Source organism: Microbacterium sp. Yaish 1, assembly GCF_002245215.1.
GTDB lineage: Bacteria > Actinomycetota > Actinomycetes > Actinomycetales > Microbacteriaceae > Microbacterium.
The window spans coordinates 170565-401250 of sequence record NZ_NPMR01000002.1; the positions used below are offsets into that span (position 1 = coordinate 170565).

208 protein-coding genes, 5 tRNA genes and 1 pseudogene (2 of these 214 only partly in view) are annotated in these 230686 nt (G+C 69.8%); 108 read left to right on the plus strand and 106 right to left on the minus strand.

Annotated elements, in window-relative coordinates; translation table 11 throughout:
- Positions 1–473 carry the beginning of a M24 family metallopeptidase gene (locus CI089_RS09865; protein WP_143738983.1) on the minus strand. The gene continues 688 nt to the left of window position 1, outside the view, so the window shows 473 of its 1161 coding nt (coding positions 1–473); its start codon is at positions 471–473; its stop codon lies off the left edge, out of view.
- Between the two features lie 374 nt (positions 474–847).
- Here CI089_RS09865 and CI089_RS09870 point away from each other — a divergent pair, with 374 nt between their 5' ends.
- From CI089_RS09870 to CI089_RS09945, 16 genes are all read left to right on the plus strand, one after another.
- Positions 848–2458 (plus strand): peptide ABC transporter substrate-binding protein, encoded by a 1611-nt coding sequence (locus tag CI089_RS09870; RefSeq protein ID WP_094261444.1) that lies wholly within the window; start codon positions 848–850, stop codon positions 2456–2458.
- A 116-nt stretch (positions 2459–2574) separates the two neighbouring features.
- Positions 2575–3504 carry an ABC transporter permease gene (locus CI089_RS09875; protein WP_023950495.1) on the plus strand — a complete coding sequence of 310 codons (930 nt, stop codon included), beginning with the start codon at positions 2575–2577 and terminating at the stop codon, positions 3502–3504.
- Positions 3494–4444, plus strand: a complete 951-nt coding sequence (locus CI089_RS09880; RefSeq protein WP_023950496.1) for an ABC transporter permease — start codon at positions 3494–3496, stop codon at positions 4442–4444. The genes CI089_RS09875 and CI089_RS09880 overlap by 11 nt, the downstream gene beginning before the upstream one ends.
- Positions 4441–6165 (plus strand): dipeptide ABC transporter ATP-binding protein, encoded by a 1725-nt coding sequence (locus CI089_RS09885; protein WP_071918046.1) that lies wholly within the window; start codon positions 4441–4443, stop codon positions 6163–6165. The genes CI089_RS09880 and CI089_RS09885 overlap by 4 nt, the downstream gene beginning before the upstream one ends.
- Before the next feature lie 11 nt (positions 6166–6176).
- Positions 6177–6731 carry a PH domain-containing protein gene (locus CI089_RS09890; RefSeq protein ID WP_094261445.1) on the plus strand — a complete coding sequence of 185 codons (555 nt, stop codon included), beginning with the start codon at positions 6177–6179 and terminating at the stop codon, positions 6729–6731.
- 271 nt (positions 6732–7002) lie between these two features.
- Positions 7003–8727 carry an ABC transporter substrate-binding protein gene (locus CI089_RS09895; protein ID WP_094261446.1) on the plus strand — a complete coding sequence of 575 codons (1725 nt, stop codon included), beginning with the start codon at positions 7003–7005 and terminating at the stop codon, positions 8725–8727.
- A gap of 112 nt (positions 8728–8839) precedes the next feature.
- A complete protein-coding gene (locus CI089_RS09900) occupies positions 8840–10360 on the plus strand; it encodes an ABC transporter permease (RefSeq protein ID WP_094261447.1) in 1521 nt (506 codons plus the stop codon).
- A complete protein-coding gene (locus tag CI089_RS09905; RefSeq protein ID WP_064956512.1) occupies positions 10357–11400 on the plus strand; it encodes an ABC transporter permease in 1044 nt (347 codons plus the stop codon). Before CI089_RS09900 ends, CI089_RS09905 begins: the two co-directional genes overlap by 4 nt.
- The gene (locus CI089_RS09910) at positions 11397–13052 is read left to right on the plus strand and encodes an ABC transporter ATP-binding protein (RefSeq protein ID WP_094261448.1); all 1656 of its coding nucleotides are present in this window, start codon (positions 11397–11399) and stop codon (positions 13050–13052) included. The genes CI089_RS09905 and CI089_RS09910 overlap by 4 nt, the downstream gene beginning before the upstream one ends.
- 109 nt (positions 13053–13161) lie before the next feature.
- Complete coding sequence (gene typA, locus CI089_RS09915) at positions 13162–15075, plus strand: translational GTPase TypA (RefSeq protein WP_094261449.1); 1914 nt, start codon at positions 13162–13164, stop codon at positions 15073–15075.
- A gap of 875 nt (positions 15076–15950) precedes the next feature.
- Positions 15951–16676 carry an AzlC family ABC transporter permease gene (locus tag CI089_RS09920; RefSeq protein ID WP_094261450.1) on the plus strand — a complete coding sequence of 242 codons (726 nt, stop codon included), beginning with the start codon at positions 15951–15953 and terminating at the stop codon, positions 16674–16676.
- On the plus strand, positions 16673–16987 hold the full coding sequence (locus CI089_RS09925) for an AzlD domain-containing protein (RefSeq protein ID WP_094261451.1): 315 nt from the start codon (positions 16673–16675) through the stop codon (positions 16985–16987). The genes CI089_RS09920 and CI089_RS09925 overlap by 4 nt, the downstream gene beginning before the upstream one ends.
- A 9-nt stretch (positions 16988–16996) precedes the next feature.
- Positions 16997–17398 (plus strand): histidinol dehydrogenase, encoded by a 402-nt coding sequence (locus CI089_RS09930; protein WP_094261452.1) that lies wholly within the window; start codon positions 16997–16999, stop codon positions 17396–17398.
- A 9-nt stretch (positions 17399–17407) separates the two neighbouring features.
- Positions 17408–17734, plus strand: a complete 327-nt coding sequence (gene fdxA, locus CI089_RS09935) for a ferredoxin (RefSeq protein ID WP_094261453.1) — start codon at positions 17408–17410, stop codon at positions 17732–17734.
- On the plus strand, positions 17731–18837 hold the full coding sequence (gene dapC / locus CI089_RS09940; RefSeq protein WP_094261454.1) for a succinyldiaminopimelate transaminase: 1107 nt from the start codon (positions 17731–17733) through the stop codon (positions 18835–18837). Before fdxA ends, dapC begins: the two co-directional genes overlap by 4 nt.
- Before the next feature lie 101 nt (positions 18838–18938).
- Positions 18939–20231 carry a citrate synthase gene (locus CI089_RS09945; RefSeq protein WP_094261455.1) on the plus strand — a complete coding sequence of 431 codons (1293 nt, stop codon included), beginning with the start codon at positions 18939–18941 and terminating at the stop codon, positions 20229–20231.
- Positions 20232–20751: 520 nt separating this feature from the next.
- Here the strand turns inward: CI089_RS09945 and ppk2 are convergent.
- The gene (ppk2, locus tag CI089_RS09950) at positions 20752–21555 is read right to left on the minus strand and encodes a polyphosphate kinase 2 (protein ID WP_179223308.1); all 804 of its coding nucleotides are present in this window, start codon (positions 21553–21555) and stop codon (positions 20752–20754) included.
- 93 nt (positions 21556–21648) lie between these two features.
- Between ppk2 and CI089_RS09955 the strand changes: the two genes are divergently transcribed.
- A complete protein-coding gene (locus tag CI089_RS09955) occupies positions 21649–23256 on the plus strand; it encodes an L-lactate permease (protein WP_094261456.1) in 1608 nt (535 codons plus the stop codon).
- A 25-nt stretch (positions 23257–23281) separates the two neighbouring features.
- Here the strand turns inward: CI089_RS09955 and dapD are convergent, their stop codons facing one another.
- Positions 23282–24232 carry a 2,3,4,5-tetrahydropyridine-2,6-dicarboxylate N-succinyltransferase gene (gene dapD / locus CI089_RS09960; protein ID WP_094261457.1) on the minus strand — a complete coding sequence of 317 codons (951 nt, stop codon included), beginning with the start codon at positions 24230–24232 and terminating at the stop codon, positions 23282–23284.
- 44 nt (positions 24233–24276) lie between these two features.
- Between dapD and dapE the strand changes: the two genes are divergently transcribed.
- From dapE to CI089_RS09975, 3 genes are all read left to right on the plus strand, one after another.
- On the plus strand, positions 24277–25353 hold the full coding sequence (dapE, locus tag CI089_RS09965; protein WP_094261458.1) for a succinyl-diaminopimelate desuccinylase: 1077 nt from the start codon (positions 24277–24279) through the stop codon (positions 25351–25353).
- 10 nt (positions 25354–25363) lie between these two features.
- Positions 25364–26569 carry a hypothetical protein gene (locus CI089_RS09970; protein ID WP_094262445.1) on the plus strand — a complete coding sequence of 402 codons (1206 nt, stop codon included), beginning with the start codon at positions 25364–25366 and terminating at the stop codon, positions 26567–26569.
- Between the two features lie 72 nt (positions 26570–26641).
- Complete coding sequence (locus CI089_RS09975) at positions 26642–26815, plus strand: DUF3117 domain-containing protein (protein ID WP_023950528.1); 174 nt, start codon at positions 26642–26644, stop codon at positions 26813–26815.
- 74 nt (positions 26816–26889) lie between these two features.
- Here the strand turns inward: CI089_RS09975 and CI089_RS09980 are convergent, their stop codons facing one another.
- A complete protein-coding gene (locus CI089_RS09980; RefSeq protein WP_094261459.1) occupies positions 26890–27525 on the minus strand; it encodes an O-methyltransferase in 636 nt (211 codons plus the stop codon).
- Between the two features lie 71 nt (positions 27526–27596).
- On the opposite strand from CI089_RS09980, the gene CI089_RS09985 reads away from it, so the two are divergent.
- Positions 27597–27992, plus strand: coding sequence for a Sec-independent protein translocase TatB (locus tag CI089_RS09985; RefSeq protein WP_094261460.1), 396 nt, complete (start codon positions 27597–27599; stop codon positions 27990–27992).
- A 9-nt stretch (positions 27993–28001) separates the two neighbouring features.
- Here the strand turns inward: CI089_RS09985 and CI089_RS09990 are convergent, their stop codons facing one another.
- The 3 genes from CI089_RS09990 to CI089_RS10000 are packed head-to-tail and all read right to left on the minus strand — an operon-like array spanning position 28002 to position 30939.
- Positions 28002–29138, minus strand: a complete 1137-nt coding sequence (locus tag CI089_RS09990) for an Mrp/NBP35 family ATP-binding protein (protein ID WP_094261461.1) — start codon at positions 29136–29138, stop codon at positions 28002–28004.
- Positions 29135–29668, minus strand: a complete 534-nt coding sequence (locus CI089_RS09995) for a DUF1003 domain-containing protein (RefSeq protein ID WP_094261462.1) — start codon at positions 29666–29668, stop codon at positions 29135–29137. The genes CI089_RS09990 and CI089_RS09995 overlap by 4 nt, the downstream gene beginning before the upstream one ends.
- A complete protein-coding gene (locus CI089_RS10000; RefSeq protein ID WP_064956763.1) occupies positions 29668–30939 on the minus strand; it encodes a magnesium transporter MgtE N-terminal domain-containing protein in 1272 nt (423 codons plus the stop codon). Before CI089_RS10000 ends, CI089_RS09995 begins: the two co-directional genes overlap by 1 nt.
- Before the next feature lie 50 nt (positions 30940–30989).
- On the opposite strand from CI089_RS10000, the gene CI089_RS16445 reads away from it, so the two are divergent.
- Together CI089_RS16445 and CI089_RS10010 are read left to right on the plus strand one after the other, a co-directional pair.
- Positions 30990–31718 carry a general stress protein gene (locus CI089_RS16445; protein WP_094261463.1) on the plus strand — a complete coding sequence of 243 codons (729 nt, stop codon included), beginning with the start codon at positions 30990–30992 and terminating at the stop codon, positions 31716–31718.
- Positions 31718–32389 carry an alpha/beta hydrolase family protein gene (locus tag CI089_RS10010; protein WP_094261464.1) on the plus strand — a complete coding sequence of 224 codons (672 nt, stop codon included), beginning with the start codon at positions 31718–31720 and terminating at the stop codon, positions 32387–32389. Before CI089_RS16445 ends, CI089_RS10010 begins: the two co-directional genes overlap by 1 nt.
- 16 nt (positions 32390–32405) lie before the next feature.
- On the opposite strand, the gene CI089_RS10015 is transcribed toward CI089_RS10010, so the two are convergent.
- The 3 genes from CI089_RS10015 to CI089_RS10025 all read right to left on the minus strand — a co-directional run bounded on the left by CI089_RS10015 (position 32406) and on the right by CI089_RS10025 (position 36679).
- Positions 32406–34127 (minus strand): gamma-glutamyltransferase family protein, encoded by a 1722-nt coding sequence (locus tag CI089_RS10015; protein WP_094262446.1) that lies wholly within the window; start codon positions 34125–34127, stop codon positions 32406–32408.
- Positions 34128–34189: 62 nt separating this feature from the next.
- A complete protein-coding gene (locus CI089_RS10020; RefSeq protein WP_094261465.1) occupies positions 34190–35620 on the minus strand; it encodes an aminopeptidase P family protein in 1431 nt (476 codons plus the stop codon).
- A gap of 39 nt (positions 35621–35659) precedes the next feature.
- A complete protein-coding gene (locus CI089_RS10025; protein ID WP_094261466.1) occupies positions 35660–36679 on the minus strand; it encodes an endonuclease/exonuclease/phosphatase family protein in 1020 nt (339 codons plus the stop codon).
- A gap of 58 nt (positions 36680–36737) precedes the next feature.
- Here CI089_RS10025 and CI089_RS10030 point away from each other — a divergent pair, with 58 nt between their 5' ends.
- Positions 36738–37616: a PHP domain-containing protein gene (locus CI089_RS10030; protein WP_094261467.1), complete on the plus strand. Its 879-nt coding sequence runs from the start codon at positions 36738–36740 to the stop codon at positions 37614–37616.
- Between the two features lie 32 nt (positions 37617–37648).
- Here the strand turns inward: CI089_RS10030 and CI089_RS10035 are convergent, their stop codons facing one another.
- Positions 37649–39097 carry a DEAD/DEAH box helicase gene (locus CI089_RS10035; RefSeq protein WP_094261468.1) on the minus strand — a complete coding sequence of 483 codons (1449 nt, stop codon included), beginning with the start codon at positions 39095–39097 and terminating at the stop codon, positions 37649–37651.
- A 130-nt stretch (positions 39098–39227) separates the two neighbouring features.
- Here CI089_RS10035 and CI089_RS10040 point away from each other — a divergent pair, with 130 nt between their 5' ends.
- Positions 39228–39944 (plus strand): ferritin-like fold-containing protein, encoded by a 717-nt coding sequence (locus tag CI089_RS10040; protein WP_023950553.1) that lies wholly within the window; start codon positions 39228–39230, stop codon positions 39942–39944.
- Between the two features lie 34 nt (positions 39945–39978).
- On the opposite strand, the gene CI089_RS10045 is transcribed toward CI089_RS10040, so the two are convergent.
- Together CI089_RS10045 and CI089_RS10050 are read right to left on the minus strand one after the other, a co-directional pair.
- Complete coding sequence (locus tag CI089_RS10045) at positions 39979–40269, minus strand: hypothetical protein (protein ID WP_094261469.1); 291 nt, start codon at positions 40267–40269, stop codon at positions 39979–39981.
- A gap of 2 nt (positions 40270–40271) precedes the next feature.
- Positions 40272–40496 carry a DUF3107 domain-containing protein gene (locus CI089_RS10050; RefSeq protein ID WP_064956528.1) on the minus strand — a complete coding sequence of 75 codons (225 nt, stop codon included), beginning with the start codon at positions 40494–40496 and terminating at the stop codon, positions 40272–40274.
- A 140-nt stretch (positions 40497–40636) separates the two neighbouring features.
- Here CI089_RS10050 and CI089_RS10055 point away from each other — a divergent pair, with 140 nt between their 5' ends.
- Together CI089_RS10055 and CI089_RS10060 are read left to right on the plus strand one after the other, a co-directional pair.
- Positions 40637–43708: an ATP-dependent helicase gene (locus CI089_RS10055; RefSeq protein WP_256977783.1), complete on the plus strand. Its 3072-nt coding sequence runs from the start codon at positions 40637–40639 to the stop codon at positions 43706–43708.
- Positions 43705–46983, plus strand: a complete 3279-nt coding sequence (locus CI089_RS10060) for an ATP-dependent DNA helicase (RefSeq protein ID WP_094261471.1) — start codon at positions 43705–43707, stop codon at positions 46981–46983. The genes CI089_RS10055 and CI089_RS10060 overlap by 4 nt, the downstream gene beginning before the upstream one ends.
- 25 nt (positions 46984–47008) lie before the next feature.
- On the opposite strand, the gene CI089_RS10065 is transcribed toward CI089_RS10060, so the two are convergent.
- On the minus strand, positions 47009–48277 hold the full coding sequence (locus CI089_RS10065) for an aminoglycoside phosphotransferase (protein ID WP_094261472.1): 1269 nt from the start codon (positions 48275–48277) through the stop codon (positions 47009–47011).
- A 65-nt stretch (positions 48278–48342) separates the two neighbouring features.
- Between CI089_RS10065 and nudC the strand changes: the two genes are divergently transcribed.
- Positions 48343–49257, plus strand: a complete 915-nt coding sequence (gene nudC, locus CI089_RS10070) for an NAD(+) diphosphatase (protein ID WP_094261473.1) — start codon at positions 48343–48345, stop codon at positions 49255–49257.
- Positions 49254–51008 (plus strand): ATP-dependent helicase, encoded by a 1755-nt coding sequence (locus tag CI089_RS10075; RefSeq protein WP_094261474.1) that lies wholly within the window; start codon positions 49254–49256, stop codon positions 51006–51008. The genes nudC and CI089_RS10075 overlap by 4 nt, the downstream gene beginning before the upstream one ends.
- Before the next feature lie 790 nt (positions 51009–51798).
- On the opposite strand, the gene CI089_RS10085 is transcribed toward CI089_RS10075, so the two are convergent.
- Positions 51799–53220 carry a zinc-dependent metalloprotease gene (locus CI089_RS10085; RefSeq protein ID WP_094261475.1) on the minus strand — a complete coding sequence of 474 codons (1422 nt, stop codon included), beginning with the start codon at positions 53218–53220 and terminating at the stop codon, positions 51799–51801.
- A gap of 125 nt (positions 53221–53345) precedes the next feature.
- Here CI089_RS10085 and CI089_RS10090 point away from each other — a divergent pair, with 125 nt between their 5' ends.
- Both CI089_RS10090 and CI089_RS10095 read left to right on the plus strand, forming a co-directional pair.
- Complete coding sequence (locus CI089_RS10090; RefSeq protein WP_094261476.1) at positions 53346–54467, plus strand: YlbL family protein; 1122 nt, start codon at positions 53346–53348, stop codon at positions 54465–54467.
- Between the two features lie 41 nt (positions 54468–54508).
- The gene (locus CI089_RS10095) at positions 54509–57424 is read left to right on the plus strand and encodes a UPF0182 family membrane protein (protein ID WP_094261477.1); all 2916 of its coding nucleotides are present in this window, start codon (positions 54509–54511) and stop codon (positions 57422–57424) included.
- A 148-nt stretch (positions 57425–57572) separates the two neighbouring features.
- Here the strand turns inward: CI089_RS10095 and CI089_RS10100 are convergent, their stop codons facing one another.
- Genes CI089_RS10100 through mvk form a run of 6 tightly spaced genes read right to left on the minus strand, consistent with a single transcriptional unit; the run spans position 57573 to position 63947 of the window.
- Positions 57573–58727, minus strand: a complete 1155-nt coding sequence (locus CI089_RS10100; protein ID WP_094261478.1) for a hydroxymethylglutaryl-CoA synthase — start codon at positions 58725–58727, stop codon at positions 57573–57575.
- Positions 58724–59770, minus strand: coding sequence for a hydroxymethylglutaryl-CoA reductase (locus CI089_RS10105; protein WP_094261479.1), 1047 nt, complete (start codon positions 59768–59770; stop codon positions 58724–58726). The genes CI089_RS10100 and CI089_RS10105 overlap by 4 nt, the downstream gene beginning before the upstream one ends.
- Positions 59767–60846: a type 2 isopentenyl-diphosphate Delta-isomerase gene (gene fni, locus CI089_RS10110; RefSeq protein WP_094261480.1), complete on the minus strand. Its 1080-nt coding sequence runs from the start codon at positions 60844–60846 to the stop codon at positions 59767–59769. The genes CI089_RS10105 and fni overlap by 4 nt, the downstream gene beginning before the upstream one ends.
- Positions 60836–61981 carry a phosphomevalonate kinase gene (locus CI089_RS10115; protein ID WP_094261481.1) on the minus strand — a complete coding sequence of 382 codons (1146 nt, stop codon included), beginning with the start codon at positions 61979–61981 and terminating at the stop codon, positions 60836–60838. The genes fni and CI089_RS10115 overlap by 11 nt, the downstream gene beginning before the upstream one ends.
- The gene (mvaD, locus tag CI089_RS10120; protein ID WP_094261482.1) at positions 61978–62946 is read right to left on the minus strand and encodes a diphosphomevalonate decarboxylase; all 969 of its coding nucleotides are present in this window, start codon (positions 62944–62946) and stop codon (positions 61978–61980) included. The genes CI089_RS10115 and mvaD overlap by 4 nt, the downstream gene beginning before the upstream one ends.
- Positions 62943–63947: a mevalonate kinase gene (gene mvk, locus CI089_RS10125; protein WP_179223309.1), complete on the minus strand. Its 1005-nt coding sequence runs from the start codon at positions 63945–63947 to the stop codon at positions 62943–62945. The genes mvaD and mvk overlap by 4 nt, the downstream gene beginning before the upstream one ends.
- A gap of 144 nt (positions 63948–64091) precedes the next feature.
- On the opposite strand from mvk, the gene pyrR reads away from it, so the two are divergent.
- The 27 genes from pyrR to pyk all read left to right on the plus strand — a co-directional run bounded on the left by pyrR (position 64092) and on the right by pyk (position 94792).
- Entirely contained in the window at positions 64092–64622 is a 531-nt protein-coding gene (gene pyrR / locus CI089_RS10130; RefSeq protein ID WP_094261483.1) for a bifunctional pyr operon transcriptional regulator/uracil phosphoribosyltransferase PyrR, read from the plus strand.
- Positions 64619–65584 (plus strand): aspartate carbamoyltransferase catalytic subunit, encoded by a 966-nt coding sequence (locus CI089_RS10135; protein ID WP_094261484.1) that lies wholly within the window; start codon positions 64619–64621, stop codon positions 65582–65584. The genes pyrR and CI089_RS10135 overlap by 4 nt, the downstream gene beginning before the upstream one ends.
- Positions 65581–66891: a dihydroorotase gene (locus CI089_RS10140; RefSeq protein WP_094261485.1), complete on the plus strand. Its 1311-nt coding sequence runs from the start codon at positions 65581–65583 to the stop codon at positions 66889–66891. Before CI089_RS10135 ends, CI089_RS10140 begins: the two co-directional genes overlap by 4 nt.
- Positions 66888–67412 carry a PH-like domain-containing protein gene (locus CI089_RS10145; protein WP_094261486.1) on the plus strand — a complete coding sequence of 175 codons (525 nt, stop codon included), beginning with the start codon at positions 66888–66890 and terminating at the stop codon, positions 67410–67412. Before CI089_RS10140 ends, CI089_RS10145 begins: the two co-directional genes overlap by 4 nt.
- On the plus strand, positions 67409–68557 hold the full coding sequence (carA, locus tag CI089_RS10150; protein ID WP_370877309.1) for a glutamine-hydrolyzing carbamoyl-phosphate synthase small subunit: 1149 nt from the start codon (positions 67409–67411) through the stop codon (positions 68555–68557). Before CI089_RS10145 ends, carA begins: the two co-directional genes overlap by 4 nt.
- A complete protein-coding gene (gene carB / locus CI089_RS10155; RefSeq protein WP_094261487.1) occupies positions 68557–71844 on the plus strand; it encodes a carbamoyl-phosphate synthase large subunit in 3288 nt (1095 codons plus the stop codon). Before carA ends, carB begins: the two co-directional genes overlap by 1 nt.
- A complete protein-coding gene (pyrF, locus tag CI089_RS10160; protein WP_094261488.1) occupies positions 71841–72710 on the plus strand; it encodes an orotidine-5'-phosphate decarboxylase in 870 nt (289 codons plus the stop codon). The genes carB and pyrF overlap by 4 nt, the downstream gene beginning before the upstream one ends.
- Positions 72703–73599: a guanylate kinase gene (gene gmk, locus CI089_RS10165; protein ID WP_094261489.1), complete on the plus strand. Its 897-nt coding sequence runs from the start codon at positions 72703–72705 to the stop codon at positions 73597–73599. The genes pyrF and gmk overlap by 8 nt, the downstream gene beginning before the upstream one ends.
- A 79-nt stretch (positions 73600–73678) precedes the next feature.
- A complete protein-coding gene (gene rpoZ / locus CI089_RS10170; protein ID WP_023950606.1) occupies positions 73679–73933 on the plus strand; it encodes a DNA-directed RNA polymerase subunit omega in 255 nt (84 codons plus the stop codon).
- 110 nt (positions 73934–74043) lie between these two features.
- Positions 74044–75237, plus strand: a complete 1194-nt coding sequence (gene metK, locus CI089_RS10175; protein ID WP_094261490.1) for a methionine adenosyltransferase — start codon at positions 74044–74046, stop codon at positions 75235–75237.
- Positions 75234–77198: a hypothetical protein gene (locus CI089_RS10180; protein ID WP_094261491.1), complete on the plus strand. Its 1965-nt coding sequence runs from the start codon at positions 75234–75236 to the stop codon at positions 77196–77198. Before metK ends, CI089_RS10180 begins: the two co-directional genes overlap by 4 nt.
- A gap of 8 nt (positions 77199–77206) precedes the next feature.
- Positions 77207–78124 carry a methionyl-tRNA formyltransferase gene (gene fmt / locus CI089_RS10185; RefSeq protein WP_094261492.1) on the plus strand — a complete coding sequence of 306 codons (918 nt, stop codon included), beginning with the start codon at positions 77207–77209 and terminating at the stop codon, positions 78122–78124.
- Positions 78121–79473 (plus strand): RsmB/NOP family class I SAM-dependent RNA methyltransferase, encoded by a 1353-nt coding sequence (locus CI089_RS10190; protein WP_094261493.1) that lies wholly within the window; start codon positions 78121–78123, stop codon positions 79471–79473. Before fmt ends, CI089_RS10190 begins: the two co-directional genes overlap by 4 nt.
- Before the next feature lie 17 nt (positions 79474–79490).
- Complete coding sequence (gene rpe / locus CI089_RS10195; protein ID WP_094261494.1) at positions 79491–80168, plus strand: ribulose-phosphate 3-epimerase; 678 nt, start codon at positions 79491–79493, stop codon at positions 80166–80168.
- 52 nt (positions 80169–80220) lie between these two features.
- Complete coding sequence (locus CI089_RS10200) at positions 80221–80484, plus strand: phosphoribosyl-ATP diphosphatase (protein WP_023950618.1); 264 nt, start codon at positions 80221–80223, stop codon at positions 80482–80484.
- A 40-nt stretch (positions 80485–80524) separates the two neighbouring features.
- A complete protein-coding gene (gene hisG, locus CI089_RS10205) occupies positions 80525–81367 on the plus strand; it encodes an ATP phosphoribosyltransferase (protein ID WP_094261495.1) in 843 nt (280 codons plus the stop codon).
- Between the two features lies 1 nt (position 81368).
- Positions 81369–82133 carry an imidazole glycerol phosphate synthase subunit HisF gene (gene hisF, locus CI089_RS10210; RefSeq protein ID WP_094261496.1) on the plus strand — a complete coding sequence of 255 codons (765 nt, stop codon included), beginning with the start codon at positions 81369–81371 and terminating at the stop codon, positions 82131–82133.
- Entirely contained in the window at positions 82130–82486 is a 357-nt protein-coding gene (gene hisI / locus CI089_RS10215) for a phosphoribosyl-AMP cyclohydrolase (protein ID WP_094261497.1), read from the plus strand. Before hisF ends, hisI begins: the two co-directional genes overlap by 4 nt.
- Entirely contained in the window at positions 82483–83088 is a 606-nt protein-coding gene (locus CI089_RS10220; protein ID WP_094261498.1) for a Trp biosynthesis-associated membrane protein, read from the plus strand. Before hisI ends, CI089_RS10220 begins: the two co-directional genes overlap by 4 nt.
- Before the next feature lie 47 nt (positions 83089–83135).
- On the plus strand, positions 83136–83363 hold the full coding sequence (locus tag CI089_RS10225) for a DUF6704 family protein (protein WP_023950623.1): 228 nt from the start codon (positions 83136–83138) through the stop codon (positions 83361–83363).
- A 1-nt stretch (position 83364) separates the two neighbouring features.
- Positions 83365–84141, plus strand: coding sequence for an indole-3-glycerol phosphate synthase TrpC (gene trpC / locus CI089_RS10230; RefSeq protein WP_094261499.1), 777 nt, complete (start codon positions 83365–83367; stop codon positions 84139–84141).
- Positions 84138–85397 (plus strand): tryptophan synthase subunit beta, encoded by a 1260-nt coding sequence (gene trpB, locus CI089_RS10235; RefSeq protein WP_094261500.1) that lies wholly within the window; start codon positions 84138–84140, stop codon positions 85395–85397. Before trpC ends, trpB begins: the two co-directional genes overlap by 4 nt.
- A complete protein-coding gene (gene trpA, locus CI089_RS10240; RefSeq protein WP_094261501.1) occupies positions 85394–86188 on the plus strand; it encodes a tryptophan synthase subunit alpha in 795 nt (264 codons plus the stop codon). The genes trpB and trpA overlap by 4 nt, the downstream gene beginning before the upstream one ends.
- A gap of 43 nt (positions 86189–86231) precedes the next feature.
- On the plus strand, positions 86232–87206 hold the full coding sequence (lgt, locus tag CI089_RS10245; RefSeq protein ID WP_094261502.1) for a prolipoprotein diacylglyceryl transferase: 975 nt from the start codon (positions 86232–86234) through the stop codon (positions 87204–87206).
- A 53-nt stretch (positions 87207–87259) separates the two neighbouring features.
- Positions 87260–91840 (plus strand): glutamate synthase large subunit, encoded by a 4581-nt coding sequence (gene gltB, locus CI089_RS10250; protein ID WP_094261503.1) that lies wholly within the window; start codon positions 87260–87262, stop codon positions 91838–91840.
- Complete coding sequence (locus CI089_RS10255) at positions 91833–93299, plus strand: glutamate synthase subunit beta (protein WP_094261504.1); 1467 nt, start codon at positions 91833–91835, stop codon at positions 93297–93299. The genes gltB and CI089_RS10255 overlap by 8 nt, the downstream gene beginning before the upstream one ends.
- Before the next feature lie 44 nt (positions 93300–93343).
- Positions 93344–94792, plus strand: coding sequence for a pyruvate kinase (pyk, locus tag CI089_RS10260; protein ID WP_023950636.1), 1449 nt, complete (start codon positions 93344–93346; stop codon positions 94790–94792).
- A gap of 58 nt (positions 94793–94850) precedes the next feature.
- On the opposite strand, the gene CI089_RS10265 is transcribed toward pyk, so the two are convergent.
- Positions 94851–94931 (minus strand) — tRNA-Leu (locus CI089_RS10265).
- Between the two features lie 81 nt (positions 94932–95012).
- Here CI089_RS10265 and CI089_RS10270 point away from each other — a divergent pair.
- Positions 95013–95630 (plus strand): ANTAR domain-containing response regulator, encoded by a 618-nt coding sequence (locus CI089_RS10270; RefSeq protein WP_023950638.1) that lies wholly within the window; start codon positions 95013–95015, stop codon positions 95628–95630.
- A gap of 62 nt (positions 95631–95692) precedes the next feature.
- On the opposite strand, the gene CI089_RS10275 is transcribed toward CI089_RS10270, so the two are convergent.
- Positions 95693–96148, minus strand: coding sequence for a hotdog fold thioesterase (locus CI089_RS10275; protein ID WP_094261505.1), 456 nt, complete (start codon positions 96146–96148; stop codon positions 95693–95695).
- A 58-nt stretch (positions 96149–96206) separates the two neighbouring features.
- On the opposite strand from CI089_RS10275, the gene polA reads away from it, so the two are divergent.
- From polA to CI089_RS10305, 6 genes are all read left to right on the plus strand, one after another.
- Positions 96207–98846, plus strand: a complete 2640-nt coding sequence (polA, locus tag CI089_RS10280) for a DNA polymerase I (protein ID WP_094261506.1) — start codon at positions 96207–96209, stop codon at positions 98844–98846.
- A 36-nt stretch (positions 98847–98882) separates the two neighbouring features.
- The gene (locus CI089_RS10285; RefSeq protein WP_094261507.1) at positions 98883–100559 is read left to right on the plus strand and encodes a DUF885 domain-containing protein; all 1677 of its coding nucleotides are present in this window, start codon (positions 98883–98885) and stop codon (positions 100557–100559) included.
- A gap of 73 nt (positions 100560–100632) precedes the next feature.
- Positions 100633–101673 (plus strand): LLM class flavin-dependent oxidoreductase, encoded by a 1041-nt coding sequence (locus CI089_RS10290; protein WP_094261508.1) that lies wholly within the window; start codon positions 100633–100635, stop codon positions 101671–101673.
- A 43-nt stretch (positions 101674–101716) separates the two neighbouring features.
- On the plus strand, positions 101717–103069 hold the full coding sequence (locus CI089_RS10295; protein WP_094261509.1) for an MFS transporter: 1353 nt from the start codon (positions 101717–101719) through the stop codon (positions 103067–103069).
- Positions 103059–103829 carry an SGNH/GDSL hydrolase family protein gene (locus tag CI089_RS10300; RefSeq protein WP_179223310.1) on the plus strand — a complete coding sequence of 257 codons (771 nt, stop codon included), beginning with the start codon at positions 103059–103061 and terminating at the stop codon, positions 103827–103829. Before CI089_RS10295 ends, CI089_RS10300 begins: the two co-directional genes overlap by 11 nt.
- Before the next feature lie 88 nt (positions 103830–103917).
- Positions 103918–104178: a DUF6458 family protein gene (locus tag CI089_RS10305; RefSeq protein WP_094261511.1), complete on the plus strand. Its 261-nt coding sequence runs from the start codon at positions 103918–103920 to the stop codon at positions 104176–104178.
- A gap of 31 nt (positions 104179–104209) precedes the next feature.
- On the opposite strand, the gene CI089_RS10310 is transcribed toward CI089_RS10305, so the two are convergent.
- On the minus strand, positions 104210–105538 hold the full coding sequence (locus CI089_RS10310; RefSeq protein ID WP_094261512.1) for an MFS transporter: 1329 nt from the start codon (positions 105536–105538) through the stop codon (positions 104210–104212).
- Between the two features lie 146 nt (positions 105539–105684).
- On the opposite strand from CI089_RS10310, the gene CI089_RS10315 reads away from it, so the two are divergent.
- Positions 105685–107586, plus strand: coding sequence for an alpha-amylase family protein (locus tag CI089_RS10315; RefSeq protein ID WP_094261513.1), 1902 nt, complete (start codon positions 105685–105687; stop codon positions 107584–107586).
- 13 nt (positions 107587–107599) lie between these two features.
- On the opposite strand, the gene CI089_RS10320 is transcribed toward CI089_RS10315, so the two are convergent.
- The 3 genes from CI089_RS10320 to CI089_RS10330 all read right to left on the minus strand — a co-directional run bounded on the left by CI089_RS10320 (position 107600) and on the right by CI089_RS10330 (position 109524).
- On the minus strand, positions 107600–108064 hold the full coding sequence (locus CI089_RS10320; protein WP_094261514.1) for a hypothetical protein: 465 nt from the start codon (positions 108062–108064) through the stop codon (positions 107600–107602).
- Positions 108065–108155: 91 nt separating this feature from the next.
- Positions 108156–108461 carry a hypothetical protein gene (locus tag CI089_RS10325; RefSeq protein WP_094261515.1) on the minus strand — a complete coding sequence of 102 codons (306 nt, stop codon included), beginning with the start codon at positions 108459–108461 and terminating at the stop codon, positions 108156–108158.
- 211 nt (positions 108462–108672) lie between these two features.
- Positions 108673–109524 carry a phosphatase PAP2 family protein gene (locus CI089_RS10330; RefSeq protein ID WP_094261516.1) on the minus strand — a complete coding sequence of 284 codons (852 nt, stop codon included), beginning with the start codon at positions 109522–109524 and terminating at the stop codon, positions 108673–108675.
- 118 nt (positions 109525–109642) lie between these two features.
- Between CI089_RS10330 and CI089_RS10335 the strand changes: the two genes are divergently transcribed.
- On the plus strand, positions 109643–110560 hold the full coding sequence (locus CI089_RS10335; protein WP_094261517.1) for an AEC family transporter: 918 nt from the start codon (positions 109643–109645) through the stop codon (positions 110558–110560).
- A gap of 107 nt (positions 110561–110667) precedes the next feature.
- Positions 110668–111219 carry a DUF308 domain-containing protein gene (locus CI089_RS10340; protein ID WP_094261518.1) on the plus strand — a complete coding sequence of 184 codons (552 nt, stop codon included), beginning with the start codon at positions 110668–110670 and terminating at the stop codon, positions 111217–111219.
- Between the two features lie 13 nt (positions 111220–111232).
- Here the strand turns inward: CI089_RS10340 and CI089_RS10345 are convergent, their stop codons facing one another.
- Together CI089_RS10345 and CI089_RS10350 are read right to left on the minus strand one after the other, a co-directional pair.
- A complete protein-coding gene (locus tag CI089_RS10345) occupies positions 111233–113215 on the minus strand; it encodes a S9 family peptidase (protein WP_094261519.1) in 1983 nt (660 codons plus the stop codon).
- A 2-nt stretch (positions 113216–113217) separates the two neighbouring features.
- Entirely contained in the window at positions 113218–113982 is a 765-nt protein-coding gene (locus CI089_RS10350; RefSeq protein WP_094261520.1) for an SDR family oxidoreductase, read from the minus strand.
- Positions 113983–114106: 124 nt separating this feature from the next.
- Here CI089_RS10350 and CI089_RS10355 point away from each other — a divergent pair, with 124 nt between their 5' ends.
- From CI089_RS10355 to CI089_RS10370, 4 genes are all read left to right on the plus strand, one after another.
- On the plus strand, positions 114107–114592 hold the full coding sequence (locus CI089_RS10355; RefSeq protein WP_094261521.1) for an NfeD family protein: 486 nt from the start codon (positions 114107–114109) through the stop codon (positions 114590–114592).
- On the plus strand, positions 114585–115532 hold the full coding sequence (locus CI089_RS10360) for an SPFH domain-containing protein (protein WP_094261522.1): 948 nt from the start codon (positions 114585–114587) through the stop codon (positions 115530–115532). The genes CI089_RS10355 and CI089_RS10360 overlap by 8 nt, the downstream gene beginning before the upstream one ends.
- On the plus strand, positions 115529–116299 hold the full coding sequence (locus CI089_RS10365) for a glycerophosphodiester phosphodiesterase family protein (RefSeq protein ID WP_094261523.1): 771 nt from the start codon (positions 115529–115531) through the stop codon (positions 116297–116299). Before CI089_RS10360 ends, CI089_RS10365 begins: the two co-directional genes overlap by 4 nt.
- A 110-nt stretch (positions 116300–116409) precedes the next feature.
- Positions 116410–116772, plus strand: coding sequence for an RNA polymerase-binding protein RbpA (locus tag CI089_RS10370; protein ID WP_023950683.1), 363 nt, complete (start codon positions 116410–116412; stop codon positions 116770–116772).
- Positions 116773–116822: 50 nt separating this feature from the next.
- On the opposite strand, the gene lnt is transcribed toward CI089_RS10370, so the two are convergent.
- The 9 genes from lnt to CI089_RS10415 all read right to left on the minus strand — a co-directional run bounded on the left by lnt (position 116823) and on the right by CI089_RS10415 (position 126672).
- Positions 116823–118433 carry an apolipoprotein N-acyltransferase gene (gene lnt, locus CI089_RS10375; RefSeq protein ID WP_094262448.1) on the minus strand — a complete coding sequence of 537 codons (1611 nt, stop codon included), beginning with the start codon at positions 118431–118433 and terminating at the stop codon, positions 116823–116825.
- Complete coding sequence (locus CI089_RS10380) at positions 118393–120867, minus strand: DEAD/DEAH box helicase (protein ID WP_094261524.1); 2475 nt, start codon at positions 120865–120867, stop codon at positions 118393–118395. The genes lnt and CI089_RS10380 overlap by 41 nt, the downstream gene beginning before the upstream one ends.
- On the minus strand, positions 120864–121643 hold the full coding sequence (gene tatC, locus CI089_RS10385; protein WP_094261525.1) for a twin-arginine translocase subunit TatC: 780 nt from the start codon (positions 121641–121643) through the stop codon (positions 120864–120866). Before tatC ends, CI089_RS10380 begins: the two co-directional genes overlap by 4 nt.
- 66 nt (positions 121644–121709) lie before the next feature.
- Positions 121710–121958 (minus strand): twin-arginine translocase TatA/TatE family subunit, encoded by a 249-nt coding sequence (locus CI089_RS10390; protein ID WP_179223311.1) that lies wholly within the window; start codon positions 121956–121958, stop codon positions 121710–121712.
- Positions 121959–122019: 61 nt separating this feature from the next.
- Positions 122020–122979, minus strand: a complete 960-nt coding sequence (locus CI089_RS10395; RefSeq protein ID WP_094261526.1) for a helix-turn-helix transcriptional regulator — start codon at positions 122977–122979, stop codon at positions 122020–122022.
- A complete protein-coding gene (locus CI089_RS10400) occupies positions 122976–123977 on the minus strand; it encodes a helix-turn-helix transcriptional regulator (RefSeq protein WP_094261527.1) in 1002 nt (333 codons plus the stop codon). The genes CI089_RS10395 and CI089_RS10400 overlap by 4 nt, the downstream gene beginning before the upstream one ends.
- Positions 123978–124012: 35 nt before the next feature.
- A complete protein-coding gene (locus CI089_RS10405; protein ID WP_094261528.1) occupies positions 124013–124975 on the minus strand; it encodes an FKBP-type peptidyl-prolyl cis-trans isomerase in 963 nt (320 codons plus the stop codon).
- Between the two features lie 9 nt (positions 124976–124984).
- A complete protein-coding gene (locus CI089_RS10410) occupies positions 124985–125995 on the minus strand; it encodes a tRNA (adenine-N1)-methyltransferase (RefSeq protein ID WP_094261529.1) in 1011 nt (336 codons plus the stop codon).
- On the minus strand, positions 125992–126672 hold the full coding sequence (locus tag CI089_RS10415; RefSeq protein ID WP_094262450.1) for an HAD family hydrolase: 681 nt from the start codon (positions 126670–126672) through the stop codon (positions 125992–125994). Before CI089_RS10415 ends, CI089_RS10410 begins: the two co-directional genes overlap by 4 nt.
- Positions 126673–126794: 122 nt before the next feature.
- Between CI089_RS10415 and CI089_RS10420 the strand changes: the two genes are divergently transcribed.
- On the plus strand, positions 126795–127661 hold the full coding sequence (locus CI089_RS10420) for a PAC2 family protein (RefSeq protein ID WP_094261530.1): 867 nt from the start codon (positions 126795–126797) through the stop codon (positions 127659–127661).
- Between the two features lie 27 nt (positions 127662–127688).
- Here the strand turns inward: CI089_RS10420 and CI089_RS10425 are convergent, their stop codons facing one another.
- The 4 genes from CI089_RS10425 to CI089_RS10440 form a co-directional block, all read right to left on the minus strand.
- Positions 127689–128522, minus strand: coding sequence for an undecaprenyl-diphosphate phosphatase (locus CI089_RS10425; protein ID WP_094261531.1), 834 nt, complete (start codon positions 128520–128522; stop codon positions 127689–127691).
- Between the two features lie 10 nt (positions 128523–128532).
- Positions 128533–129831, minus strand: coding sequence for a M20/M25/M40 family metallo-hydrolase (locus tag CI089_RS10430; RefSeq protein WP_094261532.1), 1299 nt, complete (start codon positions 129829–129831; stop codon positions 128533–128535).
- A gap of 72 nt (positions 129832–129903) precedes the next feature.
- Positions 129904–129988 (minus strand) — tRNA-Leu (locus CI089_RS10435).
- Positions 129989–130084: 96 nt separating this feature from the next.
- Positions 130085–131926 (minus strand): DEAD/DEAH box helicase, encoded by a 1842-nt coding sequence (locus tag CI089_RS10440; protein WP_373441607.1) that lies wholly within the window; start codon positions 131924–131926, stop codon positions 130085–130087.
- Between the two features lie 77 nt (positions 131927–132003).
- On the opposite strand from CI089_RS10440, the gene CI089_RS10445 reads away from it, so the two are divergent.
- Complete coding sequence (locus tag CI089_RS10445; RefSeq protein ID WP_023950711.1) at positions 132004–132849, plus strand: SGNH/GDSL hydrolase family protein; 846 nt, start codon at positions 132004–132006, stop codon at positions 132847–132849.
- Here CI089_RS10445 and CI089_RS10450 read toward each other — a convergent pair.
- From CI089_RS10450 to CI089_RS10465, 4 genes and pseudogenes are all read right to left on the minus strand, one after another.
- Positions 132850–133257 (minus strand): annotated as a pseudogene (locus CI089_RS10450) (TrmH family RNA methyltransferase); the annotation flags it as partial.
- A gap of 40 nt (positions 133258–133297) precedes the next feature.
- Complete coding sequence (locus CI089_RS10455; protein WP_143738985.1) at positions 133298–134215, minus strand: PIN domain-containing protein; 918 nt, start codon at positions 134213–134215, stop codon at positions 133298–133300.
- A gap of 6 nt (positions 134216–134221) precedes the next feature.
- Positions 134222–135211 (minus strand): ParA family protein, encoded by a 990-nt coding sequence (locus CI089_RS10460; protein WP_094261535.1) that lies wholly within the window; start codon positions 135209–135211, stop codon positions 134222–134224.
- Positions 135212–135282: 71 nt separating this feature from the next.
- Positions 135283–136083 (minus strand): TrmH family RNA methyltransferase, encoded by an 801-nt coding sequence (locus tag CI089_RS10465; protein ID WP_094261536.1) that lies wholly within the window; start codon positions 136081–136083, stop codon positions 135283–135285.
- 55 nt (positions 136084–136138) lie between these two features.
- On the opposite strand from CI089_RS10465, the gene CI089_RS10470 reads away from it, so the two are divergent.
- The 3 genes from CI089_RS10470 (at position 136139) to CI089_RS10480 (ending at position 138176) form a co-directional block, all read left to right on the plus strand.
- A complete protein-coding gene (locus CI089_RS10470; RefSeq protein ID WP_094261537.1) occupies positions 136139–136987 on the plus strand; it encodes a Sir2 family NAD-dependent protein deacetylase in 849 nt (282 codons plus the stop codon).
- A 37-nt stretch (positions 136988–137024) separates the two neighbouring features.
- Positions 137025–137627 (plus strand): histidine phosphatase family protein, encoded by a 603-nt coding sequence (locus CI089_RS10475; RefSeq protein ID WP_094261538.1) that lies wholly within the window; start codon positions 137025–137027, stop codon positions 137625–137627.
- 78 nt (positions 137628–137705) lie between these two features.
- Positions 137706–138176 (plus strand): Lrp/AsnC family transcriptional regulator, encoded by a 471-nt coding sequence (locus tag CI089_RS10480; protein WP_094261539.1) that lies wholly within the window; start codon positions 137706–137708, stop codon positions 138174–138176.
- Here the strand turns inward: CI089_RS10480 and CI089_RS10485 are convergent.
- Entirely contained in the window at positions 138142–139149 is a 1008-nt protein-coding gene (locus CI089_RS10485; RefSeq protein ID WP_094261540.1) for a DMT family transporter, read from the minus strand. The two genes, CI089_RS10480 and CI089_RS10485, sit on opposite strands and share 35 nt — an antisense overlap.
- Positions 139150–139223: 74 nt before the next feature.
- On the opposite strand from CI089_RS10485, the gene CI089_RS10490 reads away from it, so the two are divergent.
- A complete protein-coding gene (locus tag CI089_RS10490; RefSeq protein WP_094261541.1) occupies positions 139224–139784 on the plus strand; it encodes a CGNR zinc finger domain-containing protein in 561 nt (186 codons plus the stop codon).
- Here the strand turns inward: CI089_RS10490 and CI089_RS10495 are convergent.
- The gene (locus CI089_RS10495) at positions 139744–140643 is read right to left on the minus strand and encodes an alpha/beta fold hydrolase (protein ID WP_094261542.1); all 900 of its coding nucleotides are present in this window, start codon (positions 140641–140643) and stop codon (positions 139744–139746) included. The genes CI089_RS10490 and CI089_RS10495 overlap by 41 nt on opposite strands.
- 66 nt (positions 140644–140709) lie before the next feature.
- Here CI089_RS10495 and CI089_RS10500 point away from each other — a divergent pair, with 66 nt between their 5' ends.
- On the plus strand, positions 140710–141456 hold the full coding sequence (locus tag CI089_RS10500; protein ID WP_373441596.1) for a 3'-5' exonuclease: 747 nt from the start codon (positions 140710–140712) through the stop codon (positions 141454–141456).
- Between the two features lie 97 nt (positions 141457–141553).
- On the opposite strand, the gene leuA is transcribed toward CI089_RS10500, so the two are convergent.
- Complete coding sequence (leuA, locus tag CI089_RS10505) at positions 141554–143314, minus strand: 2-isopropylmalate synthase (protein WP_094261544.1); 1761 nt, start codon at positions 143312–143314, stop codon at positions 141554–141556.
- A 206-nt stretch (positions 143315–143520) separates the two neighbouring features.
- On the opposite strand from leuA, the gene CI089_RS10510 reads away from it, so the two are divergent.
- Positions 143521–144123 carry a hypothetical protein gene (locus CI089_RS10510; RefSeq protein WP_094261545.1) on the plus strand — a complete coding sequence of 201 codons (603 nt, stop codon included), beginning with the start codon at positions 143521–143523 and terminating at the stop codon, positions 144121–144123.
- On the opposite strand, the gene era is transcribed toward CI089_RS10510, so the two are convergent.
- From era to lepA, 11 genes are all read right to left on the minus strand, one after another.
- Entirely contained in the window at positions 144120–145019 is a 900-nt protein-coding gene (era, locus tag CI089_RS10515; protein WP_094261546.1) for a GTPase Era, read from the minus strand. The two genes, CI089_RS10510 and era, sit on opposite strands and share 4 nt — an antisense overlap.
- A complete protein-coding gene (locus tag CI089_RS10520) occupies positions 145016–146344 on the minus strand; it encodes a hemolysin family protein (protein WP_094261547.1) in 1329 nt (442 codons plus the stop codon). The genes era and CI089_RS10520 overlap by 4 nt, the downstream gene beginning before the upstream one ends.
- Positions 146341–146805 carry an rRNA maturation RNase YbeY gene (gene ybeY, locus CI089_RS10525; protein ID WP_023950734.1) on the minus strand — a complete coding sequence of 155 codons (465 nt, stop codon included), beginning with the start codon at positions 146803–146805 and terminating at the stop codon, positions 146341–146343. The genes CI089_RS10520 and ybeY overlap by 4 nt, the downstream gene beginning before the upstream one ends.
- Positions 146802–147839, minus strand: coding sequence for a PhoH family protein (locus CI089_RS10530; protein ID WP_256978073.1), 1038 nt, complete (start codon positions 147837–147839; stop codon positions 146802–146804). The genes ybeY and CI089_RS10530 overlap by 4 nt, the downstream gene beginning before the upstream one ends.
- A gap of 46 nt (positions 147840–147885) precedes the next feature.
- Entirely contained in the window at positions 147886–148233 is a 348-nt protein-coding gene (locus CI089_RS10535) for an HIT domain-containing protein (protein ID WP_094261549.1), read from the minus strand.
- A 48-nt stretch (positions 148234–148281) separates the two neighbouring features.
- Positions 148282–149010, minus strand: a complete 729-nt coding sequence (locus tag CI089_RS10540) for a 16S rRNA (uracil(1498)-N(3))-methyltransferase (protein ID WP_094261550.1) — start codon at positions 149008–149010, stop codon at positions 148282–148284.
- 4 nt (positions 149011–149014) lie between these two features.
- A complete protein-coding gene (dnaJ, locus tag CI089_RS10545; RefSeq protein ID WP_094261551.1) occupies positions 149015–150136 on the minus strand; it encodes a molecular chaperone DnaJ in 1122 nt (373 codons plus the stop codon).
- A 38-nt stretch (positions 150137–150174) separates the two neighbouring features.
- Complete coding sequence (hrcA, locus tag CI089_RS10550) at positions 150175–151212, minus strand: heat-inducible transcriptional repressor HrcA (protein ID WP_094261552.1); 1038 nt, start codon at positions 151210–151212, stop codon at positions 150175–150177.
- An 80-nt stretch (positions 151213–151292) separates the two neighbouring features.
- On the minus strand, positions 151293–152510 hold the full coding sequence (gene hemW / locus CI089_RS10555) for a radical SAM family heme chaperone HemW (protein WP_094261553.1): 1218 nt from the start codon (positions 152508–152510) through the stop codon (positions 151293–151295).
- Positions 152510–153169, minus strand: coding sequence for a DUF1990 family protein (locus CI089_RS10560; protein ID WP_094261554.1), 660 nt, complete (start codon positions 153167–153169; stop codon positions 152510–152512). Before CI089_RS10560 ends, hemW begins: the two co-directional genes overlap by 1 nt.
- A 26-nt stretch (positions 153170–153195) precedes the next feature.
- Complete coding sequence (gene lepA / locus CI089_RS10565; protein WP_023950748.1) at positions 153196–155046, minus strand: translation elongation factor 4; 1851 nt, start codon at positions 155044–155046, stop codon at positions 153196–153198.
- A gap of 220 nt (positions 155047–155266) precedes the next feature.
- Here lepA and CI089_RS10570 point away from each other — a divergent pair, with 220 nt between their 5' ends.
- The 3 genes from CI089_RS10570 (at position 155267) to rpsT (ending at position 161419) form a co-directional block, all read left to right on the plus strand.
- The gene (locus tag CI089_RS10570) at positions 155267–160189 is read left to right on the plus strand and encodes an ExeM/NucH family extracellular endonuclease (protein WP_256977806.1); all 4923 of its coding nucleotides are present in this window, start codon (positions 155267–155269) and stop codon (positions 160187–160189) included.
- A gap of 115 nt (positions 160190–160304) precedes the next feature.
- Positions 160305–161042: an alpha/beta fold hydrolase gene (locus CI089_RS10575; protein ID WP_094261555.1), complete on the plus strand. Its 738-nt coding sequence runs from the start codon at positions 160305–160307 to the stop codon at positions 161040–161042.
- Positions 161043–161158: 116 nt separating this feature from the next.
- Positions 161159–161419 (plus strand): 30S ribosomal protein S20, encoded by a 261-nt coding sequence (gene rpsT / locus CI089_RS10580; protein ID WP_023950754.1) that lies wholly within the window; start codon positions 161159–161161, stop codon positions 161417–161419.
- A gap of 92 nt (positions 161420–161511) precedes the next feature.
- Here the strand turns inward: rpsT and holA are convergent, their stop codons facing one another.
- Together holA and CI089_RS10590 are read right to left on the minus strand one after the other, a co-directional pair.
- Positions 161512–162552, minus strand: coding sequence for a DNA polymerase III subunit delta (gene holA, locus CI089_RS10585; RefSeq protein ID WP_094261556.1), 1041 nt, complete (start codon positions 162550–162552; stop codon positions 161512–161514).
- A gap of 41 nt (positions 162553–162593) precedes the next feature.
- Complete coding sequence (locus CI089_RS10590) at positions 162594–163709, minus strand: zinc-binding alcohol dehydrogenase family protein (RefSeq protein WP_094261557.1); 1116 nt, start codon at positions 163707–163709, stop codon at positions 162594–162596.
- A gap of 93 nt (positions 163710–163802) precedes the next feature.
- Between CI089_RS10590 and CI089_RS10595 the strand changes: the two genes are divergently transcribed.
- The gene (locus tag CI089_RS10595) at positions 163803–164405 is read left to right on the plus strand and encodes a TetR/AcrR family transcriptional regulator (protein ID WP_094261558.1); all 603 of its coding nucleotides are present in this window, start codon (positions 163803–163805) and stop codon (positions 164403–164405) included.
- A gap of 11 nt (positions 164406–164416) precedes the next feature.
- Here the strand turns inward: CI089_RS10595 and CI089_RS10600 are convergent, their stop codons facing one another.
- The 8 genes from CI089_RS10600 to CI089_RS10635 form a co-directional block, all read right to left on the minus strand.
- On the minus strand, positions 164417–166747 hold the full coding sequence (locus CI089_RS10600; RefSeq protein WP_256977807.1) for a ComEC/Rec2 family competence protein: 2331 nt from the start codon (positions 166745–166747) through the stop codon (positions 164417–164419).
- Entirely contained in the window at positions 166744–167358 is a 615-nt protein-coding gene (locus CI089_RS10605; protein ID WP_256977808.1) for a ComEA family DNA-binding protein, read from the minus strand. The genes CI089_RS10600 and CI089_RS10605 overlap by 4 nt, the downstream gene beginning before the upstream one ends.
- A 68-nt stretch (positions 167359–167426) precedes the next feature.
- Positions 167427–168986 (minus strand): amino acid permease, encoded by a 1560-nt coding sequence (locus CI089_RS10610; protein WP_094261559.1) that lies wholly within the window; start codon positions 168984–168986, stop codon positions 167427–167429.
- Positions 168987–168997: 11 nt separating this feature from the next.
- On the minus strand, positions 168998–170371 hold the full coding sequence (locus tag CI089_RS10615) for a glutamate decarboxylase (RefSeq protein WP_094261560.1): 1374 nt from the start codon (positions 170369–170371) through the stop codon (positions 168998–169000).
- A 205-nt stretch (positions 170372–170576) separates the two neighbouring features.
- Positions 170577–171092 carry a DUF4395 domain-containing protein gene (locus CI089_RS10620; RefSeq protein ID WP_094261561.1) on the minus strand — a complete coding sequence of 172 codons (516 nt, stop codon included), beginning with the start codon at positions 171090–171092 and terminating at the stop codon, positions 170577–170579.
- 1 nt (position 171093) lies between these two features.
- The gene (locus CI089_RS10625) at positions 171094–171522 is read right to left on the minus strand and encodes a thioredoxin family protein (RefSeq protein WP_256977809.1); all 429 of its coding nucleotides are present in this window, start codon (positions 171520–171522) and stop codon (positions 171094–171096) included.
- A gap of 71 nt (positions 171523–171593) precedes the next feature.
- A complete protein-coding gene (leuS, locus tag CI089_RS10630; protein ID WP_094261562.1) occupies positions 171594–174176 on the minus strand; it encodes a leucine--tRNA ligase in 2583 nt (860 codons plus the stop codon).
- A gap of 51 nt (positions 174177–174227) precedes the next feature.
- Complete coding sequence (locus CI089_RS10635) at positions 174228–175556, minus strand: chorismate-binding protein (protein WP_094262455.1); 1329 nt, start codon at positions 175554–175556, stop codon at positions 174228–174230.
- 42 nt (positions 175557–175598) lie between these two features.
- On the opposite strand from CI089_RS10635, the gene CI089_RS10640 reads away from it, so the two are divergent.
- Genes CI089_RS10640 through CI089_RS10655 form a run of 4 tightly spaced genes read left to right on the plus strand, consistent with a single transcriptional unit; the run spans position 175599 to position 179031 of the window.
- Positions 175599–176279 (plus strand): DedA family protein, encoded by a 681-nt coding sequence (locus CI089_RS10640; RefSeq protein WP_094261563.1) that lies wholly within the window; start codon positions 175599–175601, stop codon positions 176277–176279.
- A gap of 4 nt (positions 176280–176283) precedes the next feature.
- A complete protein-coding gene (locus tag CI089_RS10645) occupies positions 176284–177318 on the plus strand; it encodes an App1 family protein (protein ID WP_094261564.1) in 1035 nt (344 codons plus the stop codon).
- A 44-nt stretch (positions 177319–177362) separates the two neighbouring features.
- The gene (locus tag CI089_RS10650; protein ID WP_094261565.1) at positions 177363–178070 is read left to right on the plus strand and encodes an SOS response-associated peptidase; all 708 of its coding nucleotides are present in this window, start codon (positions 177363–177365) and stop codon (positions 178068–178070) included.
- 37 nt (positions 178071–178107) lie between these two features.
- Positions 178108–179031, plus strand: a complete 924-nt coding sequence (locus CI089_RS10655; RefSeq protein ID WP_373441597.1) for a 3-methyladenine DNA glycosylase — start codon at positions 178108–178110, stop codon at positions 179029–179031.
- Here the strand turns inward: CI089_RS10655 and CI089_RS10660 are convergent.
- The 11 genes from CI089_RS10660 to rplU form a co-directional block, all read right to left on the minus strand.
- Positions 178969–179439, minus strand: coding sequence for a peptidoglycan-binding domain-containing protein (locus CI089_RS10660; RefSeq protein WP_256977811.1), 471 nt, complete (start codon positions 179437–179439; stop codon positions 178969–178971). The two genes, CI089_RS10655 and CI089_RS10660, sit on opposite strands and share 63 nt — an antisense overlap.
- A 163-nt stretch (positions 179440–179602) precedes the next feature.
- Positions 179603–179678: transfer RNA gene (locus tag CI089_RS10665), tRNA-Ala, on the minus strand.
- 27 nt (positions 179679–179705) lie between these two features.
- Positions 179706–180095, minus strand: coding sequence for a ribosome silencing factor (gene rsfS / locus CI089_RS10670; RefSeq protein WP_023950777.1), 390 nt, complete (start codon positions 180093–180095; stop codon positions 179706–179708).
- A complete protein-coding gene (locus CI089_RS10675; RefSeq protein ID WP_094261567.1) occupies positions 180092–181267 on the minus strand; it encodes a hypothetical protein in 1176 nt (391 codons plus the stop codon). Before CI089_RS10675 ends, rsfS begins: the two co-directional genes overlap by 4 nt.
- Positions 181264–181860, minus strand: coding sequence for a nicotinate-nucleotide adenylyltransferase (gene nadD, locus CI089_RS10680; protein WP_094261568.1), 597 nt, complete (start codon positions 181858–181860; stop codon positions 181264–181266). Before nadD ends, CI089_RS10675 begins: the two co-directional genes overlap by 4 nt.
- Before the next feature lie 10 nt (positions 181861–181870).
- On the minus strand, positions 181871–182098 hold the full coding sequence (locus tag CI089_RS10685) for a hypothetical protein (RefSeq protein ID WP_023950781.1): 228 nt from the start codon (positions 182096–182098) through the stop codon (positions 181871–181873).
- Positions 182099–182145: 47 nt separating this feature from the next.
- Positions 182146–183408 (minus strand): glutamate-5-semialdehyde dehydrogenase, encoded by a 1263-nt coding sequence (locus CI089_RS10690; protein WP_094261569.1) that lies wholly within the window; start codon positions 183406–183408, stop codon positions 182146–182148.
- 38 nt (positions 183409–183446) lie between these two features.
- Entirely contained in the window at positions 183447–184271 is an 825-nt protein-coding gene (gene proB / locus CI089_RS10695; RefSeq protein ID WP_094261570.1) for a glutamate 5-kinase, read from the minus strand.
- Positions 184268–185779, minus strand: coding sequence for a GTPase ObgE (obgE, locus tag CI089_RS10700; RefSeq protein WP_094261571.1), 1512 nt, complete (start codon positions 185777–185779; stop codon positions 184268–184270). The genes proB and obgE overlap by 4 nt, the downstream gene beginning before the upstream one ends.
- 73 nt (positions 185780–185852) lie before the next feature.
- On the minus strand, positions 185853–186110 hold the full coding sequence (gene rpmA / locus CI089_RS10705) for a 50S ribosomal protein L27 (RefSeq protein ID WP_023950785.1): 258 nt from the start codon (positions 186108–186110) through the stop codon (positions 185853–185855).
- A gap of 17 nt (positions 186111–186127) precedes the next feature.
- Positions 186128–186436 (minus strand): 50S ribosomal protein L21, encoded by a 309-nt coding sequence (gene rplU, locus CI089_RS10710; protein WP_023950787.1) that lies wholly within the window; start codon positions 186434–186436, stop codon positions 186128–186130.
- Between the two features lie 232 nt (positions 186437–186668).
- Here rplU and CI089_RS10715 point away from each other — a divergent pair, with 232 nt between their 5' ends.
- Complete coding sequence (locus tag CI089_RS10715) at positions 186669–186941, plus strand: DUF4031 domain-containing protein (protein ID WP_094261572.1); 273 nt, start codon at positions 186669–186671, stop codon at positions 186939–186941.
- Positions 186942–186975: 34 nt separating this feature from the next.
- Here the strand turns inward: CI089_RS10715 and CI089_RS10720 are convergent, their stop codons facing one another.
- Positions 186976–189372 (minus strand): Rne/Rng family ribonuclease, encoded by a 2397-nt coding sequence (locus CI089_RS10720; RefSeq protein ID WP_094261573.1) that lies wholly within the window; start codon positions 189370–189372, stop codon positions 186976–186978.
- A gap of 278 nt (positions 189373–189650) precedes the next feature.
- On the opposite strand from CI089_RS10720, the gene CI089_RS10725 reads away from it, so the two are divergent.
- Entirely contained in the window at positions 189651–190250 is a 600-nt protein-coding gene (locus CI089_RS10725; RefSeq protein ID WP_094261574.1) for a vitamin K epoxide reductase family protein, read from the plus strand.
- Between the two features lie 63 nt (positions 190251–190313).
- Here CI089_RS10725 and ndk read toward each other — a convergent pair whose 3' ends face one another.
- From ndk to ileS, 4 genes are read right to left on the minus strand one after another with little or no spacing between them, the layout of a single operon-like run.
- The gene (gene ndk, locus CI089_RS10730; protein WP_094261575.1) at positions 190314–190730 is read right to left on the minus strand and encodes a nucleoside-diphosphate kinase; all 417 of its coding nucleotides are present in this window, start codon (positions 190728–190730) and stop codon (positions 190314–190316) included.
- Position 190731: 1 nt separating this feature from the next.
- Positions 190732–191133: a DUF4233 domain-containing protein gene (locus CI089_RS10735; protein WP_094261576.1), complete on the minus strand. Its 402-nt coding sequence runs from the start codon at positions 191131–191133 to the stop codon at positions 190732–190734.
- Positions 191121–192473 (minus strand): bifunctional folylpolyglutamate synthase/dihydrofolate synthase, encoded by a 1353-nt coding sequence (locus CI089_RS10740; RefSeq protein WP_094261577.1) that lies wholly within the window; start codon positions 192471–192473, stop codon positions 191121–191123. The genes CI089_RS10735 and CI089_RS10740 overlap by 13 nt, the downstream gene beginning before the upstream one ends.
- Positions 192470–195847 (minus strand): isoleucine--tRNA ligase, encoded by a 3378-nt coding sequence (gene ileS, locus CI089_RS10745; RefSeq protein WP_094261578.1) that lies wholly within the window; start codon positions 195845–195847, stop codon positions 192470–192472. Before ileS ends, CI089_RS10740 begins: the two co-directional genes overlap by 4 nt.
- A 212-nt stretch (positions 195848–196059) precedes the next feature.
- Between ileS and CI089_RS10750 the strand changes: the two genes are divergently transcribed.
- Together CI089_RS10750 and CI089_RS10755 are read left to right on the plus strand one after the other, a co-directional pair.
- The gene (locus CI089_RS10750; RefSeq protein ID WP_094261579.1) at positions 196060–196743 is read left to right on the plus strand and encodes a hypothetical protein; all 684 of its coding nucleotides are present in this window, start codon (positions 196060–196062) and stop codon (positions 196741–196743) included.
- A complete protein-coding gene (locus CI089_RS10755) occupies positions 196740–197246 on the plus strand; it encodes a GNAT family N-acetyltransferase (protein WP_094261580.1) in 507 nt (168 codons plus the stop codon). The genes CI089_RS10750 and CI089_RS10755 overlap by 4 nt, the downstream gene beginning before the upstream one ends.
- Before the next feature lie 9 nt (positions 197247–197255).
- On the opposite strand, the gene CI089_RS10760 is transcribed toward CI089_RS10755, so the two are convergent.
- The gene (locus tag CI089_RS10760) at positions 197256–197672 is read right to left on the minus strand and encodes an OsmC family protein (protein WP_094261581.1); all 417 of its coding nucleotides are present in this window, start codon (positions 197670–197672) and stop codon (positions 197256–197258) included.
- Positions 197673–197717: 45 nt separating this feature from the next.
- On the opposite strand from CI089_RS10760, the gene CI089_RS10765 reads away from it, so the two are divergent.
- The 5 genes from CI089_RS10765 (at position 197718) to CI089_RS10785 (ending at position 202911) form a co-directional block, all read left to right on the plus strand.
- Positions 197718–198470 (plus strand): methionine ABC transporter ATP-binding protein, encoded by a 753-nt coding sequence (locus CI089_RS10765; protein ID WP_094261582.1) that lies wholly within the window; start codon positions 197718–197720, stop codon positions 198468–198470.
- Positions 198467–199138 (plus strand): methionine ABC transporter permease, encoded by a 672-nt coding sequence (locus CI089_RS10770; protein WP_094261583.1) that lies wholly within the window; start codon positions 198467–198469, stop codon positions 199136–199138. Before CI089_RS10765 ends, CI089_RS10770 begins: the two co-directional genes overlap by 4 nt.
- A 32-nt stretch (positions 199139–199170) precedes the next feature.
- Complete coding sequence (locus CI089_RS10775; protein WP_094261584.1) at positions 199171–199992, plus strand: MetQ/NlpA family ABC transporter substrate-binding protein; 822 nt, start codon at positions 199171–199173, stop codon at positions 199990–199992.
- A 104-nt stretch (positions 199993–200096) separates the two neighbouring features.
- Positions 200097–202676: a valine--tRNA ligase gene (valS, locus tag CI089_RS10780; RefSeq protein WP_094261585.1), complete on the plus strand. Its 2580-nt coding sequence runs from the start codon at positions 200097–200099 to the stop codon at positions 202674–202676.
- Between the two features lies 1 nt (position 202677).
- Positions 202678–202911 carry a hypothetical protein gene (locus tag CI089_RS10785; RefSeq protein ID WP_094261586.1) on the plus strand — a complete coding sequence of 78 codons (234 nt, stop codon included), beginning with the start codon at positions 202678–202680 and terminating at the stop codon, positions 202909–202911.
- Between the two features lie 19 nt (positions 202912–202930).
- On the opposite strand, the gene CI089_RS10790 is transcribed toward CI089_RS10785, so the two are convergent.
- Together CI089_RS10790 and CI089_RS10795 are read right to left on the minus strand one after the other, a co-directional pair.
- Positions 202931–204250 (minus strand): MFS transporter, encoded by a 1320-nt coding sequence (locus CI089_RS10790; RefSeq protein WP_143738988.1) that lies wholly within the window; start codon positions 204248–204250, stop codon positions 202931–202933.
- Between the two features lie 2 nt (positions 204251–204252).
- A complete protein-coding gene (locus CI089_RS10795; RefSeq protein WP_094261587.1) occupies positions 204253–204876 on the minus strand; it encodes a winged helix-turn-helix domain-containing protein in 624 nt (207 codons plus the stop codon).
- A 68-nt stretch (positions 204877–204944) separates the two neighbouring features.
- Between CI089_RS10795 and CI089_RS10800 the strand changes: the two genes are divergently transcribed.
- Positions 204945–206984, plus strand: coding sequence for a M3 family metallopeptidase (locus CI089_RS10800; RefSeq protein ID WP_094261588.1), 2040 nt, complete (start codon positions 204945–204947; stop codon positions 206982–206984).
- On the opposite strand, the gene CI089_RS10805 is transcribed toward CI089_RS10800, so the two are convergent.
- From CI089_RS10805 to CI089_RS10830, 6 genes are all read right to left on the minus strand, one after another.
- Positions 206981–207595: a dihydrofolate reductase family protein gene (locus tag CI089_RS10805; protein ID WP_094261589.1), complete on the minus strand. Its 615-nt coding sequence runs from the start codon at positions 207593–207595 to the stop codon at positions 206981–206983. The genes CI089_RS10800 and CI089_RS10805 overlap by 4 nt on opposite strands.
- Before the next feature lie 57 nt (positions 207596–207652).
- Positions 207653–208921, minus strand: coding sequence for an ATP-dependent Clp protease ATP-binding subunit ClpX (clpX, locus tag CI089_RS10810; protein ID WP_094261590.1), 1269 nt, complete (start codon positions 208919–208921; stop codon positions 207653–207655).
- A gap of 171 nt (positions 208922–209092) precedes the next feature.
- Positions 209093–209758 (minus strand): ATP-dependent Clp protease proteolytic subunit, encoded by a 666-nt coding sequence (locus tag CI089_RS10815; RefSeq protein ID WP_023950830.1) that lies wholly within the window; start codon positions 209756–209758, stop codon positions 209093–209095.
- A gap of 23 nt (positions 209759–209781) precedes the next feature.
- Positions 209782–210366: an ATP-dependent Clp protease proteolytic subunit gene (locus CI089_RS10820; RefSeq protein ID WP_023950833.1), complete on the minus strand. Its 585-nt coding sequence runs from the start codon at positions 210364–210366 to the stop codon at positions 209782–209784.
- Between the two features lie 194 nt (positions 210367–210560).
- Complete coding sequence (gene tig / locus CI089_RS10825; RefSeq protein WP_094261591.1) at positions 210561–212090, minus strand: trigger factor; 1530 nt, start codon at positions 212088–212090, stop codon at positions 210561–210563.
- 71 nt (positions 212091–212161) lie between these two features.
- A tRNA-Pro gene (locus CI089_RS10830) sits at positions 212162–212235 on the minus strand.
- A 134-nt stretch (positions 212236–212369) separates the two neighbouring features.
- Here CI089_RS10830 and CI089_RS10835 point away from each other — a divergent pair.
- A tRNA-Gly gene (locus tag CI089_RS10835) sits at positions 212370–212443 on the plus strand.
- 35 nt (positions 212444–212478) lie between these two features.
- Here CI089_RS10835 and CI089_RS10840 read toward each other — a convergent pair.
- Positions 212479–213015 carry a gamma carbonic anhydrase family protein gene (locus tag CI089_RS10840; protein ID WP_094261592.1) on the minus strand — a complete coding sequence of 179 codons (537 nt, stop codon included), beginning with the start codon at positions 213013–213015 and terminating at the stop codon, positions 212479–212481.
- Positions 213016–213124: 109 nt separating this feature from the next.
- Between CI089_RS10840 and CI089_RS10845 the strand changes: the two genes are divergently transcribed.
- Positions 213125–213610 carry a Dps family protein gene (locus tag CI089_RS10845; RefSeq protein WP_094261593.1) on the plus strand — a complete coding sequence of 162 codons (486 nt, stop codon included), beginning with the start codon at positions 213125–213127 and terminating at the stop codon, positions 213608–213610.
- A 109-nt stretch (positions 213611–213719) separates the two neighbouring features.
- Here CI089_RS10845 and CI089_RS10850 read toward each other — a convergent pair whose 3' ends face one another.
- From CI089_RS10850 to CI089_RS10865, 4 genes are read right to left on the minus strand one after another with little or no spacing between them, the layout of a single operon-like run.
- The gene (locus tag CI089_RS10850; RefSeq protein WP_094261594.1) at positions 213720–215222 is read right to left on the minus strand and encodes an amidohydrolase; all 1503 of its coding nucleotides are present in this window, start codon (positions 215220–215222) and stop codon (positions 213720–213722) included.
- Complete coding sequence (locus CI089_RS10855) at positions 215219–215896, minus strand: FMN-binding negative transcriptional regulator (RefSeq protein WP_094261595.1); 678 nt, start codon at positions 215894–215896, stop codon at positions 215219–215221. Before CI089_RS10855 ends, CI089_RS10850 begins: the two co-directional genes overlap by 4 nt.
- A 4-nt stretch (positions 215897–215900) precedes the next feature.
- Entirely contained in the window at positions 215901–216911 is a 1011-nt protein-coding gene (locus tag CI089_RS10860) for an Fpg/Nei family DNA glycosylase (RefSeq protein WP_094261596.1), read from the minus strand.
- Complete coding sequence (locus CI089_RS10865) at positions 216911–217456, minus strand: ribose-5-phosphate isomerase (protein ID WP_094261597.1); 546 nt, start codon at positions 217454–217456, stop codon at positions 216911–216913. The genes CI089_RS10860 and CI089_RS10865 overlap by 1 nt, the downstream gene beginning before the upstream one ends.
- Before the next feature lie 112 nt (positions 217457–217568).
- Between CI089_RS10865 and pepN the strand changes: the two genes are divergently transcribed.
- The 7 genes from pepN (at position 217569) to CI089_RS10900 (ending at position 225516) form a co-directional block, all read left to right on the plus strand.
- On the plus strand, positions 217569–220115 hold the full coding sequence (gene pepN / locus CI089_RS10870) for an aminopeptidase N (protein WP_094261598.1): 2547 nt from the start codon (positions 217569–217571) through the stop codon (positions 220113–220115).
- A 108-nt stretch (positions 220116–220223) separates the two neighbouring features.
- Complete coding sequence (locus CI089_RS10875) at positions 220224–221138, plus strand: ABC transporter ATP-binding protein (protein ID WP_094261599.1); 915 nt, start codon at positions 220224–220226, stop codon at positions 221136–221138.
- Positions 221135–221944 (plus strand): ABC transporter permease subunit, encoded by an 810-nt coding sequence (locus CI089_RS10880; protein WP_094261600.1) that lies wholly within the window; start codon positions 221135–221137, stop codon positions 221942–221944. The genes CI089_RS10875 and CI089_RS10880 overlap by 4 nt, the downstream gene beginning before the upstream one ends.
- A 10-nt stretch (positions 221945–221954) precedes the next feature.
- Positions 221955–223217, plus strand: coding sequence for a sensor histidine kinase (locus tag CI089_RS10885; RefSeq protein ID WP_256977820.1), 1263 nt, complete (start codon positions 221955–221957; stop codon positions 223215–223217).
- Positions 223207–223881, plus strand: a complete 675-nt coding sequence (locus tag CI089_RS10890) for a response regulator transcription factor (protein ID WP_179223312.1) — start codon at positions 223207–223209, stop codon at positions 223879–223881. The genes CI089_RS10885 and CI089_RS10890 overlap by 11 nt, the downstream gene beginning before the upstream one ends.
- A 46-nt stretch (positions 223882–223927) precedes the next feature.
- A complete protein-coding gene (locus tag CI089_RS10895) occupies positions 223928–225049 on the plus strand; it encodes a mechanosensitive ion channel family protein (protein WP_094261601.1) in 1122 nt (373 codons plus the stop codon).
- Positions 225046–225516, plus strand: coding sequence for a globin (locus CI089_RS10900; RefSeq protein WP_094261602.1), 471 nt, complete (start codon positions 225046–225048; stop codon positions 225514–225516). The genes CI089_RS10895 and CI089_RS10900 overlap by 4 nt, the downstream gene beginning before the upstream one ends.
- Before the next feature lies 1 nt (position 225517).
- Here the strand turns inward: CI089_RS10900 and CI089_RS10905 are convergent, their stop codons facing one another.
- Positions 225518–226192: a hypothetical protein gene (locus CI089_RS10905; protein WP_094261603.1), complete on the minus strand. Its 675-nt coding sequence runs from the start codon at positions 226190–226192 to the stop codon at positions 225518–225520.
- Between the two features lie 20 nt (positions 226193–226212).
- Between CI089_RS10905 and CI089_RS10910 the strand changes: the two genes are divergently transcribed.
- Entirely contained in the window at positions 226213–227151 is a 939-nt protein-coding gene (locus CI089_RS10910; protein WP_094261604.1) for an acyl-CoA thioesterase, read from the plus strand.
- Here CI089_RS10910 and CI089_RS10915 read toward each other — a convergent pair.
- The 5 genes from CI089_RS10915 to msrA form a co-directional block, all read right to left on the minus strand.
- Positions 227139–227666: an acyl-CoA thioesterase gene (locus CI089_RS10915; protein WP_256977821.1), complete on the minus strand. Its 528-nt coding sequence runs from the start codon at positions 227664–227666 to the stop codon at positions 227139–227141. The genes CI089_RS10910 and CI089_RS10915 overlap by 13 nt on opposite strands.
- On the minus strand, positions 227659–229338 hold the full coding sequence (gene ettA, locus CI089_RS10920) for an energy-dependent translational throttle protein EttA (RefSeq protein ID WP_094261606.1): 1680 nt from the start codon (positions 229336–229338) through the stop codon (positions 227659–227661). Before ettA ends, CI089_RS10915 begins: the two co-directional genes overlap by 8 nt.
- Positions 229339–229394: 56 nt before the next feature.
- Entirely contained in the window at positions 229395–229886 is a 492-nt protein-coding gene (locus CI089_RS16625; protein ID WP_256977822.1) for a DUF6993 domain-containing protein, read from the minus strand.
- A gap of 38 nt (positions 229887–229924) precedes the next feature.
- Positions 229925–230416: a single-stranded DNA-binding protein gene (gene ssb / locus CI089_RS10930; RefSeq protein WP_094261607.1), complete on the minus strand. Its 492-nt coding sequence runs from the start codon at positions 230414–230416 to the stop codon at positions 229925–229927.
- 153 nt (positions 230417–230569) lie between these two features.
- Positions 230570–230686, minus strand: the end of a protein-coding gene (gene msrA, locus CI089_RS10935; RefSeq protein WP_094261608.1) for a peptide-methionine (S)-S-oxide reductase MsrA. The gene runs 411 nt beyond the window's last position; 117 of the gene's 528 nt are visible here — the last part of the coding sequence; its start codon lies off the right edge, out of view; its stop codon occupies positions 230570–230572.

The following is a 230686-nucleotide window of genomic DNA, read 5'->3' on the forward strand; positions in this document are numbered from 1 at the left end:
TCCATGGCATCCGCGACGAGCGAGACGCCCGCTTCAGCGGCGACCTGCGCCCGACGGATGCCGGCCAGCTCGTGCGGAGTCTTCACGCGACGGCGCTGTACGAACAGTTCGCGGTCGACGCGGACCTCCACCCCGTTGGCGCGCAGGTGATCGGCCACCTCGAGCGGGAAGGTGGGAGGCACAGTGGCGCGTGTCACGCCGAGCCTGCGGCAGGCGGTGACGAGAGTGGAGAGCTCCGCGAGGTCCGGGTCCTGGCCGGCGGCGCGGAAGTCATCGAACCCGAGCTCGTCGAGGGGGAACACGGTCATACCCGGCACATCGCGCATGCGCGCCGCCTCGAGCGACTTGATGGCCACGTGCGGCGCGCCATCGACCTCGATGTAGAGGAACGGATCGTGAACGTCGTGGGGGATGACGTGGCGCATGTCCGCGGCCAGCGTGCTCGCGTAGATGAGGATGGCGTCGTCCACCACAGCGGCTCTCCTTGGGTCGTGGGTTCCGATGGGATCCGGAACGACTCGACCTTACATCAGGGTGGTGCTAGACCCCGTTCACCTTTCCATCGAAGGTGACCGTGGGCCTTTGTGATTGCAGTGCAAGGTGTTGGTGGATGGTTTCGATCGAGTGCCCGGCGTGCCGGTTGACGCACCGCGCAGAGGGCGAGCCTCACCCGGTGCACGATGACAACCCCACGGGCGCGATTGTTGCCGACATGTAACGGTTTGGGCCTGGATGCGGTCACAGGACGGGAGCGCGCTTATCGTCGGGGGTATATCCCGTGCTCCGGACACCGGTGTGTCTTCGCCGCCGTCGACCGTGAGCGCGTACCCGTCACCCAGGAGGAAACATGTCGAGACGACGTTGGGGAGTCGGCGCGATCGCGCTGGTGTCCGCCGTCACGCTCACGCTGGCCGGTTGCTCGGCCGGCGGCGACAGCAACACGGGCGGGGGCTCCAACGCCTCCGCGATCATCACCACGAACGGCACCGAGCCGCAGAACCCGCTGCTGACGTTCGGCACCACCGAGACCGGCGGCGGCCGCATCCTCACCTCGATGTACGCGGGCCTGGTCAGCTACAAGGCCGACGGCACGATCGAGAACGAGGTCGCTTCCTCGATCGAGAGCGATGACAACGTCGTCTGGACGATCACCGTCGCCGACGGCTGGAAGTTCACCAACGGTGAGGAGATCACCGCTCAGACGTTCGTCGATACCTGGACCGCCGGCGCGCAGGACGAGAACGGCGCGTACTGGTTCTACACGATCGAGGGCGCGTCCGACGACGGCAGCACCGCACCCACCGGCCTCACGGTCGTCGACGACATGACCTTCACGGTCACCCTCAAGGCTCCCGACGCGGACTTCCCGCTGCGCCTCGGCTACACGGCTTACATGCCGCTGCCGTCCGTCGCGTTCGAGGACCTCGAGGCGTTCGGCGAGAACCCCGTCGGCAACGGCCCGTACATGCTCGACGGCGAGGGCGCATGGCGCCACAACGAGGGCATCAACCTCGTGCCGAACCCCGACTACAAGGGTGTGCGCGAGGTCAAGAACGACGGTCTGAACATCGTCTTCTACACCTCTCTCGAGTCGGCCTACGCCGACGCGCAGGGCGGCAACCTCGACGTGCTCGATACTGTTCCCGACACCGCGTTCGCGACCTACGAGACGGACTTCCCGGAGCGTTCGGTCAACCAGCCCGCGGCGATCTACCAGGGCTTCAACATCCCCTTCTACCTGCCGAACTTCGGCAACGACGAAGAGGGGCAGCTGCGTCGCGCGGCGATCTCGATGGCGATCAACCGCGAAGAGATCACCGACACGATCTTCCAGGGCACCCGCACGCCGGCCACCGACTTCACGTCGCCGGTCGTCGAGGGCTGGAGCGACGACCTGCCCGGCTCGGAGGTCCTCGAGTACAACCCCGAAGAGGCGAAGGCGAAGTGGGCCGAGGCCGAGGCGATCAGCCCGTACGCCGGACCGTTCACCATCACGTACAACTCCGACGGCGGCCACCAGGCCTGGGTGGATGCTGTCGCGAACAGCATCGCCAACACGCTCGGTATCGAGGCGGTCGGTTCGCCGCAGCCGACGTTCGCCGCTGCGCTCGACCTGCGCACGAGCGGCACCCTCACCGGCGCCACCCGCGCCGGATGGCAGGCGGACTACCCGTCGCAGGGTAACTTCCTGTCGGCGCAGTACAGCACCGGCGCCAGCTCGAACTACGAGGGCTACACCAACCCCGAGTTCGACCAGCTGCTGACCCAGGCTGCATCGGCTCCGTCCATCGAGGACGCTGCCGGCCTGTACGAGCAGGCTCAGGAAATCCTGATGCGCGATCTGCCCAGCGTTCCGCTGTGGTACCAGAACGCCGTCGGTGTCTGGGGCGAGGGCGTCGACAACGTCGTCTTCGGCTGGGACTCGGTGCCGCTCTACAACCAGGTCACCAAGGGCTGAGTTCGGCTCCAGGCGATCATCGAGTACGGTGTCCGGGGCGCATTCGCGTCCCGGACACCGTGCTGACCGGGGCCTCTCGCCCTCACTACCCGAACCCATTTAGGAACTATTCGTCGATGCTCTGGTTCATCGGTCGGCGGCTGCTGCAGCTGATCCCCGTCTTCTTCGGGGCGACCCTTCTCATCTACGCCCTCGTCTTCCTCTTGCCGGGAGACCCGATCGCCGCCCTGTACGGCGAGCGTCAGCCGTCTCCCGCCGTCATCGAGGCGGTGAGGGCGCAGTACAACCTCGACAAGCCGTTCATCGTGCAGTACTTCCTGTACATCGGGGCGCTGCTGCAGGGTGACTGGGGCACGACGTTCTCGGGGCGCCCCGTCATCGACGTCATGGCTCAGGCGTTCCCCATCACGCTGCGACTGGCCGTCCTCGCCCTCGCGATCGAAGCGTTCTTCGGGATCGTCGTCGGTCTCATCGCCGGCCTGCGCAAGGGCAAGCTCTTCGACGCCACCGCCCTGGTCGTCAGCCTGCTCCTCATCTCCGTGCCGACCTTCGTCATCGGTTTCGTTCTGCAGTACATCCTCGGCATCCAGCTCGGATGGTTCCGAACCACCGTCAGTGCCGGTGCGCCCTGGAACGAGCTCCTCCTGCCGGCGATCGTGCTCGCGACGGTCTCGTTCGCGTACATCGTCCGCCTCACCCGTTCCTCCGTCGCGGAGAACCTCTCGGCCGACTTCGTCCGCACGGCGACGGCCAAGGGCCTCAGCCGCCGTCGCGTCGTCACGGTGCACGTCCTGCGCAATTCGCTCGTCCCGGTGGTGACCTACCTGGGCGTGGATCTCGGATCGCTGATGGTCGGCGCGATCGTCACCGAGAGCATCTTCAACATCAACGGCGTCGGCGGCACGATCTATCGCGCCATCACGATCGGTGAGGGACCCACGGTCGTGTCCTTCGTCGCCATCATGGTCATCATCATCATGCTGGCGAACCTGCTCGTCGATCTCCTGTACGCCTGGCTCGACCCGAGGATCCGCTATGCCAAGTAATCTCCGCCGGAATCAGGAACACTTCGTCGCTCCCGAGGAGGAGACGCCGCTCCAGGCGATCGACGCCGTCTCGACCGATGACAAGCCGCGCACGGTCTGGAGCGACGCGTGGCAGTCGATGCGCCGCCGGCCCATGTTCTGGGTCTCCGCCGTGCTCATCGTGCTGATCCTCGTCGTCGCGATGTTCCCCGGGCTCTTCTCGCCCGTGTCGCCGACCGCGAACTGTCAGCTGGCCGACAGCAACGCCGGGCCGCGTGCCGGACACATCTTCGGATTCACCCGCCAGGGATGCGATGTCTACGCCCGCGTGATCTACGGCACGCAGTCGTCGGTCATGGTCGGCTTCATCGCGACGCTCATGGTCACGATCTTCGGCTCGATCGTCGGCGCCCTCGCCGGATACTACGGCGGCATCCTCGACGCGATCCTGTCGCGCGTGGCGGACATCTTCTTCGCCATCCCCACCGTGCTCGGTGCCATCGTCTTCATGTCGGTCGTGCCCGACCGGACGCCGCTCGTCGTCGCCCTCGTGATCGCGGTCTTCGCGTGGCCTCAGATCGCTCGCATCATGCGCGGCGCGGTCCTGACGGCGAAGCAGGCCGACTACGTCGTGGCATCCATCGCGCTCGGCGTCTCGCGCTGGCGCGTGCTGCTGCGTCATGTGCTGCCGAACGCGATCGCGCCCGTCATCGCCGTGGCCACGGTGTCGCTCGGAACCTTCATCGTCGCCGAGGCGACCCTGTCGTTCCTCGGCATCGGCCTGCCCGGGACGGTGATGAGCTGGGGCAACGACATCAACTCCGCGCGCCAGTCGCTCACCACGAGCCCCATGGTGCTGATCTACCCCGCCGCCGCTCTGTCGGTGACGGTCCTGTCCTTCCTCATGCTGGGTGACGTCGTGCGCGATGCCCTCGACCCGAAGGAGCGTGCGCGCCGATGAGCGACACCACGTCCTCGGATGCCACGCCGCTGCTGGACATCCGCAACCTCCACGTCGGGTTCCAGACGAAGGCCGGACTCGTCCCGGCCGTCCGCGGCGTCGACCTGACGATCTACCCGCGCCAGTCGGTCGCGATCGTCGGCGAGTCCGGCTCCGGTAAGTCCACGACGGCGCAGGCGATCATCCGTCTGCTGCCGGGCACCGGGCGCATCACCGACGGCCAGATCATGTTCGAAGGCCGCGACCTCGCGGCACTGTCGAACCGCGAGCTGCAGGCCGTGCGCGGAGCGCAGATCGGCTATGTCCCGCAGGATCCCATGTCGAACCTCAACCCGGTCCTGACCGTCGGGTTCCAGGTGCGCGAGGCTGTCCGCTCGAACCGTAGCGCGACCGGTCGCGCCGCGGTCCGCGACCGTGCCGTCGAGGTCCTCACCGAGGCGGGGCTGCCCGACGCCGCCGACCGGATGCGGCAGTACCCGCACCAGTTCTCCGGCGGCATGCGTCAGCGTGCCCTCATCGGAATCGGTCTGTCCGCGCGCCCGAAGCTCCTGATCGCCGATGAGCCGACGTCGGCCCTGGACGTCACCGTGCAACGCCAGATCCTCGACCACCTCGGCACGCTCACCACGGACTTCGGCACCTCGGTGCTGTTCATCACCCACGACCTCGGCCTGGCAGCCGAGCGGGCCGAGCACCTGGTCGTGATGTACCGCGGTCGCGTGGTCGAGTCGGGTCCGTCGCAGGAGATCCTCGCCGATCCCAAGCACCCCTATACGAAGCGACTCGTGTCCGCGGCCCCGAGCCTCGCCTCACGTCGCATCCAGGCGGTGCGCCACCACGAGGACGTCGACGTCTTCGGCGCGGGGGAGCAGTTCCTCGCCCGCGCCGAGGAGCGCGAGGCCGAGGCGGAGGCGGTCGCTGCGCGCAGCGATTTCATCGACATCCGCAACGCGCGACGTGTCTACAAGGTGCGCACCGGCGGCCTCTCGTCCAAGCAGATCGTCGCGGTCGACGACGTCAGCATCCAGGTGGCGAAGGGAACGACGACCGCGATCGTCGGAGAGTCGGGGTCGGGTAAGTCCACGCTCGCCAAGCTCTTCCTGCAGCTGGAGCAGCTGACGTCGGGCGAGATCCACTTCGACGGCAAGAAGCTCGGCGGGCTCAGCCGCGCCGAGGAGCTCGCTTTCCGCCGCCGGGTCCAGCCGGTCTTCCAGGACCCGTACGGCACCCTCGACCCGCAGTACAGCGTCGGCGACACGATCGCCGAGCCCATGCGGGTGCACAAGTTCGGCACCCAGAAGGAGCGGTCGGCCCGGGTACGCGAGCTGCTCGACCAGGTGTCGCTTCCGGCAGCGGCGAAGGATCGCTATCCGAGCGAGCTCTCGGGCGGTCAGCGTCAGCGCGTCGCGATCGCGCGCGCCCTCGCGCTCAAGCCCGACGTGCTCGTCCTCGACGAGGCGGTCTCGGCCCTCGATGTGCTGGTGCAGGGGCAGATCCTGAACCTGCTGACGGAACTGCAGACGGAGCTCGACCTGACCTATCTGTTCATCACCCACGACCTCGCGGTCGTGCGTCTCGTGGCCGACAACGTCTCGGTCATGCGACGGGGTCGCCTGGTCGAATCGGCGACGACCGACGAGGTCTTCGACCGCTCGACCGAGGAATACACGCGCGAACTGCTCGCGGCCATCCCCGGCGCCGGATTCCAGTTCGGCGTCTGAGCCTCCGCAGTATGCGCAAGACCTACCGGCCGGCGTCGGCGACCATCGCGGTCGCCGGCGCCGGCCTGCTCGGCGTCTTCCTCCTCGGCGACGCGTTCGTCCGGGGCGGCGTCGTGCAGGGACTGCTGCTGGCACCCTGGGTCCTCCTGGCGGTGTGGATGATCTACACGCTGCTCTACGCGCCGTTCATCGCGACCGACGAGAGCGCGATCGTCATAGCGAATCCGCTCAGGGTCACGCGTGTGCCCTGGCCGTCGGTCGCCGATATCCGATTGCGCTGGCAGGTCACCGTCGACACCGTCGATGGCCGCTCCATCTCCGCCTTCGGCGGTCCGTCACCCAGCAGGCCGTCCCGTGTCGGCCGTGGCGCCTGGTCCAGCGTCCGCGAAGAAGCGGAGCGGATGCCGACCGCCGTCCGCGAGCTCGAGGAGATCCGCTCGGCGTGGGAGGAGCACGCGCCCGAAGCCCCGAACGAGGCGATCACCGCCAAGTGGAACCGCGCGGTCGTGGTGCCGCTCGCCGTCATCGTGCTCTGGGCTGCTGTCGCACTCGCTTTCGGCGGCTGAACCGGATCCTGCGCTGCATCATCCCCGCATCGTCTGCCGGCACGCGGGTTCCGGACTGCCTATGTGCTCAGCCGGCGTAAGCCGCGGTGAGCAAGGCGTACGCCGATCGCGGCATGCGTAGGACACATTTTGCTAACGAACTCGTTTCGCGCAACACGTTGGAAACGAACGCACGCAAGGGTAGTGGTCATCTGAACTCGGCGACCGTGTCGCTGAGCGGGGAGCGGAAAGGTCTTCCGTCGCCCGGATCATCAAGAGAACAGGAGTGGGAATGCGTTTCACGCGTATCTCCATGGCGGGCGCGAGCGCCGCTGCCCTGGCGCTCGTCGTCGCCGGCTGTGCGCCGGCGGACGGCGGCGAACAGGAGACGACGACGGCGAGCCAGTCCATCGCCGTTTCGGTCGGTCCGAACGACTTCATCAGCTACAACGGCTTCACGCCCGAGACGTACTCGACGTACAACTCGGCGATCGTGGACCGGCTCCTCGCGGGCTTCAGCTACTTCGACGAGGTCGGCGCCATCCAGCCGAACACCGATCTGGGCTCGTACGAGCTGATCTCGGAAGACCCGATGGTCGTCGAGTACACCATCGCCGACGACGCGAAGTGGTCCGACGGCACGCCCATCACGGTCGCCGACGCCGTTCTCGCCTGGGGCGTCCAGAACCCCAACCTCGCCGGTGCCGAGGGCCCGCTGTTCAACTCGGTCTCGCAGGACCTCGGTGACACCGTCCCCGCCGGTCCGCAGGGCGACGCCGACGCCAAGTCGTTCACGGTCGAGTTCGCGGCGCCGGACCCCGACTGGCAGATCCAGACCTGGATGCTCAGCCCGGCGCACGTCGTCGCCGAGCAGGGCGGCCTGTCGACCGAGGAGCTCGTCGAGGCCATCCGCGGCGGCGACGCCGCCGCCCTCGCCGACGCGGCCGAGTTCTGGAACACCGGATGGAACACCGCTCCCGGCACGCTGCCGGACGAGGCGCTCATCCCCAGCTCCGGTCCGTACGTCCTCTCGTCGTGGGAGGCCGGCCAGTCGGTGACCCTCAAGCGCAACGAGAACTACTACGGCGAGCCTGCGGCCAACGACGAGCTCGTCATCCGCTTCGTCGCGCAGGACGCCATGGTCCAGGCGCTGCAGAACGGTGACCTCGACGTCATCGCCCCGCAGCCCTCGGTCGACACCGTCTCGCAGATCGAGGAGCTCGGCGACGCCGCTCAACTTCTCACCGGCCAGACGCTCACCTGGGAGCACCTCGACTTCAACTTCAAGGGCAACGCGTCGCTCGCGAACAGCCTCGAGCTGCGTCAGGCGTTCGCGATGTGCGTGCCGCGCCAGCAGATTGTCGACAACCTCATCAAGCCGGTCAGCTCGGATGCCGAGGTCATGAACGCTCGCGAGGTGTTCCCGTTCCAGGAGAACTACGACGAGGTCGTCTCGGCCGCGTACGACGGCCGCTACGACGAGCCCAACCTCGAGGAGGCCAAGGCTCTCGTCGACGCTGCCGGCGCCGCCGGCACCGTCGTCCGCATCGGCTACTCGGCGCCGAACCCGCGTCGTGCCGACGAGGTCGCCCTCATCAAGTCGTCCTGCGACCAGGTCGGCTTCGAGATCCAGGATGTCGGCAACGCCGACTTCTTCCAGCCCGGTGGTACCCAGGAGCGCGGCGACTACGACGTGGCTCTGTTCGCCTGGGCAGGCTCCGGCCAGATCACGTCGGGCCAGAACATCTACGCCACCGACAAGCCGCAGAACTACGGCGGCTACTCGAGCCCGGTCGTCGACCAGGCCTGGGAGACGCTCGTGACGAGCCTCGACGAGTCGGTCCACCTCGAGCAGACGAAGATCATCGAGAAGCAGCTGTGGGATGACCTGTTCGGCATCCCGCTGTTCGCCCACCCCGGTGTCGACGCTGCTGCCGCCGACATCGAGAACGCTCAGCACTCGGTGGGCCAGAGCGGCATCATGTGGAACGCCGAGAAGTGGTCGCGCGCAGAATAAACGTATTCTGTCTCTGACACGACCAGAGTGTGGGCCGTCGCTGCGGTGACGGCCCACACTCCCGTGAGGGGCACACGTGTGCCCCGCGTACGACCAAGGGACCTCGACTTCCGTGCTGAAATTCATCATCCGCCGTCTGGCGGCAGCGGTGGGCATCATGCTCGCCGCATCCCTCTTGATGTACGTCCTGACGATCAACTCCGGCGACCCGCTCGCCGACCTGCGAGAGAGCAACGCGGACAACCGCGAGCAGTTGATCGCTCGGCGTATCGAATACATGAACCTCGACCAGCCCTGGTTCCAGCGCTACCTCACCTGGCTCCTGGGTGCGAGCAAGTGCTTCATCGGGCAGTGCGACCTCGGACTCACCCGACAGGGCGTCGAGGTCTCCACGCTCGTGGGACAGGCAGCGGCCTCGACGCTGAGGCTCGTCCTGCTCGCCACGATCCTGGCGCTGATCATCGGTGTCGCGATCGGCATCATCACCGCCATCCGGCAGTACTCGGGCCTGGACTACGCCGTGACGTTCCTCACCTTCCTCTTCTTCTCGCTGCCCGTCTTCTGGGCTGCGGTGCTCTTCAAGGAGTACCTCGCGATCGGGTACAACGACTGGATCCGCGATCCGGAGCTGACGCCGATACAGATCATCCTGATCGCCGTCGTCATCGGGTTCGTCGTGCAGGTGCTCGGCGGCGGCTCGCTGAAGCGGCGGGCGATCACCTTCGCCGTCACCGCCGCGGTCCTGGGGGCAGCGCTGCCCCTCATGCTGGCGACCAACGCGTTCCGCGAGCCGCGCCTCACCATCATCGGCGTGGCCGTGCTCACTGTCCTGCTCGCACTCAGCGCGACGGTGGCGTCGGTGGGGCTGCACAACAGGCGGGTGCTCGTCATCGGTCTGGCGAGCGCGGGACTCGTCGTCGTCATGCACCTGGCGCTGACGAACGTGTTCATCTACTACATGAACTGGGGCGTCCTCGCCGGCGGTGCGCTGCTGGCGATGATCGTGCCGTTCCTCATCGGGCGGTTCTTCGGCGGGCGCTTCCGGGGGCCGGCTACGGTCGTCGCATTCGTCACGATCTTCGGCGGTGCCCTCCTGACGGTCGTGGACTCGCTCTTCCGCGTGTGGCCGTCGTTCCTGCAGCGCAAGCCGCGCCCCATCTCGACGATCGGCGCGCAGACGCCGAACTTCGACGGGACGTTCTGGCAGACCTTCCTCGACATCGGCACGCAGATGCTGCTGCCGACCCTGCTGCTGACCGTCATCTCGTTGGCGTCGTACAGCCGCTACACGCGGACATCGATGCTCGAGGTGGGCAACCAGGACTTCATCCGCACGGCGCGGGCGAAGGGCGTTCCCGAGCGGCTGGTCATCTTCCGCCACGCGTTCCGCAACGCCCTCATCCCGATCGCGACCATCGCGGCGTTCGACTTCGCCGGACTCATCGGCGGTGCCGTGGTCACGGAGCAGGTCTTCGGATGGAAGGGCATGGGCGACCTGTTCGCGACAGGGCTGCGCGAAGTCGACCCGAATCCCGTGATGGCCTTCTTCCTCGTGACCGGCCTCGCCGCGATCGTCTTCAACATGCTGGCGGACATCTTCTACGCCGTCATCGACCCGAGGATCCGAGTATGACGAACCCGAACGACAACGTGCCGACCACGACGTCGGTCCTCTCGGTCGCGGAGGCCGAGGACGCTGCGCTCGCGAAGAGCACCGCCGCACCCCGCTCACAGGCCCGCATCGTGTGGGGGCGCTTCCTGCGGCACCGCGCGGCGACGATCTCCGCGGTGATCCTGATCTTCCTGACGCTCTTGAGCTTCACCTCGGTGGGCTTCTTCGGCATCCCGGGATGGTGGCCCCACGACTACCGCGCCGCGGGCGACGTCGTCAACGGGGGCGCCCCGACGCTGAGCCTGATTCCCGAGTGGCTCGGCGGCGACGGCATCCGGATCGGCGAGCATCCGTTCGGCCAGGAGAACACCGGCAAGGACTTCTTCGCGCTGACGATGATGGGTACGCAGCGGTCGATCCTGCTCGGTCTCGTACTCGGCATCTCGTCCACCGTCATCGGAAGCGTCATCGGCGCGGTCGCGGGCTACTACCGCGGCTGGGTCGACTCGGTCCTGATGCGCATCACCGATCTGTTCATCGTGATCCCGCTGCTCGCCCTCGCGGCCGTCGTGGGTCAGATCGCGGGGAACATCGGCAAGAACCCGATCGTGCTGGCGTTCATGCTCTCGTTGCTGACGTGGACGGGACTCGCCCGCCTCGTGCGCGGCGAAGTGCTGTCGCTGCGCGAGCGCGACTTCGTCCTCGCGGCTCGTGCCTCGGGTGCCGGGGGAGCACGCATCATCTTCCGCCACCTCATGCCGAACGTCGTGGGCGTCATCGCGGTCAACGCGACGTTCGCCATTGCGGGCGCCATCCTGCTCGAGAGCTCGCTGTCGTACCTCGGATTCGGCGTCGTCCCCCCGGAGACCTCGTTGGGCCTCCTGATCAGTCAGTACCAGGGCAGCTTCACCAGCAGACCGTGGCTGTTCTGGTGGCCGGGCATGATGATCCTCGCGATCGCCCTGTCCATCAACTTCCTGGGCGACGGCATCCGCGACGCGTACGACCCGCGCCAGTCGCGCAGCGTGCGTCGCGAGATCAAGAGGAGGAACCGCGCATGAGCGTCACCGCCACGCGTACCGCACTGAAATTCACCGACCTTTCGGTCACGTTCCTCACCGGCTCGGGCGACGTCGACGCTGTCAAGCGCATCTCGCTCGAGGTGCGCCCCGGCGAGGTCGTGGCTGTGGTCGGCGAGTCGGGTTCCGGCAAGTCGGTGACCTCGCTGGCCGCGATGGGTCTCCTGGCCGAGAACGCCATCACCCGGGGATCCATCACGGTCGGCGAGACCGAGGTGATCGGGCTTCCGAACGAGCGGATGCGCAAGCTCCGCGCCAGCGAGATCGCGATGATCTTCCAGGAGCCGATGACGGCGCTGAACCCGGTGCTGACGATCGAGCGTCAGCTCACCGAGATCTTCGAGCTCCACGACGTCGCGTACGGCGAGGACGCGCGTGACCGGTCCATCGGCCTGTTGCGTGACGTGGGCATCCCCGAGCCGGAGCGACGCATCAAGCAGTACCCGCACCAGTTCTCGGGAGGCCAGCGTCAGCGCATCGTCATTGCGATGGCGATCGCTCTCGATCCGAAGGTCATCATCGCGGACGAGCCGACCACCGCTCTCGACGTCACGGTCCAGGCCGAGATCCTCGATCTGCTGCGGCGTCTGAAGGACCACCGCGATGCGGGCATCCTGCTGATCACGCACAACATGGGCGTCGTCGCCGACATCGCCGACCGCGTCGCGGTGATGTACCGCGGTGACCTGGTCGAGGTCGGCGACGTGGAGGACGTCCTCACCCGGCCCCAGCATCCCTACACGAAGAAGCTCCTCGCCGCCGTTCCCCGCCTCGACCCCGAGCTCACCACTCGAGCCGCAGGCGGCGCCACGCGCGACGTGGTGCTGGAGGCGAAGGGACTCGTCCTCGAGTACGCCGGGCGCGGCAAGACCTTCCGCGCTGTCGAGGACGTCTCGTTCGACCTCGCCGCCGGCGAAGTCCTCGGTATCGTCGGCGAGTCCGGCTCGGGCAAGTCAACGATCGCGCGCGCCGTGCTCGGGCTGATGCCGGTCGCGGACGGGACGCTGAGTCTCGGCGGACGGGACCTCGCGAAGCTGCGCGGGCGCAAGGCGAAGAACGTGCGGCGCGACATCGGCGTCGTCTTCCAGGACCCTGCGGCATCCCTCGACCCGCGGTTCCCGATCGGCGACTGCATCATCGAGCCGATGGCCATTCACCGTGTCGGCACCAAGGCGGAGCGGCTCGACCGCGCCCGCGAGCTGCTCGACGCCGTGCGGCTGCCGCGCGACGTGCTCGAGCGGTACCCGCACGAGCTGTCGGGTGGTCAGCGTCAGCGCGTCTCGATCGCGCGGGCGCTCACGCTGCGGCCGAAGCTCTTCGTCGCCGACGAGCCGACGTCGGCGCTCGACGTGTCGGTCCAGGCCGCCGTGCTCGACATGCTGAAGGAGCTGCAGGAGACGTACTCGTTCGCCTGCATCCTCGTCAGTCATGACCTCGCCGTCGTCGACCAGCTGTCGGACCAGATCCTCGTGCTCAAGTCGGGGCGAACGGTCGAGCAGGGGTCGACGTCGCGCGTCCTGCTGCAGCCCCGCGAGGCCTACACCCGGGAACTTCTGGCCGCCTCCCCGGTCCCGGATCCGATCGAGCAGCGCCGCCGCCGCGAGGAACGCCGGGCCGCTCTCGACGCATCCTGAGGCTCGGACTCCGACCTCCTCGCAGGCGCCCCGCGAACTCGCAGGGCGCCTGCGTTAAACTGTCCCGTCGGCATCCCGACGTTTTCCCTTCATCCTGAGGACCCCCTTCATGGCGCATGCCCTTCGTCCTGACCTCCGCAACGTCGCGATCGTCGCGCACGTCGACCACGGCAAGACGACGCTCGTCGATGCCATGCTCCGCCAGACCGGCTCGTTCGGCGACCACGCGCACGTCGAGGAACGTGCCATGGACTCCAACGATCTGGAGCGCGAGAAGGGCATCACGATCCTCGCCAAGAACACGGCGATCACCTACAACGGCATCCACACCGAGGTGCCGGTGACGATCAACGTCATCGACACCCCGGGTCACGCCGACTTCGGCGGCGAGGTCGAGCGCGGCCTCTCGATGGTCGACGGCGTCGTGCTGCTCGTCGACGCGTCGGAGGGTCCGCTCCCGCAGACCCGCTTCGTGCTGCGCAAGGCGCTCGAGGCGAAGCTGCCCGTCATCCTGCTGGTCAACAAGACCGACCGACCCGACGCCCGCATCGCCGAGGTCGAGGAGGAGGCTCACGACCTGCTCCTGGGCCTCGCCGGCGACCTCGTCGACGACGTGCCCGACCTCGACGTCGACGCGCTGCTCGACGTGCCCGTCGTATACGCCTCGGGCCGCGCCGGCGCTGCGTCGCGCAACCGGCCGGCCAACGGCGAACTGCCCGACAACGAGGACCTGGAGCCGCTGTTCGAGGCCATTCTCGAGCACGTGCCCGCGCCGTCGTACGACGACGAGGCGCCGCTGCAGGCCTGGGTCACCAACCTCGACTCGAGCCCCTTCCTCGGCCGCCTCGCGCTGCTGCGCGTGTTCAACGGCACGCTGAAGAAGGGCCAGACGGTCGCGTGGGTGCGCCACGACGGCTCCCACTCGAACGCACGCATCACCGAGCTCCTCAAGACGAAGGCGCTCGACCGCTTCCCGGCCGAGTCCGCCGGCCCCGGCGACATCGTCGCGATCGCGGGCATCGAGGACATCACGATCGGTGAGACCATCGCCGACCCCGAGGACGTCCGTCCGCTCCCGGCGATCACGGTCGACGACCCCGCGATCTCGATGACGATCGGCACCAACACGTCGCCGCTGATGGGCAAGGTGAAGGGCCACAAGCTCACCGCGCGCATGGTCAAGGACCGTCTCGACCGCGAGCTCATCGGCAACGTCTCGCTCAAGGTCGTCGACATCGGGCGCCCCGACGCCTGGGAGGTGCAGGGCCGCGGCGAGCTCGCTCTCGCGATCCTCGTCGAGAACATGCGGCGCGAGGGCTTCGAGCTCACCGTCGGCAAGCCCCAGGTCGTCACGCGTCGCGACGAGAACGGCAAGCTCACCGAGCCGTTCGAGCACCTGACGATCGACGCCCCCGAGGAGCACCTCGGCGCGATCACGCAGCTCATGGCGGCCCGTAAGGGTCGCATGGACACCATGACGAACCACGGCACCGGCTGGGTCCGCATGGAGTTCGTCGTCCCGTCGCGCGGCCTCATCGGCTTCCGCAGCGAGTTCCTCACGATCACGCGCGGCACCGGTATCGCGAATGCCATCTCGCACGGCTACGACGAGTGGGCGGGCGCGATCTCGACCCGTCAGAACGGCTCGATCGTCGCCGACCGCTCGGGTGTCGTCACCCCGTTCGCGATGATCGCCCTGCAGGAGCGCATGAGCTTCTTCGTACAGCCCACCGAAGAGGTCTACGAGGGCATGGTCATCGGCGAGAACTCGCGCGCCGACGACATGGACGTCAACATCACGAAGGAGAAGAAGCTCACGAACATGCGTTCGTCGACCTCGGACTCCTTCGAGTCGATGACGCCGCCGCGCGTTCTGACGCTGGAGGAGTCGCTCGAGTTCGCACGCGACGACGAATGCGTCGAGGTCACCCCCGAGAAGGTGCGCATCCGCAAGGTCGTGCTCGATGCGACCGAGCGCGGCCGCGCCGCGTCGCGCGCGAAGCGCCAGGACGCCAACGCCTGATCCGGCTTCCCGAAGCCTGCCCACGACCCCGGAGCGCCGATCCTCGGCCTCCGGGGTCGTGGCGTCTGGAGCCTTCGGAGCGAGTTTCGCCGGTCTAGCCGAAACCCTGCGAGCGCGTTCTCCGTGGCTGCCAGGAGGACTGTGACTTCCAGTTCGCCGACGCGTGTTTCGGTCGGGATGACATCTGATAGCGCGCTTCTCGCTTCATGGCCCGGCGTCCGCTCACCGGTTAGTGCGCTTCATATCACTGTCGGCAACCGTTCGCTAGAGGTGCCGAACCCGATAGCAACATGCCTATTGCACTCGCGTGCGAAGTCGGATAGACAGGTTTCATGAGAAAATGGATGAAGCGCAAATCTGCAGCCACTCTCACGATCGCCCTCCTCGCCGCAGGTATCGTTTCCGGAGGAGCGATCTCAGCGTCCGCTGAGAATCGCTGGCCGCCGGTGACGCGTGGGTGCGGGAACCAGGCTGTCGAGCTCTACTGGAATAGCACTGGCACTGTCGACTTGTACTCGTGGAAGAGCAATCAGGTCGGCTTCGAGGGGTTCCCTACGAATCTGCGCGGTTCGTGGAGCACCTCGGGTAACCATAGCTACAACTTCGGGCCCGGAACGCACACCTTCGGATTTGGTCAGACTTCGGGAACGATCAATTCGTGGGGTGTTCGATGCGTGAATCACTGGTGATACGAAGGGGTATTCGTTAAAGCCGGATATGTGATATTTGGCGACGCTAAGGGTCTCATTGCAAGATGCCAATGAGGCCCTTAGCCGTTTTTCGCACCAGAGGCGTCATGCCTTACTCAAGGGCGGCATCCGGGGTCGTGGCTTTCATGTCGATCGCCGTCGCGGCCGGTGGATAGCATCGTGGTGATGGAGCAGGATGCCGCGACGCGGCGCGCGTGGCGCGATGGGATCGGCGTGGCGGTCGCGACGAGTGCCTACGGCGTGTCGTTCGGTGCGCTCGGGGTCGCCGCGGGCCTCGACATCTGGCAGACCTGCGTGCTCAGCCTCGTGATGTTCACGGGAGGTTCGCAGTTCGCCTTCGTCGGCGTGATCGCGACCGGAGGGTGGTCGGCCCTTCCCGCCGCCATCGCCTCCGCGGCGCTGCTCGGCGTGCGCAACGTCGCGTACGGCCTGCGGATGGCCCCGGTCGTCGCCGGGAGCATCGCGCGGCGATTGACCGCGATCCCGTTCACGATCGACGAGTCGACGGCTGTCGCACTGGCGCAGTCGAGCGCTCGCGCACGCCGCATCGGCTTCTGGGTGACGGGTGTGGGCATCTACCTCGGGTGGAACCTCTTCACGCTCCTCGGTGCACTGCTCGGCGACGTCCTCGGCGATCCGCGCACCTACGGGCTGGATGCCGCCGCCGCGGCGGCGTTCCTCGCGCTGCTGTGGCCTCGGCTGCGCCGGCTCGAGGCGGTGGCCGTGGGGGTCGCCGCGGGCGTCGTGGCCGGCGTGGCGACACCGCTCACGATGCCCGGGATCCCCGTGCTCATCGCCGGGGCCGTGGCGATCGTGGTCGCCGCGGCGATGCCCGGTCGACGCCTGTCGCGGGTCGACGACGAGACGACGACGGCGGGGGAGAAGCCGTGACCCCGTGGACCGGCATCCTCGTCGCGTCGATCATCTGCGTGGCGCTGAAGGCGCTCGGCTACCTCCTGCCGCCGCGCTGGTTCGACGGGGAGCGAGCGCAGCGCATCATCGACCAGTTGACGATCGCTCTGCTGTCGGCCCTCGTCGTGGTCCAGACCCTGGGTGCGGGAGCTGCGATCGTCGTGGACGCCCGCGTGCCCGCCGTCGCGGCGGCTGCCGTCCTGCTCGCGCTGCGCGCGCCGTTCCTCGTCGTGGTCGCGGTGGCCGCCCTGGTGGCGGCGGCGCTTCGGGCGTGGGGCTGGGCCGCCTAGACTGGCCCGGTGAATCAGACCTGGTCCCGGGCGGCGGGGTGGCTCGTCGCGGCGATCGCGGGCGGCGTCTACGGCGTCGCGGGGACCATCACCCAGGCATACGTGTGGGGCGCGGTTCCCGTCGGGCTGATCGTCGCGGTCGCCGGCATCACGGCCCTCGTCGCGGGGCTGCGACTGCTCACGAGCGACCGTTGGACGGCGCTGGCCTGCGGGCTCGGAGCCCTCGTAGCGACGGTCGTCTTCTCGGGGCGAGGACCCGGCGGCTCGGTCGTGGTCCCGGCTCCGCCGGAGGGCCAGCTGAGCACGGGCCTGATCTGGACCTTCGCGGTTCCGATCATGGTGGCCATCGTCGTGGGCTGGCCATCGTTCGCGGGCGTGCGCACGGCGGCCGCCCCTGATCGCACGAACTAGACTCGTCGTGTGACTTATGTGATCGCCCTCCCGTGCGTGGACGTGAAGGACCGCGCCTGCATCGACGAATGCCCCGTGGACTGCATCTACGAGGGCGAGCGCTCGCTCTACATCCACCCGGACGAGTGCGTCGACTGCGGCGCGTGCGAGCCGGTGTGCCCGGTCGAGGCGATCTACTACGAAGACGATCTGCCCGCCGAGTGGCAGGACTACTACACCGCGAACGTCGAGTTCTTCGACGACCTCGGCTCGCCGGGGGGCGCCGCGAAGGTCGGCGTCATCGCGAAGGACCACCCCCTCGTGGCCGCGCTGCCGCCGCAGGGGGAGGGGCATTGAGCGTCCGCGACCTCGCCGATTACCCCTGGGACGCCGTCGCGCCCTACGCAGAGCAAGCCCGTCGCCATCCCGGCGGCATCGTCGATCTGTCCATCGGGTCGCCGGTCGACCCGACACCCGAGGTCGTCGCCCGCGCGCTGCGCGAAGCGACCGACGCGCACGCGTACCCGCAGACCGTCGGCATCCCGGCACTGCGCGAGGCGATCGTGCGGTGGTACGACCGCCGCCGCGGTGTGACGGGTCTGGCGCCCGACAACGTGCTGCCGACGATCGGGTCGAAGGAGCTCGTCGCTCTCCTGCCGCTGCTCCTCGGCCTCGGTGCGGGGGATGTCGTCGTGCATCCGCGCGCCGCCTACCCGACCTACGAGGTCGGAGCGCGTCTCGTCGGAGCCACGCCGGTGGCGGCGGACGACCCCGCCGACTTCCCGGACGGCACGCGGCTGGTGTGGGTCAATTCACCGGGCAACCCCGACGGTCGCGTTCTCGACGTCGCGGCGCTCCGGCAGTTGGTGGCCCGCGCCCAGGAACTCGGAGCCGTCGTCGTCTCGGACGAGTGCTACGCCGAACTCGGGTGGGACGGACCTTGGGCGCACGACGCCGTTCCCAGCATCCTCGACCCGCGCGTCAGCGGCGGCGACGTCGCGGGCCTGCTCTCGGTCTACTCGCTCAGCAAGCAGTCGAACCTCGCCGGCTACCGCGCCGCGTTCCTCGCGGGAGACGCGACGATCGTCACGAGGCTGCTGACGGCGCGCAAGCACCTGGGCCTCATGCTGCCGCTGCCCGTGCAGCACGCGATGGCCGCCGCGCTCGGCGACGACGATCACGTCGCTCGACAGAAGGACCTGTACCGGCGCCGTCGCGATGTCCTGCGTCCCGCGCTCGAGCGGGCGGGCTTCCGCATCGATCACAGCGAGGCCGGCCTCTACCTCTGGGCGACCGCCGGCGAGGATGCCTGGCGGACGCTCGGCCGGCTGGCCGAGCTCGGCATCCTGGCCGGCCCGGGGCACTTCTACGGAGCACATTTCCCGCAGCATGTGCGCTTCTCGCTCACGGCGTCGCAGGAGCGGATCGAAGCCGCCGCCGCACGCCTCGCGGATTCGTAGGTTTCCCCCTACTGATCCGCTGATCCTTTGGCGCCGTACGGAGTAGGCCCGTGCGCCCGATAGGCTGTAATGACCGCACCGGACGATCGCAAGGAGGCTTCGTGAACGACACGGGCACCCCGCAGAAGGCCACCGTCACCATCGGTGACCGCACCGCCGAATTGCCGGTGCTGCACGGAACCGATGGAGTTCCGAGCGTCGACTTCTCGACGTTCACGAAGCAGACGGGGCACACGAGCCTCGACTACGGCTTCGTCAACACCGCGGCCACGCGGTCGGCCATCACCTACATCGACGGCGACCAGGGCATCCTGCGCTACCGCGGCTACCCGATCGAGCAGATCGCCAAGCACTCGACCTACCTCGAGGTCGCGTGGCTCCTGCTCTACGGCGACCTGCCGACGGCAGACGAGCTGGCCGATTTCGACGACCGCATCCGCCGTCACACGCTGCTGCACGAGGACCTCAAGCGCTTCTTCTCGTCGCTGCCCCACACGGCGCACCCGATGTCGGTGCTCTCGGCGGCAACGGCAGCCCTGTCGACGTACTACGAGGACCAGTCCGATCCGAACAACCCCGAGCACGTCGAGCTCAACACGATCCGGCTGCTGGCGAAGCTGCCGGTGATCGCCGCGTACGCGCACAAGAAGAGCGTCGGACAGGCCTTCCTGTATCCCGACAACTCGCTGAGCTTCGTCGACAACTTCCTGCGCCTGAACTTCGGCGTCCTGGCCGAGAACTACGAGGTCAACCCGGTCGTCTCGCGCGCGCTCGAGCGTCTGCTCATCCTGCACGAGGACCACGAGCAGAACGCGTCGACGTCGACGGTCCGCCTGGTGGGATCCACCGGCGCGAACCAGTTCTCCTCGATCTCGGCCGGCATCAACGCCCTCTATGGCCCGCTCCACGGCGGGGCGAACGAAGCGGTCCTCGACATGCTCGCGCGCATCCGCGACTCCGGCGAGAGCGTCGAGCGTTTCGTCGCCCGGGTCAAGAACAAGGAAGACGGCGTGAAGCTCATGGGCTTCGGGCACCGCGTCTACAAGAACTACGACCCGCGCGCGAAGCTCGTCAAGGAGTCGGCGGACGAAGTCCTCAACGAGCTCGGCGTCGTCGACCCGCTGCTCGACCTTGCGAAGGAGCTCGAGGAGATCGCCCTGAGCGACGACTACTTCCGCGAGCGTCGCCTGTACCCGAACGTCGACTTCTACACCGGCGTCATCTACAAGGCGATGGGCTTCCCGACCCGGATGTTCACGCCTCTGTTCGCGATCGGCCGGCTGCCCGGCTGGCTCGCGCACTGGCGTGAGATGCAGAACGACCCGCAGACCAAGATCGGCCGTCCGCAGCAGCTGTACATCGGCTCGGCGGAGCGGGACTACCCGACCTCCTGAGCCAGCGCTCGACGCAGACGAAAGGCCGGCACGTCACAGCGACGTGCCGGCCTTTCGCATGCGGTCGCGGTGCGGTCGGCCGGTCCGGATCCACGCCGCGACGCGGGCTGTGCCCGGCTCGACCTCGGGTGGCGTGTCGCCGGGCCGCCGTGCCGCCAGCAGGCTGGATCGCGCTACTCAGCGCCCGGATCGGTCTGCAGTGCAGCCGAGCCTGTTGGCGGCACGGCTGCAGCACCGCTGAAGCCCCAGCTCTGACGCTCGCGCCGTGTCACGCCGGGGCGCTTCCCCGCCGGACGTGCGTCGGCAGCGTCCCGGCCGAACCCGGACGCGCCCCGGTCGCGCCCCGGTCGCTCGTCCCGTCCACAGGCTCGCGGTTCCCACGGAGGCCCGGATAGCTCGCTGAACCGCGCTGAGCCTGTGGACGGGACGGCATCTCGGCGCGGTCGGCCGTGGCGGGACCGGAGCGCGGGCGGTGCGGGGCGCGAACCCTACGCTCCCGTCGATCCCGGCACTGCGCGTGTCACTTCTCGATCAGCGTCGCGGCGTAGTCGGGCACGTACCCGTCGAGCTGCTGCGGCGGCCGGTCGTATCCTCCGGACGGCGGGCGCGGCGGGATCTCGATCTCGGGCCGCTCGACGACCTCGTACGGGATCTGCCCGAGCAGATGGTGGATCATGTTGATCCGGCCCCGGCGCTTGTCCTCGTTGTCGACCTCGTGCCAGCGCGCCTCCGGGATATCGGTGTGCACGAACATCGTGTCCTTCGCCCGCGAGTAGTCCTCCCACTTCGTGATCGACAGGACGTCGTTGGGGGAGAGCTTCCACCGCCGCATCGGGTCCTCGTTGCGCGACCGGAACCTCTTCTCCTGCTCGACGTCCGACACGCTGAACCAGTACTTCAGCAGCAGGATGCCGTCCTCCACGAGCATGCGCTCGAAGATCGGCGCCTGGTGGAGGAAGCGGTGGTACTCCTCGTTGGTGCAGTAGCCCATGACGCGCTCGACCCCGGCGCGGTTGTACCAGGACCGGTCCATGAGGACGATCTCGCCGGCGGCGGGCAGGTGCGCCACGTACCGCTGGAAGTACCACTGCGAGCGCTCGCGCTCCGTCGGCGCGGGAAGGGCGACGATCCGCGCGACGCGGGGGTTGAGATACTCGGCGACGCGCTTGATCGTCGACCCCTTGCCCGCGGCGTCCCGTCCCTCGAAGATCACGACGATGCGCGCCCCGGTGGCCTGGACCCAGGCCTGCATGTCGACGAGCTGCGCCTGGAGCCGCCGCAGCTCGGCTTCGTACACCTTCTTCGGCAAACGGTCATCGGGCATCGCGCCACCTCCTGACGTGAGCATACGCCCCCCTCGCGCCCGCCTCCGGGCCGGTCTAGGGTGGGCCGCGACGGACGAGCAGGGGAGCGACGCATGTGGGTGCAGACGACGGATCCGCTCGGTTCGCTCGCGCTGTCGGCACTGGTCGCCGCCATCCCCATCGTCGTCTTCCTCGTCGCGCTCGTCGGGTTCCGCCTCAGCGGTCTCCTCGCCGGTGTCATCGCTCTCGTCGCGCAGCTGCTGGTCGCCGCGCTCGGATTCGGGATGCCGCTCACCGCAGTCGGGGGTGCCGGGCTGCTCGGTCTGCTCAACGCCATCTGGCCGATCGCCTACATCATCGTGATGGCGGTCTGGCTCTACAAGCTCGCCGTCGCGAGCGGGCGGTTCGACGTCATCCGTTCGTCGATCGGCGGGATCTCGACGGACCAGCGGATCCAGGTGCTCCTCATCAGCTTCGCGTTCGGCGCGTTCCTCGAGGGTGCGGCCGGTTTCGGTGTGCCGATCGCCATCTGCGCGGCCCTCCTGGTCCAGCTCGGCTTCCGGCCCCTGCGGGCGGCGATGATCTCGCTCGTCGCCAACGCGGCCGCCGGGGCGTACGGCGCCATCGGAATCCCCGTCATCGTGGGCGCCCAGGTCAGCGGCCTCGAGGTGCAGGAGCTCTCCCGCGCGATGGTGCTCGTGCTGCAACCGCTCACGGTGCTCATCCCGTTCCTTCTCGTGATCATCCTGGACGGCGTGCGCGGGCTGCGCGAGACGTGGCCCGCCACACTGCTCGTCACGATCGTCTTCAGCGGTGTGCAGGCGGGCGTGCTGTGGTTCCTCGGCCCCGAGCTCGCCGACCTCGGCGCGGGACTCGCCGCGATGGTCGCGCTCTTCCTTCTGGGGCGGGTGTGGCAGCCCCGGCGGGTTCACCGCGAGGTCGGCGCGCCCGAGCCCGAGCAGCACCACGCGAGTCTGCGCGAGGTGATCGCGGCATGGAGCCCGTTCTACATCCTGACGGCGGTGATCCTCGTCTGGAGCCTGCCGGTGTTCAAGAACCTGTTCGCGTCGGGCGGGCCGCTGTCCGCGCTGGTGTTCGCGGTTCCGATACCCGGGCTCACCGGCAGCGTGCAGACCCCCGGCGGCGATGTCGTCACGGCGACATGGAGCTTCACGCCGATCAATGCGACGGGCACGGCGATCCTGCTGGCGGTGATCGTGTCGTTCTGGACGACGCCGCGTCTGCGCGCGGCCGACCTGGTCTGGACGCTGGCGGAGACGGTGCGCGGCCTCTGGCGCGCCCTGCTGCTGATCGCCATCATCCTCGTCCTCGCCAATATCGCGAACTACTCCGGAGGCTCGGCTTCGATGGGGACGGCGCTGGCGGCGGTGGGCCCGCTCTTCCCGCTCCTCGCGCCCATCATCGGATGGATCGGGGTCTTCCTCACGGGCTCGGTCGTCAACAACAACACGCTGTTCGCGCCGCTCCAGGTCGCCACCGCGGAGCAGATCGCCGTCGACCCCGCCCTCCTCGTCGCCGCGAACACCGCGGGCGGCACCGCGGCGAAGGTCATCTCACCGCAGTCGATCGCGATCGCCGCGGGCGCGGTCGGGCTGGCAGGACGCGAGTCGGAGATCCTGCGGGCATCGCTCTGGTACAGCCTCGGGATACTCGCCGCCGTCTGCCTCTGGGGCGGGCTGCTCTCCGTTCTGCTGCTCTGAGGGGCCCGCGGGTCTCGCGGCGCGGTCAGGCGTGCAGGGCCTCGTTGAGGGTGACGCCGACGCCAGCTCGGCGGACAGCCTCGATCGCCCCGGTCAGCGAGTTGCGGCGGAAGAGGATGCCGTCGCGGCCGGAGAGCTCCGCGCCCTTGACGGTCGGACGCGCCCCCGAGGCCGTGGCGGGTTCGTCCGCCAGCACGATCTTCGAGCCCGCGGTGACGTACAGGCCCGCCTCGACGACGCAGTCGTCGCCGAGCGAGATGCCGATGCCGGCGTTAGCGCCGAGCAGCGTGCGGCGACCGATCGACACCCGGTGGCTGCCACCGCCCGACAGCGTGCCCATGATCGATGCGCCGCCGCCGATGTCGCTGCCGTCACCCACGACGACACCCTGCGAGATGCGGCCCTCGACCATCGAGGCGCCCAGGGTGCCGGCGTTGAAGTTGACGAATCCCTCGTGCATCACGGTCGTCCCCGGCGCCAGGTGCGCGCCCAGGCGCACGCGGGAGGCATCGGCGATGCGCACTCCCGGAGGAGTCACGTAGTCGAGCAGGCGCGGGAACTTGTCGAGACCGTGCACCTGGATGCCATCGCGCTGCAGCAGTGGACGACGGCGGGTGGCCTCGTCCGGGTGCATCGGACCGGCTGTCGTCCACGCGACGATCGGCAGGTGGCTGAAGATCCCGTCGAGGTTGACCGTGTTCGGTGCTGCGAGGCGGTGGGAGATGACGTGCAGGCGCAGGTACGCATCGGGCGTCGAGGCCGGCGCGGCGTCGAGATCGATCGAGACGGTGATGGCCTCGACCGTCACCCCGCGGCGCTCGTCGTCCGCGGCCATCGGGGCCCAGGTGACCATGGCCGCTGCCGATTCCGCGGCAGCAGGCGTTCCGAGCGCGGGCTCCGGGAACCAGGTGTCGAGTGTCGTGCCATCGCTGCTCGAGGTCGCGAGTCCCACGCCCCATGCCCACCGTTCGCTCATGCCTCCAGATTATCGGTGCGGCCGTCGCCGATAGAATCGGCGGCATGCCTGAGCTCGATCTGACCGTCTCCAGCGCCGATCTGACCCGGGCCGTGTGCGACATCCCGAGCGTGTCGGACGACGAGACCACCCTCGCCGACGCCATCTTCGCCGCCGTCTCGTCTCTGACGCACCTCGAGGTCGTCCGCGACGGCGACACGATCGTCGCGCGAACTCAGCTCGGCCGTGCGCAGCGCGTCGTCATCGCGGGCCACATCGACACGGTGCCCGTCAACGCGAACCTCCCCGTGCGCGAGGTCGTCGAGGACGGGGAGACGTTCCTCTGGGGGAGGGGCACCGTCGACATGAAAGCGGGCGTCGCCGTGCAGCTGAAACTCGCCGCGGAGCTCACCGATCCGCGGGTGGACATCACGTGGATGTGGTACGACCACGAGGAGGTCGCTGCGGAACTCAACGGCCTCACGCGGCTGGCGGCGAACCGCCCCGACCTGTTCGCGGGCGACTTCGCGATCCTCGGCGAGCCGTCCAACGGGCAGGTGGAGGGCGGCTGCAACGGCAATCTCCGCGCGATCGTGCGAACGCACGGCGTGCGCTCCCACAGCGCCCGCGCGTGGATCGGCGACAACGCGATCCACCATGCGGCCCCGATCCTGCAACGTCTCGCCGACCACACTCCCGCCGATGTCGAGGTGGAGGGTCTCGTCTATCGCGAGGGCCTGAACGCAGTGCGCATCTCCGGGGGCATCGCGGGAAATGTCATCCCCGACCTGTGCGAGGTCGAGGTCAACTATCGCTTCGCGCCGAGCCGCACTCCCGACGAGGCGGTCGGGATCGTCCGCGACTTCTTCGCGGGCTTCGAGGTGGAGGTCGTCGACCTCGCCGGAGGGGCGCGGCCGGGGCTCGACGCACCTCTCGCGCAGGAGTTCGTCGCCGCGGTGGGCGCCGAGCCGCGGCCCAAGTACGGCTGGACCGACGTTGCGCGGTTCTCAGCGCTGGGCGTGCCGGCCGTCAATTACGGGCCGGGCGACCCCTCGCTCGCGCACCACGACCAGGAGCGGGTGCCCGTCGCGCAGATCGATGCCGTCGAGCGCGGCCTGCGCGCCTGGCTCGCGGTCAGGTGACCCCGCGAGCATGAGATCGCTGCGCCGAGCCGCGATCGCGCTGCCGCCTGCCGGTGCAATCGCACTGGTCTACCTCGCCTCGCGTGCGGTCACGACCGCCTTCCTGCTCGGCGCGGCCGCACTGAGCGGACCGGAGTCTCGCTTCGGCGCCGATGCGTCGCTCGGCACCTTGACGATGGGGTGGGATGCGCAGTGGTACTGGCTTATCGCGTTCAGCGGCTATCCCGCCGAACTGCCGCTCGACGCCGCGGGCAACGTCGCCCAGAACGCCTGGGCGTTCATGCCGGTGTACCCCGCCATCACCGGTGTCGCGGGCTGGATCGTGGGCGGATTCCCCATCGCCGCGCCGCTGGTGTCGGCAGCAGCGGGATACCTGGCGTGTCTGGTCCTGTTCGCTCTGCTGCGGCGACGCATCGGTCGAGGTGCCGCGATGTGGGCGGTGGTCTTCTTCAGCTTCGCCGGCCCCATGGCCGCGCTGTTCCAGCTCGGCTACGCCGAGTCGCTCTTCCAGCTCTGGCTGCTCCTCGCCCTTCTCGCGGTCGAGCGGCGCCGCTGGTGGTGGCTGTATCTGTGGATCCCGCTCATGGCCTTCACCCGCCCGGGCGTCCTCGCCTTCGCACTGATGCTCGCCCTCTACGGGATCTGGCGTTGGACGCGGCGCGCGCACGACGAGCTGCCGCCGCGTGAGATCGGCCACATCGTGGCCGGAGGACTGCTCGCCGCCGGATGCGGGTTCGCCTGGCCCGTGATCACCGGCGTCGTCACCGGCGAGCCGGGCGCGTACCTGCAGACCGAGCTGGCGTGGCGACGGTCCTGGATCGGCGATCATGGCGGCTTCGTGCCCTTCGACGGCACGGTGCAGGCGGCGTTCCTGTGGTCGCGCATCTGGGGCGTGCCGGCGTGGGTGTGCCTCGTGGGACTCACGACGATCGTCGTCGTCGCGGCGCTGATGCTCATCGCCGACCGTCGGGTGCGGCGGCTGGGGGTGCCGATCCGGCTCTGGTCGGGGGCGTACCTGCTCTACCTGCTGGCGGTGTTCTTCCCGCAGTCGAGCACGTTCCGCCTTCTCGTTCCGCTGACCCCGCTCTGGGGCGCTGTCGCGCTGCCCCGCGCGCGATGGTGGCGGCTCGGCGTGCTGCTGATCGGAGCAGCCGCGCAGTGGTGGTGGATCTACACCATGTATGCCCTGGGAAGCACCTTCGCTCAGATTCCCTGAGGCGGTGTCCGCGTCGTGGCCGCGCTGCACGATAAACTCTTCAGGTAGTCCTCATGACGAAAGGGAGCCGCGATGGCAGCCATGAAGCCGCGAACCGGAGACGGACCGATGGAGGCCGTGAAGGAGGGGCGCCTGATCATCGTGCGTGTCCCCCTCGAAGGCGGAGGGCGTCTGGTCGTCTCGGTCAATGATGAAGAGGCCAAGGAACTCCACAGCGTGCTGAGCGGAGTCGTCGGCGCCGCCTGACGACGACGATGCCACGCGAAACGGCCGGTCCCGATGGGGCCGGCCGTTTCGTACGTATGAGTGAAATCGCGAGGTCAGGCGGACGCCACCGTCGTCAGCTGCAGCAGGCCCTCGCCGACGATCGAGAGGGCGCCGAGGACAGCGGGCGAGGACTGCGTCTCGTGGATGAGGGAGCGGTACGCGCGTGTGACGTCATCGCGCCGGACCGGGTCGGCGACGGCGCCGCCCGCCAGCACACGCGGGACGAGCACCATCCCGCCCGGGCGGACGAGGCGGAGCCCGTGCTCGACGTACTCGATGACCCCGTCGGCATCCGCATCCACGAGCACGATGTCGTACGAGGCCTCGTTCATCCGCGGCAGCACATCCGCTGCCCGGCCGGTGATGAAGCGCGCCCGAGCGGGCGGGATCCTCGCCTCGGTGAAGGACTGCCGGGCGACGGCGAGGTGCTCCGGCTCGATGTCGATCGTGGTCAGCGTGGCGCGCGGCGACCCGTGGAGCAGCCACAGCGCCGAGACCCCTCCGCCGGTGCCGATCTCCACGATGTTGAGCGCGCCGGTGGCGGCGGCGAGCACGGCGCACTGCGCACCCACCGGAGGACTGATCGGGGCCGCGCCGATCTCGAGGGCGTGTGCACGCGCGCGAGCGATGTGCTCCGGCTCCACCGTCGCCTCCATCGCGAACCTGCGGATCGCTTCCTGATCACCCATGCATTCCTCCTGGTTCCAGCGTAGGCGTGCGGATGGCTCCGGCCGCTGAGGCGCACGGGTAATCTGGGGGCATGTCGTTCGGCCTCGATTGGGACAAGCTCCTCATCATCGGTCTGGCGGCGGTTCTCCTCCTCGGCCCCGAACGCCTGCCGCGGCTGGCCGAGACTCTCGCCCGTTTCACGGTGCGCGCTCGGGACTGGGTCAACGGCGCGAAGGACCGCGTCAAGGACGAGATGGGCGAGGACTTCTCCGACGTCGAGTGGCGCAAGCTCGATCCGCGGCAGTACGACCCGCGTCGCATCATCCGCGACGCGCTCCTCGAGGACGCCCCTGTTCCCACGGTGCGCGCCGCCGCAGCCGGCGCTGCCATCAGCACCGCGACCGCGGTCGGGATGGATGCCGCGGGCGACGCGGCGATGCGCTTCGAGCGTGGCGCTGTCGTCCCCTTCGACGACGAAGCGACCTGATCGGCCGGGTCAGCCCACGCGCAGGGGCAACGGGCGACCGCTGAGTTCGCGGCCGCCGCGCGCGATGCTGTCCGCGATGCGGACGATGGCCGCCGCAGCGGGGTCGCCCGGGTGCGCGACGACCACGGGGACTCCGCTGTCGGCGTCCCCGCGCAGATCCGGGCTGAGCGGTACCGAACCGAGCATCGGCACCGGATCCTCCGCCGACAGGGCTTCGGCGACGCGCATCCCGCCGCCGCTGCCGAAGAGGTCGAGCGATGTACCGTCGGGAAGCGTCATGGCCGACATGTTCTCGATGACCCCGATCACCCGCTGGCCGGTCTGACGTGCCACCAGGCCGCTGCGGACCGCCACGTCGGCGGCGGCCGCCTGCGGAGTCGTCACGACCACGACGTCGGCGTGGGGGAGCAGCTGTCCGACGCTGATGGCGACGTCGCCGGTGCCGGGAGGCATGTCGATGAGGAGCACGTCGATATCGCCGAAGAACACGTCGGTGAGGAACTGCGAGACCGTGCGGTGCAGCATCGGTCCGCGCCACGCGACCGCGCCCGGGGCCTTCTGGTCGCGTGGGAGGAACATGCCGATCGATATCGTCCGCACATCGTGGGCGACGGGCGGGATCATGAGCCCGTCGATCCGCGTCGGCTGCGGCGGCAGCCCGTCGGTGTCGACGAGACCCAGCAGCGCGGGAATCGAGAAGCCGTGCACGTCCGCGTCGACCAGTCCCACGGCGAGGCCCCGTTGAGCGAGGGCGACGGCGAGGTTCGCGGTGAGCGTCGACTTGCCGACCCCGCCCTTGCCGCTCGTGACGGCGATCACCCGGGTGAGGGATTCGGGCCCGAACGGGTTCTCCCGGGCCGCTCTGCCGCCGCGCAGTCTCTCCGTGAGCGCGGCTCGCTCGGCCGGGGTCATGACGCCGACCTCGACCGTCACCTCCTCGATGCCCGGGGCAGACAGCGCCGCCTCCCGGACATCGCGCTCGATCCGGTCCGCCGCCGGGCAGCCGAGGATCGTCAGGGCGATGCCGACGCGGGCGCGGCCGTCCTCCACCGCGATCTCGCGCACCATGTCGAGCTCGCCGAGCGGTTTGCGCAGTTCGGGGTCGCGCACCGCGGACACGGCCGCGCGGACGGCATCGGCGCTCATCGCGGATCCGGTCGCTCGTCCGACTCGAGGCGGTCGAGCGCGGTCCGGAGCTCGGCGCGCAAGGTCTCCTTCGTGACGAGCCCGTCGGTGAGGTCCGAGATCGCCATGCGCAGGGCGACGACCTCGCGCGCGAGGTATTCCGTATCGGCGAGGTTCCGCTCGGCGCGCTGGCGGTCCTGCTCGATCTGCACGCGGTCCCGGTCGTCCTGACGGTTCTGGGCGAGCAGGATCAGGGGCGCGGCGTACGACGCCTGCAGGGAGAGCATCAGCGTCAGGGCCGTGAAGCCGTTGGCTGCGGAGTCGAATCGCAGCTCGACGGGCATCAACGTGTTCCACGCGAGCCACGCGGCGCAGAACAGCGAGAGTGCGACGAGGAAGCCGGGTGTCCCCATGGCCCGGGCGATCCACTCGGTGAAGCGACCGAAACGGTCACGCGAGGGCTGGGACGTGCGCTGACCCAGCACGCCGCTCACACCGCTCCGCCGCCCGCGGGGCGCCTCGAGCGAGGGGGTCTTCGATGCGCGGGCCATCAGCGCCGCCCCCGCATCGCGGCGGCATCCTGCGGCTCGACGTCCTGCGACCGCCAGTCGTCGGGGAGCAGATGATCGAGCACGTCGTCGACGCTCACGACTCCGACGAGGCGCCGGGCCTGGTCGACGACCGGAACGGAGACCAGGTTGTAGCTGGCGAGCATGCGCGCGACCTCCGCGGCCGAGGACGAGGCGGCGACCGGGTCGACGGTGTCGTCGATGATGGCTCCGAGCCGCTCATGCGGGGGATAGCGCAGCATCCGCTGGAAATGCACTGTGCCGAGCAGCCGGCCCGTCGGCGTCTCGTACGGGGGGAGCGTGACGAAGACGGATGCGGCCAGGGCAGGATGCAGCTCGTGCCGGCGGATGAGCGCGAGCGCCTCGGCGACCGTCGCCTCGGCCGACAGCACGATGGGGTCGCTCGTCATGAGCCCGCCCGCGGTGTCGGGGCCGTACTCGAGCAGAGCGCGGACGTCCTCGGCCTCCTCGGGCTCCATGAGGTCGAGGAGCTGCTCGATGCGGCCCTCCGGCAGCTGACCCAGCAGGTCAGCCGCGTCGTCGGGCTCCATGGCGTCGAGGATGTCGGCGGCGCGCTCGTCGCCGAGCCGTTCGAGGATGTGCACCTGCTCGTCTTCGGGCATCTCCTCGAGCGCGTCGGCGAGACGCTCGTCGGGAAGCTCTTCGGCGACTTCGAGCAGACGCTCCTCGGGAAGGTCGAGCAGCGTGTTGGCGAGGTCCGCGGGCTTGAGCTCGGAGTAGGTCGCGACCAGCTGCTCAGCCGACTGGGCGGCGCCCGACGACTGGTCCTCGCGCACGTCTCCCCATGACGCGAAAGTCGTCGGCCCCTTGGCGAAAGGCGACGCGCTCGTCTTGGGCCGCCGGAGGAAGAGCTGACCGATGTCCCACTCGCCGAGCCGATTCCGCTCGATCGCGACGTCCTCGATGACGGCGCCGCCCGACCCGTCGCGGAGGTAGACCTTGCGCCCCAGGAGCTCGGCCATGACCCGCACCTCGCCGCCGCGCTGCTGGAAGCGCCGGACATTGATGAGCCCGGTCGTGATCACCTGACCGGTCGCGATCGAGGTCACCCGGCCGATGGAGAGGAACACGTTGCGGCGACCCGGGATCTCGACGACGAGACCGATGACTCGCGGAGGGTCCGATTTGCGGAAGATCACGACCACGTCGCGGACCTTGCCGAGACGGTCGCCGGCGGGATCGAACACGACGCACCCGACCAGGCGCGCGACGAAAACCCTCTGCGTACTCACCGCTCCAGCGTAGTCGGCGACCGCAAAGGTGGCCGTGACACAATGACGGAATGAGCATGATGGGCGGGACGCCCGCGGTCACGGGTGAGAAGGTCGCCGAGTACGCATCGTACGAGGCCGCGCAGAAGGCGGTGTCGACACTCATCTCCGCCGACATCCCGGCACGTGAGATCGCGATCGTCGGCTACGGGCTGCGGTCGGTCGAGACGGTCACCGGCCGTCTGGGCTACGCCACCGCAGCACGGACCGGCGCGATCAACGGCATCCTCCTCGGGCTGATCTTCTCGCTGATCTTCGTCTTCGGCACGCCCGACGCCGCGATTCAGCTCTTCCTCGGCGTGATGCTCGTCGGCGTGGCCATCGGCATGATGATGAGCCTCGTGATGTTCGCCCTCGTGCGGCGCCGGCGCGACTTCGCGTCGGTCACGCAGGTCGTGGCCGATCACTACGAGGTGACGGTGCAGGCGAGCAGCATCCATCGCGCCCGTGGCGCACTGAACGTGGCCCCGGCCCGCCCCGCGACGCCGACCACCCCGGTGCCGGACGGGCCGCCCCGCTACGGTGAGCGCATCGACCCCGTCCCCGCCCCGACCGGAGACCGCCCCGCCCCCGGGCCGGCGGCCCCCACCGGCACTCCCGCGGGCCCGCCGTCGGGATCGCCCGCACCCGGACCTGTGGACGCACCGCTCCCGCCCGCGGTCGGGCCGGTGCCCGGTGGCGAGGCCCCCGGCCCGGAGGCACCGGGCACGCCCGAGCCGCCGGCGAGCGACCCGCGCTGATGATCGACGCGGTTTCGGTCGACGTGACGGCCGGGACCGTCGAACTGCCGCTGCTGCATGACCGCGCCGACGCCGCGCGCGCGGTGATGATCCTCGCTCATGGCGCCGGCGCGGGACCCGCGCATCCGTTCCTCGACGGTTTCGCCCGAGCCGGCGCGGCGGCCGGGGTGGATGTCGTCCGCTTCCCGTTTCCCTACGTCGTCGCGGGCCGCCGGCTTCCCGGCTCCGTCCCCGATGCGCTCGCGTCCTGGGCCGCTGTCTTCCGGGCGATCGAGGACGCACGTCCCGGGATGCCCATCGTGGCGGCGGGGAAGTCGTACGGCGGTCGCATGGCGTCGATGGCGGCGGCATCCGGAACGATCGATCCCGCGCTCCTGGTCTATCTCGGTTACCCGCTCCACCCGCCCGGCCGCCCCGATCGTCCGCGCGCCGACCACCTGCCCGCGGTCGCGGCGCCGCAGCTGTTCGTGTCCGGGACGCGCGATCCGTTCGTGGAACCGGTCGCCGACCTCGAGGCGGTCGTGTCGACGTGCACCGACGCCGAGCTGCTCTGGGTCGAGGGCGCCCGCCATTCGTTCGAGGTCGCGGGGCCGAGACGCGACGCCGACGAGATCGGGGCGAGCACGGCCGAGCTCGTCGTGCCCCGATGCCTGAGCCGCATGTCCGCCTGACGGCGGACGACCGGGGTCACCGTCCGGCCGCGTAGCCCTGCATCCCGCGCGGGTTCGCCGCCGCCCACAGGAGCCCGCGGTCCCGGTCGATGCCGACGGCCGAGAGACGACCGAGGCTCCAGGGCCCCACCCGGGTGACGTCGTGGCCGCGGGACCGGAGACCGGCGGCGACCTCGTCGCCGAGACGGTCCTCCATCACGACCCCGGCCGGAGTCCAGGTGCGGGGCCAGAAGGAGTCGATCATCGCGGTGGTGTGCAGTGTCGGCGCGTCGATCGCCGACTGCGCGTCCCAACCTCCGACCAGCATCCGCAGCAGCATCGGCAGCTGCCACTGGTCCTGCTGGTCGCCGCCGGGCGTTCCCATCGCGATGTCGGTCCGGTCGCCCGTCATCACGAGGGTGGGGGAGAGCGTCGTCCGCGGGCGAGCACCCGGTCGCAGCGCGGCGGGCGACGTCTCGTCGAGCCACGTCATCTGCAGGCGGGTGCCCAGCGCGAACCCGAGCTCGGGGATCGTGGGAGAGGATTGCAGCCAGCCCCCGGACGGCGTCACCGCGATGATGTTTCCCCACCGGTCGACGACGTCGATGTGGCAGGTGTCGCCGCGGGTCTGGCCGGCGCGGCCGACCGTCGGTTCGCCCGTGCCGGCGACGCTCGTCCCGTCCGGGCGAACGAGCGGCGGACGGTGCGGTGCGCGGCCCGACAGGCTGCCGGGACGCCACTCGCGCGACGCATCCGGCAGCAGCTGTGCGCGACGCTCGGCCAGGAAGCCGGGGTCGAGGATCTCCGAGATCGCGCTGTCGTCCCCGAAGTGCGCGTCACGGTCGGCGAGGGCGAGCTTGAGAGCCTCGACGATCGTGTGGGCTCCCTCCGGTGTCGCCGGATCGATGCGATCGTCGGGCAGAGGGTCGAGCAGTGCGAGTGCCTCGAGCAGCGCGGGGCCCTGCGTCCACGCGCCGGCCTTGACGATGGTGCGGCCCCGGAACACGGTCGTCAGCGGTTGCTCGTAGCCCGCGGAGAAGGCGGCGAAATCGGCCGCCGTGATGACGCCCGCGTGCCGGCCGCCGGTGGAGTGACGGTGGGGCTGGGCGACGAACGCGGCCGTCGCGTGGGCGACGACGCCCGTCTTCCATTCGGTGCGCGCCGCTTCCACGCGTCCCACGCGGTCGGTGGCCCCGCGACCCGCCTCGACGAGACTCTCGAACACCCGCGCGAGCGCGGGGTTGCGGAACACGTCGCCGGCGCGGGGCACGGTGCCCTCCGGAAGCCAGAGGGCGGCCGACGAGGGCCATTCCTCGCGGAAGAGCTGTGCGACGCGCTCGATCGTGGCCGCGGCCGACGCGAGCAGAGGATGGCCGTCGCGAGCGTAGCCGATGGCGAAGGCGAGCACATCGGCGAGCTCCCAGGTGCCGTAGTCGCGCAGCAGGAGCAGCCACGCGTCGACCGCGCCTGGCACCGCGGCGGCGAGGGCGCCCGCGCCGGGGACGGCGTCGAGCCCCTCCGCGCGGTAGTGCTCGATCGTCGCTCCCCGAGGAGCCGGTCCCTGTCCCATGAGCACGCGGGGCCGCGCATCGTCGGCGGCGTGGAACAGACCGACGAGATCGCCGCCGGGTCCGTTCAGGTGGGGCTCGACGACCTGCAGCACGAATCCGCCCGCGGCTGCGGCGTCGAACGCATTGCCGCCGCGCTCGAGAACGGCCTGCGCCGTTCCGGTCGCGAGCCAGTGGGTCGCAGCGGCCATCCCGAAGGTGCCGGTGAGCAGCGGTCGCGTCGTCTGCGCGGGCGGCGCCGAGAAGCCGTCGGTCACGACGCGGAGCGCGCGATCCAGGCCTCGACCTCGTCCGCGGTGCGCGGGATGTCGGCCGAGAGGTTCACGGGGCCGCTCTCGGTCATGAGGATGTCGTCCTCGATCCGGACGCCGATGCCGCGGTACTCCTCGGGCACGGTCAGATCGTCGATCTGGAAGTACAGGCCCGGCTCGATCGTGAACACCATGCCGGGTTCGAGGATGCCGTCGTAGTACATCTCGCGCCGCGCCTGCGCGCAGTCGTGCACGTCGATGCCGAGGTGGTGGCTCGTGCCGTGCACCATGTACCGCCGGTGCTGGCCGCCGTTGTCGGCGTCGAGCGCCTCGTCGGCCGTCACGGGGAGCAGACCCCATTCGGCGACACGCGCCGCGATGACCGACATGGCCGCTTCGTGGACCGAGCGGAACGTGACACCGGGACGGGCCGCGGCGAAGGCGGTGTCGGCCGCTTCGCGCACGGTCTCGTAGATGCGACGCTGGATCTCGGTGAAGCGCCCGGACACCGGCAGAGTGCGCGTGATGTCGGCGGTGTAGAGACTGTCGATCTCGACGCCCGCGTCGATCAGGATGAGGTCGCCGGGCACCACCGGCCCGTCGTTGCGCGTCCAGTGCAGGTAGCAGGCGTGGGGCCCCGATGCGGCGATCGTGTCGTAGCCCTCGCCGTTGCCGTCCGTGCGCGCGCGCAGGTGGAACAGACCCTCGACGACGCGCTCGCCCCGCGGGGTGGCGATGATGCGGGGCAGGTCGGCGACGATGTCGTCGAAGCCGCGCGCGGTGGCGGCGACCGCGAGGCGCATCTGCTCGACCTCGTACTCGTCCTTCGTGAGCCGGAGCTCGGACACCGCACGCGTCAGGTCGGCGTCGGCCTCCAGGACGAGATCGTCTGCGCGCAGCTCGACGTCGGCCAGATGGGCGGTCGCGATTCCGAGATCGACGGCGACGTCGTCGAGCGCGGGACGCGGCCCGATCCAGAACTCTCCGACCGAGGCGTCGGCGTAGAACTCCGGGGTCGTCCGGTCGGCGCGGTCGCGCAGATAGAGCGTGACGTCGTGGCCCTCGGCGGTGGGCTCGAACACGAGCACCGAGTCGGGAACCGCGTCGCTGCCCCAGCCCGTCAGGTGCGAGAACGCGGAGTGCGCGCGGAAGGGGTAGTCGGTGTCGTTCGAACGCTGCTTGAGGGAGCCGGCCGGGATGACGAGGCGCCGGCCCCGGAACTCTCGCGACAGCCGCTCGCGCCGGGCCGCGGCGAACTGGGCCGCCTGGCGGGGAGCGCTCGAGACGTCGGGCCGCGGCGCCCATCCCTGCGAGATGTTGTCGAGGAAGCCTCGGGGGAACGGCTGACGCCTGTTGGTGTTCTCGGCGGGGGCTTCGGACGCAGTCGTCGCGGTTCCGGTCGTGTCGGTTCCCGTGGTCTCGCTCGTGGTCATGTCTCCAGTCTCCCACCCGGCGCCGCACGGAGGCACGGATCAGCGCCGCGTGTACTGCACCACGAGGGGCCGGTGGTCGCTGCCGGAGTCGTCCAGCGACGAGATGACGACGGACCCTTCGGGCTTCCACGACGCCGTCGCCATGATGTGGTCGATCGGCGCTCCCAGGGGAGCGGGCACATCGGTCGGCCAGGTGCCGATCCCGCCGTTGCCGGTGGCGCGGGCGGCGTCGTGGCATCGCCCGAGATCGGCGTCGTCGATGCCGAGCCGCGCCATATGGTCGAGCGTCGCGTTGAAATCGCCGGCCATGATGACGTCGTTGGTCGCGCACTGGTCAGCCAGCCACTGGAGGTCGCTGCGCCAGCTCGCCATCTCGTCCGGACGCGGGGCGACCGCATGGACGGCCACGACGACCGGCCCGTCTCCGTCGACGGGCATCGCGACCGCGCTCGGGACGATGGTCGTGTTCGTCGTGCCGCCGGCTTCGGACTCGATGACGGAGTAGTCGCCCAGTTCGGGCGAGATCAGGAGCGCCGTGGAATTGGCGTCCCAGCTGTCGGGACCCTCGTAGCTGTCGACGTGAGCCCACATCGGGCGCCCGCGCTCGCGCATCGCCACCGCGACCGCACGCCCGGTGTCCATCGTCGTCTCGGGCAGCGCGACGATGTCGGCCTGCATGGCCACCGCCGTCTCGGCGATGGTCTCGGCATCGGTCGCGGGGCCGGCGGTGTTCCAGGTCATGACCCGGATGCTGTCGTCCGTCTTCGGCGGCAGCGTCTCGGCACCGAGCCCGCGGAGCGCCAGGGTGCCGGCGCCACCCGCTGCGGCGACGAGCGCGACGAGGGCGACCCAGAGGCAGAACGCACGGATGCGGCGCCCGAGCGAAAGGAGCAGGAACAGGAGGGCGATCGCGACGAATGCGCCGATCAGCAGCGGGCGCAGCGCGACGATCTGCGCGAACGGGAACTCCCGCTCGAGTCGGAGGAGCTCCGGCCAGGTGGCCACGACGGCCGCCGCTGCGAACAGGGCCACCACGAGGGCTCCGAACACGCGCTTCACGCCTCGACTCTATGAGAGCGAGGCTGGACGATCGCCGGGCACGGCTACGCTGTGGAGGATGGGAACGGCAGCGCGCGCACACGGGTTCCACGGGCCCAGCGACCTGCATCTGCATTCCATCCGGTCGGACGGCACGGAGCCCCCCGCGGGTGTCGTGCAGGCCGCGCACCGCGCCGGGCTGCGCACCATCGCACTGACCGACCACGACACCACCGCGGGATGGGCAGAAGCCGCCGAAGCGACGGCGTCGCTCGACATGACCTTCCTCCCGGGAATGGAGCTCAGCGCGCGGCACGAGTGGCGGACCGTTCATCTCCTCGCCTACCTCTTCGACCCCGATCATCCGCGGCTGCGCGCCGAGATGGAGCGCATCCGCGAAGACCGGGTCGGTCGGGCCGAGCGGATCGTCCGGAGCATCGCCCGCTCGCACGATCTGACGTGGGACGACGTACTCGCGCAGACGGGTGCCGGTGCGACGGTGGGGCGACCGCACATCGCCGACGCCCTCGTCGCGCGCGGCCTGGCGGCCGACCGCGCCGCCGCCTTCGCGGGCATCCTGCACCCCAGCCAGGGTCATTTCACCCCGCACTACGCGCCGGACCCGATCACCGCCGTCGAGCTGGTGGTCGCCGCCGGCGGCGTGCCGATCCTCGCGCATCCGTCCCCGAGCGGACGCGAGCGCATGATGCCGCCCGCCGTGCTGCGCGAGCTCGTCGACCACGGTCTCGCCGGCTTCGAGGTCGAGCACCGGGAGAACACCGCGGACGGCAAGCGCGTCCTGCGTGCGATCGCCGCCGAGCTCGATCTCATCGTGACCGGGTCGAGCGACTACCACGGTCTCGGCAAGCCGAACCAGCCGGGCGAGAACACGACCGACGACGAGATGGTGGAGCGGATCATCTCCCGCGGCAGCGGAACGGCGCCCGTCTACGCGTAGACGGGCGCCGTTCGGGCGTCGTGAGGCGTGGGTCAGCCTGCGGCGGGAGCCGTCGTTCCAGCCGACCCCGAGCCGCCGCGGCGACGGCGCCGACGGCGAGGCGAGGTCTTGCCGTCGCGGTGCTCGGACCCGCCGCCGTCGTGCGTGCCGGTCCCGGCATCCGTCGGCGCGGGCGCGGTGCCTTCTGCGGCGGCTGCGCCGTCACCCGAGCCGCGTGAGCGACGGCGGCGTGGACGCTTCGCCTCGCCGTCGGCCGAGTCGGACGAGACGGTCTTCACGCTCTGGGTCGTGGGGAGCTTGCGCAGACGCCCCTTCGTGCCCGCGGGGATGTTCAGGTCCTCGAACAGGTGCGGGCTCGACGAGTACGTCTCGACGGGCTCGGGCTGGCCGAACTCGAGGGCGCGGTTGATGAGGGCCCACTTGTGGAGGTCCTCCCAGTCGACGAAGGTGACCGCGATACCGGTGCGGCCGGCGCGACCGGTGCGGCCCGCCCGGTGCAGGTAGGTCTTCTCGTCGTCGGGGATGGTGTGGTTGATGACGTGGGTGACGTCGTCGACGTCGATGCCGCGCGCGGCGACGTCGGTGGCGATCAGGACGTCCTTCTTGCCGGCCTTGAAGCCGGCCATCGACCGCTCCCGTGCTTCCTGGCTCATGTCGCCGTGCACCGCGCCGGCGTTGAAGCCGCGGTCGTTGAGCTCGTCGACGAGCTTCTGGGCCGCCCGCTTGGTGCGGGTGAAGATCACGGTCTTCCCGCGGCCCTCGGCCTGCAGGATGCGGGCGATGACCTCATCCTTGTCGAGCGAGTGCGCACGGTAGACGAGGTGCTTGATGTTGGCCTGCGTCAGGCCTTCGTCGGGGTCGGTCGCGCGGATGTGGATGGGGTTCGACATGAAGCGTCGGGCCAGCGCCACGATCGGTCCCGGCATGGTCGCCGAGTAGAGCATCGTGTGGCGAACGGGCGCCACCTTCTGGAAGATCTTCTCGATGTCGGGCAGGAAGCCGAGGTCGAGCATCTTGTCGGCCTCGTCCAGCACGACCTCGGTCGCGTTGGACAGGTCGAGCAGGCGCTGGCCCGCGAGGTCGATCAGGCGGCCCGGCGTGCCCACGACGATCTGGGCGCCGGCCTTGAGCTGGTCGATCTGGCCCTCGTACGCCTTTCCGCCGTAGATCGCCACGACGCTCGTCGAGCGGTTGCGGGTGAGCATGTCCATGTCCTCGAAGACCTGGACGGCGAGTTCGCGGGTGGGGACGACGATCAGGGCCTTGACGCCCGGTGCCGGGTCGAGACCGAGGCGCTGGACGACGGGGATGCCGAAGCCGAACGTCTTGCCGGTTCCCGTCTTGGCCTGGCCGATGATGTCCTGCCCGGGCAGGCCCAGCGGGATCGTCTGCTCCTGGATCGGGAAGGCGTCGACGATGCCCTTGTCGGCGAGGGCGTCGACGATGTCCTGGTCGACGCCGAGATCAGCGAATGTGGTCATGGGTGACGTGCCTGTCTGGCGGTGAGAAGCCGCCGGGGATGAGGGTCCACGCCCTTCACTCAGCCACAGGCGCGGGGCCCCGGTCCGATGCCGGGGCGCATCCAGCCTACCGCGACCCTAGGCTGGGACCGTGGTGAGCTGGTTCTTCAAGCGCAAGCGTCCCGTCGGCCGCACTCTGCGGCTGCGATCCCGAGGCGACTACGGGGACGTCCGTCGCGTCGATTTCGAGGAGCTCGCTCCCGACGTCGACACCTTCCTCGGGCAGGCCGCGTACCTGCAGCTCGGCTACTTCGAGACACTGAGCGACCTCATCGCCTCGACGCCGGAACTGTCGCAGAAGGAGTCGCTGTCACTGGCGGCGGGCACGGCGCTGCTGAAGCACCGCGAGCTCGTCGGGGTGATCCGCGACCGCGGTGCCGATCCGCTCGAGCTGATGCTTCCCTTCCGCGAGCCGCTCGATGCCTTCCGCCGTGCCACTCACGGCGCTCGGCCGCTCGAGACGATGCTCTCGGTGCACCTGACCGCGGGGATGCTGGACGACTTCTACCTCGCCCTGTCGGCGAGCTACGGCGACACGGGACGCCAGGTCGCCGTCATCCTGCGCGCGCACGACGACCGCAGCGCGCTGGTGCGCATCATCACGGACGCGATCGCGGCGGACGAGCAGTGGCGCGGACTGCTGTCGCTGTGGGGTCGGCGTCTCGTCGGCGACACGCTGCTCATCGCGCGTGCTGCCCTGCGGTCGACCTCGCTCCAGCCCGCCGACGAGAAGCGGGTCGAACCGACCTACGCCGACGTCATGGCCGCGCATTCGCGTCGCATGGCGGCGATGGGCCTCGAGGCCTGACGACGGGGCCGGGCAGCCGGCCGGGCGCCGCCGATCAGCCGATACGGAGGCGGCGGCGCTCCGCAGCGTCGGCTCGGGCCCGCGCACGAGTCATCAGCAGGAGCACGGCGGGCACCACGACAGCCGGCGCCACGACCGCGACGACCCAGATGATCGGGTTGTCGAAAGCGAGACCCGCCCACGTCAGCGCCGTCCACGCGACGCCGCCGATGACGGCTCCGAGAACGGGGGCCACGGCGGCCCCGCGCGTCTCGCGCCCGCGCAGCGCGAACTCGGCCGCGAGCCCGATCGCCGCGCCGATGATGATCGCCAGGACGATCTGCACGGTCAGGCCACGAAGCCCACGCGGCGGGTCTGGTCGGTGCCGACCTCGACGAAGGCGATGCCCGCGGTCGGGACGATGTAGGAGCTGCCCTTCGCGTCGCTCAGCTCGACGAACGGAGCGCCCGAGGTGAGGGCTTCGGAGACGGTCGCGCGAACCGCGTCCGCGGACTCGTTGGACTCGAGGCTGAGCTCGCGGCCGGTGTTCGCGATGCCGATACGGATCTCCACGGATTCATCCTCCTCCGCGCCCGTGCCTCGGGCGCTCTTCGACTCTACGACACCGCTCGGGTCGGGATGCCGGTGCGGTCACGCCCTGGGCGAACGCCTGGGGCGAACCGATGTCGGCGGTCCCGGTTAGCGTGGAAGGCATGGGTCAGGTCTCCGTCGGCATCACGCCCGACGCCGCTCAGTCGCGCGTGCTGACGCTCCCCGCCGACGCGAGCGCGGTCGTGGTCGGCGCTCCGGGAACGGGCAAGACGCGGACCATCGTCGAGCGGGTGCGCCGCCTGACGGCCGAGGGCGTCGACCCCGACACCCTCGTCGTCCTCACCGCCACCCGCCAGGCGGCGACCGACCTCCGCGACGATCTCGGCGTCGCTGTCGGGGTCGCCACGGCCGGCCCGCTGGCACGCTCGGTGCCGGCATTCGCCTTCCAGATCGTGCGCGCCGACGCCGTGCGCCGCGGTGTCGAACCGCCGCGCCTGCTGACCGGCGGTGACGAGGACGCCATCATCCGCGACCTGCTCGACGGCGACGCGGAGGACGAGCGCGACGGACGGTCGCGGTGGCCGGCCGAGCTGCCCGCGCACGTCCGCGGCTCGCGTGGCTTCCGCGCGGAGCTGCGCGCCTTCATCGCAGAGTGCACCGCTTCGGGCATCGACAGCCGGGCTCTCGCGGCGCGGGCCGCTCGAGAGGAACGGCCCGCGTGGCAGGCGGTGGCCTCGTTCATGGCGGAGTACTTCGCGGTCCGCGATGCCATGCGCGGCGCGCACCGCGACGCCGCCGGGCTCATCCGCGAAGCGGTCGAGATCGTCTCCCGGCAGGGGGTCCCGCAGCTGCGCGTCGCGCTCGTCGATGATGCGCAGGAGCTGACTGCCGGAGGCGTGGACCTCCTCGAGGCGTGTCGGGCCCGGGGCATCGCCGTCCTGGCCTTCGGCGACCCGGACGTGGGGTCAGGGGCGTTCCGGGGTGCGACGCCGGAGAACTTCGCCCGGCTCGCGGCGGGCGGAGACATCCTGGTGCTCGACGGCGTGCACCGCGCCGAGGGCCGCCACGCCCCGCTCGTCTCCGCCGTCACAGCCCGCATCGGCGCTGTCGGGCTGATCGCTCATCGTCGGGCGCCGGAGCCGGATGCCCCGCTCGTGGGCGTCCGGGCACTGGCGCTGCGCTCTCGATCCGAGGAGTTCGACGCCGTGGCGCGACTGCTCAGGGAACGCCACGTGCACCACGGCGTTCCGTGGGAGGAATGCGCGGTCATCGCCCACGACAGCCGTCAGGTGACTGCGCTCGAGGCCGAGCTCGCGGCGCGCGACGTGCCGACGGCGACGTCCGGCACCGGAACCTCGCTCGGCGAGTCGCCCGTCGTGCGCGATCTGCTGCGGCTCGTCGACCTGGCGGCGCGGCCGGGGGAGACGTGGCAGCGCGATGAGGTCATCGCCGCGCTTTCGGGGGCCGGCCTGGATGCGGTCGACCAGCGACGGCTTCGCTCGGCGCTCCGCCAGGCGTTCCCCCCGAGCGAGGGCGAGCCCGTGTCGGCTTGGGAGCTCCTCCGCTCCGCGATGCTCCATCCCGCCGAACTCACCCTGCTCGACCTGCGCGAGGCCCGACGTGCCGCCCGCGTGGCCGATACGCTGCGCGCCGTCGCCGAGCTCATCGCCGACGACGCTACCGCCCACGAAGTGCTCTGGGCTGCGTGGGAAGGATCCGGACGCGAGCGGGCCCTGCGCGAGGCGGCGCGGGGCCATGGTCCGCTGGCGGCGCAGGCCGATCGCGACCTCGACGCCGTCGTGGCGCTGTTCCAGGCGGCCAAGCGCCACGGCGAGCGGGAGGATGGGACGACGCCCGTGGTGTTCCTCCGCGGCATCCTCGACGCCGACGTGGGCGACGACCGATTCGTCCCGCCTCCCGTGAGTGGTGCCGTCCGCGTGCTGACGCCGGCGGCGGCCCTCGGCACCGAGTTCGACACGGTGGTCGTCGCGGGCGTTCAGGACGGCATCTGGCCGAATCTCCGGGTGCGCGGCGGCTTGCTCGACACGTGGCGCCTGCCGTTCGACGATCCCGCGGTCGCGGACGCGCTGGATCGCCGACGGGGAGTGCTGCACGACGAGCTCCGGCTGTTCGCGCGCGCCGTGTCACGGGCGCGCGAGCTCGTCGTGGTCACGGCCGTCGACGACGACGACACCGGTCCGAGCCCCTTCTTCGAGCTCCTGCCCGAAGCGGAGGGGGCTCCACCCGAGGCAGCGCATCCGCTGACCCTTCGCGGCCTCGTCGCGCGGCACCGCCGGATCCTCACCGATCCTCGTTCGGCGGAGGACGACCGCCGCGCAGCAGCCGGGCAGCTCGCGCTGCTGGCCGACGCGGGCATCGCGGGCGCCGATCCCGACGAGTGGTTCGGTGTCCGTCCGCCGACGACGACCGCGCCGCTGCGCGATCGCGAGGTCGAGACGATCCGCGTGTCGCCCTCTCGCCTGGAGGCGCTCGAGGAGTGCCAGCTGAACTGGGTGATCGCCGATCTCGGCGGTGACGCGTCGAGCGCGACGGCCGGCATCGGCACGATCGTGCACAGCGCCCTCGAGATCGCCTCGCCCGACGAGGACTCGCTCTGGCAGGCGGTGGCTGCGCGCTGGAGCGAGCTCGAGTTCGAGTCCGCCTGGCGGGAACGGGCCGAGCGGACGCGTGCCCGTGACCTCGTCCGACGGCTCGCGCGGTACCTGCGCGATTTCGAACGCGACGGCGGGCGCCTGCTGGGGGCCGAGCCGCGCTTCGAGGTGGAGCTCGCTCACGACGACGCCGACGGCCGCATCGTCCTGAGCGGCGCGGTCGACCGCGTCGAGCTGCGCGCCGACGGGAGCGTGGTCATCGTCGACCTGAAGACGGGCAAGCGGGAACCGCAGACCGACCGTGCGGTGACCCATCACGCGCAGCTCGCCGCCTATCAGCTCGCGCACGAGCACGGCGCGATCCCCGCGGCGGCGGGGCTGCCCCCGGGCGGCGCGATGCTGCTCGTGCTGCGTCCGACGGCTGCCACGAAGGACTATGCCGCTCCCCGTCAGCCGCCGTTCGGCGACGATGAGCGCGCGGCCTTCCTCGACCGGGTGCGCGGCGCGGCACGCGTGATGGGAGGGGCGAGCTTCGAGGCCCCGTTCGAGGAGCACTGCCGGGACGACCACTCGTTCGGGCTCTGCCGCATCCACACGATCTCGGCGGTGAGCGCGACATGATCGTCTCTCCCGCGGCGCTCGCAGCCGCTCTCGGCCAGTTCCCTCCCACGCCGGAGCAGAGCGCGGTGATCTCCGCGCCGCTCGCGCCGGCTCTCGTCGTCGCCGGCGCCGGCAGCGGCAAGACCGAGACGATGGCGGGTCGCGTCGTGTGGCTCGTCGCCAACGGGCACGTCCCGCGCTCGGGCATCCTCGGGCTCACCTTCACTCGCAAGGCCGCGGGCGAGCTGAACGAACGCATCCGGCGGCGGCTCGATCGCCTCGCGGAGTTCGACGACGCGGGTCTGCTGCCTCACCTCGACGCGCTGCATCGGCGTGGCGCGCTCGACGTCTTCGGCGAGCTCGAGCGAGCAGGCGATCCCGGCGGCGCGCGCAGGCACGCCGCGCAGCGACGGCTCGTCGACGACACGGGGGCGCACACGCTCGGACCCGCGACGGACGCGCTGCTGGAGCGTCCGACGGTCTCGACGTACAACAGCTTCGCCGACGGCATCGTCCGCGAGAACGCGGTGCGCATCGGGCGCGACCCCGAGGCGGCCGTCCTCAGCGAATCGGCGGCGTGGCTGTTGATGCGGCGTGTGGTCCTCGACTCCGACGACGAACGTCTCGAGACCCGCGAGAACGCCCTGCGCAGCATCATCGACGGCGCGCTGCGCATCGCGCGCGACGGCGTAGACAACCTGGTCGATTTCGACGAGCTCGCACGTTTCGGGGCCGCGTTCCAAGATGTCCGGGAACGTCCCTCGACCCGCAGCGGCACCACCGTCTACGCCGACGTGGCGCGTGCCGCCGAACAGGTCGCGGGCCTGCCCCTGCTCGCCGACCTCGCGGTCGAGTACCAGCGGCGCAAGCTCCGATCCGGCGTCATCGACTTCTCCGATCAGGTGGCGGGAGCCCTGACGATCGTCCGCGCCCATCCGGCTGTCGCCGCCGATCTGCGCGCGCGATATCCCGTCGTCCTCCTCGACGAGTACCAGGACACCTCGGTCGTCCAGACGGAACTGCTGAGCACGGTGTTCGCCGGCACATCGGTGATGGCTGTCGGCGACCCCCACCAATCCATTTACGGCTGGCGCGGCGCGAGCGCCGGCAACCTCGGCGACTTCGCCGCCGCGTTCGCCCCCGCCGGCGGTTCGGGGCGGTACTCGCTCGCGACGAGCTGGCGCAACAGCGAACGGATCCTGGATGCCGCCAACGCGGTGCTCGAGCCCCTCGCCGAGGGCTCTCCGGTGCCTGTCGATCGGCTGCGTCCGCGTCCGGGGGCACCGGGGGGTGATGTCCGCATCGTGTTCGAGACCGACCTCGATGCCGAGACCGAGCGCGTCGCGGGATGGTTCGAAGAGGTGCGAGCGGACCGGCAGCGGCGCGGTCTTCCCACGAGCGCGGCGATCCTGCTGCGCAGCAAGAAGCACATGGTGCGCTTCGCCGACGCCCTCGCGCGGCGCGGCATCCCGCACCGCATCCTCGGCCTGGGCGGGCTGCTCAGCACCCCCGAGGTGGTCGACGTGGTCTCGGCTCTGCGAGTCATCAGCGATCCGACGGCAGGGTCGGCGCTGCTCCGGCTGCTCGGCGGACCGCGCTGGTCCATCGGGCTGCGCGACCTCCGGTCGCTCGCGGAGCTGGGGCGGCGACTCGCGCGCTCCGACGTCGCGTTGCAGCCGCTCGCCACCGAGAATGCGAGCGAAGAGAACGCCTCACTCATCGATGCGCTCGACTTCTTCGTGCGCGTGGGGCCCGATCACGGCTGGCTCAGCGACTTCAGCGACGCCGGTCGCGAGCGTCTGCGCGACGCCGCCGCGACCTTCGCCGGCCTCCGCCGTGCCTCGTCCATGCCGATTCCGGAGCTCGTGCGCTTGATCGAGGCGGAGCTGCGCCTCGACATCGAACTGGCCGCGAACGAGAGCAGAGGCCCCGCACGCGTCGCGTCGGACCAGCTGCGGGCCTTCGTCGATGAGCTGCAGGGCTTCCTCGCGACCGACGAGTCGGGGTCGCTGCCGAGTCTGCTCGCGTGGCTCGACCACGCCGAGCGTCAAGACGAGTTCGCACCGCGCACCGAACCCCCCGAGGACGACGTCGTTCAGATCCTCACGATCCACGGCTCCAAGGGGCTGGAGTGGGATGCCGTGGCCGTGGGCCGGGTCGTCGCGGATGAGCTGCCCGCGCGCCCGCGCGACAAGCAAGGGTGGCTCGGCTTCGGCGTGCTGCCGTACGCCTTCCGCGGTGACGCGCGCTGGCTGCCGCAGCTGGGGTGGGAGGCGCACGTGTCGCCGACCCAGCAGGACCTCAAGGCCGCGCTCACCCGGTTCGCCGAGGACAACGCCGACCGTCAGCGCCAGGAGGAGCGCCGGCTCGCCTACGTCGCGGTGACGCGCGCCCGTGATGCGCTCCTCCTCAGCGGCTCGCCGTGGTCGGGCACTCGGAACCCCCGCGGTCCGAGCCCGTTCCTGCGAGAGATCGCGACCACGCTCGGCCAGGAGCTTCCCGATGCGGAGCCGGGGGAGAACCCCTATAGCGATCGGCGCCAGATCATGCGGTGGCCGTTGGATCCGCTCGGCGGGCGTCGCGGCCGCGTGGAGGCGGCGGCGGAACTCGTCCGCGGCGTACGGCAGGCCGCCGAGCGCGACGAGCCCGAACGCGATCTCGCGCTGCTGCTCGCGGAGCGGGAGGAGCGGGCGGCCGGCGCCCGTCGTGCCGCACCCACCCGCATCCCCGCATCGCGTTTCAAGGACTTCGCCGCCGACTACGAGGCCGCCGTCGAGGCGACCCTGCGTCCGCTGCCGGAGCGTCCGTACCGAGAGACCCGGTTGGGCACCCGTTTCCACGCATGGGTGGAGCAGCGCTCCGGCATCACCGCTCGAGGCCCGCAGCCCGACGCGCCGCTGTGGGACGTCGACGACCCCGCGGAGGGGGCCGCGGCGGGCGAGGGCGAGCTGAGCCGTCTGCAGGAGATCTTCCTCCGCTCCGAATGGGCCGACCTCCAGCCGATCGAGGTCGAGACGGAGATCGACTTCGCCGACGACCGCATCCTCGGCGACGGCCGCCCGCACGTCATCATCTGCAAGCTCGACGCGGTCTACCGCCGTGCCGACCGCGGCGGGCGCATCGAGATCGTCGACTGGAAGACCGGCCGTCCGCCGCGAACGCCGGCGGAGCGCGCGGAACGGATGCTGCAGCTCGAGCTCTACCGGCGGGCGTACTCGATCCGGCACGGCATCCCCGAGTCGGAGATCGACGTCGCGCTGTTCTACGTCGCCGACGACCTCGTGCTGCGGGGCTGAGTCCTGCCGCGTCGGCGCCGCGGGCTCACTCCGCCGACGACCACCGTCGCAGCGCGTTACGCGCCGCCTCGGCGTGCTCGGGATCGTCGGTGTCGTCCGCCGACGGTCCGGCCGACGCGGGAACGGTGGGGGCGGCGCCGGTGTCGCCGCGGCGGTCGCTCGACGCACCGTCGGGCGTCCAGTCGGACAGGTCGATCGGGATCGTCTCGATGTCGGCCTGCTCGGCGGTGTCCTGGTCGGCGAGATAGGCGGCCAGCAGCGCCGGGTCGTAGGTGTCGGTCTGCATCGAGGTGTCACCGGCTGTCACCGCGGCGGGGGTGCGCCCGAGCAGCTCGAGCGCGTCGTCGACGGTGCTGTAGTCCTCGGGAAGAAGCGGTTCGTCGCGGACGCCCTCGTCGAGCGCGCTCAGCAGGGCGACGGCATCCTCCACCACCCGTTCTGCGCCGGTCTCGTGCCCGTGAGCGAGCCACCGGGCGAACTCCAGCTCGGCGTAGAGCCGGGAACGAGCGGCCAGGGCGGCGTCCGGCGTGTGGTGCGCCGCCTCGGCGTACGCGGCGAGCACGTCGTCGCGAGCGTCGGGGGCCGATGCCAGCCAGCGGAGATCCTCGGCCGGGTCGCCGACACCCAGGCCGTGCCATGCGAGGAGGCCCGTCACGGTGGGGCCGGCAGCGGTGTCCGTCAGCACGAAACGGCCGGGGTCGACGCCGCCGAGGGTGACGGTGGCCTCGAAACGCCACAGCCGATCCTCGCCGAGTGCGGTGCTCCAGCGGCGAAGCAGCCCGAACGGAAGCGATCCCGTCGCTTCCGCGCGGTCGAGCAGGCGCTCGGCGTCCTGGCGCACCTCGGCGCTCGTGCGGGTGCGCAGACCGGCGTCGCGGGCGACCGCGTGGGGGAGCGCGTGGACGCGCGCGATCGCCGATCCGAGCGACCAGGCCGCGCCGCGCCCCGGCGGGATGTGGCCGGCCTCGACCCGGTAGCCCGGGACGTACTCCTGCACGACGGCGGTGAAGCCTCCCATCCGCGCGGTGCCGAGCACCGTGGGCGCCTCGAACGGCAGCAGCCCGCGCACCCCGGGGGTCAGCGCGCGGAGCGCGCGCGTGTCGGCGACGAGCTCGAGGTCGGCGTCGACGTCGACCGGAACGCGCACGACGACGCGTCGACCGTCCTCCAGGGTCACCAGCGCGCTGTCGTACCGACCATCCGCTCGCTCGGTCAATTCCGCGGCCCCCACGACGGCGGCGCCGGGGAGAGCCGAACTGACGGACGCGGCTAGAGTGAAGGGAGAGCGAGCCATGCCATCAGGGTAGGTCGGGCGGCCGCGCAGGCCGACGCGCCACGCCCGCGAGAGAGGTCCCCGAGATGCGAATGCAGCCGCCGGCGCTGGCCCGGTCCGTTTTCGAGCCGTCACCGGAGGAGCGCTCCGACGAGACGCTCCTCGACCGTCTCCGCGCAGATCCGACGACGCGCGTGCTGACGGTACGGGGAGACCGGGCCCGCGTACGTGGCGACCGCCTCGTCTGGGAAGCTCCCGAGCTCGTCGCCACCGGTGCGGGAAACACCGAGTGGGCCTTCCTCGGGCGGGCCGCCGACGGCTCCGCCCGGCTCATCGCCGCGCAGAGCGTTCCCGCGGACGGCGACGGCGATGTCGACGGCGAGGGCAGCTGGGCCTCGCTGCGGATGTCGGGCGGCGACCTCGTCGACGAGGACGCCGGAGCATTCGTGACGGCCGTCGCCCTGGGGCGCTGGTTCGCGGACTTCCGCTTCTGCCCGCGCTGCGGAGCCCCCGCGCGGCTGCGGTCGGCCGGATGGTCGCGCCTGTGCACGGGATGCGGCCGGGAGCAGTTCCCGAGGACCGATCCGGCCGTGATCGTCGCGGTCAGCGACGCGCGCAACGAGCGTCTGCTTCTGGGGCAGAACGCCGCGTGGGCCGTGGACAACCGGTTCTCGACCTTCGCCGGATTCGTCGAAGCGGGCGAATCTCTCGAGACCGCGATCCGTCGCGAGGTCGCCGAGGAGGCCGGCGTCGTCGTCGACGATCTCGTCTACCGCGGGTCGCAGGCGTGGCCGTACCCGCGTTCCCTGATGCTCGGCTTCCACGCCGTGACCACCGACGCCTCGCGAGCCCGTCCCGACGGCGAGGAGATCGTCGCCGTCCGCTGGTTCGACCGCGCCGAGATCCGCAGTTCGCTCGCGGGCATGGGGCCGGTGATGCTGCCCGGCTCCGCCTCGATCGCCCGTCGCCTGATCGCCGACTGGTGCGGGGACGAGGCATGACCGACCCTCTCGCCGGACTCGACGAGCAGCAGCGCGAGGCCGCCTCGGCGCTGCGCGGTCCCGTGTGCGTGCTCGCGGGTGCTGGGTCGGGCAAGACCCGCGTCATCACCCACCGCATCGCGCACGGCGTCGAGACCGGCGCATACTCGCCGAGTCGGGTCATGGCGGTCACCTTCACGGCGAAAGCCGCGGGGGAGATGCGCGGCCGGCTCCGCGCCCTGGGCGTCGGGGGCGTCGCCGCGCGCACCTTCCACTCTGCCGCTCTGGCGCAGCTGAACTACTTCTGGCCGCAGCTCGCCGGCGATGCGGCGCCGACGATCCTGGGCAGCAAGGTGCGGCTGCTCGCGCAGGCGGCCGACACGATCGGGTTGGATCCCGACCCGGCAGTCCTGCGCGATGTCGCGACGCGCATCGAGTGGCGCAAGATCACGATGCGCTCCATCGAGCGATACGCCCTCGACAGGCCCGAGCCGGTCGGCTCGCTCTCGCTCGACGCGGTGGTCGCGCTGCAGCGTTCGTACGAGCAGCTGAAGGACGAGCGGCGGCAGCTCGACTTCGAGGACGTGCTGCTCGCGTGCGCGGGAATGCTCGAGGCCGAGCCGCGCGTCGTCGCGGAGGTGCGCGAGCAGTACCGCCACTTCACCGTGGATGAGTTCCAGGATGTCTCGCCCGTGCAGCACCGCCTGCTCGAGCTCTGGCTCGGCGACCGCCGGGATCTCTGCGTCGTCGGTGACGCCAGCCAGACGATCTATTCGTTCGCGGGCGCCGACCCGTCGTACCTGCTGGAGTTCGGCGTGCGTCATCCGGATGCCCGGATCCTGCGGCTCGAGCGCAACTACCGCTCCGAGGCGGGCGTCGTCGCCGTGGCGAACGCGCTCATGCGCGGCCGGCCCGGTGCTCTCGAGCTCACGGCCCATCGCGCGACCCCCGACCATCCGCGCCCGACGATCCGTGCGTTCGCCGACGACACCGCCGAAGCCGACGGCGTGGCCGAAGCGGTGGCGGAGCAGCTCGCGCGGGGGATCGATCCTCGCGACATCGCCGTCCTCTATCGGGTGAACGCCCAATCGGCGCCGCTCCTGGCGGCGCTGGCGCGACGCGGCATCGCCGCCGCCGTGCTCGGGGGCGCACGCTTCTTCGACATCCCCGAGGTGCGCCAGGCCGTGATGGCTCTGCGCGGCGCGTCGGTGGCCCCCTCGTCCGGCGACCTCGTCGCCGATGTCCGCTCGATCCTGCGCTCGCTCGGTCTGACCGACGAGCCGCCTCCGGCGGGCGGCCCGCTCCGTGACGCCTGGGAGGCGCGCGCGGCGCTGCTCCGTCTGGCCGAGGAGGCGCCGGCGGGCACCACGATGCGAGCGTTCACCGATGAGCTCCAGGTGCGGGCGAAGGATCAGCACGAGATCGCCACGCGGACCGTCACGCTGTCGACCCTCCACGCCGCGAAGGGCCTCGAGTGGGATCACGTGCACCTCGTGGGCCTCGCGGAAGGCCTGCTGCCCATCGCCTACGCCACGACGTTCGACCAGATCGACGAGGAGCGCCGGCTCACGTACGTGGGGGTCACGCGAGCTGCGCGAACGCTGACGATGTCGTGGGCGCGGACGTCGGGGCGTTATGAGCGGCAGGTGTCGCGCTTCGTCCGGGAGATCGGCACCAGCACGCTCGATGAGGTTCATGGTCGCGCCACGTCGGCTCGCCGGACGACGCCCGCAGCGTCATCGACCGGGTCCGCTCCGTCACCGGCGCGCTGATCAGCTGCATCGACATCGCGCAGGCGGCCGAGATCAGCGCCGGATCGGTCGGAGGACAGGGGCGGCCCAGGAGCTGTGCGGCGAGCACGGGCCACGCGGCATCCCGGTCGCGTCGATGCTCATGCAGGCAGGCCAGGCACCCCGTGCGGCCCGGTACGACGAGCGGTCCGACCGTGACCCGGTCCCCGGCGAGCTCGAGGGTCAGATGAGCGATGTCGTCGGCCACGAGCGCAGCGGCTCGCCGCGGCTCGACGAGGCGGGAGGCGACCAGGACGACGACCCGCTCCCGGGCCCCGGCGACAGTCGTGGCCTGCGCCGACCCGACCTGAGCTCCCGCCGCTGCGAGCGCATGCTGCACCGCCTTCCGGTCGGCGGGACCGACGTCGTCGCCGAAAGAGAGCGCGAGGGCGGGCCGAGGACGCGGCTCTTCGAGCACCGGGTGCAGCAGCCGGCGCAATCGGGGCACCTCGTCGGCGGGAGCGCCCGCGTCGCGCGCGATCGTGTCGAACAGGTCATCCGGTATGCCGTTGACCAGGGCATGGATCACGCGCTCGTGCCACGGCTGGACGGGGTCGAGCACCGCCGCACCGGGCTCGTCGCCGAGTTGCAGGGCCGAGGGAGAGCGCCACAGCGGCGCCGCGGACGCATCGAGACGGAGCATGGCCCCGATTCTCGATGGGGCGGCCGCCGACGTGCCGGCGTCTCCACAGACCGCGCGCGGTCTCGGTCGTGCCGCGCCTCTGGGGAGGAGGGGCGCCCGGCGAGGCTGCGCGCGGGCCGGGAACCCGGGTCAGACGGGCGCGGGGCCCTCGGGCCCGTCCTCGTCGCGTCGCCCGCGAGGATCGTCAGCCGCCTCGCCGTCCGTGCCGTTCCCGGCGTCTTCGTCGGCCGCAGCTGAGGCCAGCAGGGCCTCGAGCGCGTCGTCCATCTCATCGCGCTCGGGAGCCTCGCCCCTCGCGCGTGCCTGCAGCCGCCCGATGAGGGTGGCCGGGTCGTCGACATCGGCGGGGGTGGGCATGAGGTCGGGGTAGTCCCACAGGCTGTCGCGGGCGTCGGCGCCGACGGCATCCGTGATCGCACGCCACATGGCTGCGGCCTCGCGCAGTCGTCGCGGCCTCAGCTCCAGTCCGACGAGCGAGGCCATGGCCTGCTCCGCAGGTCCGCCGACGGCCCGGCGGCGGCGTACCGCCTCGGAGATCCGGTCGGCTGCCGGAAGACGGGTCGTCGCATCGGCGGAGACGACGTCGACCCAGCCCTCGATCGTCGCGAGCAGGTGCTCCAGCCGGGTGAGCGCGGCGGCCTGAGCCTCGGAACGCTGAGGGAGCAGCACACCGCTCTCGAGCGCTTGCCGCAGCTCTTCGGGCTGGGATGGGTCGAAGCGCGAGGCGAGCTCCTCGAGGGCGTCGGTGTCGACGTGGATCCCCCGAGCGAAATCGGTGACCTGCGAGATGACGTGAAGCCGCAGCCACCGGGCGTGCCGGAACAGACGGGCGTGAGCGAGCTCTCGTGTCGCGAGGGCCAGAGCGAGCTGTTCGTCATCGATGCCGAGATCGCGTCCGAAGTCGGCGAAGTTCTGCGGCAGGATGGCGGCCTCACCGTCGGGCATGACGGGGATGCCCACGTCGCCGCCCGAGACGACCTCGAGCGAGAGCTTGCCGACGACGGCGCCCAGCTGCGCGGCGAAGAGCGAGCCGCCGACGGTCCGCATGAGGCGGCCGGCCCCGGCGATCATGCTCTGCATCTCCTCCGGTGCCTGAGACTCCAGCGCGGCCGTGAGGGCATCGGCGACCGAGGTCGCGACCGGTTCGGCGAGCTCCTGCCACACCGGCAGGGTGGCCTCGACCCACGCGCCACGGGTCAGGGCCCGCGGCGGCGTAGGCAGATCCGAGATCGTCGTGGCCTCACTCAGCCAGAGCGTCGCGAGCGCGAAGGCGTCGGAGAAGTCCTGCCGGTCGCCCGCGCTGATGCCGTGTCCGTCCTTGTTGGCGAGATGGAGGGCTTGTGTGCGGGTCGCGCTCCAGTCGACGCCGCCGTCGCCTCCGGCGGCGAAAGCTCCCTGCAGGTGCTGCATCATCTGGTGCAGCATCGCGGGATCGACGCCCATGGCCGACAGGCGCTCGAGCTGCTCGGGCCCGAGCGTGCCGCCCTGGCCCATGAGGTTGCGGAGCAGCTCCTGGAACTCGTCCTCGGGAGAGCGGTCGTCATCAGCCATGTCAGGCGCCTTTCAGCAGGGCGGTCAGCTCGCGTTCTACGCTAGCCGCACGACCTCGTCGCACGGCGCGAACGGACCTCGTTCGCTTTCGCCGGTCGCGAACGACCGGGACCAGAAAGCAGCACGTGTCACTTTTCGACGAGAACGCCCCCGTCCCCGCGCCCCGACGCCGCATGAGCCGGGCCTCGCTCGCGGGACTCTGGGCCGTGTCCTTCTCCCTGGTCGCGCTGCTGATCCTGACGATCGTGCCGACCTCCTTCGTGATCCAGCGGCCCGGGCCCGTGTACGACACCCTCGGGTCCGTGGCGTCCGGCGACGGCGAGCAGCGCCCCCTCATCAGCATCTCCGGCGCCGAGACGTTCCCGACGTCGGGCACCCTCGACCTCCTCACCGTGGAGGTCCTGGGCAACCGCGAGCGGACGCCGTCGTGGCTCGAACTCGCCGCCGCCTGGTTCGACCCGGCGCGCGCCGTCGTCCCCATCGACGAGATCTTCCCCGAAGGCGTCACGACCGAGCAGCGCAATGACGAGAATGCCGCGCTCATGGTCGACTCGCAGAAGGAGGCGACCGCCGCGGCGCTGACCGAGCTCGGGTACGACGTCACGTCTCTCGTGCGCGTTCACCAGCTCGCCGACGACTCGCCGGCGACGGGCCTCCTCGAGCCGGACGATGTGATCCGCTCGGTCGACGGCCAGCCCGTCACGACCACGGCGGCGCTGCGAGACGCCGTCAACGCCGCGGGCGGACGTCCCCTCGCCCTCGAGGTCGACCGGTCCGGCGAGCAGCGGTCGGTCGAGGTCACCCCGAAGCAGATGACGACGGACGGCGAGACCCGGTGGGTCATCGGTGTGACGATCGCGCAGGACTTCGACTTCCCGATCGACGTCACCCTCCAGCTCGACAACGTCGGCGGGCCGAGCGCCGGGATGATGTTCGCCCTGGGGATCATCGACACGCTCACCCCCGGTGAGCTGACGGGCGGCGAGCGGTTCGCGGGAACCGGCACGATCGATGCGAGCGGCAATGTCGGGCCGATCGGCGGCATCCGGCAGAAGCTCTACGGTGCCAAGGATGCCGGTGCCGACTGGTTCCTTGCGCCCGAGAGCAACTGCAACGAGGTCGTCGGCCACATCCCGGACGGCCTCCGGGTGTTCTCGGTCGCGGATCTCGACGACGCGCTGTCGGTCGTCGAGACGGTCAGCGAGGGCGGCGATCTCGACGCCCTGCCGACCTGCACCGCGGGCTGAGGCTCGGCTTCCCCCCAGCGGGCGGCGCCTAGGATGGAGGGGTGACCACGACCTCAGCGCCGAACCCGGCCACACCCAGCAGATCCCGCCGCGCCGTCGGCATCACCCTCGCCGTCATCGCGGCCGTGGTGGTGGCCTTCTTCATCTTCGCGAGCCTCTACGCCGACTGGCTGTGGTTCCGTCAACTCGGCTTCGACGGCGTGCTGGTGACGCAGTGGACGGCCCGCGCGATCATGTTCGTCGTCGGATTCGTCGCGATGGCGGTCCCCGTCTGGCTGTCGATCCAGCTCGCCTATCGACTGCGGCCGGTCTACGCCCGCCTGAGCTCGCAGCTCGACCGCTACCAGGAGGTCGTCGAGCCGCTGCGCCGGCTGGGCATGTGGGGCATCCCGACCTTCTTCGGGTTCTTCGCCGGCTTCGCCGCCTCGGCGCAGTGGGAGACCGTCGCGCTGTGGCTCAACGGTGGGACGACCGGAACCACGGACCCGCAGTTCGGGCTCGACACCGGCTTCTACCTGTTCACCCTGCCGTTCCTTTCGGCGGTCGTGGGCTTCGTCTCGGCGATCGTCATCGTCTGCCTCCTGGTCACCGCCCTCGTGTCGTACCTCTACGGCTCTGTCCGCGTCGGCCAGCGCGAGCTGCGCATCTCGAAGTCGGCGCGCATCCAGCTCGCGGTCATCGCCGGCATCTATCTGCTGGTGCAGGGCGTGAGCATCTGGATCGACCGCTACCGCACCCTGGTCACCCCCAACGACCGCATCACGGGTGCGGGCTACGTCGACGTCAACGCGGTCATCCCCGGACAGACGATCCTCGCGATCGCCGCCGCGATCGTGGCCGTGCTCTTCTTCGTCACCGCCGTCATCGGCCGCTGGCGCTTCCCCCTCATCGGTACGGGCCTCCTGGTCGTGACCTCGCTCGTCGTCGGCGTCGCCTACCCGTGGTTCGTCAACAACGTGCAGGTGCGGCCGAACCAGCTGACGCTCGAGTCGCAGTACTACGAGCGCAACATCGAGGGCACCAAGGCCGCCTACGGCATCTCGGGGCTCGAGAAGACCGACTTCCAGGCGGTCACCGACGTCGAGCCGGGTCAGCTGCGCGCCGACGCCGACACGACGGCGTCGATCCGCATCATGGACCCCGCGATCATCGGGCCGACCGTCCGTCAGATCGAGCAGTACCGCTCCTACTACCAGTTCGCCGAACCGCTCGACGTCGACCGCTACCAGATCGACGGGAAGTCGCAGGACACCGTCGTCTCGGTCCGCGAGCTCAACGTCAACCAGCTCGGTGACGCGGCGTCCTGGTACAACACGACCCTGGTGTACACGCACGGCTACGGCATGGTCGCCGCCAAGGGCAACGAGCGCACCGCGGACGGCAACCCGGTCTTCGTCGAGCGCGGCATCCCGGCATCCGGTGAGCTGACGAACGGCCAGAAGTACGAACCGCGCGTGTACTTCGGCGAGTTCTCGCCGACGTACTCGATCGTCGGAGCCCCCGAGGGCTCGTCGCCCATCGAGCTGGACTACCCGCGCGGCCAGGAAGGCGAGAGCCAGACGAAGACGACGTTCCAGGGTGACGGCGGTCCCTCGATCGGCGACGTCTTCCACCGCTTGATCTACTCGCTGAAGTTCCAGTCGACCGACATCCTGTTCTCCGACGCCATCAACGAGAAGTCGCAGATCCTGTACGACCGCGACCCCGCGACGCGCGTGCAGAAGGTCGCGCCGTACCTCGAGCTCGACAACGACCCGTACCCGTCGGTCGTCGACGGCCGCATCGTGTGGATCGTGGACGGCTACACGCTGAGCGCGAACTACCCGTACTCGTCGATCGTCAGCCTCAGCGACGCGATCTCCGACTCGTCGAACCCGCAGCCTCGCGTCGCGCTCGACAACATCAACTACATCCGCAACTCGGTGAAGGCGACCGTCGACGCGTACTCGGGTGAGGTGACGCTCTACGCGTGGGACGAGACGGACCCGCTGCTGCAGGCCTGGCAGAAGGTCTACCCGAACACTCTCAAGCCCATCAGCGAGATGAGCGGCGACCTGATGAGCCACGTGCGCTACCCGACCGACCTGTTCAAGGTGCAGCGGGCGATGCTCGGCACGTACCACGTCGACACGGCGCAGTCGTTCTACTCGCGAGACAACGCCTGGAAGACGCCGAACGACCCGCAGCAGGACACCCAGCTGCAGCCGCCGTACTACCTGACGATGAAGATGCCCGGTCAGGACGCGCCGTCGTACTCGATGTTCTCGTCGTTCATCCCCGGCGGACAGGACACCCGCAACGTCCTGATGGGGTACCTCTCGGTCGACTCCGATGCGGGCTCCGAGGCCGGCGTCGTGAGCCCCGAGTACGGCAAGCTCCGGATGCTGGAGGTCAATGCCGAGACGCCGGTTCCGGGCCCCGGCCAGGTGCAGAACACGTTCAACGCCGACCCCGTCGTGTCGTCGTTCTCGAACATCCTGCGTCAGGGCCAGTCGGAGGTCATCAACGGCAACCTCCTGACACTGCCCGTGGGCGGTGGTCTGCTCTACGTCCAGCCCGTGTTCGTGCAGTCGTCTGGAGCGACCAAGCTTCCGACTCTGCAGAAGGTGCTCGTCGGCTTCGGCGACCAGGTCGCGTTCGAGGACACGCTGCAGGAAGCGCTCGACAAGCTGTTCGGCGGCGACTCGGGTGCGAGCACCGGCGACACCGACGTCGTGCCCGAGCCCAGCCCGGGCGACGAGGCGACTCCGGGCACCGGCGACGGCGGAACGGCGCCGACGACGCCGACGACGCCGAGCTCGGACTACCAGACGGCGCTCAATCAGGCCCGTGACGCTCTCGCCGAGCGCAATACCGCGATGCAGAACGCGGACTGGGCCGCGTACGGCGCCGCCGACGCCAAGCTCACGGAGGCGATCTCGCGTCTGCTCGAGCTCGGTCAGCAGGGTCAGAACTGACCTTCTCCGCATGAGCGAGGGCCCCGACTCCGGTCGGGGCCCTCGCTGCATCCGGGCCCGGTTCTCGCTCAGCGCCGAGAATGCACGAACGCACGGTGCCAGGGGGCTGGAACCGTGCGTTCGTGCGCTCTCGCGGGGCGAGCGCGGGTCAGTCGCGGGTGTAGCGGCGGGCGCGGCCGGAGAGACCGGCGAAGTGGAACGGGCCGGGGGAGTCGGGAGCGATCTCCACATCGACGGTGCTGTCGCGGTGCGCCGCATCGTGCAGCTCGCGGTAGGTCGGCACGTCGACCGGCGTCCGGGCCGCGAGGATCGCCTCGGTCTCGGCGCCGCGCGTCGCCTCGCGGTAGCCCGGCTGGACGACGAGCGTGAAGAACTCGCTGACCGACCCCGAGCCGTAGCTGAAGAGCCCGATGCGCGACCCCGTCAGGTCGTTCCCGCCCTCGAGGAGAGCCGCGAGGGCGATGTAGAGCGATGCCGTGTAGGAGTTGCCGATACGGCGGTTGTAGCCGGTCGTGGCGGTCACCAGCTCGGGGGCGAGCTCGACGCCCAGGTGCTGCCCGAGGGCGCGATGCGCCTTGACCGCCATCTTCGTGAACGGCTGATGGTGGCAGAACCAGTCGATCTGATCGATGTCGACGCCGCCGCGCGCACGGTAGTCGTCCCATGCGCCCGCGACGCCGTCGAGGTAGGCGCTGACCGAGAGCTTGCCGTCGACGACCGCGGTGACGCTGTCGTTCGGACGCCAGAAGTCGTCGACCTCGGCGGTGTAGACGCCGGCGGCGGTCTCCAGAACAGCGATCGCGGGGTCGGCCGACACGAGGAAGGCGACGGCCCCGGCACCCTGCGTGGGCTCGGCGGCGGTATCGAGCTCGTAACGGGCGACGTCGCTGGCGATCACCAGGACGCGCTCGTCGGGGTTGCGTGCGATGAGGCCGGCAGCGGCCTGCAGTGCAGCGGTGGCCGAGTAGCACGCCTGCTTCAGCTCCACGACGCGGACGGAGCGCGGCAGTCCGAGGAGCTCGTGAACGTGCACCCCCGCCGCGCGCGACTGGTCGATACCGGTCTCGGTGGCGAAGAACAGGGTACGGATGCCGTCGACGCCGTGGCGATCGATGATGCGCTGCGCGGCAGCGGCGCCCATCGTGACGATGTCCTCGTCGAGGCCCGGGATGCTCATCTGCTCCTGACCGAGCCCGACGCGGAACTTCGCGGGGTCGATGTCGGCGCGCGACGCGAGATCGTCGAGCTCGACGACGTGCGAGGCGGTGGCGACGGCGAGGTCGTGGATGCCGATGGTGGTCACTTCGTGGAATCCTTCCGGCGCTCGAGGAGCAGGTGCGACTGCATGAGCTCCCCGGGGTTGGTCTGGGCGGCGAGCAGGGACAGCTCGCCGCAGAGGACGGTTGCGGCGATCAGGCCGGCGAGGCGCCGGGCGTTCTCACCGGAGGGGCGCTCGTCGCGGCAGCCGAGGCGAGCGAGCGCATCGTCGACGGCGGGCAGGTCTTTGCCGTTGCCGACGGTGCCGACGATGAGGTGGGGGAGCGTGCACGAGAAGTAGAGGTCGCCGTCGCCGCGAACCTCGGCCCACGTGAAGCCCTGCGAGCCCTCGACGATGTTCGCGGCATCCTGACCGGTCGCCAGGTAGAACGCGAGCAGCATGTTGGCGTAGTGGGCGTTGGCCGAGCGCAGTGCCCCGGCGATCGTCGAGCCGACGAGGTTCTTCTGGACGTTCAGGTCGACGATGCGCTGCGCGGTGGAGCGCAGCTGCTTCTCGACGAGGTCTGCGGGGATCAGGATCTCGGCGATGACGTTGCGCCCGCGTCCGAGGATGCCGTTGACGGCGGTCGCCTTCTTGTCGGTGCAGTAGTTGCCCGAGATCGAGCCGTAGGAGAGCTCGGGGTGCCAGGAGAGCACGCGCTCCATGAGCGTCTCGGCCGCGAAGGTCACCATGTTGTGGCCCGAGGCGTCGCCGGTCGTCAGGGCGAAGCGGAGGTAGAGGAGGTTGCCGACAACCTCGGTGTCGAGATCGATCAGCTTGGCGTGCCGGCTGCGCTCCGATACGGCGGAGGCGAGCTCGTCGAAGCGCGCGACGATGGCGCGGGACGCCGCGACGGCGGCCGCCGCGGAGTCGGCGACGAACAGCGACGAGCGCGTCATCCGCTCATCGACGACCGTGACCCGGATGCCGTCCGCCACGAGCCTCGAGATGCGCGCGCCGCGGCCGACGGACGGCCACAGCGGCGACTCGTAGGTCGCGAGGGGCACCTCCTGCTCGGCCTCGACGTCTCCGGTCAGCCGAAGCGGTCCCACCCACCGCAGGGGGATCGGGGTGAACTCGGCGCTCATCGCGCGTCCTTCCCGCCGGCGCGGCGCGCCAGGCTGTCGATGTCGATGCCTCGGGCACGGGCGTACTCCGCCGCGCGTCCGTGGATGATCAGGTCGGTTCGGCGGAGGTCGTCCGGACGGGTCGCCCCCACCAGTGAGTGCAACGCCGTGAGGTGGTCTGACCATTCCCGGATGCGCGAGATCAGGGCATCCGCGCCGCCGTCGAGCACGACGGACAGGAACGATCCGGATGCCCCGACGGCGCGGGCGCCGAGGGCGAGGCCGCGCGCGACGTCGAGCGGCGTACGGACGCCGCCCGAAGCGAGCAGGACGGGCGCGTCGGCCGGCGCCTCCAGCAGGCACTCCACGGCCGACTGCCCCCATCCGGCGAGGTAGGCGTAGTCACGGCCCGAGCGCCGGTCGTTCTCGATGCGCATGAAGTCGGTGCCGCCGACCCCCGAGACGTCGGCGAAGCGGACCCCGATCGACCCGAGGCGGGAGAGCGTCTCGGCGCTCAGGCCGAACCCCACCTCTTTCACGACGACGGGGACCTCGACGGCGGCGACGATGGCCTCGAGCGAGGCCGGCCAGCTCGAGAACGAGCGGCTGCCCTCGGGCATGACGGTCTCCTGCATCGCGTTCACGTGCACCTGGAGCGCGTTGGCCTCGAGCGCCTCGACCGCGCGGCGAGCGTCGTCCGGGGATCGTTCGATCCCGACGTTGGCCATGACGAAGCCGTCCGGGTTCTCGTCGCGGATGACGCGGAACGTGCCCATGAGCTCGGGGTTGTCGAGGGCGATGCTCAACGAGCCGGAGGCGATCGCGACGCCGGTCTCGCGCGCTGCGATCGCGAGGTCGCGGTTGATCGCGCCGGTCGAGGCGCTGCCGCCGGTCATGGCGTTGACGTAGAAGGGCAGCGCCCACCGCGCGCCCGCCACCTCGACGCCGAGGTCGACGCGGTCGGCGTCGACGCCGGCGAGGGCATGGTGCACGAAGCGCACGTCGTCCCAGCCGTTCGGCCGCGGCGTCTCCTTCTGCTGCGCAGCGGCGAGACGGACGTGGTCGTCCTTGCGCTCGGAGGCCTGTTCAGTCGGCATGGTGCTCTCCTTCCGGCGGGTGCACGCCGATCGTGAGGTGTCGGATGTCGTTCGTCTCCCACACGCGGAGCATGCCGGCGACGTCGGCGCCCGCCGGGGCGAGCACGATGCCGCAGTCGCCTCCGCCGGCGCCGGAAGGCTTGCCGGCGGCGCCGATCGCTTCGGCCGCGTCGCACAGGATGCGCAGCCGCTCGGTCTCGATGGTCACACCCGTCCGTGCGCCGAGCCCCTGGAGCAGGCGCCGGTTGCGGCGGATCGCGTCGAGCGCGAGGTCGTCGTCCGACACCGCACGGTCGGGCGCGTCGGGCCCGCGTCCCGCGAGGGCCCGCCACAGGTCGCTCACGCATTCGCGCGAGGCGTCCAGGAACCCGGTGTGGGCGTCGCCGGCGACGTTCGTGCCACGCGAGACGCCGCTCACGAGCCGCTCGGTGGATGCCGGGTGCCCGGTCCAACCGACGAGCAGCTCGAGACCGGACGGGGGAGTCAGGCGGATGATCTCCGCGCCGTCCCAGGCCTCGGACCCGAGGACGGCCGCGACGCCGTGCTGGGCGCGTGCCGCCCGCAGGCGGTCGCGATCGGGTGAGCGGTAGCCGATCCACCCGCCATACGTGCTGGCGGCGACATCGCCGCCGGAAGCGTGCGGGGCGACGGCGATGGTCGCGAGCATCGCCAGCTCGTACCGGCCCCGTGTGCCGAGCTCGAAACCGTAGAACTCGTCGATCGCGGCGATCGTCGCGACGGTGACGGCGGCCGACGAGCCGAGTCCGAACTTGCGTCCGCTGGGGTCGTCGAGACCACTTTCGATGTACAGGTCGAAGAATCGCGGGCGCAGTCCCCGCTCGGCCCGGAGCCCCTCGCAGGCCTCGATCGCCGCGATGACGTAGTCGTACGGGTGATGCTCGCGGTCCAGGGTCAGCCCGTCCTGCCCGCGCGTCCAGCGCACCGGCATCCGGCTGTACTCGGGGGAGTGGATGCTGCCCGCGTCGACGCTCTCGGTCAGCGAGACCGTCAGGTAGCGGTCGACGGCGATGAGCACCGAGGGCTCGCCGGGAGAGACGACGGCGTACTCGCCGGCGATGAAGAGCTTGCCGGGCGCGTGCGCGACGATCGCGCCGGTCGATTCGGCGTGCGTCATTCGCCGGCTCGCGTGACCAGGGCTGCAGCGGGTCCGGGGCGCGCGACGGCGAGCTCGGCGAGCCCGTCGAGCGCGGCGGTGACGGCGGTGACCGATTCGGGGCGCGTCAGCACAACGACGTTGGGACCCGCGTCGGCGGTGGCCCACGCGCCGACGCCCGTGTCGCGCAGGGCGGCGACGCGATCGAAGATCTCGACGCTGACCGGGCTCAGGTACCGGATGGGCGGATCGCAGGACTGGATGAGGGCGTGCATGCGCAGCGCGTTGACCTCGGTGATCCGGCCGAGGCGCTCGATGTCGCCGGCGCGGCACGCTTCCGCCGCAGCGTCGAGGCTCTCGGCGGTCGACGAGACCCACGCGGCGTAGAACGGCGAGGTGAGCACCGTGCGGCGCATGGCTTCGCGGCTGGAGACCGGCTTCTCGCGCTTCTCGACCATCGCGACGACCATCGCCAGGTCGGGAGCGTCGACGGCCTCGGCGAACGACGTCTCATCGCTGTCGCCGGCATGCCAGACGGCGAAGCCGGGGATGATCGAACGGGATGCCGACCCCGACCCGCGGCGGGCGAGGCGGCTGAGGGCACGGGCGTCGAGGTCGAGTCCGTACGCATGCGCGGCGGCGACGGCCAGCGCGGCGAACCCGGAGGCCGACGACGCGAGGCCGGCCGCCGAGGGAACCGTGTTCACCGTCTCGACACGAGCGGAGACCGTGCTTCCGGCGAGATCACGGACGATGTCCAGGAATCGTGCGACGCGCTCGGCGGGCCCGTCGGCGCGCTCGTCGCCGTTGAAGACGAGGACGTCGCCGGCGGCATCCTCGTCGAGGCTCACGGTCGTGGTGGTCGGGAAGATGTCGAGCGTCATCGACAGGCTCCCCGTCGCGGGGAGGTTGAGCGTGCTGTCGCGTTTTCCCCAGTACTTCACGAGCGCGATGTTCGGGTGCGCGATGGCTGTCGCGGTGCTCATGCCACTCCTTCGACGGTGGTGGTCCAGACCGCGGCGGCGCCGGCGCGGGTGAGTCGTCCGCCGAGCTCCTCGGCGGACGCGGTGTCGCGGGCGAGCGCGAGGACGCAGCCGCCGCGGCCTCCGCCGGTCAGCTTGGCCCCGAGCGCGCCTCCCGCCATGGCGGCGCGGACCAGGTGGTCGAGGGCGGGGTCTCCGACTCCCAGGCCGTTCAGCAGCTCGTGCGCGCGGCTCATCGCCCTCCCGATCGCATCGCGGTCGGCCGTCGAGACGTCGCCGCGCAGCGCGGTCGCGAGCTCGCCGAGCTCGTCCAGGGCCGACTCCACGCCGCGGGGGTCGTGCTCGCGGCGGTCCGCGACGGCCGCGACAGCCTCGCGGGTACGCCCGCGCACCCCGGTGTCGGCGATGACGAACACGAGGTCGTCACCCACCGAGACGGGCTCGATGCGACCGCGGTCGAACCATACGGCCTTGCGGGCGCGCACCGTCCGGGCGTCGAGACCGCTCGGTGCCCCGTGCGCGGCGCGTTCGGCGGTCTGGATGAGCTCGTGCATCGTCTCGTCGTCGGCGGTGAATCCGCAGGCACCGAGCACGGCTTCGATGACCGCGGCCGAGACGGCGGCGCTCGAGCCGAGTCCGCGCTCGGCCGGGATGCTGCTCTCGATCGCGATGTCGAGCGCTGCGCCCGGCCTGCCGGCCGCGGCGAGCGCGGCGCGCATCGCGGTGAGGGTGACGCCCAGGCGATCCGGCGCCTGGGCGATGGGACCGTGGTAGAGCGTGCTCGCCAGGTGGCCGCGGTCGTCGGCAGGACGGGCGTGCGCCTCCACTCCGAGCGCGCGCACGGGGATCGCGATCGCCGGGCGGCCGTACACGACGGCGTGCTCGCCGAGGAGGATAGCCTTCGCACCGGCGCGACCCGTCGCTCCGGGCTCCGCGGCCGAGCCGTGCGTTGCCACGTGCAGACGGGCGTCCGGTGCGATGGGGACGTCGGTCGGTGCAGTCATGGAATTTCGTCGAGCGTAACAGCCCGCTCCCGGGCGGGGCCCGAGTGGGCGACGATGTGCTCGGAGGCGGTCGGGACCGCTATCATGGCCCCCGCACCCAGCAACCTTTAACCCCGTCCTGTGAGGCGGAGAAGGGAGCGGCGGATGAGCACGCGCATCGTGCTGCATGAAGCCGACATCGCCCGGGCCCTGACGAGGATCTCGCACGAGATCCTCGAATCGAACAGGGGACCCGCCGGCCTCGTCATCCTCGGCATCCCGCGGCGGGGCGTTCCCCTCGCCGCTCGCATCGGCTCGCTCCTCGCGGAGATCTCCGGGACCGTCGTTCCGGTCGGAGCACTCGATGTGACGATGTACCGCGACGATCTGCACCGCAATCCGACGCGGGCGCCGCAGCCGACGCAGATCCCGGAGGGCGGCCTCGACGGCAAGGTCGTCGTCCTCGTCGACGACGTGCTGTTCTCCGGACGATCGATCCGCGCGGCCCTCGACGCGCTGCAGGACATCGGCCGCCCCGCGGCCGTCAGACTCGCGACTCTCGTGGACCGCGGCCACCGCGAGCTCCCCATCCGCCCCGACTTCGTCGGCAAGAACCTCCCGAGCGCCCGCGACGAGCGCGTCAACGTGCGTCTGCGCGAGGTCGACGGCGTCGAGGAGGTGACGATCGGCTCATGAGGCACCTGCTCGACACCAAAGACCTGGATCGGCGCGACGCCCTGCGCATCCTCGACGTCGCCGAGGACATGTCCGCTACGCAGCAGCGTGAGGTCCGCAAGCTCCCGACGCTTCGCGGCAAGACCGTCGTGAACCTCTTCTTCGAGGACTCCACGCGCACCCGGATCTCGTTCGAGGCCGCAGCCAAGCGGCTGTCGGCCGACGTCATCAACTTCTCGGCGAAGGGATCGTCGGTGTCCAAGGGCGAGTCGCTCCAGGACACCGCGCAGACGCTGCAGGCGATGGGGGCCGACGCGGTCGTGATCCGGCACGGCGCGTCGGGCGCTCCGCAGACGCTCGCCACCAGCGGCTGGATCAGTGCCGGTGTGGTCAACGCCGGTGACGGCACGCATGCGCATCCGACGCAGGCCCTGCTCGATGCCTTCACCATCCGCAAGCGATTCTTCGGCGCCGCTAGCCGCGGCCGCGACCTCGCGGGTCTCCGGGTGACGGTCGTCGGCGACATCCTGCATTCGCGCGTCGCGCGGTCGAACGTCTGGCTGCTGACGACACTCGGCGCAGAGGTGACCCTCGTCGCGCCGCCGACCCTGGTGCCCCAGGACGTCTCGGCCTGGCCGGTCCGCGTCGCGTACGACCTCGACGAGGCCATTGCAGACGGACCGGACGCGCTGATGATGCTGCGCATCCAGCTCGAGCGCATGAACGCGGCGTATTTCCCGACTGAACGGGAGTATTCGCGCACGTGGGGGCTCGACGCGGCGCGACTCGCGGCGCTTCCGGCCGATAGCATTGTCCTGCACCCCGGCCCGATGAACCGGGGGATGGAGATCTCCGCCGCCGCCGCCGATTCGCCGCGCTCGACCGTGCTCGAGCAGGTGGCGAACGGTGTCTCGGTGCGGATGGCCGTGCTCTACCTGCTGCTCGCGGGCGAGCGCACCGAAGCTGAGGAGGACGGACGATGAGCGAGAGCTTCCTCATCCGCGGAGCGCGCCGGGCCGGCGGCGGCGCCATCGACATGGTGATCGTCGACGGGACCATCGCCGAGGTCGGCACCGGGCTGAGCGCCAGCGGTGCCACCGTCGTCGACGCCGACGGCCTCATCGCCCTGCCGGGACTCGTCGACCTGCACACACACTTGCGCGAGCCGGGCTACGAGGCATCCGAGACGATCCTCACGGGATCGCGCGCGGCGGCGGCGGGTGGGTTCACGACCGTGTTCGCGATGCCCAACACCTCGCCCGTCGCCGACACCGCGGGCGTGGTCGAGCAGGAGCTCGCCCTGGGCGAGGCCGCCGGCTACGTGCACGTGCAGCCGATCGGCGCCGTCACGGTCGGGCAGAAGGGGGAGCGCCTGGCCGAGCTCGGCGCGATGGCGGCCTCGCGCGCGCGGGTCCGCGTCTTCAGCGACGACGGCTTCTGCGTCTTCGACCCGCTCATCATGCGGCGCGCCCTCGAGTACGTGAAGTCGTTCGACGGGGTCGTCGCCCAGCACGCACAGGACCCGCGGCTGACCGAGGGTGCTCAGATGAACGAGGGCAGCGTGTCGGCCGAGCTGGGCCTGGCCGGATGGCCGGCGGTGGCCGAGGAGTCGATCATCGCGCGCGATGTCCTGCTGGCCGAGCATGTCGGCTCGCGTCTGCACGTCTGCCACCTCTCGACGGCCGGTTCGGTCGACATCATCCGGTGGGCGAAGAAGCGCGGCGTGAACGTGACCGCCGAGGTGACGCCCCATCACCTGCTGCTGTCCGAAGAGCTCGTCCGCGGCTACGACGCCCGCTTCAAGGTCAACCCGCCGCTCCGCCGCGACGAGGACGTGCGGGCGGTCCGCGAGGGCCTCGCCGACGGCACGATCGACATCGTCGCGACCGACCACGCCCCGCATCCCGCCGAGGCGAAGAGCTGCGAATGGGCTGCGGCCGCCAACGGCATGGTCGGTCTCGAGTCCGCACTCCGGGTCGTGCAGCAGGCGGTCGTCGACACCGGACTGCTCGATTGGGACGACGTCGCCCGCGTGCTCTCGACGGCTCCCGCTCGGATCGGTCGCCTGGCCGACGCCGGTACGCCGCTCGAGGCGGGCCGTCCCGCCTCGTTCACGCTCTACGATCCGCGCCCGGTCCGCACCTTCACGGATGCCGACCTGCGCGGCCGGAGCGTCAATTCGCCCTATCTCGACCGCGAGCTGCCCGGCGAGGTGCGCTGGACGTTCTTCCGCGGCACGGCGACGGTCGCCGACGGCGACCTGCTCGACCGTCCGGGAGCACGCCCGTGACCCGCGAGGGCGCTCTGCTCGTCATGGTCGCCGTCGCCCTGGCGCTGCTCGCGCTCGGGGTCTGGGCCTGGCGACGACGAACGAGGCGCGACAGCGGCCTCGCGGCACCGGTCGGCGAACTTCCCGCCGACGCCGTGCCGACGGTGACGATCTCGGGACTCTACGTCGCGACGACCCGCCACGACGAGCCGCTCGAGCGCCTCGCCATCCGCGGGCTCGGATTCCGCTCCCGCGTCGACGTCATCGTCGCCGCGGGAGGCGCGGGTGACGGCGTGGCCATCGACCTGACCGGTCAGCCGCGCCTGTTCATCTCCGCAGAACGCATCGTCTCCGTCGATCAGGCGACCGTCGCGATCGACCGTGTCGTCGAGAAGCAGGGCCTCACCCGCCTGAGCTGGCTGATCGACGACGAGACGATCGTCGACAGCTACTTCCGGCCCCAGACCGCATCGGCCCGCGCGCTGGCCGATGCCATCCAGACCATCGTGACCCCCACCCAGACCCCAGGAGGCGACGCGTGACACTGTTCACCCGTGACCCCGCCGTGCTCGTGCTCGAGGACGGATCCCGCCACATCGGCCGCGCCTACGGCGCGCGCGGCACCACCCTCGGAGAAGTCGTCTTCGCGACCGGCATGACTGGCTACCAGGAGACCCTCACCGACCCGTCCTACGCCGGCCAGATCGTGCTGCAGACCGCACCCCACATCGGAAACACCGGCATGAACGGCGAGGACGTCGAGTCGCGCCGCATCTGGGTCGCCGGCTACATCGTGCGCGATCCCTCGCGGGTCGTGTCGAACTGGCGCTCGGAGAACTCGCTCGACGAGTCGCTCGAGCGCGACGGCATCGTCGGCATCAGCGGCATCGACACGCGCGCCGTCACGCGCGTCCTGCGCTCGGCGGGCTCGATGCGCGGCGGCGTCTTCAGCGGCGACGCCGCAGACATCGATCCCGAGGAGCAGCTGCGCATCGTCCGCGAGGCGCCGGAGATGACCGGTCGCAACCTGTCCGCCGAGGTGTCGGTGCCCGCCGCCGAGGTGACCCCGGCGACGGGGGAGCGGCTCGGAAACCTCGCGGTGCTCGACCTCGGCGTCAAGCAGGCCACGGTGAACAACCTCGCAGCCCGCGGGTTCGACGTCCACGTGCTGCCGCAGGACGTCACGCTCGAGCAGCTGCGCGCGATCGACCCGATCGCGGTGTTCTACTCCAACGGTCCGGGCGACCCGGCCGCGAGCGACCACCACGTCGAGCTCCTGCGGGGTGTGCTGGCCGAGAAGCTGCCGTTCTTCGGGATCTGCTTCGGCAACCAGCTCCTCGGCCGCGCCCTCGGCTTCGGCACGTACAAGCTGCCCTTCGGCCACCGCGGCATCAACCAGCCCGTGCTCGACAAGCAGACCGGCCGCGTGGAGATCACCGCCCACAACCACGGCTTCGCCGTCGACGCGCCGATCGAGGGCGTCGTCGACAGCCCCGCCGGCTTCGGCCGCGTCGAGGTGAGCCACGTCGGCCTCAACGACAACGTCGTGGAGGGGCTGCGCGCCCTCGACCTGCCGGCCTTCTCGGTGCAGTACCACCCCGAGGCCGCGGCTGGTCCGCACGACGCCAACTACCTCTTCGACCGCTTCCGCGACCTCGTGATCGCGACCCAGGAGAACAAGAACTGATGCCCAAGCGCGACGATATCCAGAGCGTCCTCGTCATCGGGTCGGGGCCGATCGTCATCGGCCAGGCCTGCGAATTCGACTACTCCGGCACCCAGGCGTGCCGCGTCCTCCGCGAGGAGGGCGTCCGCGTCATCCTCGTCAACTCGAACCCGGCGACGATCATGACCGATCCCGACTTCGCCGACGCGACGTACATTGAGCCGATCACGTGGCAGGTCATCGAGACGATCATCGCCAAGGAGCGCCCCGACGCGATCCTGCCGACCCTCGGCGGCCAGACCGCCCTGAACGCGGCGATCGACCTGCACAAGCACGGCATCCTCGAGAAGTACGACATCGAGCTGATCGGCGCGAACTTCGAGGCGATCAACAAGGGCGAGGATCGGCAGATCTTCAAGCAGCTCGTCATCGACTCGGGAGCGGATGTCGCCGACAGCCGCATCTGCCACACGATGGACGAGGTGCTCGCGGGGGCCGCCGAGCTCGGCTACCCCCTCGTCGTGCGCCCCTCCTTCACGATGGGCGGGCTCGGCTCGGGCTTCGCGTACGACGAGGAGGATCTGCGGCGCATCGCGGGAGCGGGCCTGCGCGACTCGCCGACGACCGAGGTCCTGCTCGAGGAGTCGATCCTCGGGTGGAAGGAGTACGAGCTCGAGCTCATGCGCGACTCGGCCGACAACACCGTGGTCGTCTGCTCGATCGAGAACGTCGACCCGGTCGGCGTCCACACCGGCGACTCCATCACAGTGGCCCCGGCGCTCACGCTGACCGACCGCGAGTACCAGAAGATGCGCGACATCGGCATCGACATCATCCGCGCCGTCGGCGTCGACACCGGCGGCTGCAACATCCAGTTCGCGGTCGACCCGCAGACGGGGCGCATCATCGTCATCGAGATGAACCCGCGCGTGTCGCGTTCGTCGGCACTGGCGTCGAAGGCGACCGGATTCCCGATCGCGAAGATCGCCGCGAAGCTCGCGATCGGCTACCGCCTCGACGAGATCCCGAACGACATCACGAAGGTCACCCCGGCGAGCTTCGAGCCGACGCTCGACTACGTCGTGGTCAAGGTGCCGCGCTTCAACTTCGAGAAGTTCCCGGCCGCCGACACGACTCTCACGACGACCATGAAGTCGGTGGGCGAGGCGATGGCGATCGGGCGCAACTACGCCACGGCGCTTCAGAAGGCGCTTCGCTCGCTCGAGAAGCGGGGATCGAGCTTCCATTGGGGCGACGAGGAGCGCTCGGTGGACGAGCTGCTCGAGATCGCGAAGACCCCGACCGACGGCCGGATCGTGGTCCTGCAGCAGGCGATGCGCAAGGGCGCCACGATCGAGCAGGCCTTCGAAGCCACCGCGATCGACCCGTGGTTCCTCGACCAGATCGAGCTCATCAACGAGGTCGCAGCCTTCGTGGCCGACGCCGGCGAGCTCGACGAGCACGTCATCCGCACGGCGAAGGACCACGGGTTCAGCGACGCGCAGATCGCGCAGCTCCGCGGGATCACCGAAGAAGAGGTGCGCGGCGTGCGCCACGGCCTCGGCCTGCGGCCGGTCTTCAAGACGGTCGACACCTGCGCCGGCGAATTCCCCGCGCTCACGCCGTACCACTACTCGTCCTACGACACCGAGACCGAGGTCACCCCCTCGGACCGCACGAAGGTCGTCATCATCGGTTCGGGCCCCAACCGCATCGGGCAGGGCGTCGAGTTCGACTACTCGTGCGTCCACGCGAGCTTCGCGCTGTCGGATGCCGGCTACGAGACGATCATGGTCAACTGCAACCCCGAGACGGTCTCGACCGACTACGACACGAGCGATCGGCTCTACTTCGAGCCGCTGACGCTCGAGGACGTCCTCGAGGTGCTGCACGCCGAGTCGCAGTCGGGCACGATCCTCGGCGTCATCTGCCAGCTCGGCGGTCAGACGCCGCTCGGGCTCGCGAAGGGCATCGAGGCCGCCGGGTACAGCATCCTGGGCACCCAGCCCGCGGCCATTGACCTGGCGGAGGAGCGCGAGCTCTTCTCGCGTCTGCTCGACGACGCCGGTCTCGTGGCTCCGCGCAACGGCACCGCGATCGACGTCGAGGGGGCCGTCGAGGTCGCCGAGTCGATCGGCTACCCCGTCCTGGTCCGCCCGAGCTTCGTCCTCGGTGGCCGTGGCATGGAGATCGTCTACGACACCGAGAGCCTGCGCGACTACTTCGTGCGCGTCGCCGACCAGGCGATCATCGGGCCCGGCCTGCCGCTGCTGGTCGACCGGTTCCTCGACGACGCCGTGGAGCTCGACGTCGACGCCCTGTTCGACGGCGAGGAGCTCTACATCGGCGGCGTGATGGAGCACCTCGAGGAGGCCGGCATCCACTCCGGCGACTCGAGCTGCACCCTGCCCCCGATGTCGCTCGGGCGCACCGAGATCGACCGGGTGCGCGAGGCTACTCTCGCGATCGCCCGCGGTGTCGGCGTGCGCGGTCTGCTGAACGTGCAGTTCGCCGTCTCGGCGGGCGTGCTCTACGTCATCGAGGCGAACCCGCGTGCGAGCCGCACCGTGCCGTTCGTGTCGAAGGCGCTCGGCATCCCTCTCGCCAAGGCTGCCTCGCGGATCATGGCAGGGTCGTCGATCGACGAGCTGAAGGCCGAAGGGCTCCTGCCCGCCGAGGACGGCTCGCGGGTCCCGCTCGATGCGCCGGTCGCGGTGAAGGAGGCTGTGCTCCCCTTCAAGCGCTTCCGCACGGCGGACGGCCGGACCGTCGACTCGGTCCTCGGACCCGAGATGCGCTCCACGGGCGAGGTCATGGGAATGGACCGCGACTTCCCGACGGCGTTCGCCAAGAGCCAGGCGGCCGCCTACGGCGGTATGCCGACCTCGGGCACCGTGTTCCTGTCGGTCGCCGACGACGACAAGCGCGCCGTGATCCTGCCGGCCCACCGGCTCCAGGAACTCGGCTTCCGTCTGATCGCGACGGAGGGGACCGCCGAGATCCTCGCCCGCAACGGCATCCGCGTCGAGGTCGTCGGCAAGTACTCCGAGACGCAGGGATCGGGCGAGCGCAACGTCGTCGACCTCATCAACGCCGGCGAGATCGACATGGTCGTGAACACGCCCTCGGGCGGCGTGGCACGAGCAGACGGGTACGAGATCCGCGCCGCGGCCGTGGCGGGCGACCGTGCCCTGTTCACCACGATGGCCGTTCTCGGTGCCGCCGTCAGCGCGCTGCCCGTGCTCCGGGAGGGCTTCGAGGTCAAGAGCCTGCAGGACTACGCCCTCGAGCGGGCGGGGCGCCGGTGACCGCATTCGGGGAGCGCCTGTCGGGCGCGCTCGAGACGTACGGGCCGCTCTGCGTCGGCATCGACCCGCATGCCGCACTGCTCGCGGACTGGGGCCTCGCGGCCTCAGCCGCGGGCGTGCGCGAGTTCGGCCTGCGCGTGGTCGAGGCCGCGGGCGGGCGTGTGGGCATCGTCAAGCCGCAGGTCGCCTTCTTCGAACGCTACGGATCGGGGGGATTCGCCGCGCTCGAGGAGGTGCAGCGCGCCGCGCGCGACGCTGGCCTCATCGTCATCGCGGATGCGAAGCGCGGCGACATCGGCAGCACGATGGACGGCTATGCCGCGGCGTGGCTCGAGCCGGGCGCCCCGCTGGAGGCGGATGCCGTCACGGTGAGCCCGTACCTCGGCCCGGGGTCCCTCCGCGGCACGATCACCGCCGCCGCCCGCACCGGCAAGGGCGTCTTCGTCCTCGCTGCGACCAGCAACCCCGAGGCATTCGGGCTGCAGTCCGCGGAGGTCACCGCGGTCGACGCTCGGCGCGGCCAGACGGTCGCGGACTGGGTGGCGTCCGGGGTCGGCTGGGCGAACCGCGCCGCGGCGCAGGGCGGCGGACTCGGGCACGTGGGCCTCGTCGTCGGGGCGACCGTCGATCGGGGCGACCTCGGTCTGAGTGATGAGTCGCTCCGCGGGGCCCCGATCCTCGCGCCGGGTTTCGGTGCGCAGGGTGTCGCGCTGGGGGACGCGCGTTCGGTGTTCGGGTCGCTCGCGGCCCAGGTGATCGCGAGCGCCAGTCGCAGCGTGCTCGCCGCCGGTCCCGACGGGATCGTCTCGGCCATCGAGGCGCATCGGCGGGAGCTGGCCGAGGCAGAGGAGGAAACCCGTGGCTGATCGTCCCCACCCGCCCGAGGTCGACCGCGCCGCCGCGTCGCGCCGTGCGGTCGAAGCGCGGCGCGAGCGGGCGGCGCTGAAGAAGGATGTCGCGATGCGCGTGATCTCGCCTCAGGAGCTCCTGCGGCGCGCTCTCGCCGACCCCGAGTCGCCGGCCGGCGCGATGCGGGTGACCGACTTCCTCACCGCGATCCCGGCGATCGGAGAGAACAAGCGCGACCGCATCCTCGCGGATCTCGACATCTCGCCCGTGAAGCGCCTCGGTGGGCTGGGCTCGCGCCAGCGGCTCGCGCTGCAGCACTTCCTGGATGCCCGCCTGCCCGAGCCGCAGCCGCGCGCCGGCCGGTCGCGGCTGCTCGTGCTCGCCGGCCCCACTGCGGTCGGCAAGGGAACGGTCGCCGCGCACATCCGCGACAACCATCCCGAGATCATGCTGTCGGTGTCGGCGACCACCCGGGCCCCCCGGCCGGGGGAGGTCGACGGCGAGCACTACTACTTCGTCGACGACGCCGAGTTCGACCGGCTCATCGCCGAGGGCGAGCTGCTCGAGTGGGCCACGGTGCACAACCGCCACCGGTACGGCACGCCGAAGGCGCCCATCGAGGCGGCGCTGGCGGCGGGGCGCACGGTGCTGCTGGAGATCGACCTGCAGGGAGCCCGTCAGGTGCGCGCGGCCGCGCCGGACGCGACCCTGGTCTTCCTCCTGCCGCCGAGCTGGGACGAACTGGTCGACCGGCTGGTCGGCCGGGGAACCGAGGACGCCGAGGAACGCGCCCGTCGCCTCCGCACTGCGCGCGTCGAGCTCGCCTCGCAGGGCGAGTTCGACTACCGCGTCGTCAACGACACCGTGGCGCGTGCGGCCGACGAGGTCGCCGCGCTGGCCGACTGATCGCGTAGACTGGGGGGATGCCTGCGCCTGCGGCGCGGCAGCAGACTCTCCACCGACATCGATCCCGGAAGGATCCGCCATGGCCGGAAGCAACGAAGGCATCATCGACCCGCCCATCGACGCCCTGCTCGACAAGGTCGACTCGAAGTACCAGCTGGTCATCTACGCGTCCAAGCGTGCGCGCCAGATCAACGACTACTACTCCGACCTTCACGAGGGCAACCTGTTCGACAACGTCGGCCCGCTCGTCGACTCGTCGGTCGAGGACAAGCCGCTGACGATCGCGATGCACGAGATCCACGAGGACAAGCTGCGCCTGCGTTCGCTCGACTGATCCGGCGGTAGACCCGTCACATTTCTGCCCGCGGCAGCCGGATGTCGGCCGCCGCGGGCAGAATCGTCTCCGTCCCGATCCCGCCCCGTTCCGTCCCACAGGGAGCCCCGATGAGCCAGCTGCGCCTGTTCACGTCCGAGTCCGTCACCGAGGGGCACCCCGACAAGATCTGCGACCAGATCTCCGACAGTATCCTCGACGCCCTGCTGACGGTCGACCCCGGCTCGCGCGTCGCGGTCGAGACCCTCGTGACGACCGGCCTCGTGCACGTCGCCGGCGAGGTGCGCACCGACGGCTACGCCGACATCCCCGGCATCGTGCGCGGCGTCGTCAACCGCATCGGCTACACCTCGAGCGAGACCGGGTTCGACGGCGACTCGTGCGGCGTGACGGTTTCGATCGGAGAGCAGTCCTCCGATATCGCCGCCGGTGTCGACAGCGCCCTGGAGCACCGTGAGCAGGGATCGGTCGACCCGACCGACGCGCTGGGCGCGGGCGATCAGGGCATCATGTTCGGCTACGCCACCAACGAGACGCCGCAGCTGATGCCGATGGCCATCTGGACGGCCCACCGCATCGCCGAGCGCCTGACGTCGGCCCGTCGCACCGGTGCACTGCCGTTCCTCCGTCCCGACGGCAAGACGCAGGTGACGCTCGGCTACGAGGGGGCCGTGCCTCGAACGGTCGAGACCGTGGTCCTCTCGACGCAGCATCAGCCCGACATCTCCCTGCCCGCGTTGCGCGCCGCCGTGCAAGCAGAGGTCATCGAGCCCGTCCTCGCGGAGACCGGCCTCGATGTCTCGGACGTCGAGTACGTCATCAACCCCGCCGGCCCGTTCGTCGTCGGCGGGCCGAAGGGCGACGCGGGCCTGACCGGTCGCAAGATCATCATCGACACCTACGGCGGCGCCGCTCGGCACGGGGGCGGCGCTTTCAGCGGCAAGGACCCGTCGAAGGTCGACCGCTCCGCCGCCTACGCGATGCGCTGGGTCGCGAAGAACGCCGTCGCCGCGGGGCTGGCGGACCGCCTCGAGGTTCAGGTCGCGTATGCGATCGGGCGCGCCGCTCCCGTCGGGCTTTACGTCGAGTCGTTCGGCACGGGCCACGTCGCCGACGAGGTGATCTCGGCGGCGATCCGCGACGTGTTCGATCTGCGACCGCAGGCGATCATCGATCGTCTCGATCTGCTGCGGCCGATCTACGCGAAGACCGCCGCCTACGGCCACTTCGGCCGGGAGCTGCCCGAGTTCACGTGGGAGCGCACCGACCGCGTCGAGGAGTTGCGCGCCGCCGCGGGCCTGTGAGCGACGCGCCCCGGCGGGTCGCCCGAGTGCTCATCGACTCGCCGCTGCCGCAGCTCGACCGCCTGTTCGACTACGTCGTCCCCGACGCCCTCCGCGACGCCGCGGTGCCCGGTGTGCGGGTGAAGGTGCCGCTTCGCACCGTCGGGCGCACCGTCGAGGGCTATCTCGTCGAGCTCGGCGACGAGACCGACGGCGACCGTCCCCTGTCGGAGCTCGAGGAGGTCGTGTCGCCCGTCGAGGTGCTGCCGCAGCGGCTCTACGCCCACGCGCGCCGGGTGGCCGACCGGGCAGCGGGGTCGGCGAGCGACGTCCTGCGGCTGGTGATCCCGAAGCGGATGGTGCGGGCCGAGAAGGCCTGGGCCACCGCCGGGCCGCCCGAGGCCCCCGCCGTGAGCGCCGACGCCCTCGCCTGGGCGCGGGAGACGGCCACGGCGTATCCCGAACTCGAGAACGCGGTCGCGGGCGGCGAGCGCGTGGCCGTCGACGCGCCACCGCGCCCGGCCGAGGACGTCCCGGCGTGGGCCGAGCTGCTGGCCGCGCTGGCCGTGCTCACGCTCGCGCAGGGCAGGAGCGCGATCGTCGTGGTTCCCGATCACCGCGACGAGGCCCACGTCCTGGCCGTCCTCGCGCGCCGCGTGGACGACGCCGCGGTGGTGCGCGACGATGCCCGGCGATCCGGTCCGGAGCGTTACGCCGGATATCTGCGTCTGCTGGCCGCCGTGCCGTGCATCGTGGTGGGCAATCGGTCGAGCGTGTATGCGCCCGCCCACGATGTCGGCGCGGTCCTCCTGTGGGACGACGGCGATCCGCTGCTCGCGGAGCCGCTGAGCCCGGGTGTGCACGCGCGCGACGCCGCGCTCGTCCGGCAGGAGCTCCAGGCCTGCGCGCTGGTCTTCGTCGGTCTGACGCGCACGACCGACGTCGAGCGTCTCGTGGCACTCGGGTGGGTGCGCGAGATCCCGGCCCGCCGTCGCGAGAGTCCCCGGGTCGTGCTGTCGGCGACGCGTGAGGGCGAGTCGCGGGGCACGCGGGTCCCGTCGGCCGCGTTCGCCGCGGCGCGCGAGGCGCTGACGCACGGCCCCGTTCTGGTGCAGGTCGCCCGCCCCGGGTACGCCCCGGTGCTGGTGTGCGCCGACTGCCGCACGCCGGCGCGCTGCGCGCAGTGCGCCGGGCCCCTGCGCGCCCGTCGCCCGGGTGCCGTGCCCGAGTGCGCCTGGTGCGGACGAGCCGCTCCCGCGTGGTCCTGCTCCTCCTGCGCGTCCCACCGCCTGCGTATGGCGTCGTCGGGGAGCGAGCGCACGGCCGACGAGCTCGGACGCGCCTTCCCGAACACCCGCGTGATCGTCTCCGACGGCGAGCACCAGGTCACCCACGTCGATGCGAGACCCGCCCTCGTGATCGCGACGCGCGGCGCGGAGCCCTTCGCCGCAGGCGGGTACCGCGCCGTCATCCTGCTCGACGGCGATCGGATGCTGATGACCGAGCAGCTGCGGATCGCCGAGGCGTGTCTGCGCTGGTGGTCGGATGCCGCGGCTCTCGCCGCGCCCGGCGCCCCCGTGCACCTCGTCGGTGTGGCCGGCCCCGCTGCGCGCGCGCTCGCGACGTGGACGCAGCCGGCGTATGCCCGAGCGGAGCTCGCCGAGCGGGCCCCGCTCCACATGCCGCCGACCGTCCGCGTCGCGGCGGTGGAAGGAACCGCGGCAGCCGTCTCGGAAGCGATCGCCCAGCTGCGGGCCGATGTGCCGGCGCTGACCGAGACCTCGGTCCTCGGCCCCGTGCCGCGTGAGGACTCGGTCCGCGCGCTCGTGCGTTTCGAGTACGCGCTGGGGCGCGCGGTGGCCGAGTCGCTTCGGGCGTCGGTCGTCGCTGCGGCGCTGCGCGGGCGGCGTCGGCGCGGGGCGCCGCCGGGACCGCGCAATACACTCAGAGTACGTCTCGACGTGCCCGATCTCGATCTGTGAGGAGCGCCATGCGCATCGTCTTCGCCGGGACCCCGGAACCCGCCCTGCCATCGCTCCGACGGCTAGCCGCGTCGCGGCACGAGATCGTCGGCGTCGTCACGCGCCGCGATGCGCCGCTCGGGCGCAAGCGCGTGCTCACCCCCTCTCCGGTGGCCGCCCTCGCCGCGGAGCTCGGGCTCCCGGTCCTGAAGACCGACCGCCTCGATGCGGCGGCGACAGAGACGATCACCTCGTGGAGCGCCGACCTGGGCGTCATCGTCGCGTACGGCGGGCTCGTGCGCGAGCCGCTCCTGTCGGCACCGCGGCACGGGTGGATCAACCTGCACTTCTCGCTGCTGCCGGCATGGCGGGGGGCGGCGCCCGTGCAGCATTCGCTCATCGCGGGGGACCGGATCACCGGCGTCAGCGTTTTCCAGCTCGTCCCCGAGCTCGACGCGGGCGATGTCTTCGCGCAGACCCGCCACCCGGTGGATCGCGGAGCCACCGCCGGTGACCTCCTCGCAGGGCTTGCCGACCTCGGCGCGGACACCCTCTCGGATGTCGTCGACGCGATAGCCGACGGCACCGCGATCGCCGTCCCGCAGACGGGCGAGCCGACCCTGGCGCCCAAGCTCACGCTCGCCGACGGACTCCTCGATTTCGCACTGCCCGCCGACACAGTGCTCGACCGCTTCCGCGGCACGACGCCCGAGCCCGGCGCGCACACCACCGTCGTCGGTCAGCGGCTGAAGGTGCTCGCGGCGCGGCGTGGACCGGATGCCTCGCTCGCACCTCGCGAGATCCGCCTCGTCGGTAAAGAGGTGCTCGTCGGAACCGCCGACGGAACGATCTCGCTCCTGTCGGTGCAGCCCGCGGGCCGCGGCGCGATGCCGGCTCCCGACTGGTGGCGAGGGCAGCGCGCCGACAGTGTCGAGGCGGGATCGTGAACCCCGCGCGTCGCGTCGCGTTCGACGTGCTGCGCGCGGTGGCCGACTCCGACGCGTACGCGAACCTCCTCTTGCCGCAGGAGCTCCGGCGGGCGGGACTCAGCCCCGCCGACGCCGGGCTCGCCACCGAGCTGACGTACGGCACCCTGCGCCGCCAGGGCACCTATGACGCGATCATCGAGCAGGCCTCGGGGCGCTCCATCGACACGATCGATCCGCCCGTGCGCGACGCGCTGCGCCTCGGCGTCCACCAGCTGCTGTCGACGCGGGTCGCCTCTCACGCCGCGGTGAACGAGAGCGTCGAGCTCGTCCGGCGCGCGGGGGCGGCGAACGCGGCCGGCTTCGCCAACGCGGTCCTGCGGCGCATCGCCCGGGACAACCCGGGGGACTGGCTGCAGCGGGTGGACGCGGGAGCTCGATCCGACGATGAGCGGCTCGGCCTGCGCTTCTCCCACCCGGTGTGGGTCATTCGAGCGTTTCGTCGGGCCCTCGCGGCCGAGGGGCGTGCGGAGGAACTCGACGAGCTGCTGGCGGCAGACAACGTCTCGCCGAGTGTCACCATGACCGCGCTACCGGGCCTCGCCGACATTCCCGCCGACCGGGCCCGGACTCCGTACTCGCCGCTCGGTTTCCGCCTCGACGGCGGTGATCCCGAGCCATTGGTACGTCGCGCGGAGGGACGCGTCCGCGTCCAGGACGAAGGCTCCCAGCTCGCCGCGCTCGCCCTGTCGCGCGCGTTCCCGGTCCGGGCAGGCGAGCGCTGGCTGGATCTGTGTGCCGCTCCCGGCGGGAAGACGGCGGTCCTCGCCGCGGAGGCCCTCGCGGGAGGGGCCACGCTCGAGGCGAACGAGATCTCGTCCGCGCGTGCGCGCCTCGTCCGCTCCTCCGTCGCCGGCGTCCCCCTCGAGGTTCCCGTGTCGGAGGAGGACGGTCGCGAGCGTGCCGGCCGAGGCGGTTACGACCGCATCCTCGTCGATGCACCGTGCACGGGACTCGGCGCGCTCCGCCGCCGGCCCGAGGCACGCTGGCGCAAAGCCCCGGCCGACGTGCCGGATCTCAGCGCGCTGCAGCGCGAGCTGCTCGGCGCCGCCGTCGACGCACTCGCCCCGGGCGGGATCGTGGCCTACGTGACCTGTTCCCCCCACCTCGCCGAGACCGCCGTGGTCGTCGCCGATGTCCGGGCTGCCCACCCCGACCTGCGCGAGCTCGATGCCCGCGAGGTCATCCGGGCGGTCAGCCGCGGGGACATCGACCTGCCCGACCAGCAGGACGGGTCGGGCCGCGCTCAGCTGTGGCCGCACCGGCACGGCACCGATGCGATGTCCATCACGCTCCTGCAGAAGCCGTGACCGGCGATAATGGGGGCGTGAGCGACGCCGACCCCCTGCGCATCAACCCCAGCATCCTGGCCGCCGACTTCGTGAACATGCAGGCCGAGCTCGGCCGCATCCGGTCGGCCGACTTCGTGCACGTCGATGTCATGGACAACCACTTCGTCCCGAACCTGACGTTCGGGCCGCAGATGGTCGAGCGGATCCAAGCCACGAGTCCCGTCCCCCTCGACGTCCACCTGATGATCTCGGACGTCGACCGCTGGGGTCCCGGCTACGCCGAGCTCGGGGCCGCGAGCGTGACCTTCCATCTCGAGGCCGCCACCGACCCCGTCGCGCTCGCTCGCCGGCTGCGCTCGATCGGCTCACGCGCCGGTGTCGCCGTCAAGCCCGCAACGCCCGTCGAGGGGCTCTTCGACGTCCTCGACGAGTTCGACCAGATCCTCGTCATGACGGTCGAACCGGGTTTCGGGGGCCAGAGCTTCATGGCCGACCAGATGCCGAAGCTCCGCCGGCTCGCCGACGAAGCGCGCCGGCGCGGTTCTTCCGTCTGGCTGCAGGTCGACGGCGGGATCTCCGAGTCGACGATCGCGCAGGCGGCCGAGGCCGGAGCCGACACGTTCGTGGCCGGCTCGGCGGTGTTCGGCGCCGATGATCCGGATGCCGCGATCGCGAGCCTCCGCGATCGGGCGCTGCGGGCGCACCGGCACTGATCCGTCGCCCGCCGCGGTCGGATCGCCCGTCGCGGGCCGGTACCCTGGCTAGGTGAAGACGTTCGACGCGCTGTTCGCAGAGCTGACCTCTATCGCCGAGACCCGGCCCGAGGGCTCGGGCACCGTCGCGCAGCTCGACCGCGGTGTGCACGCCATCGGCAAGAAGATCGTCGAAGAGGCCGCCGAGGTCTGGATGGCGGCCGAGTACCAGTCCGATGCCGAGACGGCCGAGGAGATCTCGCAGCTGCTCTACCACCTGCAGGTGCTCATGATCAGCAAGGGTCTGAGCCCCGAAGACGTCTACCGACATCTCTGAGCGACGCCCCGCCCTCCCGCTCCGAGACAGAAAGACTCCCATGCTGCGCATCGCCGTCCCCAACAAGGGATCGCTCGCCGAGACCGCTGCCGAGATGCTGGCCGAGGCCGGCTACACCGGACGCCGCGACTCGAAGGACCTCCACGTCATCGACCCCGTCAACGAGGTCGAGTTCTTCTACCTGCGTCCGAAGGACATCGCCACCTACGTCGGCTCGGGTGCCCTCGACGTCGGCATCACCGGCCGCGACCTGCTGCTCGACGCCCGCATGCCGGGCGCGCGCGAGATCGAGCGGCTCGGCTTCGCCGGTTCGACCTTCCGCTTCGCCGCCCCGACCGGCACGTTCACCGACGTCGCCGAGCTCGCGGGCAAGCGCATCGCCACGTCGTACCCCGGGCTCGTCGACGCGTTCCTCGACGAGCGCGGGATCGCCGTCGACCTCGTGCCGCTCGACGGTGCCGTGGAGTCGGCGGTCCGCCTCGGCGTCGCCGACGCCGTCGCCGATGTCGTCGAGACCGGCACGACCCTTCGTCAGGCCGGGCTCGAGGTGTTCGGCCCCGAGATCCTCCGTTCCGAGGCCGTCCTCATCGCCGGTCCCCACGACGCCGACGGCACCGAGCGCCTGCTCCGCCGGCTCCGCGGCGTGCTCGTGGCGCGGCGCTACGTGCTGGTGGACTACGACCTGCCGGCCGCCCTCGTCGACGAGGCCGTCGCGATCGCCGGCGGCATCGAGTCGCCCACGATCTCGCCGCTGCGCGACCCCGAGTGGGTGGCGGTCCGGGTGATGGTGCCGCGCGCGAGCGTGAACACCACGATGGACGAGCTCTACGCGATCGGTGCCCGAGCGATCCTCGTCACCGCGATCCACAACGCGAGGCTCTGACATGACGCTGGCACGCCGCGTCATCCCGTGCCTCGACGTCGCCGCGGGGCGCGTGGTCAAGGGAGTCAACTTCGAGAATCTGCGCGACATGGGCGATCCGGTCGAGCTCGCCCGGCTGTACTTCGAGCAGGGCGCCGACGAGCTGACCTTCCTCGACGTCACCGCGACCGTCGATGGTCGTGCCACGACCTACGACGTCGTCCGGCGCACGGCGGAGCAGGTGTTCATCCCCCTCACCGTCGGGGGCGGCGTGCGCTCGGTCGATGACGTCGCGCGGCTGCTCTCGGTCGGTGCCGACAAGGTCGGCGTCAACTCGGCGGCCATCGCCCGCCCCGACCTCATCGGCGAGATCGCCGACCGTTTCGGCGCGCAGGTCCTCGTGCTCTCGCTCGACGTCAAGCGCGCTCCGGGCACCGAGTCGGGATTCGTCGTCACGACCCATGGCGGGCGCACCGCGACCGCGATCGACGCCCTCGCGTGGGCGCGCGAGGCGATCGAGCGCGGTGCGGGGGAGCTGCTCGTCAACTCGATCGATGCCGACGGCACCAAGGACGGGTTCGACCTCGAGCTCATCTCGCTGATGCGCGAGGCGTCGTCCGTTCCCGTGATCGCCTCGGGCGGCGCCGGAGCGACCGAGCACTTCGTCCCGGCCATCGAGGCGGGCGCGGATGCCGTGCTCGCGGCATCCGTGTTCCACTCGGGCCAGCTCGCGATCGGCGACGTGAAGGATGCGCTGACCGCTCAGGGCATCGAGGTGCGGCGATGACCGAGAGCATCGACGAACGCATCGCGCGGGTCTCGTTCGACGCGAACGGGCTCGTCGCCGCGATCGTCCAGCAGCACGACACGCGCGAGGTCCTCATGCTGGCGTGGATGGATGCCGAGGCGCTGCGCCGCACGCTCACGAGCGGGCGCGTGACGTTCTGGTCGCGCTCGCGCCAGGAGTACTGGCGCAAGGGCGATACCTCCGGCCACATCCAGCTCGTCCGCGGGGCGCGGCTCGACTGCGACGGCGACGCCGTGCTCCTGCTCGTCGAGCAGGTCGGCGCGGCATGCCACACCGGCGCCCGCACGTGCTTCGACGCGGACGACCTCGACCCGGTCGTCGCGGTGCCATGACCCGCCGGTCCCGGATGCTCGCGGTCCTCGCGGCCGTCGTCGGCGGCGGCCTCGCGGTCATCGGCGCGACCCAGCCCTGGCTCGAGGCGACGCTGCGCGACGGCGCTCAGGCGGTCCTGCCGGTGCCGGGCACCGAGGCTCTCCCGCTCGTCACCCCGCTGGGGCTCGCGGCGCTGGCCCTCGGTCTGGCCCTCTCGATCGTCGGGACGGTGCTCCGTTACATCTTCGGCGTCATCGGCGTGCTCATCGGCGCTGCGCTCCTCGCCGAGTCGCTGCGTATCGCTCTCACCGCGCCGCCGGAAGCCGTGGTGGGCGTCGTCGCCGACGCGACCGGACTCGCGGGGGTCGAGGCGGTCGGGACGCTCGTGTCGGCCATTGCCGTCACCGCCTGGCCGTGGATCACCGCGGTCGGTGCGGCCGCCGTGTGCGCGGGGGGCGTGCTCACCCTCGTGACGGCTCGCTCGTGGCGCAGCACGGCGCGACGCTACCGCACCGACCCCGCGGCCGAGGCCCGGCGTCCCGGCGGGTCGCGTCCGCATGACTCCCACGATCCGATCGATTCCTGGGACGACCTCAGCCGTGGGTCCGATCCGACCGCCTGAGCCCCGGTAGACTGACCTCAGCCCGAGAAATCCCGCGAAGGAGAACAATGAGCAACATCGGCGACCCCGGCCACGGACACTCCCCGGCGGCGTGGACCGCTGTGGTGATCATGCTCCTGGCGTTCGCGCTGGGCACCCTGTTCTTCTGGCTCGACATGCCGGTGCTCGTCTGGGCCTCCGCGGGTCTCCTCGTCGTCGGCCTGATCGTGGGCTGGGCCATGGCGAAGGCCGGCTACGGCGCCTACGGCGACAAGTACACCCCGAAAGCGCACTGACGTGCTGGCCGGTCTCACGGCCGGCGCCGTCGAGGATGCCGAGGCCCGTGCGGCCGAGCGACCCCTCGCCGTCGTCGAGCGCGACGCGCTCGCTCAGGCTCCGGCCCGGGACGCCCTCGCGGCGCTCGCGCCGGCCGAGCGGGTCAAGATCATCGCCGAGGTCAAGCGCGCGAGCCCCTCGCGGGGCGATCTCGCCGCGATCCCGGATCCCGCCCTCCAAGCGGCGCGTTACCAGGAGGGCGGCGCTTCCGTCATCTCGGTGCTGACCGAGGGCCGCCGCTTCAAGGGGAGCCTGGCCGACCTCGAGGCCGTTCGCGCCGAGGTGTCGATCCCCGTTCTCCGCAAGGACTTCATCGCAGGCGCCTATCAGGTGTTCGAAGCGCGGGCCGCCGGCGCAGACCTCGTACTCCTCATCGTCGCCGCGCTCGAGCAGCCGGTGCTGGCCGAGCTCCACGAGCTCGTGCTCGAACTCGGCATGACGCCGCTGGTCGAGACCCACTCGCTCGACGAGGTGCATCGTGCCGCCGACATCGGAGCGCGTCTGGTCGGCGTCAACGCGCGCAACCTGTCGACGTTCGAGCTCGATCGCGATCTCTTCGGCCGGCTCGTGGAGCACCTTCCGGCTGACGCCGTGAAGATCGCGGAGTCGGCTGTCCTCACCCCCGACGACGTGGCCCACTACCGTCGCGCGGGTGCCGACGCCGTTCTGATCGGCGAGGCGCTCGTGACCAACGATCCGGTGACCACCCTGCACGCATTTCTGGAGGCCGGCGCGTGAGCCTGCGAGAACAGCACGGTCCCTTCTTCGGCGAGTTCGGCGGGCGGTTCATGCCCGAATCCCTCATCGCCGCGATCGACGAGCTGACGGCGGTGTACGAGTCGGCGATGGCCGACCCCGAGTTCGCTGCCGAGCTGGCGCGCACCCTCGCGACGTACGCGGGTCGTCCTTCCGCCCTGACGGAGGTTCCCCGCTTCGCCGAGCACGCGGGGGGCGCGCGAGTGTTCCTCAAGCGCGAGGACCTCAACCACACGGGCTCGCACAAGATCAACAACGTCATCGGCCAGGCGATGCTGACCAAGCGTCTCGGCAAGACCCGCGTCATCGCCGAGACCGGAGCCGGTCAGCACGGTGTCGCGACGGCGACGGCAGCAGCCCTGTTCGGCTTCGACTGCACGATCTACATGGGCGAGGTCGACACCGAACGGCAGGCCCTCAATGTCGCGCGCATGCGCCTGCTCGGCGCCGAGGTCGTGCCGGTCACGACGGGGTCGCGCACGCTCAAGGATGCGATCAACGAGGCATACCGCGACTGGGTCGCCTCGGTCGAGACCACCAACTACATCTTCGGCACGGCGGCGGGGCCGCATCCGTTCCCCGCGATGGTGCGCGATTTTCAGAAGATCATCTCGGAAGAGGCCCGCGAGCAGCTCCTTGCCGAGACCGGGCGGCTTCCGGATGCCGTCGTCGCGTGCGTCGGCGGCGGCTCGAACGCGATCGGCATGTTCGACGCGTTCCTCGACGACGAGGGCGTCGCGCTCTACGGCGTCGAGGCCGCGGGTGACGGAGTCGACACCGAGCGCCACGCCGCGTCGATCGGACGGGGGCGCCCCGGCGTCCTGCACGGGGCGAAGACATTCGTGCTGCAGGACGAGGACGGCCAGACGGTCGAGTCGCACTCGATCTCCGCGGGACTCGACTATCCGGGCGTCGGACCCGAGCACGCCTGGCTGGCGTCGATCGGTCGTGCGTCGTACATCCCGGCGACCGACACGGAGGCGATGGAGGCCCTGCGGCTGCTGAGCCGCACCGAGGGCATCATCCCCGCGATCGAGTCTGCTCACGCTCTGGCCGGTGCCCTGCGGATCGGCCGCGAGCTCGGTCCCGACGCCATCATCGCCGTGAACCTCTCCGGCCGGGGCGATAAGGACATGGACACCGCGGCGCGCTGGTTCGAGCTGTACGACGACGGCGCGGAGCCGGTGGTCGAGCCCGCTCACGACGAAGCCGCATCGGGCGAGGGAGTGGAACTGTGACCTCCCGCGTCGCCGCTGCCATCGACGCCGCACACGCCGAGGGTCGTGGTGCGTTCGTCGGCTACCTCCCGCTGGGCTTCCCCGATCTCGAGACGAGCATCGAGGCGGCCGTCGCACTGGCCGAGTCCGGCGCCGACGTGCTCGAGCTCGGCCCCCCGTACTCCGATCCCGTGATGGACGGCGTCGTCATCCAGGAGGCGACCCAGGTGGCCCTGGCCGCGGGCTTCCGCCTGCGCGACACCTTCAGCGCGGTCCGAGCGATCGCGGCGCGCGTCGACATCCCGATCCTCGTGATGACGTACTGGAACCCCGTGCTCCAGTACGGCGTCGACCGTTTCGCGGACGACCTCGCCGCCGCCGGCGGCGCCGGTCTGATCACACCGGACATCACCCCGGACGCCGCACCCGAGTGGCTCGCGGCATCCGAGCGCACGGGTCTGGACCGCGTCTTCCTCGCCGCTCCCACGTCGACGGACGAGCGACTGCGGATGATCGTCGAGGCCTCGACCGGGTTCGTGTACACGGTCTCGACGATGGGCATCACGGGGGAGCGGACCGAACTCGACGCGGCCGCCCGGACCCTGGTCGGCCGACTCCGCGAACTCGGCGCGGTGCATGCCTGCGTCGGCATCGGCATCTCCACGCCCGATCAGGTCGCGGGAGTCGTCGACTACGCCGACGGCGCGATCGTCGGAACCGCGCTCGTGCGCGCTCTGCGCGACGGGGGAGTCGCGGGGCTCGCCGACACCGCGCGCGCACTCGCGGCGGGCACCGCCCGCGAGCGCGTCTAGACTTTTCCGGTCGCACGACCGCCGAATTCCGAGGGACGATCCGATGATCCACGCCGCACACACGCTCGTCGCGAGCATCCCGAGTCCGTCGGTGAGCTACATCGACCTGGGCCCGCTGCGCATCCACTTCTACGCCCTGTGCATCATCGCCGGCATCATCGTCGCGACCCTGATGACCAACCACCGCCTCACGCGGCGCGGCGCGGAGCCGTGGGTCGTCATCGACATCGCGCTGCTGGCCGTGCCGCTCGCGTTGGTGGGCGCGCGGGCGTTCCACGTGCTCACGCACCCGGGGTTCTACTTCGGTCCCGACAAGAACCCGTGGGCCGTGCTGTTCATCTGGGAGGGTGGCATCGCCATCTTCGGCGCCCTCATCGGCGGCGCGGTGGGCGCCTACCTCGGCTGCAAATGGACCGGCATCCGGTTCTGGAGCTTCGCCGACGCGCTGGCTCCGGGCATCCTGCTGGCGCAGGCCATGGGACGCTTCGGCAACTGGTTCAACCAGGAGCTCTTCGGGCTCCCCACCGACCTGCCGTGGGGCCTCGAGATCGATCGATCCAACCCCGCGTTCCCCGCCGGGCTGGCACCCGACACCCTCTTCCACCCCACCTTCCTCTACGAGGTGATCTGGAACGGCCTGGGCGTGCTCGTGCTGCTCTGGGTCGGCCGCAAGACCTGGGCGCAGTGGGGCAAGCTCTTCGGTCTGTACCTCGTCTGGTACGGCGCGGGCCGTATCGTCTGGGAGTCGATCCGCATCGATCCGAGCGAGATCATCCTCGGCCTCCGCACGAACGTCTGGGCGGCGATCTTCGCCGTCATCGTCGGAATCGTGATCATCGTGGTCCAGACACGCCGCCACACCGGCGACGAGCCTTCGCCTTATCAGCCCGGTCGCGAGTGGGTGGCTCCGAGCGCGCTACAATCGCAGAGCACCGAAGACTTCGTGGATCTGAGCGCACCCCCGACGCCCGAAGCTCACGCAGACAGCGCCACAAGCGCAGTCACCTCGAAGCAGTAGTTCCCCAGGGCCGACGTCGTCCCGGTTTCAGCACCAATGTGAGGACGGTCAGTATGGCCTCGAGCCCTCGACCCCAAAAGTCCGGATTCGCTTCCTTCCCTCCCAAGCAGGGCATGTACAACCCTGCCTTCGAGAAGGATGCGTGTGGTCTGGCGATGGTCGCCACGCTGCGCGGCGAGGCCGGCCACGACATCGTCGAGCTCGCCTTGACGGCACTGCGCAACCTTGAGCACCGCGGCGCCATCGGCTCTGACGCGGGCACCGGCGACGGCGCCGGCATCCTGACGCAGATGCCCGACGCGTTCCTGCGCGCGGTCGTCGACTTCGACCTGCCGCCGGCCGGCGAGTACGCGGCGGGCATGGCGTTCCTGCCGCGCGACGCCGACGAGCGGCACGCGCTCAAGGCCGACATCGAGGCGCTCGCGGCATCCGAGGGTCTGACGGTCCTCGGATGGCGCGAAGTGCCGACCGAGGACGAGAACCTCGGCAAGCTCGCCTTCGCCGCCCGTCCCGCGTTCGAGCAGCTGTTCGTCTCGCGCCCCGCGGTGGGCGACGCGCCCGCGCTTGCGGGCATCGCGCTCGATCGACGCGTCTACCGGCTGCGCAAGCGCGCCCGTCACGAGCACGACGCGTACTTCGTCTCGCTCTCGAGCCGCACGCTCGGGTACAAGGGCATGGTCACGACGCTGCAGCTCGAGCCGTTCTACCCCGACCTGCAGGACGAGCGCTTCGCGTCGGAGCTGGCGGTCGTGCACTCCCGCTATTCCACCAACACGTTCCCGTCGTGGCCCCTGGCGCAGCCGCTGCGGATGCTCGCCCACAACGGCGAGATCAACACGGTCAAGGGGAACCGCAACTGGATGCGGGCCCGGCAGTCGCAGCTCGAGTCCGAACTGCTCGGGGACGTGCAGCCGCTGCTGCCGATCTGCACCGACGGTGCGAGCGACTCGGCCTCGTTCGACGAGGTGCTCGAGCTGCTCACGCTGACCGGGCGCAGCCTGCCGCACGCCGTCATGATGATGGTGCCCGAGGCCTACGAGAAGCAGACCGACATCGACCCGGATCTGCGGGCGTTCTACGACTACCACTCGATCCAGATGGAGCCGTGGGACGGCCCGGCGGCGCTCATCTTCACCGACGGCACGCTCGTCGGTGCCACGCTCGACCGCAACGGACTGCGCCCGGGACGGTGGACCGAGACCACCGACGGACTCGTCGTCATCGGCAGCGAGACCGGCGTGCTCGACTTCGCGCCCGAGCGGATCAAGCGCCGCGGCCGCCTGCAGCCCGGGCGGATGTTCGTCGTCGACACGGCCGCGGGCCGCATCGTCGAGGACGAGGAGATCAAGCGCGAGCTCGCGACGCTGCACCCGTGGCAGGAGTGGCTCGACGCGGGTCGCGTGCGGCTCAAGGACCTTCCCGAGCGCGAGCACATCGTGCACCCGATCGCCTCGATCACGCGGCGTCAGCGGACCTTCGGCTACACCGAGGAAGAGGTGCGCATCCTGCTGACCCCGATGGGTCAGGTGGGCGCCGAGCCGCTCGGTGCCATGGGCAGCGACACGCCCGTCGCCGTGCTCAGCGAACGCCCGCGGCTGCTGTTCGACTACTTCACCCAGCAGTTCGCCCAGGTGACCAACCCGCCGCTCGACTCGATCCGCGAAGAGGTCGTCACCTCGCTGTCGCTCGGTCTCGGTCCCGAGGCCAACCTGCTCTCGTGGGGTCCGGAGCACACGCGCACCGTGACTCTCGACTTCCCGGTGATCGACAACGACGAACTCGCGAAGATCCAGCACATCGACACCGCGCTCAAGGGCCGGTCGTCGGTGACGATCCGCGGCCTGTACCGCGTCGAAGCCGGCCACAAGGGCATGCAGAAGCGCCTCGCGCAGATGTGCGCCGAGGCGGACCAGGCCATCGAGGACGGCGCTGAGTTCCTCGTGCTCAGTGACCGCGACTCGAACAAGGACCTCGCGCCGATCCCCTCGTTGCTCATGCTCGCGGCGGTGCACCATCATCTCATCCGTCAGCAGACCCGCATGCGGGTGGGTCTGGTGGTCGAGGCCGGCGACGTCCGCGAGGTGCACCACGTCGCGACGCTCCTCGGCTACGGCGCCTCCGCTGTCAACCCCTACCTGGCGATGGAGACGGTCGAGTACCTCGTCCGGGCGGGCTACATCACGGGCGTCTCTCCGGAGAAGGCCGTCAAGAACCTGATCTACGCGCTCGGCAAGGGCGTGCTGAAGATCATGTCCAAGATGGGCATCTCGACGGTGTCGTCGTACGCCGGCGCCCAGGTGTTCGAAGCGGTCGGTCTGTCGGATGAGTTCGTCTCGAAGTACTTCACCGGCACAGAGACCAAACTCGGCGGCGTCGGCATCGAGGTCATCGCAGCGGAGAACGCCGCGCGGCACGCCTACGCCTATCCCGAGGACGCCGCCGTGCGCGCTCACGAGCGGCTGTGGACCGGGGGAGAGTACCAGTGGCGTCGTGACGGCGCGCCGCACCTGTTCAACCCCGACACCGTGTTCCGGCTGCAGCACGCGACGCGGACGCGCCGCTACGACATCTTCCGCGAGTACACCAAGCTCGTCGACGACCAGGCCGCCGAGCTGAAGACCCTGCGCGGTATGTTCAAGCTGCGCACGGGCGTTCGCCCGCCCGTGCCGATCGACGAGGTCGAGTCGGTCGCCTCGATCGTCAAGCGTTTCTCGACCGGGGCGATGAGCTACGGCTCGATCTCGAAGGAAGCGCACGAGACGCTCGCGATCGCGATGAACCGGCTCGGCGCGAAGTCGAACACCGGCGAGGGCGGTGAGGACGTCGAGCGGCTGCTCGACCCCGAGCGCCGCAGCGCCATCAAGCAGGTCGCGTCCGGACGCTTCGGTGTGACGAGCATGTACCTCACGCACGCCGACGACATCCAGATCAAGCTCGCGCAGGGCGCGAAGCCCGGCGAAGGCGGCCAGCTTCCGCCCGGCAAGGTCTACCCGTGGATCGCGCGCACGCGCGGCGGCACGCCCGGCGTCGGCCTGATCTCGCCTCCGCCGCATCACGACATCTACTCGATCGAAGACCTGAAGCAGCTGATCTTCGACCTCAAGCGCGCCAACCCGGCTGCCCGGGTCCACGTCAAGCTCGTGAGCCAGTCGGGAATCGGGGCGGTCGCCGCGGGTACCGCCAAGGCTCTGGCCGACGTCATCCTCGTGTCGGGTCATGACGGCGGAACCGGTGCGAGCCCGCTGAACTCCCTCAAGCACGCGGGCACCCCGTGGGAGCTCGGCCTCGCCGAGACGCAGCAGACCCTCATGCTCAACGACATGCGCGACCGCGTCGTGGTGCAGGCCGACGGTCAGCTCAAGACCGGCCGTGATGTCGTCATCGCGGCGCTTCTCGGGGCCGAGGAGTTCGGCTTCGCCACGTCGGCACTGGTCGTGGAGGGCTGCATCATGATGCGCGTCTGCCACCTCGACACGTGCCCCGTGGGCGTCGCGACCCAGAACCCGGTCCTGCGCGAGCGCTTCACGGGCAAGCCCGAATTCGTCGTGAACTTCATGGAGTTCATCGCCCAGGAGGTCCGCGAGTACCTCGCCGAGCTCGGTTTCCGCTCGCTCGACGAGGCGATCGGACGCAACGACGTCCTCGACGTCGACGGCGCGATCGAGCACTGGAAGGCGAGCGGCCTCGACCTCGGGCCGATCCTCACCGGGCCGGCGTTCGCCGACGACGCACCGCGCCGTCACCACCGCGAGCAGGACCACGAGCTCGACGAGCACTTCGACGTCCAGCTCATCGAGCGGGCGCAGGACGTCGTCGCCCACGGCGGCCACATCGAGATCGACCTGCCGATCCGCAACACCGAGCGTGCCGTGGGCACGATGCTCGGCAACCGGGTCACGCTCGCGCACGGAGAGAACGGCCTCCCGGCGGATTCGATCGTGGTGAACCTCACGGGCTCGGCCGGTCAGTCGTTCGGCGCGTTCCTTCCGGCGGGCATCACGCTGCGTCTCGAGGGCGACTCGAACGACTACGTCGGCAAGGGGCTCTCGGGCGGTCAGATCGTCGTACGCCCGCCGCGCGGCGCCGCGTTCGACGCTTCCGAGAACGTCATCGCGGGCAACGTCATCGGCTACGGCGCGACGCAGGGAACCATGTTCCTCCGTGGCGTGGTGGGGGAGCGGTTCCTCGTGCGCAACTCCGGCGCCACGGCGGTCGTCGAGGGCGTGGGCGACCACGCGCTCGAATACATGACCGGAGGCCTCGCGGTGATCCTCGGAGCCACCGGGCGCAACCTCGGCGCCGGGATGTCGGGTGGGAACGCCTACGTCTACCGCCTCGAGACGGCGAACGTGAACCGCGAGGCGATGGCCAGCGGAGAACTCGTGCTCGAGGAGATGGGATCCGGCGACGCCGAGATCCTCCGCGATCTGCTCGAGCGCCACGTCGCCGAGACGGGGTCCGAGCTGGCAGCCCGCCTGCTCGAGGACTTCGAGACCGAGGTCGCCAACTTCGTCCGTGTGGTACCGCGCGACTACGCCGCGGTGCTCGAAACCCGACAGACGGCGGCCGCCGAGGGGCTCGACCCCGATGGCGACGAGGTCTGGAGCCGCATCCTGGAGGTGACCCGTGGCTGACCCCAAGGGCTTCCTGAAGATCACGGAGCGCGAGCTCCCCAAGCGCCGCCCGGTGCCGGTCCGAATCATGGACTGGCGGGAGGTCTACGAGCCCGGCGACAGCGCGGTGCTCCGCCGCCAGGCGGGACGCTGCATGGACTGCGGCGTGCCGTTCTGCCATCAGGGATGCCCGCTGGGCAACCTCATTCCGGAGTGGAACGACCTCATGTGGCGGGGCGAAGGCCGTTCGGCCATCGAGCGTCTGCACGCCACGAACAACTTCCCGGAGTTCACCGGCCGGCTGTGCCCCGCGCCGTGCGAGAGCGCCTGCGTGCTGGGCATCAACCAGCCGCCGGTCACGATCAAGCAGATCGAGGTCTCGACGATCGACGAGGCCTTCGCGAACGGATGGGTCGAGGCCGAGCCCCCCGGACGGTTGACCGGCAAGACGGTCGCCGTCGTCGGCTCGGGTCCCGCCGGACTCGCCGCGGCGCAGCAGCTGACGCGCGCGGGCCACACCGTCGCCGTCTACGAGCGCGACGACCGCATCGGTGGCCTCCTGCGCTACGGCATCCCCGACTTCAAGATGGAGAAGCGTCACATCGAGGCGCGTCTGCGTCAGATGCAGGACGAGGGTACGCGTTTCCGCGCCGGCGTCGAGATCGGCAAGGACATCTCCTGGGACGCGCTGCGTGCCCGCTACGACGCTGTCGTGGTGGCGACGGGCTCGACCCTGCCGCGCGACCTCGCGATCCCCGGCCGCGACCTCGCGGGCGTGCACTTCGCCATGGAGTACCTCGTCGAGTCGAACAAGGCCGTCGCGGGCGACCAGGTCGCGAACCAGATCCACGCCGAGGGCAAGCACGTCGTCGTCATCGGCGGCGGTGACACCGGTGCCGACTGCATCGGCACGGCCCACCGGCAGGGCGCCCTCAGCGTCACGAACCTCGCGATCGGCAAGCAGCCTCCGTCGGACCGGCCCGACTCCCAGCCCTGGCCGATGATGCCGACCATCTTCGAGGTCGCCTCCGCTCACGAGGAGGGCGGTGAGCGCAGCTACCTCGCGTCCACGGTCGAGTTCCTCGGAAACGACGCGGGAGAGGTGCGCGCGCTCCGCGTCGCCGAGACCGAGTTCGTCGACGGCCGCCGGGTCCCCAAGAGCGGCACCGAGCGCGAGATCCCCGCCGACCTCGTCCTGATCGCCATGGGTTTCACCGGTCCGGAGCGCACCGCGCTGGAGGCCCAGCTGGGTACCGTGTTCACCGATCGCGGCAACGTCGAACGTGCCGACGACTACCAGACGACCGCGCCGGGCGTGTTCGTGGCCGGCGATGCCGGGCGCGGGCAGTCCCTCATCGTGTGGGCGATCGCGGAGGGCCGCGCTGCGGCAGCCGCCGTGGACCGCTACCTGATGGGCGACACCGACCTGCCGGCGCCGGTGCGTCCGACCGACGTCGCGATCGGGCTCCAGCGGGCATAGGCTGGACCCAACCCCCCTCCCGACCCGAGACCACCGGAGATTCAGTGAGACGCGCCAAGATCGTCGCCACCCTGGGACCGGCCACAGCCAGCTACGAGATGGTGCGAGCCATCATCGACGCCGGCGTGGACGTGACCCGATTCAACCTCAGCCACGGAGACTATTCGGAGCACGAGGTCCGCTGGGCCAATGTGCGCAAGGCCGCCGACGACGCGGGCCGTCCCGTGGCGATCCTGGTCGATCTCCAGGGGCCGAAGATCCGTCTCGGCAAGTTCGAGAACGGACCCCACCAGCTCGCGGTCGGTGACATCTTCAAGATCACCACCGACGACATCCTCGGCACCAAGGAGATCGTCTCGACGACCTTCAAGGGCCTGCCCGGAGACGTCAAGCCCGGCGACTTCCTGCTCATCGACGACGGGAAGGTCCGCGTCGAGGTCGTGTCGGTCGAGGGCTCGGTCGTCACGACGAAGGTCATCGTCGCCGGCCCCGTCTCCAACAACAAGGGCATCAATCTGCCCGGTGTGGCCGTGAGCGTTCCGGCGCTGTCGGACAAGGACGAGGCGGACCTGCGCTGGGGGCTGCAGCAGGGCGCCGACATCATCGCGCTCTCGTTCGTGCGCGACGCCGCCGACGTGACGCGCGTGCATGAGATCATGGCGGAGGAGGGCCGCAAGGTCCCCGTCATCGCGAAGATCGAGAAGCCGCAGGCGGTCGAGAACCTCGAGGAGATCATCGACGCCTTCGACGGCATCATGGTCGCGCGCGGCGACCTCGGCGTGGAGCTCCCGCTCGAGGCCGTGCCGATCGTGCAGAAGAAGGCCGTCGCCCTGTGCCGCCGTATGGCCAAGCCGGTCATCGTCGCGACTCAGATGCTCGAGTCGATGATCGAGAACCCCGTGCCGACTCGTGCTGAGACGAGCGATGTCGCCAACGCCGTCCTCGACGGTGCCGACGCGGTCATGCTCTCGGGCGAGACGAGCGTGGGCAAGTACCCCGTCGTCGTCGTCGAGACCATGGCGCGCATCGTCGACTCGACCGAGACCCACGGTCTCGAGCGCATCGCACCGCTGACGGCGAAGCCGCGCACGCAGGGCGGCGCGATCACGCTCGCCGCGATGGAGGTCGCTCAGTTCATCGAGGCGAAGTTCCTCTGCATGTTCACCGAGTCCGGTGACACCGCCCGCCGCATGTCGCGGCTGCGCCCCGAGATCCCGATGATCGCCTTCACGCCGGACCCGGCGATCCGTCGTCGCATGGCCCTCACCTGGGGCATCCGCTCCAGCCTCGTCGAACAGGTCGCTCACACCGACCTGATGTTCCACCAGGTCGACGACTACTTCCTCTCGAACGGCCTCGCCGAGGTCGGCGACAAGGTCGTCGTCATCTCCGGGTCCCCTCCCGGGATCCAGGGATCGACCAACGACATCCGCATCCACAAGATCGGCGACGCCGTCAACGGTCGCGCGCCGATCTACCAGGCGGTCCAGTAATCACCGTGTGAATGCCGAAGGGCGGGCACCTCTCCACGAGGTGCCCGCCCTTTCGTCGTGCCGGTGGTGGGAGTCGAACCCACACGTCCGAAGACAACCGAGTTTGAGTCGGTCGCGTCTGCCATTCCGCCACACCGGCGCACGCACATCGACAATACCGCCTCGTGCCGCGCCGTCCGACGGAAGCGTGGCCGGAACGCCCATACCGTAGGATCGAAAGGTGACAGAGCAAGAAGAGGCCCCCACGTCGGCCGCTCCCGCACCGCGTCGTGTCGTCGTGGCCGAAGACGAGTCGCTCATCCGACTCGACATCGTCGAGATCCTTCGCGATAACGGGTACGACGTCGTCGGTGAAGCCGGCGACGGCGAGACCGCCGTCCAGCTCGCGACCGAGCTTCGTCCCGATCTGGTGATCATGGACGTCAAGATGCCCGTCCTCGACGGGATCTCGGCCGCGGAACGGCTCGGCAAGGCGCACATCGCCCCCGTCGTCCTGCTGACGGCGTTCAGCCAGAAGGAGCTCGTCGAGCGGGCGACCGAGGCCGGTGCGCTCGCCTACGTCGTCAAGCCCTTCACGCCGAACGACCTGCTCCCCGCCATCGAGATCGCGCTGGCGCGCTACGAGCAGATCATCACTCTCGAGGCCGAAGTCGCCGACATGGTGGAGCGCTTCGAGACCCGCAAGCTGGTCGACCGGGCGAAGGGCCTGCTCAACGAGAAGATGGGCCTGAGCGAGCCCGAGGCGTTCCGCTGGATCCAGAAGGCGTCAATGGACCGCCGTCTGACGATGCAGGACGTCGCCAAGGCCATCATCGAGCAGCTCGCGCCCAAGAAGTAGTCCGCGCCCCCCCGGCGACGTGAAAGCCCCCTCCCGGATCGGGAGGGGGCTTCGTCGTCGGATCAGGATGCCGCAGGAGCGTCCTTGATGAGATTCGTGATGCGGATGGTGGAGCAGCGGCGTCCGTGCTCGTCGGAGACGACGATCTCGTGGACCGTCATCGACCGGCCGAGGTGCAGCGGAGTGCAGACCCCCGTGACGATCCCGCTGGTCGCGGAGCGGGTGTGCGTGGCGTTGATGTCGACGCCGACGGCGAGCCGGCCCGGACCGGCATGCATGTTGGCCGCCATGGATCCGAGGGACTCGCCGAGAACGACGTATGCACCGCCGTGCAGGAGACCGACCGGCTGCGTATTGCCCGCGACGGGCATGGTGGCGACGCACCGCTCGGTGGTGAACTCCGTGAACTCGATGCCCATGCGCTCCGCGAGCGCGCCTTTGCCGCGGCCCTGCGCCCACGCGAGGCCGGCGTCGGTGCCGGTGCCGGTGCCGGTGCCGGTGTCGGTGTTGTCGGGCATGCTCCACCCCTCGGTCGCAGCGGGTCGTGGTGTCCGTGGTCGTCGTTAGGCTGGACGGGTGACGGACTCCGCAAAGCCTACCCTTCTCGTCGTCGACGGCCATTCGCTGGCCTACCGGGCGTTCTTCGCGCTGCCGGTCGACAACTTCACGACGAAGGACGGCCAGCACACCAACGGCATCTACGGCTTCCTGTCGATGTTCGTCAACCTGATCAAGGCCGAGAAGCCGACGCACCTGGCGGTCGCCTTCGACACCTCTCGGCAGTCGTTCCGTACGCGCGAGTACACGGAGTACAAGGCGAACCGATCCGAGTCGCCGGCGGAGTTCAAGGGGCAGATCCCGCTGCTGCAGGAGTGCCTCGCCGCCATGAACGTGACGGTGCTGACGAAGGAGGACTACGAGGCCGACGACATCCTCGCCACCCTCGCGACGCAGGGCGCCGCAGAGGGCTTCAATGTCCTCGTCTGCTCGGGCGATCGCGACACCATCCAGCTCGTCACCGACGACGTCACCCTGCTCTACCCGAGCGTCCAGGGGGTGTCTCAGCTCAAGCGCTACACGCCCGAGACGGTCGTCGAGAAGTACGGGCTGCCGCCGCAGAACTATCCCGATATCGCCGCTCTCGTGGGTGAGACGAGCGACAACCTCCCCGGTGTCCCGAAGGTCGGCGAGAAGACGGCGGTGAAGTGGCTCACGCAGTGGGGTTCTCTCGACGCGCTGCTCGAGAACGCCGACAAGATCGGCGGCGTCGTGGGAGGCAACCTGCGCGATCACCTCGACGACGTGCGGCGCAACCGTTCGCTGAACCGGCTGCTGCGCGACGTCGAGCTCGGCGTCACGCCCGCAGACCTCGCTGTCGGCCCGATCGATGCCGAAGCGGTGCGCGACATCTTCGCCCGGCTCGAGTTCCGCACACTGCTCCCGCGCGTCTTCGAGGCCGCGGGGGCCGATCCCGCGATGGCCGTCGAGACCGCCGCGCCCGCCGTTCCGGCGCCGAGCGCCGCCGAGCTGTCCGCATCCGACCTCGGCGCCTGGGCTGCCGCGCGCACCGGCGAAGTCGGTGTCACCGTCATGGTCGCCGGCGGCTTCCCGCAGCGCATCGGCCTGGCCGATGCCGACGAAGCGGTCGAGGCCACGTGGAGCGATGACGTCGCCGAGGCGCTTCGCCCGTGGCTCGAGTCCGACGCGCCCAAGGTGCTCTCCGACGCGAAGCTGCAGGTCAAGGCGCTCCGGCGCGGCGGGGTGCGCCTGGGCGGTCTCGTCTTCGACCCGATCCTGGCGGGATGGCTCCTCCGGCCGAGCTTCCCCGACAAGACCCTCGCCGACCTCGTTCACCGGTACCTCGACGAGAAGCTGCCCGAAGCCGACCCGACGCAGCTCGTTCCCGAGACCGAGGGCGCGACCCCTGGGCAGCTGTCGTGGTTCGCGCTGCGTGTCGCCGAGGCCGTGCGGGCGGAGATGCCCGCGTCGGTACTGTCGGTGCTCAGCGACATCGAGCTGCCCACGCTCGACGCTCTCGCCGATATGGAGCTGGCCGGCGTTGCGGTCTCGCACGAGAAGCTCTCCTCCTTCTCCGCCGAGCTCGCCGCGCGCGCCGACGACATCGCGCAGCGCGCCTACGCGACGATCGAGCGCGAGGTGAACCTCGGTTCTCCCAAGCAGCTGCAGGAGGTGCTGTTCGAGCAGCTCCAGCTGCCGAAGACCCGCAAGACGAAGACGGGCTACTCCACGGATGCCGCCGTGCTGGCTGACCTGCAGGAATCGAATCCCCATCCTTTCCTCGAGCTGCTGCTTCAGCACCGGGAGGCCACGAAGCTGCGTCAGATCATCGAGTCGCTCGACACCGCGATCGCCGCCGACGACCGCATCCACACGACGTACGTGCAGACGGGAAGCCAGACCGGCCGGCTCTCGAGCACCGACCCGAACCTGCAGAACATCCCCATCCGCAATGAGGAGAGCCGCCGCATCCGGGCCGCCTTCGAGGTCGGAGAGGGGTACGAGACACTGCTGACCGCCGACTACTCGCAGATCGAGATGCGGATTATGGCGCACCTCTCCGAAGACCCGGGCCTCATCGAGGCGTTCGTGTCGGGCGAAGACCTCCACCGCTTCGTCGGCGCGCGCGTCTTCGGCGTCGAGCCGGCGGATGTCACGCCGGCCATGCGCACGAAGGTCAAGGCCATGTCGTACGGACTCGTCTACGGCCTGTCGGCGTTCGGCCTGTCGAAGCAGCTGCGCATCGAGCAGTCCGAGGCCAAGCAGCTGATGCTCGAGTACTTCGCCCGTTTCGGAGCGGTGCGCGACTACCTGCGCTCGAGCGTGGAGCAGGCGCGCATCGATGGCTACACGGAGACCATCTTCGGTCGGCGCCGCCCGTTCCCCGACCTCGCGAGCCCGAACCGGGTCCTGCGGGAGAACGCGGAGCGTGCGGCGCTCAACGCCCCTATCCAGGGCAGCGCCGCCGACATCATGAAGATCGCGCTGTTCCGCATCGCCCGCGAGTTCCGGGCCGAAGGGCTCCGATCACGCGTGCTGTTGCAGATTCACGATGAGCTCGTCGTCGAGGTCGCGCAGGGGGAGTGGGATGCTGCCGAGCGCATCGTCCGCGACCGCATGGGTGACGCCGCGGAACTGACCGTCCCTCTCGACGTGCAGATCGGCCGCGGGGGCGACTGGGACGTCGCCGGTCACTGATCTCGTCGCGCGGGGGTGCCGCAGTAGGCTCGGAGGATGACCGAAGCACAGCGCACCCCCACGCCGATCGACCGGATCGCCGATGCGTGGGTCGACACTCTGGCAGAGCTCTCACCCGGGCTCGCGACGTACATCGGCCGTTTCGAGCACAACGCACGACTCGACGACTACTCGCCGGCCGGCACCGCCCGAGCCCTCGAGGCCGCTCGCAGCACTCTCGCCGCACTCGATGCCGCCGAGCCGGCCGACGACGTCGATGTCGTCACGAAGGCCGACCTCTCCGGCGACCTGCGTCTGCAGATCGAGCTCGCCGAGGCCGGCGCGCACCTCCGCGACGTCAACGTCATCGCGTCGCCCGCTCAGGAGATCCGCAACACCTTCGACCTCATGCCCACGGCCACGGTCGACGACTGGAGCGTCATCGCAGACCGTCTCGGTGCGGTTCCGGCCGCGATCGACGGCTACATCGAGACGCTCCGCGAGGGCATTGCCCGAGGCATCGTGCCGGCGCGCCGTCAGGTCTCCGAGGTCGCCACGCAGATCGGTCGCTACACAGCGGACACCGGTTTCTTCGCGACGTTCGCCGCTGAAGCCGCGCCCAGCGAGGGTGGGCTGCCGGCGTCGCTGGCCCGTGAGCTGGCGGACAACGCCAACGCGGCTCGCGTCGCCTACGACGCGCTCGCCTCCTTCTTCACCGGCGAGCTGCTCCCCGAAGCGGGCGAGACCGACGCGGTCGGGCGTGAGCTGTACGCGTTGCACTCCCGCCGTTTCCTCGGCGCCACGATCGACCTCGACGAGACCTACGAGTGGGGCCTCCAGGAACTGGCCCGCATGGTCGCCGAGCAGGAGTCCATCGCGAACGAGATCCTCCCGGGCGCGACGGTGGAAGAGGCGGTCGCGCACCTCGAGAAGGACGAGTCCCGGAAGCTGCACGGCACCGAGGCCCTGCAGAAGTGGATGCAGGAGACGAGCGACCGGGCGGTCGACGAGCTGGGGCGCACCCACTTCGACATCCCCGAACCCATCCGCACCCTCGAGTGCATGATCGCCCCGACGAACGAGGGCGGCATCTACTACACCGGTCCGACCGACGACTTCTCACGCCCCGGTCGCATGTGGTGGTCGGTGCCGGAGGGTGTCGACTCATTCGACACCTGGCGTGAGCTCACCACGGTGTACCACGAGGGCGTTCCGGGCCACCATCTCCAGATCGCGCAGGCGGTGTACAACCGTTTCGAGCTCAACTCGTGGCGCCGCCTGCTCGCGGGATCGAGCGGACATGCCGAGGGCTGGGCGCTCTACGCCGAGCGCCTGATGGAGCAGCTGGGCTACCTCGACGACCCGGCAGACCGACTGGGCATGCTCGACGGCCAGCGGATGCGGGCCGCTCGCGTCGTCCTCGACATCGGCGTGCACCTGGGCAAGGAGCGTCCCGACGGTGAGGGCGTGTGGGATGCGGACTACGCGCTGGAGTTCATGAAGCGCAACGTGAACATGCCCGAGGAGTTCATCCGCTTCGAAGTCAACCGGTACCTCGGCTGGCCGGGGCAGGCGCCGTCGTACAAGGTCGGTCAGCGTATCTGGGAGCAGATCCGCGACGACTTCGCGGCGCGGGCGGGCGACCGATTCGATGTCAAGGCGTTCCACATGAAGGCGCTGCGGCTCGGTGGGGTCGGGCTCGACACGCTGCGCTTGGCGCTCGCGCAGAACTGAGAGCATCGACGACGGGGCGGGAATACTCTTCCCGCCCCGTCGTTGTATGCGGGTGAATGAAAGGTGGCCACCCATGACCGCGACATCCGTCCAGTTCGCCCTCGACACGTTCGGTGACGTCACCCGTGGCGCCGACGGCGAGCTGCTCTCCGACGCGCAGACCATCCGAAACGTCGTCGACCAGGCGGTGCTCGCCGATGAGGTCGGCCTGAGCTTCTTCGGGGTGGGGGAGCACCACCGGCGCGAGTTCGCCGTCTCGAGTCCCGAGATCGTGCTCGCCGCTGCCGCCGCGCGCACGAAGGACATCCACCTGGGTACCGCCGTCACGGTCCTCTCGAGCGACGACCCGGTGCGCGTCTACGAGCGATTCGCGACTCTCGACGCCGTCTCGAACGGCCGCGCCGAGATCATTCTCGGACGGGGATCGTTCACCGAGTCGTTCCCGCTGTTCGGGTTCGATCTCGCCGACTACGAGATCCTCTTCGAGGAGCGCCTCGACCTGTTCGGCCGGTTGCGGTCCGAGCAGCCGGTCACCTGGCAGGGCCGGACCCGCCCGGCGCTGACGGATGCCGATGTCTTCCCGAAGACCGAGAACGGCCTCCGTGCGTGGGTCGGCGTCGGGGGCTCGCCCGAGTCGGTGCTGCGAACCGCCCACAACGGGTACGGCCTGATGCTGGCGATCATCGGCGGCGGTGCCGCGCGGTTCCGCCCCTATGTCGATCTCTTCCACCGCACCCGCGATGCGATGGGTGCCGACCGGCTTCCGGTCGGGGTCCACTCGCCCGGCCACGTCGCCGACACCGACGAGCAGGCGTGGGAGGAGCTCTTCCCGGCGATGAAGGTCAACCGTGACGCGATCGGTGCCGAGCGCGGCTGGCCGCCCTACTCGCGCCTGCAGTTCCAGCACGATCTCGGCCCCGACGGCGCGGTTTACGCTGGCTCGCCCGAGACCGTCGCGCGCAAGCTCGCGCAGACGATTCGCACGCTGGAGCTCGACCGGTTCGATCTGAAGTTCTCGCACGGGACGCTCGCCCACGAGAGCATGATGCGCTCGATCGAGCTCTACGGCACGAAGGTCGCGCCTCTCGTACGGGACATGCTCGCCGACGACTGACCGAGTGGCGTCCGAGGCCGTCGCGGGTCAATAGCATGGTCGAATGACCGATACCGCGACGCCCTCGGTGGCGCGCCGCCTCGACGATCTGCCCTTCGGCCGTCGGCACCTGAGAATCCTGACCGGATCCGGGCTGGGATGGGCCCTCGATGCGATGGACGTCGGGCTCATCTCGTTCATCATCACGGCGCTGATCGCACAGTGGTCGCTCGACACCTCGCAGGCGTCGTGGATCGCGTCGGCCGGCTTCGCCGGCATGGCGATCGGTGCGAGCCTCGGCGGGCTGCTGGCAGACCGGTTCGGTCGGCGCTCCGTTTTCGCGGTCACGCTCCTCGTCTACGGAGTCGCAACCGGGGCGAGCGCTCTGGTCGGCGGGCTCGCGATGCTGCTCGTCCTGCGCTTCGTCGTGGGACTCGGTCTCGGCGCGGAGCTGCCGGTCGCGAGCACCTATGTGAGCGAGTTCGCGCCCGCCCGCATCCGCGGCCGGGTGATCGTCATCCTCGAAGCCTTCTGGGCCGTCGGCTGGACCGCGGCCGCGCTGATCGGCTACTTCGTGATCCCGCAGGCCGACGAAGGATGGCGCTGGGCATTCGTCGTGGGCGCGATCCCCGCGGTGTACGCGCTGGTCGTGCGCTGGGGGCTCCCCGAGTCGGCCCGGTGGCTCGAACGCCGCGGCCGACACGCCGAGGCCGAGGCGGTCGTCCGGAGCTTCGAGACGAACAGTGCGACCACGTCGCGCGACATCAGCGCTGTCGTCGGAGCGGAACCGATCGCCGCGCCCGCCGCCGTGTCGTCGACCGGCCGGCTCCGCGCGCTCTGGTCGTCCGAGTTCCGCGGCCGCACCGCGAGCCTGTGGCTGGTCTGGTTCTGCGTCAACTTCTCGTACTACGGCGCCTTCATCTGGATCCCGACGATCCTGTACACGCAGGGGTACGACCTCGTGCGATCGTTCGGGTTCACCCTGATCATCACTCTCGCTCAGCTGCCGGGCTACGCCGTGTCGGCCTGGCTGATCGAGGTCTGGGGCAGACGCCTGACCCTGTCGGTGTTCCTCATCGGCTCTGCGGCATCCGCCGTCGTGTTCGGAACGGCCGGGACCGAGGCCGTCATCATCGGCGCCGGTATGGCGCTGTCGTTCTTCAACCTCGGCGCCTGGGGCGCCCTGTACGCCGTCACGCCGGAGATGTACCCGACGTCGCTGCGCGGCACCGGCGCCGGATGGGCTGCCGGGATCGGCCGGATCGCATCCATCCTTGCGCCGCTGTCGGTCCCGCCCCTGCTGCTGTGGGGCGGCGCGCCCGTGCTCTTCGTCGTGTTCGCCTTCTTCTTCGTCCTCGCCGCCGCCGGTGCCTGGGGACTCGTCGACCGCAGGGGAGTGTCGCTCGATGACCGCTGAATCACAGGTGCGCTATGTCGCCATCGGCGACTCGTTCACCGAGGGCGTGGGAGACGAGCTGCCCGACGGCGCCGTGCGCGGCTGGGCCGATCTCGTCGCCGCCGGCTGGGCCGACGCGACGGGGCGACCCGTGCAGTACGCCAACCTCGCGATCCGCGGCAAGCTCGTGCGGCCCATCGTCGACGAACAGCTCGAAGCCGCCCTCGCGCTGCGCCCCACTCACCTGTCTTTCAACGGCGGTGGCAATGACATGCTGCGCCCGCGCACGTCGATCGCGCACATCGTCGACGCCTTCGTGCAGGTGCTGCGCCGATGCGACGAAGAAGGCGTCCGCCTCATCCTGCTCTCGGGCGCGAACCCGTCTGCGCAGCTGCCGCTGGGCGGCCTGATCAACCGACGCGGCGATGCGCTCTCGGATGCCGTCGTCAAGCGCATCGCGGATCGCGACGACGTCGTCCGCGCCTTGAACTGGTACGACCGTGCCCTGACTCATCCGTCCTACTGGTCGGCCGACCGGCTCCACATGAACGCCCGCGGCCACCATCGGGTTGCCGCTCGGGTGCTCGGCTCTCTCGGCCTCGAAGCGCCGGGGGAGTGGTGGTCGCTTCCCGCCGACGAGCAGACGCCTGTCCTCGCGCGCGGTGAGTACTTCCGCGAGCACCTCGCTCCCTGGGTCCGTCGGCGACTCACCGGTCGTTCGTCGGGGGACAACCGGCAGCCGAAGTTCGGTTCCTGGATCGAGGTCGCGCCGCGCTCCTGACACGTCGCGAGAGCGGGTGTCAAGCCGGTGCGCGGAACCACGCGCGCGCGCCACGATCTACGGGTCCGCACACCCGAAGGGAACTGACATGAGCATTGGTGCCGGAATCGCATTGTTCGTCATCGGCGCGATCCTCGCGTTCGCCGTGAACGTCGAGGTCGAGTGGGTGAATTTCGACCTCATCGGCTACATCCTGATGGGTGCGGGAGCCCTCATCTTCCTCATCGGTCTCATCCTGATGGTGCGCCGCCGTCAGACCGAGACCGTCAGCCGTACCGCCGTCGACCCCGCGAGCGGCCAGCGCGTCACCCGCAACAGCACGAGCACGTCGGGCGACCCGATGCTCTGAGACACGGCTGCTGGGAACGGCCGCGGTGGGGTCACGCCCGTCGCGGCAGTTTCGGTACGTCCATCCCGATGTGGATGCGGGTGCGCTTGCGTTCGATCGCGATGAACGCACCGCCGATGAGCCAGAGGGGCACCTGCGTGAGGAACGCGATGCGGAACGCTTCCAGCGAGTACGTCGCGGGAGTTCCGGCACCCTGGAGGTCGAGCGCCACTCCGATGCTGAACACCGCGATCAGGGCGGCGAGGAAGCCGCCGGCGTTCGTCAGCCCCGTGGCCGTGCTGAGACGATGCGAGGGATTGTGCGTGCGGGCGTGGTCGAATGCGATCATCGACGCCGGGCCGCCGGTAGCGAGGGCGATCGCGAGTGCCACGAGCAGCCACGCCGGCGCGGTGCCCGGCCACAGGATCACCGCCGTCCAGGCGACGAGCTGGACTCCGACGGCGGGAAGGACGAGCGCGCGCGAGCGCAGGTTGGGGATGCGGCGGGAGAGCTCGCCCATGATCGGCCCGAGCGCCATCCCGGCGAAGACGTAGAGCGTCGTGATGAGTGTCGCTTCGGCCTGCGTGCGTCCCTCGCCGGCGGTGAGGAACGGTATGCCCCACAGGAGGATGAACGCGGTACCGGCGAACGGCGTCGTGAAATGCGACCAGAACGCGAGCCGGGTACCCGGATGCGCCCAGGCGGCGCGAATGCCGACGCCCGTGTCGACGCTCGAGGTGACGACCCGGATGGCGCCCGTGTCGGTGTCGACGCTGACGTCGCGATCGACCTCCGGCGGATGATTGCGTACGAGCAGGAACACCAGGATGGCGAACAGGACACCGAGGCCCGCGACGCTGCCGAAGGTCACCGACCAGCTGGTGGCATGCAGGAGCGCGGAGAGCGGGATCACGGCGATGAGCTGCCCCGCCTGCCCGAGGATGCCGGTCATCTGCACCATCAGCGGCCCGCGCTGCGCCGGGAACCACGTGGCCACCAGCCGGAGGACGGCCGGGAAGATGGCCGCATCACCGGCACCGAGCAGCATGCGCGCGACGATCGCCACGCCGACGCTGGGGGAGAGGGCCATGGTCAGCTGGCCCACAGCCATGAGGATCATGCCGATCGTCATGATGGGGCGCGAACCGTATCGATCGAGCAGGACGCCGATCGGAATCTGCATCCCGCCGTACACGGCGAGCTGGACGACGGCGAACATCGACAGGGTCGCGGCATCCGCCTGGAAGCGCTCGGCGGCATCGACGCCCACGGCCGCCAACGACGTCCGGTTCGTGATGGACAGCACATACGCCGCCACACCGGTTCCCCAGACGAGCCACGCCCGGAGCCCGGGGCCGCTCATCCGCGCTGCGGCCGTCATCGACCGATCCGTCCGAGCAGGGGAGGCGCCGGGGAGATCACCCTTCTACGCTACTCCGGCGTCGGCGTCTACCCGCACGGCCCCCGGTGTCCGGCGTCGTGGTCGTCTGACATGATGCGGAGCATGAGTGCTCCGGTGGTCCTGCGATGACCGCGCTCTCGGATCTCGAGACCGACGCCGCGATCGTCGTCGAGCACGTCGCACGCCGTGAGCAGCCGGTCGACGGCGAGACGGTGGCCCGGCTACGAGCCGAGTTCCCGAGATTGCACCGGTTGTTCTGCGCGCTCTACGGCGAAGGGTCGACCTCACTCGAGTCGCTCCTGACCCTCATCGATGCCGTGCTCGACGCGCGCGCCGATCGGCCCGCTGCACTGAGGCGACTCGACCGCGACAGGGTCGCGCGGCCCACCTGGTTCGAGTCCGAGAAGATGCTCGGCGGCGTCTGTTACGTGGATCGGTTCGCGGGCGATCTCGATGGCGTGCGCGGGATGATCCCGTACTTCCGGGAGCTCGGTCTCACCTATCTGCACCTGATGCCGCTGTTCGACAGGCCCGAGGGCGAGAACGACGGCGGCTACGCGGTCTCGGACTATCGCACGGTCGATCCGGCCCTCGGGACGATGGCTGATCTGCGTGCGCTCGCGAGCGAGTTGCGTGAGGCGGGCATCTCGCTGGTCCTCGATTTCATCTTCAACCACACCTCGAACGAGCACGAGTGGGCGAAACGGGCCCTCGCCGGCGACCCGGTCTACGAGAACTTCTACCTGATCTTCCCCGACCGCGAGCTCCCCGATGCGTACGAGCGGACCACGCGCGAGATCTTTCCGGACGATCATCCGGGCGCGTTCGTGCCGCTTCCCGATGGCCGGTGGATCTGGGCCACCTTCTACCGGTTCCAGTGGGATCTCAACTACGCCAACCCCGATGTCTTCACGGCGATGGCGGGGGAAATGCTCTTCCTCGCGAACCAGGGCGTCGAGATCCTCCGGATGGATGCCGTCGCCTTCATCTGGAAGCGCCTCGGGACGGCGTGCGAATCGCTGCCGGAGGCGCACCTGCTCCTCCAGGCGTTCAACGCCCTGCTGCGCATCGCGGCGCCGGCGGTGCTGTTCAAGTCCGAGGCGATCGTGCATCCCGACGAGGTGCAGGACTACATCTCGCCCGACGAGTGCCAGCTCTCCTACAACCCGCTGCAGATGGCGCTGACCTGGGAGGCGCTGGCGACCCGAGACGCGCGCCTGCTTCAGCTCGCGCTCGACGAGCGCCACGCGCTCCCTCCCAGGACCGCGTGGGTCAACTACGTTCGAAGCCACGACGACATCGGCTGGACGTTCGCGGATGAGGATGCCGCGCGTTTCGGCATCGACGCCGGGTCGCACCGGCGCTTCCTCAACGAGTTCTACATCGGTCGCTTCGACGGGTCGTTCTCTCGCGGCTACCCGTTCCAGGAGAACCCGCGCACCGGCGATGCCCGCATCGCGGGCACCACGGCCTCGCTGGCCGGGATCGCCGCGGGCGACGACGGCGGTGAGGACCGGGTCGTGCTCGCGCATGCGCTCGCGATGTCCACCGGCGGCATCCCGCTGCTGTATCTCGGCGACGAGGTGGCACAGCTCAACGACGACACCTTCCAGGGCGACCCCGCGCGGCGCGGAGACAGCCGATGGGCGCACCGGCCCGAGCGCCCCCACGAGCGGTACGAGGAGCGCCGGGACGGGTCCACGGTCCCCGGGCGGGTCTTCACGCGGCTGAGGCGCTTGATCGATGTGCGTCGACAGACTCCGGAATTCGCCGGCAACGAGCTCGTCCCGTTCCACACATCCCTGGCTGCGGTCGTGGGCTTCACCCGGCCGGCTGCCGACGACGCCGGGGGAGCGGTCCTGGTCCTCGCCAATGTCGGCGACGAGCCTGCCACGATCCTATCCGAGACCCTGAGCGGGCTCGAAGAGTCTGCGTCCGACCTCGTCCATGACTGCATGGTCGACCTGGGGCGCGGCCTCGTGCTGCCTGCGCACGCGTCCGTGTGGTTGCGCGTCCGCCGGCGCTGAGTCGGCTACGCCGTCAGAGGACGTCCTCGAGGATCAGATCGCGCAGCGTGCTGCGTCGCAGGTCGTGAGCGGTGACGACCGTGCCGTCGCCGAGGTTGCTCCGGCCGCTGAGGTGCTCAGCGATACGACGCGCCACGAGCGCGCGGTCCTGTTCGTCATCCAGGACGATGCCGACAGCGGTCAGGTCTCGGCCCAGCGAGTTGCTCGAGTGTACGCTCGCGTGGTCGATCAGCTCGCTCGCGAAGACGCGGCCGTCCGCCAGCCGCCCGGCGGCGTGGACCACGGCGACGAGGATGCGGGGTGACACGCGGCTCAGTTCGCGCTCCAGGAGCGCGTCGACCTCGTCGATGCACGCCGGGAGTTCGTCAGGGGCGTCGGGGAGTGATACCCCGATCGTGAGCGCATCGGGGCGGTGGTCGGTGGTCGCGACCTCTGCCAGTGCGTCGATGATGTCGGCATCCAAGCCAGCGATGTGCATGGCCGTCTCCCTTCGTCGCGCTCCACAAGAGCGAGCATGACCGATTACTGTACCAGCTGGACGGTAAAGAGTCAGATCGGCTCGGCGGGCGTCAATCGACCGTGACGGATACGCGGCCCGGACCGAGGGGAACCAGGGGAGCACGGTAGATGAAGCCGGTGTCGTCGGGGTGCAGTGAGACCTGGGCTGCGCCGAACCGCCAGAGCCGGTTGAAGAGGAAGACGGTGATCTCGACGACCTCGTCGTCGGACACGAGCCATGTTCCGACGCCCCATTGCGCGGGCTGTCCGCGCCCATCGATCACGACCGTCGGGCGCACGCCGGGGATCAGGTGCAGGATGGGCCGGCGCAGGTCCAGCGTGACGCGTCGTCCCGGCGTCGTAGGCACGTCGCTCATGCGCCATCCGCCTCGTCGAGGTGCGTCGGTGTCGTCATCGACTCACCGTATCGGCGGCGTTGTGCTCCGACCTGCGATCGGCGCGGCGGGTCGCGGGGCGACTGTTATCGCGGCGACAAGGGGAGGACGGAGGAGACGCCCGTCACCCGCGAATTGACATAATGTGCATTATCGGATCTCAGCGCTGTACCGCGACTGGAGCCGCAGCAGCTCACACGCGCGGGACGAGTGCGGGTCCTCGGGATCGTCCTGACGGCAGCCCGCCGCTGACCGCGAGAGCGCCGAGAACAGTCGCGATGATCGTCGCGACGGTGAGAAGAGCCGACGCCAGCGCGCGCTCCGATCCCGATGCGTACGACGCGCACAGCGCGATGGCGGTGAGCGCCGCCAGCAGGATCAGGACGGGTGTCAGTCCGCGCAGTCGGCGCTGCGCGGTCGTGAGCACGACCGAGCTGCGTCCCCGGCGATGACGGGCTGCGCTCACCATGAGCGCAGCGATCGTGCACCAGAAGCCGACGACGAGACTTGCTGTCACGACGTCGCTCGGCCGGTGCCAGCCGGCGGCGATGACGCCCATGCCGGCCACGGTGGCCCACACGACGAGCACAGGTGCGAGGACGAATTTCATGCGCGTCGGGGCGGCGAACAGCGCGGCGCAGGCCGCCGCGATCGCGATGGTCGCATGGCCCGACGGCAGGGAGTTGTGGTACGTGCCCCAGCCGCTGGCGAGATCGGGGCGCGCGATGATGTCGTGCTTGAGCACCTGCGTCACGATGCTCGCGCCGACGAAGACGACCGACGCTGCGCCAGCCTCCGCGAACCGACGGCTGACGAGCGCCGCTGTGATGCTGATCACCATCGTCACGGCCGCGACGACGAGGATGTAGTTGGCGCTGACGTGCTGCGCCGCCAGCAGGATTGGATTGCTCGACGCTGTCGTGGCGATCATCGCCGCCTGGTCTGCGTGCTGCCCGGAGGTCGTGAACACGCACACCGCGATCGTCACGGCGATAGCCGCCAGCTGGACGGCGGCCAGCTGGATGTAGCGCACGCTGCGTCTCATGTCGTCACCTCTTCCACGTCTGAACCACCGTACGAAGCGCAGCCTGTGAGCGGGGTCAACGCGCGCCGCGTGGCGCTCTCATGCGGGGCGCGCACCCGCACTCCCCTAGGCTCGAGGGGTGCAGGTCGTGACCGGATTCGTCGTCGTCGGGGTCGCGATCGTCGTCGGATACGTCATCGGCCGGATCGATCTCCTCGGGCCTCACGGTCGCCCCGTGCTCGCGCGCCTGATCTTCTTCGTCCTGTCGCCGTTCCTCATGTTCGTCGTGCTCTCTCAGGCCGACGTGTCGACCCTGTTCTCCGCATTGCTGCCCGTCTCCGCGATCGCCGCGGTCTCGATGTTCGTCGTCTACGCGGTGATCGCGCGGCTCGTGTGGCGTCGATCGGTCGGCGAGACGCTCATCGGTATGCTTTCGGCCGGCCAGGTGAACTCGAACAACATCGGGATCCCCCTGTCGCTGTATCTGTTGGGCTCCGCCGCATTGCCGGCGCCCGTCATCCTGATGCAGCTGATCGTCTTCACGCCCATCACGATGGCGATCCTCGAGGCCGTCACCACCGGCCAACGCAAGCCGCTGCCGATCCTGAAACGGACCATCGGCAACCCGATCGTCATCGCCTCGGTGGCGGGAGTGATCGTGTCCGTCTCGGGTCTGCGACTGCCGCCCATCGTGCTCGATCCGCTGCAGCTCATCGCGGACGCCTGTGTTCCGGTGCTCTTGATCGCGTACGGGATGTCGCTCCATGGCCAGCGTGTGCTCTCGGCATCCGGCCGTCGCCGCGACATCCTCCTGGCGTCGGGGTTGAAGCTCATCGCGATGCCTCTCGTCGCCTGGGCGGTGGCGGCTTTCATGTTCGGCCTCTCCCCCGCCGACACCCTGGCCGTCACAGTCCTCGCCGCCCTCCCGACCGCGCAGAACGTCTTCAACTTCGCCCAGCGCTACGACATCGGCGAGACGATCTCGCGCGACACCGTGTTCCTCACGACGCTCGGCTGCGTCCCCGTGCTCCTCGCTGCGACCCTGCTCCTCGGCTGAGCACCGGCACTCCCCGGCGCTGCACGGGGCGCTCTGATACGGCTTCCGCATGTCCAGTAGCGTGAGGCGAGACGGGAGCATCCGACTCCCGTGAAGGAGGCCCTGACATGACAACTGCGGAGAACATCGCCGGAAGGTTCATCAGGTCGCTGCGGACGTCGTTGATCCTGACCGGCGTGCTGACCTTGATTCTCGGCCTGCTGATCCTCATCTGGCCCGGGCGCACGGCCCAGGTCCTGACGGGCATCATCGCCGCATACGCGATCATCGCGGGAATCGTCTACGCCGCCCTCGGCGTCTTCTCGCGCACGAAGCGCGGCTGGGCCCGCGTCGGGCACATCGCGCTCGGCGTCTTCTTCGTGGTCGTCGGCATCGTGGCGTTCGCGAACCTCGCCGCGTTCACCGTGTCGTTCGCCGTGTTCCTCGGTGTCCTGGTGGGCATCATGTGGATCGTCGAGGGCGCGGTGTCGCTCTCCGTCGTCAGCGAGTCGTCGTCGCGAGGCTGGACGATCGCGTTCGCGATCCTCTCGATCATCGCCGGCGTCATGCTGCTGTTCACGCCGCTGTGGGGCGTCTTCGTGCTCTGGTGGCTGCTCGGCATCTCGGCCGTCGCCCTCGGAATCGTCAACATCATCCGCGGACTCTCGCTCCGTCCGTGACGGGTGCGGGGCGTCACACCGGGAGGTGACGCCCCCACCAGTCGAGAATGGCCTCGAACCGTTCCACGCGGTGGCGGGGCCGTCCGGAGCGGGTGAGCTCGTGGTCCTCGCCGGGGAAGACGAGCAGCTCCGCCTCTGTGCCGTGCCGACGCAGGGCGGTGTAGTACCGCGTCGCCTGTTCGAGCGGGCATCGGAAGTCCAGCTCGGAATGGATGACGAGGGTGGGGGTGGTCACGCGGCCGACCACGGCCATCGGGCTCTGCGCCCGGATCGCGGCCGGATCGGTGCCGACGTACTCGTCGCCGAAGAACGAGCCGATATCGCTCGTTCCCTGGAAGGTCTCGGGGTCGAGGAAACCGCGCTCGACGATCGCCGCTGCGAACCGGTGGTCGTGCGCGATCGTCCAGGCGGTCAGATAGCCGCCGTACGACCCGCCCATGATCCCGACCCGTCCACCGTCGAGCCGGGGGTCAGAGGCGACTGCTCCGTCGAGGAACGCGAGGACGTCGACGAGGTCGTCGGTGCCCATGCGCCCGCGGATGCTGCGCCCGTGAGCGCGACCGTATCCGGCGCTGCCCCGCGGATTGCAGTACACGACGGCGTAGCCGGCGTCGACGAGCACCTGAGTCTCGTCGAACAGGTGGACACCGTACGAGGCATACGGGCCGCCATGGATCTGCAACAGGACAGGGAACGGGCCCTCGCCCTCGGGAGTCGCGACCCATCCGTGCACGGGATAGCCGTCGGGCGCCGTCACCTCGAGCTCGCGCGGGACGACGAAGCCCGCTCGGCTCGCAGCGTCTCCGAATGAGGTCAGCAACCGCGCGTCCACGCCGTCGGCGTCGAGGAGAAGGAGCTCGCCGGCCGACCGGTGGGTGGCCACTGCGCAGACGATTCGCCGGCCTGCCGCGTCGGCACCGTGTCCGATGACCTCCATGCCCCCGCGCAGGCGGACGACGGCGCCGTCGCGCGAGACGCGAAGCAGGTGCACCTCTCCGCGGGTGCGGTTCTGAACGAGGAAGTCGTCGCCCACCGGAGTGATGTGCGAGCCCACTTCCCCGAGGTCGATCGTCTCCGGGTCGGTCAGTCTCCGTGGCTCATCGCCCTCGAGGAGCCACAGCGCGACGCCCGGGGCGACGAAGTCCACGCCCTCGGCGCCTGCATCGGAGGCGAGCAGAGCGATGCTGCCGTCGGGAGCGACGGCGACGTCGGCGATCGAGAGGCTCGCGGGAAGGACCACGCGCTCCCCCGTTCCGTCGACGCCGATCGCGATGAGGGGTGAGCGGAGGTCGCGACGTTCGCGCTCGATCTCATCCGTGGTGGTGAGGATCTCCGAGCCGTCGGCGGCGAAGACGACGCCGTCGTGGGAGAGCTCACCGGAGGTGAGCTGACGCGCCTCCGCCGGCACGCGGGGCGCAGGCGCCGACGAACCGCCCTGCGGCTCGGCGGCCGGAGCGTACGCGGGCTCGGAACCGAGGTCCGGTGCGGCGACGACGAAGACCTGAGCGGGGCGGTCCGCGATGTAGCCGATGCCGTTCGCATGCCACCGAACGCCCGTGATCCGCCGAGGGGATTCCGCTTCTGCCGCGAGCCCTTCCACCGTGCCGTAGCGACCCTGCTCCGGGACCCGCGCTGTGAAGGCGAGAAGGTCGCCCGCGGGTGACCATGCGTACGCCCCGACACCGAGCGGTGCGTCGGTGACCTGGATGGGCTCCGAACCGGATGCCGCGATCACGTGGATCTGCGGCTTCCCGTCGGCGTCGCCGCGGACGAAAGCGACGTGACGGCCGTCCGGCGAGAGGCGCGGCGAAGCGTCGGCGATGCCGCGGGTGAGCCGGTGAGCCTCGCCAGAGGGCAGCTCGATACGCCAGAGCTGTCCGACGTTCCGGTTCGCCGAGATATCGGGCCGCGACGTCGCGAACACGGCGAACGAGCCGTCGGGGGCGACCGTCGGACGCCCCACGCCGATGAGTGCCTCGATGTCGGTGGGGCGCATGGTCACTCGCCGCCGAAGGACGAGATGTCCCCGACGAGACGGGTGTTGTCGGAGGGGATCGGCTCGACGGCAGCGAGGGCGATCTCGGCGGCGAACTCCGACACGTTGTAGAGCTTGCCGGCCGACTCGCGCCGCGTTGCGATGGCGCCCGGGTTCGCGCGCTCGAGCAGCGTCGCGGTGATCGTGCCCTCGATCATGTCTCCCGACACGACGACGAATCCGATGCCGCGCTCGGCGAGCTCGCCGATGCGCTCGCGCAGAGCATCCTCGCCGGCCCGCTTCGAGAGGGCGACGGCCTCGTACTCGGGCATCGTCGGGGTCGTGCGGATGAAGTGAGCCTGGTGACTGGTGACGAAGACCACGCGCGACCCGTCCTCGAGCAGCGGAAGCGCCGCATCGAGGGTTCCGAGCTGCGCGTCGCGGTTGAGGGTGAGGGCGTAGTCCTCGGCCATGCCGCCCTCCATGCCGCCGGATGCGTTCAGGACGAGCAGGTCGAGGTGGCCGAACGTTTCGCGCACGGCGGCGAACATCTCGTCGACCGAGGCACGGTCGGTCAGGTCGGCGCCGACGACGAGGACCTCGACGCCGAGGTCGCGGAGCTCGGCCGCGAGCTTCTCGGCTCGGGGCGCCTTGTTGCGGAAGTTGATGACGACGTTCGCCCCCGCCTGCGCGAGGTAGCGCGCCGTGTCGGCGCCGATACCGCGCGACGATCCGGTCACCAGTGCCGTGCGACCGGTGAGGGTTCCGGCGGGAAGGGGCTGAGTCATGTGACGCTCCTGCGGGGAAGAAGGGCTCTCGGCACGGCGGACCACCGGCACGGCACGAGCCTATCAACCGGCCCGGATCGAACCCCCGACTGGTAGGTTCGGGATGAGGGACGAAGGAGCGCCGATGTTGCCCGATCTCACGCAATACCTGTGGATAGCGTGGCTCGTGCTGGCCCTGATCTTCGTCATCGTCGAACTGCTCACGCTGGAGTTCACGTTCCTCATGCTCGCCGGCGGAACGCTCGTCGGCGGTCTGGGCACGAACCTCCTGTCCGCTCCGTGGTGGCTGCAGGTCGCCGCGGCGGCCGCGGTGTCGGCACTGCTGCTGTTCACCATCCGTCCGCTGCTGCTTCGTGCGCTGCATCGCAGCAGTCAGCACATCCCGACCAACGTGGACGCTCTCGCGGGCCTCGGCGCCCGCGTCCTCGTCCCGTTCGTCGACGGCACGGGGTCGGTCAAGCTCGACAACGGCGAGACGTGGACGGCCCGCCTCGTCGACGATCGCGCGGACGTGCCCGTCGGCTCCCGCCTCGTCGTCCGCGCGGTGCGCGGCGCGACCGTCGAGGTCGGCACCCCCTCCCCCGATTCGAAGGAGAACACCCGTGGTTGACGTCGGCGCTTTCGTCGGGCAGATCTTCGTGATCGTCCTGCTCGTCGTCCTGGCGATCTTCGTGATCGTCGTGCTCTTCCGCTCGATCCGCATCATCCCGCAGGCTTATGCGGGCGTCGTCGAACGGCTCGGGCGCTACCAGCGAACCCTCTCGCCCGGGCTCAACCTGCTGGTGCCGTTCATCGACCGGGTCCTGCCCCTCGTCGACATGCGCGAGCAGGTCGTGTCGTTCCCGCCGCAGCCGGTCATCACCGAAGACAACCTCGTCGTCTCGATCGACACCGTCGTGTACTTCCAGGTGACCGACGCCCGTGCCGCGACCTACGAGATCAACAACTACCTGGGCGCGGTCGAGCAGCTGACGACCACGACGCTGCGCAACGTCGTCGGTGGTCTGAACCTCGAAGAGGCCCTCACGAGCCGCGACAACATCAACGGTCAGCTGCGCATCGTGCTCGACGAGGCGACCGGAAAGTGGGGCATCCGAGTGTCGCGCGTCGAGCTCAAGGCGATCGATCCGCCCACCTCGATCCAGGACTCGATGGAGAAGCAGATGCGGGCCGAGCGTGATCGTCGCGCCGCAATCCTCACGGCGGAAGGGTCCAAGCAGTCGCAGATCCTCGAGGCGGAGGGTCGTCGTCAGGCGGAGATCCTGAAGGCCGAGGGCGACAAGCAGGCTCAGATCCTGCGGGCCGAGGGCGAGTCCGCGGCGATCCAGTCCGTGTTCCAGGCGATCCACGAGGGCAACCCCGACGAGAAGCTCCTCGCGTACCAGTACCTGCAGACGCTGCCGAAGATCAGCGACAGCGCGTCGAGCAAGCTCTGGATCATTCCGAGCGAGTTCACCGAGGCGCTCAAGAGCATGAGCGCCGGGTTCGCGGGTCGTCGTGACGACCGGCCGGCGCCGACCGCGGAGCGTCCGGCGCCACCCGCACCGTGACGCACCCCTACTTCGCATCGGAGCGCCCCCGGATCCTGGCGCACCGCGGGTTCGTGCCGCCCGACTCCGAAGGCGTCGTCGAGAACACGTTCGCGGCATTCGCGGCCGCTCACGCCCTCGGCGTGCGCTACGTCGAGTCGGACTGCCACCTGAGCGCGGACGGCACGGTGATCCTCTTCCACGACTCCGACCTCTCCCGAGTCACGGGCGATCCCCGTCCCATCGCGGATGTCGGCGACCGTGAGCTCGAGGCGCTCATGGCCGACCGCGGAGGGCTGGTGACGCTCGCTCAGGCGCTCGACGCCTTCCCATCGCTGTGCTTCAATCTCGACGTGAAGGCCGACGCGGCGGCGGAGAGGGTCGGGCAGCTGGTGGCTCCGTACGCAGATCGTGTTCTCCTCACGAGCTTCTCCGATCGAACGCGCAAACGTGCGCTCCGGGCCGCTCACGCCGCCGGAGGACGACCCGCGACGTCTGCCGGGACGATCCGGATCGCGGCCCTCGTCGCGGCCGTCGCGTCAGGTGTGCCATGGTTGATGGGTCGTGCGCTGCGCGGCATCGACGCGGTACAGGTTCCCGAGCGCCGGGGGCCGGTCCGCATCGCCTCCCCCCGAATGATCCGCGCGGTCCACCGTGCGGGCGTCGAGATGCACGTCTGGACGGTCAACGACGCGGACGGCATGAGACGTCTGCTCGCGGCCGGCGTCGACGGCATCGTCACGGATCGAGCTGACCGCGCCATGACCGTCGCGGCGGGAGAGCGCTGAATACCCCGACACGCTGAACATCGGCTGTGAAACCCCGATGACGAACCGTTGTTCGGATGATGCACACAGCTGCGCACGTTACAACTGATAGCCGACGAGAGGACCACACAATGGCAGACCGCAGCTTGCGCGGCATCCGACTCGGCGCCTCGAGCCTACAGAGCGAAGAGGGCGTCGTCTTCCACGACCGGGTGAACCACACGTACGTGTGTTCGCGCTGTGAGCACGAGACCGTCATGACGTTCGCCGCTGACGCGGAGGCGCCCGAGACCTGGGAGTGCCGCGCGTGCGGCGCCGAGGCTCTCCTGCGCGTGGGCGAGGGCGTCGTCGAGGTCGATCACTCGGGCGACAAGGCCGCCCGCACCCACTGGGACATGCTGCTCGAACGCCGCACGATCCCTGAGCTCGAGGAGCTGCTCGAGGAGCGTCTGGCCATGCTCCGCGAGCGCCGCGGCTCCCGTCTGAGCGCCTGAGCCTCCAGCTCTCCGCGAATGCCGTCGGTCCTTCGGGGCCGGCGGCATTCTCATGTCCGGGATGCGTCGGATGAGCGCCGCCTCGCGATCGCGACGGCGACTCCGCATGCGATCAGGGCCAGCACGCTCCCCCACCCGAGCACGACCTGCACGCCTCCGCCGATGATGACGGCGGGGGTCAGCCCCGTGCGCAGCGGCACGTCGGTGATCATCGCGCCGGCCTCTCCCGCCGGCAGCCCGTCGATCTCCGTGCCGTCGGGCGCGATGACCTGGCTCGTACCGACGGTGGAGATGTTCACGACCGCCCGGCCGGTCTCGATCGCGCGCATGCGCGCGAACGCGAGCTGCTGGAGGTTCTCATCGGTGTCCCGGAAATCGGCGTTGTTCGTCTGGAAGACGTAGACCTGCGCCCCGTCACGCGCGCCCGACCAGATGACGTCGTCGTAGAGAACATCGAAGCAGATGGCGAGCCCCACTCCGACACCGGCGACATCCATGAATGGCGGATTCGTGCCCGGCGTGTACTCGCGTTGGATGAGACCGATGAGGTCGGGGACGATCAGCTCGAAGAACCAGCGGTCGGGGACGTACTCCCCCATCGGGACGGGCCGCGACTTGTCGTGGATCGCGACGGGATTCTCGGCGCCGGCCCGCCAGAGCATCGAGGTGTTGTAGATGTCGTCGCCGCGCTGCGTGGCGGCGTTGACCAGCAGCGGCGCGTCGATGCGCTCCGACAGTCGGTCGAGCGTGTCGGCGACGGACGCGTTGGACAGCGGGTCCGCGTCGATCCCGCCCTCGGGCCAGACGAGGAGATCCATGGGCTCGTCGATGATCGGCTGCGTGGCCGCGAGCTGCGAGCGCAGGACGCCGTACGCCTCGCGGGAATCGAAGTATCCGGCCGGGCCGTTTCCCTGGACCGACCCGATGCGGTAGGTCCCGGCATCCGTGGTCGGGAAGGCGGGCACAGCGACGAGCACGACCGCCACGACGGCCGCGGGGACCGCTGTCCGGACGTCGCGCAGCCTGCCGAGTCGCAGCCACTCGATGACGGCGGCCGTGACGAACACCATGAGGAACGTCAGGCCCGCCACGCCGGTCCATGACGCGATGTGGGCGAGCGGGCTCTCGGACTGGCTCATCCCGATCCGCCCCCAGGGGAAGCCGGTGTAGGGCCACGACCCCATGAAGAGCTCGCGAGCCGTCCACAGCCCCGCCACGAGGGCGGGGAGGGCGATCAGTCGTGCCGCCGCGCCGGGCATCAGACGTGGCACCCAGCGGTACGCAAGAGCGATGGGGATCGAGCCGACCGCGAAGAAGATCGTCTCGATGCCGGCGAGTCCGAACCACGGGATGGGGCCGAGATAACGGGTGATCCACGAGATGTGGATGAAGTAGAAGGAGGCGCCGAAGACGGCTCCGACCGCGAGCGCACCCCAGGTCGAGCGCCCGATCAGCCCGACGAGAGCGAACGCGACACCGGCGAACGCCAGTGGCCACCACCCGATGTCGGGGAATGCGGCGTCGAGAACCGCACCGCCGACGACGGCGCCGACCAGTGCCAGCCACAGCGGTATCAGAGGCCGCACCGCGGCCGGAGACGAGTCGGGCACGTGTTCGAGCCTAAACGCCGGAGTATGCGACGATGCCGCGCCGGACGGCATCGAGCGCCGCACGAGCTGTCCGCGCCAGATCGGCGTCGGCGACGAGGGAGAGCTGATCGAGGAGATCGATCGTCTGCTTCGCCCAGCGCACGAAGTCGCCGGCCGCCATGTCGGCCTCGAGCAGGACACGGTCGAGCATCACACCGCGTGCCCACGAATGCATGGCTTTCGCGAGGCCCGTGGCCACCGGCTCGGTGCCGGGCAGACGGTGGTCCTGTTCGAGGTCGTCGAGGACCGCCCAGAGCTCCTGCGTTTCGGCCAGTGCCGTGCGGAAGGCGCCTCGCGGAAGCCCGTACTCACCGGGTCCGTCGCCCTCGCGGCGCGGCTCGTAGACGAGACTGCACGCGAGGGCTGCCAGACCGGCGGGATCGAGGTCGCGCCACAGGCCCCGGCGGAGGGCCTCGGCCACGAGGAGGTCGCGTTCACCGTAGATTCGACGCATCGTTGCGCCCGCCGACGTCAGGGTGGTGGCTCCGTCGGCGTCGACGGTGACGTAATCGAGCGCCGTCAGGACGTCGACCACCCGGTCGAACACGCGGGCCACGGTTCCGGTCCGGCTGTCGATCTGCTGCCGCAGCTTCTGCACGTCACGGCGCAGCCGCCAGTAGCGTTCCGCCCACCGGGCATGGTGCTCCCGGTCCGGGCAGTCGTGGCAGGGGTGGCGCTGCATGCGCTTGCGGAGGCCGGCCAGCTCGTCCTGACGTCGCTGACGGATGCGGGCCGGTGCGGTCCGGTCGTTGCGGTTGAGCTTCTCGAGGTCGCTGAGCTCCCGGCGGATGCCGGAGTACTCCGCGAAGTCCCCACGCTCGCACGTCATGGAGCGGGCGTAGCCGTCGAGCGTCTGCTCCTTCTCCTTGACCTGGCGCGCGAGGCCGACGACCGATCGGTCGGCCTGGAACTGGGCGAACGACGACTCGAGGATCTCGCGGGCCCTGTCGCGACCGAAGCGGTCGATGAGATTGACGGCCATGTTGTAGGTGGGGCGGAAGCTCGAGTTGAGCGGATACGTGCGACGCGATGCCAGCGCGGCGACCGCCTGCGGGTCGAGCCCCTCGCTCCACTGGATGACGGCGTGCCCCTCGACGTCGATGCCCCGACGTCCCGCGCGTCCGGTCAGCTGGGTGTACTCCCCCGAGGTGATCGCCACGCGCGCTTCGCCGTTGAACTTCTCGAGCTTCTCGAGGACGACGGTGCGCGCGGGCATGTTGATGCCCAGCGCCAGCGTCTCCGTCGCGAAGACGGCCTTCACGAGCTTGCGCTGGAAGAGCTCCTCGACGACCTCCTTGAACGCCGGAAGCAGACCGGCGTGGTGGGCCGCGACGCCGCGCTCGAGGTTGTCGCGCCATTCCCAGAACCCCAGGACGGCGAGGTCCTCCTCCGCGAGCGCGCGCGTGCGCCGGTCGACGATCGCCCGGATCTCGTCCCGCTCCTCGGTCGTCGTGAGTCGCAGACCCGAACGGCGCACCTGTTGCACGGCGCCGTCGCACCCGGCGCGGCTGAAGATGAAGAAGATCGCCGGAAGCAGGTTCGACCGGCCGAGCAGCTCGACGACAGCGGGACGATCGATGCGCTCGAGGCGCTGCAGCGCCGATGGACGAGCCGGTGCGGTGCCCCCGCGATGCTTGCGATGCGCTTCGCGGCCCCCGCCGCTCCGGTAAGCGTGCGCGCGGCGGTTGTTCTCGTAACGCTGGCCCTGGGGCGAACGAAGCCGCGTGAGCTCCCGGTTGACCTGCGCCGTCGCGACGCCCGCGCGATCGTCGAAGAGCGGAAGGAGGTCGCCGCGCACCAGGACGTGCTGTTCGAGCGGCACGGGCCGGATCTCCGAGACCACGACCGCGGTGTCACCGCGCACGGTGTCGAGCCAATCGCCGAACTCCTCGGCGTTCGAGACGGTCGCCGAGAGCGCCACCATCCGTACCGAGGGGTGGAGGTGGATGATGACCTCCTCCCACACGGCGCCGCGGAAGCGATCGGCGAGGTAGTGGACCTCGTCCATGACGACATAACGGAGGCCGCGCAGGGCCGGCGAATCGGCATAGAGCATGTTCCGCAGCACCTCCGTGGTCATGACCACGATGCGCGCACTGCCGTTGATGTTCGTGTCGCCGGTGAGAAGACCGACCTCGTCCTCACCGTAGACCTCGACCAGCTCGCGGAACTTCTGGTTCGACAGCGCCTTCATCGGCGTGGTGTAGAACGCCTTGGTGTCGGGTTCGAGCATCGCGAGATGCATGGCGAACTCGCCCACGATCGTCTTGCCGGCGCCCGTCGGGGCCGCGACGAGAACGCTCCTGCCGTCCTCGAGCGCATGGCACCCGGCGACCTGGAACGGGTCGAGATCGAAGCGCTGCATGTCCGCGAAAGCGGTGGTCAGCGGGTGCGCCCGCGCAGACTGCGCCGCCAGGAAGCGCTCGGCGGGGCTGGCGTCGCTCACGGCAGCGGGTCGGTCGTCGGAGGCGGGCCGGGGACGGTGAGCTCGGGGGCGCGCCGCGAGCGTCGCAGGTCGAGGAGGAGCGAGAGCGCGGCAGCGGCGAAGTAGAGCACGGTCAGGATCGAGGCCAGCAGCAGCATGCTCACGATGTCGGCGGCCGGCGTCGCGAGACCCGAGAAGATGACGGCGATGAGGATGGCGACACGCCACCCCTTGAGGATCGCCTTGCCGCTCATGATTCCCGCGAAGTTCAGGGCCACGAGGAACACGGGGATGATGAACGCGACACCGACGACGAGCAGCAGCTTGAAGACGAAGTCGTAGTAGTACTTGCCCTCGTAGAAGTTGGCGGAGGCCTCCGGCGAGAACGTCGCCATGATCTCGACGATGTGGGGCATCACGAGCCACCCGGTGTAGACGCCCGCGAAGAACAACGGAACAGCGGCGGAGACGAAGCCGACCGTGTATCGGACCTCTTTGCGCGTGAGCCCCGGCATGAGGAACGCCCAGATCTGCCAGAGCCAGATCGGGGCGGAGAGGATGATGCCGACCGAGAACGAGATCCGCAGCCGCATGTCGAACGGCCCGGTGATCGTGGAGTACATCAGCTTGACGGCTTCCGTGTCGCCGCGCTGCTCGGCGACGACGCGGATCGGCTCGGTCATCGCCCAGATGATCCAGTCGGTGAGGAAGAAGGACACCACCATCGACACCACGAGTGCGAGCGCCGAGATGATCAGGCGTCGTCGCAGCTCGATCAGGTGCTGTCCGAGGGACATGCGCTTGTCGCGCCGGGGCGCGCCTTCCGCCCCTGAGCGCGTGCGCTCAGCTGTCACCACGCGGGACTACGGTGTGGGAGCTGCGGGACCGCTCTGGGGGTCCGCGGGCTTCTCGACGGGCGCGACGTCGGCGGTCGTCGAGGTGGCGGTGCCGGCCGCGGCATCGTCTTCCTTCATGGCCTTCATCTCGCCCTTGAAGATGCGGGCGGACTGTCCCATGCTCTTCGCCAGCGCCGGCAGCTTCGCGGCACCGAAGAGCAGCAGGATGACGATGAGTAGGATCCACAGGTGCGGCCCTGCGAACAGATTGCTCATTGAGTCTCCTCATCGATTGTTTCGCACAGTCTAACCCGAGGACTTTGGGCCGGAGCCCGGGTCAGCCGTACTGGTCCAGGCCCGCCTGAGCCCAATCGTGGGCGGCCCGCCGGGCTTCGGGCGGAGCGACCACCTCGACGCTGCCGCCGCTGCGAGCGACCAGCCGTTTGAGTGATCGGGGATCGGCGACGCGGATGAGCGCCGTGCGGGACGCGCCCTCGTCCCGCACCTGCGCGTTGGCGAGGAACTCGCCGACCACGGATGCCGCATGGGCCGGGTACCGGATCTCGGCGAGCACCTCGTCGTCGCCCGGCTCGAACAGCTCGGGCACCGGCTCGGACGAGTGGAGGGCCGGGATGTCGGTGAGCGCGGGCGCGGTGACGCGGTCGAGGTGGAAGGTGCGCATGGCCCGGCGGGTGTGGCACCAGCCCTGGAGGTACCACTGCCCCGCCGAGATCGTGACCTTGACCGGATCCACGGTGCGCGTCGTGGGCTGAGCGTCCGGGGCGGTGTAAGTGAACGCGACGGCGACATGAGCACGGAGCGCCCGTGCGACCGTCTCGCGCACGTCGTCGACGGGCGCGGGTGCGACGATGACGTCGGCGGGGGTCTGGCCGGCGCCGCGCGCGAGCTTCGCGAGAAGACCCTGCACGACGCCGCTGTCGCCGACGCCGGGGACGGCCGCGGCGAGCTGAAGTCCGGCCAGCAGCGCCGCGGCTTCGCGCGCGGTGAGGCGCGGCGATCGCTCCAGGCCGACCGTGTTGGTGATGACGATGCGGTCCTCCCGGTCGAGGAGGTCCCAGTCGATGTCGAACAGATCGTTCGCCATCTGCCAGAAGCCGCCCTCGCCGGGGAGCCCGATGACGGTGAGCTTCTCCACCATCGCGCGCATCTGCTGCGGATTGACGTCGAAGTCGCGCGCGGCATCCGCCACGGTGACCTCGCCCTGGGCGATGAGGTACGGGACGAGCTGGAGGATCAGCGCGGCGCGGTCGGTGGCCACGACGGGCTGAGCGCTCACGAGGGCACCGCCGATCGATCGCGCGCCGCGCGCAGCCGTTGGACGACGGCATCGCGGAGCCCGACCGGCTCGAGGACCATCACCTCGGGCCCGTACGATGCGAGTTCGTCCGCGAAGACCTCGAGATCGACGAAGGGCACGTCCAGCTGCCGCCCGCTCGACGTCCCGGCACGGGCCCGGCGGCGCAGACGAAGCTCCGCCTCCGTTCCGGGTACCACCGTGACAGCGGCGATCTGGCGGAGGGCGACGTCGCGAAGACCCGCCAGAGCCCGTTCACCGGCGCCGGCCCGGAGCGTCTCGTCGAACCCCTGCCGTGTCACGACGACGTCGCTGAGGATCCGCGAGAGCAGGAACGTCCGCTCGGCGTCGACGCCGGTGTCCCAGCCGAAGAGGTGCCAGCGGGCCTCGTACTCCACGAGAGCGAAGGGACGCACCCGGCGGCGCCGCGGTCGTTCGGAACCGGGACGCAGGTAGTCGAACTCGACCTCGCGCGCCTGCTCGATCGCGCGCTGCAGGGGCAGGAACGATGCATCGTGCAGGTCGAGCCGCGGTGCGAACCCGATGATCGGCTCATCCACCTCGATCCCGAGCGACCGGATCTTCCGCAGCCCCGAGCGTGCCCCCGCCGACAGCGTGTGCTCGCCCCACACTCCCCCGGCGAGCGTGAGGACGGCCAGCTCGGCCGGGGTGAAGGTGATGTCGGCGGGCAGCTCGTACTCGGTCGGGGGGATGCGGTAGCGCGCTTCGCGGAGATCGTCCGGGTCGGCGTAGTCGCCGATCGTCTCGATCGGGACGCCGAGGCCGCGGAGGTTCTCCTTGTCGCGTTCGAACATCTTCTCGAGCGCTTCGCGGCGCGCACCCGATTCGGCCTGCTCGCGATAACCCGACACGGACCCCAGGATCGTGTCCTTCGTCACCCCCTGCTCGGTCGCCATGAGCGCGACGACGAGGTTGACCAGGCGTTCCTCGGGAGGGACGCGAGTGGGCGTGACGGACATGCCTTCGATTCTAGGCGTGCGTGCCGGACGCCGACTCAGGACGCGGGGTCGAGACCGAGGATGTCGACGACGAAGACGAGCGTCGAGTCCGCGGGGATCGCGCCCTGCGCCTTGTCGCCGTAACCCTGGTCGGGCGGGATGACAACGAGGATCTGCGAGCCGACCGTCTGACCGCGGAGCGCGTCGGCAAAGCCGGGGACCGTGCTATCGAGCTCGAGGGGCTGGGCGCCGCGGCCCCATGTGCTGTCGAAGACCTTCTTGTCGGCCCACGTCACGCCGGTGTAGTGCACGCGAACCGGGACGTCGCCGGTCACTTCGGGACCATCGCCCTTCTTCAGCACCTCGACGGCGAGGTCGCTGGGCGGGTCGTTGTCGGGGATGACGATGCCCGGGCGCCCGTCGGGGGCCAGCACGACCGAGGGCATGCCGGCGCGGTCGTTGAACTGTTCGGCGCCGTCGGCGGCGGCGAGGTAGACCTTCTGAAGGTCGAGCACGACGACCGTCGTCGCATCCTCGGCCATTCCGAAGCGGGCGCGGGTGTCGGCCGTGACGTCGTCGGGGCCCAGGGCCATGACCACACGGGACCCCTCGGTCGCGCAGTGCAGTGCGTCGACGAGGCCCGGGAAGGTCGCTTCCCAGCTGTCGAGCGGGTACACCTCGGACAGCGTTCCGGTGTAGCCGGACGCCGCGATCGGCGCGCCGGTCGACCCGTCGAGGACGGTGAGGTCGAAGACGACGTCCTGTGCGTCGCTCGTGATCGCGCGTCCGTCTCCCGTGATGGTGTCGCGTGCCGCGAGGCCGTCGACGTGGACCGGCGCCGACAGTGCAACGGCCGGCTTCGTGCCGACTGCAGTGTCGGTGACGTCGATGAGGTCGAGCGCCGAGGACCCGGACACGTCGCGCGTGCACGACTCCGGGCCCGAGGACGGCGTCGCACAGGCCGTCAGAGCGAGCACGGTCAGGGAGAGAGCGCCGGCGGCGGCGATGATCCTACGCACCGCGCCAGTCTACGCGGAGTCGTCGTCGTGCCCGTCCGACGTGGACAGCGAGCTTCGCGCCGCACGCTGGGCCTCGCGGACGCGCTTGCGGAGGTTCTTGTCCGTGATCTCACGGTCTCCGACGGCGCCCGGGGTCCAGATCTCCACGTCGGCATCGTCGTATGACGGCTTCTTCAGTGCGCGCTTCCGCACGTCGGGCGGGATGGCCCCGGGCGCGAGGCGGCGCGCGGTGATGAGGAAGCCCGTGTGGGCGACCATGCGATGGTCGGGGCGCACGGCCAGACCCTCCACGTGCCAGCCGCGGATCATCGTCTCCGAGGCGTCGGGATCGGTGAACAGGCCGGTGCCGCGAAGATACTCGGCCACGCGGCTGAGCTGGGTCGCTGTCGCGACGTAGCAGAGCACCACGCCGCCCGGCGCCAGCGCGTCGGCGACGACGTCGATGCATTCCCACGGCGCGAGCATGTCGAGGACCACGCGGTCGACCGTCCCCGGCGCGACGGCGCTCGGCAGGCTCTCGACGAGATCCCCGACGATGATGGACCAGTTCGCGGGGGTGCCGCCCGTGAACGTCGCGACGTTAGCCTCCGCCACCTCGGCGAACTCGCCGCGGCGCTCGAACGACACGAGCCGTCCCTGATCGCCGATCGCGCGAAGGAGCCAGAGCGACAGGGCGCCCGAGCCGACTCCGGCCTCGACGACGGTGGCCCCGGGGAAGATGTCCGCTGCGGCCAGGATCTGGGCCGCGTCCTTCGGATAGACGATCGCGGCCCCGCGCGGCATCGACATCACGAAGTCGCGGAGCAGGGGCCGGAGCGCTAGGTACTCGTGTCCGCCGCTGTTGGTCGCCACCGACCCGTCGGGCTGACCCACGAGAACCTCGTGCCGCAGGACGCCGTGGTGAGTGTGCAGCTCGCCTCCCTCGCGGAGGGTGATCGTGTGCATCCGTCCCTTGGGGCCGGTCAACTGCACGCGGTCGCCGTAGCGGAACGGGCCGCGTGGCTGGAGATCGTCGGTCATGCGGAGGCTCCGAGTCGGTGGAGGGAGAACAGGTCGGCCAGATCGGACACCGAGCGTCCCGCGAGCGAGTCCCAGAGCGCGTGTGCCCCGAGCCCGTGGAGCGGCACCATCAGCGGCACCCCCAGAGCGACGGCGCCCGAGGCGACCGCGGAGCGCAGGCCGTTGGGGGAATCCTCGATCGCCACGGTGTCGGCGACGTCGACCCCGAGTGCCTCGCACGCCTGCAGGTACGGGTCGGGGTGGGGCTTGGGGCGCGTCGCCTCATCGCCGGCGACGACGACGTCGAAGGCCTCGAACGGGATCGACGACACGACGGTGTCGGCCATGCTGCGCATCGACATCGTCACGAGGGCCGTCTTGATGCCGGCTTCCCGGAGCCCCGAGAGCAGTTCCCGGGCGCCGGGGCGGAACGGCGTCCCGCTGACCCGCAGCTGCCCCGAGACGGTCTCGGTCAGATGGTCGATGATCTCGTGCGTGTGCATGCGGACGCCGGCATCCTGCAGGATGCGTGCGGAGTCCTCGAGCCCCAGCCCTACGAGGCTGAGTGCCTGTTCGGGGGTCCACACTCCCCCGAAGCTCTCGACGAGGGGGCCCTCCGCGGCCATCCAGTACGGTTCGGTGTCGACGAGCGTGCCGTCCATGTCCCAGAGGACCGCGGCGGGGGAACGAGAAGTCATCCGCACCATGTTACCGACGCAGGGCTGAGACGCCGCGTGGCCCGACCCGCACGCGCCGGCCGCGGCGTATCGTGGAGCAGACCCGCTCGCGCAGAGCGAGCCGGCTCGGAACGGAGGACGGGTTGAACAGTCTGGGACGCCGCGTCCTCGTGGTCGCGTTCGACGGGTGGAACGACGCCGGCGAGGCCGCGACCGCGGCGGCGACGCAGCTGCGCGAGTCTCGTCCCTACGACCCCGTCTACTCGGTCGATCCCGAGCTCTACTTCGACTACATGTACACGCGGCCGCACATCCAGGCCGACGCTGATGGCCGCCGCTCCCTGAAGTGGCCGGACGCGACGATCTGGCGTCCGCGCGCGACGGCGCGAGGGACGCGCCTGTGGGTCCTCAGCGGCGCCGAGCCGGCGCGGGCCTGGAAGTCGTTCGCGGCCGAGCTGGTGGATGCCGCGCTGAGCGAGGACATCACCGGTGTGGTCGCGCTCGGATCGATGATGAGCGACGTCCCCCACACCCGCCCCATCACCGTCTTCAGCGGAAGCGACAACGAGGAGCTGCGTACCGCGCTGGGGCTGGAACGCTCGACGTACGAGGGGCCCGTCGGCATCCTGTCTGTGATCGCGGCGGCCGCGGAAGAGGCCGGCATCCCCACCGCGGCGCTGTGGGCGAGCGTGCCGCATTATGTCGCCGGACACTCGCCGTCACCCAAGGCGACCCTCGCGCTCCTCGACAAGCTCGAGAGCATCACCGGTGCCAAGGTCGCCCGTGGCTCCCTTCCCGGTGACGCGCTCGCGTGGGAGGCGACGATCGACGCCGCCGCGGCAGACGACGAGGAGATGACGGAGTACATCCGTCAGCTCGAGCAGACCCGTGACACGTGGGACTCCCCCGAGGCGTCGGGTGACGCCATCGCGCAGGAGTTCGAGAAGTACCTGCGGCACCGGGGCGACGGCGGCGACGGTCGCGGCCTCGGTCGCGGCCCGCATCGCTGAGACGCGCGCCGCGACCGTCCGGCCGGCTCAGTACGCCTGCAGCACCCCGAGCGCGAGCAGGACGATGAGCAGCGCTCCCAGGCCCACCCGGTAGAGCACGAAGGGCAGGAAGCTGCCGCGCTTGAGGTACTGCATGAGGAAGGCGATCACGGCGAGCCCGACTCCGAACGCCACGACGGTGGCCACGGCGGTGTCGACGAGCGAGAACACCGAAGCGCCCGGCTCGCGGATCGCCTGCAGCAGCTCGTAGAGACCACTGCCGAAGACGGCGGGGACGGCGAGCAGGAAGGCCACTTCGGCGGCGGCGGGCCGGGTGTAGCCCAGCGCGAGCCCCATCGTCGTGGTGGCGCCCGAGCGCGAGACCCCCGGGATGAGTGCGAGCGCCTGGGCGAACCCGAGCGCCAGACCGTGACCGTACGTCAGGTCCTTCTCGGTCCGGACACGACGCCCGAGGGCATCGGCCGCGCCGAGGATGAGGCCGAAGACGATGAGCACGATCGCCACGAGCCAGAGGTTGCGGAAGGTGTCGCGGATGACGTCCTGGAAGAGGAACCCGAGCACGCCGATCGGAAGCGTGCCGATGATGACGATCCACCCGAGCCGGACGTCGGCGTCGTCGCGCGGGACCGAACCGCTGAAGGAGCGGAACCAGCGACCGATGATGCGGGTGATCTTCTTCCAGAAGTAGACCAGCACAGCCAGCTCGGTGCCGATCTGGGTGATCGCGGTGAAGGTCGCCCCGGGATCCTGGGCCGACGGCAGGAACTCCCCCACGATGCGCAGGTGCGCGCTCGAGGAGATCGGCAGGAACTCGGTCAGGCCCTGGACGATGCCCAGGATGATGGCTTCGAGGAGCTGCATGAGCGGCCTTTCAGTACGTGCGGATGAGATCGGTGAGCACGCGCTGACCGAAGACGAGCGCGTCGATCGGGACGCGTTCGTCGACACCGTGGAACATACCCGTGAAGTCCATGTCGGCCGGGAGGCGCAGCGGCGCGAAGCCGAATCCCGCGATGCCGAGTTCGGACAGCGCCTTGTTGTCGGTGCCGCCGCCCATCAGGTACGGCAGCACCGGCACGCCGGGATCGTGTCGGCCGAGCGCACCGACCATCGCGTCGACCAGCGAGCCCGCGAACGGGACCTCGAGGCCGATGTCGCGGTGCACGATCTCGATGCGGATGTCGTCACCGACGATCCGCTGGACCTCGGCCAGCACGGCGTCCTCCTGTCCGGGGAGGGTGCGGACGTCGATCGCGGCGGAAGCGGCATCGGGGATGACGTTGTGCTTGTAGCCGGCGGTCAGGCCGGTCGGGTTCGTCGTGGTGCGGAAGGTCGATGCCAGGAACGCGGATGTCGCGCCCGTCGCGCCCGCGACGTCGTCGGGGTCTGACGCGTCACGTCCGCTGAGACCGGCGAGGTCGGCGACGAGGCGCCGCGTGGTGTCGGTGAGCTCGATCGGCCACTGAGCGCGGCCCAGGGCGGCGACGGCCTCCGCGAGGCGCGTGATCGCGTTCTCGGGATGCAGCCGGCTGCCGTGGCCCGCTCTGCCCGCAGCATGGAGCCGCAGCCAGACGAGGGCCTTCTCACCGACCTGCAGCAGGTACGCCCGGTGCCCGTCGACGCCGATCGAGTAGCCGCCGACCTCGCTGATCGCTTCGGTCGCGCCGGCGAACCACTCGGGCCGGTCGCGCACCACGAGCTGCGAGCCCTCGACGCCGCCGTTCTCCTCGTCGGCGAAGAACGTCACGACGAGATCGCGCTCGGGCTGCTCCCCCGCGCGCAGGAGCTCGGCCACGGACGTGAGGATCATGGCGTCCATGTCTTTCATGTCCACGGCGCCGCGACCCCACAGCATCCCGTCGCGGACGACGCCCTCGAACGGGTCGACGCTCCAGTCCTCCGCCACCGCCGGCACGACGTCGAGGTGACCGTGCAGGACGAGAGCGGGCTTCGAGCTGTCGCGACCCGGGATGCGCACCGAGACGTTCGTGCGCCGCGGGATCGGCTCGTAGTACTCGGGTCGAAGTCCGAGGGCCTCGAGATACGCCCCCACGTACTCGGCCGCTTCGCGTTCGCCGCGCGAGCGCCCTTCGCCGAAGTTGGTCGTGTCGAAGCGGATCAGGTCCCGCGCGACGCGGGCGACCTCGGGCAGATCGTCGTACTCGGACATGCTCTCCACGGTAGTCGCGAACCGTCGCCGGAAATGACGAAGGGCTCCGTTTCCGGAGCCCTTCTCTCACTGTGCGCGAGGGGGGACTTGAACCCCCACGCCCTATACGGGCACTAGCACCTCAAGCTAGCGCGTCTACCTATTCCGCCACCCGCGCAGTGTTTTTCAGTTGTTCCCAACCGAGGAACAACACTAACACGTCACGGGCGGGGCGAAGAATCGTGGGCACGCCGGGCGTGGCGCGGGGGCGAACTCACGATCTCACTCGGGATCGCAGGACCGCGATGCGCGCCTGAAGCTGCGCGACCGTCGCGTGCGACACGGCTGGTCCGCCGCACACGCGGCGCAGTTCCGCGTGGATCTGACCGTGCGGTTCACCGCTCTGGCGGGCGTACAGGCCCACGAGGCTGTTGAGCAGCTGCCGCTGTTCCTTCAGGGAGCGATGAAGCGGCTCAGGCAGCGTGGTCTCGGCGGCAGACGCGCCCTCGCCGGGCGCGCCGGCCGCCTTCTCGCGTGCCTCGCGGCTGTGGCGGTGCTTGGTCTGCCGCGACTGGCGCTGCATGAGCAGCTCGTGCACGTGCTCGGGCTCGAGAAGCCCGGGGATGCCGAGGAACTCCTCCTCCTCGGGCGTGCCGGGCACCGCGAGCTGGCCGAACTCGGCGCCGTCGAAGAGCACGCGGTCGAAGTGCGCGACCGAGCCGAGAGCCTGGTAGCTGAACTCCTGCGTGAGCTCGTCCGATGCTTTGTCTTCGCTCTCGGCTTCCGCGAGCAGCGTGTCTTCGAGGCCGTCGTCGTCGCCCGCTTCGCGATCGAGCGCATGGTCGCGCTGGCGCTCCATCTCGGCGGCGAGGTTGAGCAGCACGGGCACGTTCGGGAGGAACACGCTGGCCGTCTCACCGCGGCGACGCGCTCGCACGAAGCGCCCGATCGCCTGCGCGAAGAACAGCGGCGTCGAGGACGACGTCGCGTAGACGCCCACCGCGAGCCGGGGCACGTCGACGCCTTCGGACACCATGCGCACCGCGACCATCCACCGGGTGGTCGACTGCGCGAAGATCTCGATGTTGCCCGACGCGGCCTTGTCGTCGGAGAGAACCACGGTCGGGGCCTCGCCGGTGATCTGGTGGAGGATCTCCGCATACGCCCGTGCGGCCGTCTGGTCGGTCGCGATGACGAGGCCGCCGGCATCGGGGACGTCCTGGCGCACCTCGGTCAGGCGGCGGTCGGCCGACCTGAGGACCGCGGGGATCCAGTCGCCCTCCGGGTTCAGCGCGGTGCGCCATGCCTGCGAGGTGATGTCCTTCGTGTTGTCCTGACCGAGGTGCGCCTCGAACTCGTCGCCGGTCTTGGTCCGCCACTTCATGTGCCCGGCGTAGACGAGGAACAGCACGGGGCGCACGACGCCGTCGGCGAGGGCGCGCCCGTACCCGTAGTTGAAGTCCGTCTTGGACAGACGGATGCCCTTCTCGTTCGGGTGGTACTCCACGAACGGGATGGGGGCGGTGTCGCTGCGGAACGGCGTTCCCGAGAGCAGCAGGCGGCGGGTCGCCCGGCCATAGGCCTCGCGCAGCGCGTCGCCCCAGCTCAGCGCGTCGCCGCCGTGATGGACCTCGTCGAGGATGACCAGGGTGCGGGCATCCATCGTCAGCCGCTGGTGGACGGATGCCTTGACCGCGACCTGCGCGTACGTCACGGCGACGCCGTGGTACTGCCGCGAGGGCATTCCGTGGCGGTTGCTGAAGCGCGGATCGAGACGGATGCCGACTCGACCGGCGGCATCCGCCCACTGCGTCTTGAGGTGCTCGGTGGGGGCGACCACGACGATGCGATCGACCACGTCACGGCGCAGCAGCTCCGACGCCAGGCGGAGGGCGAACGTCGTCTTACCGGCGCCGGGGGTCGCGGCGGCGAGGAAGTCGCGCGGTCCGCGCCCGATACCCTCCGGACCGTCGGCGCCGAAGTACTGGTCCAGCGCCTCGGCCTGCCAGGCACGCAGGCGCTGAGCGGTACCCCACGGCGCACGCTGCGGGAACGAGGGTGACAGGTGCTCGGCGGCGAAGCTTCCGAAATGCTCCTGGGGGTCCTCTGTCACGATGGACCACCTTAAACGACCCCACCCACACGATCGCCCGGCACGAGATAGCGTGGCAGGCACGAGCTTCAGGAGGGGCCATGAGGAACAACGAGCCATCCGAGGACGCGCGTCGCACGCCCTACGTGCCGAACGAGACCGCCCATCCCTGGCGTCGCATGGTCGCGATCGGCGATTCGTTCACCGAGGGGATCGGCGATCCCGAGCCCGGCAGTCCCGGCGGTCACCGTGGCTGGGCCGACCGCGTGGCAGAGGTGCTCAGCTCGCAGGTGCCCGACTTCGCCTACGCGAATCTCGCGGTCCGGGGAAAGCTCATCGGCCAGATCGTGGCCGACCAGATCGAGCCCGCCCTCGAGCTCAAACCCGACCTGATCACGTTCTCGGCCGGCGGCAACGACGTCATCCGGCCGGGGTCCGACCCCGACGCCGTCGCGCAGCAGTTCGAGGATGCCGTCGTGCGCCTGTCGTCCACGGGCGCGACGCTCGTGCTCTTCACCGGCATCGACACGAACTTCACCCCGGTCTTCCGCGGCATCCGCGGCCGCGTGGCGATCTACAACGAGAACATCCGGGCGATCGCCGACCGGTACGACGCGATCGTCGCCGATCAGTGGGCGCTGAAGGAGGTGCAGGACATGCGCTTCTTCGACGACGACCGGCTGCACTACAACTCGCTCGGTCACCACGAGGTCGCGCGCATGGTGCTGCGGGCGCTCAACGTGCCGAACGACCTGCAACCGATGCAGCCCGACACGACACCGGTCCTCACGTGGCGCGCGGCCCGCGCGAACGATCTCGTCTGGGCTCGCGAGTACCTCATGCCCTGGGTCCTGCGCCGGCTCCGGCATCAGTCCTCGGGCGACCACATCACCGCCAAGCGGCCCGAACCGCTGCCCGTCCTGCGCCGCGCCGACGACGCCGACTGATCAGCGCAGCGCCCACAGCGACACCGCGGCGGCCGCCGCGACGTTGAGGGAGTCCACTCCCCCGGCCATCGGGATCGTGACGACAGTGTCTGCGACGGCCAGCGCACGTCTGCTCAGCCCGTCGCCCTCGGTGCCCATGAGAAGCGCTACCCGATCGGGCCGTGCCGCGGCGAACTCGTCGAGCGGGACGGCGCCCTCCGCGAGGGCGAGGGCCGCGAGGTGGAGGCCGGCCTCGCGGAGCAGCGGCGCGGCCTCCGGCCAGGCCGGCAGACGCGTCCACGGCACCTGGAAGACCGTCCCCATGCTGACGCGGACACTCCGGCGATAGAGAGGATCGGCGCAACGCTCGCTCACGAGAACCGCATCGGCTCCGAGGCCGGCGGCGGCCCGGAAGGCGGCGCCCGCGTTATGCACCTATTCCTCAAGAAGAACGCTCGGACCCCGGGCTTTACCGGAATGTCAAGTCCGCCAACCTCTCGACTGCTCCCGCCTGCGGGACGAATGTACCGACCTCGAACTCGAGCCAACCGTGCAACGTCGCTGTGGACCATTGCACGCCAGTCGGATCGGCGAGTGTCGTAGTAGCGCGGATCAAAGCCAACCCATGGCCATCGACGACATACCCCTGCGAGGCGCGAACGTCCCTCATTTCAACGTTCGCGGCCAGCGCGCGATCGACCGTGTGTTCCGGAGAATCGTCCGCCTCGAGGGCGCGGATCACCTCGGAGCGAATGGAGGACGCAAATGCGGCCGCTAACTGTTCCTCACCAAATGCACGCAAACTGACCGATGTCGCGATCTTGCTGACGAACTCATTTGCATCCGACAGGTATTGGATTGGGTGAGGCGCTCCTGCAACTTCAGCAAGAAGTTCCGTGTAGAGCCCTCCGTGACCGAAATCCTTCGTGTTGTCGGTTACGAAGAAGATCTCGTTCCCGTCGTTCGCAAGCTTCGCGACAGTTAACCAGATGGCACTGTCCCGCCCTCCCTTACCCAGCCTGGCAGGGGCGAGACGTCGCGCCTCTCTCCTGAACGCCTCGACGGCGTCCGCACCATCGAGCGGGAGCACTTCGAATAATTCCCTCAGCCGATCTTCAAATTCGCCCGCGACATCCTCCCCCGTCGGCGCGTAGATAGGCTCGATACTTGTCATACGACTCAATTCGGCGTGCGCCGCCAAGAATGGCTTCAGGTGCCTGTTAGCCGCCTCTCGTCTCATGTTCGACGCCTCGTGCAGGGTCACCTCTGAAATCGCGGGCTGAATTTCCTTCAAAGCACAAAGACGGAAAAGCGCCATCCAGAACGCGCTAGTGAAATTGGAAGATGAGGGTAGCGCGTTCGTGTCGAACACAAGGTAAGTGCCCACGCCGCGTCAAACCTGAGCGATCCGGCTCTCGATTTCCGAGGCCAAGCTGCGGAAATCTACGAGGGTATCGCGGGCCCTCACATACTGCGCCCCGCGAGCCTCCGCACCCGACAACTCGAAGATGGCTGCATTGGCTTCTTGGGCCATTGGCACGAGGCTCGATAGGTTGCGCACAGTGCCGATCTGCCCGGCGGGAACAGGAATGGTCACGCCAGCTCCACGCAACTGCTCGACGACTTCCCTTTCATAGGCCCCTGGGATTTGCTCGAGCCATCGCTTGAACGCGGTCGCGGGGGCACTTCGATAGCTCGCGAACTGTTGGCTTATGTAGCCCACCGGCGAGGGGCGACCCGCTGGCAAGCCACCGCTGATCTGGGTCGCAACTCCCGTGCGCTCTGCTTGCGCAACAGCGGCGTGCCATTCTCCTATCCATGTCGATACAGCGCGCCCAACGCTCGGCAGTGCTGTTAGCGAAAATAGGTCAGGGGAGAGCGGGACGACAAACCCATCCGAACTCAGGATCACGACGCGGTTCAGAGCACCAACGCTCGGCCCCACGTCGATGAGTACCACGTCGGCCGCCACAGCAGACACGGCCGCATTTATAATGCGCCAGAGCGCCGTAGTCCTTTGAAACCCGGGGTATCGTCCCGCGAGAGTATCTGACCAGCCGCCCGCCAGGCTCTCTTCATACTCGCTCAGCAGAATGTGTCCGGGAATAAGCCATGCGCTCTCGCGGATTTGTACCGGCTCGGGGGTAAGAGGCTCGCCCGTGGTACGGATAACCGGTAGCAGGGCGTCATAGATCGTCTGCCCTGAGTCAAGGGCCGACTGATAGTCCTGCGCCGCGAGAGCAGTGCCCGTCAGATTCGCCTGCGGATCCGCGTCTACGAAGAGGACCCGCCGCCCAAGCCCCGCCAGCGCCACACCCACGTTGAAGAGAAGTGTGGTCTTCCCAACCCCGCCCTTGTGGTTGAAAAATGAAACGACCTTCACGACTGTCTGCCCTCACTCCGCATTTGATATCTGGCTCTCGAACGCTCATGCTGCGAACCGCGGTCGGATACCTAGCGGTCCCTTAGCTCCCACAGTGCCACCGCTGACGCTGACGCGACATTGAGCGAATCCACTCCGCCGCGCATCGGGATCGTCACCACGTCATCAGCGAGGTCCATCGAGCGGGCCGAGAGCCCGTGCCCCTCCGTGCCGAACACTATCGCAAGCTTGTCGACCCGTTGCACGCTGAGTTGGTCAAGAGTGATGGCCCCGTCACGGAAGCCGAACGCTGCGATCCGGAACCCCAGATGTTTCAAGGCTTCCGCGCCTCCCTCCGCGAGGTCAGGCATCCGGGACCAAGGCACCTGGAACACCGTGCCCATACTCACACGCACGCTCCGACGATAGAGCGGGTCGGCACACCTTGGCGTGACCAGGACTGCGTCGGCTCCCAGCGCCGCGCAGTTCCGCATGATCGCACCGACGTTCGTGTGGTCGACGATGTCCTCGAGTACGAGCACGAGCCGCGCCCCCGCGACGATGTCGCTGACCGGTGCGGCGGCGGGCCGGTGCATGGCGGCGAGGGCGCCACGGTGCACGGCGTAGCCGGTCACCTGTTCGGCGACCTCGTCGGAGACGACGAAGACGGGCGCGTCACCCGCGAGACCGGTCACATCGGGAAGCCATTTCTCCTGCACGAGGAACGAGCGCGCGCGGTGTCCGGCCGCGTGGGCTCGCGCGATGACCTTGGCCGACTCGGCGATGTAGAGCCCGCCGGCCGGCTCGACCACCCGGCGCAGCGCGACGTCGGTCAGGTCGCGGTAGTCAGAGAGGCGGGGGTCGGAGGCGTCGTCGATGCGGATCACGGGCACCCTCCCACCCTGGCATGTCGCCCGGGCGATGCGCGGACGCTCGTAGAGTGGGACTGTGACGAAACCCGACCTCGAGACGCCCGCGGGCGACGAGATCGAGAACGCCCTGCAGGTACTCGCGGGCCGTCGCATCGCGGTGCTCACCGGAGCCGGCGTGTCGACCGACTCGGGCATCCCGGACTACCGCGGCGCCGGAGCGCCGGTGCGGACGCCCATGACGGCGCAGCAGTTCCTCGCGAGCGCTGACGCGCGTCGGCGGTACTGGGTGGGCAGCCACCTGGGCTGGCAGGCCTTCGCGGCGGCGCGACCGAACGACGGTCATGCGGCGCTGGCCGATCTCGAGCGATCCGGCGTCGTCACGGGCGTCATCACGCAGAACGTCGACGGTCTGCATCTGCGGGCCGGAAGCAGTCGGGTGGTCGAACTGCACGGAACGATGCGACGCGTGTTCTGCCTGCACTGCGGTCAGGTCTTCGACCGGCGCGATCTCGCCGAGCGCGTGGAGCGGGACAACCCGTGGATCACGGTTCCCGAGAACGTCGAGCTCGGTCCCGACGGCGACGTCCTGCCCGCGACGAGTGACGGTTTCATCGTGCCCACGTGCACGGTCTGCGACGGCATGCTGAAGCCGGATGTCGTCTTCTTCGGCGAGTTCGTGCCGCGGGAGAAGTTCGCGGAGGCCGAGCAGCTCGTGCGCACGAGCGAGGCGCTGATCGTCGCCGGGTCGTCGTTGGTGGTCAACTCCGGCGTCCGGCTCGTCGAGCGCGCACGCCGACGCAAGCTCCCGGTGGTCATCGTCAACCGAGGGGCGACGCGCTCCGACCCCAAAGCGACCGTCAAGATCGATGACGGCACGAGCCGTGTCCTGCGTGTCTTCGCCGACGCGCTGCCGTCCCGGCGGTGAGGTCGAGGCCGGACGGCCGTCAGCGTAGGGTCGAGAGGTGACCATTCTGACCCTCGTGCGCCACGGCGAGACCGATTGGAACCGCGAACGCCGGATCCAGGGCTCCACCGACATCCCGCTCAACGACACGGGCCGTGAGCAAGCCCGTGCCGTCGCCGTCGCCCTGCGGGAGTCGATCGCCGGCGATGCGGTCGTGGCCTCGAGCGACCTGTCGCGAGCAGCCGAGACGGCGCGGATCATCGCGGACGGTCTGGGCGCCGCGCCGCCGCGCACCTATCCCGAGTTGCGAGAGCGCGGCTACGGGGATGCCGAGGGCGTCGGGGTCGAGGAGTTCCATGCCCGCTGGGGCGAATGGGCCGTGGCCGACGTGCCGAATGCGGAGCCGTGGCCGGTGGTCCGGCAGCGGGCGCTGCGCGGGCTCGAGCGGGCCGTCCGGGATGCACGTGCCGACACGGCGCCGACCGCGGTGCCGCTGATCGTCGTCGCCCACGGCGCGCTCATCCGCGAGGTCATCCGTCATGCGACCGCGGAGGAGTTCCCGTTGCAGGGAGTCCGGCTCGCCAACGGCTCGGCGCACACGTTCGTTATGGAGCGCGAGCGCCTGCGCCTCATCGACTCCCCCGCGCTCGCGCCGATCTGACCCCGCGGCCACCCCCTCCACGTTCCGCAAGAGGTCATGCTCATGAGTGGGGCTCCGAGCGGTGTATCGTCCAGCATCATGACCATGCACGACCGCGTCGACCTCGCGTTGCTCGAAGCTCTCGCCGACGACCCCCGGGCCACCGTGGTCGCCCTCGCCGAGCGCCTGCGGATGTCACGCAACACGGTGCAGGCGAGGATGGCACGGCTGGAGCAGTCGGGGGTCTTCCTGTCCTACGAGCGGTCGATCTCGATGCGTGCCCTCGGCTTCCCGATCGAGGCGCTCATCAGCGTCGTGCTCCGTCAACCCGACCTCCCGCGTATCGCGCGCGAGCTCGCGACCATCCCCGAGGTGCTGCAGGCCCAGGGGCTGAGCGGTCAGGTCGACCTGATGGTCCGTGTGGTCGCGCGCGACACGCAGCACCTGTTCGCCGTCGACGCGCGCATCCTCGCCATCGACGGGGTCGAGCGCACGGAGACCTCGCTCATCATGGACGACGTGATCCCGCACCGGGTCAAGCCGTTGCTCGCTGAGGGGCGCGCGGTCTGACGGCTGCCGTGGCGCGGTCTGCGTCGAGTCGGACGAGGACCACACCGACGAGGATGAGCGCGCCGCCGACGAACTGGACCGGCGCGGGCGCCTCCGCCAGGAGCAGCCACGCGAAGCCGAGTGCGAACAGCACCTCCGAGAGGCCGATGAACGAGGCCAGGCGCGATCCCGTGCGCGGCACCGCGGAGACACCCAGGGCGTAGGCCGTTCCGGTCGCGGCGCCCACCCAGAGCAGGACGACGAGGGGCGGCAGTTGCATCCCGACCACGTCTGCGAGCACGGCGTTCGTCGCGAAGGGCAGGAATCCGGTGAGGAGGAAGGTGCCGATGATCGCGCTCGCGACCACCATGCCGCCGGCGGCCAGGACGAGGGGCGGCAGCGTGTCGCCGGTGCGCTCGGCCATGACGAAGTAGACGCACGTGCAGAGGGCCGCGCCGAGAGCGAGGAGCGTCCCCCAGAAGTCGAAACGTGCTCCGGCGATGTCGACGACCAGCACCAGCCCCGCCATGGCGACGACGGAGCCGGCGATCACCGTCGGCGACGGCCGGCGGCGGGTGGTCAGCCAGACCCAGATCACCAGGAGCACGGGCGCGAGGTATTGGATGAGGAGGGCGACGGCGACCGGCATCCGCTGCATGGCCGAGAAGTAGAACAGCTGGCAGCCGACGACGGGCATCGCACCGAAAGCGATCAATGCCAGCCCGTGCCGACGCAAGAAGTGCCGTTCTCGAGCGATCGCGCGGATCAGGAACGGCGACAGCACGAGGGCTGCGACGCCGATCCGGATGAACAGCGCGGCGCCCAATGACCAGCCGTTCTCGAGCAACGGCTTCACGAGCGGACCGCTCGACGAGAAGGCGAGCGCGGAGGCGACGGCCATGGCCATGCCCGCGGTCCGCCTGCCGGGGGCGCCGGCGGGCAGGGGCTCCGGTGCGCCTGCGATGATGGGCAGGGGCGCGGTGGGGTTCGTCATCGGCAGCCTCGATGGTCAGGGGTGAAAGTTATCTACACTCGTGACAGTAATGCTCGCTATCGTCAGGAGTCAACGTGGTCTTCATCCATGACACGGAATTGTCGCTGCGCGCGACGGCTGCGCTGGTCAACACGCTCCCGCTCACGAGCGCAGACGCCGCCGACACGCTCACCGACGGGGACGATCTGGATGCCTTCCTCACCGAGTTCGCCTTCACCGGCGGGATCGTGCGCGACGACGCCGAACTGCAGGCGATGCGCGGCATCCGGTCACGCCTCCGCGAGCTCTGGGAGCTCGACCGTGACTCCGCCGTGCCCCATGTCAACGCGATGCTGCGAGACGGCCACGCTCAACCTCAGCTGGTGATCCACGACGGATACGACTGGCATATCCATGCCACTCCGGACGACGCCCCGCTGGCGACGCGCGTGCTCGTGGAAGCCGGTATGGCTTTCGTCGACGTCATCCGGGCCGACGCTTACGACCGCGTGCGGATCTGCTCCGCCGACGACTGCGCCGCGGTCTACGTCGACTTCTCGAAGAACGGCTCGAAGCGCTACTGCGACACGGGCAACTGCGGCAACCGCATGAACGTCAACGCGTACCGTCGTCGGAAGGCGCGAGAAACCGCTTGATGGCCGCGGCGGCCTCGCGGGGCTTCTCGTAATGGATGAGATGCCCCACACCGTCGATCTCGACGAGTTCGGCCGCGGGGAACAGCTCGCGCAGCCGGCGCTCGGCCGCGATCGGGGTGATGTCGTCCTGAACGGCGGCGATGAGCAGTGTCGGCTGCGGGATGCGCGGAGCGAACGCGCGGACGTCATGGGAGACCGACGTCACGAACGCGTCGCGGAGCACGTCGCGATCGGCGAAGCTCGAGAAGTAGGTGTCGTGCTGGTCGTGGACGAACCGGCGCAGCGTCCGGTCGCGCGTCTTGACCATCGCGAGGCTCATCACCCGGACGATCAGCCGGTTGCGCAGCAGCGCCTCGCCCGCCCGCCGCGGGATGCGCGCCCCGACGTCGTAGTACCAGACGGCGAGGCGCGTGAAGATTCCGCGCGGTCCTTCGAGCGCGGGCGCGCCGATGGGGTTGATGAGGATCAGCCGGGGGGTCGGGAGCCCGCCCGCCACCGCAGCGGAGGAGACGATGGAGCCGAACGAGTGGCCGACGACCACCGCGCCGGGAGCGACGGCGGCCACGAAGGCGGTGAGCCAGTCGGCGTATGTCTCGAGGTCGTGTTCGCGTCCCGGTATCGGGGCGGTCTCGCCGAATCCCGGCAGGTCGGGCATGATGACGCGCACGTCACCGAGATGCGCGACGACCGGCTCCAGACCGTGGTGCTCCCCCCGGAATCCGTGCACGGCCACGAGCGTCTGGGGGGCGTCGTCGCGTCCGTAGACCCAGTACGCGGTCGTCCCGCCGAGGACCTCGGTCTCGAGGCGGCGCACCGGGATGCGTGCGAGCAGGGAGTCGTACGGAGAGACGGTCGGCACCCGTCGAGTCTACGGAGGCGGCGCGTCGGATCCTGCGTGTCCGACCTGAGTCGTAGCCTCGATTCCGTGGAGCCGGATCGCCCCCTCGTCGTCGCTACGCCCGAACTCGACCTATGGCCCTGCGCGGCACCCGAGTGGTGCCAGGTGGTCGGGGTCTTCGACCTCGAGACGACGGGCGTCGACGTCACCGTCGATCGCATCGTCACAGCGCACGTGGGCGTCCTCGACGCCGACGGAACACCGGTGCGCGCCGACAGCTGGCTGGCAGATCCAGGAGTCGACATCCCCGATGGTGCTGCGGCGATCCACGGCATCACCACCGAGCACGCTCGCCGACACGGACGGCCCGCGTCGGACGTGGTCGCGGAGGTCGTCGCAGCCCTGCGCGGCCTGTTCGACGCCGGCATCCCGGTGGTGGCGTACAACGCGCCGTTCGATTTCTCGATGCTGAAGTACGAGGCCCTGCGCTACGGGATCGGTCCGATCCTCTCGCCCTCCCCCGTCATCGACCCGCTCGTCATCGACAAGCGGTATGACCGCTACCGCCGCGGGAAGCGCACCCTCTCGGTGGTCGCCGAGCACTACGCCGTCACGCTCACCGGGGCGCACGAGGCTTCTGCAGATGCGATCGCTGCGGGGCGCGTCGCGCAGATCCTCGCCGAGCGGTTCGCCGATGGCCTGCCGTCGACCGCCGCGGAACTGCACACGCGCCAGGTCGGCTGGGCACGGGCTCAGGCTGAGAGCCTCACCGAGTACTTCGTCAGCATCGGGCGGATCGACGCCGACGTCGACGGGTCGTGGCCCATCCGCTGATCAGCCGGCGTCCGGAGGCGCGACGCGCGCGCCGGCGACATCGGCGCGGGGGCGGCCCCGACCAGCGAGACCGCCCCCGCGCCGTGGGCGACGGTCCTCAGACCGCGGTCAGCTCTGACGAGCGCTCGCGGGTCCGGATCGCGCGGTTGACGCACGATACGACGGCCTTGAGGCTCGCCGTCGAGATGTCGCCGTCGATACCGACGCCCCAGAGGCGCTGGTCGTCGACCTGCAGCTCGACATAGGCCGCCGCCTGAGCGTCGCCGCCCGAGCTCAGCGTGTGCTCGACGTAGTCGTAGAGCGAGATGTCGAAGCCGCGGTCGCGCAGCACCGCGAGGAACGCCGCGATCGGGCCGTTGCCGACACCCGACACCTCGTCGTGCTCATCGCCGTCGCGCAGCGTGACATCGAGCCGGACGTCGCCCGACATGTCGCTCTGGGTGCGGGTGCCCAGCAGCTCGAACCGGCCCCACTTGTCGTCGTCGGCCGATGCGGGCAGGTACTCGTCGGTGAAGATCGACCAGATCTGCTCGCTCGTGACCTCGCCGCCCTCGGCATCCGTCTTCTCCTGCACGACTCCCGAGAACTCGATCTGCAGCTTGCGCGGCAGATCCAGCGCGTGGTCGGTCTTGAGCAGGTAGGCGACGCCACCCTTGCCCGACTGCGAGTTCACCCGGATCACCGCTTCGTACGAACGCCCGAGGTCCTTGGGATCGACGGGCAGGTACGGCACCGCCCATTCGATCTCGTCGACCGAGACGCCGTCGGCGGCCGCGCGCGCGGCCATCGCCTCGAAGCCCTTCTTGATGGCGTCCTGGTGCGAGCCGCTGAACGCGGTGAAGACGAGGTCTCCGGCCCAGGGGCTCCGCTCGGGCACGGGCAGCTGGTTGCAGTATTCGACCGTGCGCTTGATGCCGTCGACGTCGCTGAAGTCGATCTGCGGGTCGATGCCCTGCGTGAACAGGTTGATGCCCAGCGCGACGAGGTCGACGTTGCCGGTGCGCTCCCCGTTGCCGAACAGGCAGCCCTCGATGCGGTCGGCGCCGGCCATGTAGCCGAGCTCCGCGGCGGCGATCGCCGTGCCACGGTCGTTGTGCGGATGCAGCGAGAGCACGATGTTCTCGCGATGCGCGAGGTGACGGCTCATCCACTCGATCGAGTCGGCGTACACGTTCGGCGTAGCCATCTCGACGGTCGCAGGCAGGTTGATGATCACCTTGCGGTCGGGCGTCGGCTCGAAGATCTCGATGACCTGGTTGCAGACGTCGACGGCGAACTCGAGCTCGGTACCCGTGTAGCTCTCGGGCGAGTACTCGTAGTAGACCGCCGTCTCGGGGATGGTCCGCTCGTACTGCCGGCACAGGCGGGCGCCCTCGAGGGCGATGTCGATGATGCCCTGGCGGTCGGTGCGGAAGACGACCTCGCGCTGCAGGATGCTCGTCGAGTTGTACAGGTGGACGATCGCCTGCTTCGCGCCGGCGATCGCTTCGTACGTGCGCTTGATGAGGTGCTCGCGGGCCTGCGTCAGCACCTGGATCGTCACGTCGTCGGGAATCAGGTCGTCCTCGATCAACTGGCGCACGAAGTCGAAGTCGGTCTGGCTGGCGCTCGGGAACCCGACCTCGATCTCCTTGTAGCCCATCTTCACGAGCAGCTCGAACATCACGCGCTTGCGCTCGGGACTCATCGGATCGATCAGCGCCTGGTTGCCATCGCGCAGGTCGACCGCGCACCAGCGGGGCGCCGTCTCGATGCGCTTCGCGGGCCAGGTGCGGTCGGGCAGATCGACGCGGATCTGCTCGTGGAACGGCCGGTACTTGTGGATCGGCATGCCCGAAGGCTTCTGGTTGTTCTCCATGGTCGTCTCGCTCTTCCTCTTCGGGTGTGGCGGGCCAACGCGAAGCTCCGCGACGAGAGAGGCCCTAGAACGAGGACTCGTCGCGGCGACTAAGGAGGAGAAGTCGGCCGAAGCGCATGCGCCCAGGTTACACCCCGCTCACCGTCGGGACGCACACGGGCGTGCCTCGCCTGAGACGAAGGCCTCGTGCGCGACACTGTGGGGATATGAGAAGTGCGCGCGCGGGCTCGTCCGCCCTCCTGATGTGTGCGATCGCCCTGACGGCGGGATGCGCCTCTACGCCCGCGGCCGGCCCGACCTCCCTCGACCCCGCGCCGCCGAGCGGCGACGTCGTTGCGCAAGGGACGGTCCTCGATGACGGCTCCGGTGCCGAGCTCTGTCTCGGAGCGGTCGCGGAGTCGGCACCGCCGCAGTGCTCCGGGATCCCGCTCGAGGCGTGGGACTGGGCGTCGGTGACCGACGCGACCACGATGTCTGGCGCGACGTGGGGCGCGTACGCCGTCCAGGGACGTTACGACGGATCGTCGCTCACGGTGACCGCGCCGGCGGTTCCGCTGGCACTGTACGACCCCATGCCGCTTCCCGACCCGACGGGCGGCGTGCCCGGCACGGCGGACGACGCGACACTGCGAGACGTCGAGCAGCGGGTGCACGACACGCTCGGTGACACCGTGCTCGCCTCCGGAGCGTACGACGGCCGGCTCTGGGTCACGGTCGTCTGGGACGACGGGACCCTTCAGGATGCCGCCGACGCCGAGTTCGGCGCGGGCGTCGTCGTCATCCAGTCGGCGATGCGGGAGATCGGTTAGAACCCGAGACGCCCGAGCTGCTTGGGGTCGCGCTGCCATTCCTTCGCGACGCGGACGCGCAGCGAGAGGAACACCCGCGTCCCCACGAGGGGTTCGATCTGCGCGCGCGCACGCGCGCCGACATCCGCGAGCCGTGAGCCCTTGCGGCCGATGATGATGGCCTTCTGACTGTCGCGCTCGACCACGATGTTGGCGTAGACATCGGTGAGGTCGGAACCCTCGCGAGGCGCGACGTCCTCCACCGTGACGGCGATCGAGTGGGGCAGTTCGTCGCGCACGCCTTCGAGCGCGGCTTCGCGGATGATCTCGGCGATGCGGTCTTCCGTCGACTCATCCGTCACCACGTCGTCGGGGTACAGCGCCGGCCCTTCGGGCATCAGCGCGAGCAGCTCGTCGGCGAGCACGTCGAGCTGGTCCTCGGTTACGGCGGAGAGCGGGATGACAGCGGCCCAATCCTCGCGAAGGCTGTCGACCTCCATGAGGCGTTCCATGATCTCGTCACGGCTCGCCAGATCGGTCTTGGTCACGATGGCGACCTTCTTCGCACGGGGATAGCCGTCGAGCGACGCGGCGATCCGGCGGTCGCCCGGTCCGACCTTGTCGACGGCGGGCACGAGGAAGCCGATGACGTCGACGTCGCCCAGTACCTGCTCGACGAGGTCGTTCAGGCGCTGGCCGAGCAGGGTGCGCGGCTTGTGGATGCCTGGCGTGTCGACGATGACGAGCTGTCCACCGGGCCGGTTCAGGATGCCGCGGATCGCGCGCCGCGTCGTCTGCGGCTTGTCGCTCGTGATCGCGACCTTCTCCCCCACCAGGGCGTTCGTCAGCGTCGACTTCCCCACATTGGGGCGTCCGACGAAGGTCACGAACCCCGACCGGGTCTCTGCTGCGGTCATCTGCTGTCTTCTCCTCTTCGTGCCACGCGGACCTCTCCGGTTCGCGGGTGCGTCGTATCGTCCGTCGCGTCGGCGGGGGCGCGTTCGACGAAGACGGTCGCGAGGCCCCGCCCGCGGCCACGCGAGACGCCGCCGGTGATCGTGATCCCGTCGACGGTCACGGTCGCACCCGGCATCGGCACCCGCCCGAGCGTCTTGCCCAGCAGCCCGCCGACCGAGTCGACGTCGTCGTCGTCGAGCTCGATGCCGAACAGCTCGCCGACCTCGTCGAGTCCCAGGCGCGCGCTCACGCGGTAGCGGCCGGGCTCGAGCTCGACGACCTCGGCTGCCCCGCGGTCGTACTCATCGGCGATCTCGCCCACGAGCTCCTCGATGAGGTCCTCGAGGGTGATGAGGCCCGCGACACCGCCGTACTCGTCCACGACGAGGCACACGTGGACGGCATCCCGCTTCATCTGCTGCAGCAATGATTCGGCGCGCATCGATTCGGGGACGAACACGGCCGGCCGCGCCACCCGGCCCACGGGTACGTCGCGCCAACCCGTCGTCTCGCCGTACGAGAACTGCACGAGGTCCTTGAGGTAGACGACCCCGACGATGTCATCGCGCTCGTCGTCGGTGACCGGTACCCGCGACACGCCGCGCTCGAGGAAGAGCGCGAGCGCTTCGTGCGTCGTCGCCGTCTGCGGCACGGTGACCATGTCGGTGCGCGGCACCATGACCGCGCGCACGAGCGTGTCGGTGAAGTCGAACACCGAGTGGATGAGGTCGCGGTCGTCGGCTTCGATGAGGTCCTGCGACACCGCTTCGTCGACCATGCTCAGGAGCTGTTCCTCCGAGGCGAAGGACGTGCCGCGAGAGACGCCCGGCGTGACGCGATTGCCCACGATCACCAGGAGATGCGCGAGGGGCCCGAGCACGATGCGAGCACCGCGCACGATCGGAGCGCAGGCGATGAGCAGACCCCGGGCGTGCTGACGGCCGACCGATCGCGGACTCGCGCCGACCAGGACGAAGGACACCGCTGTCATGAGGAGGGCGGCGACGAGGATCGCCCACCACAGGTTCTCGAGCGCCAGCGTCAGCGCGGCGGTGACGAACACGGCCGCGGTCGACTCGGCGAGGATGCGGATGAAGACGACGGCGTTGGCGTGGGCCGTGGTGTCATCGGCGATGCGGCGGAGGGCCTGCTGTCGTCGGCTCGACTCGGCCCAATCGGCGAGATCCGCCCGCGAAGTGACACCGAGCGCCGCGTCGAGAGCGGCCATCAGACCCCCGAGCGCGACGAGGAACACCGCGCCGAGGACGAGGAGGAAGACGGTCACGCGCGGCGGCGCTCGCTCGCGTGGAAGGCCGAGATCAGCTCGCGCTGGAGCCCGAACATCTCGCGCTCCTCCTCCGGCTCCGCGTGGTCGAACCCCAGCAGATGGAGCAGTCCGTGCGTCGTCAGGAGGATGAGCTCGTCGAGCGTCGTGTGACGCGCGGCCTGCGCCTGAGCCTCGGCCACCTGGGGGCACAGCACGATGTCGCCGAGGAGCCCCGGCGGCGTGGGTGCGTCCTCGGTTCCCGGGCGCAGCTCGTCCATCGGGAAGCTCAGCACATCGGTCGGGCCCGGCTCGTCCATCCACTGGACGTGCAGCGACTCCATGGCGCCCTCGTCGACGAGGAGGATGGCGAGATCGGCGTCCGGGCTCACGTTCAGCTGTGCGAGGTTGTGCTCGGTCAGGCGCAGCAGCACGGTCTCGTCGACGGACACGCCGGACTCGTTGGTGATCTCGATGGTCATGAGCGTCCTCGTTTCGGGAGTCGGTCGCGCGGACCGGCGGGCCGCGCCGCGGTGCGCCGCTCGGCCCGGTTGGCGAACTCGCTCGCCTCGTCGCGCTCACGGCGGGCGGCGAGGCGTTGCTCGTCGTACTCGCTGTATGCGTCGACGATGCGCCCGACGAGCGTGTGCCGCACGACGTCGTCGCTCGTGAGGGTCGCGAAATGGATGTCGTCGATGTTCTTCAGAACGCGCGTGACGGTGCGGAGTCCTGACGTGCCCTGGGGAAGGTCCACCTGCGTGATGTCGCCGGTGACGACCATGCGCGTGCCGAACCCGAGACGAGTGAGGAACATCTTCATCTGCTCGGGGGTGGTGTTCTGCGCCTCGTCGAGCACGACGAACGAATCGTTCAGCGTACGTCCGCGCATGTAGGCCAGCGGCGCGACCTCGATCGTGCCGGTCGCCATGAGCTTCGGGACGAGCTCGGGGTCGAGCATCTCGTTGAGCGCGTCGTAGAGCGGCCGCAGGTAGGGGTCGATCTTGTCGGTGAGGGTGCCGGGCAGGAAGCCCAGGCGCTCCCCCGCTTCGACGGCGGGGCGCGTCAGGATGATGCGGTTGACCTCCTTGCGCTGCAAGGCCTGCACCGCCTTCGCCATCGCGAGGTAGGTCTTGCCGGTTCCCGCGGGACCGATGCCGAAGACGATCGTGTTCTCGTCGATCGCGTCGACGTAGGCCTTCTGACCGAGGGTCTTGGGGCGGATGACCTTGCCGCGCGAGGAGAGAATGGCCTCGCCCAGCACCTCGGACGGACGGGGGCCCTCATCGCCGCTCCGGCGCTGCAGGATGCGGCTGGACGTCGTGACATCGCTCGGGTCGAGCCCCTGTCCCGCGCGAGCCATGGCGATCAGCTCGTCGACGAGCGATCGGGCTGCGGCGACGGCATCCGCCGTCCCGGTCAGGGTGATCTCGTTGCCGCGAACCAGGACATCTACGTCGGGGTGCTCCCGCTCGACGACGCGCAGGAGACGGTCTTGGGGTCCGAGCAGCTGGACCATGGCGACACCGTCGGCGAGGATCGTCGCGACGGCGGGTTCGGAAGCATCAGCCACCGAGGCTCCCTTCGGAGAGGCCACCGGCGAGGACGTGGGCGTGAACGTGGAACACGGTCTGTCCCGCGCCGGGGCCGGTGTTGAAGATCAGTCGGAAGTCGCCGTCGGAGTGTTCGGCGGCGACGGCGTTGGCGAGCCCGACGAGTTCGCTGAGAAGGGCGGGGTCGCCCGCGGCGAGTTCGACGACCGTGCGGTAGCGCTCGGTCTTGGGGATCACGAGGAGGTGGACGGGCGCCTGCGGCGCGATGTCGCGGATGGCGAACGCGTTCTCGGTCTCGGCGATGATCTCGGAGGGGATCTCGCCGCGAAGGATGCGCGTGAAGACAGACGGTTCGCTCATTCGTTCAGTCTATCGACGGGGTTCGACGACGGGACGGACGGCTCGGCGTCACCAGCGGCCGAGGGCGACGTTGACGACGCCCAGCGCGGCCGGGCCGGCCGTAGAGGTACGCAGGACCGTGTCGCCCAGACGCACCGTGAGCGCGCCGGCGGCGATGAGTGAGTCGAGCTCATCGGCGGCGATCCCGCCCTCCGGGCCGACGACGAGCGACACGTCGCCCTCGCCCAGCTCGACATCGCTCAGTCGTCGCGTCGCCGTCGGCTCGAGCACCAGCACCCGCTCCGCACCGCACCGCACCGCGATCTCGGACGTCGACACGGGTGCTGCCACGTCGGGCAGCCACGCGCGATGCGCCTGCTTCGCCGCTTCGCGGGCGATGGTCGCCCACCGCTGCACACCGCGCTCGACCTTCGGCCCGCTCCACCGCGACACGCTTCGCGCAGCCTGCCAGGGCACGATCGCGTCGACACCCAGCTCGGTGCAGGCCTGCACCGCGAGCTCGTCGCGATCGCCCTTCGCGAGCGCTTGGATCAGTGTCACGCGCCGCGCGGGCGCGGGGTGCTCGACCCGCGAGTGCACCTCGATGCGTACCAGTTTGGGATCGGCGGCCGTGACGGTCCCCTCCAGCCACGCTCCCGCGCCGTCGCCGACGGTCACCGCCTCACCGACCCGCACGCGTCGCACGCCCGCCGCGTGATGGGCTTCGGCGCCGGTGAGCTCGACGGACTCGGCCGGCTGAGCGGTGAGCGGCGGGTCGACCAGGAAGTGCAACGCCATGCGATCAGCTGTTCCGGAACCGATCGCGGAGCTTGGCGAAAAGGCCCTGGTGGAACTCGGCGAGCTGCGGGGCCGGAGACTTCGTCCGCTTCTTCAGCTCCTCGATGAGCGCCCGTTCCTTGGCGTCGAGGCGCGTCGGGGTGACGACATGGACGCCGACGCGCAGATCTCCGCGCGTCGTGCCGCGAAGCGGAGTGATCCCGCGTCCCTTGATGGTGAGGACATCGCCGGACTGGACGCCCGGGCGCAGCTCGAGGTCGACGGGGCCGTCGAGTGACTCGATCGTCGTGCTGGTGCCGAGGACGGCATCGGGCATCGACACCTCGAGCGTGGCGAGCAGGTCATCGCCCTCGCGGCTGAACACGTCGTGCGGAGCGACGGTGACCTCGAGGTAGAGGTCGCCGTTGGGGCCGCCGGCCGGGCCGACCTCGCCGGATCCGGGAAGCTGCAGGCGCAGGCCCGTCTCGACGCCGGCGGGGATGTCGAGCGAGACGGTGCGGCGAGCCCGGACACGTCCCTGCCCCTGGCAGGTGGTGCACGGGTACGGGATCGTCGTGCCGTAGCCCTGGCAGACGTTGCAGGGCTGCGACGTCACGACATTGCCCAGGAGGCTCCGGACGGTGCGCTGCACGTTCCCCGCGCCGTGGCAGACGTCGCAGGTGACCGGCTGTGTTCCCGGCTGGCAGCACGAGCCCTGGCACGTGTCGCAGAGCACGGCGGTGTCGACCTCGATGTCGCGATGCACGCCGAACACGACGTCGCCCAGTTCGAGGGTGACCCGGACGAGGGCGTCCTGTCCGCGCTCGCGTCGGGAGCGCGGACGCCCGGCGCGACCGCCGCCTCCGGCGCCGCCGCCGAAGAAGGTCTCGAAGATGTCGCTGAAGCCCCCGAAGCCGGCGGCGCCGCCGAAGCCGCCGGCGGAGTCACCGCCCATGTCGTAGCGCTGACGCTGTTCGGGGTCGCTGAGGACGTCGTAAGCGTGGGTTACGAGCTTGAATCGCTCGGACGCATCCTCGCCCGGGTTCACGTCGGGGTGCAGTTCTCGTGCCAGGCGTCGGTACGCCTTCTTGATCTCGTCGGGCGACGCGTCGCGCGCGACGCCCAGGACCTCGTAGTGGTCAGCCACGGATCGCCTTTCCGCCCGGAGGGGCGTGGGTGGGTGGGTCAGCGGGACTTCTCGTCTTCGTCGAGGAGCCGGCTGAGGTAGTGCGCGACGGCGCGGACCGTCGCGAGGTTCGTCGGGTAGTCCATGCGGGTGGGTCCCATCAGGCCGACCCGGGCATGCGAGCCCGGGACGTCGTAGTCGCTCGTGACGACCGAAGCTTCGGACAGCCCGTACGCCTCGTTCTCGCGGCCGATCCGCGCTGCGACGCCGCGGTCGTCGGCGACCATCTCGCCCATGAGCCGAAGCAGCGTCACCTGTTCCTCGATGGCCTCGAGGAGGGGGTAGATGCTCCCGCGGAAGTCGGCCTCGCGGCGCGCGAGCGTCGCGGTCCCGGCCATCACGAGCCGGTCCTGACGGAACGTCTCGAGCTCTTCGACGAGGATACGTGCGATCTCTCGCACGGCGTCGCCGATCGGATCGCCCACCGAGTCGCCCTCCGCGAGGGCTGAGACGGCGGTGACCGCGTCGCGCACGGCGGCGCCGGTGACGGCTGCGCGCAGTGTCGCCTTGGCCACGGCGAACTGTCCCTCATCGAGCAGTGTCCGCACCACTCCGACGCGCTGGGAGACGCGACCGGTGTCGGTCACGACGATGACGACGAGACGCCCGCCGCCCAGGTCGACCAGCTCGAGATGCGACACCTGTGCGCGCGCGAACGACGGATACTGCACCATCGCGACCTGGCCGGTCAGCTGGGTGAGAGCGCGCACCGTGCGGACGAGGAGGTCGTCGAGGTCGGTCGGTCCGTCGAGGAAGGTCGTGATCGCCGAGCGCTGGGCCGCGCTCAGAGGGCGCAGGCCCGCCAGGTGATCGACGAAGACGCGGTATCCCTTGTCGGTCGGGACGCGTCCCGACGACGTGTGCGGGGCGGCGATGAGCTCCTCGTCCTCGAGGAGCGCCATGTCGTTGCGGATCGTGGCGGCCGAGACGCCGAAGGCATGGCGTTCGACGATCGACTTGCTTCCCACGGGCTCGCGGGTGTCGACATAGTCCTGCACGATCGCCCGCAGCACCTGCAGTCCGCGCTCTGAGACCATGTCCGTCACCTCCTGTTTGGCACTCGATGTCTGCGAGTGCCAATTCTATCCCGTGGAGGACCCGGGCCGTCTCCGCGCGATCACTCCGTGAGCGTGCGAACGACAGCATCGGCCATGAGGCGTCCGCGCCGGGTGAGGACGACGCGACCGCGGACGGCTTCGGGGCCCTCGATGAGACCGTCGGCGATGAGGGATGCCACGGAGCGGCGTGCATGGGCGTCCAGTTCGTCGATCGCGAGTCCGTCGACGATCCGCGAACGCAGGAGCACGGATTCCAGGCGCCGGGCATCCGCATCGGGGCGCTCCCGCCCGGCCGCGGGCGAGTCGCCTGCCGCGAGACGCTGGGCGTATGCGGCCGGGTGCTTGACGTTCCACCATCGGAGACCCGCGAGGTGACTGTGTGCCCCCGGTCCGTATCCCCACCAGTCGGTGCCCCGCCAGTAGGCGAGATTGTGGCGCGAGCGCTGGTCGGTCGACCGGGCCCAGTTCGAGACCTCGTACCAGGAGAAGCCGGCGGCGGCGAGACGGTCATCGGCCAGTTCGTACATGTCGGCCTGGAGATCGTCGTCGGGCGCGGCCACCTCACCGCGGCGGATCTGACGCTCGAGACGGGTGCCCTCCTCGATGATCAGCGCATAGGCGGACACATGGTCGGGTTCGAGCGCCACCGCGGTGTCGACCGAGCGCCGCCAGTCGTCGAGGCTCTCCCCCGGCGCGCCGTAGATCAGGTCGACCGAGACGTCGAGTCCGGCCACGCGCGCGGCGGCGACGGCGGTCGAGACGTTCGCGGGGTCGTGCGTCCGGTCGAGGGCCGCCAGCACGTGCGGTACGGCCGACTGCATGCCGATCGACAGGCGCGTCACGCCCGCCGCGGCCAGCTCGTCGGCGACGCGCGCGCTCATCGTGTCCGGGTTCGCCTCGACCGTGACCTCCGCGTCGGCGGCGATGCCGAAGGTGTCACGCACTCCTTGGAGCATCCGCGCGAGGTCGCCGGCCGGAAGCAGCGTGGGTGTGCCGCCGCCGAAGAACATGGTCTGCGCCGCACGCCGGGGGCCGCGCTCGTCGATCACGGAGGCCGACAGCGCGATCTCGCGCAGCACCTCGTCGGCGTACGCGTCCTGCCGCGCGCCCCGCAGCTCGGTGGCGGTGTAGGTGTTGAAGTCGCAGTATCCGCACCGCACCCGGCAGAAGGGGACGTGCAGGTATACCCCGAAGGGCACATCGGGGTCGATGACGAGGTCGTCCGGCAGGGTGCCGCCGACCGGCACCGGATCACCGATCGGCAGTGCCGCCCCCATCAGGCGCCGGGCGTCGCGTACAGCGGCGAGATCGCGCGGAGATATCCCTGGAACAGCAGCCGGCGCCGACGACGGACGAGGCCCTTGAGCAGGCGATAGGCCAGCGCTGTCGGGCGGTCGAACGCTCGCACGACGAACCAGACCTCGTCGTTGTCGCGCCACTCGAGGAGGAACGACTCCTCACCGCTCACGACGGAGCCGCCGACCGTGCCGAGCGCGAACGCGACACGTCGCGGCTCCTCGTCGACGAAGATCACCCGCAGTTCGGCATCCGCGCTCTGGCCCGACACCCGGCCGTGGACCTGCAGGGTGGTGCCGGCTCCGACGTAGGGGGTGCCGTCCGCAGCGAAGCGCTGCTCGTGCTCCATGCTGCTGGGTGCGACGGCGTTGCCCTGGTCGTCGAACGCGACGCCGGTGTACATCGGCCCCGATGCGGGCCGCACATCGGCTACGCGCAGACCTGCCCCACGGAGCGCCGCCCACGACATGAGGAGGTCGGCGGCGGTGTCGAAGCGTGCCTGCCCGCTGCCGATCCGCCAGGCGTCTTCGGCCGGGATGCTGTGCTCGGGCGGATACGCCATGAGGTCGTGGGCGCGCGTCGCACCGACCGCCGCGTAGTCGACGGTCTCGTCTCGGAAGGTCCCGCGTCGCTGATGCATGGGTCTCCTCGTTGCTCCCCGTGGGGCTACTTCTTGTCCTTGCCCTCGACGTCGCCCGACAGCGCGGCGATGAACGCCTCCTGCGGCACCTCGACGCGACCCACCATCTTCATGCGCTTCTTGCCCTCTTTCTGCTTCTCGAGGAGCTTGCGCTTACGCGTGATGTCACCGCCGTAGCACTTGGCGAGGACGTCCTTGCGAATCGCGCGGATGTTCTCGCGGGCGATGATGCGTGCGCCGATGGCGGCCTGGATCGGCACCTCGAACTGCTGGCGCGGGATGAGCTTGCGCAGGCGCTCGGTCATCATCGTGCCGTAAGCGTAGGCCTTCTCGCGGTGGACGATCGAGCTGAACGCGTCGACCTTCTCACCCTGGAGGAGGATGTCGACCTTCACCAGGTCGGCGGTCTGCGACCCGGCGGGCTCGTAGTCGAGGCTCGCGTAGCCCTGCGTGCGCGACTTGAGGTGGTCGAAGAAGTCGAAGACGATCTCGCCGAGCGGCATGTTGTAGCGCAGCTCGACGCGATCCTCGCTCAGGTAGTCCATGCCGAGGAGGGTGCCGCGGCGCGACTGGCAGAGCTCCATGACCGTGCCCACGTAGTCCTTCGGGGCGAGGATGCCGACCTTCACGACCGGCTCGGACACCTCGGCGACGCGGCCGTCGGGGTACTCGCTGGGGTTGGTCACCACGACGGTCTCGCCGGTGTCGGTCGCGACCTCATAGGTCACCGACGGTGCCGTCGTGATGAGGTCGAGGCCGAACTCGCGTGACAGGCGCTCGGTGATGATCTCGAGGTGGAGCAGCCCGAGGAAGCCGCAGCGGAATCCGAATCCGAGCGCGACCGAGGTCTCCGGCTCGTACTGGAGCGACGCGTCTGACAGCTTGAGCTTGTCGAGAGCCTCGCGCAGGTCGCCGTAGTCGCTGCCGTCGATCGGGTAGATGCCGGAGAACACCATCGGCTTGGGGTCGGTGTATCCGGGCAGCGCCTCGGACGCCGGCTTGCGGTGGTTGGTGATCGTGTCGCCGACCTTGGACTGGCGGACGTCCTTCACACCCGTGATCAGGTAGCCGACCTCGCCGACGCCGAGTCCCTTCGTGGGGATCGGCTCGGGGCTCGAGACGCCGATCTCGAGCAGCTCGTGCGTCGCGCGCGTCGACATCATCTGGATGCGCTCGCGCGGTTCGAGCTTGCCGTCGACCATGCGGACGTAGGTGACGACGCCGCGGTAGGCGTCGTAGACAGAGTCGAAGATCATCGCGCGCGCCGGTGCCTCGGGGTCGCCGACGGGGGCGGGAATGCGGTCGACGATGCGATCGAGCAGATCTTCGACCCCCATGCCGGTCTTGCCGCTGACGCGGAGGACGTCTTCGGGGTCACCGCCGATGAGGTTAGCGAGCTCCGCGGCGTACTTCTCGGGGTCGGCCGCCGGGAGGTCGATCTTGTTGAGGACCGGGATGATCTGCAGGTCGTTCTCGAGTGCGAGGTAGAGGTTGGCGAGCGTCTGAGCCTCGATGCCCTGCGCGGCGTCGACGAGCAGGATGGCGCCCTCGCACGCCGCGAGAGAGCGGCTGACCTCGTACGTGAAGTCGACGTGACCGGGCGTGTCGATCATGTTCAGCGCGAACGTGCCGGAGTCCTTCGACCACGGCATCCGGACCGCCTGGCTCTTGATCGTGATGCCGCGCTCGCGCTCGATGTCCATGCGGTCGAGGTACTGGGCCCGCATGTCGCGGTCGGCGACGACGCCGGTGATCTGCAGCATCCGGTCGGCCAGCGTCGACTTGCCGTGGTCGATGTGGGCGATGATGCAGAAGTTGCGGATGAGCTCGGGCGGCGTTGCGGCAGGCGCGAGCGGCTGGAGTGCGCGCGGAGACATGTCCCGGAGAGTCTACCCGGGGCCGCGCGACGGCACTGCCGCGAACCCTCGCGCGCGGGATGCTACGAGGCCGAAGGCCGGACACGCCAGCACTCAGCTGGGTGATAAACAATTAACCATTCCGCTACTTGCCGAACACGTCGATGACGTCGAATGCTCAGTGCGGCGGCCGGTGGTTGCGCGATATCCCCCGCGCCCGGTCCGCCTCCGGGAGAGCACCGTGATCACAGCAGACCCTGTCGCGCCCGCGCGACGCCCCTGGCACAGATGGGTGGCCTCGAGCGCCGCCGTCGCGATCGTGGCGGGAGGTGTGGGGTGGGCCGCGATGCCCGCGAGTGCCGCGGTCGGCGCTGACGCGCCCGTCGTGATCAACGAGATCTACGGCGGTGGTGGAAACAGCGGCGCGCCCCTGAACCGCGACTTCATCGAGCTGCGCAACACCTCGGATGCCGCCGTGTCGCTCGACGGCTGGAGCGTCCAGTACGCGTCGAGCACGGGCTCCAACTGGCAGGTGACCACTCTGGCGGGTGCCACCATCGAGCCCGGCGGGCACCTGCTGATCGGCCAGGCCATCGGCGGTAACGCCGCGCTGCCCGGCTTCACGGCCGACATCGAGGGCTCCATCCCGATGAGCGGCACGCAGGGCAAGGTCGCGCTCGTGAACTCGACGGCCGCGCTCAGCGGCGGATCGGGCCTCGCGCAGAACGACGCTGTCGTCGACTACGTCGGGTGGGGCAACGCGACCGACTTCGCAGGCTCCGGCGCGGCACCGGCGACGTCCAACGCGACGAGCATCGCCCGCGACGAGGCCGCGCGGAACACGTCCGACAACCGGGCCGACTTCGCTGGCGGAGCGCCGACGCCCCAGGGCAAGGCCGGCACGACCCCTGAGCAGCCTGGTGAGCCGGAGCAGCCCGGTGAGCCCGGTGAGCCCGTGACGGCGACCATCGCCGACATCCAGGGCACGGGCGCTCGTTCGCCCCTGGCAGGTCAGACCGTCACGACGGAAGGCGTCGTCACGGCGCACTATCCCACGGGCGGGTACAACGGCTACGTCATCCAGACAGGAGGCACCGGCGGTGCGATCGATTTCGCGACGCATCGGGCCTCCGACGCGATCTTCGTCTACTCCCCCGCTGCGGTCGGAGAGGTCACGCCCGGTAGCACGGTGCGCGTCACCGGTGTCGTGGGCGACTACTTCGGGCTGACGCAGCTCACCGTCGGCCCGGGAGGTGCGACGGCGATCGCCGACGCGGCCCCGGTGGTGCCGGCGACGGTGGCGTGGCCGACCGACGACGCGCACCGCCAAGCGCTCGAGTCGATGCTGGTTCAGCCGCAGGGCGACTTCGTCGTCGCCGACAACTACAACCTCAACCGATTCGGCGAGCTCGTGCTCGCCACGGGTGCCGAGCCGCTGCGCCAGCCCACGGATGTCGCTCGTCCCGGTTCCGCGGAAGCGGCGGCCGTCGCGGCGGACAACGCCGCACGCCGCGTGGTGCTCGACGACGGGTCGTCGAGCAACCTCGGGGCAGCCGGTGCGACACCGCCCTACATCTCGACCAGCGAGCCCGTTCGCGTCGGCGCTCGGGTGACGTTCGACGCGCCGGTCGTCTTCGATTACCGCAACGACGCGTGGAAGCTGAGCCCCGTGCGGCACATCGTCGCCGGTGAGAACCGCGACGACGACATCACCGTCGAGAACACGCGCACCGCCGTTCCGGCGGAGGTCGGCGGGGACGTCTCGGTGGCGTCGTTCAATGTCCTGAACTACTTCACGACCCTGGGTGTCGAAGACAGCACCTGCCAGGCCTACACCGATCGCGAGGGCAAGGGGACCAACGTCCGCGGGGGCTGCGATCAGCGCGGGGCGTGGGACGCGGCATCCTTCGAACGCCAGCAGGAGAAGATCGTCGCCGCGATCAACGCGCTCGATGCCTCCGTCGTCGGTCTCATGGAGATCGAGGACTCGGCGCGGCTCGGTGAGCAGCCTGACGAGGCGACCGCTTCGCTCGTCGCCGCTCTGAACGCGGCGGCCGGCTCGGAGCGCTGGGCGTTCGTGCCGTCGTCGGACGAGCTGCCGGATGCCGCGGGGCGCGACGTCATCACGAACGCGATCATCTACCAGCCGAGCGCCGTCGAACGCGTCGGCGACGCTCGGGCTCTCGGAACCGAGTCCGACGCGGGCGAGGCCTTCCAGAACGCACGGGCTCCGATCGCGCAGGCCTTCGCCCCGGTCGACGGCGGCGAGCCGTTCCTCTTCGTCGTCAACCACTTCAAGTCGAAGGGCTCGGCGGGTCCCTGGGCGGGTGACGCCGACACGGGAGACGGCCAGGGAGCCTCGAACGAGTCGCGCGTGCGACAGGCGCGCTCGCTCGACGCGTGGGTCGATCGGATCCAGGGCGACGTGGACTCCGTCCTGCTGGCGGGAGACTTCAACTCCTACTCGCAGGAGGACCCGATGCAGGTGTTCTACGAGTCGGGATATGTCGACGCGGGGATCACGTTCGATCCGACGGACACCAGCTACGTGTTCCAGGAGCTTTCCGGCTCGCTCGACCACATCCTCATGAACGAGGCCGCGTACGAGCGCGCTACGGGCGCCGACGTGTGGAACATCAATGCGGGCGAGTCGATCTTCCTGGAGTACAGCCGGTACAACTACTTCCCGGTGAACTTCCACGACGACGGCCCCTTCCGCTCCTCCGATCACGACCCGGTCAAGGTCGGTCTCTCGGCGGAGGCCACAGCCCCGGTCGAGCCCATCGATCTGACGCTGCTCGGGATCAACGACTTCCACGGCCGCATCACCGGCGTCACGCCTGCCAAGCCCGCCGAGGGCAAGGTGGAGGCCCAGCCCGAGGTTCCGGGGACCGTCGGGTTCGCCGGAACCATCGAGGAGCTGCGCGCCGCCGCTCCCGACGCTGTGCTGCTGTCGGCCGGTGACAACATCGGGGCTTCGCTCCCGGCGTCGTCACTCGCTCAGGACGAGCCGACGATCGACGTGCTGAACGCCCTCGACCTGCGGGCGAGCGCGGTGGGCAACCACGAGTTCGACCGCGGCTTCGCCGACCTGCGCGACCGCGTCATCCCGCGTGCCGACTTCTCGCACCTCGGGGCGAACGTCTACGCCGCCGGTACGACCGATCCCCAGTTCGACGAGTACGAGCTCATCGAGTCTCAAGGCCTCACGATCGGCGTCATCGGCGTCGTGACGGAGGAGACCGCGTCGCTGGTGAGCGGCGCGGGCATCGCCGGTCTCGAGTTCGGCGACCCCGTCGAAGCGGTCAACCGCGTCGCAACCGACCTCACCGACGGCTCCGGCGACCAGGCCGACGTCATCGTCGCGCTCTACCACGAGGGTGCGGCCGACAGCGCTTCGGACGCGAGCCTCGACGAGGCCGTCGCCGACAGTGCGGTCTTCGCCCGCATCGTCAACGAGACCTCCCCCGAGGTCGACGCCATCTACACCGGTCACACGCACAAGCTCTACGCGTGGTCGGCGCCGATCCCGGGAACGGACCGGACTCGTCCGATCGTCCAGACCGGCTCGTACGGAGAGTTCGTCGGCAAGGTCGTTCTTTCTGTCGATCCCACGAGCGGCGAGGTCGTCTCGCACACGCAGGAGAACGTCGGACAGACCAAGACCCCCGCCGCCGACCTGATCGCGACGTACCCGCGCGTGGCCGAGGTCGACGAGATCGTCCGGCAGGCGCTCGCGGACTTCGCTGAGATCGGCAACACGCCGGTCGCGACGATCTCCGCCGACATCACCAGCGCGTACTCGGGCGGGTCGTACGCCGACGGCGCCTACGCCGGCGGCAAGCGCGACGACCGGGCGTCGGAGTCCTCGCTCGGAAACCTCGTCGCGGAGTCGATCCGCTCCAACCTGGCGAATCTGCCGAACGGCGCGCAGATCGGCGTGACGAACTCCGGTGGCCTCCGGGCCGACCTGTTCGACACGCAGGCCGAGTTCGGGGCCAACGCGGTCGCGGGCGTGCCGGACGGCACGATCACCTGGGGTCAGGCCTACGCCGTGCTGCCGTTCAACAACACGATGGCCCTCGTGACCCTGACGGGAGCCGACTTCGTGCGCGTCCTCGAACAGCAGTGGCAGCGCGACAAGGACGGCAACGTGCCGTCGCGTCCCTACCTGCAGCTGGGCCTGTCCGACAACGTGACCTACACGTTCGACGACACCCGCCCGGAGGGTAGCCGGATCACCTCGGTCACGGTCGACGGCCAACCGCTCGACCTCGACGCCGAGTACCGCATCGGCACGCTCTCGTTCCTCGCATCCGGCTCGGGAGACAACTTCCGCGCCTTCGCCGCGGGCACCGACTACGTCGACACCGGCTTCCTCGACCACGAGGCCTGGATCGAGTACCTCGGCGCGCAGCAGCCCGTCGCGCCCTCGTTCACGAAGCGCGCCGTCCGCGTCCAGGGCGTGCCCGAGACCGCGGCCGCGGGCTCGACGCTCCAGCTCACCGTGTCGAACCTCGACATGACGAGCCTCGGAGCACCCCAGAACGGTGCGGTGGATGTCTCGCTCGGCGGCGAGGTCATCGCGTCCGCACCGGTCGCGGGCGGAAGCACGGTCGTGTCGGTGCCGCTTCCGGCCGACCTCCCGGACGGCGCCGCCGAGCTCGTCCTGACGACGGATGCCACGGAGACGACGGTCACGATCCCCGTCCGTATCGGCGAGCCGGGCACCGCCCCGGGCACCGAGCCGGGTGTCGACCCGGGCACGGCGGCGTGGGCGCAGGTCGACCTCTCCACCACTCGGGTCGAGCAGGGCGGGTTCATCGATGTGCGCGTCTCGGGCATCGAGCCCGGCCAGCAGATCGGCGCGACCCTGTTCAGCGAGCCGATCGAGGTACGCGGCATCCCGGCCGCTGACGGCTCGGGGGTCACCACGTTCCGGGTGGCGATTCCCGCAGACTTCGCGGTGGGCGCGCACACGCTGCGGATCTCGACGGAAGGGGAACAGCCGCTGGACTTCGCGATCACCGTCGTCCGCTCCGGGCAGCTCGCGGTGACCGGAGCGGAGACGCCGCTGGGCGTTCTGCTCGCGGGAGCGATGCTCCTCGTTGCGGGCGGCGTCATCGCGGTGACGCGGCGACGGGGTGCCGTCTCGGAGCGATGAGTTCGCGGACGCGCTGATGCGACGTGTGGGCGGCCGGGATCACCGGTCGCCCACACTCGTTCGTGTGCTCGTCGCGCCGCTCCCCGCACCGGGTTCCGGTCCGTAGGGTGGGAGCATGACCGCGCAGGTGGTGCTCGTGCACGGGATCCGGACCTCAGCCACGATGTGGCGCGCTCAGGTGGCCCATCTTGAGGATCGCGGTATTCCCGTCACCGCGCTCGATCTGCCGGGGCACGGCACCCGCATGGCTGAGACCTTCACCCTTGATGGTGCGTTAGCGACGATCGACCATGCGGTTCGGGATGCCGCTGAGCGCGGCCCCGTCTTGCTGGTGGGCCACTCGATGGGTGGGCTGCTGAGCACCGCCTACGTCGGCCGCGAGGAACGTCCCCCGGTCTCGGCCTTCATCGCCGCATCCTGCACCGCGATCCCCCGTGGATTCGGCCTCGCGGTCTATCGAGCGCTCGCCCTCGGGTTCGACCGCTTGCCCGGCCGCGGCCAGCGGATCACCGACTGGGTGCTCGACCGTACGCTTCCCGTCGAGACCCGGCCGGACTTCGGCGCCGGCGGATACGCCTATGACGCCCAGGACGTCGCGCTGGCGAGCCTGTCGGTGCTCGACCTGCTCGCGGCGATCCGACGAATCGATGTGCCGACCTGGTTCGTCAACGGCCAGTACGACCAGCTGCGCGTCAATGAACGGCTGTTCGCGAAGCTCGCGCCCGAGGCGGAGTTGATCGTCGTCCCCCGCACCAGCCACCTCGTCACGGCCATGCGTCCGCGCGTGTTCAACGCCGTCATCGATCTGGCCCTCGCGACCCTCGCGAATACCGGCTCTCGCGGCGCGACCTGATAGACTCTCAAGTCGGCTTGCCGTGTGGGTTCCTCCCTCACACGACCGCCGTGCGGCATCCCTCTACTGTCGCCCGGCACATCCACCGAAAACTCCGAACGAAAGATACGTCGAACGTGGCGAACATCAAGTCGCAGATCAAGCGCAACAAGACCAACGAGAAGGCGCGCGAGCGCAACAAGGCCGTCAAGAGCGCGCTGAAGACCGAGGTGCGTCGCACCCGCGAGGCCATCGCCGCCGGCGACAAGGCTGCTGCCGAGAAGGCGCTGGCCAAGGCTTCGAAGAAGCTCGACAAGGCCGTGAGCAAGGGCGTCATCCACGAGAACCAGGCTGCGAACCGCAAGTCGGCTATCGCGAAGCAGGTCGCCGCTCTCTGAGCCCCGCTGTCGAAGGCCCGTCCCCTCGTGGGGCGGGCCTTTCGCTTTGTGCCCGCTCTTCGCGGCGGGTTCAGTGGCGCCTCGCTGCGCGGTCAGGACCCGTAGGGTGCCCGCGTCGCGATGACGGTGACAAGCCGCTCGACCGCGAAGACCGGGTCGCGCGAGGCGCCCTTCACCTCGGCATCCGCGCGGGCGGCCGCCTGGATCGCGGTCGCGAGGGCGGATTCCGTCCAGCCGACGAGATCGCGCTTGGCTCTGTCGACCTGCCAGTCCTTCATGCCGAGCCGGGCAGCGAGCGCGGCAGACGGCTCGCGCGTGCCGACGACGCGGGCCATAGTGCGCAGCTTCGAGGCGATCGCGGCGACGAGCGGCACGGGGTCGGCCCCACTGGCCAGAGCGTGCCGCAGCGTGATGAGGGCCTCGCCGTAGCGGCCGGCGATCGCGGTGTCGGCGACGGCGAAGGCGGTCGTCTCGACGCGGCCCCCGTAGTACCTCTCGACGACCTGGTCGCCGATGTCACCGGGCACGTCCGAGATGAGCTGCTGACAGGCGGCAGCGAGCTCGGTCAGGTCGTCGGCGAAAGCGGAGACGAGGCTCCGGAGCGCCGACGGAGCGATTCGCTTGCCCGCGGCTTTGAACTCGCCCGCCGCGAAGTCGAAACGGTCGGAGTCGCGCTTGATCGCGGGAACCGAGATCTCGACACCGCCCCCGATGCCGGAACGGATGGCCTCGAGCAGCTTCTTGCCCCGGACACTCGCACCCGTGTGCCGCAGGACGATCGTGGCGCCCTCCTGCGGATTCTCGAGATACGCGAGGGCCTCCGTGAGGAAGGCGTCGGAGCACTTCTCGACGCCCGCCACTCGCACGAGCCGAGGTTCGCCGAAGAGTGAGGGTGACGCCATCCCGAGAAGGGTGCCCGCGGTGTAGTCGTCGGCGCGGATGTCGGAGACCTCGAGGCTCGGGTCTTCGGCCTTCAGATAGTCGCGGAGTCCGGCGATGGCGCGCTCCGCGCACACCTCCTCGGGGCCTGCGACGAGCACGATGGGCGCCGGTTCCGGCGCGCGCCACGACAGCTGCCGGATGGCCGACTTCGCGGCACCGCGGGCGGCAGGACGTCGGGGACTCGGCGGCATGCTCCCAGCCTAATCGCGACCACCGACCCCGATCGGTGGCACTACAGGCGGACGACGAGCTTTCGGGCCGAGACGCCTGCGTGAAGCAGGTTCAGCGCGCGTTGAATGCTCTCCAGACCTTCCCCGACGATTTCGGGCTCGGGGGCACAGACATGCCGGCCCTCGGCGAGAGCCCCGGGCAAGTACTGCTCCCACAGCATGGGTCCGACGCTGTTGGCCATGAGAGAGCTTCCCCAGACGAACCGGGCCGCGATGCCGTGGCGGCGAGCCCGAGCCTGCGTCGCGAGCTGAGACGACCCGATCGTCGTCATCGTGCGCAGGAACGCGATGCTCGGGCCACGGCGACGCGGAAGCGACGTGAAAGCGACCGGCGGGCTCAGCAGAGCGACGCGACGCGCGCCGGCCGCGGCGGCGATCCTCACCGCGGCAGTGCCTGAGCCCGCCCCGATCGCGACCACTCCGGCGAGCGAGCGGCCTCCGACGCCCGACACGACGGCGGCGACGGCTGCGGGGTCGCGGTAGTCGACGACGAGCTCCGCGCCGAGCTCGCGCATTCGCGCCTCGTTGTGCGGTGACGCGGTGGTGATGACGCGATAGCCCGCCGCCACCGCCAGCTGGATCGCGTTGCTCCCCACACTCGTCGCGCCGCCCCACACGACCACGGTCTCGCCCGTCGGTGGTGCGTCAGAGGTCGGGGTGCGGAGTGCGAGCTGATCATCCTGGAAGAGAGCCGTGGCCGCCGTCGAGACGGCGAGCGGCAGCACCGCGGCCTGCTCGTACGGAAGACCGTCGGGCAACGGGGTCGCGAGGTCTTCTCGCACGACGACGTAGAGCTGGAACGCGCCTTCCGCCTCATGGCGTCGGCCGCGCTCCATCCCGACCGCGTAGGCGGCGACGCGGTCGCCCACCGCGAAGCGCGTCACGCCCTCCCCCACGGCGGCGACCTCGCCCGCGACATCCTCTCCGAGCACGGCGGGATAGCGCAGCCAGCGGTACATCAGATCGCCGGTCCATTGCTTGACGTCATCGAGCGGGTTCACCGCGACCGCCCGGCTGCGGATGAGGATCTCGCCCGGGCCCGGCTCGTGCAGCGCGGCGGGCCGGACGACGAGATCGGCTCGCGGAGACGGGAGCCAAGCGGCGGCGTTCGATGACATGGGGTGGGCTCCGTTCCGAGAGGCGATGACACGATATGTCATCACTGCGTCGTGTCCATGATGTCACACGATGTCATCAGGTAGGCTCGCCTCATGCCACGCTGGGCCCCCGATGCCGCACTGCGCCTGGAACGAGCGGCGATCGAGCTGTTCCGATCGCAGGGGTATGCGGCCACCACGGTGCCGCAGATCGCGGAACGTGCGGGTCTGACGACGCGGACGTTCTTCCGGCATTTTCCCGACAAGCGCGACGTGCTCTTTCTGCGAGAGCGCGAGTTTCCGGATGTCGTTGCCGACCTTCTCGCCGCCGCGCCCGACGGGCTCGACCCGATGGCACTGGCCATGCACGGCTTGCTCGCCGTCACGCCCGAGCTGGAGGCTTGGCGCGACGCGATCCGCGAGCGCCGATCGATCATCGCCACCGACCCACATCTCATCGAGCGCGAGCGATCGAAGTCAGCGGTGCTGGCGCAGGCGATCCGCGATGGGCTCGCGAGGCGCGGCGTCGATCCGGTCGACGCCGCACTCATCTCCCGCACGGTGGCCGGCCTCTTCGACACCGCGCTCGAGCTGTGGACCGCCGATGCGGGCGCGGCGACGCTCGCTTCGACCGTCGAGGATCTGCACGCCAGGCTCGCGATCATCGCGCGATCACGTGATGACGCGGCGGGAGCCTCGGTCGACGGGGTCGGCTGACGGCGCGCGGTTCACTCCGATACCGCGACACGCTCGCGCCACACCCGGATGCCGTCATCCGTCATGGTGAGGGCTGCCGCCCCGGTCTCGTCGGTGCGGACGATCTCGTTCCCGAGCGAGCGCAGGAGGGCGAGGGTTTCTTCGCGGGGATGGCCGTAGGAGTTGTCCCCCACCCCGATCAGGGCGACACGTGCGCCGAGTCGGCGGTACAGCGACGCGGCTTGGTCGGCGCTGCCGTGGTGCGACACCTTCACGACGTCGTATGTCGACCGCAGCGCGGCGCCGAGGGCCAGCTGGGGCGTCTCCGAGAGATCGCCGAGGAGCAGCACGGCGGGAATGCCGCCTCCGCGGACATCGATCACGACGCTCGAATCGTTGCCGGGCGCGAACCCGCTCGCGCTACTGTGTGGCCACAGCACCTCCCACTCCGCGGCGCCCAGCATTCCCGCCATCCCGGCGGAAGCCGTGCGCACCTCTGCCCCGGCCGCGCCGAGCCGCGCCAGCAGCTGGTCCTCCTGCTGCTCCGCGACCGGGCCGTGAAGAACCACCCCGACGCGCCCCATGACCGCATCGCTGCCGCCTACGTGGTCGAGGTCGAAATGGGTGAGTAGGAGGAGATCGATACGGCTGACCCCGAAGCGGTCCAGGCACGCGCGGAGGGCGTCGGGATCGGGACCGGTGTCGACGAGCGCGACGGCGTCGCTCGATCGTAGGAGGACCGCGTCGCCCTGGCCCACGTCACACACTGCGATCGCCCAGTCCTCGGGTGTTCGCGCGCGGTCGAGCGGCCCCGTTACGAGGCCCGCGCCGACCGCCCCGCCCACTGCGAGGGCGACGAGCCCCGTCGAGATGCGATGAACCCGGCGAGGGGTGCCGGGCAGCATAGCCAGCAGCAGCGCGGTGCAGAGGAGCGTCGCCAGCATGACCCCTGGCGCATCCGGGATCCAGGCGATCGAGTTACCCGGGACGGCGTCGACCGCCTCCGCTGTGGCGGCGATCCAGGCACAGGGCACCCACGCGACTGCGGCGAGACCGCTCGCCAACAGCGGCACCCCGGCGCTCAGGCATGCCGCGAGGCCGGCGATGGTCGCGAGCGGCGCCGCGGGCGCGGTCAACGCGTTGGCGAGGACAGCGTAGACAGGCAGCCTCGGGTCGATCATCACCAGGATCGGAGTGCATGCGAGCTGCGCCGCGGCCGGCACGGCGATGGCGAGCGCGAGGGGTCGCGGCATGACGCGGTGAAGCGAGTCGCTCACGGGGCCGGCGAACAGGATCAGCGCTCCCGTCGCGGCCGACGAAAGCGCGAAACCGATGCTGCCTGCGAGCCAGGGATCGGCAATCAGGCACACGACGATCGCCAGGCAAAGAACGGAGGCTCCCGCGCCCGCGCGCCCGAGCAGCGCTGCGAGCATCGCGATCGCGGCCATGGCGGCCGCACGCACGACGCTCGGCTCGGGTGAGACGAGGATCACGAAGCCCGAGAGCGCCGCGAGCCCGATCGTGACGCGCCACGGGCGGCGCAGCCCCAGCATCCCGGCGCCAATGAACGCTGTTCCGACGACGAGCGCGCAGTTCGCCCCGGAGACGGCGGTCAGATGCGAGAGCGAAGCGGTCTTCATCTGCGCATCGAGCTCGGCAGTGACCGCGGATGTGTCGCCGACTGCGAGCCCTGCGACCAGGCCCGCGCCCGGCTGCGGCAGCGAAGCGGCCTGCGCGAGCAGCGCTGTCCGGAGGCTTGAAGCCAGCGCGAGGGGCCCGCGTGGCCGGGAGACCACCTCCGGCGGGCCGCTCGCCGTGACGACGAGGACCGCCCGCTCTCCCGGCCGGGCAGGCGCGGCGGAGCCGCTGAGCGAGACGGTTGCGCCGAGGTCGAGCCCGACGGGACGCTCGGCCGTGCGGACGACGACCGGCACCCGGGTCGTGGTGACGTCGCCGCCGACCCGGATACGGGTGGCGATGGCGTCGAAACGCCAGCCCGTCGCAGAGCTCTCCATCTTTCCCGTGACATCGGCCTCGATCGCCACCACCCGCCCGCCGGAGAGGGGCAATGCGAGGACCCGATCGCGGTCCGGCGCGCTCATCGCGGTGTGTGACACGGCCGCGGCGGCGAAAGCGAGAGTGACGGCGACGATCGTGATCGGCGTACGTCGCGGGCGTGCGGCGCCGCGTGACCTGCGAAGGGAGATCGCCAAGGCCACCAGCAACCCCGTCGCGGCCGTCCAGAGCGCGGTCGCCAGGATCCCCGCGACCTCGGGATGGTGCGTCGCCACGAGTGCGGCCACCCAGACACCGATCGCGACGGGGAGCAGGCGGAGGTCGCGACGGCGGATGCGGCCGCTCACACGCGGACCCGTTCCCGCAGTGCCTCCAGCATCTTCTCGCCGATCCCCGATACCGCCAGCAGGTCTTCGACGCTCGTGAAACGCCCGTTCTCCTCGCGCCAGGCGATGATCCGCTCGGCCAGGGCAGGGCCGACGCGCGGGAGGGTATCGAGCGCAGCGGCATCCGCCGTGTTGAGATCGACGAGGCCGCCCGCACTAGCCTCGCCGGACGGTCCGCTGCCTGCCGACGCGGGCGGCGCTTGACCGGGCTCGGGGACGAAGAGCTGCTCGCCGTCGGTGACGGTGCGCGCGAGGTTCACTCCCGCCGGATCGGCCGTGTCGCTGAACCCGCCGGCCGCGGCCACAGCGTCGACCACGCGCGCGTCGGCGTCCAGGCGATACAGGCCGGGACTCACGACGGCGCCATGGACGTGAACGTAGACAGCGGCGGCGCCGCTGTCGCTGTCTGGCCCGGCCGTCGGCGTCACGACGGGACTCACCACGGCCACCGGCGCCGCGAGCGAGCGGATCATTCCGATCGCGACAGTCACCGCCGCTGCGGCGAGAACGAGGACGACCAGTGCCCCGACACCCAGGCGGCGCCGGGCCGGAGCGGGGTCGGGAGCAGTCACGCCGTCAGGCTAGGCGGGACGCTCCCGACCGCTCGGCCGCGGGTCGTCGCTTCGGGAGAACGTGCGCATCACCCCGTGTGGGGAGAGCCCGGTGTCCCGTCCGGTCGTCGTCGACTTGTCGGCGCAGATCCCGAATCCGCTCCGGGGGGTGGATCCGCCTCATGGGTGACGGGAACGCTCTTGTCCTCCGCGGTGCGCATGTCCCACGACGGCTTGCGCACGGCGTAGAAGATGAGCGGCGGAGCCCCGAGGACGATGATCACCAGCCCGACGATCCAGGGATACAGCGCCGGCGAGAAGGCGCTGAACCCCGACGGCGGGATGAACGAGAACACGAACGCGGCGAGGCTCGCGAGGAACCCGACGCCGGCGACCAGCCCCATGGCCGGTACCCGGTACGTGCGCTTCACGCCCGGCTGCGTCCGTCGGAGCACGAGCGCAGCGGCGAACATCATCATGTACATGATCAGGTAGAGCGCCGCGGCCATGTCGATCAGTGCCACGAATGCCGCGCTCACGTTGGGAACAACGATGAAGATCGCCGCCAGGATCGTGACGATCGTGCCCTGCAGCATGAGGATGCCCGACTGCACGCCGGCCTTGTTCTTCTTCTGCAGCAGCGGCGGGAGGAGCCCGGTCTCCGCTGCCGCGAGCACGCCCTTGGACGGACCCGCGATCCAGGTGATCACCGAGGCGAGAGCGCCCGCCGCGATGAGCGCCGACATCGCGGCCGTCGCCCACTGCCCCACGCCCCAGTGCTGGAAGTACTCCTGGAACGCGAGCATGATCCCGTTCGTCAGTCCGAGCTCCTCCTGCGGCACCGCAACCGAGATGGCAAGCGTCGGCAGGATGAACACCAGCAGGATCAGGATCGACGAGATGAGGATCGACCGCGGGAATCCGCGGCCCGGGTCCTTCATCTGGTTCACGTGCACCGCGTTGACCTCCATGCCCGCATAGGCGAGGAAATTCGACACGATCAGCACGATCGATGCGATGCCGGTGAACGGCGGGATCACCGCGTCGGGCGTGAGCGGCACCTGGCTCTTCTCGCCGGTGAAGACCCAGATCGCCCCGAAGACGATCAGGATGGCTGCTGGGAGCAGCGTACCGAGGATGCCGCCCCAGGAGCCCAGCTTCGCGAAGAGGTTTCCGCCGCGGAGCGTCACCAGCGTCGAGCCCCAGTACAGCACGAGGATCACCACAGCGGTGAAGAAGCCCGAGCTCGACAGCGACGGATCGAGGAAGACGAACGCGAGCGCGGCGGCGATGAACGCCAGCTGCGTGGGGTACCACACGACGTTCTGGATCCATTGGAGCCAGACGGCGGTGAAGCCCCAGCGGTTGCCCATCGCTTCACGGATCCAGACGTAGATGCCGCCTTTCCAGCCCGTTGCGAGCTCTGCCGCGACCAGTGCTGTCGGAATCAGGAAGAAGATCGCCGGGAGGATGTACAGGGTCACGCTGCCGAGGCCGAAGACCGCCATCGCCGGCAGCGAGCGGAGACTCGCGACGACGACGAGCGTCAGCAGCGCGAGTTGGCCGACACCGAGGTAGGTCGTGACGCTCGACCGAGGTGCCAGGGGATGGTTCGGCGTCGTACGGGGGGATGGCTGAGACGTGGACATGACGACGCGCCTCAGTGGTGGAACGCCGAATTCGCGGCGGCCGTGGGCATGGGCGACTGCAGGCCGTCGAGGTACGTCACCTCGCGCTGGATGTCGGCCAGCAGCGACTGGGCGAGATCCATGCTCAGCCCATTGCGCACGACGATGCGCTGCACCGTGATGTCGGTGAGATCGTCCGGCATCGGATAGGCCGGCACCAGCCAGCCGCGCATCCGCAACCGGTCCTGCAGGTCGTACAGCGTCCAGTTGTCGGTGTGTCCTTTTTTCAGACGCCACGCGAACACCGGGATGTCGCTGCCGTCGTTCCACAGCTCGAACGCATCGAGCGCGCCGATCCCGGCGGCGAGATACTTCGCGACGTCCTGCGACTCCTGTTGCACGGCACGGTATCCCTCGAAACCGAGCCGGAGGAACAGGTAGTACTGGAGCAGCACTTGAGCGCCCGGCCGCGAGAAGTTCAGCGCAAACGTCGGCATCTCGCCGCCGAGATAGCTCACCTGGAAGACGAGGTCTTCGGGCAGCCACCGCGCTTCGCGCCACACGACCCAGCCGAGGCCCGGATACACCAGGCCGTACTTGTGGCCCGAGGTGCTGATCGAATGGACCCGCTCGAGACGGAAGTCCCAGACCAGGTCGGGCTGCAGGAAGGGCGCGATCATCCCGCCTGACGCGCCGTCGACGTGAATGGGGATGTCGAGACCGGTGCGTTCCTGGATGGCGTCGAGCGCCGCGGCGATCTGCGCGACGGGCTCGTACATCCCGGTGTACGTCACGCCCATGATGGCCACCACGCCGATCGTGTTCTCATCGACGTACTTCTCCAGATCGTGGCCGTCGAGCGTCTTGTGCTCCTCGGTGATCGGAACGAATCGGGGCTCGACGTCGAAGTAGTTGCAGAACTTCTCCCAGCACACCTGCACGGCGCTCGACATGACGAGGTTCGGAGTGGACGCGTCCTTGCCTTGTGCCCGGCGAAGCTGCTGCCAACGCCGTTTGAACGCGAGCCCGCCGAGCATGCAGGCCTCCGAGGAGCCGATGGTCGAGGTGCCGATGCTGTGTCCGGCATCCGGAGAATTCCACAGATTGGCGAGCATCCTCCAGCAGTTGTCCTCGATCGCCGCCGTCTGCGGGTACTCGTCCTTGTCGATCATGTTCTTGTCGAACGACGAGGTGTAGACATCCTTCGCTTCGTCGTCCATCCACGTGCTCACGAACGTGGCGAGGTTCAAACGCGCATTTCCGTCGAGGATCGTCTCGTCCTCGACGATCTGCTTCGCCGTTGCGGGAAGGGATTCGTTCTGCGGAATCACGTGCCTCGGCGCGCCCTTCGCCTCCGTGGGCCTGGTGAACAGAGGGGCTGCCGGGCTGATCGTCTCGTCGTTCATTTCGTCTCCTTACTGCACGCCGAATAGAGGCGGCGAGGGGTCGACCGTGTCCCCGCGGTCGAAGCCGCCCCTGTGAATGCCACCCAAGCTAGGACGGGCCTCCAGACGTCACAAGGGGGGTCGACGACACCGCGAATCGACCCCGAACCTGGAGCTCGGAAACCGGATCAGACGCAGAAATCGGAGGAGGTACGGTCAGATCGGGCTACGCCCGCGCGCGCCCGACAAGACCCGCCCGCTGCAGCAGCAGATACATCTCGCAGCCCAGGCAGAAGCCGAACGCGGCATTCAGGAATGCGGCTGCGAACGCGAGCGCAGCGGCGATCGGCAACGCCCACGGAACGCCTGCGAGATGCAGGAGCAGTCCCGCCGCCGTCACCGTGAGGCCCACTCCCTGCGCGAAACGCGGCGGACGCGCGTCGTCGAACTCTCGCGGGGGTGACAGGCGTGGCCGCACGACGCGGCGGAAGAGCACAGCCCAGGGCGCGGTCCGCGGCGACACGACGCCCCAGAGGAACAGCAGCGCGGCGAAAACCAGGAGCAGGAAGCCCGCGTCGAGGACCCGATCGGCGAGCGGCGCTGCAGCCAGGCGCGGTTCGGCGTCCGCGGACGCCGTCGCGATTCCGAGAAGCGAAGCGAGGAAGGCCACGAGCAGCAGTGCCGCCGTGATGGACGCGGCGAAGCGTGGCCCCCGCACGTCGAGGCGTTCGATCGTGGTCATCTCAGACCTCCTGCATGAGGCGGGTGAGCTCGGCCTGGAGCGCGGACCGATCCGGGACCCCGCCGGTGCGTCGACGCACGCGCCCGGTGCGGTCGAGCACGAGCACCGTGGGTGTCTGCATCACGTCGAACCGGCGCGTCAGGTCGGGGCGACGCGTGAGGTCCACCTCGACGTGGCGGACGCCGTCATGATCCTCGGCGAGCGACGACAGCACGCGCCGCGCTGCGGGGCACCGAGAGCACAGCTCGGTACTGAACTGCAGCAGGGTTGCAGACTCGCCGAAGGCGGGCGTGTCGACCATCGCGGGAGTCAGGACGTCGCCGTCCGCGACGTCGCGCGTCCGATTGTGCAACCGCCGGGAGACCAGGCCGATCGCCGCGACGAACGCGACGAGCACGACGGTCAGGATGACGGCGGGAAGCGGCTGCACGATCGCCACGGTAGCCCGCGGACGACGGCGGCGGGGAAGTGTGTCACCCTGTGACGACTCCCCCGCCGTCGTCAGCGAGCGGTGGTGAAGCTGACCACCTTGGGTGCGCGCACCACGGCTCGAGAGATCTCACGGCCGTTCAGCGCCCGGACGATCTTCTCGTCGTTCCGGGCGAGCGCCTCGAGCTGGTCGGAGGAGATCTTCGCCGACACGCTGAGCGTGCCGCGCACCTTCCCGTCGATCTGGACGACCGCGGTGACGGATTCCTCGACGAGGAGCGTCGGGTCGGGCTGACGCCAGACGGCGAGCCCGACGAAGGGCTGGTGGCCCAGCGTCTCCCACATCTCCTCAGCCGTGTGCGGAGCGAACAGATCGAGGATGACGGCGATCGCCTCGGCCGCCTCGCGAACCGCCGGGTCGCTCGCGCCCGCACCGCTGTCGATGACCTTGCGGGTGGCGTTCACGAGCTCCATGAGTCGCGCGACGACGACGTTGAACTTCGTCTGCTCGACGAGCCCCGGAGCGTCTGCCCACAGGCGGTGCGTGACGCGACGGAGCGCGGCATCCCCCTCGGCCCAGACGACGTCGATCTCGCTGTCGACGTCCGCGGCCACGCGCAGCGCGCGGGCGAGGAACTTCGCCGCTCCCGTCGTCGAGACGTCTGCCCAGTCCTTGTCGTCTTCGACGGGCCCGGCGAAAGCCAGTGCCACACGCAGGACGTCGGCCCCGTGCTGCTCGAGCTCCTCCTGGAAGAGCACGAGGTTGCCCTTGCTCTTCGACATCTTCGCGCCGTCGAGGATGACCATGCCCTGGTTGATGAGGCTCGAGAACGGCTCGGTGAACTCCACCTGGCCCATGTCGAAGAGGGCCTTGGTGATGAACCGCGCGTAGAGCAGGTGCAGGATCGCGTGCTCGACGCCGCCGATGTAGAAGTCGACCGGGCCCCACTTGTCCGCCTCGCGAGGCGCGAAAGGCTGGCCCGCGTCGTTCGGCGACAGGAAGCGCAGGAAGTACCACGAGCTGTCGACGAAGGTGTCCATCGTGTCGGGGTCCCGCAGGGCCGGCTCCCCCGTCTCGGGGTCGGTCGTCGTGACCCAGTCGGTCGCGGCACCGAGCGGCGACGCGCCCTTCGGCGTGAGATCGAGGCCCTCCACGGACGGGAGGCGGACCGGAAGCTCCTCGGCGGGCACCGGAACGATCCGGCCGTCCTCCGTGTGGATCATCGGGATAGGGGTTCCCCAGAAGCGCTGCCGCGAGATCAGCCAGTCCCGCAGGCGGTAGGTCTTGGCGGCGCGGCCGGTGCCGCTCGCGGTCAGCTGCTCGATCGCGCGCGCGATCGCATTGCGCTTGCTCAGGCCGTCGAGCGCGCCCGAGTTGATCATGCGTCCCTCACCCGTGAGGGCGACGCCGGTGCGGGCGGGGTCGAGCTCGTCGATCGCGGGCGCGGAGTCGACGGGCACGCCCTCGTCGTCGAGCTCGATGACGGGCATCGCACCCGTGACGGGGGCCGTCGTGTCGACGACGACCCGGACCGGCAGGTCGAACGCTCGCGCGAAGTCGAGGTCGCGCTGATCGTGGGCCGGGACGGCCATGACCGCGCCGTGGCCGTAGTCGGCGAGCACATAGTCGGCCGCCCAGATCGGCAGCCGTTCACCGTTGATGGGGTTGATGGCGAACCGATCGAGGAAGACACCGGTCTTCGGACGGTCCGCAGTCTGCCGGTCGATCTCGCTCGTCTTCTGGACGGTCTGCAGGTACTCGCGGAAGCGCTGCTGCACCTCTTCGGAAGAACCGGCCGCGAGCTCCGCCGCGAGGTCGGAGTCGGGCGCGACGACCATGAAGGTCGCACCGTGCAGCGTGTCGGGCCGGGTCGAGAAGACCGTGACCTTCTCGTCGCGGCCCTCGATCTCGAAGTCGATGTCGGCGCCGACCGACCGACCGATCCAGTTGCGCTGCATCTGGATGACCTTCTGCGGCCAGAAGCCCTCGAGCTGGTTCAGGTCGTCGAGCAGGCGGTCGGCGTACTCGGTGATCTTGAAGTACCACTGCGTGAGCTTCTTCTTCACGACCTCGGCGCCGCAGCGCTCGCAGTGGCCGTCGACGACCTGCTCGTTGGCGAGCACCGTCTGGTCGTTCGGGCACCAGTTGACCGGGCTCTCCTTGCGGTAGGCCAACCCCTTCTCATAGAGCTTCTGGAAGAGCCACTGATTCCAGGTGTAGTACTCGGGGTCGCTCGTGTGGAGCACGCGGCTCCAGTCGAACGAGACGCCGTACTCGTGCAGGCTCTGCTTCTGCTGGGCGATGTTGTCGTACGTCCACGCACGGGGGTCGGCGCCGCGCTTGATGGCGGCGTTCTCAGCGGGCAGACCGAAGCTGTCCCAGCCGATGGGATGCAGCACGTTGTAGCCGCGGTGGCGCCAGAAGCGCGCCACGATGTCGGAGTAGAGGTAGTTCTCGGCGTGCCCCATGTGGAGGTCGCCCGAGGGGTACGGGAACATCGCCAGGACGTACTTGCGGGGACGCTTGTCGTCGTCGCCGCCGGCACGGAAGGGATCGGCGTCTGCCCAGGCGCGCTGCCACTTCGCCTGAACGGCGTGGGCGTCGAAAGCGGCGGAATCGGGCGTGTGGGCGCGATCAGTGGAGCTGTCGGTCACGGGTGAACCAATCTGGGAATGCGAAAAGGGCGCGAGAGCACCGCTCCCAGGCTACCGGACCCGCTCCCGCCACCGGGGCGGCAGCTCGGCTCCGAGCGCGGCGAGCGGCGCCCGCGCCTTCAGCGCGACCTCGTCCACCTCGGCCTCCGGCTCGGATCCCCACGTGATGCCCCCGCCCGCACCGACGTAGGCGGTGCCGTCGTCGACGACGATCGACCGGATGACCATCGCGAGGTCTGCATCGCCGTCGCGGCCGACCCAGCCGAAGCATCCCGCGTATGTCCCCCGCGGGGCGCGCTCGAGGACGTGCAGGATCGCCATCGCCGAGAGCTTCGGCGCGCCGGTCATGCTCCCGGCCGGGAACGTCGCGGCGAGCACCTCCGACAGGCGCGTGCCCGGTCGGATCGATCCCGACACACTGCTGACGAGCTGGTGCACGGCCGGATACGTCTCGACCTCGAGCAGCCGCTCGACCACGACGGAACCGGGGTCGCTCACGCGCTGGAGGTCGTTGCGCATGAGGTCGACGATCATGACGTTCTCCGCGCGCTCCTTCGGACTCGTCACGAGATCCCGGACGAGCCGTGCATCGGATGCCGCATCGCGGCCGCGCCGCCGGGTGCCTTTGATCGGGCTCGTCAGGACGGTGCCGGCGGCGAGCCCGAGGAATCGCTCGGGACTCGCGCTGATCAGCGCGCGCTTCCCCGACCGGATCAGCCCGCCGTGGTGCGAGGATGCCGCGGCCCGGAGCCTCCGGAACACCCCGAGCGCATCGATCGGGCGTTCGTCCCGCACGGTGAACCGGGTCGTGAGACAGAGCTGGTAAGCGTCGCCCCGTCGGATCGCGTCGCGGCACTCCTCGACGAGTTCGGCGTAGCGTTCGGGCCCGACGCGGGCCGCGGCGTCGAGTCGACGCATGGCCGCCGATTCCTCGCTGACGGCAACGGCGCCCTCGCGCCAGCGGTCGACCTCCGCGGCGAAGTCCGCCACCGCCTCGGCCGGTGCCGCCACCCACACGCGCCGCTCCGCGTGGTCGAACGCCACGAATCGCTCCACCCGCAGCCAGAGCGCTTCGGGTTCGTCGGCGTCCCGCTGCGCCGGCGCTCCTGCTCGTGACGCCGCAGCGTCGTAGCCCGCCCAGCCGACCCAGCCGCCGAGGAAGGGCCCGGCGCGCTCGGCGTCGCTCCTCGCATACGTCGAAGACCCGTCCACGATGGGGTCGGGGGCCTCGGCCGGCTCGCCGGAACCGAGCCAGCTCCATCCCGAGGCGGCGTCGACACCGGCGTCGAGCCAGAAGACGTGCTCACCGGGCACCGCGCCGACGAGCACGGCGGGGTCGATCCACCCGTCGAGGCAGCGGAAGCTGGTCGTCTCGGGCACGATCACAGGTTATGTCTTGGGCCACGCCCCTAGGCTCGGAGCGTGAACGAGATCCTCGACTGGATTCTGAACACTGTGCAGAGCATCGACCCGGTGTTGCGCACGGTCGTGGCGGGTATCGCGATCATGCTCGAGACCAGCGTGCTCATCGGTCTCGTGGTGCCCGGCGACACCGTCGTCATCGTGGCCGCGACCGCTGTGGGCAGCGTCGGTGAGGGGTTCATCCTGGGCGCCAGTGTCATCGCCGGCTCACTCGCGGGCGAGTCGATCGGGTTCGCCCTCGGGCGCTGGCTCGGCCCGCGTATCCGCTTCTCGCGTCTCGGCCGGCGGATCGGCGAGGACAACTGGGTGCGTTCGGAGCTGTATCTGCGCCGCCGGGGCGGCCCCGCGATCTTCCTCTCGAGGTTCCTGCCCGTCCTGCACTCGCTCGTGCCACTGACGGTCGGCATGAGCGGATTCTCCTACCGCCGGTTCCTCGCGTGGACGGCGCCGGCGTGTGTCATCTGGACCTCACTCTACGTGGGCGTCGTCGCCGCGGCGGCGAAGACCTATCGCGCCGTCTCGGACAACATCCAGTACGCCGGCTACCTCTTCGTCGGCGTCATCGTCGTGTTCCTGGTTCTCGCCTACCTCATGAAGCGTCTGATCACCCGCCGCGAGGCGCGTCATCTGCGGCTCGAGGAGGAGAAGACCCGACTCGCGGACGGGGACGTGAAAGACTGAAGCGATGGCTTCCTCACCCGCACCACGGAAGAAGATCCTGTGGTTGGCGCGCCTCGAGCGCCGCTTCCACTCGTGGCGCGAACGACGCGCCCGCGCGCGCGGTCAACGACCGACCGTCGCCGCATACCCGGGCTACGGCGGTGACGGGTGGGTCCGCGTCCTCGGACGCGTGCTGATCGCACCCCAGAAACGCCCCACGAAGGGCGGCGAGTACGCGTCGGTCCGTGGCTGGCGCAGCTTCGCGTCGGTGCCGGTGGCGTTCGCGCAGGTGAAGGTCACCGTCGCCGGTACGACCCATGAGATCGTGGCCGACCGCGGCGGCGTCATCGACGTCGAGCTGCCCGGGGCGCTCGAGCCCGGCTGGCAGACGATCACGATGACCGTCGAGGGCAGCGAGGTCATCGAGACGCGCGTCTTCGTGATCTCCGGCGACGTCGATTTCGGCATCATCTCCGACATCGACGACACCGTCATGGTGACCGCTCTGCCGCGCCCGTTCGTGGCGGCATGGAACTCCTTCGTCCTCGACGAGCACGCGCGTCAACCGGTCCCCGGGATGGCCGTCATGCTCGAGCGTCTCACGCGTGACCGTCCCGGCAGCCCGGTCATCTATCTCTCGACGGGAGCCTGGAACGTCGCCCCGACGCTCATGCGGTTCCTCAGAAGACACGTCTTCCCGTCGGGTCCGATGCTCCTGACCGATTGGGGACCGACGCACGACCGCTGGTTCCGCAGCGGACGCGACCACAAGGCCGAGAACCTGCGGCGCCTCGCGAAGGAGTTTCCGAACGTCCGCTGGCTCCTCGTCGGCGATGACGGCCAGCACGACGACGCGCTGTACACGGCGTTCGCCAGCGAGAACCCCGACCGGGTGCGCGCGGTCGCGATCCGTCGCCTGTCGCCCGCCGAGGCCGTCCTCGCGGGTGGCCGCACCGCGGTCAACGATCACTCCGCGGCTCAGGTGCCCTGGGTCACCGGGTCCGACGGAGCGGCGCTCCTGGACCGGCTCGCCGATGTCGGCGTCATCGAGCGCGACTGAGGTCGATGCCGACGGATGTCGCACCCGCGCCCTACGCTGAAAACATGTGCGGTCGTTTCGTCGTAGCCCGCGTCGGTTCCGAGCTCGCGAGCGTTCTGCACGCCGAAGTCGTTCCCGACGATCTGCCCTCCCCCTCGTTCAACATCGCGCCCACCGCTCAGGCGACCATCGTGCTCGACTCGGCCAAGACCGAGCCGCCGACACGTCGACTGGCGTCGGCACGGTGGGGCCTCGTGCCCGCATGGGCGAAGGATCCGTCGGTGGGCGTGCGGGCGTTCAACGCCCGGTCCGAAGAAGCAGCCGAGAAGCCGACGTTCCGAGATGCACTGGTATCGCGCCGCGCCGTCATCCCGGCTTCGGGCTACTACGAGTGGCAGGGCCCTGCCGACGCGAAGACGCCTCACTTCATCCGGCCCGAGAGCGGTGAGCCGCTCTTCTTCGCCGGCCTCTACGAGTGGTGGAAGGATCCGTCGCGCCCCGCCGACGATCCCGGCCGTTGGTTGCTGACCTTCACCATCCTGACCCGCTCCGCGGTCGGCGGCCTGGCGGAGATCCACGACCGGATGCCGCTGATGATCGACGCGGAGTACGCCGACGTCTGGCTCGATCCCACCACCGAGTACCCGGCCGACCTGCTCGACGCGGTGTCGGACGCGGCACCGGCCGTCGTCGACACGCTCACCTGGTTCGCCGTCGGGCCTGCTGTGGGCAACGTGCGCAACGACGATCCATCGCTCATCGAGCCGGTGTGACGCGGCTTCCCAGCGCACCGGTGTCTATCCTCGAGAGGTGACGCTCCGCCCCTTCGAACCCGTTCAGCTCGCGCCGGAGGTCTGGCGTGAGCTGTCCGATTCGCATGCGGAGCGTGCCGACGCGCTGACCGAGGCCCACCGGCGGCGGGCTTCGCGCGCTGAGAAGCATCCGGTCGAGGACTTCCTGTTCACGTATTACTCCTACAAGCCGGCCATCCTCCGGCGCTGGCATCCGGGCCCGCACGTCGTGCTCGAGGGCGCTGCGGAGGAGCGTGGCGGCTGGCGCTGGTACGAGACGGTCGGCGACGCCCACGCGCGCGTGGCCGACGAGCAGTTCCGGACCGAGCGCGCTTCGCTCTACCGTGGCGTGACAGGCCTCCTCCGTGCGACACGCGATCGCCCGGCTGCCTTCGGATGTTTCGGCCTGCACGAATGGGCGATGGTCTATCGCACCGACGCCAAGCGGCACGAGATCCCGCTCCGGCTCGGCGCGGCGGGAACGGATGCCGTTGTCGAGGCCCATGATCTGCGCTGCACGCACTTCGACGCCTTCCGCTTCTTCACCCCCGAGGCCGTGCCGCTCAACCGTGAACCGCTCGACCGAGAAGGGGCGCCCGGACGCGAGCAACCGGGATGCCTGCACGCCGGGATGGACGTCTACAAGTGGATGCTGAAGCTCGGCCCCCTCGTTCCGGGGCATCTGCTCCTCGACGCATTCGTCCTGGCTCGCGACATCCGAGAACTCGATATGCGCGCCTCGCCCTACGACCTGCGCGACTGGGGCTACTCCCCCGTTGCGATCGAGACAGCCGACGGAAAGGCCGAGTATGTGCGCCAGCAGCGGCTGCTGAGCGCCCGCGGCCAGGCGCTTCGCGCCGCGGTGCTCGATGTCGTCGGATCAGAGCCCGAGCTGCGAGCCACGCGTGCAGATCGATCCGCCGCCCCACCACTTGATGTGTGACCGTGTGGTCGGGCCGTAAACACCGTCGACGCCGATTCCCTCGACGCTCTGCGCATACATGAGGGCGTTATAGGTCGCGGGGCCGAATGCCCCGTCTTCCGCAATACCGCGGCCGTAGCAGCGATTGAGCGTCTGCTGCAGCACGGTCACCGCAACGCTGTTGTTCCCCGATTCGAGGATGCAGTTGTATGTGTTCCCGGCACGCGGGATCTTGTACCACGCCCCGTTTCCCGGGGTGATGTTCTCGTAGCTGTAACAGTAGGAGGCGGCGCGCGCCGACGCGGTCGGAGAAGCTCCGCCGGCGCCCGAATCCGCATACGCGGAAGCAGGTGCCGCCGCGAGACCGCTTCCGACGAGCAGAAGAGCGGCGGCGATCGCCGCTCGTTTCATCAAGGCTGAGAACGTCATCGTTCGCTCACATTTATTTTCAGAGCTCGGCATCGTCTGCCGAGGCGATTGCGGTGAATTCGATGAACGATACAGATGATCCGCGGCCCGCATAAGAGGGCTCTGATGCGGACGACGACGCACACCAAAAAGCCCCGCCTGCGGCGGGGCTTTTCATATCGATTGGTGGACCTGAGGGGACTCGAACCCCTGACCCCCTGCATGCCATGCAGGTGCGCTACCAGCTGCGCCACAGGCCCGTGGTTTCCGCTCTCGCGGGAACTCATTTAGCTTACAACATCTCCGGGGGTGCTCGTGACCACGGTTGCCTCGATCGGGATGACCGGGCAGTCCTTCCACAGGCGCTCGAGCCCGTAGTAGACGCGCTCCTGCTCGTGGAACACGTGCACGACGAGGTCGCCGAAGTCGAGCAGCACCCAACGCGACTCGGTGCGCCCCTCACGACGCAGGCGCTTGTGGCCGGCTTCGAGCATGCTCTCCTCGACCGCGTCGGCGATTGCGGCGACGTTGCGCTCGCTGTTGCCGCTGACGAGCAGGAAGGCGTCGACGAGCGGGAGGGGCTGCGACACGTCGAGGGCGACGAGGTCCTCGCCGCCCTTCGATTCCGCGGCCGCCGCGGCGACGGCGACCATGTCGATGACTGCTTGTGAACTCATCCGAAGACTCCTGTGAAAAGCGAGACGAGCAGAACGCCCGCCAGAGCGAGGGCGAGCGCCCCCGCGGTGATGGCGAGGGCGACCGTCCAACGGCTGCCCTTCTCCGGCGCCGGCGGACGGATGACGTCCTCGGCGCTCTTGATGGTCGAGATGGCCGCGCTTGCGGCGATGGGCGTCGGAGACGACGAGGCCGGCAGCTCGCCGTCCACGAGGACCGCGTCGACCTCCTTGCCGTCCGCAACACCCGGGACGACGCCGGTCGAACCGAAGTTCTCCGGCAGCGTGAACGTCCCGGTGATCAGAACCTCGCCGGTCGCGGTGACCGGTGCCACCAACGGCCCGCCGTCCGGGTTCTCAGCGAGGATCAAGGCGTTCGGTGTCGTGAAGGCGCCCGTCGCGGCGGCACTGCGCGAGAGCAGCTGATCGAACGATGCGGGCACATCCGTTGCCGCGGACTCCCCCGCGAGCAGATCAGCGCCGAGGTCGTTCGAGACGACGTGACGCTCGGGCTCCGCTTCGTCCGCGTTCTCATCGTCCGCGTTCTCATCGACCGCGCTGTCGTCCTCCGCGCCGATGTGGTCTTCGGCGATGGTCTCTTCGGAGACGGTCTGCTCCGCATCGGCAGCCTCGGAATCAGCTGACTCGGACTCGGAAGCGGCATCGGCGATGTCCGGCGAGGCCGCCGTCGTCTCGGCATCCGTGCCGTCCGGCGTCTCAGCCTCGCCTTCAGCCTCCGGAGCGTCGAGAGAGACGCCGGACTGGACACCCTCGTCGGAGGCATCGGGGTCGGCCGTACGAGCCGTGTCGTCGGCGTCGCTGTGATCGGGCGCGGAGGCGTCGGGCTCGGCCGCAACGGCCGGGTGCTCGCCGGTCGCCGTGACGACGGGGATCGAAGCGGTGCGGATCTTCTCCTGCAGCCGCGCCTGACGGCGGGTCAGCGCGGGCGATCCGAGATCGACCGAGGCCTGCGGCAGCGGGGCCGGCGGAACCTCGACCGGCTCCGCAGCGCGCGGCAGCGGCGCGGGGGCTGGTGCCGGCTCGGCTGCGATCGCCGAGGCGTCGTCGGCGGCGTCAGGGTCGACGATGATCGGATTGGAAGCCGTGTTGCGCAGCTCACGCAGTTGCCGGCGCGTCAGCTGCGGAGTCGGTGGCTGTTGCTCGTTGTCGCTCATGCCTTGCTCCGATAGAGATGATGCTTCGCAATGTATTGGACGACCCCGTCTGGAACGAGGTACCACACCGGATGTCCGCGTCCGACTCGTGCCCGGCAGTCGGTCGATGAGATGGCCAGCGCGGGGATCTCGAGCAGGCTCACGTCATCGCTGGGCAGTCCGGCACTGGAAAGCGTGTGGCCGGGACGCGAGACCGCGACGAAATGGGCGAGCTCCCACAGTTCATCATGGTTCCTCCAGCTGAGAATCTGGGCGATGGCGTCCGCTCCGGTGATGAAGAAGAAGTCCGCATCGGGACGCTGGGCCTTGAGATCACGCAGCGTATCGATCGTGTACGTCGGGCCGTCGCGATCGATGTCGACTCGGCTCACGGTGAACATCGGGTTGGACGCCGTCGCGATGACCGTCATCAGGTACCGGTGCTCCCCCGGTGACACGAACGACTTCTGCCACGGCGTGCCGGTCGGCACGAAGATGACCTCGTCGAGGTCGAACGACTGCGCGACCTCGCTCGCGGCCACCAGGTGCCCATGATGAATCGGGTCGAACGTGCCGCCCATCACGCCGATACGCGGCGCACGCGTTCCCGTCATCGGAGCAGCCTCAGTGGTGGCCGTTCTCCGACTGCGTCAGTTGGTTCCCGTGGGCCGCGGCGTAGGCCTCTGCCTTGCCGGCGTGGCGGTTGGCGACGTTGCGGTAGGACAGCGTCACGAGACCGAGAGCCAGGAAGATGACCAGGGCGATGACGCCGAAGATCATCGTCTCCGCCTGCACATTGCCGTGGTGCTCGGTCTGCTCGGCGGCGAATGCGGTGATCGTGGCGAGGGTCATCGGGGCTCCGTTCGTTTCGCGCGGCGGCGCATGTCAAGTTTAGGTGGTCAGGCGCGCGTCTGCCCGGCGCCGCGCGCGAGCCACTTCGTGCTGGTCAGCTCGGGAAGTCCCATCGGACCGCGGGCGTGCAGTTTCTGGGTCGAGATCCCGACCTCGGCGCCGAAGCCGAACTCGCCGCCGTCGGTGAACCGCGTCGAGGCGTTCGCCATGACGACCGCCGCGTCCACCTCGGCGAGGAAGCGTTCGGCATGGGCGTCGTCGGCCGTCACGATCGCCTCCGTGTGCATCGTCGAGTAGCGGCGGATGTGCTCGAGGGCTTCGTCGAGGTCGTCGACCACGCGCATCGAGAGGTCGAGGCTCATGTGCTCGGTCGCCCAGTCGTCCTCGGTCGCCGCAACGGCCTGTGGCACCAGGCGACGCACCGCGTCGTCTCCGTGGATGGTGACGCCCGCTTCGACGAGCGCCTCCGACACCGGCGGGATGAGGCGCTCGGCGGCCGAACGGACGACGAGCACGGTCTCGACAGCGTTGCAGACGCTGGGCCGCTGCGACTTCGCGTTGACGACGATGTCGCGAGCCCAGTCGAGCGGCGCGGATTCGTCGAGGACGATGTGCACGACTCCGGCGCCCGTCTCGATGACCGGGACCGTCGACTCGGTCACGACGGTCTCGATGAGCTGAGCGCTGCCGCGAGGAACGAGTACATCGACCAAGCCGCGAGCGCGCATGAGGAACCGGGCGCCGTCACGGCCGAAATCATCGACGGTCTGGATGCCGTCGGGGTCGACTCCAGCGCGATCGAGCGCGTTCCGCATCGACTCGATGAGGGCGCCGTTCGTCGACTGGGCAGCCGACCCGCCGCGAAGCGCCACGGCGTTTCCGGAGCGCAGCGCGAGAGCGGTGATGTCCACTGTGACGTTGGGCCGTGCCTCGTAGATCGAGGCGACGACCCCGAACGGCACGGAGACCTTCTGCAGCCGCACACCGCCGGGCAGTTGCCGCTCGTCGAGCACACGGCCGACGGGGTCGGGAAGCCGCGCCACATCGCGGACCGCGCTCGCGAGCGCGGCTACCCGCCCATCGTCGAGGAGGAGACGGTCGCGCAGGCCGGCCGAGATGCCTGCCGCATCCCCGCGCTCGAGGTCGTCGCGGTTCGCTGCGACGATGCGCCCGGTGTCGGCGATGAGCGCGTCGGCGATGTCGTCGAGGAGTGCTGTCTTGGCGGCATCGTCGAGGAGGCCGATCGAGCGGCTCGCACGCTTGGCGGCGCGCAGGCGCTCCGAGACGTCGGTTGCGACGGCGGTGGTCATCCCGCCAGTCTAGCGACGGAGACGACGGCGGCCCCGTCTCAGGCGACGCCGATCGCCCCGGTGCCCTGCGGGAGAACCGGGGCCGGGTTCGCCTCGAACCAGGTGCCGACGTCGGCACCCGCGAGCACGTCGCTCGCGAGGTCGATGCTCGTCACGAGCGCCGCGACACCGCCTTCGGCAGCCAGCCGCGCCGCCGAGGCCTTCGTGGCCGCACCGCCGGTGCCGACGCTGTTGACGACCGTCGCCCCGAACTCGTATGCACTCAGGTCGTCGTCGAATGCGACCGTGTCGATCGGGCGTGCGCCGGGCTCGCTCGGGGGGCGGGTGTACAGGCAGGCGATGTCGCTCAGGAGCACGAGGGCGTCGGCACCGATCAGGCGTGACACGAGGGCAGCGAGTCGGTCGTTGTCGCCGAAGCGGATCTCGTGCGTGGCGACGGTGTCGTTCTCGTTCACGATCGGCAGGATGCGCAGCCCGAGCAGCCGCTCCATCGCACGCCGTGCATTCGAGCGGTGCGTCGGATCGTCGAAGTCGCCCGCCGTCAGCAGAACCTGACCGGCGACGATCCCGTACTGCCGCAGCGCGTCCTGATAACGGTAGACGAGGACGTTCTGGCCGACCGCCGCGGCGGCCTGCTGGGTCGCCAGGTCGGTCGGTCGCTCGTCGAGACGCAGGTACGGCATACCGGTTGCGATCGCGCCCGAAGACACCAGCACGACTTCGGTGCCGCGCGCATGCGCTTGCGCGAGGGCATCGACGAGAGAATCGATCTTGCCCGCGTTCTCGCCGCTGATCGACGACGATCCCACTTTCACGACCACACGTCGGGCGCCGTTGAGCTCGGCGCGCGAGAGCAGGCTCACGCGTCGTCCTCGTCGGCACCTCGCGACTTCTCCGCACGGCGCTCGGCTTCGAGCTCGGCACGGGCCTCCGCTTTCGCGTCCATACGCTCGTGATAGCGCTCACGGCGCTGGTTGGAGGTCCGGCGCGGGTTGAGATCGAGCCGCGGGTCGGTGCCGCGCGGAGCGGACATGAGCTCAGCGGCCGACGACAGCGACGGGTGCCAGTCGAAGACGATCCCGTCGCCCTCGCCGATGACCACGGTGGATCCCGGAGTCGCGCCGAGTCGGAACAGCTCGTCCTCGATGCCGAGCTTGTCGAGACGGTCGGCGAGGAAGCCCACGGCCTCCTCGTTCTGGAAGTCGGTCTGCTGGACCCACCGAACCGGCTTCGCGCCCAGGATGCGGTAGACGTTGCCGTATGTTCCGCCTTCGACGCGGACGGTGAAGTCGCGCTCCGCGCCCTTGGGGCGGATGACGATCCGTTCTGCGGGAACCTCGGCCGCCGCCGAGACACGGTGCTCGGCCACGAGCTCGGCCATCGCGAACGACAGTTCGCGGAGGCCCTGCCGGCTGACGGTCGAGATCTCGAACACCCGATAGCCGCGCGCCTCGAGATCCGGACGGACGAGGTCGGCGAGGTCTCGCGCCTCGGGGACGTCGGTCTTGTTCAGGGCGATGAGCTGCGGTCGCTCCAGCAGCGGAACCTGCCCCTCGGGCACCGGGTAGGCCCCGAGCTCGGCGAGGATCACGTCGAGATCGGTGATGGGGTCGCGTCCGGGTTCCAGCGTGGCGCAGTCGAGCACGTGGACGAGGGCCGAGCAGCGCTCGACGTGACGGAGGAACTCGAGACCGAGACCTCGGCCTTCGCTCGCACCCTCGATGAGACCGGGCACGTCCGCGATCGTGTAGCGGACGTCGCCGGCCTGCACGACGCCGAGGTTCGGGTGCAGCGTCGTGAAGGGGTAGTCGGCGATCTTGGGGCGCGCGGCCGACATCGCGGCGATCAGGCTCGACTTTCCCGCCGAGGGGAAGCCGACGAGGGCGATGTCGGCGACGGTCTTCAGCTCGAGCTGAACGTCACCCTCCCAGCCGGGGGTGCCCAGGAGCGCGAAACCCGGGGCCTTGCGCTTCGGAGAAGCAAGCGCGGCGTTGCCGAGCCCGCCCTGGCCCCCGGGAGCCACGACGAAGCGCATGCCCGGAGTGACCATGTCGACGAGGGTCTCGCCCTCCGGGGTCTTCACGACCGTGCCGACCGGGACCGGGAGCTCGAGGTGCTCCCCCGCCGCGCCCGAACGGTTGTCGCCCATGCCGAAGCCGCCGTTGCCACCCGAGCGGTGCGGCGAGTGGTGATACGACAGCAGGGTCGTCACCTGGGGGTCGGCGACGAGGACGACGTCGCCGCCGTCACCGCCGTTTCCGCCGTCGGGGCCGGCGAGCGGCTTGAACTTCTCGCGGCGCACCGACACGCAGCCGTTGCCGCCCTTGCCGGCACGCAGATGCAGCGTGACCCGGTCGACGAACGTCACCATGCGGTGCCTCCTGGAAAACAGGGCGAGGGGCGAGCCGAAGCCCGCCCCTCGCCGCGAAGTGGTCTGGTCCGAATTACTCGGCTGCCGCCACGATGTTGACGACCTTGCGGCCACCCTTCGTGCCGAACTCGACGGCACCGGCCGCGAGTGCGAACAGGGTGTCGTCGCCGCCACGGCCGACGTTGGCGCCGGGGTGGAAGTGGGTGCCGCGCTGGCGGACGAGGATCTCGCCGGCGTTGACGGCCTGGCCGCCGAAGCGCTTCACGCCGAGGCGCTGTGCGTTGGAGTCACGACCGTTACGGGTGGAGCTTGCGCCCTTTTTGTGTGCCATCTCTGCGTCTCCCTGGCTTACTTGATGCCGGTGATCTTGACGCGCGTGAGGTCCTGACGGTGGCCCTGGCGCTTCTTGTAGCCGGTCTTGTTCTTGAACTTCTGGATCACGATCTTCGGGCCGCGCTCCTCACCGAGAACCTCGGCGGTGACCGTGACCTTCGCGAGCTTGTCAGCGTCGGTGGTCACGGCGTCGCCGTCGACGAGGAGAACGGCGGGAAGCTCGAGCTTGTCACCGATCTGAGCCGCCTGACGATCGAGGACGACGATCGTGCCGACCTCGACCTTCTCCTGACGGCCGCCGGCGCGCACAACTGCGTAAACCACTTCACACCTGTTTCTTCTGTGGAGCGCACGGCTCCGATTGTCTTTGCGAGACTGGAAAGTCTTGGTGCGCGTGCCCCAGATGATCCTGTGGCTGAGCCGCGATCATGACGGGACGTCGACGGACTCGCTGCACCAAGGGTCCACTTTACCGGATGCCGGGAGATCCGGCAAAAGGACGGCCGGGTGTGTCGCAGCCGGCGCCCCCGCGGCATCCGCTTCGTAGGATCGGAGGATGGCGATACTGATCGACGATCCGCGCTGGCCGGCGCACGGCCGGCTCTGGTCGCACCTCGTCAGCGACTCGGATCTCGATGAACTGCACGCGTTCGCCCGCCGCCATGAGGTGCCCGCCCGAGCCTTCGACCTCGACCACTACGACGTCCCCGATTCCGCGTTCGACCGCCTGGTCGCCGGCGGCGCTCAGCACGTGTCCGGACACGAACTGGTGCGTCGCCTCATCGCCTCCGGGCTGCGCGTCACCACGCGCGAACGCCGCGGGATCTGAAGCGATCCCGCGGCGTTCGTCTCGACAATGCGCGTCAGTCGTCCGAGGCCGGCGCAGCCGACACCGGCGTGCCGCTGAGGGCGGCGGTCGTCACGCGGCGACGCCCGCGGCCCTGACCCGGGGCCTTCGGCTCGGGGAGCGCATTGAGCACCGAGTCGAGGAGCAGGTCCTTCTCGGTGCGCGGGCCCTTGGGCTCTGCCTTCTTGCGCCGCGGCTTCTTCGGGCGCTCGACGGGCTCGGTCTCGGTCTCGACCGGGACGGCGATGATCTCGGCGTCCTCCTCCGCGGCGGTCGCCTGTATGGTCGACGCGGCGATCTGAGCGAGTGCCGACTTCGCGCCCTCGGTGATGACGTGGGTGCCGCCGTTCGCGGGCGCGGGAGCCGCGTTGCCGCCGCCGCGGCCGTTGCGGCGCGCCGAGCCGTTGCCGTTGCCGTTCTGCGAACCGGCGCCGCGGTGCTTGACCACCGGATCGTGGTGGACGATGACGCCGCGGCCGGCGCACACCTCGCACGCCTCGCTGAAGGTCTCCAGGAGTCCGAGGCCCAGCTTCTTGCGCGTCATCTGGACGAGCCCCAGCGACGTCACCTCGGCGACCTGGTGCTTCGTCCGGTCACGGCTCAGGCATTCGATCAGACGCCGGAGCACGAGATCACGGTTGGACTCGAGCACCATGTCGATGAAGTCGACGACGATGATGCCGCCGATGTCGCGCAGGCGCAGCTGCCGGACGATCTCCTCAGCGGCCTCGAGGTTGTTCTTGGTGACGGTCTCCTCGAGATTGCCGCCCGATCCGACGAACTTCCCCGTGTTCACATCGACCACGGTCATGGCCTCGGTGCGGTCGATCACGAGCGAACCGCCCGAGGGCAGCCACACCTTGCGGTCCAGTGCCTTCTCGATCTGCTCCGTGACCCGGAACGCGTCGAACGGGTCCTGCTCGTCCTCGTACTTCTCGACGCGCTCGAGGAGATCGGGCGCGACTCCCGTGAGGTACGACGTGATGGTCGAGTAGGCCTCGTCGCCCTGGATCAGCATGCGCGAGAAGTCCTCGTTGAAGACGTCCCGCACGATCTTCACGAGAAGGTCGGGCTCGGAGTGCAGAAGCGCGGGAGCCTGGATCTTCTCGAGCTGCGAGCTGATGTGCTCCCACTGCGAGGTGAGCCGCTGCACGTCTCGCGTGAGCTGGTCCTCCGTCGCCCCCTCCGCCGCCGTGCGCACGATGACGCCCGACGACTCGGGCAGGACCTCCTTGAGGATGCGCTTGAGCCGCGCCCGCTCGGTGTCGGGGAGCTTGCGCGAGATGCCGTTCATCGCGCCGCCGGGTACGTACACGAGGTACCGGCCGGGAAGCGAGATCTGGCTCGTGAGCCGTGCACCCTTGTGCCCCACCGGATCCTTCGTGACCTGGACGAGCACGCGGTCGCCGGACTTGAGGGCGAGCTCGATGCGGCGCGGCTGGTTGCCCGTCTCGACGGCATCCCAGTCGACCTCGCCGGAGTAGAGCACCGCGTTGCGACCGCGACCGATGTCGACGAATGCGGCCTCCATACTCGGGAGCACGTTCTGCACCCGTCCGAGGTACACGTTGCCGATCAGCGACGCATCCTGGTTGCGCGCGACGTAGTGCTCGACGAGCACGTTGTCCTCGAGCACGGCGATCTGGATGCGACCGTTCTTCGAGCGGACGATCATGACCCGGTCGACCGCTTCGCGGCGGGCGAGGAACTCGGCTTCGGTCACGACGGTGCGCCGACGACCTGCTTCGCGGCCGTCGCGCCGGCGCTGCTTCTTCGCCTCGAGCCGGGTGGAGCCCTTGATGCGCTGCGGTTCGGTGATGAGCTCGACGGCGCGCTGGCGCGGAGCAGGCTCATTGCCGTCGTCGCCGTTCGACCCGCCGCGGCGCCGGCCCCGACGGCGCGAGCTGCCCGAGCCCGACGAGGACCCGGAGTCGTCGTCATCGGCGTCGTCCGGCAGCGCGGGGAGGGGCGGGATCTCGGGAGCGTAGAAATGCAGCGCGGTGGACACCGCGGAGACGAACTCAGCCGGCAGGAGACCGAGCGACACCGCCGTCGGGGGGCCGGCGTCTGCGGGCTCCTCCGTGGGAGCGGGCTCTTCGGTCTGCGCGGGCTCTACCGCGGGGGCGGGCTCCTCCGTGGGGGCGGGCTGCTGGGAGGGAGCCTCCTCCTCCAGCGGAACCGGCTCCTGCGCGGGAGCGGACTCCTCAGCGGGCACGGACTCGTCGGGCAGGGCCGCCGCGTCATCGGCCTCGGGGGCCGGATCGGGGGTGTCGCCCTCGGCGGCCCGCCCGCTGTCGATGTGCTCCTCGGTGGCGTCGATCGACGTCACGGCATCGGCCAGCTCGGCCGCGGCGGGGTCTACCGCGTTTTCAGACTCATCGGGGGTCGGGTTGTCATTGCGATCGTCGGCCATCACTGGCGTACTCCTCTTCGGGCGGCACCGCGCGCCACCCGGCACATCTCTGGCGGCGTCGCTCCCGGAAGGATGAGCCGCGAACTCACTCGGTGTGCAGCCGGCTCTCGGCGCGGCCTGCGTGGGCAGCCATTGCCCGAAGTCTCTCGTGACGCACTGTCGCAGCGCGGCTGCGTGCGTGCATCGACATCCATTATCGCACTACGCGCGTCTCTTCGTGGGACGCGGGCTCCGACGCTCACGGCCGGGCCATCAGCAGCGGTGGGATAATCGCGGTCATGTCCGCTCCCCGCAGCCACGCCCGCCCCGTCGCACTCGCCGTCTGGCTGATCATCGCGGGCGTGATCGGCTGGGTCGCCGCCTTCGCTCTGACGACCGAGCGACTGCACCTTCTCGAGGACGCGACGGCGACGGCATCCTGCGACTTCAATCTCGTCGTGCAGTGCGGCGCCAACCTGACGTCGCCGCAGGGGTCGGTCTTCGGATTCCCCAACCCGCTGCTCGGGCTCACCGGCTGGGTCGCTCCCATCGTGGTGGGCGCGGCGATCCTCGCCGGTGCGCGCTTCGCCCGCTGGTTCTGGCTGTTGTTCTGGGCGGGTATGGCGTTCGCGTTCGGATTCGTGATCTGGCTCATCTCGCAGAGCATCTTCGTGCTCGGCACTCTCTGCCCGTGGTGCATGGTCACCTGGTTCGTGACGATCCCGAGCTTCTACGCCGTGACCCTTCACGTCTTGCGCTCGGGCGCCGTTCCGCTCCCACGCAGAGGCCGCGCGGTCGCGGGCACCCTGTCGGGCTGGGTTCCGCTCCTGGCTGTCCTGAGCTACGTCGCGATCGCCGTCGTAGCGCAGCTCCGCCTGGACTGGATCGGCTTCCTCTGAGACGACGACGCCCGCGAGCCGACGTCGTGACGTCGAGTCGCGGGCGGGATGCCGCAGGGTCGGTCAGCCGAACCAGATCTGCAGCTCGCGCGCTGCGGACTCCGGGCTGTCGGACCCGTGGACGAGGTTCTGCTGAACCGCCAGGCCCCAGTCGCGGCCGAAGTCGCCGCGGATCGTTCCGGGGGCAGCCGTCGTCGGGTCAGTGGTCCCGGCGAGCGACCGGAAGCCCTCGATGACACGGTTGCCGGCGAGGCGGATGGCCACCGACGGACCGCTCTGCATGAATTCGAGCAGCGGCTCGTAGAACGGCTTGCCGGCGTGCTCGGCGTAGTGCCGCTCGAGCAGCTCACGGTCGGCCTCGACGAGACGGATGTCGACGAGCGCATAACCCTTGGCTTCGATACGAGCGAGGATCGCGCCGGTGAGTCCGCGGGCCACGCCGTCGGGCTTGACGAGGACGAGGGTCTCTTCGGTGGGCATGTCAGTCTCCGTTCGATTCGTCGGCTGCGAGGGCGGCGTTCCGCCGGTCGAGAGCAGCCCCCTTGATGGTCGCATACGCGTACATGCCGCCGAAAACCAGCGCGACGATTCCGAGCGCCGGGACGAGGAACACGCCGAGGGCCAGGACGACCTGGAGCATCCAGCCCAGGACGATCCCCCAGCGGTGCCGGAGGACGCCGGAGGTGACGATCATCGCGACGGCGAGCACCGCTCCCACGACGACGCCCCACCAGTCCGGTACGCCGTCGGGAAGAACGCCGAGTCCGTAGACCGTGAGGCCGCCGAGGAAGACGACGATCGACTCGAACCCGAGGACGACGGAGCCGAGGGACTCCGCCGCGCCGCGGCGGCGGCGCTCCCGGGGCCGGCTCACGCCTGCCATCCCGACTTCCAGTCCTCCGCGGCGGCGAGGGCGATCGCCTCACCGGCGAGCACGACGGAGCCGGCGATGACCACCGCCCGACGCTCTCCGCCTGCCGCCCACTCGCGCGCGGCCTCGGCCGCTTCGACCAGATCGCGGTGCTCGGTGACGCCGAGCCCGCGTTCTTCCGCGAGGTCGGCCACGAGGGTCGGCTCCGAGGCGCGCTCCGAGTCCGGCGCGGTCGCGAAGACGTGGGCGGCGACCGGTGCGAGTGCGTCGACGATCCCGTCGGCGTCCTTGTCTCCCAGAACGCCCAGCACGACACCCCACTGGTCGAAGTCGAACGACTCCCGCAGCGCGGCGGCGAGGGCCGCGGCTCCGTGGGGGTTGTGTGCGCTGTCGACGAGCACCGTCGGGCTGATCCCGAGCAACTGCAGTCGGCCGGGAGAGGTGACCGCTCCGAGGCCGTCCGCCACGACCTCCGGATGCAGCGCCTGATCCTCGGCCCCGATGAGGGCCTCGACCGCGGCGACCGCGAGCGCGGCGTTCTCCGCCTGGTGGGATCCGTACAGAGGCAGGTAGAGCTCGGGGTACTCCCCCGCCCGGCCCCGCACGCTGATCTGCTGACCACCCACGGCGAGGCTGTGGCCGGATAGACCGAACTCCTCGCCGGCGAACCCCACGGTGGCGGCGACCTCCGCGGCACGGGCACGGATCTGCGCGGCCGCCTCGGGAGTCTGCGCGGCCGAGACGACGGCCGCGCCCGGCTTGATGATGCCCGCCTTGACCGCGGCGATCTCGCCGATCGTCTCGCCGAGACGGTCGGCGTGGTCGAGCGCCACGGGGCCGATGACCGCGACGTCGCCGTCGGCGGTGTTGGTCGAGTCCCACGACCCGCCCATGCCCACCTCGATGACGGCCACATCCACCGGAGCGTCGGAGAAGGCCACGAAGGCGAGCACCGTCAGCAGTTCGAAGAACGTCAGCGGGGCGTCGCCGGCCGCGGCCAGCTCGGCGTCGACCAGGTCGACGAAGGGCGCGATCTCCTCCCAGGCGTCGGCGACCGCGGCATCCGCGATCGGCTCTCCGTCGATGAGGATCCGCTCGGTGAAGCGCTCGAGGTGCGGGCTCGTGAAGAGACCGGTACGCAGCCCATGCGCCCGCACGAGGCTCTCGATCATGCGGCTCGTCGACGTCTTGCCGTTCGTTCCCGTCACGTGCACGACGCGGTAGGTGCGCTGCGGGTCGTCCAGCAGCTCGAGGACGCGCCGGGTGCGCTCGACTCGCGGCTGCACCCATTGCTCCCCCTGACGCTGCAGCAGCGCCGTGTAGACGGCGTCCGCGCGGGCCTGATCGGTCATGCGCTCTCTCCTGTCAGACGGGTGACGCTCACGGTGAGATCGCCCCGGTTCGCGTAGGTCTTCGCGGCGACGACGGCCGCGAAGTCGGCCTCTCCGGCAGCATCGAACTCCGCGGAGGAGGCGAGGGTCTGCGAGCGTGAACGCACGGTCCATTCGCGAGCCAGGGTCTCGCCCGCGACGTCGGCGGCGTCGAACGCCGATGCGACGGCGGCCGCGTCTTCGTCGGCGTCGAACGCGAGCGCCAGACGGATGCGGTCGCTGACCTCGAAACCGGCCGCCTTGCGCGTGTCCTGCACCGCCCGGATGACGTCGCGCGCGAGGCCTTCCGCTTCGAGCTGCGGAGTGGTCGTCGTGTCGAGCAGCACGAATCCGCCGCCGGAGAGGAGCGCGATGGCGGTGCCCTCTGCGACCCCACCCGCCTCGAGGGTCAGGTCGTACTCCCCCGGCTCGAGGGCAACGCCGTCGACGGTCACGACGCCGTCCTGCTCGCTCCACAGGCCCGCCCGGGCACCCGCGATGACATGCTGCACCCGCTTGCCCAGTCGCGGACCGGCCGCCCGGGCATTGACGGAGAGGCGCTGGCTGATGCCGTACGAGGCCGCGAGGTCGTCGGAGAGCTCGGCGACGGCGACATCCTTCACGTTGAGCTCGTCGCGGAGGATGTCGGCGAACTGCTCCAGAGCCGCCGCGTCGGAGATCGCGACGGTGAGCTGCGGGAGGGGCAGCCGAACGCGCTTGCCCTCCTTCTTCCGCAGCGCATTGGCGACCGAAGACACCTCGCGGACGGCATCCATCGCCGAGCGGATGTCGGCGGCCGGAGCGAACTCGGCGGCGTCGGGCCAGTCCTCCAGGTGGACGCTGCGTCCCCCGGTCAGCCCCTGCCAGACCCGCTCGCTGACGAGCGGGAGGAGCGGCGCGGCGACACGGGTCAGCGTCTCGAGCACCGTGTAGAGGGTGTCGAAGGCCTCCGTCGAGGAATCGTCGCCAGGAACGACGCCGACCCAGAAGCGATCACGCGAGCGGCGGATGTACCAGTTCGTGAGCGCCTCGGCGAAGTCGCGGAGCTTGGCGGCGGCCATCGTCGAGTCGAGGGCCGCCAGGTCGGCGGCGACATCGCGGACCAGGTCGCCGGTCAGCGCCAGGATGTAGCGGTCGAGCACGTTCGTGGAGTCGGTCCGCCGCCGCGCCTCGTACCCGGCCCCGCCCTCACCGCCGGCCGCGTTGGCATAGGTGGCGAAGAAGTACCAGGTGTTCCACAGCGGAAGCAGGAACTCCCGCACGCCCGCCCGGATGCCCTCTTCGGTGACGACGAGGTTGCCGCCGCGCAGCACCGACGACCCCATCAGGAACCACCGCATCGCGTCGGAACCGTCGCGGTCGAAGACCTCGGACACGTCCGGGTAGTTGCGCAGCGACTTCGACATCTTCTGACCGTCGCTGCCGAGCACGATGCCGTGGCAGGCGACGCCCGAGAACGCCGGCCGGTCGAACAGCGCACCCGAGAGCACGTGCATGACGTAGAACCAGCCGCGGGTCTGTCCGATGTACTCCACGATGAAGTCGGCCGGGGCGTGCTCGTCGAACCACTCCCGGTTCTCGAAGGGGTAGTGCACCTGCGCGTACGGCATCGACCCCGAGTCGAACCAGACGTCGAAGACGTCCTCGATGCGGCGCATCGTCGAGCGGCCGGTGGGGTCGTCGGGGTTCGGACGTGTGAGGTCGTCGATGAACGGCCGGTGCAGGTCGACCTCGCCCGCCTCGTTGCGGGGCAGACGCCCGAAGTCGCGTTCGATGTCGGCGAGCGAGCCGTAGACATCGGTGCGCGGGTACTCGGGATCGTCGCTCTTCCAGACCGGGATCGGCGAACCCCAGAAGCGGTTACGGCTGATGGACCAGTCGCGCGCGCCCTCGAGCCACTTGCCGAACTGTCCGTGCTTGACGTTCTCGGGCGCCCAGGTGATCTGCTCGTTGAGTTCGAGCAGGCGGTCCTTGATCGCCGTGACGCGCACGAACCAGCTCGACACCGCCTTGTAGATCAGCGGATTGCGGCAGCGCCAGCAGTGGGGGTACGAGTGCTCGTAGCTCGCCTCGCGCAGGAGACGGCCATCGGCCTTCAGCAAGCGGATGAGGGGCCGGTTGGCGTCCATCCACAGCTCTCCCGCGACGTCGGCGACCTGCGGGAGGAAGCGCCCGCCGTCGTCGAGGCTCATGATCAGCGGGATGCCGGCCGCGGCCGTCACGCGCTGGTCGTCCTCACCGTAGGCCGGAGCCTGGTGGACGATTCCGGTGCCGTCCGTGGTGGTGACGTAGTCGTCGACGAGCACCCGCCACGCGGAACCGGTGCCCCAGGTCTCGGCATCCGCGTAGTAGTCGAAGAGCCGGTCGTACTGCACATCGGCGAGCTCGCTGCCCACAAGCGTCCGCTCGACCGCCGCGCGCGCCTCGTCGGCGTCGGCGTACCCGAGGTCCTTCGCGTAGCCGCTCAGCAGGTCCTCGGCCAGGAGGTAGCGGTGCGCGTCGGCCTCGACGCGGTCCTCGTGGACGTCGGCGGCACCGGCCGGCCCGCCGGGCAGGACGACGTAGCGGATGTCGGGGCCGACGGCGAGGGCGAGGTTCGTCGGCAGAGTCCACGGCGTCGTCGTCCATGCGAGCGCGCGCACACCGGTGAGCCCGAGCGACTCGGCCTTCGCACCCACGAACGGGAAGGTGACGGTCACCGAGGGATCCTGGCGCATCTTGTAGACGTCGTCGTCCATGCGCAGCTCGTGGTTCGACAGGGGGGTCTCGTCGCGCCAGCAGTAGGGCAGCACGCGGTGCCCCTCGTACGCGAGGTCCTTGTCCCACAGCTCCTTGAAGGCCCAGAGCACCGACTCCATGAAGCCCGTGTCGAGAGTCTTGTACCCGCGCTCGAAGTCGACCCAGCGCGCCTGGCGGGTGACGTAGTCCTCCCACTCGCGCGTGTACTCGAGCACGGAGGAGCGCGCCTTCTCGTTGAAGGCGGCGATGCCCATCGCCTCGATCTCGCTCTTCTCGGTGATCCCGAGCTGCTTCATCGCTTCGAGCTCAGCCGGGAGGCCGTGGGTGTCCCACCCGAAGACGCGGTCGACCTTCTTGCCGCGCATCGTCTGGAAACGGGGGAAGACGTCCTTCGCGTACCCGGTGAGCAGGTGGCCGTAGTGCGGCAGACCGTTGGCGAAGGGCGGGCCGTCGTAGAAGACCCACTCGGGCGCTCCCTCACGTCGCGCGATGGAGCTGCGGAACGTGTCGTCGCGCTCCCAGAACGCCAGCACCTCGCGCTCGACGTCCGGGAAGCGGGGGCTAGGCACGACGCTGTCGGCGGCGGGGCCGAAAGCAGAGGACTTCGGATAGGTCATGGCTTCTCTCGCAGGGTCGGACTTCCTGCGAGGACGATCGTGCGACCGCGGTACCACCCCGCTTGCCCCGGAGGGCCACTCTCCCAGCGGCTGTCACGGGCCTGCCCCGCTCGGTTCTACTGGGCGGATGACCGCCGTTCTTCCGAGAGCTCCCCGGTGATGGCCGGATCGGTGCTGATGACCCCATCATACCGTCGGCATACGCTGAAGGTATGGCCCGCCCGCGTTCCCGCCCCGCTCCCCCTCGCGCGAGCGATCCCGACCTCCCTCGTCACCTCGAGCCCGCCATCCTGTCTCGGCACGCAGATCTCGTCGGGTCCTCGATCACGGTCGGAGGCGGGCCGGCCGAGGGCGCCCACGCGCGAGTGAGCGAGAGCATCCTCGGGCCCGGGACCCCCGACCGGCTCGATCTCACCGGCGCGGTGCTCGCCGAGGTGCTGATCCGCGACCTCGCGACGGCCGAGCTCCGCTCGGGCGACGGCAGCTGGCGCACCGTGACGCTCAGCGGCGGGCGGATCGGCACCCTCGACGCTCAGCGCGCTCGCTGGGACGGCGTCATCCTCCGCGGCATCCGGATCGACTACCTCTCGGTGCCCGCGGCGACGTTGCGCGACGTCGTCATCGTCGATTGCCGCATCGGCACTCTCGACGCTCCGGGCGCGATGCTCGAGCGAGTCCGTTTCAGCGGCACCACGGTGGATGAGTTCGACACGCGTGCCCTGTCGAGCACGGATCTCGACCTGCGCGGGCTGGATGCACTCGCCTTCACCGACATCCGTGCGCTGGCCGGAGCGACGGCCTCCCGACGGCAGGTCGAGGCGCATGCGCCCGCGTTCGCCGCTGCGCTCGGATGGGACGTGCGCGATGAGGCATCCACCGAGGAGCCGAGCCGATGATCGCCCGCACCGACCGTCTGGTCCTCCGGCTGATGACCGAGGACGACCTGGGCCCGCTCCGCGAGATCCTGACCGACCCCATCGCGATGACCGCCTACGAGGGGGCGTTCGACAACGCCGAAAGCGCCCAGTGGCTCGCGCGCAATCTCCGCCGCTACGAGGAGGACGGGTTCGGCCTCTGGGCCGTCGACCTCCCCGGCGTCGGCATGATCGGGCAGTGCGGGATCACGCGTCAGTTCGTCGGCGACGAACAGGTGCTCGAGGTCGGCTACCTCTTCCAGCGGGCGCATTGGCACCAGGGATATGCGACCGAGGCCGCGGTCGCGGCGCGGGACTGGGGGTTCCGCGAACTCGGTGCCCCCGCCATCTGGGCCAAGGTCCGTGACACCAACATCGCGTCCATGAACGTGGCCATCCGGCTCGGCATGACCGTTCGCCGCCGATTCATGGTGCACTACCGAGGCGTGGACATGCCTCACCTCGGCTTCGCCGTCGACCGCTGAGGGGCCTCGTCAGGCCGCTGACCAGGCCTCGCCGCGCACCTCCGCGAGCGGCGACGCCTGAAGCAGGCGCGAGATCGGGCAACGCTCGTGCGCAGCGACGGCGAGGCTCGAGGCCTCGGTCTCGTCCAGGCCCTCGCCCGAGACGAAGGCGGTCACGACGAATTCGTATCCCGTGCGCCCGTCGGCATCGCGCAGGGCGACCTCGACACGCACGGCGGTGCGGCGCGCCCCCGACACGATCGCCTGCGCCGTGGCGTTCAGGCACGTCGCCCATGCCAGGGCGAGCAGCTGCTCGGGGTTGCTCGCGCGCGTGTCGTGACCCGGCTGCAAGGGGTTGGACACAGCGACTTCGAGGCCGTTCGGAACGCGGCTGACCCCCGTCCCGCCGTCGTCGTTCAGAGCTGAGGTGCGGTACCGGGTGACCATGCGTCGACTATAGTTGAACGTCGTCCAACTATTGGAGGATGCTGCGTGCTCCCGACCGACGATCCGATCTCCCTGAGCGGGGTCGGCGTCACGTACCCCGGCGGTACTCGTGCACTGTCCGGCATCGATCTCACGGTCGCGCCGGGTGAGATCTTCGGGGTCATCGGCGAGAGCGGCGCGGGGAAGAGCACCCTCCTCGCCCTGCTCACGGGCGAGATCTCCGCGACGGCGGGCGCCGTGCGCGTGCTGGGCCAGGACCCCCACCGTCTGAGCCGGCCGGCGCTGCGCATGCTTCGCCGCCGCATCGGGGTGGTCTTCCAGGGCGTGCACCTTCTGGCGAACCGGACCGTGCGACAGAACGTCTCCATCGCCCTCGATCTGAGTGGGCGCGATCGCGAGCGCGAGCGACGGGCTTCGGTCGACGAGGTCCTGCGTTTCGTCGGTCTGGGCGGTCGTGAAGACGCGTACCCCGCCGAGCTGAGCGGAGGTCAGCGCCAGCGCGTCGGCATCGCCCGCGCGCTCGTGGCCCGTCCCGACATCCTGCTGTGCGACGAGCCGACCTCGTCGCTCGATGCCACCACGACCGACGGTGTGCTCGCACTCCTCCGAGCGGCCCGCGACCGGTTCGGCACGACGGTGGTCGTCGTCACGCACGATCTGGCCGTCGTCCGGCGGGTCTGCGACCGCGTCGCCCTGTTCGAAGACGGCCGCGTCCACGACATCCTGCGGGTGGAGCCCGAGGCCGACCTCGGCTCGGAGAGCTACCTCGACCGGGCCCGACGGGAGCTCGGCGCATGAGCGACCTCGCCGAATCGCTCGGTCGCCGGGGTGAGGACCTGCTCGAGGCCCTCGGCGAGACCGGATACATGCTTCTCGTCTCGCTCGCGGCGGCGGTGCTCCTCGGGCTCCCTCTCGGCATGCTCGTGTACCTGACCCGCCGGGGCGGCGCCGCACCGAACCGCGTGGTCTGGTGGACCGGGAACCTCTTCATCAACGTCGTCCGATCGTTCCCGTTCCTGCTCCTCGTCGTGTTCCTCGTGCCGGTGACCCGGCTCGTCTACGGGACGACGTTCGGCACGCCCGCGGCGACGTTCTCGCTGTGCTTCGTCGCCGTCGCCATCTACGCGCGTCTGGTCGAGCAGATCCTGCGCGAGATCAGCCCCGGCATCCCGCGGGTCGCCCGCACGATGGGAGCGACGCTTCCGCAGACGATCCTGCGCTTCCTCCTCCCGGAGGCCTTCCCCGGCCTCGTCTACGCCCTGACGTCGGCGACGATCAGCCTGCTGTCGTACTCCACGGTGCTCGGGGTGGTGGGCGGCGGCGGGATCGGCGACTTCGCACTGCGCTACGGCTACCAGGAGTACGACTACCCGCTGATGTACTTCACGATCGCCGTCATCCTCGTCGTCGTGCTGGTCATCCAATCGATCGGTCACCGCCTGTCGATCCGTCTCGACCACCGCTGACATCTGCCCATCGACTCTCACAAGGAGAACCCATGCCCCTTCGCTCCGTTCGCGCTCGCCTCGTCACGGCGACGATCGCCACCCTGGCCGCCGCCGGGCTGCTCGCCGGTTGCACCGGCTCACCGGGTAACGCCGAATCCGGCGTCACGACACTGCGCGTGGGCGCGGTGACCGCCCCCGCGACCGACATCGTCGAGGCCGCAGGGGCGGCGATCTCCGACGGGTACGAGATCGAGCTCGTTCCGGTCTCGGACTACGTCACGGTCAACAACATGCTCGCCGCCGGCGACATCGACGCGAACTTCTCACAGCACGAGCCGTACATGCAGGAGTTCAACGAGAAGAACGGGGCGTCGCTCGAGGCGGTCCAGCCCATCTACAACTTCGTCATCGCGTTCTACTCGAAGACCCTGACCGACATCGATCAGCTCCCCGACGGTGCGACGGTCGCCATCCCGAACGACTCGTCGAACACCGCCCGTGCGCTCAAGCTCCTCGCCGACGCCGGCATCCTCGGCCTGACCCCGGGCATCGACCCGTACACCGCGACGCTCGACGATGTCGCGGAGAACCCGAAGAACCTGCAGTTCCTCTCGCTCGAGATCAATCAGCTGAACACGGCGTACGACGAGGCGGACCTGGTCTTCCAGTGGCCGTCGCACATCGCCGCGCTCGGCCTGACACCTCAGGACGACGGCCTGCTCACCGAACTCGACGACCGCTTCGCGCTGCAGCTCGTGGTGCCCTCGGCCGAGGCGGACTCCCCCGCCACGAAGGCACTGATCGACGCCTTCACGAGCGACGAGGTGCGCAAGGTCATCGAGGGCAACGAGACCATCGAGGCCGCCTTCTGACCTCACGGGTGGGGCGCCGGCGCAGCGCCCCACCCCCGGTAGACTCGGACGACGCACACTCAGGCACGCTCACACAGTGCCGCACATATCGTCGAGGAGTTCCCATGACAGCGCACATCCCCGAGAAGCCCGCTCTGGAAGGCCTCGAGCAGAAGTGGGACGCCGCCTGGGCCGACCAGGGCACCTACTTGTTCGACCGCGCGCGCGCCGCTGAAACGGGCCGCGGGGGCGTCTTCTCCGTCGATACGCCTCCCCCGACGGCATCCGGGTCGCTGCACATCGGTCACGTGTTCTCCTTCACCCACACCGACCTCAAGGTGCGCTTCGAGCGCATGCGCGGCAAGAGCGTCTTCTACCCGATGGGTTGGGACGACAACGGTCTTCCCACCGAGCGCCGGGTCCAGAACTACTACGGCGTACGCTGCGACCCGACACTCCCGTACGACGAGTCGTTCGTCCCGCCGTTCGAGGGCGGCGACAACAAGTCGAGCCGCGCGGCCGACCAGGTGCCCATCAGCCGCCGCAACTTCATCGAGCTGTGCGAGAAGCTGACGATCGAGGACGAGAAGCAGTTCGAGTCGCTCTTCCGTCAGCTCGGGCTCTCCGTCGACTGGACCCAGACGTATCGCACCATCTCCGACGAGACCATCCGCACCAGCCAGCTCGCGTTCCTCCGCAACCTCGAGCGCGGCGAGGCTTATCAGGCGCTCGCTCCCACGCTGTGGGACATCGACTTCCGCTCCGCCATCGCTCAGGCCGAGCTCGAGGATCGTGAGCAGCAGGCGTCGTACCACCGGCTCGCGTTCCACAAGACCGACGGCAGCGGCGACATCCACATCGAGACGACGCGGCCCGAGCTGCTGCCGGCGTGCGTCGCCCTCGTCGCGAACCCCGATGACGAGCGCTATCAGCCGTACTTCGGCAAGACCGTGCGCACGCCGCTCTTCGACGTCGAGGTGCCGGTCCTTCCGCACCACCTCGCTCAGCCCGACAAGGGCTCGGGAATCGCGATGATCTGCACCTTCGGCGACGTGACCGACATCATCTGGTGGCGCGAGCTGGACCTTCCCAACCGGACGATCCTCGGGCACGACGGCCGCATCGTCGCCGACGCACCCGACGTCATCGTCACGGACGCCGCACGCGCCGCCTACGCGGAACTCGCCGGCAAGACCGTCTTCAGCGCCAAGAAGCGCATCGTCGAGCTCCTGCAGGAGTCCGGCGAGCTTCTCGAGGTGTCCAAGCCCTTCAGCCACCCGGTGAAGTTCTTCGAAAAGGGCGACCGTCCGCTCGAGATCGTCTCGACCCGTCAGTGGTACCTGCGAAACGGAGCCCGCGACGAAGAGCTGCGGACGCGACTCATCTCGCTCGGTCAGGAGATGTCGTGGCACCCCGACTTCATGCGGGTGCGCTACGAGAACTGGACCAACGGTCTCACGGGCGACTGGCTCGTGTCGCGTCAGCGATTCTTCGGCGTGCCCATTCCGATCTGGTACGGCCTCGACGAGAACGGCGAACGCGATTACGAGCGCGTCATCACCCCCGATCTCGCCCAGCTCCCGATCGACCCGACCACCGATGTCCCCCCCGGCTACAGCGCGGAACAGCGCGGTGTGCCGGGCGGGTTCGACGCCGAGCGCGACATCTTCGACACCTGGGCGACGTCGTCGCTGACCCCGCAGCTGGCGGGCGGCTGGCAGCGCGACGACGAGCTGTGGCAGCTCGTCGCGCCGTTCGACCTGCGGCCGCAGGGGCAGGACATCATCCGCACCTGGCTCTTCTCCACGATGCTCCGCAGCGCTCTCGAAGACGGCCGCGCGCCGTGGTCGGATGCCGCGATCTCCGGCTTCATCGTCGACCCCGACCGCAAGAAGATGTCGAAGTCGAAGGGAAACGTCGTCACCCCGGCCGACATCCTCGCGCAGCACGGCACCGATGCGGTCCGCTACTGGGCCGCGTCCAGCCGCCTCGGTTCCGACGCCGCGTTCGACCCGCAGAACCCGACGCAGGTGAAGATCGGCCGCCGTCTGGCCATCAAGGTGCTCAACGCGGCGAAGTTCGTGCTCTCGTTCCCCGTGCCCGACGGTGCGGCCGTGACCCACGACCTCGACGCCGCCATGCTCGCGACGCTCGACCGGGTGATCGTCGACGCCACGCGTGCGTTCGAGGCTTACGACCACGCTCGCGCACTGGAGATCACCGAGGCGTTCTTCTGGACGTTCTGTGACGACTACCTCGAGCTCGTCAAGGAGCGCGCATACGACCGTACCGACGCGGGCCAGGCTTCGGCGGCCCTCGCGCTGCGCCTCGCGTTGTCCTCGCTGCTGCGTCTGCTGGCCCCGGTCCTCGCCTTCGCCGCGGAGGAGGCGTGGTCGTGGTTCGAGGAGGGCTCGGTGCACACGGCATCCTGGCCTGAGGCGAGTGGCATCGCCGGCGATCCCGACGTGCTCACCGCGGCCAGCGCGGCGCTCATCGGCATCCGACGGGCGAAGACCGAGGCGAAGGCCTCGCAGAAGACTCCGGTCTCGGTACTGACGCTGCGCGCGGATGCCGCGACGATCGAGCGCCTGCGCCGCGCCGAGGGCGACCTGAAGGCGGTCGGCCGCATCACGGAGCTCGAGCTCCTCGACGGCGACGGCGATCTCGTCGTGGAGCGCGTCGAGCTGGCCCCGCAGGAGGCCTGAGGTGCGTCTGGGAACCCGGTGGACCAGCGGCGATGAGCCGCCGGCCTCCCTGCCGGCCGCGTTCCGTGATCAGGTCCGGGCGGTGGATCGCGTGCTCGACGTCGATCCCCGTCCGAAGTGGACCCTGACCTGGCTCGAGGGGCGCCCCGTCGCCGAGTTGGAGAACGGCGTCGTCGTCTCGCTCGATGCTGCCGGTGATCCCGTCGTCGGCCAGATAGACGACGACACGTTCTGACGCCCCACTCTCCCGCCGCTCACTCCGAGGCGGCGGGAGAGCCCTGGCCGGACGCGGATCGGATGAGTCGCGTGCACACCGCCGTCGCGACGATGCAGACCGCGCCGGCGGCGATGAAGGGCAGTCGCAGGTCGATCGACGCGACCAGCCCGCCTAGGATCGTCGCCACCGGAAAGAGTCCCCAGGTGAGGGTCCGGATGATGCCGAGAGTGCGTCCGAACAGCGCCGGCGGAATGATCTGCTGGCGCAGCGCACCCCATGGGACGTTCCAGAGCGAGACCGCGAACGCCATCCCCGCGTAGGCGATGACCGCGACGACGACGTTCGGCGCGAAGCCGACGGCCACCATGCACGCGGCCGCTGCCAGGTTCGCTCCCCACATCACGTTGCCGCGCCCCCATCGTGCGACCATGCGGGCAGCGACGAGCGAGCCGGCGAGGGCGCCGACTCCGACGCCCGCCGTGACGAACCCGATGGCGATCTCAGGTACCCCGTGGACATCCAGGAAGTAGAGGAGCGTCGGTGCCTGCGCGAAGGCGAAAGCGCATCCGACCACTGAGGTGAACACGACCAGCGCCCGCAGGAATCGGTGTCGCCAGAGGTACCGCAGCGCCTCGCCGGCGGGGACCGGTGCGACGGTCGGCGCGGGCAGAGGCTCCGGCACTGTGCCGGCGACGACCTCGCCCTGCTGCGCGCCGACGACGGTCGTCGCCCGAGACCGCGCCGCAGCGAGCGGAAGAAGGAGCGCGAGTGCGATCGGAACGATGTAGCCGGCGGCACCGAGCCACAGCGGCAGCGCGAGCGACACGGCGAACAGGACACCGGCGACCGGCTGCGCGAGGAAGCTGTCGATGGTGATCTGCGCGGCCTGGATCCGTCCGTTGGCTCGATCCAGCTGGTCTCGGTCGACGACGCTCGGGATGACCGCGTTGGTGGCGTTGTCGAAGAGCGTCTCGCCGAAGCCGAAGACGAGCGTTCCGATCAGGAGCCACACCACGTCGAGGCCGCCGGTGACGGTGAGCACCGCCAACCCGACGGCTGCCGCGCCGCGCACGGTGTTGGCCAGGGCCATGACGCGGCGCCGGTCGAACCGGTCGACGATGACGCCGGCCGGCACACCGAAGACGAGCCACGGGACGAACGCTGCCGCACCGAGCAGCGAGATCAGCAGCGGGTCACGCGTGAGCGTCGTTGCGATGAGCGGAACCGCCGTGCGGCCGAGGCCGTCCGCAAGGTTGCTGAACGCGGCGGCGGACCACAGCCGCGAGAAGTCCCGCCCGAGGGGGCGGGAGCGCGCGGACTCGGGGGCCTGGGTCGAGGTGTCGGTGACGACGCTCATGATCAGTCGCTCTCTGTCGCGATCGGAAATGCTTCGGCGCGCAGCGAGACGATGCGGCGGTCCGCGGACGGCGTCTCATCGGCGCCTTCGTCGACGCGATACTCGTCGACCACGTCATCGATGACACGCTGGATCCTCGCGTTCACCTCGCCGAGCTGCTCGACGGTCAGCGAGACGGTGGCCGAGGTGATGAGGGCGTTCTCCGCCCAGGGGTCGAGCTCATCGCGCAATGTGGTCCCGACGAAGCGCATGAGCTGCTCGTGACGGCGGTCGAGGAACTCGCCCATCACGACCTGCGTCGCGGCACGCCCAGCGGGGGTCCGCAAGGCGTCCGGTCCGGGAAAGGACACGCCCCCCGAGGGGCGCTCCCACCACCGCTCGCGCGCGGTGCCGCGATCCGGGATCTCGCGGATCAGGTCGTGCTTCGCGAGGGCGCGTAGGTGATAGCTCGTGGAACCGGACGACTCCCCCGTCATGGCTGCCAGCGAGCTCGCCGTCTGGGGGCCCTGCTGACTGAGGATGTCGTACAGCCGCACGCGAACGGGATGCGCGAGGGCGCGCAGCGCGCCGGAGTCGAGCGTGCGGACGTCGCGCGACGCCCGCTCGTCGCCGTTGGTTTCGTTCATGACACCAAAGGTAGCTTTGCAAACAGGCCTTTGCAACAACTTCTTTGTGTTCCGCGTAGGCTAGGCGCATGACGGCATCCTCGAATCCGCTCCTGACCGCTTCGTCCCTCCCCTGGGGTCTCCCCGACTACCGTGATATCGAGGCGGATCACTACCTGCCCGCTTTCGAGGAGGCGTTCGCTCGGCAGCGAGCCGAGATCGACGCGATCGCCGCGAACCCCGAACCGCCCACCTTCGAGAACACCGTCGAGGCATGGGAGAGCAGCGGGCGGCTCCTCGGCGAGATCGCGCGAACCTTCTTCACCGTCAGCTCCGCGGACGCCACGCCGGCGGTGCAGGCAGTTGATGAGAGGCTCGCGCCGATGATGTCTGCGCACTCCGACGCGATCCTTCTCGATGCGCGCCTCTACGGCAGGATCGAGAGGCTGCACGCGACACGGGAGGAGCTCGAACTGAGCGCCGAGCAGCGGTACCTGTTGGAGCGGCGGTTCGTGCAGATGACGCACGCCGGCGCCGGGCTCGACGCCGGGGCGAAGCGGCGACTGACCGAGCTCAACAGCCGACTCTCCGTGCTCACCACGACCTTCGAGAAGAATCTCCTGGCAGACACCAACGATCTCGCCGTCGTCTTCGACTCGCGGGAGGAGCTCGACGGGCTGAGCGAGGGCGAGATCTCCGCCGCGGCGCGCGCGGCCGCGGACCGGGGACTGACCGGCGCTTACGTGGTCACGCTCACTCTGTTCACGGGCCACCCGTCGCTCGCTTCGCTCACGAACCCGCAGTCGCGGCGACGGATCCTCGAGGCGTCGCGTGCGCGGGGCTCGAGGCCCGGCCCGCACGACAACCGCCCCGTGCTGCTCGAGATCGTTCGGCTGCGTGCCGAGCGCGCCGAATTGCTGGGCTTCCCGTCTCACGCGGCATACGTCACCTCCGATCAGACGGCGGGCAGCCCGGATGCGGTGACATCGTTGCTGCGCCGACTCGCCGCCGCGGCGGCACGCAATGCCCAGCAGGAGAAGCGGGCGCTTCGGGATGTCCTGGGCGCCGAGGTGGGTCCCGCTGACTGGGCCTTCGCGACCGAGCGCGTGCGCGCGACCACACTCGACATCGACACGACCGCCCTCCGCCCGTGGTTCGAGGCTGAGCGCGTGTTGCGCGACGGTGTCTTCTTCGCGGCGACACAGCTCTACGGCATCACCTTCCATGAGCGCGACGACCTTCCCGCCTATCACGAGGATGCGCGCGTGTTCGAGGTGTCCGACGAGGACGGCTCGCACCTCGGGCTCTTCATCCTCGACCTCTACACCCGCGACACCAAGCGGGGCGGGGCCTGGATGAACTCGATCGCTTCGCAGTCGAAGCTGCGCGGGACGACACCGATCGTCGTCAACAACCTCAACGTCCCTCAGCCGGCGCCGGGTACCCCGACGCTGCTGACGCTCAACGAGGTCACGACCCTCTTCCACGAGTTCGGACATGCCCTGCACGGGTTGTTCGCCACCGTCACGTATCCGAGCTTCGCCGGAACCAGCGTGTTCCGAGACTTCGTCGAGTTCCCGAGCCAGGTCAACGAGATGTGGATCTACCGCCCCGAGGTGCTGGCGAACTACGCTCGCCATGTCGAGACCGGCGAACCGATCGCGTCCGATGTCATCGACCGACTGGAGGCATCCGGGACGTTCAACCAGGGATTCGCGACGAGCGAGTACCTCGCCGCTGCGTGGCTCGATCTCGCCTGGCACTCGCTCAGCGCCGATGAGGCGGCGGCCGTCACCGACGTGGCAGCCTTCGAAGCCGCGGCTCTCGCGGACATCGGCCTCGACGACCCCGCGGTGCCGCCGCGCTACTCGTCGGCCTACTTCGCGCACATCTTCTCGGGCGGGTACAGCGCCGGGTACTACTCCTACATCTGGAGCGAGGTCCTCGACGCCGACACCGTCGAGTGGTTCTCGGAGAACGGCGGCCTGACCCGCCCGAACGGCGACCGGTTCCGGCAACGCCTGCTCGGCGTCGGCGGATCGAAGGACCCCCTGGAGGCATACCGTGACTTCCGGGGGCGCGACGCCCGCATCGAGCCCCTCCTCGTGCGCCGCGGGCTCACCGTCTAGCGCGCGCTCTCCCGGGGGACGCCGTCGGCGGGAGCACTTCGCGCACGACTCCCGCCGGCGGGCGCCACGTCGTAGACCAGCCGCGCGAAAGCGCCCACCTGCTCGGCCGACCGCAGCGAGAGCCGGTCGGACTCGATACGTCGCGGAAGCACGGGCGCTCCCCCGCCGAGAGTCACGGGCGCGACCGATACGGCGATCTGGTCGAGCGCATCGGCGTCGAAGAACTGCCCGGCCAGATCTCCGCCGCCGACGACCCAGACGTCGTGGTCACCGGCTGCCTGACGGATGCGAGGGAGGACGGTCGAGACAGGCCCGGAGACGAACCTGACGTCCGCGCCGGTCGGCCGGGGCAGCTCACGTGACGTGAACACGAACGTCGGCCGGTCGCCGTGGAACTCGTGCCACCGATCGGGGTGCGCGAGCAGATCCGACTCAGCGAGGAGCCATTCGTACGTCGTGGACCCCTCGACCAGGACACCGGCGTCGGCGGGGATCAGGCTGGCGTCGGGCTCGTCGCCTCCGTCGACCGCGAACAGCCAGGAGAGCGAATCAGCGGCGTCGGCGATGTAGCCGTCGAGCGAGCTCGCCGTGTCGTAGATGATGCGTCGCATGTCGGCAGGCTAGTCGGAACCCCCGACATCACTCGGGCGTCGCCGTGCCTGCGCGCGTCAGGCGCTCTTGCGCTTCTGACGCAGTACCAAGGTCGGCGCGGCGCCGTCGTCAACGGCCGCACGGGTCACGATGACCTTGTCGACATCGTCGGCCGACGGGATCTCGAACATGATGGGCCCGAGGACATCCTCGAGGATCGCGCGAAGGCCGCGGGCGCCGGTCTTCCGCGCCACGGCGAGATCGGCGATCGCGCGCAGCGCGTCGTCTTCGAACTCGAGCTCGACGCCGTCGAGCTCGAACATTCGCTGATACTGCTTCACGAACGCATTCTTCGGGCCCGTGAGGATCTCGATGAGCGCCTTCTGGTCGAGCGGGGAAACCGAGGTGACCACGGGGAGACGGCCGATGAACTCGGGGATGAGACCGAACTTGTGCAGGTCTTCGGGCTCGACCTCGCGGAACAGATCGAGCTCCTTGTCCTTCTCCTGCAACGGGGCGCCGAACCCCACGCCATGCTTGCCGACGCGGGACAAGATGATCTCCTCGAGGCCCGCGAAGGCGCCCGCGACGATGAACAGCACGTTGGTCGTGTCGATCTGGATGAACTCCTGGTGGGGGTGCTTGCGTCCTCCCTGCGGCGGAACGGACGCGACCGTGCCCTCGAGGATCTTCAGCAATGCCTGCTGGACTCCTTCGCCGGAGACGTCTCGCGTGATGGAGGGGTTCTCGGCTTTGCGGGCGATCTTGTCGACCTCGTCGATGTAGATGATGCCGGTCTCGGCGCGCTTGACGTCGAAGTCGGCCGCCTGGAGGAGCTTGAGGAGGATGTTCTCGACGTCCTCGCCGACGTAGCCGGCCTCCGTCAGAGCCGTCGCGTCGGCGACGGCGAAGGGAACATTGAGTCGTTTGGCGAGCGTCTGCGCGAGATAGGTCTTGCCGCAGCCGGTGGGCCCGAGCAGCAGGATGTTGCTCTTGGCGATCTCGACGTCGTCAGCGCGCTGCTCGGCGGGCTGCAGCGTCGAGTGTGCGCGCACGCGCTTGTAGTGGTTGTACACCGCGACCGAGAGCGCACGCTTGGCCGGGTCCTGCCCGACGACGTACTCCTCGAGGAAGGAGAAGATCTCGCGCGGCTTGGGAAGGTCGAACTCCGCCACCGACTCGTCGCCCGACTCCGCCATGCGCTCTTCGATGATCTCGTTGCACAGCTCGACGCACTCGTCGCAGATGTAGACACCGGGTCCTGCGATCAGCTGCTGGACCTGCTTCTGACTCTTTCCGCAGAACGAGCACTTGAACAGGTCGGCACTCTCACCGATGCGAGCCATGTACCCCTCCTGGATGCCGGAATCCATCGCTCCCCTGAGAGCGTGGTGCTCCGAGCCTAACCTCTCCCGCAGACATCCCCGCGGATTTGCGCAGGGTTCGAGTCGAGCCGCCGCAGCGACACGTATGGCCCCGGCTGGTCGCCGGGGCCATACGTGTCGCGCTCGCGCCGCTCAGGACGTGATCGCGGCGGGCGTGCGCTTGCGAGACGTCAGCACCTGGTCGACGATGCCGTACTCCATCGCCTCGTGCGCCGACAGGATCTTGTCGCGGTCGATGTCTTTGTTGACCTGCTCCTGCGTACGGTTGGTGTGTCGCGCCATGGTCTCCTCGAGCCATGTCCGCATCCGCAGGATCTCGGCGGCCTGGATCTCGATGTCCGACGCCTGCCCGTGGCCGGCCTCGCCCACGGCGGGCTGGTGGATGAGGATGCGGGCGTTCGGAAGCGCGAGGCGCTTGCCGGGAGCGCCGGCCGCGAGCAGGACCGACGCCGCGGAAGCAGCCTGACCGAGCACGACCGTCTGGATCTGGGGCGACACGTACTGCATCGTGTCGTAGATCGCCGTCATGGCCGTGAACGAGCCACCGGGCGAATTGATGTACATGATGATGTCGCGGTCGGGGTCCTGCGACTCGAGCACGAGCAGCTGGGCCATGACGTCGTCGGCGGACGCGTCGTCGACCTGCACGCCGAGGAAGATGACGCGGTCCTCGAACAGCTTGTTGTACGGGTCCTGACGCTTGTAGCCGTAGGCCGTGCGCTCCTCGAACTGCGGCAGGATGTACCGGCTCGAGGGCATCGCTGCGCCGTGGGGAAGGCCGAAGGCGGGTGTGTTCATCGTTGTCTTTCTCCTTCGGTCGATCAGTTCTCGGTGCCGCCGCCGCCGACCACGTCGGTGGCCGACTCGCGGATGTGGTCCACGAAGCCGTACTCGAGGGCCTCCTGAGCGGTGAACCACCGGTCGCGATCGCCGTCGGCGTTGATCTGCTCGACCGACTTGCCGGTCTGCGCTGCGGTGATCTCGGCGAGGCGGCGCTTCATGTCGAGGATCAGCTGCGCCTGCGTCTGGATGTCGCTGGCCGTGCCGCCGAACCCGCCGTGCGGCTGGTGCAGGAGGACTCGCGCGTTGGGCGTGATGTAGCGCTTGCCCTTGGTGCCGGCGGTCAGCAGCAGCTGGCCCATCGAGGCGGCCATGCCGATGCCCACGGTGACGATGTCGTTCGGAACGAACTGCATCGTGTCGTAGATCGCCATGCCGGCGGTGATGGAGCCACCCGGCGAGTTGATGTAGAGGTAGATGTCCTTCTCGGAGTCCTCGGCGGCGAGCAGGAGGATCTTCGCGCAGATCTCGTTCGCGTTCTCGTCGCGCACCTCCGACCCGAGCCAGATGATGCGGTCCTTGAGCAGTCTGTCGAAGACGCTTGTTGCGATGAGGGGGTCAGCCATGTGTGCTCCTGATCCGAAGTTTCGTGACGTGTCGAATCTACCGACGCCGTCGCACGCGCCCGGCCGTGTTCGCCGTGGGCATAGCCCGTGTCACCTCCCGCGCCGATGCCGAGCATCCCTCGGGTACGGCAGAAGGGGCGGATGCCGCAGCATCCGCCCCTTCTGCCGGTCAGGCGACCGTCGAGATCAGGAGATCACTCGGCGGCAGCCTCGTCGGCGGCCTTCTTCTTAGCCGGAGCCTTCTTGGCGGGGGTCTTCTTTGCGGGAGCCTTCTCCTCGGCGGCGGGAGCCTCGTCTGCCGCGTCCGCCTTCTTCTTGGCCGGAGCCTTCTTGGCGGGGGCCTTCTTCGCCGGCTTCTCCTCCGCCTCGGCGGCATCGGCGTCGGCAGCCTCGTCGGCGATCTCCTGCGCCTCCTCGACGACCTCGTCAGCGGCGGACTCCTCGCCCTCGACGGTGATGAAGCCGGTCAGGTCGACCGCCTTGCCGTCGGTGTCGACGACCGTGACCTTGCCCAGGGCGATCGCGAGCGCCTTGTTGCGGGCGACCTCGCCGACCATCACCGGGAGCTGCCCGTTCTGCTGGAGAGCGTTGACGAAGTCCTGCGGCGCCATGCCGTACTGCGCGGACGCCTGGATCAGGTACTGGGTGAGCTCGTCCTGCGAGACCTGCACCTCGTGGGTCTCGGCGATCTTGTCGAGGACCATCTGCGTGCGGAACTGCTTCTCGCTCGCCTCGGTGACCTCGGCGCGGTGCGCGTCATCCTCCAGACGGCCTTCGCCCTCGAGGTGGGCGTGGACCTCGTCCTCGACGAGTCCGGCCGGGACGGGGATCTCGACCTTCTCGAGGAGCGCGTCGACGAGCTTCTCGCGGGCGGCGGCACCCTGCGTGAACACGCTCTGCTGCGAGACCCGCTCGGCGAGGCTCTCGCGCAGCTCGGCGATGGTGTCGAACTCGCTGGCCATCTGCGCGAAGTCGTCGTCGGCCTCGGGAAGCTCGCGCTCCTTGACAGCCTTGACCGTGACGGCCACCTCGGCCTCTTCGCCCGCGTGGTCGCCGCCGACGAGCTTCGAACGGAACGTGGTGTCCTCGCCGGCGGTGAGCGAATCGATGGCCTCGTCGATGCCCTCGAGCAGCTCGCCCGAGCCGACCTCGTACGACACGCCTTCGGCGCGGTCGATCTCGTTGCCGTCGATCGTGGCGACCAGGTCGAGCTCGACGAAGTCGCCCTTCGTGGCGGGGCGGTCGACGGTCACGAGCGTGCCGAAGCGGCCGCGCAGGCGGTCGAGCTCCTCGTCGATCGCGGCGTCGTCGGTGGCGACCGGCTCGACCTCGATGGTGATGTCCTCGTAGGCGGGCAGCTCGAACTCGGGCCGAACGTCGACCTCGACCTCGACCTTCAGGTCACCGGAGAAGTCCTTGTCGCTCGGCCAGTCGACGACCTCGGCCGAGGGGCGGCCGAGCACACGCAGCTCGTTCGCGGTGACGGCTTCGCGGTAGAAGCCGTCGAGGCCCTCGCTGACCGCGTGCTCGATGACCGCACCGCGGCCGACGCGCTGGTCGATGATGGGAGCGGGCACCTTGCCCTTGCGGAAGCCGGGGATCTGCACGTCCTGAGCGATGTGCTCGTACGCGTGGGTGATGCTCGGCTTCAGCTCGTCCGGGCTGACCGTGATGTGGAGCTTCACCCGCGTGGGGCTGAGCGTCTCGACGGTGCTGGTGACCATGCCTGTCGTTCTCCTTTATCCGGCCGCGCACATGCGCGTCCGTTCGGTGGTCTGGGTTCGTGGGGCCGTTGTCGGGGCGACAGGATTTGAACCTGCGGCCTCCCGCTCCCAAAGCGGGCGCTCTACCAAGCTGAGCTACGCCCCGGGCGCGCAGCACACGTGCGTCGGAAAACGGCCGTGGTCAGTCTAGCCGACGGAGTCCGCTAGACTGTTCGAGTCGCCGACTGCGGGCCTCGTGCCCGGCACGGCGGTGGACCACATTCGATCCCGGTCGAATGCGGGGCTGTAGCTTAGTGGTAAAGCCTCTGTCTTCCAAACAGATGATGCGAGTTCGATTCTCGTCAGCCCCTCCAGCGCTCCTCCTCGTCTCGAACGAGGAGGAGCTTTCTCATTCGATCGCGACGGCCCCGTGTTCGACGGCCAGCTGCAGATAGGTCGCGGCGTTGCGACGGAGTCGGCCCCGTTCGTCGTCGGTGAGTGCGCGGCGCACCTTCGCGGGCACGCCGGCCACGAGAGACCCGGGCGGGATGACCGTCCCCTCGAGAACGACCGCTCCCCCGGCGACGAGGGATCCGGCTCCGATCACGGCCCCGCTCAGCAGGGTGCTGTTCATGCCGATGAGGCAGCCGTCCTCCACCGTGCATCCGTGGACGACGGCATTGTGCCCGATCGAGACGTCATCACCGATACGGGCGGGCGATCGCGCATCGACGTGGATCACCACGCCGTCCTGAACATTGCTGCGATCGCCGATCTCGATGCGCGACCGATCGCCGCGGACGACGGCGTTGTACCAGACGCTCGACAGCTCGCCGATGGTCACATCGCCCACCAGCCGCGCTCCGTCCGCGACGAAAACCGTCGGATGCAGCCGGGGCCGGGACTCGCCCAGCGGCAGGATCGTTGCGCTCGATGAGACGACCATGGCCTCACGTTACCCCTGGTGAGCCCAGCCTTCTCTTGCTTGCGGAATGTTCCGGCGTGAGTAGCGTTTGGACAGATGCAGGCCACGACCTGCCAGAAGGAGCGCAGACATGACCGACACCAACATCACCACCCCCGCCCTCACCGCCGACCCCGAGGTCGCCGCCGCTGCCGCGCAGTTCCTCACTCCGGTCGTGCACAAGATGCAGGCGCTCGTCGTCAACGGCAAGCAGGCGCACTGGAACGTCCGCGGCTCGAACTTCATCGCGATCCACGAGCTGCTCGACTCGGTCGTCGCTCACGCTCAGGACTACGCCGACACCGCCGCGGAGCGCATCGTCGCCCTGGGCCTGCCGATCGACTCCCGCGTCTCGACCATGGCCGAGAAGACCAGCACCGCCGTCCCCGCCGGCTTCGCGCAGTGGCAGGACGAGATCAAGGCCATCGTCTCCGACATCGACGCAGCTCTCGTCGACCTGCAGGCCGCGATCGACGGTCTCGACGAGGTCGACCTGACGAGCCAGGATGTCGCCATCGAGATCAAGCGCGGCGTCGACAAGGACCGCTGGTTCCTTCTCGCGCACCTCGCCGAGTAATACCCGGCGCCGACGGAGCGGCGCGGCGATCGAGTCCGGGCGGCAGAGCGCGCCCCACCGATCGCCGCGCCGTTCCGCCGTTGCGGGGCAAGACCCGCTCGAGCCGGCGTCAGCGGATGTGCGTCACGCGGCCGGCGAGCAGGGTCGCTGTCACGGCGGTCGCCCGCAGGGCCGACGGAGTCGCGGCCACGAGGGGGTCCCGGTCGACGATGACGAGATCGGCGACGGCGCCCGGCTCGATCGCGGAGCCGGCGTGGGAGCCGCCCGCGGTGGAGGCCGCGAGTGCCACCGCCGCGGGGATCCGCTGGTGCGGCCGCCACGGCTCGCGCTCGTCGCGGGTGCGGAACACCGCGTCGGACATCGTGGTCCAGGGGTCGAGGTGAGCGACCGGGGCGTCCGAGCCCAGCAGGAGGTTCGCCCCCGCGTCGACGAGCTCCCGCATCGGATAGCCGACCGCGGTCTGCCCGGCCCAGAATTCCTCGGCCATGTCGCGGTCGTCGACAGCATGCGAGGGCTGGATGCTGGCTCCGATGCCGAGACGCGCGAAGCGCGGCATGTCGGCATGCGCGACGAGCTGAGCGTGCTCGATCGTGCCGGTGGCTCCCGTCGCGGCGAAGGCGTCGAGGGCGTGGGAGTTCGCGACGTCGCCGATCGCGTGCACTGCGCAGGCGATCCCGGCGCCAGTCGCCCGGCGCATCAGCTCGACGAGCTCGTCCGGAGGAACGGTCATGACCCCGAAGTCTGTCTCGGCTCCCGGGTAGTGATGCGAGCACGCCGCGGTCCGCGTGCCCAGCGAGCCGTCGGTGATGACCTTGAACGGTCCCATCCGCGCGAGCCCGGCGGGGTCGATCGCGTCGCCGGTCTCCAGCCCGGCGGAGATCGCCCTCTCGAGCATGCTGGCGTAGACGCCGAAGGACACGCGCACCGCATCGAACCCGCGAGCGAGGCGGCGGTCCCAGGCCTCGGCGTTCCACGCCATGTCGAGGTCGACGATGCCGACCACACCGCGGGCGGCCGCGGCGGACATCGCTTCCATCACCGCCGCATCCGCGAGAGAGGGGTCGAGCGCGTTCAGCCGGCGGGAGATCTCGAACGCCGGTTCCTCGCGCAGCACGCCGTCGGGTGCCGCCATCCCCTCGCGTCGGAGCGCCGCACTGTTGAGCCACACGCTGTGCACATCGGAGTTGATCAGATACGTCGGCACGTCGCCCGTCAGGGCGTCGAGCAGCTCGAGGGAGGGCCGATCCGGCCACAGGGCGTCGCGGAAGCCGGAGCCGATGCGGCGACCATCGTGGTCGGGACGTGTACGAGCCATCGCGGTCGCCGCCTCTGCCGCGCTCGAGATGCCCTCGAGATCGACCCGCCGCGCGGCCAGGGCCCACTGCACGGTGTGGACATGGTGGTCCCAGAGCCCGGGGAGCAGCCAGCCGCCGGCCGCGTCGAGGACGACACCGCGTCTCGGCAGCGCGCCGACCGGCGCGATGTCGATCACTCTCCCCCGGGAGAGGTGCACGTCGACCGCCTCCGAGCCGAAGGGGTCTGTCCGGCCGGCGCCGGTCAGCCGGACATCGGCGATGACGTCGACATCGTCACCGCGAGCGGGGCCGCTCACGACGAGATCCCCCGGCCCGCCCTCATCGCATCGTGTGCGCGGCGCATCTCGCCGGCCAGCCGCGGGTCCGCGTATGGCGTCGCGCCCTCCTCCAGCTGCGCGATGATGTCGTCGACCACGGCATCCGGCCGGTTCTGGCTCAGCTTGCGCTTGGCTTCGACGCGCGATGGCGAGAGGCGGAACCCGACCGTGCCACGCTCGAGCCGCCGGACGAATTCGTCGTCGTTCGGTGCCGACCACATGCCGCGGGGCGTGCCGACGCCCGTCTCGAATCGGTCGACGAGGCGCTCGAGCACGCGCAGGTTCTGTTCCGGCGTCAGGATCTCGGGCACGCCCGAGAGGTGAACCGACACGAAGTTCCAGGTCGGGACCGCCGGCACGTCGCCGTACCACTGCGGCGACACGTATCCGTGCGGTCCCTGGACCACGACGAGCATCTCGGTCTCACCGAGCCCGAGCAGCGCGGTCTCACCGAGCCCGAGCAGCGCGTCGTCCGGGCGTCCGACGTGCCCCACGATCGTGAGATCGTCGCGTTCGTCGTCCAGGAGAACGGCGTAGTGCGAGGCGACGAGCCCGCCGCCTGCCGCGCTGACGATCGTGACCCAGGGATTCTCATCGATCACACGGCGCAGTTCGGCGACATCCGTCATCGCGAAGCTCGGGTTCTGTCTCATGCGCTCATCTCTGACAGTTGGGGCACCAGTACAGCTTCCGCGATGCCATCTCCTCGAGGACGATCGCGGTGCCGCAGACACGGCAGGGCAAGCCCGCACGGTGATAGACCCAATGCCGATCATCACGGTGCGCCATGGCGCGTCGCCACGCCTCGGGGTCGAGGTCGTCCATCGTCATCATCTGGCCCGTCTCGACGCCGATCGCCAGCAGCCGGACCCAGTCGCGCCACAGCTCCCGAACGGTCTCCTCGGGGACGTCGCGACCCGGCGTATGCGGGTTCACGCGAGCTCGGAAGAGCATCTCGGCGCGATAGACGTTCCCGATTCCGCTGACCACGCTCTGGTCCATGAGAAGCAGGCCGATCGGCGTCGGCTTGCGGCGGACCGTCGCGGTGAACCGCTCCTCGCCCTCGGCGAGGTCGTCGACCAAGGGATCGGGCCCGAGCTTCGCGATCGTCGCCTGCACTTCCTCGGGCGTCTGCAGCTGGCACGCCGTGGGTCCCCGGAGGTCGGCGCAGGTCACGTCGGTGAGCAGGCGCAGGCGCACCTGGCCGACGACGGGCGGAGGCCACTCCTCGTCGCCCACTGCTGCGCCATCGTCACCGAGTCCCGTGGTCTGCTCGCTCATGCGGACCCGCCCGCGCGCTCGTCTCGGCGCTCCGATCGAGCTGAGGGAGTTCTCCCCCGCGCTGTCGAAGATCGGCGCGACCTCGGTCCCGCGCTGGTTCGTGTGCCCCATGCGTCCGTTCGCGGAGGCGATCGTCGGGTCGACGACGATCTCTCCCGCGAAGTCCCACGCGCCGTACATGCCGAGGTGGACGCGCAACCAGACGTCGCCCTCGAAGGCGAGGAACATCTGCTTGCCGACCGCCCGCGCCTCGATCGCCTCACGACCGTCCAGGACCGCTGCGCCCTCCGCGAATCGGCCCTGCGGGCTCGACGCGGCGACGACGCGGCCCACGACGTTGCGCTCGAACTGCCGGGCGATCCGGTGGACGGAGTGGCCCTCGGGCATCAGCCCGCTTCCGGATCGAACGAGTCCGTGGCGGGGAGCGGCGACGCGATGCCCTCCGCACCTGCTCGAGGGTCGGGCAGCAGGCTGCCGTCGGCCTCGTACGCCGCGAGCTGACCGATACGGCGCGCGTGACGCTCCTCGCCGCTGAACGGAGTCGCGATGAAGCGGTCGATGAAGGTCACCGCCTCGTCGAACGTGTGCTGCCGGGCGCCGATCGCGATCACGTTCGCGTCGTTGTGCTCCCGTGCGAGCTCGGCGGTCGGGATGTTCCACACGAGTGCGGCTCGGACCCCGTGGACCTTGTTCGCCGCGATCTGCTCGCCGTTGCCCGAGCCGCCGAAGACGACGCCGAGGGCCTCGACGCCGGCCTGCTGGTCCCGCACCACGGCCTGCGCCGCGCGGATGCAGAACGCGGGGTAGTCATCGAGCGGGTCGTACTCGATCGGGCCATGGTCGACGACATCGTGACCCGCCTCGGCGAGATGGTGCTGGAGCTGAGTGGAGAACTCGAGACCGGCGTGGTCGGTCGCGATATGGATGCGCATGGCACCATCCTATGAATGTGCGAGCCCCGAAAGCGTAGGCTGGCACGGTTGCCGTCGGCGCCAGCAGCGCGCGGCCCCGAATCCTCACCCCGACCCTGGGAGCAGAACGCACGTGCCTGGAGAGAACCTCACCCGCATCGAGGCGCAGGAGCGCCGCGCGATCATCGACACGCAGAGCTATGACATCGCCCTCGATCTGACCGTCGGTGCGGAGGTCTTCCGCTCCCGCACCGTCATCCGCTTCGCCGCCGCGGAGGGTGCCTCGACCTTCGTCGATCTGATCGCTCGCGACGTCCGCGAGATCACCCTCAACGGACGCGCGATCGACCTCGCGGCATTCAACGACTCGCGCATCGCGCTCGAGGACCTGGCGACCCAGAACGAGCTCATCGTCGACGCGGACTGCCTGTACACCAACACCGGCGAGGGCCTGCATCGGTTCGTCGACCCCGTCGACGGCGAGGTCTACCTCTACTCACAGTTCGAGGTGCCGGACTCGCGCCGGGTCTTCGCCGTCTTCGAGCAGCCCGACCTGAAGGCCGAGTTCCGCTTCACGATCACCGCCCCCGCCGAGTGGAAGGTCGTCTCCAACTCCCCCACGCCCGAGCCGGTTCCCGGCGACGGCGGGACGGCCACCTGGGCCTTCGAGCCGACTCCCCGGATCTCCTCGTACATCACCGCCCTCGTCGCCGGCCCGTACGAGCACGTGTTCTCCGAGCTCACCAGCGCGGACGGCCGCGTCATCCCGCTCGGGGTGTACGCGCGCAAGAGCCTCTGGCAGTACCTCGACGCCGACTACGTCTTCGAGAAGACACGTCAGGGATTCGCGTACTTCGAGGAGAAGTTCGGCGTGCCCTACCCCTTCGCGAAGTACGACCAGCTCTTCGTACCGGAGTTCAACGCGGGCGCCATGGAGAACGCGGGAGCCGTGACGTTCACGGAGACCTACGTCTTCCGCTCCAAGGTCACCGACGCGGTCAAGGAGCGTCGTGTCGTGACGATCCTCCACGAACTCGCCCACATGTGGTTCGGCGACCTCGTCACGATGAAGTGGTGGAACGACCTCTGGCTCAACGAGTCGTTCGCCGAGTGGGCCTCGACCATCGCGACGGCCGAGGCCACCGAGTGGACCGAGGCCTGGACGACCTTCAACGCAATGGAGAAGACCTGGGCCTACCGCCAGGATCAGCTTCCGTCGACGCACCCCGTCGTGGCCCGCATCAACGACCTCGAGGACGTGCAGGTCAACTTCGACGGCATCACCTACGCCAAGGGCGGCTCGGTGCTCAAGCAGCTCGCCGCGTGGGTCGGCGTGGAAGCCTTCTTCGCCGGCGTCTCGGCGTACTTCCAGAAGCACGCGTGGAGCAACACGGAGCTGGCGGACCTTCTCTCGGAACTCGAGGCCACGAGCGGCCGCGAGCTGGAGACCTGGTCGAAGAAGTGGCTCGAGACCGCGGGGGTGAACACGCTCGAGCCCGAGATCGCAACGGATGCCGACGGGGTCATCACCCGCTTCGCCATCGTTCAGACGGCACCGGCCGACTACCCCACGATCCGTCCGCACCGTCTCGGCGTCGGCTTCTACTCGCTCAAGGACGGCGCGCTCGTGCGCACGCACCACGTCGAGCTCGATGTGGACGGGGACCTCACCGAGGTTCCCGAGCTCAAGGGGCGTGCGCAGCCCGACCTCGTCCTCCTGAACGACGAGGACCTCGCCTACGCCAAGATCCGCCTCGACGAGCGATCCCTCCGGACGGCGGTGGAGCACCTCGCGAAGATCAGCGACCCGCTCGCGCGGTCCCTGGTGTGGGGCGCCGCATGGGACCAGACCCGCGACGCCGAGGCGTCGGCGACCGATTACATCGACCTGGTGCTCCGCAACATCGGCACCGAGACCGAGTCCACCACGGTGCGCACGACGCTCGGACAGCTCCAGCTCGCAGCGAACTCGTACGTCGATCCGCAGACCCGGGATGCCGCGCGTGCCCGCGTCGCCGACGGGCTGTGGGAACTCGCTCAGCAGGCCGAGGCGGGCAGCGACAGCCAGCTGCAGTTCGTGACCGCCTTCGCGTCGGCCGCATCGACCGACGCCCACGCCGACGTCGTCCGCGCCCTGCGATCGGGCGACACCGTCCTCCCGGGGCTGGAGATCGACGCCGACCTCTCCTGGGCGCTCCTCGTCTCCCTCGCTGCGTCGGGCGCCGTCTCGGCGGCGGACATCGACGCCGCGCTGGCTGCCGACAACACCGCGAAGGGCGGCGAGTTCGCGGCGCAGGCCCGGGCGGCGCTCCCGACGGCCGACGCGAAGAAGGCCGCGTGGGCATCGCTCATCGAGAACGACGATCTGCCCAACACCGTCGTGCGTTCGGCGGCTGCCGGTTTCACCCACCCGGCGGGCGTGGCGCACCTCGGCGCCTTCGTCGACGAGTACTTCCGGATGCTGCTGCCGATCTGGGAGTCGCGCACCTACCAGATCGCCCAGTACCTCATCGTCGGCCTTTACCCGGCTGCTCTCGCCAACACCGAACTGCGCGATGCGACCCGCGCGTGGCTCTCGCAGAACGCCGAGGCGCCTGCGGCCCTGCGCCGTCTCGTCGCCGAGAACCTCGCAGGCGTCGAGCGCGCGCTCGCTGTGCAGGAGCGCGACGCTCAGGACTGACGTCATCCGCAATGCTGATGGGCGTCGTACTCCGGTACGACGCCCATCGTCGTTCTCGGCACTCCCGGCGGACGACAGCGGGCTGCGCGCGTCGATAGCGTGGGCCGCATGATCGTTGCAGAAGGCCTCACGAAGAGGTACGGAGACAAGACAGCCGTCGATGGGGTGAGCTTCACCGTGCAGTCCGGCAAGGTGACCGGATTCCTCGGCCCCAACGGCGCGGGCAAGTCCACCACGATGCGGATGATCGTCGGGCTCGACCGGCCGACCTCGGGGCGGGTCACGATCGACGGTCGCGACTACCGCTCGCTGCGCTCGCCTCTCACCGAAGTCGGCATCCTCCTCGACGCGAAGGCCGTGCACACGGGCCGCAGTGCGCGCAATCATCTGCGGGCCATGGCCGCGACCCACGGCATCCCCCGTTCCCGTGTCGATGACGTGATCGAGATCACCGGACTCGCATCGGTGGCGGGCAAGCGAGCCGGCAAGTTCTCGCTCGGCATGGGCCAGCGCCTGGGCATCGCAGCCGCGCTCCTCGGCGATCCGCAGACACTGATCCTCGATGAGCCGGTGAACGGCCTCGACCCCGAGGGCGTCCGCTGGGTGCGGCAGTTCGTCCGCGGACAGGCGGCACAGGGCCGCACGGTCCTGCTGTCGAGCCACCTCATGAGCGAGATGGCCCTCACCGCCGACCACGTCATCGTCCTCGGGCGCGGGCAGGTGCTGGCTGACGCCGCCATCGACGACCTCGTCCGCTCGTGGACGAGCAACACGGTGGTCGTCCGCACACCGCGCGCCGACGACCTCACCCGCCTCATCGCCGGCCCCGACGTCGCCGTGACCACGGGCGAGCCCGGACTCCTGCAGGTCGCGGGGCTCAGCGCCGCAGCGATCGGCGATGCCGCCGCTGCACACGGAATCCCGCTTCACGAGCTCACGCCGCGCGCCGGTTCACTCGAGGACGCCTATCTCGCCCTGACCGAGGGATCGGTCGAATATCAGACCAAGGGAGCCGTCCGATGAGCACCACCGCCGTGCAGACCCCGGCGCCCTCGCGCGCCGCGCAGCCGAACGTGCGCCTGTCGTTCGGCCGGCTTCTCCGCAGCGAGGCCATCAAGCTCCTCACCCTGCGCTCGACCTGGTGGTCGCTCGGCGTCACCGCGGTCCTGGCGATCGGGATGTCGCTGCTCATGGCTTGGGCTTCGCAGGACTTCGGCGGCGACTTCCCCCCGGTGAACGCGATCGTGGCGCCGATGCAGTTCACGATGCTCGTCGCGGGGATCCTCGGGGCCATGGCGATCACCGGCGAGTACTCGACGGGCATGATCCGGTCGACCCTGACCGCCGAACCGCGCCGCGGGGCCGTGCTCTTGGCGAAGGCGGTGGTCGTCGCGTTGATCCTCGCCGCGACCACGATCGTCACCACGATCATCTCCGTCATCGTGTCGGCGCCGATCTTCGGCGATCGGGCCATCGAGTGGTCGGACGCCGAGTCGTCGGTCATCCCCCTCGCGTTCGGGGTGCTCGCGATGGCCACGTTCGCCCTGCTGGGGCTCGGGTGGGGCTTCATCATCCGCAGCGGCGCCGGCGCGATCGCAGCCACGGTCGGACTCCTCTTCGTCGTGCCGATCGTGCTGGGCTTGTTCTCCTTCGGCGGCGAGTCGTGGGCGTGGATCGTCGATCTCGGCCAGTACCTGCCCTCGAGCGCGGCGCAGCAGGTGACGTCGCCGGGAACGGACGACTTCGCGAAGGGGCTCGTCACCCTGCTCGCCTGGCCCGCGGCTACGCTGCTCGGCGGCTGGGCGATCCTCCGCTCGACCGACGCGTAGGGTACGAGGGGTGTCGCCCGGAAGCCGCAGTCCGTCGTCTCCAGACGACGAGCTGCGGCTTCCGCGTCCCCCGGGGGTGCTTCGCAGGTTCTGGGCGCGGCATCCCGTCTTCGCCGACATCCTCACGGCGCTGCTCTGTCTGGCGTTCTCCCTCGTCCCGGCCACGAGCTTCACCGACCGCATCGACGACGCGGTCGGTGTCGGTCGCCTGTGGCCGTTCACCGGGCCGGTCGTGATGGTGATCGTCGTGCTGGCCTGCGCTTCCCTGCTCGTGCGCAGGCGCTATCCGACCCTCGTGTTCTCCTGCGCAGTGGCCGTCGCCTTCGCGTACCTCCTGGCGCCCGCTCCGACCGGCGGGCCCATGCTGGGGGTCGCCGCGTACACTCTCGCCGTCCATCGCAGTGCCCGAGCCTGTCTGATCGGGGTCAGCGTCGCGCTGGGCGCCCTCGCCGTGTCCGTCGCCGCGCTCGCGCTCACCGGCGTCATCGGCCCCATGATCGCGTGGAACGCGCTGGTCGGCGAAGGGCTCGCCGCCCTCATCGGATCGCTCATCGGAACCAATGTCGGCAACCGCCACCGCTACGTCGCGGCGCTCATCGACAGATCGCGCCAGCTCGTCGTCGAGCGCGACCAGCAGGCTCGCCTCGCAGCAGCGGCCGAGCGCGACCGCATCGCCCGTGAGCTGCACGACATCGTCGCGCACTCCCTCACCGTCATGGTCGCCCTGGCAGAGGGCGTGGCCGCGTCGAGTGACATCGACCGGGCTCGGCCAGGCGCCACCGCGATCGCTTCGACCGGCCGCGAGGCGCTGCGAGACATGCGGGCAACCCTCGGCATCCTGCGCGAGGACGATGCCGCTCCACTCGCCCCGCTGGCCCGGGATACGACCGTCGAGACGGTCGACTCCGCCCGCGCCGCCGGGTTCGACGCCCGGCTGACCGTCTCGGGCGACAGGCCGGAGCTCAGCAGCGCGGTGCAACTGGCGATCTCGCGGATCGTCCAGGAAGGCGTCACCAACGCGATGCGCCACGCGCGCGGCGCCGAGCGCATCGACGTCCGCGTCGGATACGGTCCGGATGCCGTCGAGGTCGACATCGTCGACGACGGCGAGCCGGTCGCGCCCGCGCCGACATCGTCATCGGGGTATGGCCTGCGCGGCCTGCGGGAGCGCGTCGTGCTGGCGGGCGGCACGGTGACCGCCGGCCCGGGAGCCGGCCGTGGCTGGCGCGTCCATGCCCGCATCCCTCTCGGACAGGAGAATCATGACCGCTGATCGCCCCTCGCCCATCCGCGTGCTCATCGTCGACGACCAGCAGCTCATCCGCCTCGGGTTCCGGATGGTGCTCGAAGCGGCGGAGGGCATCGAGGTCGTCGGTGAGGCAGCGGACGGAGCAGCCGCCCTCGAGGTCGTCGCCGCGTCGTCTCCGGACGTCGTGCTCATGGACGTCCGCATGCCCGGTGTGGACGGGATCGAGGCCACCGCGCGGATCCGGGCGGAGCACCCGGGCGTCGCCGTCCTGGTGCTGACGACGTTCGACCTCGACGAGTACGCGTTCGGAGCGCTCCGCGCCGGCGCCGGCGGCTTCCTCCTGAAGGATGCGCGCCGCGACGAGCTGGTGGCGGCTGTCCGCGCGGTCGCCGCGGGCGAGGCCACCCTCGCCCCGCGGATCACCCGGCGCATGATCGAGCTCGTCACCTCGACCGGGCTCCCCGCGCCGGAGCCCACGACACCGGCAGTGCTGACGGCGCGGGAGGCGGACGTCCTGGCCGCGATGGCCCGAGGACTGACGAACCTCGAGATCGCCGCCGAGCTCTTCCTGAGCGAATCGACCGTGAAGACCCACGTCGGCCGCATCCTGACGAAGCTGCCCGCTCGAGATCGCGTGCATGCCGTGCTGATCGCGCACGGGCTCGCCGAGCCCGGCCTCGACGTCTGATGGCGTTCTCGGGAACGTCATGGCGGGGCTCGTTACTATCGGATCGATGACCACCGTGACCGCCGCCCTCCCGCTCGCCTGGGAGTTCCCCGCCGACGAGTTCTGGACGTTCCTCACCGAGGCGGGATGGAACATCGTCAAGGTCGCCGTCATCGTCCTCGGCGCGTTCGCACTGTCCTGGCTGATGCGTCGCCTCATCGCGCGCATCGTCGACCGCATCGTGCGCGGCGCGAAGACACGCGCAGAGGCCGAGGACACGAGAGCGATCGACATGTCGCCGCTGGCACAGGTGCGCATCGTCCAGCGCACCCGAACACTCGGGTCGATCCTGACCAACATCGTGAACGTGACGATCGTCATCGTGGCACTGCTCATGATCGTCGGGGTCCTCAGCCCCGACATCCTCGGGTCGTTCACGCTTCTGTCGGCTGCCATCGGCGCCGGTCTCGGTTTCGGTGCGCAGAACATCGTCAAGGACGTTCTCAACGGCATGTTCATCGTCGCCGAGGACCAGATCGGCATCGGCGACGTCGTCGACCTCGGCCTCGCGACCGGCATTGTCGAGTACGTCAGCGTGCGCGTCACGCATGTCCGAGACGTCAACGGCACGCTGTGGTTCGTCCGCAACGGCGAGATCACCCGTATCGGCAACATGTCGCAGGGCTGGTCGCGAGTCATCATCGACCTCGCCGTGCCGGCCGACGCCGACGTCGAGGTGGTCGAGAAGACCGTGATCGATGCGGCCAAGGACCTCGCTCGAGAGCCGAAGTGGCGCAGCCGCATCATCGAGAAGCCCGAGCTCTGGGGTCTCGAATCGATCAGCGGCGACGCCCTCGTCATCCGCATCGTCGTCAAGACCCGGCCCAATGCGAAGGACGACGTGGCACGAGCGCTGCGCGTGCGGCTCAAGCACGCGGTGGACGAACTGGGCGTCAAGATCCCGCAGCTCAACTCCACCATCCTGACGGGCTTCGAGGGCGCCCAGAGCATCCGAGGGGCGAACCCGCCGCGGACGAAGCCCCAGCCCGTCGCGCCGCCGCAGGTGAAGGGGCGTCCCCAGTGGCGGCCGAAGCGCAAGGGCTCCGCCGCCGCGACGGGATCGCCCGAGGCTCAGGATCCGCGCGCCGGAGACGGCGATTCACCCGATCAGCAGAAGGGCACCCCGTGAGCGACCCGGTCAGCTTCTACGACGAGGTCGGCGGGCACGACACCTTCGTCCGCCTCGTCGACGTCTTCTACCGGGAGGTCGCCGCAGACGACGTGCTGCGCCCGATGTACCCCGAGGCGGACCTCGCTCCCGCGGCCCGCCGGCTCACGATGTTCCTCGAGCAGTACTGGGGCGGTCCGAGCACCTACGGCGAGGAGCGCGGGCACCCGCGGCTGCGCATGCGTCACCGCCCGTTCCACGTCGATCCCGACGCCCGCGACCGGTGGCTGCGCCACATGCGCACCGCCCTCGACGAGCTCGCTCTCTCCCCGCTGCACGAGGCGACGCTGTGGGACTACCTCGAACGCGCAGCGTACGCGATGGTCAACACGTTCGAGCCTGCCGGTATCGGTCCCCAGGGCTCGGAACGGCGGCCGGCGCTGGATCTGAACCCGGCGCCCGACCCGGATACGTCCCGGCCGGGCTGACTCACCGCGTCGAGCCGGTCGCGCGCACCGGGGTGAGCCCCATGGCGACGGGACCCCGGGTCAGCACATGGCCGCGGGTGAACGACACGCGCGTCCACACATCGGTGCGTCGGACAGCAGGCTGCTCCGAGCCCGCGATGAACCCCATCCCGACCGCCGCGAACGCCACACCGAGCGGGAGTCCGGCCACGTCGTCGTCAGGGGCGCCCCACACCGACGACCGGACGCGGTGGACGACGTCGTCGCCCGCCCCCGTCGGCAGCTGACGAGCGACGGCGGCGATCCCCCACTGGGCGCGCAGCGAGACCCGCGCCGAGTCGAGGCTTCCCGCCTCGCGCCATCCTGCCCGAGGGGGCGATACCCCGGCCCACACGGCCGTGACGCCGCTGTCGGGGAGCCGGACGGCACGATCGTCGTCGGCATCCGGGGCGAGCGCGGCAGCGTCGACGGTGAGGTCGCATTCAAGCTCGGGATCGACCCGGGCAGTCCTGAGCGCCAGGACGAACGGCGTCGGGTCGGTGAGCGAGCGCGGCGACAGCGGGGCGCACGAGAGCGCCAGAACGCCGCCACGTGCCTGCAACCTCACGATGCCGTCGCCGTGTCGAGCCGCGCGGCCGCAGAAGGTCAGGACGTCGCGGGCGACCTCGGGATGCGGGAAGAGGAGACGCTCGGACATCCGTCCTAGACTACCGAGCGATGCCCGAACACAGCTCAGAGCCCCGGTCCGACAGCCCCGCAGACGAGACGGATCCCGTTGCTGCGATGCTCAGGGTGCTCGATCTGTCGTCGAGCGAGGCGCGGACGACGGAGGACATCTTCACCGGCAGGTCGCAGGTCATGCCCCAAGGCCGCGTTTTCGGTGGGCAGGTGCTCGCCCAGGCCACCATGGCGGCGATGCGCACCGTGCCCGCTGAACGGGTACCGCACTCGATGCACGGCTACTTCCTCCGTCCGGGCGACTCGTCGCGGAACATCACGTTCTCCGTCGACCGCATCCACGACGGCCGGTCCTTCTCGACCCGGCGGACCCAGGCGTTCCAGAACGGCATGCCGATCTTCTCGATGATCGCCTCGTTCGAGGACGAGGACCCCGGCGTCGAGCACGCGGAGCCGATGCCCGACGGGATGCCGCAGCCCGAGGACCTCCCCGCCCTGGAGGAGCAACTGAGCGGCATGCACCCGCTGAGCCGGCGCATCTTCTCGGCCAGCCCCATCGAGCTGCGTCACGTCACGACGCCGATCTATCTGGAGCCCGACGCCGCCAAGACACCACGCCAGGCGGTGTGGGCCCGCACGCGGTCCGCCCTGCCAGACGATCCCGCGGTGCACCGGGCGGCGCTCGCGTTCCTCAGCGACCTCACGATCCAGGAGCCCGTGCTGCGGGCGCACGGGCTGGCGTGGGCCACCCCGGGTCTCAAGGTGGCGAGCCTCGACCATGCGATGTGGTGGCACCGCTTCGCGCGGGTCGACGAGTGGCTCCTGTACGTCCAGGAGTCACCCAGCGCCCGGGCCGGCCGTGGCCTGTCGACGGGGCGCGTCTACGACCGTGCGGGCACCCTGATCGCGAGCGTCGCCCAAGAGATCATGGTGCGCGTGCCCGCGCCGGACGAGGCAGCAGACGATCAGCGGCGGTGAGAGTACGTGATGGGCTCCCCCACGATCGGAGCCCAGGCGCGGCGCATCTCTTCCGTCAGCCGCACGGGTCTTCCGGTCTCCGTCGAGACCATCACCACGACGGCCGTCGAGCGGGCGTAGCACGTCTGCACGTCGTCGCCTCGAGGGCTGTAGACCTCGTAGCAGACATCGATGCTCGAGCCCCCGATACGCCCGATCCACAGCTGGACGTCGAGCGGACGCTGACCGTACGGGACGGGTGCGAGGTACTCGATCTCCCGGCGCGCGATCAACGTCATCGTCTCGGCTGACACGCTCAGCGCGTCGAGGATAGCCGTGGACGGCCCTGACAGCCCGGTCTCGGGCTTCCAGAATGCGCGCAGGCGCGCTTCCTCCAGGAGCTTGAGCATCGAGGTGTTGTTGACGTGCCCGAGCGCATCGAGGTCGCCCCAGCGAAGGTGGATGGGGATCCGGACGCGGGTGGCCCCGGCGGTCGTCACCACCGAGGCCACCGTCTCCGACGTGTGTTCAGTCACGCGTGAGCTTGCGGTACGTCGACTTGGCCGGGTTCGCGGCATCCGCACCGAGCCGTTCGATCTTGTTGGCCTCGTAGGCCTCGAAGTTGCCCTCGAACCAGTACCACTGCGCAGGGTTCTCCTCGGTGCCCTCGTACGCGAGGATGTGCGTCGCGATGCGGTCGAGGAACCACCGATCGTGGGTGATGACGACGGCGCAACCGGGGAACTCCAGCAGCGCGTTCTCCAGCGAGCTGAGGGTCTCGACGTCGAGGTCGTTGGTCGGCTCGTCGAGGAGCAGGAGGTTGCCGCCCTCCTTGAGGGTCAGCGCGAGGTTCAGACGGTTGCGCTCACCGCCCGAGAGCACGCCGGCCTTCTTCTGCTGATCGGGCCCCTTGAACCCGAACTTCGACACGTAGGCGCGCGAGGGGATCTCGGTCTTGCCCACCGTGATGATGTCGAGGCCGTCCGAGACGACCTCCCACAGGGTCTTCTCGGGGTCGATGTTGCCGCGCGACTGGTCGACGTAGCTGATCTTGACGGTCTCGCCGATCTTCAGCTCTCCGCCGTCGAGCGGCTCCAGACCGACGATCGTCTTGAACAGCGTGGTCTTGCCCACGCCGTTCGGACCGATGACCCCGACGATGCCGTTGGGCGGGAGGTTGAAGCTCAGGCCGTCGATCAGCACGCGGTCGCCGAACGCCTTGTGCAGCTTCTTCGCGTCGATGACGACGCTGCCCAGGCGCGGACCGGCCGGGATCTGGATCTCCTCGAAGTCGAGCTTGCGGGTGCGCTCCGCCTCGGCGGCCATCTCCTCGTAGCGTGCGAGACGAGCCTTCGACTTGGTCTGGCGGCCCTTCGCCGAGCTGCGCACCCACTCGAGCTCGTCCTTCAGACGCTTCGCGAGCTTGGCGTCCTTCTTGCCCTGGATGTCGAGGCGCTCGGCCTTCTTCTGGAGGTACGTCGAGTAGTTGCCCTCGTAGCCGATGAGACGACCGCGGTCGACCTCGGCGATCCACTCGGCCACGTTGTCGAGGAAGTACCGGTCGTGGGTGATGGCGATCACAGCGCCCTTGTACGCCTGGAGGTGCTGCTCGAGCCACAGCACGCTCTCGGCGTCGAGGTGGTTCGTGGGTTCGTCGAGGAGCAGCAGGTCGGGCTTCTGCAGCAGCAGCCGGGCGAGCGCGACACGGCGACGCTCACCGCCCGACAGGGGCGCGACGGAGGCATCGGCCGGCGGGGTGCGGAGGGCTTCCATCGCCTGGTGCAGCTGGGAGTCGAGGTCCCAGCCGTCCGCGGCGTCGATCTCTTCCTGGAGCGTACCCATCTCGGCCAGCAGCGAATCGAAGTCCGCGTCGGGATCGGCCATCAGCGCCGAGATCTCGTTGAAGCGATCGAGCTTGGGCTTGATCGCGACCCCGGCCTCGATGTTCTCGAGCACGGTCTTGGTGTCGTCGAGCTCCGGCTCCTGCATCAGGATGCCGACCGAGTAGCCCGGGGTGAGCTTCGCCTCGCCGTTGGAGGGCTGATCGAGGCCCGCCATGATCTTCAGGATCGTGGACTTACCGGCACCGTTGGGGCCGACCATACCGATCTTGGCACCGGGGAGGAATGCCATCGTGACGTCGTCGAGGATGAGCTTCTCGCCGACGGCCTTGCGGGCGCGGACCATGGAGTAGATGTATTCGGCCATAACGCCTCGAGTCTAGTCCGGGAGGGCGAGGAGTCCGTCCGCTCGAAGACCGCGACTCACCAGTCGATGGGGCGGGTCTGCCCGATCAGGCAGCCGCCGCTCGGCAGTTCGGGGAGGACCATGGCGGTCGGTGCGGGGGTCGACGGACCGACCTGCCCGACGAGGCACTCCCCCGCCCAGAGCACCGAGAACTGCAGACTGTCGACGGGATCATCCACCGAGGTGCGGTCGGCCGTCACCTGCATCGCGGACTTGTCGAAGCCCGCCGCCACGAGCGCGTCGATGTAGGCGCGACCCGCGACGCTCTCGGGGCCCGCGGCGACCTGGTTCATCACCTGGGTGAACAGCGGCAGATTGTCGGCCGCCGTGCTCTCGGGCGACAGGGGCGCAGGGCCCGCCGTCACCGTCGGCTCGGCGGTGGGCGCGGCGGATGTGACGGGGGGCTCCTGCGGGAAGAGCATCGAGCATCCGGCGAGGGATGCCGCGACGACGACGGCGCCGGCCGTTCCCACCAGAGAGCGGGCCAACGGAGAACGAAGCAGGCGCATGCCTGGATTCTAGACGGCCGGACCCGTCGCCCCTCGCCTCAGAACGGCGTCGAACCGGCGGTGTCGGCGACAGGTACCGCCGCGACAGCCCACTCGCCGTCTGCCGCACCGGGATCGACCGCGGCCGGGAGGCTCGTCGACGCGGCCGCGGTTTCGGGAGCGACGGCATCCGCGCGCGGGGTGCGTTGGAACGTCGCCGTTCCCCACTTGAGATCCGGACCGATCGCGTCGGCATCGATCTCGATCTCGATGCCCCGTTTCTCGCCCGCTTCCCATTCCTTCAGCCGCAGCCGCCCGTCGACGATGACGCGCTGCCCCTTGCGCAGGGATGCGAACGCGTTCTCGCCGAGCGCGCGGAACACGCTGATCCGGTACCAGTTGGTCGTGCCGTCGACCCACTCGCCGGACTGCGCGTCTCGGTAGCGTTGGCTGCTCGCGAGACGGAAGCTCGTGACCGGGATGCCGCTACCCGTGCGACGCTGCTCGGGCTCGGTGGCGATGTTGCCGATGACGGTGATGCGATCTGACATGAGTGCTCCTCAGCAAGGCACGGACGGGAACGCTCCGGCACCCGAGTGCCCGTCGAGTGCCGGAGCGCTTCCAGCTTCGGGGCCTGCCGCGCAACGACGTGGGCGGTTCTGCACATCGGTGCAGAACCGCCCACCAATCGCGCTGGGGAGGAGTCAGCTGCGGGCGTACTCCGCGAACCGGGCGCGCACCTTGTTGACCTTCGGAACAGCGACCGCGAGGCAGTACCCCTGCCCCGGGTTCTTCGCGAAGAAGTCCTGGTGGTACTCCTC

Bases quoted from the DNA above. Each gene is read 5' to 3' on its own strand.
- CI089_RS10855 (WP_094261595.1), bottom strand. From the start codon at position 215,896: ATGAGACAGAACCCGAGCTTCGCGATGACGGATGTCGCCGAACTGCGC.
- CI089_RS16625 (WP_256977822.1), bottom strand. From the start codon at position 229,886: ATGCGCCTGCTTCGTTCTCCGTTGGCCCGCTCTCTGGTGGGAACGGCC.
- pyrR (WP_094261483.1), top strand. From the start codon at position 64,092: ATGAGCACGCGCATCGTGCTGCATGAAGCCGACATCGCCCGGGCCCTG.
- rpmA (WP_023950785.1), bottom strand. From the start codon at position 186,110: ATGGCACACAAAAAGGGCGCAAGCTCCACCCGTAACGGTCGTGACTCC.
- CI089_RS10685 (WP_023950781.1), bottom strand. From the start codon at position 182,098: ATGACCCTCGCCACGATCACCGCATTCGCCGCCGAGCAGACCGAGCAC.
- CI089_RS10290 (WP_094261508.1), top strand. From the start codon at position 100,633: ATGACCGCGACATCCGTCCAGTTCGCCCTCGACACGTTCGGTGACGTC.
- CI089_RS10760 (WP_094261581.1), bottom strand. From the start codon at position 197,672: ATGGTCACCCGGTACCGCACCTCAGCTCTGAACGACGACGGCGGGACG.
- nudC (WP_094261473.1), top strand. From the start codon at position 48,343: ATGCGAATGCAGCCGCCGGCGCTGGCCCGGTCCGTTTTCGAGCCGTCA.
- CI089_RS09955 (WP_094261456.1), top strand. From the start codon at position 21,649: ATGTGGGTGCAGACGACGGATCCGCTCGGTTCGCTCGCGCTGTCGGCA.
- CI089_RS09985 (WP_094261460.1), top strand. From the start codon at position 27,597: ATGTCGTTCGGCCTCGATTGGGACAAGCTCCTCATCATCGGTCTGGCG.
- CI089_RS10355 (WP_094261521.1), top strand. From the start codon at position 114,107: ATGTTGCCCGATCTCACGCAATACCTGTGGATAGCGTGGCTCGTGCTG.
- CI089_RS10560 (WP_094261554.1), bottom strand. From the start codon at position 153,169: ATGCATCAGCGACGCGGGACCTTCCGAGACGAGACCGTCGACTACGCG.
- CI089_RS10430 (WP_094261532.1), bottom strand. From the start codon at position 129,831: ATGTCCGAGTACGACGATCTGCCCGAGGTCGCCCGCGTCGCGCGGGAC.
- CI089_RS10725 (WP_094261574.1), top strand. From the start codon at position 189,651: ATGTCCGCTCCCCGCAGCCACGCCCGCCCCGTCGCACTCGCCGTCTGG.
- CI089_RS10020 (WP_094261465.1), bottom strand. From the start codon at position 35,620: ATGACCACGAGCGAGACCACGGGAACCGACACGACCGGAACCGCGACG.
- ettA (WP_094261606.1), bottom strand. From the start codon at position 229,338: ATGGCCGAATACATCTACTCCATGGTCCGCGCCCGCAAGGCCGTCGGC.
- CI089_RS10660 (WP_256977811.1), bottom strand. From the start codon at position 179,439: ATGACGTTCTCAGCCTTGATGAAACGAGCGGCGATCGCCGCCGCTCTT.
- hisI (WP_094261497.1), top strand. From the start codon at position 82,130: ATGACCGAGAGCATCGACGAACGCATCGCGCGGGTCTCGTTCGACGCG.
- CI089_RS10755 (WP_094261580.1), top strand. From the start codon at position 196,740: ATGATCGCCCGCACCGACCGTCTGGTCCTCCGGCTGATGACCGAGGAC.
- CI089_RS10620 (WP_094261561.1), bottom strand. From the start codon at position 171,092: ATGACCACGATCGAACGCCTCGACGTGCGGGGGCCACGCTTCGCCGCG.
- CI089_RS10905 (WP_094261603.1), bottom strand. From the start codon at position 226,192: ATGTCCGAGCGTCTCCTCTTCCCGCATCCCGAGGTCGCCCGCGACGTC.
- CI089_RS10295 (WP_094261509.1), top strand. From the start codon at position 101,717: ATGACCGATACCGCGACGCCCTCGGTGGCGCGCCGCCTCGACGATCTG.
- CI089_RS10410 (WP_094261529.1), bottom strand. From the start codon at position 125,995: ATGACCGACGATCTCCAGCCACGCGGCCCGTTCCGCTACGGCGACCGC.
- CI089_RS10340 (WP_094261518.1), top strand. From the start codon at position 110,668: ATGACAACTGCGGAGAACATCGCCGGAAGGTTCATCAGGTCGCTGCGG.
- dapE (WP_094261458.1), top strand. From the start codon at position 24,277: ATGCCTGAGCTCGATCTGACCGTCTCCAGCGCCGATCTGACCCGGGCC.
- CI089_RS09990 (WP_094261461.1), bottom strand. From the start codon at position 29,138: ATGAGCGCCGATGCCGTCCGCGCGGCCGTGTCCGCGGTGCGCGACCCC.
- CI089_RS10035 (WP_094261468.1), bottom strand. From the start codon at position 39,097: ATGACCACATTCGCTGATCTCGGCGTCGACCAGGACATCGTCGACGCC.
- tig (WP_094261591.1), bottom strand. From the start codon at position 212,090: ATGGTCACCAGCACCGTCGAGACGCTCAGCCCCACGCGGGTGAAGCTC.
- ndk (WP_094261575.1), bottom strand. From the start codon at position 190,730: ATGCCCACCGAAGAGACCCTCGTCCTCGTCAAGCCCGACGGCGTGGCC.
- CI089_RS10300 (WP_179223310.1), top strand. From the start codon at position 103,059: ATGACCGCTGAATCACAGGTGCGCTATGTCGCCATCGGCGACTCGTTC.
- nadD (WP_094261568.1), bottom strand. From the start codon at position 181,860: ATGACGGGAACGCGTGCGCCGCGTATCGGCGTGATGGGCGGCACGTTC.
- CI089_RS10535 (WP_094261549.1), bottom strand. From the start codon at position 148,233: ATGAGCGAACCGTCTGTCTTCACGCGCATCCTTCGCGGCGAGATCCCC.
- CI089_RS10330 (WP_094261516.1), bottom strand. From the start codon at position 109,524: ATGAGACGCAGCGTGCGCTACATCCAGCTGGCCGCCGTCCAGCTGGCG.
- CI089_RS10615 (WP_094261560.1), bottom strand. From the start codon at position 170,371: ATGAACGACGAGACGATCAGCCCGGCAGCCCCTCTGTTCACCAGGCCC.
- hemW (WP_094261553.1), bottom strand. From the start codon at position 152,510: ATGGGGGCGGCACTGCCGATCGGTGATCCGGTGCCGGTCGGCGGCACC.
- ppk2 (WP_179223308.1), bottom strand. From the start codon at position 21,555: ATGCCCGATGACCGTTTGCCGAAGAAGGTGTACGAAGCCGAGCTGCGG.
- ssb (WP_094261607.1), bottom strand. From the start codon at position 230,416: ATGTCAGATCGCATCACCGTCATCGGCAACATCGCCACCGAGCCCGAG.
- mvaD (WP_094261482.1), bottom strand. From the start codon at position 62,946: ATGAGCACCGCGACAGCCATCGCGCACCCGAACATCGCGCTCGTGAAG.
- CI089_RS10305 (WP_094261511.1), top strand. From the start codon at position 103,918: ATGAGCATTGGTGCCGGAATCGCATTGTTCGTCATCGGCGCGATCCTC.
- CI089_RS10910 (WP_094261604.1), top strand. From the start codon at position 226,213: ATGCCCGAACACAGCTCAGAGCCCCGGTCCGACAGCCCCGCAGACGAG.
- hisF (WP_094261496.1), top strand. From the start codon at position 81,369: ATGACGCTGGCACGCCGCGTCATCCCGTGCCTCGACGTCGCCGCGGGG.
- CI089_RS10075 (WP_094261474.1), top strand. From the start codon at position 49,254: ATGACCGACCCTCTCGCCGGACTCGACGAGCAGCAGCGCGAGGCCGCC.
- CI089_RS10140 (WP_094261485.1), top strand. From the start codon at position 65,581: ATGAGCGAGAGCTTCCTCATCCGCGGAGCGCGCCGGGCCGGCGGCGGC.
- CI089_RS10890 (WP_179223312.1), top strand. From the start codon at position 223,207: ATGACCGCTGATCGCCCCTCGCCCATCCGCGTGCTCATCGTCGACGAC.
- CI089_RS10690 (WP_094261569.1), bottom strand. From the start codon at position 183,408: ATGACCACCGCCGTCGCAACCGACGTCTCGGAGCGCCTGCGCGCCGCC.
- CI089_RS10770 (WP_094261583.1), top strand. From the start codon at position 198,467: ATGAGCGACCTCGCCGAATCGCTCGGTCGCCGGGGTGAGGACCTGCTC.
- rpoZ (WP_023950606.1), top strand. From the start codon at position 73,679: ATGGCCGGAAGCAACGAAGGCATCATCGACCCGCCCATCGACGCCCTG.
- CI089_RS10030 (WP_094261467.1), top strand. From the start codon at position 36,738: ATGGGAACGGCAGCGCGCGCACACGGGTTCCACGGGCCCAGCGACCTG.
- obgE (WP_094261571.1), bottom strand. From the start codon at position 185,779: ATGGTGACGTTCGTCGACCGGGTCACGCTGCATCTGCGTGCCGGCAAG.
- rsfS (WP_023950777.1), bottom strand. From the start codon at position 180,095: ATGAGTTCACAAGCAGTCATCGACATGGTCGCCGTCGCCGCGGCGGCC.
- era (WP_094261546.1), bottom strand. From the start codon at position 145,019: ATGACCGCAGCAGAGACCCGGTCGGGGTTCGTGACCTTCGTCGGACGC.
- CI089_RS10065 (WP_094261472.1), bottom strand. From the start codon at position 48,277: ATGGCTCGCTCTCCCTTCACTCTAGCCGCGTCCGTCAGTTCGGCTCTC.
- CI089_RS10750 (WP_094261579.1), top strand. From the start codon at position 196,060: ATGGCCCGCCCGCGTTCCCGCCCCGCTCCCCCTCGCGCGAGCGATCCC.
- CI089_RS10895 (WP_094261601.1), top strand. From the start codon at position 223,928: ATGACCACCGTGACCGCCGCCCTCCCGCTCGCCTGGGAGTTCCCCGCC.
- CI089_RS10425 (WP_094261531.1), bottom strand. From the start codon at position 128,522: ATGCAGCTCCTCGAAGCCATCATCCTGGGCATCGTCCAGGGCCTGACC.
- CI089_RS10790 (WP_143738988.1), bottom strand. From the start codon at position 204,250: ATGAGCGTCGTCACCGACACCTCGACCCAGGCCCCCGAGTCCGCGCGC.
- lnt (WP_094262448.1), bottom strand. From the start codon at position 118,433: ATGCCGTCCGGCGCGGCATCGTCGCATACTCCGGCGTTTAGGCTCGAA.
- gltB (WP_094261503.1), top strand. From the start codon at position 87,260: ATGGCCTCGAGCCCTCGACCCCAAAAGTCCGGATTCGCTTCCTTCCCT.
- fni (WP_094261480.1), bottom strand. From the start codon at position 60,846: ATGCCGACTGAACAGGCCTCCGAGCGCAAGGACGACCACGTCCGTCTC.
- CI089_RS10105 (WP_094261479.1), bottom strand. From the start codon at position 59,770: ATGAGCGCCGAGTTCACCCCGATCCCCCTGCGGTGGGTGGGACCGCTT.
- CI089_RS10220 (WP_094261498.1), top strand. From the start codon at position 82,483: ATGACCCGCCGGTCCCGGATGCTCGCGGTCCTCGCGGCCGTCGTCGGC.
- mvk (WP_179223309.1), bottom strand. From the start codon at position 63,947: ATGACTGCACCGACCGACGTCCCCATCGCACCGGACGCCCGTCTGCAC.
- CI089_RS10875 (WP_094261599.1), top strand. From the start codon at position 220,224: ATGATCGTTGCAGAAGGCCTCACGAAGAGGTACGGAGACAAGACAGCC.
- fmt (WP_094261492.1), top strand. From the start codon at position 77,207: ATGCGCATCGTCTTCGCCGGGACCCCGGAACCCGCCCTGCCATCGCTC.
- CI089_RS10320 (WP_094261514.1), bottom strand. From the start codon at position 108,064: ATGCACATCGCTGGCTTGGATGCCGACATCATCGACGCACTGGCAGAG.
- CI089_RS10325 (WP_094261515.1), bottom strand. From the start codon at position 108,461: ATGAGCGACGTGCCTACGACGCCGGGACGACGCGTCACGCTGGACCTG.
- CI089_RS10445 (WP_023950711.1), top strand. From the start codon at position 132,004: ATGAGGAACAACGAGCCATCCGAGGACGCGCGTCGCACGCCCTACGTG.
- CI089_RS10480 (WP_094261539.1), top strand. From the start codon at position 137,706: ATGACCATGCACGACCGCGTCGACCTCGCGTTGCTCGAAGCTCTCGCC.
- lgt (WP_094261502.1), top strand. From the start codon at position 86,232: ATGATCCACGCCGCACACACGCTCGTCGCGAGCATCCCGAGTCCGTCG.
- carB (WP_094261487.1), top strand. From the start codon at position 68,557: ATGCCCAAGCGCGACGATATCCAGAGCGTCCTCGTCATCGGGTCGGGG.
- CI089_RS10880 (WP_094261600.1), top strand. From the start codon at position 221,135: ATGAGCACCACCGCCGTGCAGACCCCGGCGCCCTCGCGCGCCGCGCAG.
- CI089_RS10060 (WP_094261471.1), top strand. From the start codon at position 43,705: ATGATCGTCTCTCCCGCGGCGCTCGCAGCCGCTCTCGGCCAGTTCCCT.
- CI089_RS10845 (WP_094261593.1), top strand. From the start codon at position 213,125: ATGACCGACACCAACATCACCACCCCCGCCCTCACCGCCGACCCCGAG.
- CI089_RS09895 (WP_094261446.1), top strand. From the start codon at position 7,003: ATGCGTTTCACGCGTATCTCCATGGCGGGCGCGAGCGCCGCTGCCCTG.
- CI089_RS10115 (WP_094261481.1), bottom strand. From the start codon at position 61,981: ATGACGCACGCCGAATCGACCGGCGCGATCGTCGCGCACGCGCCCGGC.
- ileS (WP_094261578.1), bottom strand. From the start codon at position 195,847: ATGACCTATCCGAAGTCCTCTGCTTTCGGCCCCGCCGCCGACAGCGTC.
- typA (WP_094261449.1), top strand. From the start codon at position 13,162: ATGGCGCATGCCCTTCGTCCTGACCTCCGCAACGTCGCGATCGTCGCG.
- CI089_RS10815 (WP_023950830.1), bottom strand. From the start codon at position 209,758: ATGAACACACCCGCCTTCGGCCTTCCCCACGGCGCAGCGATGCCCTCG.
- CI089_RS10715 (WP_094261572.1), top strand. From the start codon at position 186,669: ATGGCGATACTGATCGACGATCCGCGCTGGCCGGCGCACGGCCGGCTC.
- CI089_RS10225 (WP_023950623.1), top strand. From the start codon at position 83,136: ATGAGCAACATCGGCGACCCCGGCCACGGACACTCCCCGGCGGCGTGG.
- CI089_RS10530 (WP_256978073.1), bottom strand. From the start codon at position 147,839: ATGGTCCAGCTGCTCGGACCCCAAGACCGTCTCCTGCGCGTCGTCGAG.
- holA (WP_094261556.1), bottom strand. From the start codon at position 162,552: ATGCCGCCGAGTCCCCGACGTCCTGCCGCCCGCGGTGCCGCGAAGTCG.
- CI089_RS10010 (WP_094261464.1), top strand. From the start codon at position 31,718: ATGATCGACGCGGTTTCGGTCGACGTGACGGCCGGGACCGTCGAACTG.
- CI089_RS10860 (WP_094261596.1), bottom strand. From the start codon at position 216,911: ATGCCCGAGGGCCACTCCGTCCACCGGATCGCCCGGCAGTTCGAGCGC.
- CI089_RS10055 (WP_256977783.1), top strand. From the start codon at position 40,637: ATGGGTCAGGTCTCCGTCGGCATCACGCCCGACGCCGCTCAGTCGCGC.
- CI089_RS10540 (WP_094261550.1), bottom strand. From the start codon at position 149,010: ATGGCGTTGCACTTCCTGGTCGACCCGCCGCTCACCGCTCAGCCGGCC.
- lepA (WP_023950748.1), bottom strand. From the start codon at position 155,046: ATGTCTCCGCGCGCACTCCAGCCGCTCGCGCCTGCCGCAACGCCGCCC.
- ybeY (WP_023950734.1), bottom strand. From the start codon at position 146,805: ATGACCATCGAGATCACCAACGAGTCCGGCGTGTCCGTCGACGAGACC.
- CI089_RS09910 (WP_094261448.1), top strand. From the start codon at position 11,397: ATGAGCGTCACCGCCACGCGTACCGCACTGAAATTCACCGACCTTTCG.
- CI089_RS09890 (WP_094261445.1), top strand. From the start codon at position 6,177: ATGCGCAAGACCTACCGGCCGGCGTCGGCGACCATCGCGGTCGCCGGC.
- CI089_RS10135 (WP_094261484.1), top strand. From the start codon at position 64,619: ATGAGGCACCTGCTCGACACCAAAGACCTGGATCGGCGCGACGCCCTG.
- CI089_RS10645 (WP_094261564.1), top strand. From the start codon at position 176,284: ATGGCTTCCTCACCCGCACCACGGAAGAAGATCCTGTGGTTGGCGCGC.
- CI089_RS10720 (WP_094261573.1), bottom strand. From the start codon at position 189,372: ATGGCCGACGATCGCAATGACAACCCGACCCCCGATGAGTCTGAAAAC.
- CI089_RS10285 (WP_094261507.1), top strand. From the start codon at position 98,883: ATGACCGAAGCACAGCGCACCCCCACGCCGATCGACCGGATCGCCGAT.
- CI089_RS09980 (WP_094261459.1), bottom strand. From the start codon at position 27,525: ATGGGTGATCAGGAAGCGATCCGCAGGTTCGCGATGGAGGCGACGGTG.
- CI089_RS10345 (WP_094261519.1), bottom strand. From the start codon at position 113,215: ATGCGCCCCACCGACATCGAGGCACTCATCGGCGTGGGGCGTCCGACG.
- CI089_RS10610 (WP_094261559.1), bottom strand. From the start codon at position 168,986: ATGTCCACGTCTCAGCCATCCCCCCGTACGACGCCGAACCATCCCCTG.
- CI089_RS10740 (WP_094261577.1), bottom strand. From the start codon at position 192,473: ATGACCGATCAGGCCCGCGCGGACGCCGTCTACACGGCGCTGCTGCAG.
- hrcA (WP_094261552.1), bottom strand. From the start codon at position 151,212: ATGGTCTCAGAGCGCGGACTGCAGGTGCTGCGGGCGATCGTGCAGGAC.
- CI089_RS10390 (WP_179223311.1), bottom strand. From the start codon at position 121,958: ATGAGCAATCTGTTCGCAGGGCCGCACCTGTGGATCCTACTCATCGTC.
- CI089_RS10775 (WP_094261584.1), top strand. From the start codon at position 199,171: ATGCCCCTTCGCTCCGTTCGCGCTCGCCTCGTCACGGCGACGATCGCC.
- CI089_RS10350 (WP_094261520.1), bottom strand. From the start codon at position 113,982: ATGACTCAGCCCCTTCCCGCCGGAACCCTCACCGGTCGCACGGCACTG.
- tatC (WP_094261525.1), bottom strand. From the start codon at position 121,643: ATGTCCCTCGGACAGCACCTGATCGAGCTGCGACGACGCCTGATCATC.
- CI089_RS10085 (WP_094261475.1), bottom strand. From the start codon at position 53,220: ATGGCTGATGACGACCGCTCTCCCGAGGACGAGTTCCAGGAGCTGCTC.
- CI089_RS10415 (WP_094262450.1), bottom strand. From the start codon at position 126,672: ATGACTTCTCGTTCCCCCGCCGCGGTCCTCTGGGACATGGACGGCACG.
- CI089_RS10510 (WP_094261545.1), top strand. From the start codon at position 143,521: ATGAGAAGTGCGCGCGCGGGCTCGTCCGCCCTCCTGATGTGTGCGATC.
- CI089_RS10315 (WP_094261513.1), top strand. From the start codon at position 105,685: ATGACCGCGCTCTCGGATCTCGAGACCGACGCCGCGATCGTCGTCGAG.
- CI089_RS10675 (WP_094261567.1), bottom strand. From the start codon at position 181,267: ATGAGCGACAACGAGCAACAGCCACCGACTCCGCAGCTGACGCGCCGG.
- CI089_RS10590 (WP_094261557.1), bottom strand. From the start codon at position 163,709: ATGTCATCGAACGCCGCCGCTTGGCTCCCGTCTCCGCGAGCCGATCTC.
- CI089_RS10595 (WP_094261558.1), top strand. From the start codon at position 163,803: ATGCCACGCTGGGCCCCCGATGCCGCACTGCGCCTGGAACGAGCGGCG.
- CI089_RS09885 (WP_071918046.1), top strand. From the start codon at position 4,441: ATGAGCGACACCACGTCCTCGGATGCCACGCCGCTGCTGGACATCCGC.
- CI089_RS10820 (WP_023950833.1), bottom strand. From the start codon at position 210,366: ATGGCTGACCCCCTCATCGCAACAAGCGTCTTCGACAGACTGCTCAAG.
- CI089_RS09995 (WP_094261462.1), bottom strand. From the start codon at position 29,668: ATGGCCCGCGCATCGAAGACCCCCTCGCTCGAGGCGCCCCGCGGGCGG.
- valS (WP_094261585.1), top strand. From the start codon at position 200,097: ATGACAGCGCACATCCCCGAGAAGCCCGCTCTGGAAGGCCTCGAGCAG.
- CI089_RS10795 (WP_094261587.1), bottom strand. From the start codon at position 204,876: ATGAACGAAACCAACGGCGACGAGCGGGCGTCGCGCGACGTCCGCACG.
- CI089_RS09880 (WP_023950496.1), top strand. From the start codon at position 3,494: ATGCCAAGTAATCTCCGCCGGAATCAGGAACACTTCGTCGCTCCCGAG.
- CI089_RS10650 (WP_094261565.1), top strand. From the start codon at position 177,363: ATGTGCGGTCGTTTCGTCGTAGCCCGCGTCGGTTCCGAGCTCGCGAGC.
- CI089_RS10840 (WP_094261592.1), bottom strand. From the start codon at position 213,015: ATGGTCGTCTCATCGAGCGCAACGATCCTGCCGCTGGGCGAGTCCCGG.
- CI089_RS09975 (WP_023950528.1), top strand. From the start codon at position 26,642: ATGGCAGCCATGAAGCCGCGAACCGGAGACGGACCGATGGAGGCCGTG.
- CI089_RS16445 (WP_094261463.1), top strand. From the start codon at position 30,990: ATGAGCATGATGGGCGGGACGCCCGCGGTCACGGGTGAGAAGGTCGCC.
- CI089_RS10575 (WP_094261555.1), top strand. From the start codon at position 160,305: ATGACCGCGCAGGTGGTGCTCGTGCACGGGATCCGGACCTCAGCCACG.
- CI089_RS10485 (WP_094261540.1), bottom strand. From the start codon at position 139,149: ATGACGAACCCCACCGCGCCCCTGCCCATCATCGCAGGCGCACCGGAG.
- CI089_RS10015 (WP_094262446.1), bottom strand. From the start codon at position 34,127: ATGGCCGCTGCGACCCACTGGCTCGCGACCGGAACGGCGCAGGCCGTT.
- CI089_RS09970 (WP_094262445.1), top strand. From the start codon at position 25,364: ATGAGATCGCTGCGCCGAGCCGCGATCGCGCTGCCGCCTGCCGGTGCA.
- CI089_RS10275 (WP_094261505.1), bottom strand. From the start codon at position 96,148: ATGCCCGACAACACCGACACCGGCACCGGCACCGGCACCGGCACCGAC.
- CI089_RS10865 (WP_094261597.1), bottom strand. From the start codon at position 217,456: ATGCGCATCCATATCGCGACCGACCACGCCGGTCTCGAGTTCTCCACT.
- CI089_RS09870 (WP_094261444.1), top strand. From the start codon at position 848: ATGTCGAGACGACGTTGGGGAGTCGGCGCGATCGCGCTGGTGTCCGCC.
- dapD (WP_094261457.1), bottom strand. From the start codon at position 24,232: ATGAGCGAACGGTGGGCATGGGGCGTGGGACTCGCGACCTCGAGCAGC.
- CI089_RS10400 (WP_094261527.1), bottom strand. From the start codon at position 123,977: ATGTCCGTCACGCCCACTCGCGTCCCTCCCGAGGAACGCCTGGTCAAC.
- metK (WP_094261490.1), top strand. From the start codon at position 74,044: ATGAGCCAGCTGCGCCTGTTCACGTCCGAGTCCGTCACCGAGGGGCAC.
- CI089_RS10800 (WP_094261588.1), top strand. From the start codon at position 204,945: ATGACGGCATCCTCGAATCCGCTCCTGACCGCTTCGTCCCTCCCCTGG.
- CI089_RS10805 (WP_094261589.1), bottom strand. From the start codon at position 207,595: ATGCGACGCATCATCTACGACACGGCGAGCTCGCTCGACGGCTACATC.
- CI089_RS10735 (WP_094261576.1), bottom strand. From the start codon at position 191,133: ATGGCAGGCGTGAGCCGGCCCCGGGAGCGCCGCCGCCGCGGCGCGGCG.
- CI089_RS10370 (WP_023950683.1), top strand. From the start codon at position 116,410: ATGGCAGACCGCAGCTTGCGCGGCATCCGACTCGGCGCCTCGAGCCTA.
- CI089_RS10310 (WP_094261512.1), bottom strand. From the start codon at position 105,538: ATGACGGCCGCAGCGCGGATGAGCGGCCCCGGGCTCCGGGCGTGGCTC.
- CI089_RS09905 (WP_064956512.1), top strand. From the start codon at position 10,357: ATGACGAACCCGAACGACAACGTGCCGACCACGACGTCGGTCCTCTCG.
- CI089_RS09875 (WP_023950495.1), top strand. From the start codon at position 2,575: ATGCTCTGGTTCATCGGTCGGCGGCTGCTGCAGCTGATCCCCGTCTTC.
- CI089_RS09920 (WP_094261450.1), top strand. From the start codon at position 15,951: ATGGAGCAGGATGCCGCGACGCGGCGCGCGTGGCGCGATGGGATCGGC.
- leuA (WP_094261544.1), bottom strand. From the start codon at position 143,314: ATGGAGAACAACCAGAAGCCTTCGGGCATGCCGATCCACAAGTACCGG.
- clpX (WP_094261590.1), bottom strand. From the start codon at position 208,921: ATGGCTCGCATCGGTGAGAGTGCCGACCTGTTCAAGTGCTCGTTCTGC.
- hisG (WP_094261495.1), top strand. From the start codon at position 80,525: ATGCTGCGCATCGCCGTCCCCAACAAGGGATCGCTCGCCGAGACCGCT.